Below are 222,130 nucleotides of genomic sequence, written 5' to 3'. Positions count from 1 at the left end.
CCATGATCTGGGCCGGCAGGCGGATGATGGTGATGGCGTGGCCGAACATGCCGGCGGCGGCGATGATCATGAACAGCATGACGCTGGTCCGCATGGTCTGCACGCCGCAGTCCAGCAGGTCGGCAAGCGAGACGTTGCGGTAGACCAGCAGCGCCACCGCCAGCGCATAGACCGCGCCGACCGCCGCCGCCTCGCCCGGCGTGAAGACGCCGAGATAGATGCCGCCCAGGATCAGCGGCGGCATCAGCACCGCCCAGAGCGACTTGCGGAAGGCGGCGGCGACGGTGCCGAAGCCGGGCCAGGGCTGCGACCGCACACCGTCCTGCCGCTTGGCCTGCAGCCAGCTGTAGCAGGCGAACAGCACCGCCATCAGCAGCCCCGGAATGATGCCTGCGAGGAACAGGGCACCGATCGAGGCGTCGGTGACGATGGCGTAGAGGATCATCGGCCCCGACGGCGGGATCAGGATGCCCAGCGTGCCGCCGGCGGCGATCAGCCCGTAGGTGTCGCGCTGGCGGTAGCCGAAGCGCTTCATCTGTGGGATGGAGATCGAGCCGATGGTCAGCGCCGTCGCCACCGACGAGCCGGAAATGGTCGAGAAGATGGTGCAGGACAGGATGGTGGCGAAGCTGAGCCCGCCCTTGATGTGGCCGACCAGCGTGTTCGACATCTCATAGAGGTCGTCGACCACCTTCGCCTTGATCATGATGTGCGCCATGAAGGCGAACATCGGGATGGTGGCGAGCAGCGGGTTGTTCAGGCTGGAGAACACCGCGTCGGCCATGCTGTCGATGCTGCCCTCGAACAGGGCCAGCACGCCGAGCGAGGTGAGGGACAGCGCCGCGAAGATCGGCATGCCGCTGAACAGCAGGAGCAGCAGCAGGCCAAGGATCAGGAACGTCATCAGTGGCCTCCCCCCTTCTCATCCGCCTCGACCCCCGCCAGCGCGGCGAGCAGCTTGGCGAAGGCGACGATCCCCAGCAGGGCGGCGCCGATGGGAAGCGTGGCCTGCGGGATCCACATCGGCAGCTCCAGCTGGCCCGGCGAGAAGGCGTCGAAGTCGTAGGAGAACATCGCGGTTTCCCAGCCGGTGCGGGCCAGCAGCACGGCGAAGACCAGCACCGCCAGATTGGCCCACGCATCCAGCCAGCGCCGGCCGCGCGGACCGACCAGACCCATGATCAGGTCGATGCGGATGTGGTGGCCGGTGCGCAGCGCCTCCGCCGCACCGGCCATCACCATGGCGACGACCATGAAGCCGCAAGCCTCGTCGACCCCTTCCAGCGGCCGGCCCAGGACATAACGGGCGAAGACCCCCGCGGTGGTCAGGGCCAGCACGACGACGATCAGCAGGACGCTCAGCGCACCACCGATGCGCGACAGGACCGATGCGGTGCCGGTCAGCAGGCGGAGCGCGGTGTTGGACGCGCCCTTTTCGCGGTCAGGCGTGACGGCGTCGGGGGTGGACATGCTGCTCATGGCCGGTCCCCTTTTCACTGGAGCTTGTTGACGAGTTCCAGCAGCTTGCGGCCGTCGGCGCCGGTCTCATCCGCGAAGCCCTCGGCGAAGGCGGGCGCCATAGCGGCCTTGAAGGCGGCATTCTCCTCCGGCGTCGCGATGTGGACCTTGACGCCCTTCGATTCCAGCTCCGCCGGGGCGTTGGCCGCGGCCTCCTGCGAGGCTTCGATCGCCCAGATGGCGGCCTCCTCGCCGGCCTTCTTCAGGGCGGCCTTGTCCTTGTCGGACAGCTTGTCGTACCAGCGGGGATTGACGTAGCCGTGCAGATAGGCGGCCAGCACCGGCACCACGGTCATGTGGTCCTGCACCTCGTAGTATTTGCGCGACCAGGCGGCGGCGACGTCGGTGATGGCGGCGTCGATGACGCCGGTCGCCAGCGCCTGATAGACCTCGCTGCCGGGGATCGCCACCGGGGTGGCGCCCATCGCCTTCAGACCGCGGTCGAAGGCCGGGCCGAGGCCGCGCATCTTCAGGCCCTTGAAATCCTCCGGCGTGAGCAGCGGCTTGCCCTGGGAGGTGAAGACGCTGGTGTTGGTCTGGAACATCCAGACGATGTTCTTCACGCCCTTCTTCAGCAGACGCTCCTCAAGGAAGGCCGCCGCTTCGGAGGTCGGCCACTTCTTCCACGCCTCGATGGAGGACATGGTGTAGGGGCCGACGGTGACGTTCATCAGCGGCAGGGTCTTGCCCCACTGAAAATTCAGCGAGAAGGCGCATTCGATGTCGCCCTTGGCGACGGCCAGGATGTTCTCGTTGGCCTTGATCAAGCTGTCGGAGCCGAAGACCTGGACGTCGAGATCGCCGTCCGACAGCGTCTTCACCTCCGCCGCCCAGCGCTCGACCACCTTCGCGATGTGGTGGGCCGGCGGCAGCTGATGGCTGCAGCGCATCCGCGTCGCGGCCTCCGCACCCGTCGGCATCGCCAACAGAGCCGTGGCGGATGCGGTGGCGAGCAGGGCCAGCATGGTTTTGAAACGGTTGGACGTCTTCGTGGGCGTCATGTGCTGCACCTCCCTCTGATGATTCCTTGCGGCGGTCCAAGGGGTTGGAGCGCCGGGGCCGGTCAACTGCCGGCTTACGGATTGTTCGTCTGCGAAACAGAACAGCACGGGGAGGGAAGGTCGTAAAAGTATAAAGAAGAGAAGAGAGCTATCTGGTTTCGAGATGGCTGCTTGAGAGAAGGGCGTCGCGCGGCCGCCCGGGCCAGCGGCCGGTTGCGTGCGCCTCGCGCACCACGTCGATCATCAGCCGCCGCGCCTCGACCACGGCGCGGGAGGCGGTCTTCATGCGCGAGGACACCAGATAGAGCGTGCGGCCCATCGACGGGTTCACCACCGGCCGCGCCACCAGCTCGCCGCGGGCGATCTCGTCGCCGGCGAGCGCGGCCGACTGCACCGTCACGCCCAGCCCGGCGCTGACCGCCCGTTTCAGCGGCACAGCGGATTCGATCTCCAGATAGACCTTGGCGGCGATGGCGTTGCGAACCTGGGCGTCGCTGGCCAGCGCCTGCAGCACGGCGGTGCGGCCGGGCATGATCAGCGGCAGACGCAGCACCTCGTCCAGATCGATGGGGCCGCCGTCGCCGATCATGGTGCGGGTGCCGAGGCAGACCAGCTCCTCGTCCAGCAGCGGCACGCCCTCCAGCCGGTCGTCGTTGGGCGGCACCAGGGTGAGGGCGAGGTCGGCCTGACCGGACAGCATCCATTGATGCATGATCTCGCTGTGCGCTTCGATCACGCGCAGCTTGACCTCGGTCAGGGTGGAGGCGATGCGGCGGATGAAGGGCAGGCCGATGGCCTCCATCGCCGTATAATTGAAGCCGACCATCACGGGCCCCACCACCGCCCGCGACAGCGACAGCACATCCAACTCCGCCTGCTCCAGCGCGTGCAGCACGCCGCGCGCATGGGCGAACAGCCGGTCGCCCGCCTCGGTCCGGCTAACGCCGCGCGGCTGGCGGAGCAGGAGCTGGACGCCGAGATCGCCCTCCAGCGTCGCCACATGCTGGCTGAGCGCCGATTGCGCGACGTTCAGGAACTCGCTGGCCTTGGAAAAGCTGCCGAGTTCGCAGACGGCGACGAAATAGCGGAGGCGGCGGAAGTCCAGCTTGATCGACATGCGGCTTTGTCCCACAGGCCCCGCTGCCTGACAAAGCGGAATATCGGCCGAGGGTTGGACGGCGAAGGATACTCAGGTCACATGCGCATCATGCGGAAGATGGCGATGAACATCACCACCACGCCCACTTCGGCCAGGGTCGCTAGCCAGGCCGGGTGGAACACGATCCCCAGCGGCATGATCAGCAGGAGGATGAGCGCCGGGAACACGATGTAGGGGGACTCGAGCCGGCTGGAATTCGCCGGGGCCGCGGTGTCTTCATCTGCCGGCAGCGCCGGCTGCGCCATCTGCATGGTCATCGGATCGGAACCCTTGTCGGTGGTTGGGTGCGCGGGCTGGCAAGAGCCCGGCGACGCCGATCCTAGGCAGCGGCATGCATCGGAAAAAGCGAAATTAACCAATGGTTCATATCGGCCTTTTTCAATTCAACCACGGGCTTCTGCGGGGGCGGCCAGGATGGTCTTCAGCCCGGTGAGCGCCGGGTCGATGATGGCCTCGTCGGCGTCGGTCGGGTAGGCGGCATAGATGGGAAGGCTCAAGGGGCGGGCTTCCGGCAGGATTTCGCCCTTGCCGGCGTCGATCAGCGGCTGGACCAGCTGCCGGGGGAAATGGCCGGTGCCGCCGCACTGCTTGACGTAATCGAGCCCCAGCGTGCCGACGCCGATCGACACCGGCGCCGACTGTACGTCGTCTGGCCGGTGCAGGCGCACGTTGCGGCGGAAATCGTCGCCCCAGTCGATGTGGACGTACGGCTCCTCCGAGTAGTCGTCGACCGCCGGCATCCGGAAGAGAACCAGTTCCTCCTCGATCAGAAGCCGGATCGACAGGCCGGGCAGGGCGCGCGGCGAATAGAGGACGGCGACGTCCAGCGTCCCGTCCTGAAGCCCCTGCAGCAGCCCGCTGGGCAGGCCGACGTCGCAGCGGAGCGCAATCTCGTTGGCGTTTCGCCGCATCCAGGGGATCCAGCGGTAGAGAAGACGGTTCCACAAGCCGGCCTCGCTGCCGATGCGCAGGAGCGCCTTGTGGCCGGCGGGCAGGGTTGCCTCCTGGCGCGCCTGCTCCCACAGGCGGAGGATGGCGACGGCATGGCGCTGGAAGCGCAGGCCGGCGGTGGTCAGCGTGGCGCCGGTCTTGTTGCGCACGAACAGCCGGCAGCCAAGCTGCTGTTCCAATTGCTGGATCCGCGTGCTGACCGTCGATTGGGTGACGTGGAGCCGGTCGGCCGCCGCCATGAAGCTGCCCGCCGCCGTGACCTCCAGAAATGTCCGCGCCATTTCCGTATCCATGACACCTCACCTGACTGCCGGTCCTTTCGGATCAGACCTAAAGCATCGGCAGCTTGATCGCGACCGGGCGGTGTGAGACGATTCGTCGCATCCGCTGGGTGCAGCCGCCACCGGCAGATCCCCTAATGGGAGGAAATGGTATCGGGAAAGTCGATAATAACCATCGGTTAAATTCGCTTTCTGGCTTTTCCGACCACCAGTAGCCTCCGCTTCGCCAGCCGGAAGCAATCCGGCCGACATCTCCGGACATCCGGAGGCAACGTTGAGAAATGGGAGTTCCGCTGTGTCCGTCATGCGCAATATTCTGTTGGCGTCCGTCCTTCTCATCTCCGGTGGAACCGTTGCCGCCCAGGCCGCGGACGGCGATGCCGCGGCGGGCAAGACGGTGTTCAACGTTTGCAAGGCCTGCCACACGATCGAGGCCGGCGGCCCCAACCGCGTCGGTCCCAACCTGCACGGCGTCGTCGGCCGCAAGGCGGGCAGCCACGACGGCTTCAGCTATTCGGCGCCGATGAAGGATTCCGGCATCACCTGGGACGAGGCGAAGCTGAGCGAGTATCTGAAGGATCCGAAGGGGACCGTCCCCGGCAACAAGATGGCCTTCGCCGGCATCAAGGACGACGCCAAGCGCGCCGACTTGATCGCCTATCTGGCGAGCGAATCCAAGTAAGGTCGGGTCGACCCGATCGACGGAAGGCACCGGATGCGGCCCATGGCGGGATCGCGTCCGGTGCCTTTTGCGTTCGTCCGATGATCGGATGGATCAGCCGGCGGCGACCGCCGACAGCAGGTCGGAACAGGCTTCGGCGACGGCGGCGGGGGCCTCCAGCGGCGACAGGTGGCCGACGCCGGGGAGGATGCGGAACTCTGCGGCGGGCAGGATTTCGCCGTAGATCTCCCGAAGACCGTCCGCACGCTCGACACGGTCGCAATCGCCCACCGCGATCAGCGTCGGGATGCGGATGTCCGAGATTCCGTCGAGGCGGGCGAGCATGCCGGCCGTCGTCCATTCCCGCTTGGCGCCCGCCGCCCCCCGCAGCGTATCCTCGACCACCTGCAGCCGGTCCTCCTGCGGGAGGTCACGGTGGCAGAGGATTTTCAGCGCTTCGTTCACGCCCCCCGCGCTCTGATAGGAGGCGAGCATCGCCTCGCGCACCTCGGCCGGCACCGGCATTCCGGTCGGCGGCGAGGGGGCGATCAGGACCAGCCCCGCAAGTGCGCCGCCGCCCTTCGCGGCCACGATCTGGGCAACCTTGCCGCCCATGGAATGGCCGACCAGAATGCAGCGGGCCAGCCCCATCTTCGCGATGACCTCCGACACGTCGCCGGCCATCGCGTCCAGGTCGTAGCGCCCGTCCAGGGCAACGGACCCGCCCCAACCGCGCAGATCCAGACTGACGCAGCGCGCCCGATCCTTCAACCGTGCGACGACGTGGCGCCAGGTGCGGGCGGACCCGCCCCAGTAATGCAGGAACACCAGTGCCGTCTCTCCCCGCCCTTCGTCCAGCGCGTGGATGACAGCCCCGGTGGTTTCGATCTTTTTGGACATCGCCAAGCTCCATGACATGGGTGTTGCGCCGGATTTGATTTAGTCAGCGAACGGAGCCGTGATAATCAGGCGCGGAATGGATTCATTCCGAACCGGGAGTGGATGATGGCGCTGGATACCCTGACCGGCATGACCGTGTTCCGACATGCAATCGAAGAGGGCAGTTTGGCGGCGGCGGCGCGGCGGAACGGCCTGTCGGCGGAAATGGCTGGACGGCATCTGAGGGCGCTGGAGGCACGGCTGGGGGTTCGGCTGGTCAACCGGTCGACGCGCAAGCTGAGTTTGACCGAGGCCGGTCAGGCCTATTACCTCCGCTGCACGGCAATTCTTGACGAAATCGCCCTGGCCGAAGCCGATGCCGGAACAAGGCAGGCCGAGCCGCGCGGTCAATTGCGGGTGGCGGCGCCGCTTGCCTTTTCCAATGCGGTGCTGGGGCCGGCGGTGGCCGACTACATGCGCCGCTATCCGGGCGTCACCCTGACACTGGATCTCAGTGAACGGGAAACCGATCTGCTCGGCGAAGGGTTCGATGTCGCCTTGCGTCTTGGCACGCTGCCGGACACCGCGATGATCGCCAAGCGACTGGGCGGCTTTCCACTGATCCTGGTCGGTGCGCCGAGCTATTTCGGCGCCCGCACTTTACCGGAGCATCCGGGGTGTCTGCAGGAGCACAGGATTCTCGCCTATATGCAGACCGCGACGCCGGAGCGATTTGTGCTGTCCGACGCGGCAGGACATCGGGTGCAGGTTGCGTTCGACGCGCAGCTTCGGGCAACGGATGCCGGCTTCCTCGTCACGCTTGCGCTGCTGGGACAGGGGCTGGTTCTGGCGCCGTCCTTCCTGGTCATGGAGCACATCGCTGAAGGCCGGTTGGTTCACGTCCTGCCGGACTGGTCTGCACGGACGCTGCCGCTGCACGCGATCATTCCCCATCGCACGCTGATGCCGGCGACGGTCCGAAGCTTCATCGACGTGGTTGCCGGGTGGGTCGGGACATCGTGACGGCGAAGGCGGACGTTTTTGCTGCCTCTAAGACAACTCCTCCTGCCCGCCGTCACGGTCCATGCGCTTGATGATGCCGGTCAGGTGGGTCGCGAAGGCATACACCGCCTCCGGCAGATGGCGGCCGAGCATGGTCTGGATCTGGTAATAGCGCTGGTCCAGGGTGGGGGAGTCGATCGGGACCGACGCCACCGGATGGCCCACCGTGCTGGCATGGACGGTGAAGGGGCTGGCGATGGTGATGCCGCCGCCTTCCGCGGCGAAGGCCCACAGCCCGGCGATGTAGTTTGAGATCAGCACCGGTTCGATCACCACCCCTGCCAGCCCGCAGGCGATGTCGAACAGCTGCCGCACCGTGGTGTCCTTCTCCGGCAGCGCGATCGGTTCACGGGCCAGCTGGGCCAGCGTCAGGATGGGGCGGCCGGCCAGCGGGTGGTCCTTCGCCATCACAGCCAGGACCGGCGCGCGGCCTTCCCCCATCGCCCTGACCCCCGGTTCGGGGGCGAAGGAGAAGGTCGCGCCGATATCCACCTCCCCCTCCCGCACCATGCGGGTGACGGCGGCCGGCGCGACGATGCGCAGTTCGATGCGGATACCGGGATGGCGGTCGCGAAAGCTGCAGATGGCCGCCGGGATCAGGCTCATGCCGAACCCCTCGGTCGCGGCGACGCGCACCCGCCCGCTGGCAAGCCCGCGCAACCGCTTCAGCTCGGTCACGATGGCCTCTTCCTCGAGGAACACGCGCTGGGCATGGCGGGCGAGCAGGTCGCCGGCATAGCTCGGCACCATGCCGCGCGGCCGGCGTTCGAACAGTTCGACACCGAGATCGGCTTCGAGATGGGCGATCTGCCGGCTGATGGCGGAGGAGGCGACATGTAGCCGCGCCGAGGCGTCGGCGATGGAACCGGTGCGGGCGACCTCCAGAAAATAACGGAGCGCGGTGGCGTTCATGGCGGTTCCCCTGGCCGGCGCCGCTTTGCTAAGCTGGCGGAAAATCAGGGCCGTAAACCATATCGTTGCTGGTTCGGCAACGCTAACTTCCAACTATTATAATTGCGGCATGCCAGTCTGCACAATACCGTGTCATGGCTAACTTTCGTGCAAATGGACCCTCTTGGACGGAGTTCGGACATGGCGCCCTTTGCGTACGGTAAGTCGATGATGTTCGCAGCCGCGGCGGTCGCGGGCCTGGCCCTGCCTTCGGCGGCATTCGCCGACAAGGCGAGCGACACGCTGGTCTATGCTTCCGACAGCGAGCCGGAGAACATCAGCCCCTATCACAACAATCTGCGCGAAGGCGTCATCATCGCCCATCTCGTGTGGGACACGCTGATCTACCGGAATCCCAAGACAGGCGAGTATGAGCCGGAACTGGCGACCTCGTGGAAATGGATCGATCCGGTCACGCTGGAATTGAAGCTGCGCAAGAGCGTGACCTTCCAGGACGGCTCGCCCTTCACCGCCGACGACGTGGTCTTCACCTTCAATTACGTGCTGACGCCGGAAGCGAAGGTGGTGACCAAGCAGAACGTCGAATGGATGGCCGGCGCCGACAAAATCGATGACTACACGGTGCGCGTCCGCCTGAAGGGCCCGTTCCCGGCGGCGCTGGAATATCTGTCCGGCCCGACGCCGATCTATCCCGCCGCCTATTTCAAGAAGGTTGGGCTGGACGGCTTCTCCAAGGCGCCCATCGGCACCGGTCCCTACCGCGTCACCGCGGTGGAGAACGGCAAGGGCGTGACGATGGAGAAGTACAAGGACTATTTCAAAGACAGCCCGCTCGGCCAACCTGCCATCGGCAAAATCCGCTTCCGCGTCATCCCCGACGGCGAAACCCGCATGGCCGAGCTTATGACCGGCGGCGTCGACTGGATCTGGCGCGTGCCGAAGGATCAGGCGGAGCAGTTGAAGGCGGTGCCGAACATCACCGTGCTGTCGGCCGAGACGATGCGCGTCGGCTTCCTGCAGTTCGACGCCGCCGGCCGCACCGCCGCCGACACGCCGATGAAGAATGAGAAGGTGCGCCAAGCCGTCGCCTACGCCATCGACCGTCAGGCGATGGTCAAGAATCTGGCCGGCGAGGGCGCGCGGGTGATGCATTCCGCCTGCTTCATCGACCAGACCGGCTGCACCGACGACGGCGTGCCGCGCTACGAGTACAATCCGGAGAAGGCGAAGAAGCTGCTGGCCGAGGCCGGCTATCCGGACGGCTTCGAGACCGATCTCTACGCCTATCGCGAGCGCGACTATGCCGAGGCGGTCATCGGCTATCTGCGCGCGGTCGGCATCCGCGCCAACCTGCGGTTCCTGAAATACGCGGCGATGCGCGAGGCCGCCCGTGCCGGCAAGGTTCCGCTGGAGTACCAGACCTGGGGGTCCTTCTCGGTCAACGACGCTTCCGCCTTCACCGGCGTGTGGTTCAAGGAGAACGAGGACGACATGAGCCGCGACCCCAAGGTCAAGGCCCTGCTGGAGAAAGCCGATACGACGACCGACACCGCGGCGCGAAAGGACCTCTACAAGGAAGCGCTGTCGATGATCGCGCAGAAGGCCTATCTGCTGCCGCTGTTCTCCTATCCCAGCAACTACGCCTTCACCTCCGACCTCGCCTTCACCGCACAGCCGGACGAGCTTCCGCGCTTCTACGCCGCCCACTGGAAATGAGGCCGCGGCGGCGGGCCGGCATGGTTGAAGGCCGGCCCGCAGCGCCTCTCCGCACGCTCCTTTTCAGGAGACCGCCATGCTCGCCTTCCTGCTTCGCCGGCTCGCCGTGGCGCTGTCGGTGGTGCTGACCGTTTCGGTCATCGCCTTCCTGCTTCTGCACCTGTCCGGCGACCTCGCCACCGACCTCGCCGGTCCCGAGGCGTCGCCCGAACAGGTGGCGCAGGTGCGGGCCGAATATGGCCTGGACCAGCCCCTCGCCGTCCAGTACGGCCATTGGCTGGCCGGGGCCGTCCGCTTCGATTTCGGCCAGTCCTTCTATTTCCGGGAGTCGGTGGCGTCGCTGGTCGGCGACCGCATCCCGATCACCCTGAAGCTCGGCGCCATCGCGCTGGGTCTCGCCTTGCTGTTCGCCATTCCGCTGGGGGCGCTGGCCGCCGTGAAGCGCGGCAGCTGGTTCGACCGCGCGACGCTGGCCTTCTGCGCGCTGGGGCAGGCGGTGCCGACCTTCTGGCTCGGCCTGACTCTCATCATCATCTTCTCGGTCAATCTGCGCTGGCTGCCGGTGTCGGGCAACGCGACCTGGAGCCATTATGTGCTGCCGTCGGTGGCGCTCGGCTGGTACGCCATCCCGGCGGTGATGCGGCTGACCCGCAACGGCATGCTTGACGTGATGGCGTCCGACTATATCCGGACGGCCCGCGCCAAGGGGCTGCGTCCGAAGACGGTGATCTTCAAGCATGCGCTGCGCAACGCGGTGGTGCCGGTGGTGGCGCTGGCGGCGGTGCAGTTCGGCTTCATGCTCGGCGGCTCCATCGTGGTCGAGGCGGTCTTCTCGATGCAGGGGCTGGGGCAGCTCGCCTGGGAAGCCATCGGGCGCAAGGATTTCCCGGTCGTCCAGGCCATCGTGATGCTGCTGGCCACGATCTACATCCTGCTGACCTTCCTCGCCGACATCCTCAACGCCTGGCTGGACCCAAGGATCCGCGTCGCATGAGCACCACGAGCGCTTCAGGTGCCGCCGCCACGGCCGCGGCCGGATTCGACAGCGTTCCGGTTCGCCGGTCGCCTTTGGCCCGATTCACCAAGCGGGCGGCGCGCCACCCCGGTTTCATGGCCGGCGCCTTCATCCTCGCCGTCATCCTGGTGATGTCGATCGGCGCGCCGCTGTTCACCACTCACGATCCCTATGCGCAGGACATCTCCAAGCGGCTGATCCCGCCGATCTGGCACGCCAAGGGCACCTGGGAGCATTGGCTGGGCACCGACAAGCTGGGGCGCGATTACTTCGCCCGGCTGCTCTATGGCGGGCGCATCTCGCTGATGATCGGTGCGGCGACGGTGCTGCTGTCGGGCGCCATCGGCACGGCGCTGGGCGTCGCCGCCGGCTTCTTCGGCGGGCGGGTCGACATGGTCATCGGCTACATCATCAACGTGCGGCTGGCGCTGCCGGTGGTGCTGGTGGCGCTGGCGGTGGCGGCTCTGGTCGGCACCTCGCTGAACACGGTCATCGTCGTGCTCGGGCTGCTGCTGTGGGACCGCTTCGCCGTGGTGGCGCGGTCGACGACGCAGCAGATCGCCCATGCCGATTTCGTCGCCGCGGCCCGCGCCATCGGCTGTTCGACACGGCTGATCGTCTTCTCCGAAGTGCTGCCCAACATCATCAACCCGCTGATCGTGGTCGCCACGCTGGAAATGGCCCATGCCATCCTGCTGGAGGCGGCGCTGTCCTTCCTCGGGCTTGGCGTACAGCCGCCGCTGCCGTCCTGGGGCCTGATGATCTCGGAGGGCAAGCAGTACATGTTTTTCAGCCCCTGGGTCATCACCATCCCCGGCGTGGCGCTGGTGGCGCTGGTCCTGGGCATCAACCTTCTGGGCGACGGCCTGCGCGACGTCACCGCCCCCGACAACCGGAGCTGACGGCCATGCCCCTGCTCGACGTCGACAATCTGACCATCCAGATCCCCACCGAGGCCGGACTGCTGAACGCCGTCAACGGAGTGTCCTTCACGCTGGAGCGCGGCGAGACGCTGGCCATCGTCGGGGAGAGCGGGTCGGGCAAGTCGCTGACCTCGCTGGCCCTGATGGACCTGCTGCCGTCCAGGGCGGTGCGCAAGGCGCGCTCCATGCGCTTCGACGGCATCGACCTGATGGCGGTCGGCCAACGCAAGATGGAGGATCTGCGCGGCGACCGCATGGCGATGATCTTCCAGGAGCCGATGACCTCGCTGAACCCGGCCTACACCGTCGGCGACCAGCTGATCGAGGCGCTGCGGCGTCATCGTCCGGTCAGCCGGGCGGTGGCACGGGAGCGGGCGGTGCATCTGCTGGAGCGGGTCGGCATCACCGCCGCCGCCTCCCGCCTCGGGCAATATCCGCACCAGCTGTCGGGCGGCCTGCGCCAGCGGGTGATGATCGCCATGGGGCTGATGTGCGAACCGGATCTGATCATCGCCGACGAGCCGACCACCGCGCTGGACGTGACGATCCAGGCGCAGATCCTGATGCTGCTGCGCGACATCCAGCGCGAGTTCGGCATGGGGCTGATCCTGGTCACCCATGATCTGGGCGTGGTCGCCCGCGTCGCCACCAAGGTGGCGGTGATGTATGCCGGCCGGCTGGTGGAGACCGGCCCGGTGGAGGCGGTGTTCGGCGCCCCCAGCCACCCCTACACCCAGGGCCTGCTGCGGGCAATCCCGGTCCCCGGCCGCACCCGGCCGGGCGAGCCGCTGGGCACAATTCCGGGGCAGGTGCCGAACCTGATCGGACCGCTGGCCGGCTGCGCCTTCCGCAACCGCTGCGAACACGCCACCGACGCCTGCGCCGCCGCCATTCCGGAGCGGGATCTCGGCCCCGGCCATCGCATGGCCTGCGTGCTCGACCCCGTCGCCACTGCAGCTTAACCGCCTTCTTTTGACCGGAGACCGAAATGACCGTTCCGGTGCTCGAACTCGAAAACGTCACCAAGATCTATCCGGTATCGCAGGGGATGTTCAAACCCAGGGCAATGCTGACCGCCGTCGGCGGGGTGTCGCTGAGCGTCGCCCGCGGCGAGGTGCATGCGCTGGTCGGCGAAAGCGGATCCGGCAAATCGACGCTGGCGAAGATGCTGCTGGGGCTGACCAAGCCGACCGCCGGCGAGATCCGCATCGACGGCGTCCCCATCGCCAAGACCGACCGGCGGGAGGTGGCGCGGCGCATCCAGCCGGTGTTCCAGGATCCCTATTCCTCGCTGAATCCCCGCAAGTCGGTCGCCGACCTGATCGCCCTGCCGCTGGTCGCCCACCGCATCGGCACGTCCGAAAGCCGGCAGAAGATGGTGGCGGCGATGCTGGACGCGGTGGGGCTGCCGCGCCGGATGATCGACGCCTATCCCGGCCAGATGTCTGGCGGCCAGCGCCAGCGCGTCGCCATCGCCCGCGCGCTGGTGATGAAGCCCGATGTGCTGATCTGCGACGAGCCGACCTCGGCGCTCGACGTGTCGGTGCAGGCGCAGATCCTGAACCTGCTGATGGATCTGAAGCGCGAGTTCAAGCTGACCTACTTCTTCATCAGCCACAACCTCGCGGTGGTCGAGCATCTGGCCGACCGGGTGGCGGTGATGTATCTCGGCCGCATCGTCGAGGAGCGCGGGCGCGAGGCGCTGTTCACCCACGCCAGCCATCCCTATTCCCGCGCGCTGCTCGACTGCGTGCTGACGCCCGATCCGACGCTGGGCATGCCCGACACGGTGATCGCCGGCTCCTTCCCCAACCCGATCGCGCCGCCGCCCGGCTGCGCCTTCCACCCGCGCTGTCCGCGCGCAACCGACCGCTGCCACTCCGTTGCCCCCGGCCCCGTGCCGGTCGCCGACGGCGTCGCCGCCTGCCATTACGCCAATTGACGACCCATCCCCCAGACCCGAGTTCCGCCATGACCCAACAGCCATCGCGTGACGGCGCCATTGCGCGCGCCGCCCATCATTTCGCGTCCGGCGCCTTCCTGGCCGACCTGACGCGGCGTGTCGCCATCAAGTCGGAAAGCCAGTCCTCCGACCGTGGGGCGGAACTGCATGCCTATCTGGACGGGGAGATGATCCCGTCGCTGGGCAAGCTCGGCTTCACCGGCACCATCGTGGAGAACCCGGTCGCCGGGCGCGGGCCGTTCCTGATCGCCGAACGCCACGAGGCCGACCATCTGCCGACCGTGCTGATCTATGGCCATGGCGACGTGGTGCCGGGCCATGAGGGGCGCTGGCGCGACGGCATCGACCCGTGGACGGTGACGGTCAAGGGCGACCGCTGGTACGGCCGCGGCACCGCCGACAACAAGGGCCAGCATTCCGTCAACATCGCGGCGCTCGCCCAGGTGATGGAAGAGCGCGGCGGCAGCCTGGGCTTCAACGCCAAATTCGTGATCGAGATGGGCGAGGAGGCGGGATCGCCCGGCCTGCGCGCGCTTGCCGAAAGCCATGGCGAGGCGTTGGCTGCCGACGTGCTGATCGCGTCGGACGGGCCGCGGGTGATCGCCGAGCGGCCGACGGTGTTCCTCGGCTCGCGCGGCGCCATCAATTTCGAGCTGACGGTGGATCTGCGCAAGGGCGCCCACCATTCCGGCAACTGGGGCGGGCTGCTCGCCAATCCGGGCACCATCCTAGCCAACGCCATCGCCTCGCTGATCGACGGGCAGGGGCGGATCAGGCTGGATGCGCTGAAGCCGGCCGGCATCCCGCCGGCGGTCAAGGCCGCCATCGCCGACCTGTCCGTCGGCGGCGGGCCGAACGATCCGGAGATCGACCGCGAGTGGGGCGAGCCGGGCCTGACGCCGGAGGAGCGGGTGTTCGGCTGGAACGCGCTGGAGGTGTTGGCCTTCGAGACCGGCAACCCGCGCGCGCCGGTCAATGCCGTGCCCGGCATCGCCAAGGCGACGCTGCAACTGCGCTTCGTCGTCGGCACTGATCCTACGATGGTGATCGACGCCGTGCGCGCCCATCTCGCCGCCAACGGCTTCGACCGGGTGCAGGTGATGCCCAGCCGGATGGAGGCCTTCACCGCCACCCGCCTTGACCCCAACGATCCGTGGGTGGGCTGGGCGCTGGACTCGCTGGCACGGACCACGGGCAAGAAGCCGGCGCTGCTGCCCAACCTGGGCGGCTCGATCCCCAACGACGTCTTCTCCGAGATTTTGGGGCTGCCGACCATCTGGGTGCCGCATTCCTATCCCGCCTGCTCCCAGCATGCGCCCGACGAGCATCTGCTGGCGCCGGTGGTCGAGGAGGCCCTGCGGGTGATGGCCGGGCTGTTCTGGGACCTGGGGGAGACCGGTCCCGCCATCGCCGACGCCCGCAAGGAGGCCCGCCGCGCATGACCCCGCTCGCCCAACGCGCCAGCGACTGGCTGGCGACCCGCCGCGCGGAGATGGAGGAGATGCTCCAGCGCATCGTCGACATCGATTCCGGCAGCCGCGACGGCGCCGGCATCGATGCGGTCGGCGACATCATGGCCGCGATGCTGGAGGCCGACGGCATCGCCGTGACGCGTTTCCCGAACGAGACCTACGGCGCCGTGCTGAAGGCCGACATTCCCGGCAACGACGGCGGGGCGCCGGTGTTGGTGATGGGGCACCGTGACACCGTCTATCCTAAGGGGACGGTCGCGGCCCGGCCCTTCACCCGCGACGGCGACACCGCGCGCGGGCCGGGGGTGGCCGACATGAAGGGCGGGCTGGTCGTCGACGTCTTCGTGCTGCGGGCGCTCAAGGCGGCGGGCGGCACCGGCTTTCCGCTGATCGGCCTGTTCACCGCCGACGAGGAGATCGGCTCGCCCTCCGGCCGTAAGATCATCGAGGAGGTGGCGCGCGGCGCGCGGGCCGCCTTCAATGCCGAGCCGGGGCGGGTGTCGGGCAATGTGGTCACCGCGCGCAAGGGCGGGCTGACGCTGGACATCACGGTGACCGGACGGGCGGCCCATTCCGGTGTCAACCATGCCGACGGGGCCAGCGCCATCGGCGCGCTGGCGGCGAAGATCACCGCGCTGCATGCGCTGACCGACTATGACAGCGGCATCACCACCAATGTCGGCGTCATCCGCGGCGGCCGGACCCACAACACCGTCGCCGACCATGCCGAGGCGGCGCTGGACATCCGTTTCCGTTCGGTCGAGCAACTCGACGGCATCCTGGCTCGGGTGGAGGCGATCCTGGCGGCGGAGGACGTGCCGGGCACCAGCGCGACCTACCAGCGGGGACACCTGTTCATGCCGCTGGAGGAACGGCATTCGGCCGATCTGTTCGCCCGCTACAAGGCCGCGGCGGCCGAGGTCGGATTCGAGGTGGATGGCGAGTTCACCGGCGGCTGCGCCGATTCCGGCTTCACCGGGGCGCTGGGCGTGCCCTCGCTGTGCGGGCTGGGGCCGGTCGGCGGAGCGGCGCACACGGAGCGTGAATGGTGCCGGCTCGAAACGCTGGTGCCGCGCGCCCAGGCGCTGGCGGTCACGATTGCGGGGTTGGAGAAATGAAATAATCGCCCTCTCCCGTCCCGGGAGAGGGAGGGGACCCACGAAGTGGGGAGGGTGAGGGGTGAGCCAAGGAACCGAAAGCGCATGGCCCCTTGGATCACCCCTCACCCTTCCCATGCTCCGCATGGGCCCCTTCCCTCTCCCGGGGCGGGAGAGGGAGCCTTAATTGCCCAACTTCTCAACCGTTGCGATACGTGTAGCTGTAGCCGTTCAGCGCCGGGGCGCCGCCGAGATGGGCGTAGAGGACCTTCGAGCCTTCGGGGAAATAGCCCTTCTTCACAAGGTCGATCATGCCCTGCATCGACTTGCCCTCGTACACCGGGTCGGTGATCATCGCCTCGGTGCGGGCGGCGAGGCGGATCGCCTCGTTGGTCTCGGCGCTCGGCACGCCATAGGCCGGATAGGCGTAGTCTTCGAGGATGACGATCTCGTCGTCGCGGACCTTGCGGCCGAGTTCGACCAGTTCGGCGGTGTTGTCGACGATCTGGCGGACCTGGGCGCGGGTCTGTTCCGGCGTGCCGGAGGCGTCGATGCCGATCACGCGGTCGGCGCGGTCGTCGGCGGCGAAGCCGACGATCATGCCGCCCTGGGTCGAGCCGGTCACCACGCAGACGACGATGTAGTCGAACTTGAAGCCGAGATCGGCCTCCTGCTTGCGGACCTCCTCGGCGAAGTTGACGTAGCCGAGACCGCCGTACTTGTGGACCGAGGCGCCGGCCGGGATGCCGTAGGGCTTGCCGCCGGCATCCTTCACCGACTGGATGGCGTCTTCCCAGCTGCGGCGGATGCCGATGTCGAAGCCGTCCGGAACGATGCGGCTGTCGGCGCCCATCAGGCGGGTCAGCAGGATGTTGCCGACGCGGTCATAGACGGCGTCCTCGTGCGGGACCCAGCTTTCCTGCACGACGACGCACTTCATGCCGAGCTTCGCCGCGGTCGCCGCCACCATGCGGGTGTGGTTCGACTGCACGCCGCCGATCGACACCAGCGTGTCGGCACCGGCCGCGATGGCGTCGGGGACGATGTACTCCAGCTTGCGCAGCTTGTTGCCGCCCATGGCGAGGCCGGAGTTGCAGTCGTCGCGCTTGGCGTAGATCTCGACCTTGCCGCCGAGCGCCTCGGTCAGGCGCGGCAGATGTTCGATGGGAGTCGGGCCGAAGGTGAGCGGATAACGTTCGAAGCGATCGAGGCGCAGCATGGCGGGGCTCCACTGTCTAGGTGAAGGGACGGTATCACCGCCGAAATGAAAGGTGCTCTCGAACTTCGCTGGTGAATTTCCATGAATCGCTTCTAAAATGCCATCCTGTGCGCTGACTTGTGCAAAAATCCGGGCCGAAATGAGAGAAACCACCGCCACCGATGAGCTGAGCCCGACGGATCGCAAGATTCTCCAGCATCTTCAACGGGATGGCCGGATGACGAACGCCGATCTGGCGGCGGCGGTCAATCTCAGCCCCGCCACCTGCCACCGCCACACCCAGCGCCTGTTCGCCGAAGGCTACATCCGCTCCGTCCGGGCGGAGATCGAGCCGGCGAAGGTAGACCGCGGCACGCTGGTGATGGTCGGCGTCGAACTGGACCGCTCGACCCCGGAGAGCTTCGCCGAGTTCGAGCGGGCGATCCGCAAGCTGCCCTTCGTCCTCGACTGCCATCTAGTCGCCGGGGATTTCGACTTCTTCCTGAAGATCCGGGTCAGCGACATCGCGGATTTCAACCGCCTGCACGGGCAGGAATTGATCGCGCTGCCCGGCGTACGGCAGACACGCACCTTCTTCGTCATGAAGGAAGTGATCGACAACGCCATGCTGGATTTCTGAATCCATCGGCACCTGTGGTGCAGACCACAGCGGATGGCGGATGATTGCGGCAGGATGGGTGTCTCCCCGGCTTCGGCCCTTTTCGCGGAGGAAACGCCCGATGCGCCGCCTTGCCGCCGTCATGCTCTGCCTGTCCGTCCTCGTGGCGTCTCCCGCCGCCGTCCGGCCGGCCTCCGCGTTCGAGGTGCAGTCCGGCGGCATTCCGCTGTCGGCCGCCGCGGTCTCCATGCTGGCGAACCGGGCCGGCGCCGCGCAGCCTGCCGCAAGCGGTGCCGGCGGCGCCTTTCCGCCCTGGATGGGCGGTGGCCGGAGCGAGGCGGTCGGCGTCGGGCTGCCGGGAATGAAGGGCGTCGGCTTGCCGCCGCCGGGCCGCGCAGCCGGTGCGGCTGATCGGGCAGCGATGAACGAGCAGTTGTTCGGGATCCGACGCTGAGCGGCGATGGCCGCAATGATGGGGAAGCCGGCTGCATTTCTCCGCCAATTCGGAAGAAGGCGCCGCAGAACCGGCTCGTTTCAAACGGGATGGGATTACCCAAGAATTCGGGGGGCCCCTGCTTTGCGGCCGAAGACTAAGATGGGGGTCATCGGACAAAGGGCAATGAAGAACACAGGGGGGACATCATGCTGCGGACTGCCGTGATCGCAGTCGGCGCCCTGCTGCTTCTGCCGCTGTTTCTGGCTGGGCAGGGAATGGCTGACCGGGCGAAAGCGCCCGAAGACGCGCGTGCCTACATCCTGTGGCCTCCCAACGGGGCGGTCATCAATGGCGGAAAGCTCTGGGTGCGCATGGGGCTCCAGAACATGGGGGTGGCGCCGGCCGGCATCAGCCATGCCGACACCGGACACCATCACCTGCTGGTCGACACCGACCTGCAGAACCCGGACGAACCGATCCCCAACGACAAGCAGCACCTGCATTTCGGCGCCGGCCAGACCGAGGCGCGGCTGGAGCTTCCGCCGGGAGTCCACACGCTGCAGATGGTGCTGGGCGATGCCGACCATGTTCCGCACAACCCGCCGGTGATGTCGGACAAGGTGACCATCACCGTCCGCTGACCGGTCCCAACCGGTTCATGTCCGCCAGGGAGGGCACCATGAAGAGAGGATTCCCGAGTATCGCGACCGGTCCCGCACCGTGCGCCGCCCGTATGGCGGTGCTTTGGACGGCGCTGGCGGTCGCACCGCTGGTCTGCGCGGCGACCCCCGCGGCTGCCGAGGAAGCGTCTGCCGCGCACGGTTCAGATCACAAGGCCGATCAGAATGCCGCCCCGCAGCGGACGCCCGGCCGCAAGGATGCCTGGCTCTATATCGGCTGGCCCAACAACGGCGAGGTGGTGGGAACGCGGTTCAAGGTGTGGTTCGGGCTGCGCAACTTCGGTGTGGCACCGGCCGGCGTGCGCAAGGACGGCACCGGGCACCATCACCTGCTGGTCGACACCGACCTGCAGAACCCGGACGAGCCGATCCCCAACGACAAGCAGCACCTGCATTTCGGCAAGGGCCAGACCGAAACGATCCTGGAACTGCCGCCCGGCCGTCACACGCTGCAGCTGGTCCTGGCCGACGCCGACCATGTGCCGCACGACCCGCCGATCATGTCGAAGAAGATCACCATCACCGTCCGCGCCGACCGCGGCCAGCAGCTGTCGGAGCGGTGACGGTTCAAAGCCGCAACGCTTGAAACCGACGGCGGGGCCGGACGCACCAACCCAGAGGAGACAGCGCCGATGAGCATGGTCCGGGTCCTTGGTTCCGTCGCGGTTTCCGCCGGGCTGACGCTGGCGCTGGGCGGCTGCTTCACCTCCGGCGAGATGGCGCGGGTGGTGCAGCAGCCGAAGACCCCGGCCGTCCGCACCATCAGCAGCTTCAGCGAGGCGCTGCGCTGCATGGACAGGCTGCTGTGGACCCACGGCAAGCGCGACATCTACATCACCGCCAACGGCCTGCCCGACGCCACCGGCCGGGTGGCCGGCGGCACCAAGGAGATGCTGATCACCGCCGTCTCCCGCATGTCGGAGACCTCCAGCGCCTTCCGCTTCGTCGATTTCGAACCGGCGCTGGACGACGTCAACGCGCTCTATTGGATGATCGGGGTGCAGCCGAACTTCCGCGCGCCGTCCTATTACATCCGCGGCGCCATCACCCAGCTGGACGACAATGTGGTCAGCGAGGCGGCGGGGGCGGGGCTGTCCCTGCCCAAGCTGGACATCGGCGTGTCGGCCGATCAGGTGGTGTCGATGGTCTCGGTCGACCTGAATGTCGGGGAGCTGGTGACCCGCCAGATCATCCCCGGCATGTCGGCGTCCAACACGCTGGCCGTGGTGTCGTCGGGGCGCGGCGCGGATGCCGGCGGGGTGATCGGCAAGGCCGGCCTGTCCTTCAACATCTCGCTGAACCGGTCAGAGGGGCTGCACCAGGGCGTGCGCACGCTGGTCGAACTCAGCACCATCGAGGTGCTGGGCAAGCTGACCCGCGTGCCCTATTGGCAATGCCTGGGCATCGACCAGACCAACCCCGCCTTCATGGCGGAGGCGCGCGGCTGGTTCGACGGCATGGCGCCGGCGGAGCGCGTCACCTTCACCCAGCGCGCGCTGTCGGCGCAGGGCTATTACGACGGACCGGTCAATGGACAGCTCGACCAGCGGACCGCCGAGGCCGTCGGGCGTTTCCAGGCCGACCATGACCTGATCGCCACCGGCCGCATCGATTTCGACCTCTACCAGCGCCTGCTCGCCAAGCCGCCGGGCGAGGGCGGAGCACTGCCGGCCCGGCTGCAGAGCGTCAGCAATGCCGGCGGCGAGGGGTTGCCGCGCGCCCAGCCGTCGCCGGCCCGGCTCGACCTGCTGCTGTCGTCGGATCGCGGGCCGGCGCCGCGCTATCGCGCCGGGGAGGCGCTGGTGGTGCGGATGCAGCCGACGGCGGACGGCTTCGTCTATTGCTATTACCGCGATGCCGCCGGCACGGTGTCCCGCATCTTCCCCAACCGCTTCCAACCCGACGCCTTCGTCGAGGCCGGTCGGCAGGTGGAAGTCCCGCCCGGCGTGCAGAAGCCCTTCAACCTGCGCATGGACCGGCCGGGAGCGGAGGAGACGGTGGCCTGCGTGCTGTCCCACGACGAGATCGGCGTGCGGATCCCGGAGGCGTTCAAGAGCGAGGATCTGCAGCCCATTCCAGGCGCCGCCCTGGACGACGTCATCAACGCCTTCGCCACGGCGAAGGGAAGCGACGCCCGCGCCAAGCGGCTGACGGTGAAGGTGCTGCCCGGCACGCTGGCGCAGGGGGAGTGAGGCCCGGGCCGGTTCGGAAAAGGGGGCCGACTGTTGGCCGGCTCACAGCGCGGGGATGGGTGTGGCGCTAGAACCAGGGGCAACGCCGTTCCTTCTCCCGCCCATGGAGCCTCAAATGACCAAATCCACTTTGTCCCATGTTGTGGCCGCCACTTTGCCGATGCTGGCCGTCTGGGCCGGTTCGGCGTCCGCCCAGACGGTGGAGGGCTCCGGCCAGTCGAAGGTGATGATGTTCGACCGGCCGCCCAGCGTGGAGGAACTGCGCGAGGTGGTGGCGCCGGAACCGAAGATCCGCACCCGCAGCATCGAGATCATCGGCGGCGCGGCCGGTGCCGCCGCCAAGCGCCCGCGCCCCATCGACGAGATCAATTACGGCACGGCGCCCATGCCGGCGCCGCAGCCGGCCCCCCAGGCGGAGATGCAGCCGATCGCTCAGCCCGCTCCGCAGCCGACACCGAGCCGTCCCGCACACAGGCAGCGCCGGCAGGAGGCGCGGATGGAAGCCGCCGCCGCGCCGCAGGCCGCTGCCGAACCGCCGGCCACTGCGGAACAGGAAGCGGCACCGCAGGCTTTCGGTTTCCGTATCAACTTCGCCCTCAATTCGGCCGAGATCCCGGCGGAGTCCGCCTCCTACATCGACGCCGTCGGGGCGCTGATGAAGGAGGATCCGAACCTGGGGCTGACGGTGGAGGGCCACACCGACGCCAGCGGCAGCCTTGCCTACAACATGCTGTTGTCGCAGCGCCGCGCGGTGTCGGTGGGCGAGTATCTCGTCCGCGTCCACCAGATCGATCCCAAGCGCATCACCGTGGACGGCAAGGGGCCGAGCGAACCGCTCGCCGCCAACCCCTATGACGGCCGCAACCGGCGCGTCGAATTCAAGCCGACCCATTGAGCGGCTGCCGGAACGGAGGGGAATGCCATGAAACACGCCTTGCTCCTCGCCGTCTGTCTCGGTTTGACAGTCTTCCAGGGGGCCGACGCCACGGTGGTCCGCAAGAAGGATGGCGAAAGCTCCGGAGCGGCGAGCGGCGGCGTCGATGTCGCCCCCGCCGGCAAAAAGGTCCGCGTCCAATGCTGGCAGGACGGCCACAAGATCATCGACGAAGCGGACCTCGCCGTCGTGTCGCTCAGCATCGCCAGCCAGTTGAACGGGCTGCGCTTCCGCCGCAACGGCGCGACGGACGGGGCGGTGTCGGTGGTGACGCAGTCGCGCACCGCCTGCCTGCTCTCCCCCGATGATGGAAGAGAGCGCAGCCGCGACTGATCCGCCTCCCAACCAAGCCTCCCAACCAAAAGGTGACCATCATGTTCAAGCGATCCCTTTCCCATGCATTCGGCGCCGCCATGCTGGCGCTGGGCTGCGGCCATGCCGCCGCGGTGCGGGCGGAGGCCGTGGTCGTGTCGTCCAGCGCGCCCGGCTTCATTCAGGGCCAGCTCGTCGCCGACGGGCAGGCCTTGCGGCTCCCCGATGGGGCGAATGCCACGCTGCTGTTCGCCAACGGCCGGCTGCTGCGGCTGCGCGGCCCCTATGACGGGGTGCCCGGCGACATGACCGACAGCGCGGTTTCGGCCCGTGCCGGCCCCGGTGACGACCGCTTCATGCAGAGCGACCTGGGTGCGGCGCGCGCCATGGGGAATCCGCTGGATGCGGCGCTGGAGCGGGCGCTGACCATCGACCCGTCGGTCTCCGGCGTCCAGTGCGTCAAGGCGGGAAGCCCGCCTGCGCTGCGCCGCCCGGCGGAGCCGGGGCTGGACCGCCTGACCTTGCAGGACATGGTGAGTGGAGAGCGTGCGGCGGTCAGCTGGGCGGACGACGGTTCGGCGCCCTGGCCGCAGGCGTTGCCGCTGGCGGACGGGAGCGACATCGGCGCGCTGCGGCCGGATGGAACCCCGGTCGGCACGCTGCATGTCCGCATGGTCGGAGCGGCGGGCGGAGCGGCGCTGGCGGTGGGCATGGCCTCGGCCGGCTGCGCCGGGCAGATCGCCGCGGCGATGGCGGCCCTGCGCGACGCGATGGTGCCGCTCGACCTCTTTCTCTCGGCGGATCGCGGCGGACCCGCCTACCGGCCGGGCGAGGACATCCGCCTGCTGGTCCAGACCGACCGCGACGCCCATCTCTACTGCTATCTGCGCAATGCGCGCGCCCAGTTGATTCCGATCTTTCCGGCCGGTGCCGCCATGAGCGCCCGGGTGGCGGGCAATGTGCCGCTCAGCCTGTCGGGCGACCGCATGCCGCTGCGCGCCGGCGAGGGGCCTGCCGATCTGGAGGTGCGCTGCATCGCCGCCAGCCGCAACCTGGACGACGAGATGCCCGGCCGCGCCGCCGCCTTCCGCCCACTGTCCGAGGAGGCCGCCGTCCAGCTCGACCGCGCGGTGTCGCGCCTGCGCGAGACCGAGGTGGCCTCCGCCCAACTGTTCCTGAAGGTCCGGTGAGGGGCGCATGGACGGCGCGCCGGCGACTCCCCGGTCAAGTCCGCAGGCTTCCCTTATCGCCGAGCCGGCGGTGCGGGACCGCCCGGCCCCCGGGCGGCACCGCTGGCTGGCCCTTGCCATCGTGCTGGGCAGCGCCCTGCTGGCGCTCGCCGCCGTACGGCTGGTGCCGCCGCTGCGCACCGCCGACGAGAGCCTGGGCGACCGGCTGATCGCCACCGCCGCTCCGATCCAGCCGCAGCATCCGGGCATCGCGCTGGTGCTGTTCGGGGAGGACAGCTTCGCCGGGCTGGCCTGCCGGTCGCCGGTGGATCGCGGCATGCTGGCCGACATCATCGGCGTGCTGGCGGCGGCCCGGGTCCGCGCCATCGGCATCGACGTGCTGTTCGACCAGCCGACCTTGCCGGCCTTGGACGAGCGGCTGCGCCGCGCCATGCTGGGCGCGTCGGTCCCGGTCGTGGCGATCACCGCACTGGACCAGACGCCGCTGACCGAGCGGCAGCGCCGCTTCCTCGGCGAGTTCACCGACGGGCTGCCGCGCGGCCATGCCAATCTGGCGAAGGACAGGCTCGACGCCGCCGTGCGCTGGCACGTTCCCTTCGGCGGCGACGGCACGCCCAGCCTGCCGGTGCAGCTCGCCCGCCTCGGCGGCGCGTCCGGGGTTCCGGCGGAGCCGTTCCGCATCGACTGGCACGGCCGGCCCGACGGCGCCACCACCCCGTTCCCGATCTATCCCGCCGAGACGGTCGCCGTTCTGCCGACGAGCTGGCTGACCGGGCGGACGGTGCTGGTGGGCACGGCGCTGGCCGGCATCGACCAGCACCGCACGCCGTTGTCGTCCGCCGGTGCCTCGACGCCGGGCGTGGAGATCGAGGCGCATGTGCTGGCCCAACTGCTGGACGGGCGGAGCAGCCCGCGCCTTCCCGTCGCCGGGGAGGCGGCGCTGGCGCTGCTGATGGCGGCGGCCGGTGTGGCGCTGGCGATGGCCGGGCTGCCGCTGGGGCTGCTGGCGGCGGCGGGGCTGCTGGTTCCGGCGGGGGCCTGGGCCGGTTCGGCGGCGCTGTTCGCCGCAGGCGGGCCGCTGGTGCCGCTGGTGGCGCCGTCGCTGGCCTGGGGTGCCGGCATCGCCGCCATGACCGTGCAGATGTCGCTGCGCGAGCGGGCCGACCGGCGCGTCATGATGCAGCTGTTCGCCAACCATGTCTCCCAGCCGGTGGCGGAGGAGATCTGGCGGGAGCGCGCGACCTTCATGGCCGGCAACCGCCCGCGCCCGCAGCAGCTGACCGCCACCGTGCTGTTCTCCGACATCGAAGGCTTCACCACCATCTGCGAGGCGCTGGAGCCGGAGCCGCTGATCCGCTGGCTGGAGGGCTATTTGGATGCCATGGTGCGCATCGTCACCGCCAACGACGGGGTGGTGCTGCGCTTCGTCGGCGATGCGATCCTGGCGGTCTTCGGCGCGCCGGTCGCCCGCAGTACGCAGGCGCAGATCGACGCCGACGCGGCCCGCGCCGTCCGCTGCGCCCTACAGATGGGACGGGAGCTGGAGGCGCTCAACCGCCGCTGGCAGGCGGAGGGGCTGCCGCCGGTCGGCATCCGCGTCGGCCTGCACACCGGTCCCCTGGTGGCCGGCAGCCTGGGCGGGCTGCGGCACAGCGAATATTCGCTGCTGGGCGATACCGCCAACACCGCCGCCCGGCTGGAGGCGTACGGCAAGATGGTGGACGGCCGGTCCTCCCGCCATGCCCGCATCATCGTCGGCGATCCGACCTGGCAGGCCGTATGCGACCGCTGCGAGGCACTGCCGGTGGGGGAGGTGGCGCTGAAGGGAAAGACCCGAACGGTGCGGATATGGTTGCTGATCGACGATGAGAACGCCGACGTCTGCGGGTGAAGAAAATCGGCCTTCGATTTTGATGGAGGAAGTAATCATTTCGTCATGCCACCTCCTCTTTTTCCGGAGTTAGGCAGAAGGGGCGGATTGGCATTTTCCTTGCTGATGAGTATGCTTCTTCCATCCAGGGCGGTCTGCCGGCAATTTCCGAAAATCCATCCAGCAGACAATCGTTATGCGCTGACGACACTGTACGGCGTCTCTTTGCTCGGGTACGGAGGCGGGGATGATGGGACCGGTCGGACCCTGCCGGATGCTTTTCGCGGTGCTGCTGCTCCTGCTGCTGGTCGCGGTGCCGGGCGGCTTTGCGCACGCGGCCCGTTCGGCTGGCGGCGGGCAAGGCCCGGGTACCGGCGCCGCGGCGGAAAGCCGGCTTGCGCTGGTGATCGGGGTCAGCAAATACCGCAACGCGCCGGAACTGCTGAATCCGAGCAACGACGCCCGTGCCATCGGCGAGGCGCTGCGGGCGCTGAACTTCACGGTGGACGAGGAGTACGACCTGGACGCCCGCGGCTTCGCCGTCGCCCTGCGCCGGTTCGGCATCAAGGCCTCGCAGGCCGACGTGGCGGTGATCTTCTATGCCGGGCACGGCATCCAGGTGAACGGCGTCAATTACCTGCTGCCCGCCGACGCCCAGTTGGAGCGCGAACGCGATCTGGTCTATGAGGCGATTCCGCTGAACCTGCCGATGGGGGAGCTGGCCGGGGCGCGCAAGCTCGGCATCCTCATCCTCGACGCCTGCCGCAACAATCCCTTCGTCGACCGCCTGACCCGCAGCGGGTCAAACCGCAATCAGGCCCATCCCGGCTTCGGCAGCGTCGAAGACACGCCGAGCGACACGCTGGTGGCGATGGCGACCCGCGCCGACCAGCTTGCGGAGGACGGCACCGGCGACCACAGCCCCTTCAGCGCGGCGCTGCTCCAGCATCTCCAGGCGCCGGGGCTGGAGCTGAGCCTGTTCTTCCGCAATGTGCGCGATACGGTGAAGCAGGCCACCAACGGCCGGCAGGAGCCCTTCGTCTACGGCTCGCTCGGCGCCACGCCCTTCTACTTCAACCCGCGCCCGCCCAACCGGCCGCCGGTGCTGGGCGAGTTGCGGGTGCTGACCGTGCTGGACCGCGCCGGGCCGGAGCCGCTGGGGGCCGGCAAGCCGACCGACCCCGACGACGACCAGATGTACGCCCGCATCACCGGCCTGCCGCGCGGCGGCACCGTCCGCGTCGGCGAGCGCAGCGTGCTGATCGGCGACTATCTGACGGTGGAGCAACTGGCGGCCACCAGCTTCAAGCCCGACGGCAGCTTCCGCGGCGAGGCCGGCGCCTTCGAGTTCCTGGTTGCCGACGGCCGCGGCGGCATGGTCACCGGCACCATCCCGGTCACCATCAAGCCGAGCAACCAGCCGCCGGCCGTGGTGGCGGAACGCAAGCTGCGCGTCGCCGGCAACCCGATGGGGATCGATGCCCCGGCCGATCCGGACGGCGATCCGCTGACCGTCACCGTCACCGCCGTGCCGGAGCGCGGCAGCGTCCATGACGGTGCGGCGGTGGTGAAGCCGGGCGACCGGCTGACCGTCCAGGCGCTGACCGCGCTGACCTTCGACCCGGAGGCCGCGGCCCCCGGACCGGCCGGAGCCCTGCGCTACAGCGTCGATGACGGGCGCGGCGGCTCCGCAACGGCGAGCGTCAGCGTGGAGATCGCCCCGCCGGGCATACCGCCGGTGGCGGAGTTGGAGGACAGCCTGTGGAAGCGCATCCAGTCCAGCAAGGAGCCCGGTGATTATCAGGCATTCCTGCAGCTGTTCGGCGGCAGCGGCTACGCCCCCATTGCCCGCCGCCAGCTGGAAACGCTGACGCTCGCCGGCAAGCGGGCGGAAGAGCCGCCTAAGACGGAGACCAAACAGGAGGCGGTATTGGGTCCCGGCCTGGAGCCGGCGGAACCCGGACGCTACACCGCCACGGTGGACAGCGTGCTGCGGGCGGCGCCGGCCAACAGTGGCGCGCGGGTCGGCCGCGTGGCGCGCGGATCGGCGGTGCAGGTGCTGGGCCGCGTGCCGGAGGGAGGGTGGTACCGGGTCGCTCTGGAGGACGGCACCCAGGGTTTCGTCGCCGCGGGCCTGTTGAAGCACGAACCACTGCCGACACCCCCGGCGGCACCGCCGGTGGTGGAGGCCGCACCGCAGCCGTCACCGCCCGAGCCCTCCAAGGCCGAGCCGCAGGTGGCGGCGGCTACGGCGCCGGCTCCTGCACCGGCACAGGGCAACGGGACGGCGCGCAACCATGGCAATGGCAACAGCTTCCAGGATTGTCCGACCTGTCCGGTGCTGGTGCGGGTGCCGGCCGGCAACTTCATGATGGGGAACGACAGGGGCGACCCGTCGGAGCGACCGGTCCACCGCGTCACCATCGGCAAGCCCTTCGCGCTCGGCATGTATGAGGTGACGGTCGGCGAATGGCGCGCCTGCATCCAGGAGGGCGGCTGCACCGGCATGCCCCGCATGGTCAACCCCGCCGACGGCACGCCGGTCCATAATCTGCATTGGCAGGATGCCCAGGCCTATGTGGCATGGCTCAGCCGCAAGACCGGACAGCGCTATCGCCTGCCGAGCGAGGCGGAATGGGAATTTGCCGCGCGTGCCGGTACCACGGCACCCTACTGGTGGGGCGGGGAAGGCGGCGTCCACGCCGACTGCGACGATTGCGGCGGCGCGCACGAACACCTGACCCCGATCGCGGCCGGCAGCTATAAGGCGAACCCTTTCGGCCTGCACGACATGAACGGCAGCGTGGCGGAATGGGTCGAGGATTGCTGGAACCGGAACTATCACGGCGCGCCGGACGACGGCAGCGCCTGGACCCGCGGCGATTGCCGCAAGCGGGTGCTGCGCGGCGGCTCCTGGCGCGACCGGCTGGAGGCGATCAACGGCACGGTGCGCAACAGCTACGACATCGACGTGCGCTATCTCACCAACGGCTTCCGGGTGGCGCGCGAGGTGAACTGACGATCCTGCTCAGCGCTGGATGGTGACGGTCGTCTGCGTCGCGCGGTTGCGCGTGCCGACCGCGGTGTTGGTCACGGTGTTCACGTTGTTGAACTGCACACCGCCATTGGCCAGCGCCGTGGGCAGATGCGGCAGCGGCCCGGCCGTGCGCATCAGCAGGTCCAACGTCGAGGGGCCGGCGGGCTGGGCGGCCGGATCGGGCGCCGGGGCCGGTTCGGGCGCAGGCGGGGCGGGGGCGGCGGTCTCCACCGGGCCGGCGCTGCCGTCGCCGAGCTGCTGCTGGCTGATGTTGCCGTCGCCGAAGGCGAAGTTCAGCGCGCTGTTGAAGTTGTTCACGATGAAGGGCGCGTCGATGAAGGTGAAGCCCGGGTCGGGCTGCACCGGCGGCTGGCGGCTGGCGGCCAGCGGTTGTCCCTTGTTGAAGCCGGCGAGATAGCCGGCGTCGCCGCGGATGCGGGTGATCGCCTGCTGGTTCACGGAAGACCGGCGGACCGACGGGTTGGTCACCATCGCGCCGGGGGGCGCGCCGCGGGGTGTCGGGTTCACCGACACCGGCAGGCGCGGCGCCTGGGAGAAGGCCTGCGCCATCGCGGCGCCGGGGATCGGGCCGGGTGGAAAGGCGATGCCGCCGGTGACCTGGGCTGCGGCCGTCCCGGCGGTCAGCAACAGGGCGGCGACCGTGGGAAGAAAAGCTGTACGGGGCGACATGGTCATGGGCTCCCTCGGGGCTGGCGGCCGGGTGTGGGGAGCAGAATAGGCGGAGGCCGATGCGGGCGCTGTGGCGCGGCTCACAGAACAGCGTCGATGGGGCGTCTCAGCCGCAGGAGTCGCCGATCTCGTCCAGCGCGCGGCTATCGCGGATGACGATATGGCCGGCATCCATCTCGATCACGCCGGCGCGCTGCCATTCGTTCAGCAGCTTGTTGACGCTCTCCCGCGAGACGCCGACGAGGCAGCCGAGCTGCTGCTGCGACAACTTGATGTCCAGCCGCAGCCCCTGCGGTCCCGGCTTGCCGAAGGCATCGCCCAGCCGTTTCAGCGCGCGGGCGAAGCGGGAGGACGCTTCGAGGAACAGCGTGTCCTCCAGATGCTCGCTGGTCGTGCGCAGCCGCTTGCACAGCACGCCGATGATGCGGAAGGCGAGATCCGGCCTTGCGGTCAGCACCGGCATCAGTTGCGACCGGTCGAGGACCAGCAGGTCGGTCTCCTCCAGCGCAACCGCGTCGGCGGTGCGCGGCTCGCCGTCCAGCAGCGCGATCTCGCCGAACAGGCCGCCCTTGTTGATGATGCTCAGCACCAGCTCCTTGCCGTCCATCGAATGGCAGCAGATCTTCACCCGGCCGCGGATGACCGCCATCATGCTGTCGCCCGGATCGCCCTTCTGGAAGATCATGGCGCCGCGCGGGTGGTGGGACAGCCGGGCGCTGTTGGCCAGACGCTGCCGTTCCTCCCGCTCCAGATGCTTGAGCAGGAAATGCCCGGCGAGGACGAGATCCTTGTCGAAGTTGATCCGTATCGCAGTCATGGCCGCCACCCTTCTGGCTGACATCGTGGCTGAAATCGCGGGCCGCTTCTCCAGCCAGGGAATGGTACGCCGGCAACCGGGCCGTCTTACTCCGTCAAAGGCGGTACGCCGTCGTTGGCGCTTCTGCGCCGTCCGTGCGCGGGGCGGACACGAAAAGGGCGGCCGGCGCTGGCCGGTCGCCCTTGGACATGAAGGTTCGAATTCAGCGGAAGATCGCCTTCGGTGGCAGAGGCTGCGGGTTCAGGGCGCGGTCGCCGCCGAAGGTGGGACCCGGCGTGATCCCCGGCAGGGTCGTCCGGCCGCAGGTCAGGCAGGGCGGCGGCTTCGGGATGCCGGGGGCCGGTTGGAGGATCAGCGGGCCGAGCGTGGCCGCCCGCGTGTAGGACAGGGTCGGCGTCGCGGCGAAGGCCGGCGCCGCGGCGATGGTGGCGAGCGCCAGCGACAGGGTCAAAAGACGGGACATGGCGGTGTCTCCGGTTCGGTTGCGGTGGGGTTCAGTCGATGTCGGGGTCGTCGTCGTCATCCAGGTCGACGGAGCGGGCCTGATGGCCGAAGGGGAAGCCCCGGCGGTCGAGGAGGCCGCGCAGGTCGGGGGCGACCGGGCGGGGGAGCAGAAGGGTCTCCGCGTCGGGAACGACCTCCGACCGCGGGTCGGACGGCGTGGCGGAGCAGCGGGTCAGGCCGTCGAGCGTCACGCAGCTCAGCGTTCCCGATCCCCGCATGCAGACGGTCTTGCCGTTGACCGTCTGGCAGGCGAGGGAGCCGGCCTGCACCGGTGCCGAAAGACCGGCGAACAGCAGGACGGGCGCAGCGATGGCCAGGATTGTCGGGAGTCTGGGCGGGAGCTTCGGCATCGGTGGCCTCCCGGGCGAGGGGTGGGGATGGGGGATCAGCGGCGCAGGCCGGTCAGCGATTGGCCGGCGCTGTTGCCGAGGCCGGCGGTGACGTTGGTGCCGACCCCGACATTGGTGCTGACCAGAGGTCCACGGCCGCTGAAATTCAGCCCGACTTGAACGCCGTTGCCCTGGAAGCCGAGCAGCCTCTGTCCGGCACTGTTGCCGATGCCGGCGGCGACGTTGGTGGCGGTGCCGACATTGGTGCTGACCAGCGGGCCGACGCCGCGAATGGGCGCACTGCCGCCGCCCTGGAAGACGGCGCCCTGCTGCTGCGCCGAGTTGCCGATGCCGGCGCCGACATTGGTGGCGTTGGCGACGTTGGTGCTGGTCAGACCGGGAACGGCCATCATGGCGGGCAGGCCGGGACCGGCGGCGGATTTGGGCTGCGCCAGGGCGGGGGTGGCGAGCAGGGCGGTGGCGAGAGCGCCGAGAGCGAAATTGCGGATCATGGCGGGGGTTTCCTTCGATGGAGGGTGAGGCTTCGGGCTTCCGCGCCCCGATGTTCTCTTGAAGAAAGCTTAGTGAAGCGCCGGGATTGCTTCTGTGAGCTGACCCACAGTTGGCGGGCGTTTTCCGGGAAGGTTCCGGCGGCACCATGCGGGCAAAAGAATGCTCCGGCCGGGGTCCGGCCGGAGCGAGGTCTGGGGAGGAAGCCTGGAAGGAGGAGTGGCGGTCAGCGCTGCTTGACCAGGGCGCTCTGGCCGGCAAAGTTGCCGACACCGGCCGACAGGTTCTGCATGGAGCTGTGGTTGAAGGGGCCGAGCAGCCCGCCGGAGCGCTGCAGCACGGTGCCGTTCTGCAGGGCGGTGTTGCCGATGCCGGCCGCCGTGTTGCCGACATTGGCGACCGAGCCGCCGCTCAGCAGGCCGCCGCTGCGCTGCATCACCGTTGCCATCTGGCCGGCATTGTTGCCGATGCCGGCGGCGGTGTTGCCGATGATCGCCGCCGAGCCGCCGCCGAACACGCCGCCGCTGCGCTGTTTCACGAAGGCGCCCTGGTTGGCGGTATTGCCGATGCCGGCGGCGAGGTTCGACACGGTGGCGACGTTCGGCCCGGCGAAGGGACCCTTCGACTTCTGCATGACCAGCGCGCTCTGGTTGGCGGTGTTGCCGATGCCGGCCGCGGTGTTGGAGATGTCGGAGATGTTCTGGGCCATCGCCGGGGCGGCGAACAGGGCGAGCGAAGCGAAGCCGGTCAGCAGGGAGGTGCGGATCATGATCTGGTCTCCTGTCTCGGGGCCGCGGGATGCGGCGTGTTGCCGATGGACAGACCCTACCCAAGCCTCGGATTCCGGGATGTGAGCCGCACCACAAACTTGCGCCTTTTCCCGATCAGCGCGGTTTTGCGTCGGGATGCGCCTCCTGCCAGTGCGGATAGGTGACGTAGGCGGTCAGAGCGCCCTGCTCGTGCGAGCGGATGGTGACGGACGAGCCCTTTGGCATGTGGACGATCTCGCCGGGGCCGGCTGTGACCGTGCCGGCATCGGACGCGACCGAGACCCGCCCCTCCAGCACCACCATCACGTCGTCGACGGCAATATCCTCGTCGATGCTCTGGTTGGGCTCGTAGCGGCCATAGCCGATGGTGATCGGGGCGCCGTGGCGCTGGTCGATCGCGTTGCCGACGAACACGTCGGCCTGCTGGCCGGGGGTGCGCTCCAGCGAAACGTCTGTCAGGGCGAATTTGCGGACGGTCATCTACGCCTCCTTGGAATGGTGGGTCCGATCCACCTCAGCTAGTATCGGCCGGGCTTCTGCATAAGGCGGCAGCGGTTGAACAGCATGGTGGGTGACATTCAACAATGCGCAGACGCCTGAAGCCGGGGGAATATGCGGAGCTGCGGGCCTTCGTCGCGGTGGCGGAAGCCTGCAGTTTCCGCCGGGCGGCGGCGGAACTGGGCCTGACGCCGTCGACGCTGAGCCACGCGGTCCGCGCCTTCGAGGATCGGGTCGGCCAGCGGCTGCTGAACCGGACCACGCGGGCGGTGACGGTGACCGAAGCCGGCGCCAAGCTCCTGCAGGATTTGCGGCCGGTGCTGGCGCGGCTGGACGATGCCGTGGCAGCGGTCGGTATACCCGAGGGTGCGCCGGTCGGGACTGTTCGGTTGGCGGCGCCGCGGCTGGCGATCCAGATGCTGGTCGAGCCGGCGGTCCGGCGGCTGGCCCGCGACTGTCCGCATGTGACGGTGGATGTGCGTACGGCGGAGTGGCCGGGCGACCTGACAGACGGGTTCGACCTTGGTATCCAGTACGGCAACGATGTGGCGCAGGACATGGTGGCCGTGGCGCTGACCAAGCCGTTCACCGCCGCGGTCGTCGGCTCGCCCGGCTATTTCGCCGATCATCCGCCGCCGCTCCATCCCGCCGATCTGGTGCGCCACCGCTGTATCGGCTGCCTCAGCGGCCCGGCCGGCGCGCTCTATCGCTGGACGTTCGAGCGCGACGGCGAGACGGTGGTGCTCGACGTCGGCGGCACGCTGGTTACGGACGACGCCGACCTCATGCTGAATGCGGCGATCGGCGGCGTCGGACTGTGGCATGGCATCGACCGCGTCGTGCAGCCGATGATCGAAGATGGACGACTGCTGCGGGTCTTGACCGACTGGTCGCCGAGTTTTCCCGGATTCCACCTCTATTATGCAGCGGGTGCGCCGCTGTCTCCGGCCGTCCGCGCCGTCGCGGACGCACTTCGGAGCAGCGGCTGACCGAAAGTGCGATCCTCAGGCCGATGCGAGCGCCACCGCGTCGGCACCGGCGGCAAGGCGCATCGGGCAGGACGGATCGGTCGCCGCGCGCCACACCGTTTCCGCGACATCGGCGGCGTGGGTGACCGGACCCGGCTGCTGCCATGCCGCGAAGACGCTTTGCGCCAGGGGCGCATAAGCCTCCGGAATGGCGTCGCGCATGCGGGACCGGGCATTCTCGCCGAAGGCGGTGTCGGGCGCCCGGCCGGGAAGGACCAGATGCGTCCGAATATTGAACGGCTCCAGTTCCAGAGCCAGCGATTCGGTGAAGGCGTTCACCGCCGCCTTGCTCGCCGTATAGACCGAGAGCAGATGCAGCGGCTTCAGCGTCACGCTGGAGGTGACGTTGACGATGACGCCCGACTTCCGCGCCCTGAATTGCGGCAGCAGCGCCTGCGTCATCGCCATGGCGCCGAAGGTGTTGGTCGCGAAGATCTCGCGCACGCCGTCCATCGTCACCCCTTCCAGCGCGCCCAGCAGGCCGATGCCGGCATTGTTGACCAGCACATCGACCGGCCCGGCCTGTTCCACCGCCCGGCCGATGCTGTCCGCATCGGTGACGTCGAGGCGGAGGATGCGCAGCCGGTCGGAGCGGGGCAGTACATCCTCGCGCGGGGTGCGCATGGTGGCGATGACCGTCCAGTCGCGGTCGAGGAAATGACGGGCCGTTTCCAGGCCGAAGCCGGACGAGCAGCCGGTGATGAGGATGGTTTTCATGGAATGGCTCCTGCCGAAATGGTGCGAAGCGGAAGATAGACCGCAACGGCCGGACCATCTACAATCGGAAGTCCGGGATTCATTTGCAGGAGTCCGAACATGGTCGACCCCCTGGCGCAGGTGGTCAGCCTGCTCCGCCCCAGCGCCTCCTTCTCGAAGCTCACCTATGGGGCCGGCAGCTGGCGGGTGCGGCGGACGGAGGCCGGGCGGCCATTCTATTGCGTGGTCCTCGACGGCTCGTGCCGCCTGAGCCCTGGCGGGGGCGAGCCGATCACCCTGGAGGCGGATGACTTCGTGCTGATCCCCGCCGCCTACGAGTTCACGGTGGCGAGCATCGAGCCGATGCCGCCGGGGGCCGCCGATACCCGCCCGGTCGAACTGCGGCCGGGCGAATATCTGCTGGGCAGTCCCGACCGGTCACCGGACGTCTGCAATCTGGTCGGTTACTGCGCCTTCGCGTCGCCCGACGCCGACCTGCTGGTGTCGCTGCTGCCGCAGCTGGTGCATGTCCGCGGCGAGAAGCGGTTGAGTGCGCTGGTGCGGATGGTGAACGAGGAGTCGCGCGCGCTGAGGCCGGCGCGCGAGGTGATCCTGGCGCGGCTGCTGGAGATTCTGCTGATCGAGGCCCTGCGGTCCACCACGGTGTCGGCGGGATCGCCTGGGCTGCTGCGGGGGCTGGGCGACGACCGGCTCGCCGTCGCCCTTCGGCACATCCATGAAAGGCCGGCGGCACCCTGGACGGTCGGTCAATTGGCGAAGGAGGCGGCGCTGTCGCGTTCGACCTTCTTCGAGCGGTTCCGGCAGGCGGTCGGCGTCGCCCCCATGGAATATCTGCTGCAATGGCGCATGGCCCTGGCCAAGGACATGCTCCGCCGGCGCGACGGCGGGATCGCCGACGTCGCCGAGCATGTCGGCTACAGTTCCGCCAGCACCTTCAGCGTCGCCTTCACCCGCCATGTCGGCGTTCCGCCGACGGTCTATGCCCGCCGGCAGGAGGAGGGGGAGGCGACGCTTTCGGAAGCCTTGCCGGCCGGCGCCGCGCCGTGAGGATGGCGGCTTATCCTGGTGCGCCGTCGCGGGTCCGCAGCATGCGCAGGGGGTTGTAGGTGAGGACGATCGTGCCGTCCTGCCGCGTCACGCGATTGAACGTGCGGATCAGGCCGCGGCCCGGCTTGGAGGTCGGGCGGGCCTCGATCACCTCGCAGGCGACATGGATGGTGTCGCCGACGAAGGTCGGCGCCTTCACGTCGATTTCGGCGTTGAGAAAGGCGAGGCCGGTGCGTTGCATGCTGGCGGTCAGCAGGCCTTCTGAAAAGGAATAGACCAGGGCCGCCGGCACGACCCGGCCGGCGATCGCCATATGCTCGCGGTCGGCGGTGTTGGTGAAAAGCTCCTCGGTGAACCAGCTGAGATTCACGAAGGCGGTGAGGTCGGATTCGGTGATCGTGCGGGCGACCGTGCGGAAGCGTGTGCCGACGGGAAGATCCTCGAAATGGAAGCCGAGCCCGATGGTCGGGCCTTCCTGGTCCTGGTTACCGATGGTCATGGTGCGTCCCCTTTTGCAGTGATGGCCGATCCGGCCCGCAGCGGCGGCGTGGCCGGGATCGCCCCGGCGATCGCCGGGCTGAGAAGGAAGGGCAGGGGGGCCGCGCCGATGGCGGCGGCGGCCACCACCAGCGAGACCGCGTAGCCCTGCGTGAGGTCGTGCAGCAGGCCGGACAGCCATGCCCCCAGCGCCGCGCCGATCGACATGGTGGCGTAGATGCTGCCGAAGATGGTCGCCGAACCGCCGACGAAGATCCGGCTGGTCAGGGTGGAGACGATGGGACCGCGCGCCCCCTGGGCGATGCCGAACAGCAGCGTGTAGCCGGCAAGCAGGATCGGGCTCGGCCGCCCATACAGGCCGATCAGGCAGAGGATGCCGGCCAGCGTGCCGGCGAAGCTCGCCAGCGCCGTGGTGCGGAAGCCGATGCGGTCGCACAGGCCGCCCGCGGCGATCACGCCTGCCACCGACAGCATGCCGGCCGAGCCGAAGGCCGCCGCCGCCTCGATCGGCGGATAGCCGCTTTCCACCAGCATCGCCACGACCTGGACGATGACGATGTACATGCCGAAGGCGGTGAAGAACAGGACATGGACCAGACCCCAGAAGGGCAGGGTCCGCATGGCCTCCGGCAGGCGCCATCCGGTCCCGGCGCGGCGGACGGGGGTGGTGGCGCCATCTTCCGCCGGACGGCCGTCGGCCAGCCGGCGCCACGGCAGCAGAAGCACCGGCAGGGCGAGCGCGGCGAGCAGCAGGCCCATCGCCTGATAGGCGCCGCGCCAGCCGAGCCTTTCGATCAGCAGCTGCGCCAGCGGCGCGATCACCAGGATGCCCGACCCGAAACCGGCGTAGGCGATGGCGATGGCCGTGCCGAGATGCCGGCGGTGCCAGCGGCCGATCAGCGCCGCCGCCGGGATCATGCCGATGGCGGCGACGCCGAGCCCGGTGACGATGCCGAGATAGAGATGGAGCTGCCAGCGCGCCTCCAGCATGCTGCCGCCCAGCGTCGCCAGCGCCAGCAGAACCAGACCCGCCGGGTAGACGACGCGCGGGCCGAACCGCTCGAAGGCCATGCCGCTGACGGGCGCGGCGAGGCCCTGCACAAGCATGTAAAGCGCATAGACGCTGGTCAGGGTGCTGCGCGGCCAGCCGGTTTCCTGTTCGATGGGAACCAGGAACACCGTGTAGGCATCGGCAACCCCCCGCGCCACGAAGTTGAAAAGGAAGGCGAACAGGACGACGAGCAGCGCCGGCAGCAGGGTCGGGTTCCGTGGCGGCGCCCCGCCGGTCCGGCTGCCGAAGGGCAAGGCTCAGCCCTCCACGGTGGTGGCGGCCGGAGAGGGGCTTCGCGTGACGCCGCGCGCCAGCAGGTCGGCGATCCGCTCTTCGTCGTATCCGGCCTCGCGCAGCAGCTCCACGCTGTGCTCGCCCAGGCGCGGGGCCTGGCGGACGGGTTCGGGACGGCGGCCGGACCAGCGGGTCGGCACGCCGATGGAGCGCACCGTCCCCTCATGGGGATGCTCGACCGGCCGCAGGAAGCCGGTGGCCGCATGGTGGCCGTCGTCGATCAGGCTGTCGGGCGTGTGCAGCGGCATCACCGGGATGTCGGCCTTGGTCAGGGCGGCCAGCCAGTCCGCCGTGCTGCGGGTGGCGATGGCGTCGGCGACCAGCCCGTACAGTTCGTTGATGTGGCGGGTGCGGCTGCCGATGTCGGCGAAGCGGGGGTCGCTGTCGAGTTCGCCGTCCCGCCCGATCAGCGCGAAGAAGTTGCGCCATTGCTTGTCGTTGTAGATCACCACGCAGATGTGGCCGTCGCTGGTGCGGTAGGGGCGGCGGTGGCGGGCGAGCAGCCGGGGATAGCCGGTGGGACCCAGCGGCGGTTCGAAGGTCTTGCCGCCCATATGGTCGCCGAGGACGAACTCGGTCATCGCCTCGAACATCGGGATTTCGATCTCCTGCCCTTCGCCGGTGCGCTCGCGCTGGAACAGGGCGGCGGCGACCGCATAGACGGCGTGCAGCCCGACGGTGCGGTCGGCCATGGTCGCCGGCACATAGCGCGGATCGCCGCCGGAGGAGTCGGCGATCAGGGTGGGAATCGCCGCCGCCCCCTGGATCAGGTCGTCGTAGGCCGGCTTTTCCGCATAGGGGCCGTCCTGGCCGAAGCCGGTGACCGCCGCGTAGATGATCGACGGGTTGACCGCGGCGAGATCCTCGTAGGACAGACCGAGCCGCGCCATGGCGCGCGGCCGGACATTGTGGATGAGGACGTCGGCGCCGCGGGCCAGATCGAGCAGCGCCTGCCGCCCGTCCGGCGCCTTCAAGTCCAGCACGATGCTGCGCTTGGAGCGGTTGGCATGCAGGAAGATGGCCCCCATGCCGGGATGGCGCATTGGCCCGATGCCGCGGACATTGTCGCCGGCCGGGGATTCGACCTTGAGGACATCGGCGCCGAGATCGCCCAGGATCTGCGTCGCATAGGGACCCACCAGGACAGAGGTGAGATCGAGGATCCGAACGCCGTGCAGCGGGCCGTTCATGCCGGGCCTCCGTGATGAGGGAAGTTGGGCGGGGGCGGAGCGCCGATCTCCGCAGCGATTTCCGCCAGGATGGCCTCGGCGTCGCCGTTCAGGGCCGGCGCCGGTGCATGCAGGGGGGAGGTCCGCTTGTCGGCGCGGACGGGAAAGCCGACCTGCCGCCCGTCGGGACCGGCGACCGACAGGCCCAGCGCCTCCGCCTGCGGAGAGGCGGCGGCCTCGTGGGGCAGGCGGCAGATGTCGGCCGGCACGTCGGCCTCGGTCAGCCTCGCGATCCAACGGTCGGCGCTGTCGCCGGCGATCACCTCCGCCAGCAGGCCGGCGAGCCGGTCGCCATGCTCCTGACGGCCGGAATGGCTGTCGAATGCCGGGTCGGAGAGCGCCTCCGCAGCGGGGCCGGACGGCTGGGTCGCCACCGCCGCGCGGAAGCGCCGCCAGAAATGGTCCTCCATCAGGCCGAGCGCGATCCAGCGGCCGTCGGCGGTCCGGTAGATGTCGTTGGCCGGGCTGAGATGGGCGCGCGGATCCTGCTGCGGCTCGGTGCCATGGCGCAGGCCGGCGCAATAGAGCACGGCGCCGAACAGGCTGGCGTCGAGATGCCGGCCGCGTCCGGTGCGGTCCCGCTCCGCCAGCGCCGCGGTGATGGAGGCGGCGGCCAGCGCCCCCGCCGCGAAGTCGCCGACCGGAATGCTGGGGCGGGACGGCGGGCGGCTCCAATGGCCGGGAAGCCCGAGCGCGCCGGCCGCCGCCATGATGTTGATGTCGTGGGCCGGACGGTCCCGCGCCGGTCCCGACTGGCCGAAGCTGGAGACGGAGCAGTAGACGATCCGCGGGTTCAGCGCGCTGAGCGCCGCGTATCCGATGCCCAGCCGGTCGGCGACGCCGGGTCGGCTGGATTCGATCACCACGTCGGCCCAGCCCGCCAGCCGCGCCACGATGGGCGCGGACTGCGGGTCCTTGAGGTCGAGGGTCAGGCTCCGCTTGCCGCGGTTGACCGCCGCGAACATCGCCGGCTGATAGCTGCGGGCGCTGTCGCCGCCGGGCGGCTCGACCTTCACGACGCCGGCGCCCAGATCGGCCAGCACCGTGGAGATGAAGGGACCCGGCAACAGGGCTGAGAAATCGACCACCCTGGTGCCGGCCAGCGGACACCAGATTTGGGAAGACTGGTCGGACGTCATCGGTTTTCCTGTGAAGCGGCTAACCTGTGAAGCGGAGCGGGTATCAGGTCCAGGGCGATTATTTCCCGTCCTTCAGCGCCTGCTGGAAGGCGGCCAGCACCTCGCTGCCGGGCAGGCGGCGCTTGTCCAGGTTGTCCGCCCATTCCTTGCTGACCGACGACAGCATGTCCTTCAGCTTCGCGCTTTCCGCGTCCGGCAGATGGACCATGGTCACCCCGGCCTTCTTCAGCCGTTCGATGTCGGCGGCCTCGTCACGGTCGGTCTTTTCGCAGGCGTTGTGGTTGATGGTCTCGCCGGCCTTGTCCATGGCGTCGCGGACATCCGCGGGCAGCTGGTCCCATTTGCGCTTGCTGATCATGTAGGTGATGACGAAGCTGCCCAGATTCTCGCCGACGGTCGCCGACTTCACGGTGTTCTGCAGGTCGTAGGACAGCACGCTGGAATGCGGGAACAGCATCCCGTCGACGGTGCCGCGCGACAGCGCCTCCAGCACGTCGGGGGTCGGGATCTGCACCGGCACGGCGCCCATCTTGCGGATCGCCAGTTCCTTCGCGGCGCCGGTCGTGCGGATCTTCTTGCCCTTGACGACGTCGATGCCCTCGATTCCGGTCTTGCCCATGTAAAGCTGGTAGGGCGGCAGGACCATCGTCCACAGCACCCGCATGCCCGCCGGACCGATCTCGCGCTTGTCGAGGATGCCGCCGGGCTTGACCAGCTGCCAATAGGCGTTGGTGCCGGCGCAGGAGGTGTTGAAGGCCTCCGGCAGTTCGGCCACGGTGGACAGCGGCAGCTTGTCGGTCACGAAGGCCGGCGCGACATAGCCGATGTCGGCCACGCCGTTCTGCGTCAAGGACAGCAGGTCCTTGGCCTTGCCCAACTGTTCGGCCGGATAGTATTCGAAATCCACCTTGCCGTTGGTCAGGCGCTTGATCTCATCCATCCAGGGCTTGGTGCCGTATTCGACGACATAGTGGCCGGCGGGGAAGGAGTCGGCGACGCGCAGTTTCGTCTGCTGGGCCATCGCCGGAGACGCCGTGACGGCGAGGGTGAGTGCCAGCGGGGCGGTGACGGCGAACAGCGTCGCGGCGGTGGTCGGCTTCATAGGTTTCCTCCGGATTTTTCTGCAGGTTTGTTGTCGTTTGGCCGCGGGTCAGTAGCGCATCGTCGACGGCAGCCAGGTGATGATCTGCGGGAAAGCGGTCAGCGCCGCGATCAGGATCAGGTGCGCCACCACATGGGGCATCACGCCGGCGAAGATCTCCTCCAGCGGCCGGCCGGTGTAGCGGGCGACGACGAAGACGTTCAGTCCCATCGGCGGGGTCACCATGCCGACCTCCGCCGTGATGACGACGATCACGCCGAACCAGACCGGGTCGAAGCCCAGCGACAGGACGACCGGCAGCACCACCGGTACGGTCAGGATCAGGATGGCGATCTGGTCCATGACGCAGCCCAGCAGCACATAGCCGAACAGGATCAGCGCCATGATCACCCACGGCGACACGTCGAGCGACCCGACCCAATGGACCAGCTCCTGGGTGATCTGCGTCAGGGTGAAGAAGGTCCCGAACACATGGGCGCCCAGCATGATCATCAGGATCATCGCGGTGGCATGGACCGCGCGGACCAGGGCGGCGCGCAGGGTTCCGGCGGTCAGGTTGCCCGAGCGAAGCGCCAGCAGGAACGCGCCGAAGGCGCCGATGCCCGCTGCCTCGGTCGGGGTGGCGATGCCGGCGTAGATCGTCCCGGTGACGCCGGAGAACAGCAGGATCATGGCGCCGCACACCTTCAGCGAGGCGAATTTCTCGCGCAGCGTATAGCTGCGGCCTGCGGGAGCGCGGCTGCGGTCCTGGATGACCAGCAGGTAGACGGTCAGGACGATGGTCAGCGTCACCAGGATGCCGGGGATGATGCCGCCGACCAGCAGCGCGCCGATGCTGACGTCGGCGATGATGCCGTAGAGCACCAGCGCGATGCTGGGCGGGATCAGCATCGCCAGCGTGCCGGAGATCGCCACCACGCCGCCCGCCAGCTTCGGCTCGTAGCCCTGTTCCAGCATGGCCGGGATCGAGGTGGAGGACAACGTCGCCGCCGCCGCCGTGCTGGATCCGGAGATGGCGCCGAAGCCGGCCCCGGCCACTGCCGTCGCCATGCCCAGGCCGCCCGGCACCCGGCCGACCCATTTGGCCGCCGCGGCGAACAGGTCGTTGGCGACTCCGCTGAGGATCACGAACTCCGCCATCAGGATGAACATCGGGATGGTGATCATCTCGTAGGAGTTGGCGGTGGAGAAGGGCACCGTCTCCAGGATGCCCATCACCATGTCGACGCCGCCGATCATCAGCAGCCCGGCCGCGCCGGAAACCGCCATGGCGAAGGCCACCGGCAGCCCGAAGGCCAGCATCAGGAAGAGAATGGAGATTCCGCCGAGCGCCACCATCAGATGCGTTCCTCCAGATTGGGGGTGGGAGCGTGGTCGACGCTCTGGGCGCCGCCGAAGGCGTCCCGGAGGTGGGTCGCGGTCAGCAGAAGATTGCGGAGCGTCAGCAGAAGGCCGCCGATGACGACCGGCACCAGCGCGATCCAGGTCGGCCACAGGTAGGCGCCGGACAGCGCCTCGTCGTTCTGCCAAGCGGAGAGCGAGCGCTGGAAGGCAAGCCAGCCGATCGCCGCCGTGACCATGGCCGACAGCAGGTAGCCGGCCGCCTCGCCGACATGGCGCATCGGTGCCGGCATGCTGCGCTGGAGGATGTCGATGCCGATATGGCCGTTCTCGCGCAGGGTGTCTGACACGCCGAAGAAGAACATCCCGACCATGAGGTACAGGGAGATCACGTCGTAGGACCATGCCAGCGGCATGGCGAAGAAATACCTCATGACCACGTCGGCCACGACAACCAGCATGATCAGCATCATGCAGGCCGCCGCGACCAAGGAGAAGACGTGGTCGACGGCGTCGAGGATGCCCGTCGGTCCGCGTGTCTTGCTCATGCCTGGCACCTCCCTCGATGTTTTATCGGCCGCCGTCCTGGACGAGCAGCACCGTCTTTCCCTTGTGCCGGCGGGCCAGCAGGTCCGCGGCGGCCTCCGGCATCTCCGTCCATGGGCGCCGGACGGCGATCTCCGCCGCCAGCCGCCCCTCGGCGGCCAGCGCCAGCAGCAGGGACAGGCCGCGCGCGGCCGGCTCGCCGCTTTTGATCTCTTCGAAGACCGCGAGCCCGGTCACCGTCCGCGATCCGCTCATGTAGAAGGCGCGGGCGTCGATGGTGGTCCCGGCGCCGCCGGTGACGCCGAAGACGACGCAGATGCCGCCGGGCGCCAGCATGCCCAGCGACCGCGCCAGGGACGGGCCGCCGACGGACTCGACGATCAGGTCGAACGGTCCGACGCCTGCGGCCTCGCCCTGATCCTCCGCCGTCACGGCGGCATGGTGGGCACCGAAGCCGAGCGCGCGCGGCACGTCCGCGGCGGTGCGGACCATCGCGGTCACCCGCGCCCCGGCCTACCGGGCCAGTTGGCAGGCGAGATGCCCGACGCCGCCGGTGGCGCCGGTGACCAGCACGCGCTTGCCCAGCAGATCGCCGCCCCGCCTCAAGGCGTGCAGCGCCGTCAATCCGGCGACCGGCAGGCAGGCTGCCTGTTCCGTCGTCACTGCGTCGGGGATCGCCGCCAACTGGCGGATCGGCACGGCGGCCAGCTCGGACCACGCGCCGGAGACCAGCAGTCCGGCGACCCTGATCCCGGTGGCGGGGCCGGAGCCGTCGGCCGCCTGCCGTTCCACCACGCCGGCCAGATCCCAGCCCGGCCGTGTGCCCGGCCGGGCGGACAGCGCCCGCGTCGCCTCGCCGCGGTTGAGCGAGATCGCCTCCACCCGCACCAGCGCTTCCGTGGGCTTCGGTTCGGGGGGCGGCACGTCCCGCACTGCGAAGACCCCGCCGGCCTCCATGACGATCGCCTGCATGGCCTTGTCCTCCCGTTCGGCGGTTTCCGGTTTGAGGGGCTGCGGGTCAGCGGCCGGTGAAACGCGGGTCCCGCCGCTCCAGCAGGCCCGCCACGGCTTCGCGGTGGTCGTCCGTCGCGTGGGCGAGCGCCTGCATCGCGGCGGACATCTCCAGCAGGCTGTCGAGGTCGGCATTGCGGCCCTGGCGCAGCAGGCGCCGCGTCATCCGCACGGCGTGCGGCGGGTTGACGGCGATGCGGGCGGCGAGTGCCCGCGCCTCCGCCAGCAGATCGGCGTCGGGCACGACGCGGGAGACCAGCCCGCAGGCCAGCGCCTCCTGCGCGTCGATGGCGTCGCCGGTCAGCGCCATCTCGCAGGCCTTGGAGAAGCCGACGACCCGCGGCAGGAACCAGGCGCCGCCGTCGCCGGGCACGATGCCGACCTTGACGAAGCTTTCGGCGAAGCGGGCGCTTTCCCCGGCGATGCGCAGGTCGCACATGCAGGCGAGGTCGCAACCGGCACCGACGGCCGGCCCGTTCACCGCGGCGATGGTCGGCACCTCCATCGCCTCGATCAGCAGGGGAAGGCGCTGGATGCCGCGGCGGTAGTTCAGCCGGGTCTGCGCCGGCAGCGGATCGTTGAGCCCACCCGACGCCCCCATCTTCTTGAGGTTTCCACCGGACGAAAAGGCCTTGCCGGCGCCGGTGACGATGATCGCGCGGGTGGCGTTGTCGGCGTCGAGCCGGGCCAGCGCGGCGATCAGCGTTTCCAGCACATCCTCGTCGGAGATGGGGTTGCGCTGTTCCGGCCGGTTCAGGGTCAGCGTGACGATGCCATCCGCATTCTCTTCAAGCACCGCGTCGGTCATGGCGGTCGGGTCCTTCCTATTGTGTCTTCTCCGGCCCTGCACGGTCGCGTCGACGATGCGTCAGCGCAGGCCGAGGCCGCGGGCGATGATGCCGCGCAGGATCTCGCGGGTGCCGCCGCGCAGCGAAAAGGCCGGGGCGTTGAGGATGGTGTGGGCCAGGACGGCGGCCAGTTCGGTGTCGGCCTGCAGCGACGGCTCCACCGACACGACGCCGCGGACGATCTCGGGGACTTCCTGCTCCACCAGCGCACCGAGATCCTTGACCAGCGCGGCCTGCAGCGCCGGGTTCTCGCCGTTCTGGAGCATGCCGGCCACCGATCGGGACAGCCGCCGCAGCGTGACGATGTGCGCGGTCAGCCGGCCGACGGCTTCCCTGGCGCGATCCGACGGGTCGTTGCCCAGCGCGCGCACCAGCTCCACCAGCAGGGTGAAGGAGGACAGGAACCGCTCCGGCCCGCTGCGCTCGAAGGCCAGCTCGCCCATCACCTGGTTCCAGCCGTCGCCCATCCGGCCGATCAGGGCGCTGTCCGGGATGAAGGCGTCCTCGAACACCACCTCGTTGAAGTGATGCTCGCCCGACAGGTCGGCGATGGGGCGGATGGTAACCCCCGGCGTGTTCAGGTCGACCAGCAACTGGCTGGTGCCGCCCTGCCGCTCCTCCTGGCCGCCGGTGCGGCAGAACAGGATCATGTAGTGGGATTTGTGGGCGTAGGTGGTCCACAGCTTGGTGCCGGTGACGCGGAATCCGCCGTCCACCGGGGTGGCGCGGGTTCGCACCGCGGCAAGGTCGGACCCGGAATCCGGCTCGCTCATGCCGATGCAGAAGAAGCATTCACCGGCGGCGATGCGCGGCAGGATCGTCCGGCGCTGCTCCTCGGTCCCGACCTTCAGCAGCAGCGGGCCGCTCTGGCGGTCGGCGATCCAGTGGGCCGCCACCGGCGCCCCGGCCGCCAGCATCTCCTCCAGCACGACATAGCGTTCGAGCGCGCTGCGTTCGTGGCCGCCATAGGCCTTCGGCCAGGTCATGCCGATCCAGCCGCGTTCGCCCAGCTTGCGGCTGAAATCGGCGTCGAAGCCGCTCCAGGACCGGGCGCGGTCGCGCGGCCTGCGGGCGGCCAGTTCGGTGGCGAGGAAGTCGCGGACTTCGGCACGCAGCGCCTCGACATCGGCGGGCGGGGGCGCGGGGAAGGTGAATACGGTCATCGTCGGGTGTCTCCGCTGCTCAGGCCGCCGTGATCATCGGCCACAGGCCATCGGCGCCTGCGGCGATGGCGGCGTGTCCCAGGCGGCGGGACCATTCGGCGTCGTTGCCGAACTCGTCGCGCCAGGACCACAGGCGCCGGGTGAGGTGGTGGAGGCTGTGTTCGTGGGTGAAGCCGATGGCGCCATGGACCTGATGGGCGATGGCCGCCGCCACGCTCGCAGCCTCGCCGGTGCGGGCCTTGGCGACGGCGATGCGATGGTCGCCGGCGGGCGCGGTGATGGCTTCCGCCGCCAGATCGGCGGCGGCGGCGGCGGCGGCGGTCTGGCCGGCCAGCACCGCGAGGGATTGCTGGATCGCCTGGAACTTGCCGATGGGCCGGCCGAACTGCGACCGTTCGTTGGCGTACTGCACCGTCATCTCCAGAACCCGCGCCAGCGCCCCGGCGATCTGGATGCTGCGCAGGGCAGCGCCGGCGGCGCGCAGGCCTTCCGGCGTGACACCGGCTGCGGGCGCCACCTGCGACGGCTCCATCACGCAATCGAAGGTCAGGTCGTCGCGCGGCTCCCCGGCGAGATTGGTGCCGGGCGCCACCTCGAAGCGGCCGGCGGGAACCAGCGCGACATGCGGCACGCCGGCGGCCTCGGCGACCACCACGACGCCGGACACCTTGCCGCCCCAGGGCACACGGCGCGCCACCCCGGTCAGCCGCCAGCCGCCGTTTTCCGGCACAAGATCAATAGGGTAAGCCGGCCGGCCGGCGGGGATGGCGGCGGACGCGACCGACAGCGCACCGCCCGGCGCGTCGATGCCGGCGCCGGCCAGCAGGCGGTTCGCCAGCATCGACTCGCCCAGCGGAAGCGGCAGCGCGAAAGCGGCGGCGACGCGGACCGCCGCCAGCGCCTCCACAGGGTCGATGCCGAAGCCGCCCTGGTCCTCCGGGACCAGCGCCAGCGGCAGGCCAAGCTCCTCCACCGCCTTCCAGGCGTCTTGCGGCCACTCACCCGCCTCGGCGCGGGCCAGTTCCCTGGGCGTGACGATGTTCTGGAACAGTCTGGTCGCCGTATCGACGAGGATCCGACCGGTTTCGCTCATCTTCGTCCCCCCAGCTTTGCCGGTTCATTGTCGTTTCACTGTATGAAACGCCTTTTCATTGTTAAAACCGTACAGGGGGATGGTTTGGTTGGCAACCAAATTTGTTAGGGTCACCACCAATAGCCGAGGGGAGAGGAAGGCCAAGCGCCGCATATCCGCGCATGCAGAGGGCGGCCCCGACTGGACCGATAAGCCGGAGAGAAAATGGCCGGGCCGGATCAGCCCTGGGCGCGGAAAACCTCGGCGAGGCGGGCGGCGGTCGCTTTCAGCGGCTCCAGCAGGCGGTCCACCGCCATCTCGTAGGACATGGCGTTGCGCAGCATCAGGATGTTCACCGAGGCGCAGGCGCGCTCGCCGTTCATCACCGGGACGGCGATGGCCCAGACGAGGCCCTCATACTCGCGGTCGCTGTAGGTGCCGTCCATCACGGCGAAGCCGCGCTCCCGCACCTCCGCCAGTATGGCGTCGGCCTCGCCCAGATCGACACTCTCCGCATTCGGTCGGGCGGCGATCTGGGCGAGGATGGCCTGCCGCTCCTCGTCCGGGCAGAAGGCCAGATAGGCGCGGCCGAGCGACGTCGACAGCACCGGCGCCTGATAGCCGGGCCGGCGGTTCAGGGACAGCGGCCCCTGTTCGCGGCTGGTCTGGACGACGATCATGGCGCCGCGATCGCAGATCGCCAGATCCGACGGCCAGCCGATGGATTTGCGGAAGTTCGTCAGGATCGGTTCCGCCGCGGCACCCAGGCTGCGCTGCAGGTCGTAGCCCTGGCTGAGCTGCAGGGTGCGCCAGGAGGGAACATAGGCCGGCCGGCCGGCGACGCGCACGATGTAGCCGGCATGTTCCAGCGTTTCCAGCATCCGCACCACGGTCGCCTTGTCCAGCCCGGTCGCGGCATGGACCGATCCGACCGTCGCCTCCCGCGACGCATTCACCGCCTGGAGGACGTCCAGACCACGCATCAGGGCGACCACGGGTTTAAAGGACGGCATCTCGGTTCCTCCAACTCATGGGCGATGACGAATCATGGCCATCTGTGCGGCCCGGCGGGGGCCGGGGACGTTAGCCGGACCGCGTGGGATTGTACAGGCGGCCGATTGCCATTCCGTTGAGCATTGTAACCCGGCACGCGGCACGCTACCATCGATATGAAAAGCCATTTCACACAGTGAAATGACGGGCGCGGGATCGGCGCTTGCCCGACCGCAAGGCGCCCATCGGACAGCATTCAAGCCGGGACGATCATGAGCACAGAAAAGCACGGGGATTCGCAGGGTGGCGCCGCCGCAGGAATTGAAGGCGGCGGTGCGCTGGCCGGCATCCGCGTCCTCGACCTCAGCCGGGTGCTGGCGGGTCCCTGGGCGTCTCAGGCGCTGGGCGACCTCGGCGCCGACGTCATCAAGGTGGAGCATCCCGGACATGGCGACGACACCCGCGCCTGGGGGCCGCCGTTCCTGTCGGCGGAAGGTGCGGCGGACGGCGATGCGGAGCGGCTGAGCGCCTATTACCTGTCCTGCAACCGCAACAAGCGGTCGATCGCCATCGACATCGCCAAGCCCGACGGGGCCGACATCGTCTGCCGGCTCGCTGCGGACTGCGATGTGGTGATCGAGAATTTCAAGGTCGGCGGCCTTGCCCGCTATGGGCTGGATTATGCCGCCCTGTCACGCGTCAACCCGCGTCTGGTCTATTGTTCGATTACCGGCTTCGGCCAGACCGGCCCATTGGCTCCGCGCCCCGGCTATGATTTCCTGATCCAGGGAATGAGCGGCTTGATGAGCATCACCGGCCAGCCCGAAGGCGAGCCGGGCAGCGAGCCGCTGAAGGTCGGGGTCGCTGTGTCGGACGTCTTCACCGGGCTCTACGCCACGATCTCGATCCTGGCCGCGCTGCGCCATCGCGACCGAACCGGGCAGGGTCAGCATATCGACTGCGCGCTTCTGGATACCCAGGTGTCGGTCCTCGCCAATCAGGCGATGAACTGGCTGGTCGGCGGGATGGTCCCCGGACCGATGGGCAACAAGCACCCGAACGTCGTGCCATACCGCACCTTCAAGGCCCGTGACGGACACGTGATCGTCGCCACCGGCAATGACGGCCAGTTCCGGGCCCTGTGCCGACTGCTGGGTTTGGAGGAGGTGGCGGCCAGCCCGCGCTTCGCCGACAATGGCAGCCGGCTCGCCCGGCGCGACGAACTGGAAGGGCTGCTGGCCGACGCCATCGCAGGCTGGGATCAGGCGGCGCTGATTGCCGCCATGGCGGCGGCCGGCGTGCCCGGCGGGCCGATCAACCGGATCGATCAGGTCTTCGCCGAACCCCATCTGGCCGAACGCGGGCTGGTGCGGGAGATGACGCTGGAGGACGGGCGCAAGGTGCCGGTGGTTGGTTACCCGGCCCGGCTGTCGAACTCCCCCGCGACCTACCGCCGACCGCCGCCCCGGCTGGGACAGCAGACCGCGGAGGTATTGGAGGAGATTCTGGGCTACGGCCCCGACCGGGTCGAGCAGCTGAGGTCGTCCGGCGTGCTGGGCGGATAAGGCTGGAGCGCCCCGATCACCCCGCCGCCACGTCATCCCGGATGCACGACACCGAATGCCCCGGCGCCACCTCGCGCAACGCCCGCGCCTCCGGCTCCGCGCAGGCGGGCAGGGCGAAGGGGCAGCGGGTGCGGAAGACGCAGCCGGACGGCGGGTTCATCGGGCTCGGCACGTCGCCATCCAGCAGCATGCGCGATTTCGGCGCGTCGGGGTCCGGGTCGGGGGCTGCCGACAGCAGGGCCATGGTGTAGGGGTGGCGCGGCCGCTCGTAGAGCCCGTCGCTCGGCGCGATCTCCATCAGGCGGCCGAGATACATCACCGCAACCCGGTCGCTGATGTAGCGCACCACCGCCAGATCATGGGCGATGAACAGCACCGCCAGCCCCAATTCCCGTTGCAGGTCGCCCAGCAGATTGACCACCTGCGCCTGCACCGAGACGTCGAGCGCCGACACCGGCTCGTCCGCGACGATGAAGTCGGGCTCGACCGCCAGCGCGCGGGCGATGCCGATGCGCTGGCGCTGGCCGCCGGAGAACTCGTGCGGGAAGCGGTCCATGGCGTCGGCGGTCAGGCCGACCTTTTCCAAGAGCGCGGCCACGCGGTCGCGGCGGTCGGCGCGGGTGCCGATGCCATGGATCACCAGCGCCTCACCGATGACGTCGCGCACACGCTGGCGCGGATCGAGGCTGGCATAGGGGTCCTGGAAGACGATCTGCATGCGGCGGCGCTGCGCCCGCATCTCGGCCGTCGGCAGACCGGTGATCTCCTGACCGTCGAAGCGGATGGAGCCGCCGGTCGGCTCGATCAGCCGTAGGATGCTGCGGCCGGCCGTGGTCTTGCCCGACCCGGATTCGCCGACCAGCCCCAGCACTTCGCCCCGGTTCAGGTCGAAGGACAGGTCGTCGACTGCCTTGACCCAGCCGACCGGCCGCTGCAGCAGCCCGCCGCGCACCGGAAAGCGCTTTTCCAGATTGCGGACGCTCAGCAGGGGCTCTTCGGACACGGTAACGGCGCTCATTGCACGTCTCTCCAGCGGCGGCAGCGGGCGGAATGGTCGGGGCCGACCGGCTCCAGCACGGGTTCGGCGGCGGTGCAGGCCGGCTCGGCCAGCGGACAGCGCGGGGCGAAGGTGCACCCCAACGGGCGGTTCACCGGGCTCGGGACGCTGCCGGGGATGGCATGCAGCCGGCCGCCGTCACCGCGGCGCTGGCCCAGATGCGGCATGCAGGCCAGAAGCCCGCGGGTGTAGGGGTGTTTCGGCGATTTCAGCAGGGAGCGGACATCGCCTTCCTCGACGATGCGGCCGGCATACATCACCACCACCCGGTGCGCAACCTCCGCCACCACGCCCAGATTGTGGGTGATGAACAGAATGGAGGTGCCGGTCTCCTCCTGAAGCCGACGCATCAGGTCGAGGATCTGCGCCTGGATGGTCACGTCCAGCGCGGTGGTCGGCTCGTCGGCGATCAGCAGGGTGGGACGGCAGGCCAGCGCCATCGCGATCATCACGCGCTGGCGCATGCCGCCCGACATCTGGTGCGGATACTCGTCCAGCCGCCGCTCCGCCGCCGGGATTCCGACCTTCTTCAGCATGGCCAGCGCCTCCGCCCGTGCAGCCCGGCGGTCGAGGCCCTGGTGGTAGCGCAACGCCTCGCCGATCTGGTCGCCGACGGTGTAGACCGGGTTCAGCGAGGTCATCGGCTCTTGAAAGATCATGCCGATCTCATTGCCGCGGACGCTGCGCATGGCGCGCTCGCTGAGGCGGGCGAGGTCGCGCACCTGACCGTCGCGGCCGCGGAACAGGATCTCGCCGCCGGCGATGATGCCGGGCGGCGACGGGATCAGCCGCATCGCCGACAGGCTGGTCACCGACTTGCCGCTGCCGGATTCGCCGACGACGGCCAGCGTCTCGTTGCGGCGCACGGCGAAGGACACGCCGTCCACCGCCTTCGACACGCCGGGATCGGCGGTGAAGTGGGTCTGCAGGTTGCGGATGTCGAGCGTGATGTCAGCGTCCATGACGGGATCCCGGAACTGGAGGTCAGCGGGTGCAGCCGCGCGCCGGCACCGGCCAGTCGCCGACGACCTCGCCGTTGCGGGTGATCGCCATGCGGTCGTGCAGGTTGGTCACCACGCAGACATGGTTGGGCAGGATCATCACGCGGTCGCCGATTTCCGGCTTCGCCTCGCTCTTGCTGAGGTCGACCACCGCATGCTCCTCGTTCACGCGGACGATCACCGCGTCGGGGTAATCGAGGATCAGGCCATAGCCTTCGCCGACCGACGGGGCGACGCGGTCGCTCGACAGCGTCTTGCTGCCGCAATCCAGGACGGCGCGGTCGGCGGTGGGGCGGCTGACCACGGTGGCATGAACATGCACGGCGCACTCGTCCAGCGTTGCCACCCCGGCGCCGACGGTGGCGCGGTCGTGGTAGATGTAGGTGCCGACGCGCAGTTCGGTCACGCCGGGAAGCTCGTGGGTGTCCCAGCAGCCGGGGGTGCCGCCGACCGACACCGTTTCCACCGCGATGCCGGCGCCATCGAGCAGGGCGCGGGTTTCGGCGACGAAGGGCAAGGTGCGGGGGCCGCGCGGGTAGGTCATCAGGCCACGGAAGCGGGTCAGCCCATTGCCGGCGGCACGGCGGGCCAGCGTCAGCACCTCGTCCGGGGTCTGCACGCCGCAACGGCCGTCGCCGCTGTCGAACTCCACCAGGATGCCGATCTCGACGCCGGCCTCGGCCGCGGCGGCGGCCACCGTGTCGAGAGCGACGGCGTTGTCGAGCGCCACGGTCAGCTTGGTCTTGCCGGCGAGGTCCGCCAGCGGCTTCACCTTGGCGGCGCCGACGATGGGGTAGGTCAGCAGGATGTCGGCGCAGCCGGCCTCGGCCATCACCATCGCCTCGCTGATCTTCTGGCAGGTGATGCCGACGGCGCCCAGTTCGATCTGGCGGAGCGCGAATTGGGGAAGTTTGTGGGTCTTGATATGCGGGCGCAGCGCCAACCCGTGCCGGTCGCAGTATGCCTGCATCTTGGTCAGGTTATGCTCGACCCTGTCGAGGTCAATGACGGGGACGGGGGTGTCGAGATCGTCGACGCGCATGGGACCGCTCCGGAACGCAGATTTGGGAAAGGGGCCGATCCCGGCGGTAGAGCCATGGGATCGGCCGTAGGCAAAGGATGTTACGCCGTCGGCAGGACGGCGATGCAGTCGATTTCGACCTGGATGTTGTTCAGCTGGCAGCCGATGGTGGTGCGGGCCGGCGGCTCGGAGGGGAAGAACTCCGAATAGAGCGCATTGTATTCCTGGAAGCGGCCGAGGTCGCTGAGGTAGCTGTTGACCTTCACCACATGGGCGAGGTCGGTGCCGGCGGCCTTCAGGATGATCTCCAGGTTGCGCAGGGTCTGGCGCACCTCGCCGGCGAAATCCTCGGGCAGCGCGCCGGTCTCCGGATGGTGCGGCCCCTGGCCCGACACATAGACGAATCCGTTCGCGACGATCGCGTGGCTGTACTGGCCGGCGGGCTTCGCCCCCTTTTCGGCGAAGATCGGCTTGCGGTTGGTCATCGGGTCCTCACTGGTTTTGAAACTCGGTATCTTGAAAGGTCAGGCGCGGGTCAGGGCCTTGCCCGGACGCGCGCCGGTGTGCCCGCCGTCGCGCAGGACGAACTGTCCGGCGACGAGCACGTCGGTGATGCCGTGGGGCGGGCGCGTCGGGTCCTGGAAGGTCGCGCGGTCCGCCACGTCGGCGGTGAACAGGGTCAGGTCGGCCACCATGCCCGGTCGGATCAGGCCGCGGTCGGACAGGCCGAAGCGCTGGGCCGGGACGGCGGTCATGTGGCGGACGGCGTCCTCCAGCCCCAGCTTGCCTTCGCCGGTGATGGCCCGGGCGAGATAGCGGGGGAAGCTGCCGAAGGCGCGGGGATGCGGCTTGCCGGTCTCGCGCGGCAGCCCGTCCGATCCCAGCATGTGCAGCGGGTGCGACAGCGCGGTTTCCAGATCGGCCTCGGCCAATTGGAACATGACGATGTTGGTGCGGCCGCGGTCGGAGCGGATCAGGCGGACCAGCGTATCGAAGGGCTGTTCCTTCGCCACCTCGGCTATCTCGGTCAGCGACAGCCCTTCCAATTCGCGCAGATCGTCCGCCGAAACGCCGCCGATGCAGACATTCTCCCAGCCGATCAGGCGGATCTTGGATTCCCAGCCGGCGTCGTCGGGCGCCTCGCCGTCCTCCACCGCGCGGCGCAGAGCCGCCAGCCCGTCGGCATCGGCCATGCGCGCCAGCAGCGCCTCCACCCCGCCGGCCAGTGCCGAGGGCGGCAGCAGTTGCAGGATGGTGCTGGAACCGGCCGGGTAAGGGTACATGTCGAAGCTGACGTCGGTGCCGCCCTTGCGGGCGATCTCCAGCCGCTCCACCGCCCGCGGCAGGCTGCCCCAATAAGGCCGTCCGGCGGCTTGCAGGTGGGAGAGCAGGCCGCTGGCTCCGCCGGCCTTCAGCAGGTCGAGGAACTCGTCCACCGAGGCGATCAGTCCGCCTTCGTAGGAACGCACATGGGCGGTCAGCAGGGCGCCGTGTTCGGCCACCACCTCCGCCAGCCGCACCAGTTCGGCACGGTCGGCCCAGGCGCTGGGCGGATAGACGAGGCCGAGCGACAGGCCGTGCGCGCCCTGGCGAAGCTGCTCGGCCAGCAGGGCCGCCATCGCCTCGCGCTCGTCCGCCGTGGCGGCGCGGTTCTGCCAGCCCATGACGGCGAGGCGCAGGGCCGCGTGACCGACCAGCGAGACGAGGTTGATGGCGGTGCCGCACCCGTCGAGCGCCGCGCGGTAGCCGTTGAAATCGGCGAAGGTCTCTTCGCTCGCCACCGTGCCCAGCAGGTTGCCGAAATGCTCGCGCAACGGGGCGGCGCTGTCCGGGCTCTGCGGGTACAGGCCGAAGGAGCAGTTGCCGACCACCACGGTGGTGACGCCCTGCGCCACCTTCTCCGGCCGGCCGGGCTGGCGCAGTTGGATCAGATCGTCGTGGCAATGGGCGTCGATGAAGCCGGGCGCGAGGAAGCGGCCCTGCGCCTCCAGCGGTTCGGCGTCTGGTGCGTCCAGCATCGGGCCGACGGCGGCGATGCGTCCGCGCTCCACCAGCACGTCGGCCGGGAACCAGGGGGCGCCGGTGCCGTCGATGACGCGGGCGCCCTTGATGAGGAAGGTGGCACTCATCTCACTTTACCTTCTGGAGCCGGGGGTCGAGCGCGTCGCGCAGCCCATCGCCGACGATCTGCAGAGACAGCACGGTCAGGACGATGGCGCAGCCGGGGAACAGGATCAGCCAGTCGGCCTGCTGGAAATACTGCTGGGCGCTGGCGATCATGTTGCCCCAGGTCGGGGTGGTCGGCGGCACGCCGACGCCGAGGAAGGACAGCGCTGCCTCCGTCAGGATGGCATAGGCGAAGATGAAGGTGGCCTGCACCAGGATCGGCGACATCAGGTTAGGCAGGATGTGCAGGAAGACGATGCGCGGGGTGGAGGCGCCCAGCGCGGTCGCCGCCTCGATGAAGGGCATCTCGCGCACCACGAGGCAGGCGGCACGGACCACGCGGGCGACGCGCGGGGTGTAGACGATGCCGAGCGCCAGCACGACGTTGTAGAGCGACGGCCCCAGCGCCGCCATGAAGGCGATGGCGAGCAGGATGTCGGGGAAGGCCATCAGCGCGTCGGTCAGCCGCATCAGCAGACCGTCCAGCGGCCGGATATAGCCGGCGGCCAAGCCCATCAGCGTGCCGAGCAGCGTCGCCACCGCCACGACCAGCAGCCCGACCAGCAGCGACAGCCGGGCGCCCAGCATCACGCGGGACAGCACGTCGCGGCCATATTCGTCGGTGCCGAACCAGTGGGCGGCGGACGGCGGCTTCAACCGGCCGAGAATGTCCATCTTCATCGGGTTGAAGGGGGTGATCCACGGTGCCAGCAGCGCCACCGCCAGGATCGCTGCCATGATCAGGAAGGACAGCACCACCAGCCGGCGGCGGAACAGCTGGCGCATCAGCAGGGCGGCCGGCGACCGGCTGCGGCGCGGCTGGGCGGAGGAGGGAAGGGGGACGCTGCCGTGACCGGCGGGGACGCTTGCCATGGAAACCCTCCCTCTCAATAACGGACCCGCGGATCGACCACGGCATAGAGCAGGTCGACCGTCAGGTTGATCAGCACATAGATGGCGGACACCACCAGCAGGGCGCCCTGGATCACCGGATAGTCGCGGCGCAGAACGGCGGAGACGATCAGATTGCCGACGCCGGGCAGGCCGAACACCGTTTCCGTCACGATGGCGCCGGCGATCATCACCGCGGTGGTCAGGCCGATCACCGTCAGGATCGGGATCATCGCGTTGCGCAGCGCATGTTTCAGCACGACGACCAGCGGCGGCAACCCCTTGGCCCGCGCGGTGCGGACGTAATCATGGCTCATCACGTCCAGCATGCTGGTGCGGGTGAAGCGCAGGATCAGCGCCGAATTGGGAATACCGAGGGCGATGGCCGGCAGCACCAGATGCCGCATCCGCTCGATCAGGTCGGCCTCGGGCGGACCATAGCCGGCGACCGGGAACCAGGCATGGTCGACCGCCAGATACTTGATGAGGGTCAGTCCGATCCAGAAACTGGGCACGCTGGCCGCCAGCATGGCGAGACCAACCGCGGTCTGGTCGATCAGCCCGCCGCGCTTGGCCGCTGACAGGATGCCGATGGGCACGCCGATCAGCATGGCGATGCCCACCGACATCATGGTCAGCAGTCCGGTCAGCTCCGACCGTTCGGCCAGCGCCTGCGCCACCGGACGATTCAGGAAGATGGACTCGCCCAGGTCGAAGCGGACGATCTGCCCGAGATAGAGCAGGAACTGCGTCAGCAGCGGCTCGTCGAGCCCCAACCGGCCGCGCAGCGCCGCGATGTCCTCCGGCGTGGCGGCGGAGCCCAGCATGACGGCGGCGGGATCGCCCGGCACCACGCGGGCGATCACGAAGACCACCATGGCGACGAGCAGCATGACGACCATCATGCCGGCGAACCGGCGGACAATGTAAACGAGCATGGTTGCGGTCCCGGACCGAGGGAATCACAGAATTCCCCTCTCCCGTCCCGGGAGAGGGAGGGGACCCGCGCCGACGGCGCGGGGAGGGTGAGGGGCTATCCGAACATGGATCTTGATCCTTGGATCACCCCTCACCCTTCCCATGCTGCGCATGGGCCCCTTCCCTCTCCCGGGGCGGGAGAGGGAATCATCCAACCTCCTCAGCCCTTCAGGTCGGTGTTCCAGAAGAAGGGCCAGGGCGTCGGGGTGTAGCCGGTCAGCTTGTCGCTGCTGGCGGCGAGGTTGTAGAACTCGCCGACCTTGATGCTCGGCACCTCGCTGTAGAACAGCGACTGCAGGGTCACCCATTTCGCCTTGCGGGCCGCCGGGTCCATCTCGCGGTTGAAGGCGGCCAGCGCCTCGCGCTTGGCCGGGCTGTCCCACCAGCCGGGATAGCTGGGGTTCAGCACGGTGATCAGCGACGGTTCCGGCACGAAGGTGTGGTAGGTGAAGAAGGCGTCCCAAGCCTTCTCGTCGCCGCGGCGCTGCAGCAGCGTCGCCCAGTCCAGCACCTGGAGGTCGACCTTGAATCCGGCGAGTTCGAGCTGGGCCTGGGCCACCATGCTCATCTTGTAGAGGAACTCGTACTGCACCGAGGTCATGATGCGGATCGGCTCGCCCTTGTAGCCGGCGGCCTTCAGCAGATCCGCCGCCTTGCCGGATTCATGGTCGGCGTAGGGCTTGGCGCTGGCCGCATCGTAATAGGGCGTGCCCTGGGCGTAGATCGACCCCTCCGCCTGGACGAATTCGGGATCGCCGAAGCCGGCCAGCAGCATGTCATTCGGCTCCAGCGCCGCCAGGACCGCCTGGCGCAGCTTCTGGTTCGCCATGACACCGGTCTTGGTGTTCATGATCATCAGCGGGAAGCCGAAGGGCTTGACGATCACCGGCTTGACGCCGGCCGCGTCCTTGATGCGCGGCAGGGTTTCCGCCGGCAGGCTGTCGGCGAACTGGTACTGGCCGGCCAGAACGCCCGACACGCGGGTGGCGGCGTTCGGCACCGGGACGAAGCGCACCTCGCCGATGTTGGCCTTGCGGCTGCCGGCATAGCCGCTGGGCGTGCCGGCGGGCGAGGCGTAGGCGTCGTGGCGCACCAGCCGGATATACTGGTCGGGCTTGTGCTCCAGCAGCTTGTAGGGGCCGGTGCCGATCAGCGACTTCAGCGCGCCCGGCCCGTCGATCACCGATTTCGGCACGATGGCGGCCGCACCGTTGTTCATCGCCAGGAGCGCGGTCAGCGGCGCGAACGGCTCCTTCAGCGCGATGACGATGCTGTCCGCACCCTTGGCGGCGATGCTCTCCACCAGCGGGGCGACGGTCTTGCCGCGCGGCGAGGCCTTGGTCCAGTGATCCAGCGAAGCGACCACGTCGTCGGCCGTGACGGTGCTGCCGTCATGGAAGGTGACGCCGCCGCGCAGCGGGATGGTGTAGGTCTTGCCGTCCGCCGACACCTGCGGCAGGGCCGACGCCACCAGCGGGGCCAGCTTCCACTCGCCGTCGAAGGTGAACAGCGTCTCGAACATGTGCTGGGTGATGATGCTGACGAGGTCGGACGTGGTGCCGACCGGGTCCAGCGTCGGCGGCTCGCCGATGGTGGCGACGGTGACGACCGAGGCGCCGCCCTGCTGTGCCTGCGCCGGCGTGGTCCAGGTTCCGAGGATTCCAGAGGAAAGCCCGCCGGCGGCCAGCGTCGTGCCGAGGGCGGTGTTGAACAGACGTCGCGTGATCCCTGTCATTTCTGCCTCCCCGACCGTTTGTCCGAAATATCGGACATCGGTCTTGTATTCCAGACAAGGAAACGGTATATCGGACAAAGACCACTGGCAAGCCGAAAATCCGCGTGCTAATCGGTTGTGGGACAGCAGGGAGCGCGGATCAGATGAAGGGCGGCGGAGTGGCGGAAAAGCAGGCGGAAGAGAAGTCGACGGGCCGCGCCCGCGGCATCGACCGCGTCATCGCGCTGATGGAGCATCTGCACAGCCGGCGCGCCCCGACGCGCATCGCCGACATCGCGCGCGACACCGGCACCCCGCGCTCCACCATGTACGAACTGGTCAACACGCTGGTGGAGGCGCGCTGGCTGGAACTGCGCGACGGCGACGGCACGGTCTATTTCGGGCCGGCGATGCATTATTACGGCAGCGATTACCTCGACAGCGTCGACCTGATCCGCAAGGCGCGGGTGGAGGTCGCCCACATCGCGGAGACGGTGGGGGAGACGGCGCAGTTCTGTACGCTGGACGGCGACAAATATCTGGTCGTGCTGAATGAACCGGGCCGGCGCATGTTCCGCATCAGCTCCGAGATCGGCATCAAGGTGCCGATCCCCTGGACGGCGTCCGGCCGGCTGCTGGTCGACCACATGGCGGCCGACGAGATCCGGCGCTTCATCCCGCCGGAGGATTTCGTCCTGCCCGACGGCCGCCGCATCGCCGAGGACGAGTTCCTGGAGGACATCGGCCGCGCCCGCACCCAGGGCTATGTCCGCACCACGGCGCTGGTCGACCGCTTCACCACCTGCCTCGCCGCGCCGGTCCGCGATGCGGCCGGCCGCTGCATCGCCACCATCTGCTTCGTTGTCCCGGCCGACACGACGGAGGAGGCGCAGCAGGGGATGATCGATACGCTGAAGGCCAGCGCGGAAAGGCTGTCGCCCGGGCGGCCCTGAAGCGTTGCCGAGGCCGCGCCTATTCGCCCGCCCCTATTCGTTCTTTGGTTCGAAGCGATAGCGGAAGTCGCAATGGTCGGCGCCCTGCATGATAGTCTGCGTGCGCTCCATCGTGATGCGCGGGTCGTAGCCGGTGCAGAAGGCGGCGTCCCGGTTGCAGGACAGCAGGTGCCCGATCGACCCCAGCCCCATCTCCCGGTACATCTCGGCGTAGCGGCAGCGGGTGACGTTGTAGTCGAAATGGGTTTCGTCCTGCCTCTTCACCTCCAGCCGCAGGGCGTCGTCCTTGGTCCATAGCGGCTGAAGATCGGCGAAGCTTTTCAGGCTGGTGCCTTCGGGCTCGGTCGCGGCGAAGGATTGGGCGGCGGCCAGGGCCGCCTTGGTGATCGCGGCGCCCAGGATCTCCTGTGCCGTGGCCTCGCCCAGCCGGGCGACCATCTCCTCATAGACCGGCTTCAGGATTTCCGCCTCGATGCGGCGGCGTTCCAGGATGCCCATGGTTTGGGTCCCATTGCTTTGGGTCATGGCAGGCTTCCTTCCGTCAGGTGGCGTCACAATGAGCTTCAAAGGCGGGCCTTCAATGCGTGTGGCCGCCGAGATAGGCCTCGGCGATGCGCGGATCGTCGCGCAGTTGGGCGGCCGGACCGGCCAGCACGATGCGGCCATCCTCCAGCACCGCTGCGTGGTCGGCGATGCGCAGGGCGGCGCGGGCGTTCTGTTCGACCAGCAGGATCGACACCCCCTCCGCCCGGATGCGGACGATCAGGTCGAAGATCTGCGCGACGATCTTCGGCGCCAGCCCCAGCGACGGCTCGTCGAGCAGAAGCAGTGTCGGCTTGCGCATCAGGGCGCGGGCGATGCACAGCATCTGCTGTTCGCCGCCGGACAGCGAACCGGCATTCTGGCGCAGGCGCTCGCTCAGGATCGGGAACATCGCCAGCACGCGGTCCAGCTCGCCCAGCCCGACCTCGCCGCCGCCGAGCACCAGATTCTCGCGGACATTCATGTTGGAGAAGATCTGCCGCCCTTCCGGCGCCTGGGACAGGCCAAGCTGGACGATGCGATGGGCCGGCATGTTGGCGATCGGCTGGCCGCGGAAGGTGATGGTCCCCTGCTTTGCGCGGTAGATGCCGGAGACGGTGCGCATCAGCGTGGTCTTGCCGACGCCGTTGGAGCCGAGCACGGCGACGATGGCGCCCTGGGCCACGTCCAGACGGACGCCGTGCAGGATCTCCTGCGGCCCCATGGCGACATGCAGGTCGGTGATGGAGAGCAGCGGCGCGGTCATTCATCCACCCCAAGATAGGCTTCGAGGACGGCCGCGTCGTTGCGGATCGTGTCGGGCGGGCCGTCGGCGATCTTGCGGCCGGAGGCCAGCACCAGGATGCGCTGGCAGATGCCCATCACCAGCGCCATGTCGTGTTCGACCAGCATGACCGTCAGGCCCTGCCCGTGCAGCCGCTTGATGAAGGCGGCCAGATCGCGCGTCTCGGTGTCGTTCAGCCCGGCAGCCGGCTCGTCCAGGATCAGGAAGCGCGGCCGCATGGCGAGCGCGCGGGCGATCTCCAGATATTTGCGCTGGCCGTAGGGCAGGTTGGCCGCCAGTTCCGCCGCGACATGGGTCAGGCCGACCGCCTCCAGCGCCTCCCAGGTGCGGCGGCTGATCTCGTCGGAGTGGGCTCTGCCGCCCCTGGACAAGGGGCCGAACAGGGCGCCGAACGCCCCCTGCGGCAGCGTGCCGACCGCGCCGACCGACACGTTGTCGAAGACCGACATGTTGGGGAAGACGCGCAGGTTCTGAAAGGTGCGGCTGATGCCGAGCCGCGCCACCTGATTGGGCTTCAGGCCGCTGATGGTCCTGCCGGCGAAGGCGACGGTCCCGCCGGACAGCGGGGTGAAGCCGGAAATCAGGTTGAACAGCGTGGTCTTGCCGGCGCCGTTCGGTCCGATCAGGCCGACCAGTTCGCCCTCGTCGACATGGGCGGTCACGTTGCCGACCGCCTGCACGCCGCCGAAACGGCGGCTGACGTTGCGGATTTCAAGAAGATGGGTCATCGCCAGCCGATTCCTTCGCCCTTCCGTTCACCGTCGCCGGTGTGGCGCCACGCCGCACCCAGCTGCCGGCGCACCAGCCGCAGGGCGGACACCTCGCCCAGCAACCCCTTCGGCAGCAGCAGGATGGAGAGGAACATCACGAGCCCGACCATGATGTTGCGGAAATCGCCAAGACCGCGCAGGCCCTCCGGCAGCAGGATCAGCAGCAGCGCGCCGATGATCGCCCCCGGCAGGCTGCCGAGGCCGCCGACCACCACCATCGCCAGGATCAGGATCGATTCCGAGAATTTGAAGTCGCCCGGCGAGATGTAGCCGGTCATGTGCGCCCACAGGCTGCCCGCCACCCCGGCGAAGAAGGCCGACAGGGTGAAGGCCTCCATCTTCAACCGCACGGTGCGCACGCCCATGGCGTCGGCGCACTGGTCATCCTCGCGGATCGAGCGCAGCGCATTGCCGTAATAGGAATGGCTGAGCCGGCTGATCGCGACGACCGACAGCGTCACCACCGCCGCCACCGTGTAGTAGGTGGCGATGCGGCCGGACAGGCTGAACCCGAACAGTTCGAAGCCTCTGGTGACGATGATGCCGTTGGGACCTTTGGTGAAATCCACCCAGTTCAGCATGACCAGATACAGCATCTGCCCGATGGCCAGCGTCGCCACGGCGAAATAGATGCTGACCAGTCGCATGGTCGGCAGCGCCACCAGGAAGGCGACCAGCGCCGCCACCAGACCGGACAGCGGCAGCGTGACGGTGAAGCCCAGCCCCAGCTTGGAGGTCAGCAGCGCCGCCGTGTAGGCGCCGACGCCGTAGAAGGCGGCATGTCCCAGATGCAGCAGGCCGGCCACCCCCGTCACCAGATGCATGGAGGCCGACAGCAGGACGAAGATCAGCGCCAGATTGGCGATCTGGTAGAAATAGCCGCGGTCGAAGCCGGCCAGCAGGGCGGGCAGTGCCGCGAAGACCAGCAGCAGGATCAGCGCAGGAACCAGCCAGCCCCGGCGGCGACCGGCGTGACCGGCGGGCGCGACAGTCTCAAACGCGTTCACGGCGCGCTCCGAACAAGCCGTTGGGGAAGAAGATCAGGGTCAGGATCAGGAAGCCGTAGGCGACCATGTCTGACCAGCCCGACGAGACGAAGGTCGTCGCCATGCTTTCCGAAATGCCGAGGATCAGCGCGCAGATCACCGCGCCGGGGATGGAGGACAGGCCGCCCATCACCATGGCGACGAAGGCCTTGATGCCGGGGGTGAAGCCCATGGCGGGGAAGACCGCGCCGTAATAGAGCCCCATCAGGATGCCGGCCGCCGCCCCCATCATCGACCCGACGACGAAGGTGGTGATGATGGTGCGGTCGGTGTCGATGCCCACATATTTAGCGCCCAGCGGGTTGTTGGACACCGCGCGGATCGCCAGCCCGACGCGGGTGCGCGTCAGCAGATACTGCAGGCCGATCAGCATGGCGGCTGCGACGCCGAAGATGATGAAGTCGCCGGTCACCAGGATCACCGGGCCGACCCGCACCGGCGTGTTGATCAGATACTCGAAGGGGATAGAGCGCATCTGCGATCCGAAGACGATCTCCAGCGCCTCGCGCACCACGATGGACACCGCCAGCGAGGAGAGCAGCGTCGATTCCCGCATCGCCCGCGACTTCAGCGACGCCTCGTCGGTGAAGCGGCGGAACGGCTTGAAGGCCAGCCGCTCCAGCGAGAAGCCGGCCAGCGCCCCGATCGCCAGCGCGCCCAGGATCACCGCCACGATGGGCGGCGCGGTGGCGGAGATCAGCACGAGGCCGGCGAAGGCGCCCAGCGTGTAGATCTCGCCATGGGCGAAGTTGACGACGTTCAGCACGCCGAAGATCAGCGTGAAGCCGATCGCCATCAGCGCATAGGTCATGCCCAGCGACAGGCCGATGGCGAGCTGCTGGAGATAATAGGGATCGAACATGCGGGCTCTGTCGCTGGGGAATGGGCGGAGATCGGGGCGCTGGAGATCGGGTGCCGGGGGCCTCAGTCTTTGACGGGAACGAAGGCGCCGCCCTTGACCTCGACCTTCACCAGTTCCTTTTCCGCCTCGCGGTCGGCGCTGAAGCTGGTCTTGCCGGTCACGCCGGGGAAGTCCTTGGTCTGGGCCAGCGCGTCGCGCACCTTCTCGCGCGTCGGGTTGGGCTGGGCCTTTTCCACCGCCGCCAGCATGATGCGCACCGCGTCATAGGCCTGGGCCGGGAACTGGCCGGGGACGGCGCCATCCGAGCGCTTCTTCCATTCCTCGACGAAATGCTGGACGTTCGGCGACGGGTCGGTCGGCAGGAAGTTGGAGGTCAGGTGCATGCCCTCCGCCGCCTCGCCGGCCAGTTCGATCAGCTTCGGGCTGTAGGCCGCCGAGGTCGAATAGACCGGCGTCTTGACGCCGAGCTGGTGCAGCTGCTTCAGGAACTGCGCCCCGTCCTCATAGAAGAAGCCGGTGTAGATCGCATCGGGCTTCGCACGCTCCAGCTTGCTGATCAGCGAGCGGTAATCCTTCAGGCCGCGGTTGAAGAACTCCGAAAAAACGACTTTGCCGCCGTCGGCCTTCACCGCGTCGGAAAAGCCGCTGACCACCGACTGGCCCCAATCGGTCTGCTCGGCGATCACCGCGACGGTCTTCAGGCCCTTGGACGCCATCCATTTGGCGTTGTAGGGGCCTTCCTGCGCCTGGGTGGCGATGTTGCGGAACTGGTACTTGGAGATCTTGGTGTAGTCGGGGTGCGAGGCGGTCTGCGACAACTGAGGCATGCCGGCCTCCTTGTAGACCTGCGCCGCGGCCATCGACACGCCCGAGGTGAAGTCGCCCAGAACACCGACGATCTCCTTGTCGTCGACGAACTTGCGGGCGATGTTGGTTCCCTCCTTGGCGTCGGACCGGCTGTCCTCGAAGACGATCTCGACCTTGAACGGCTTGCCGGCGGCGTTGAACTCGGTCAGCGCGATCTCGGCGGCCTTGCGGAAATCCTGGCCGTACTGCGCGGTGTCGCCGGTCAGCGGCAGCTGATAGCCGAGCTTGACGGTGTCGGCGGCGAAGGCCGAACCGGCGATCCCGGCAACGGCAAGCGTCGTGAGCGTGAGGAGGCGGAGTTTCATGGCGGGGACACCCTCTTCTTCTGTTTGGCTTCTTATGCTTCGCAGCGCGTGGACTTATTCGGCCGGTTTGGCGCCCGGCAGGACCTTCAGCCGGCAGCAGCCCTCGTCGCCCGGCTTCCAGGTTTCGCCCTTGAAGACGAAGCCGGCCGCTTCGAACAGCCCGCCGTCGATGGCGCCGGCCATCTTGCACAGTAGCTCCAGGTCGGTGTCGGAGCGGCCCTGGGCCTGCCAAGCCTCCTTCAGCGGACAACGGTGGAAGTGGATTTCCAGCGCCTCGCCGTCGCACCGCTTGATCTCCGGCGCGAACATGCTGTCACGGTTGGGGATGCCGTCGAGGAAGGCATGGCAAAGGCCGGTCAGATCGTCAGGACCATGGCCGGCATATTTCACGCCCATCGCCTCGCCGAGACGGCGGGTGGCCTCCTGCCCGACCTCCAGCGCCGTTTCGGTGCCGAACCGCTCGCGCAGCACGTCGAACATGTGGGCGTAGGACGCCGCGCGCATCGCATAGGCATTGCGCAGAAGGGTGGGGTAATCGGGGGTATCCGACATGCCGGCCGTCTCCTTGATTAAATTTCGCGGGCGTCGTTCCAACGGTACTGCAGGATTTTCAACGGCCCGACGCGTTGCAGCAGGGCATTGAAGGGCAGTGGTGTCGGCGGGGTGAAGGGCAGGGCGAGGTCCTTCGGATCCTGGCCGATCGCTGCCCGCGCGAGTTCCCGGCCAAGCGAGATCGACAGCGCCACGCCGCGCCCGTTGCACCCGGCCCAGCCGAAGCCGTTCGGCCCCAGCCGGTGGACGCGGGGAAAGTAGTCGGTGGTCATCGCGATGCGGCCGTTCCACACATAATCGAAGGAGACGCCTTGTAGGGCCGGGAACATCCCGGCCAGACGGTCGCCGACAATGTGCTTCAGCCGTTCCGCCCCGTTCACCGGGATCAGCAGCGCGCCGCCGGTCACCAGCCGGTTGTCGGCGGTGTAGCGCATGAATCGCAGGTCGCCATGGGTGTCAGACATCGCCTGACGGCCCGGCAGGATGGTCTTTCGGACATTGTCGCCCAACGGCGCGGTCGCCATCTGCCAGGACAGCACCGGCACGACCTCCGTCCGGATCTCCGGAAAGACGGCGGCGGCATAGCCGTTGGTGCCCAGCACCAGCGCGTCGGCGGTGACCATTCCCTGTGGCGTGCGGACGACCCACATGTCGCCGCGCCGTTCCACCGACAGGGCGGGGGAGTTGATGTAGACCGCCGACCCGGCCTCGACGGCTTTGGCGGCAAGCCCGCGCACCAGCGCCAGCGGGTTGATGTGCCCGCCGGCCCGGTTCATCCAGCCGCCGTAATAGGCATCGGTGCCGAGAAGGGCGGAAACCGCGGCGCGGTCCAGCAACTCCACGTCGGCGCCGTACTGGCCCCATTGGGCGGCCCGGCGCTCGGCGATCTTGATGCGGCCCGGCGAATGCACCGGCTGAACCCAGCCGGTCTGCTCCGCCGCGCAATCGATGCCGAGGCGGCGCACCAGATCGAACAGGGTGGAGGCGCTGTCGCGGATCAGGCCGACGAAGCGTTCGCCGGCCTCGCCGCCGAAACGGGCGACGAGGTCGGCGGGGTCGGGCCGGGTCAGCGTCGGGATGACCTGCCCGTTGTTGCGTCCCGAAGCGCCGCGGCCGAGTTCGGAGGCTTCCAGCACCACCGCGTGCTTGCCGGCCTCCGCCGCGTGCAGGGCGGCCGACAGGCCGGTGAAGCCGCCGCCGATCACCAGCACATCGGCCTGCACGTTGCCCTGCAACACCGGCAGCTCCGGCGGAGGCGGGGCGGTGGCCTCCCATAGCGAGTCCGGGCGTCGCCAAATTCCGCCCCGGCCTGGAATGTCCTGCGCCTGGTCTGCCACTTTCGCCTGCCCCCGCTCGGCCAAATCGGTCCGGCCCGATCACTTCAGTCAGGCCCGGCCGTCTCCAGTCAAACTATGGGTCAAAAGACACACGTGCGCAATTCCCAAGATTTTCTAGCGAAAACATTGTTACGCCTAGTGTGCCGCTGGGAAATCCCTGGGAATTGCACAAGCGGCAGGTCACCCGGCCTTCGGCAGGACGGTCTCGGCCAACCGCACCCAATAGCTGGCGCCGATCGGCAGCACCGCGTCGTTGAAGTCGTAATGCGGGCTGTGCAGGTTGCGCCCCTGGTCCGACGGACCCGCGCCGACCCAGATGTAGCAGCCCGGCCGCTTCTGCAGCATGAAGGAGAAATCCTCCGCTCCCATGCTGGGCATCGGATCCAGATCGAGGGCGTCTTCTCCGACGACGCGCGCCGCCGCTTGCCGCGCCAGTTCCGTTTCCTTGACGCTGTTGGTGGTCGGGGGATAGCGCCGTTCATAGCGCAGGCTGGCCTCGACGCCGAAGCCGCCGGCAATGGCGGTTGCGACCTCGCCCATGCGGCGCTGGACCAGATCCTGCACCTCCGGACGGAAGGTCCGCACCGTGCCGCGGAGAACGGCCGTGGCCGGCAGCACATTCCACGTATCGCCGGCGTGGAACTGGGTGACGCTGACCACTGCCGAATCGATGGGATGGACGCTGCGGCTGGCGATGGTCTGCCAGGCGCCGATGATCTGGCTGCCGACCATGATCGTGTCCGTTCCCATATGCGGCATGCCGGCGTGGGTGCCCCGGCCGGTCAGGGTCAGTTCGAAGATGTCGTAGGCGGCCATCAGCGGGCCGGGGCGCAGCGCGATGCGGCCGACCTCCAGCCCCGGCCAATTGTGCATGCCGAAGACCTTCTCCACCGGGAAACGGTCGAACAGCCCTTCCTCCACCATCACGCGTCCGCCGCCTTCATTTTCCTCGGCCGGCTGAAAGATAAAGACGATGGTGCCCTGGAACAGGTTGGGATTCTCGGTCAGGTGGCGGGCCGCGCCCAGCAGCATCGCCGTATGGCCGTCATGCCCGCAGGCATGCATGCGCCCCGGATTGCGCGAGCTGTGGGGCAGGTTGGTTTCCTCGTGGATGTGCAGCGCATCCATGTCGGCGCGGAAGCCGACCATGGGCCCCTCGCCGTTGCGCAGGATTCCGACCACCCCGGTCTTGGCGAGGCCGCGGTGAACCTCCAGCCCGAAGGAGGCGAGCTTTTCCGCCACGAAGTCGCTGGTCCGCTGTTCCTCGAAGGCGGTTTCCGGATGGGCGTGCAGATCGCGCCGCCATTCCGTCATGTCCGCCGTCAGCCTGTCCATCCCCGTCGCCATCCCGTCCATTGCCTGTTCCTCTTGTTCGGGCAAAATCCTGTCTCGATCCTGCCCAACTTATACCGGAACCGAAACGGTCTATTTCGCTCACAAAGCCCGCAGCCTTTCCGTGCCCCCTCTGTATTGCGCGTACTGTCGAAGGGCGCAGGAGTTCGCCGCCACCGCCGTACAACGAACAAGCGCGGCCCGATGCCGCCGACGGGTTCATTGACGGAATGGCGACGACCATGGACGGGAACGCGACACGGCGTACCGACGGATTGCTGCGTCTTGCGGTCCAGCATCACAATGCCGGACAGAGCGAGCGGGCGGAGCGGTTTTGCCGCGAAATCCTGCGGATCGACCCGACGCACGGCGATGCCGCCCATCTGCTAGGCCACATCGCCTATCAGGACGGGCGCAGGACCGACGCCACCCGGCTTTTCGATACCGCGGCGCGGTCCAACGCGCTGGTCGGCTCCTACCATCTGGCGCTCGGACAGGCGTTGATGGAGGAGGGGCGGGTGGCTGCCGCACTCGCCAGCGCCCGCCGGGCTCTTGCCGTTAATCCCGACGATGCCGCCGCGCTGTGCCTGCTGGGCTCGGTCGCCGGGCGGCAGGGGCGGCCGGTGGCGGCGCTGCGCTGCTACCGCGCCGCGGCGCGTCTGATGCCGAGCGCGGCCGAACCGCGGCTCGGCATGGGCCGGGCGCTGGAGGACTTGCGGCAGGGCGGTGCCGCCATCGGCTGCTTCCGGCTGGCGGCAAAGCTGCGGCCGCAGGATGGTGCCATCCGCGTCGCGCTGGCCAACGCGCTGCGCCGTTGGGATGCCTTGGCCGAGGCCGCCGCCGCCTATCGGGACGCCATCGGGCTGGGCGCCGGCAACGGGTCGGTCTGGGCCAATCTGGGCGCCACGCTTCAGGGTCTGGGCCGGTTCGGCGAGGCCGAAGGCGCCTATGTCGAGGCTCTGCGCCGCGAGCCCGGCCATGCCGAGACCCGGAACAATCTGGGCCTGCTGCTGCATGCGCAGGGCCGCCATGAGGAGGCGAGGGCGCGGTTCCGCACCGCGCTGGCGCTCGACCCCTGCCATGTCCCGGCGCTCGTCAACCTGGGGCTGGCTGACTCGGCGCTCGGGCATCATGGCGGTGCGGAGCGGTGGCAGCGCCGGGCCATTGCCCGCGAGCCCGGCCGGGCGGAGGCCTGGAACAATCTGGGTAACGCCTGCAAGGCCCAGGCGCGGCGGGCGGAAGCGGAGCATTGCTGGAAACGCGCGCTGGCGCTGCACCCCGCCTTCGCCGATGCGCTGGGCAATCTCGGCGCCGACCTGTCGGACCGCGAAACCTTCGGGCCGGCGGTGGTGCAGGTGCGCCGTGCCATCCGGCTGATGCCCGGCCATGCGCCGCTGCATGCCGTGCTGGCCTATGCTCTCAACGGCGCCCAGAGCCCCGTCGAGGCCGACGTCGCCTGCCGCAAGGCGCTGGCGCTGGCGCCGTCGCTGGCCGATCCGCTCTGCACCCTGGGGCTGGCGGAGCAGCGGCAGGGGCGCGCCGACGCCGGCCGCTGGTTCGAGCGCGCCATCGCCGCCGTGCCCGGCCATGCGCTGGCCCGCTTCAACCGCGGCCTGCTGTCGCTGGAACGCGGCGCGCTGAGCGCCGGCTGGGCCGACTACGCCTTCCGCTTCAAGGCCGGACGCGTGCGGCCGGAACGGCGCTTCACCATCCCCGAATGGACTGGCGAGCCGCTGGACGGCAAGCGCCTGTTCGTCTGGCGCGAGCAGGGGGTGGGGGACGAGTTCCTGTTCGCCTCCTGCTATCCCGACCTGATCAGGATGGCCGGGCGGGTGGTGATCGAATGCGAACGCCGGCTGGTGCCGCTGTTCGCCCGCTCCTTCCCGAAGGCAACGGTGCGTGCCGAACAGCCGCCCTGCGGGGTGACGGAGGCGGAAACGGTCGATTGCGACTATCACATCCCGGCCGGCTCGGTCCCGCGCCTGCTGCGCGAGCGGCTGTCGACCTTTCCGGCGCGGTCCTGCTGGCTGTTCGCCGACGGCAGCCGCGTCGCCGACTGGCGCGAGCGGCTGGATGGCGCGGGCGACGATCTGCGGGTCGGCATCAGCTGGCGCAGTCAGGTGATGACCGCCGACCGCCGCAGCGCCTATCTGCCGCTGGATGGCTGGGCTCCGGTCTTCGCGGTGCCCGGCGTCACCTTCGTGAACCTGCAGTATGACGAGTGCCAGCGCGAAATTCTGGCGGCGGAACGCCGGTTCGGGCAGCCGATCTACGGTTGGACCGGGCTGGACCTGCGCGACGATTTCGAGGAGACGGCGGCGCTGGTGTCGGCGCTCGACCTCGTCATCGCGCCGGCGAATTCGGTGGCGGAGCTGGCCGGTGCGCTGGGTGTGCCGGTCTGGCGCTTCGGGCACCGGGATTGGACGCAGCTCGGCACCTCCGGCCGGCCCTGGTATCCGTCGATGCGCCTGTTCCAGCCGCTGGGCGGGCAGGGGCTTGAACAGGCGCTGGAGCGGATCGCAATGGAACTGCGGCGGGTGGCGGGTGGCTGACCGGCCTACATCAGCCGCGGCGGCTGATCGCCATCCTCGTCGAAGGTCCGGTCGGTTGGCGGCAGGCGGAAGGCGGCGGCGAAGATGCGGTCGGCCAGGTCCGGGGGCGGGCGGTCTTCCGATTGCCCGAGCGCCAGTTCCATCGCCACCATCTCGTCCAGCATCGCCTGCGCCTTGACCGAACGCAAAAGAAGGCGCCGCGCGTCCCTGGCCGTATCGGCGGGCCAGAGGGCGAGGTCGCCTCCATAGCGATCGAGCCGATCGCGAAACTCCTCATCCGTCATCGAATGAATCCCTGGCCGCCTGCGCACCGGCGCGCAGCAGCAGCCGGAGCTGCTGGCGCGCACGTTTCAAAAGCGATTCTACAGCACCGACGCTGATTTGCATAACGGCGGCGATGTCGGCGTTGCTTAAATTCTCGTAATAAAACAGCGTCACGGCGGCGCGCTGCTGCGGCGTCAGCCTGTTCTGCGCATCCAGAAGCCGGGCGGCGACCTGCCGGCGGTGGATGGTGCTGACCGCGTCGGGGGCGCTGTCAGACGGCTCCGCGACGCTTTCCAGATCCTGGCCGACCGGCCGGCGCTTGTGGTCGATGCAGCGATTCACCACCACGCGGTACAGCCACGTCGTGAACCGGGCGCCGCCGTCGTCGCTCCATTGGGTGCGGCGCTGCCAGACCTGGAGGAAGGCGTCCTGCACGACATCCTCGGCCTCCGCCTCGTTGCCGGTCAGGCGGCGGGCCAGCGCGTAGGTACGTTTCAGGTGGCGATGCACCAGCCGCCGGTAGGCCGCTTGGCTGCCGGCGCGGATCTGCGCCATCAGCGCTTCGTCGCAATCCTCGTCCGCGGGGATGATGACGCCGGCGGCGGAACCCCGGCTCAGGTCCCCGGACATGGAGCGCCCGACGCCGGATTCCTCCCGCGGATGGTCAAGCCGAGAGTCCGCCCGAAAGTCCGCCATGTGCATGATCCATCGTTCTCCCGACGACGGATGCATGCGGCCCTTTGGCCGGCGCACCGACGACAGTGGATGGCCCGCCGCGTTCTGCGGCGATGGCCTGCCAGGCCTTCAGCATGAAGGACGTTTGGCGGATGAGCGAGTCACAGGCCGCCACCGGATCCTTCCGGCTGGCGGCGGCGCCCGCCTGCACGATCAGCCGGTGGTAGAACCGCCGAAGCGTCAGCGCGACATCCTCATTTTTGTCGAAAACCAGAATGGAATCAAGGCCTGCGAACACCATCACCGCATTTCGGATCGCGGTGTGGTGCGCTTCGAACCGGCGGTCTGCGGCGGCGTCGCGGGCGGCATGCAGATGGGTCATCGCCCGCTCGTACAGCCGCAAGACTGCGACCAGCGGCGGCACCGCGCTGTTGGCGACGGCATAGGCGTTCAGGGCTTTCGAATAGGCGGAATTGCGCATGGCGCCAAATCCTCTCGATGGGATGTGCCGTGACCGGGTGTCAGCTGTCGTCGCTGCTGTCGCTGTAGGTCAGCTGTTTCAGCAGAAGGGCCGCCGTCTCGGCAGCCGCCTCCAGCCGGGCGTAATAGGCGGTCAGGGTGCTGCGGTAGGTCTCGGCCTTGGTCTTGATGTCGGTCGAGCGGCTTTCCAGCTCGGTATCCCGGGTTTCCAGATCGTCGATGGCGGTGGCGAGGTCGCTGTCGTAGTCCGCCGACGCATCGTCGATGACACCGAACAGCTTGTCGGCCAGCCCTTGCGAGAAATCGATGTCGACGCTGCCGCTGTTGCCGGAATAAACCAGCACGATGCCTTCATAGGCCGTGCCTTCGGCGCCGATGATGCGGTCGTCGCTGACGGTGAACAGGCTGCTGTCGCCGTCGACCGATGCCGAGGTGAGGGCGCCGTCGTCGCCGCGCACAATATCCAGCGTGAAGGACAAAGCCGAGGCGCTGCTGGTGTAGCGCAGCAGCGACATCTGGCTCGACGAACTCGTCATGTTGAGGCCGAGCAGTTGCTGAACCGCATCGACATCGGTGCTGAGGATGCTGTTCAGCGTATCCTCGTCCAGTTCCAGCTCGTTGGAGCTGTTGAAGCTGATGCCCAGCGAGGCCATCGACAGCACCGTGCCGTCGTCGGTGGTGATCGACGTGTTGAGGGCGCTGTTGACCGACCGGACGATCTGCCGCAACAGGCTGTCGGAGAATAGAGTCGCGTCGCTGGACGCCGTGCCGTCGCTGGTCGTCGCCTGCTGCGTCAGCACGAAGTCGCGGTATTCGTTGTAGGCGTCGACGAAGCTGACGATCGCCGACTTGATCGAGGACAGGTCGGTCGACACCTCCATGGAAATCGCCGTGTCGGGGCTGGCGCTGTAGAGGTTCAGCGTCACGCCTTCGATGGCGTCGTCGATGGTGTTGGAACTGCGGCTGACGGTGACGCCGTCGATCTCGACGATCGCATCCTGCACCGCGACCAGCTCGTTCTTGATCGCGCCGTCGCTGTCGGTCAGGCCGAGCGAGGACAGGATGCCGTCGCCGCCGTCGGTCAGGCTGATTTCCTCGCCCGTGTCGTTGGCGGTCAGGATCAGCTGATAGCTGCTGTCGCTGACCTGCACGATGCTGGCGGTGACACCGCTGGTCGATTTGTTGGCGTTGATGGCGTCGCGCAGGTCGGTCAGGCTGTCGTCGCTCTCCATCGAGATGGTGACCGCGTTGCCGTCGGCCGCCTGCAGCGTGAAGCTGCCGGAATAGCCCAGCGCATCGGTCTTGCTGCCGGCGGCGTCCGCCGCGATCTTGTGCTTGGTGGCGAGCTGCTGCACCACGACCGAATAGGTTCCGACCTCCGTGTCGTCGTCCACCGTGGCGCTGAACACATCGTCGTCGCCGACATAGGCGGTGCGCTGGCCGAACAGGTTGGAGGACGCGCCGGTGGCGACGCTGCGGTTGCGCAGCCCGTCGATGGCGTCGTTGACGGCCTGCAGCTTGTCCTGCAGATCGGTGTAGGCGGTGATCTTCGCCTCGTTCGCCGTGATCTTGGTGTCGATCCGGTCGGCCTTCGCCAGCCTCGCATTGACCTTCGCCTCGATCAGCAGGGAATAGTCGATGCCGGTGCCGGAATCGCTGGAGGACAGCGCCGTATAACCCGTCGTCGCTGCGGTGCTGGAAGAGGTGGAACTGACGGTGGTCATGGCAAGGCTCCCCCAATTCCGGCCGCGAGCGGGGCGGCGGATGGCACGGCGATGCGGGTTTGGTGGCGGCTTCGGCTGAAAGGGAAAGCGGCGGCCGGCCGGGACTTGTGCCCCCGCCGGCAGCCTTGCGGACCGTCAGCGGAGAAGGGAGAGCAGATTCTCCGGCATCGAGTTCGCTTGCGACAGAACGGCGATGGCGGCCTGGGTCAGGACCTTCTCCGATGCCAGCTTCGACTGCTCCTCGGCCACGTCGACGTCCATGATGGCGGACTGGGCGGCCTCGGTGTTCTCGATGGTGGTGTCGATCATGTCGCTGCGGAATTCGAAGCGCGAGATCAGCGCGCCGACATCGGCGCGGGCGTCCGACAGGGTGGTCACCGCGGTGTCGAGCGCCGTCAGCGCGGCGGCGGCGGTGGCCGAGGTGCCGACATCAAGCGTGTTGATGCCCAGCCCCGTGGTGGTGACGCCGGCGATCTGCACGGTGATGTTGTCGGTCGAGGTGGTGCCGACACGGAAGTTCACGCCCGACGCCCAGTTGGTCGAGCCGTCGAGCAGCGATTCGTCGTTGAAGCGGGTGCCCGATGCGATGCCGTCGATTTCGTCCTGCAGCTGCTGGAACTCGGCGTCGAGATAGGAGCGCTCGTTGTCGGTGACCGAGCCGGACAGCGATTGCGTGGCCAGCGAGCGCATGCGCTGCACGATGTCGGAGATGCTGGACATGCCGCCGTCGGCGGTCTGCAGGATCGACGACCCATGCGAGGCGTTGGTGGCCGCCTGGTTCAGCACCGTGATGTCCGACTGCAGCGAGGTGCCGACGGCGAGGCCGGCGGCGTCGTCGGACGCCTTGGTGATGCGCGAACCGCTGGCGATCTTCGAGACCGAGTCCGACTGGTTGGTCGAATTGATGTTCAGGTAGCGAAGGGCCGAATTGGAAGCCGTGTTTGTCGAGATGACGGGCATGATGTGGTCTCCTGATCGAACCGGGCCGTTTCGGCGACCCTCACCTGGGACTCACGGGGCAGGCGGCGAAAGCTGGCGGGATTTTTCGGTCGGGTTAGCGCTTTTTTGCGCTGCCTCTGCGGTCACAGGTATTTGGACAGGTTGTTCTCCTCGAGGATCTTCATCAGGCTCATGGTCGCCTCGAGCGAGGCCTGGAGCTGCGACAGCCTGGTGGTGGATTCCGCCAGATCGACGCTGCGGATGTCCTCCACCTGGGTCTGCAGAACCAGCTGCTCGTCGACATGGCGGTCGATGCTGTTCTCCAGCGAGGAACTGGCGGCGCCGAGCTTGGCCTGGACGATCGACAGCCCGTCGGTGGCGTCGGAGGCGAGCTGCGTCGCTTCGGCCAGCAGATCGTCGTCGACCGGGTCGGTCGACATGCTGGCGATCAGGCTGAAGGCGCGGAGCGCCTTCTCGAAGGCCGGCTGGTCGGCGGTGACGCCGTAGGACAGCACGAAATCGTCGGCCGCCTGGAAATGGGCGACGGTCGAATCCCCCTGGTAATAACCGGTGTCGGCGCTCGACGGGTAAGTCGCGGCTGTGTAACTGTCGAGATCGACCGCCGGCTGGTCGGTGCGCCCGCCGGCGAAGAGATAGCGGCCGTCCTGGCGGGTGTTCAGCAGCCCGCCAAGCTCCTCCATCAGCTGGCCCGCTTCCGCCACGACGCCTTCGACACCGGCGGCGTTGTCGCCCTGCAGGCCGGTGATCAGGGCGCTGAGGCGGGAGGTCAGGTCCGACATGCTGCCGACGGCGTCGTACATCGACTGGATGCGGCCGTTCACGACCTCGCCTTCGTCGATATACTGTTCCAGCCGGCGGTAGTGGCTTTCGAGGTTGACCAGCCGGCCGCTGTCCGACGCGATGCCCTTGTAGTCGGTGGAGTTCAGCCCCGACGCCGAGCGGACCTGTTCCGCGGCCACCTTGGCCTCGGCCTTCATCATGTATTGGACGAGCGTGTTCTGATGGTTGTAGGTCGCGACCCGTTCCATCGCGGTCTCCTCTACTGGACCATGTCGAGCGCCGTGCTGAACATCTCCTGCAGCGTCTTCATGACCGCGGCTGCGGCCTCGTAGGCGGATTGCAGGGTGGAGATCGCGGCGGTTTCCTCGTCGACATTCACGCCGCTCTGCGACGAGAAGGTGGATTCGAGGCTGCTGGCGTAGCTGTTCTGGCTGTCGTAGGCGGTGGATGCCATGTCGGCGAGCGTGGCCGCACCCTGGATCACCGCCCCGGCATAGCCGGCGAAGGTCGTGCTGCGGGCACTCAAACCACCGGCGGCATCGAAGTCGTGGCTGGTGGAGAAGGCTGCCGACAGTGCCGTCGCCACCGATCCCTCGCCGCTGGTCAGCACCGTGTCACCGGCGGTCAGCCCGCTGGTGGAGGACAGGGCGCCGGTGGCGAGCAGGCTGCTGTCGCCGGCGATGCGGGTCGCGACCTTGATGTCGGAGGCGCCGGTGCCGGTCAGCAGGTCGTTCAGGCCGTAGGCGGTCGAGAAGGCGCCGTCATCGCCGCCGAGCGCGATGCCGTTGCCGGAATCGGTGGCGGCGATCACCAGCTTGCCGTCGGCGGAGATCGAGGCGGATGCAGTGCTCATCGTGTTGATGGCGTCGACCACATCCTGCAGCGTCGACAGGGTCGACAGATCGATGTCGAGGACCTCCGCCGCCGTGCCGCTGCTGTCGGTGACGGCGACGCGCAGCGTGCCGCTGGTCACCGTCAGCGCATCGCCGGACGAGACGGTTTCGGTGCCGGTCAGGCTTTGCGGGGCGGGGTAGGCGGTGCCCTGGTTCTGGATCGCGTTCAGGCTGTCCATCAGGGTGGTCGCCAGCTCGTCCAGGCTCGCCTGTTGCGCCGGCAAATCGGTGTCGCGCAGCTGCACCAGGGCGCCCAGCGTGCCGCCCGGCGAGGAGCCGGTGATGTCGGTGCCGTTCAGCATGATGCCGCCAAATCCACTGCTGCCGCTGGCGCTGTAGATGGTACTGGCGCTGACCGAGGCGGCCGGCGTGTAGGACAGTTCATGCACCTTGCTGTCGAGCAGCGATTTGCCCGACGCGGTGGAGATGCGCATCAGCCCGCTGTCGTCGACCTGATAGGTGACGTCGATGTTGGTCGCCAGGCTCTTCAGCGCGGTGTTGCGCCGGTCTTCCAGGTCGGTGACGTTCTGGCCCAGCGCCTTGCCCTTGACGATCTGGTCGTTCAGGGAATCGATGCTGTTCAGCGTCTCGTTGATGCTGTCGACGGTGCTGGCGATCGCGTCGTCCGCCTGGGCGCGCAGGGACTGGATGGAAGACGAGGTGCTGCGCAGCGTCTCCGCCAGATCCGACAGGTCCTGCACGGTGGCGGCCTTGGCGCTCTCGCTTTCGGGGGAGGTGGCGAGGGTGCCCAGCGTGTCGGCCAGCGCGTCGATCATCGAGCCGATGTCGGTGCCGCCGCTGTCGTCGTCGCTGACGCTGCCGAAGGCCGACTGCATCTGGTCGAGATAGCGGTTGCGGGTGTCGGTGTAGCCGAGGTCCGATTGCGCCGCGACCAGCGTCTTCAGCAGATAGCGGTCGACATTGCTGCTGACGGCGGTGACGTCGACGCTGGAGATGTTGGTGCCGGTGCTGCGCGTGACGTTGGACGCGGTCTTGCGGGTGTAGCCGTCGGTGTCGGCATTGGCGACGTTGGAGGAGGCGACGGCGATCCCGACCTCGGACGTGCGCAGCGCCGACGTGGCGATGGAACCGGCGACGCGAAGCGACATGGCGGCTTCCTCCCCTGCGTTTCAGGCCGTCAGACCGACGACATGGCCGGTGGTGCGCGTCGCCACCCGTGCGCCATAGCGCCCCGCAGCGCCATAGGCGACGCCATACACGCCGGCCGGCGCGGTGGATGCCGCGCGCAGGGCGGCGCCGATGGCATTCTGGCGGGCGCGGTGCACCTTGATCTGCGCCTCGATCTCCCGCATGCGGGCGGCCAACGTCGGCAGCACGCGGTCGGCGGCGGCCTTGGCGGCGCCGCGCACGGTGGGGGAGACGCGCTTGCTGCGCGTCTGCGCCAGCGCATCGTCCAGCCGGTCCCTCCAGGTCCGCAGCAGCGTCTGCATGTCGCCGGCCGCCAGCAGCGCGTCGCGCGGCCGGCCCTCGCGCACGGCGGCCTCGGCACGTGCCGCGCTGCGGTCCAGTTCGGCGACGAAGGCCTCCAGCACCTCCACCGCGTCGACGCGGAGGACGATGGTGGGGGAGGCTGGTTCGGCGGGGTGGGTGGGTGCCTGGGCCTTGGTCAGGACGGGCTTCGGCGGGGCCGGTTTCCGCAGGGTCTGCTTGAGCGCCATGGATTTGGCTCCGGGTGTTGGATGTCTGGTTCCACGGCGGGTGGGGGGAAAGCTGGCGGGTTTTTTTGGGGAGGAATTCGAGAGATGTGCAGTCCTATGCCCCCACCCTAACCCTCCCCCGCCTTTGGCGGTGGAGGGGACTGCCGCCGCTTCGCGTAAGGCACCCTCTCCCGCGGAGCGGGGGAGGGTCGGGGAGGGGGCACTCGAAACCGACACCCGCCCAACGGCTCACCGCCGCGTCGCCATCGCCCGCCCATAGGCGCTCATCGCAGCATTGGCGACCCGTCCGCGGTGGATCCGCGCCCCGAGTGCGCGCTTCTCCACATCGAGGCCGTCGATCAGCGCGATCAGGTCGTCGGCTATCGCCAGCCGTTCCGCCCGTGTGGCGGTCCTCGCCAGCAATGCCCGCGCCTGCACCACCAGCCGGCGGTGTTCCAGCAGCAGGGCTTCGGCGCGGGCGAACCCCTCGTCCGGTGCGGCGGTCATGGCGTCACCGCTTCATCGAAATCAGCGTGTCCAGCATGTCCTGCGCCGTCGTCATCACCTTGGATGCGGCGGAATAGGCCTGCTGGGCGACGATCATCCGGCTGAACTCGTCGGTCAGCTCCACCGTGGAGCTTTCGAGCGAACTCGCCTCGATCTCGCCGGCGGCGCCGTCGCCGGCGGTGCGCAGCTGGTAATTGCCGGACTCGTAGGTCTGGGTGAAGGTGGTGCCGCTCTCGCTCTCCAGCCCGTCGGCGTTGGCGAAGGTCGCGATGGGAATCTGATAGATCGCGCGCGTCTCGCCGTTGTCGAAGGTGGCGCGCACCACGCCGCTGCTGTCGATGGTGGTGCCGGTCAGCGTGCCGGGTTCATAGCCGTCGCCGGTCGCCGTCCAGTCGCCGATGGCGGCGGTGTCCTCGCCCGAGGCGTACTGTGTCAGCCCTGTCGTGCTGTCGGCGCTGCCGAGATTCATCGACACGCTGCTGTCGCTGGCGCCGGTGGTCCAGCCGCCGACCGAGAAGCTGATGGCCGATGGATCGACGCTGGTCGTGGTGCCGCTGCTGTCGGTCTGGGTGGCGCCGGCCAGCGAGCCGTCGCTGTTGAAGGTGATCGAGATCGGGAAGCCGGAGATCGTGCCAGTGGTGGTGGTGCCGTCGGCGGAACTGGTCGGGTCGGAGGCGCTGAGCGACCATGTGTTGTCGGCCGTCTTGCTCCAGGTCATCGTCACCGAATGGCTGTTGCCCAGCGCGTCGAACAGTTCGACGTCGGTGGTGAAGCTGTCGCCGGTCTCGGCGTCGGAGGGCAGGTTGGCCTCGATGTCCAGCGTCGAAGTCGCCTTGGGCGTGCCCTTGATGCTGGTGAGGTTGATCGCCTCCAGGCTGTCGGTGGAAGTCTTGTTGCTGGCCTTGACGGTGCCGTCGTCGCTCACCGCCCAGCCATAGAGGTAGTAGCCCTCCGAATTGACCAGATTGCCGTTGGAATCGGTGGAGAAGGAGCCGTTACGGGTGAAATAGGTGCCGCCGCTCGAGGTCTTGTCCGACACCACGAAGAAGCCGTCGCCGTTGACGGCCATGTTGGTGGTGGTCGCCGACGACTGGATTTCGCCCTGGCGGCTGACGCTGCGGGTGTTCGATGCGATGACGCCGCCGACCTGCTCGTCCACCGTGGTGGTCTTGTTGATGTAGGAGGTGAACTCCGTCACCGTGCCCTTGAAGCCGGTGGTGCTGGAATTGGCAATGTTGCTGGAAATGCTGGCGAGCGCCTTGCTCTGGGCGGTCAGCCCGGACGTGGCGCTGTACATCGCGCTGGTGAGGCTCATGGCGGCACCTGTCTTTCGAAATGTCCGGGGGAGGGGGTCAGGAGAGCGTCAGCACCTTGTCGGCCGACAGGCTGACGCCGCCGACATTCAGCACCGCCGTGCCGCTGGAACTGTCAACCGCGGTCACGGTGCCCTTGAAGCGGGTGGTGGTGTCGATGGCGTTGCCGCTGGCGTCGAGCGCGGTCACCGACAGGGTGTAGGTGCCGCTGCTATAGCTCTTGCCGTCGGTGCCGATGCCATCCCAGGTCACCTCGTGCGTTCCGGCGGCGGTGGAGGAGCTGACGTCGCTGTAGACGGTGTTGCCGTCGGAATCGGTGATGGTCAGCTGGACCGAGGACGCCGCGGAGTCGAGGTCGTATTCCCAGGTCGCCTCGCCGTTCTGCATCGGCGTGGTGGAGCCTTCGGCCTCGACCGTGTGGCCGTAGTAGTTGACGGCGCTGCTGCCGGACCCGAGGGCGGTGGACAGCGAGCTGCTGAGGTCGGAGACCGTGCTGGTCAGCGTGTCGAGCTTGTCGCCGATCGACATCTGCTGTTCCAGCGAGGCGAGCTGGACCAGCTGCGTGGTGTAGGTGCTGGCGTCCACCGGGTTGGTCGGATCCTGCACCTCCAGCTGCTTCAGCAGCAGCGTCAGGAAGGACTGGTAATTGTCGACCAGCGAGGCGGACGAGCTGCTCGACGTCGAACTGCTCGTCGTGGTCGTCGCGGTTGCAGAGCTGACAGAATCGACCAGCATCGCCTTCTCCACCCAATCGCGGCCCGTTCGCGGAATCCGGGCGGGATTTCGCGGCGGTTCAGGCCGATGGCTCTTCGGGATGGGCGGCGGGCTGGCGCCGCCCCGTTCGTTCTGTGGCTATCCACGGAACGGCCGGCGAAAGCTGGCGCGGATTTTTTCAAGAAAGTGCGGAGGGAGATGAAAGTCCCCGGCGGTCCGTAGCGGCGGGCCGGAACCGGCGTGATGCTTTGCCGGTTGGGGACTGTATCCTCAACTGTCCCAGGGAGCCGTCCATGTCCGGCACGAAAGAGCGGAATCAGGAACAGGACCGGCCGGCGGGCCACGATCCGGCCGCGCCCGTCGAAGGCGACGGAGCGGTGCCGCGCACGACCGAGGAAAACAAGAAGGCCGCCGAGGGCGAGCGCTTCGAGAAGGCTCCCAATCCGGGGCATCCGGTCTGACGCCGGCTTGCTTGCCCCGGACTGACTCGTCCCGAAATCGTTCTGCCGGCTCTGACGGCTTCGGTTACTCCGCGGCCCTCAGGGCCGGCGTTGCGGCCTGCGTCTGCTTGCCGGAGCGGAAAACCAGCAGGGTGAAGAGCCCGAGCGCGCCGAGCAGCAGCAGCGAGCTGACCGCGGCGACCGGCTCGAACGCGGAATAGCCGAGATGCAGGGCGGCGACCGCGGCGGTCAGGAAGGCCGTGCCGACGCACCAGACGACGATCTGGGTCATCGCCAGACGGCTGGTCTCCAACGCCGGATGCAGCCGGTAATAGACGCCGAACAGGAAGAGCGACACCCAGCCCAGCAGATTGAGGTGGGCATGGGCCGGCATCAGGCTGTGGTCCTGCGATGCGGCCATTCCGATCCCCATGCCGATGCCGGCAAGTGCGAACAGGCAGGCCGCCCTGAAACTTGTGGATGAGGTTTTCATTGCCCTGGTCTCCAATCACCGTCCCCGTGAAGGTTCGTATTCGAACGATGTCAGAGCACTCAAATGCTGTCCATGGAAAAACCGCCCATAACCTTTGGATCAGGCGGACGGATATTTTAAAATATCGGATATCGACTGAGATACTGCCCGGGGTCGAAGTTGCAGGATGCGTCAATGACCCGTATTTGAAATAGTGGGCCGCCGTCCGTTCTTTCATCGGCATCGTCGCCGTGCTCCAGTGCCGGCCGGTCGATACGGATCGGATCGACCGGCTGGCACTGGCCGACAACATTTCAGGAGGCGCCGAAGTCATTGGGGTGCATCAGATCCGCGAAGCCGACGCGATGCAGGAATTCCGCACGCACCCGGTCGATCACCGCGTAGGAGACCGACGAACCGTCGTCGGCCGGATCGACCACCACGCGGAACGGCCTCTTGCCGAACGGGGCATTCACCACACCGACGACGGTGTCGGCGACCTGCTCGGGATCCGCGGTTTCCGGCACGGTCGCGGCGAGCGCCTTCAGCATCGCCTCCGCGAAACCCGGAGGCAGGCCCGCCTCGTAGTCCGCCGCAAGGGCCTTGTCGTCGGGGGCGCCGGCATGGGCGAAGTGGTTCGTTCCCCTGGTGAAGGCGCCGGGAACGACGATGGAGGTCTCGATGCCGAACGGGGCCAGTTCGCGGGCGTAGCAGACCGCCAGGGCATCCATGCCGGCCTTGGCCGCGAAATAGGGGCCGAGCATCGGCGGGACACCGCCGGCGGCACTGCTGCTGCCGATCCACAGCACCAGCCCCCGCCGGGCCTTGCGCATGTGCGGCAGGGCGGCCCGGTTGACGCGCTGGGTGCCGAGCACGTTCACGTCGTAAAGCGCGGCGAGCTGTTCGGGTGTGAATGCCTCGCTCGGACCCCACACCATATGGCCGGCATTGTGGATCAGGACGTCGAGCCGGCCATGCTCCGCGATGATGGCCTCGACGGCCGATCGTGCCGATTCGTCGGACTGCACGTCGAGTTCGACCGTCCGCAAATCGACGTTGCGGTCCCGCGCATAGGCTGCGATCTCGGCGGCCTGATCCGCATTCCTGCCGCTCAGCCCGCGCATCGACGCGTAGACGACATGCCCCGATGCGGCCAGGGCATTGGCCATCAGGCGGCCGAAGCCGCTCGATGCGCCGGTGATGAGGATGACCTGTGCCATGTCGTCCGCTCCCTCAGACCACGCCGCCGTTCGCCCGCAGGGTCTGGCCGTTGATCCAGCCGCCGTCCGGCCCGACGAGCAGGGAAACCACGCGGGCGATGTCGTCGACCTCGCCAAGGCGGCCGAGCGGGATCATCTGCCTGATGCGATCGAGCGTGGCCTGATCCTTGCCCTCGAAGAAGAGTTCGGTGGCGATCGGGCCGGGTGCGACCGCGTTGACGGTGATCCCCCGGGACCCCAGCTCCTTCGCCAAGATGTGCGTCAGCGCTTCGACCGCAGCCTTCGTGGCCGCATAGACCCCGTAGGTCGGCTGATAGAGACCAACGACGCTCGTGGAGAAATTCACGATCCGGCCGCCGTCGCGCAGCCGGTTCGCCGCCTCGCGCAGCCCGTTGAACGTCCCCTTGAGGTTGGTCGCGATGATCCGGTCGAAGGCGGCGTCGTCCATCTGCGCGATGGGTGAAAGCGTCATGATGCCGGCATTGTTCACCAGCACGTCCACGCCGCCATAGGCCGCCTCGGCGGCATCGAACATCCGCTTCACGGCCGCCGGGTCGCCGACGTCGGCCTGGACGGGAATGGCCCGGCCGCCGGCCGCCTCGATCTCCTCGACCAGCTTGCCGGCGGCATCGGCGCTGCCGGCATAGTTGATGACGACCGCGAGGCCGTCCTTCGCCAGCCGCCGGGCGATGGCGGCGCCGATGCCGCGGGATGCTCCGGTGACGATCGCGACACGGTTCGTTGATGACGTCATTGTCCTGCTCCCTCAATCCTGTTGCGGGTGGTGGTGTCCGGCCGCTTTCAATCCTTCGCCCGATAGGCTTCCGGGATCACGAACACCTCGTCGGCGCGGGCATAGCCGCCGTCCTTGACTTCCTCGATCAGGACCATGGTGTGCGGGCGGGCGGCCTCCGAGAAATACTCGACAAGCATCGCGGTGGTGCGATGGACGATTTCTTCCTTCTGGGCACGGTTCAGCGCGGCCTCGGGGACCTTGAAATTGACGAACGGCATGGTCTTCGCTCCTGCGGGGGTGATCGACGAGCAGCGCCTCGGTCGGCCGCTGCTCCTGGGACCGAAATTCGTCCGTTTTGCAGTTCCGGGGTAGACCGGCGAATTCGACATCACCATTTCGCTGGGATTAACAATCGCGCGGGCCGGCTATGGATCGCATCGACGTCATGCGTCTGTTCGTCAGGATCGTCGAACGTGGGAGTTTCGCTCAGGCCGCGCGGGATCTGCAGGTTCCGCGCCCGACCGCCACGCATGCGATCCAGCGCCTGGAGGCAAATCTCGGCGTCCGGCTGTTGGAGCGGACGACACGCAAAGTCCGGCCGACGCTGGACGGCTCGCTCTACCATGAGCGCTGCCTTCGGCTCCTCGCCGATCTCGACGAGATGCAGAGCGTCTTCAGGAACGCCGAGCCCAGGGGGCCGCTCCGCGTCGACATGCAGGGGACCATCGCGCGGTTCTTCATCCTGCCGGCGCTGCCTGCGTTCATGGCGCGCTATCCGGGGATTTCACTGAACCTCAGCGAAGGCGACCGGATGGTGGACCTCATCACCGAAGGGGTCGATTGCGTCGTGCGGGCCGGCGATCTGTCCGACTCTTCCCTGATCGGCCGCCGCATCACGCTGTTCGAGCAATCGACCCTGGCGAGCCCCGCCTATCTCGACCGTCATGGCATCCCGTCGACACCGGACGATCTGGACGGTCACCGGATGGTCGGCTATGCCGCCTCGGCCACCGGGCAATCCTATCCGATGGAGTTCACGACGCCGGAGCGGAACTGGGAGGTTCAATTGCCCTATGATGTGGTCGTCCGCGGGGCGGAGATCTACACGGCGTCGGCTGTCGCGGGGTTGGGACTGATCCAGGTCCCGCGCTATCGCGTGGAGCACCAGATCGCCGCCGGACAGCTGGTCCCGATATTGGAAGCCTTCCCACCGCCGATGATGCCGGTGTCGGTGGTCTATCCGCAGAACCGCCATCTGTCTTCGCGGTTAAGGGTGTTCATCGACTGGCTGACGGAGGTGTTCGGCGGTTCGCATTGCTAGAGCGGGCTGGCCGCCGTCCGGGCAAGGAAAAGGCCCCCGCAATGGTGCGGGGGCCTTTTCCTGCCGGTCCTTACCAGGACGAGGAAGAGGAGTTCCCGGCGGTGTTCGGCAGCGACTTGCGGGTCTTGCTCTCGCCCATGCCGGGCTCATCCGGCGAAACCGTCTTGTTGTTGTCGTAGGCCATGCCGCTGGCCCCCGTTCCGGCCTGGCTGGAATCGTTCAGCGACTTGCGGGTCTTGCTCTCGCCCATGCCGGGCTCGTTCGGCGAGATCGTCTGCTGGCTCGTTCCCGTGCTGCCGGAGGTTCCATAGCTGCTGCTGTTTTCGGAAGCACAGCCCGCAAGCATCAGGGGCACGGCGGCGGCAGCAAGGATGAGAATGTGTCGCATGGGTTCACTCCGTCCAAATGTTCCGGAAAATCCTGCAGTCCTCAGGAGGATCTGCGTGAAAAGCTGGTTGCGGCGACCGCCCGCAAGACCTGTCCAGTACAACTCGACAAAGCAGCCCAAGTTCCCGGCACTCGGTCCGGGAAAAGACGTCTTCTGTGGAACCGCGCCGGAATTGTCGATTCGAGAGGGCGACGACCGGCCTTCGAGGCCCAAGCGCGGGCGCTGCGGGAACCAGCGGGGTGCCGGGGGGTTACAAGCGGGCGACATCAATGGACGGACACCCGATGACCCTGCAGCAGTTCATGGCCTTCGCGCTGGTGGGCATCGTGGTTGCGATGCTGATCTGGAACAGGCTGCGTTTCGATGTGGTTGCAGTTCTGGCCCTACTGGCCGGCGTGTTCCTGGGGCTGGTCCCGGCGAAGGAGGCGTTTTCCGGCTTTGCCGACGACATCGTCATCATCATCGCCTCCGCCCTGATCGTCAGCGCCGGCATCGCCCGCTCCGGCGTGATCGACGCGCTGGTGCGGCCGGTGGCGGCGAAGCTCAACACGCCGACGCGGCAGATCGCCTTCCTGTGCGGGTCGGTGGCCTTCATGTCGGCGCTGATGAAGAACATCGGCGCGCTCGCCATCTTCCTGCCGATCACCATGCAGCTGGCGCGACGGCACCGGACCGGGGCGCACCGGGTTCTGATGCCGATGGCCTTCGCCTCGCTGATTGGCGGCCTGATGACGCTGGTCGGCACCTCGCCCAACATCATCGTGTCCCGCGTGCGGACCGAGATCGTCGGTCAGCCTTTCTCGATGTTCGACTATCTGCCGGTCGGGCTGGGCATCACAGTGGTCGGGCTGCTGTTCCTGATGGTCGGCTGGCGCCTGCTGCCCCAGGACCGCAGCGGCGCCCGGTCGGCCGAGGAGACCTTCGCCGTCGAGAATTACGCCAGCGAGATGAGGCTGCCGGCCGGATCGTCCTTCGTCGGCCGCACCGTCGGCGACGTCGAGGCGCTGGCGGAGGGCGAGGCGCAGGTGATCGGACTGGTCCGCGAGCGCTTCCGCCGCTATGTGCCCGACAAACACTGGACCCTGCTGGCCGACGATGTGCTGGTGCTGGAGGGCGACGCCCCGGCCCTGCAGCGCCTCGTCCAGGGCGCGTCGCTGGAGCCGCTGGGCATCCTGGAGGGGGTGGAGGGCGAATTGCTGGCGGTGGAGGCGGTTGTGACGCCGGACTCGCCGCTGAACGGCCGATCCGACCGGAATCTGGATCTGCGGAGCCGGTTCGGCGTCAGCCTGCTGGCGGTCAGCCGGACCGGCGAGCGGATCGCCCGGCGCCTGCACCATGTGATGTTCAAGGAGGGCGACCTGCTGCTGTTGCAGGTGCCGGCGGAGCGCTATCCCGATGCGCTGGCCGACGCCGGCCTGATCCCGCTGGCGGAACGCCGCCTGCAGATCGGCCAGCGGCGGCCGGTCTGGGTGCCGGTCGGGATCCTCGTCATCACGATGCTGGTGCTCGGCTTCCATCTGGCGCCGCTGGCGGTGACCTTCCTGGCGGCTGCGGCGGCGATGGTCGTCACCGGCGTGCTGAGCGTCGAGGATGCCTATCACGCGGTGGAGTGGCCGATCATCATCCTGCTCGCCGCCTTGATCCCGGTCAGCGGCACGCTGGAGAGCACGGGCGCGACGCAGGTGATCTCCACCCTGCTGGCCGATGCGGCGCGTGGGCTGCCCGCGGTGGCCTGCGTGACGCTGATCATGGCGGCGGCGATGGCGGTGACGCCCTTCCTGAACAATGCCGCGACGGTGCTGGTGATGGCGCCCATCGGCGCCGGGGTGGCGCAGCAGCTCGGGCTGAGCCCCGATCCGTTCCTGATGGCGGTGGCGGTCGGCGCCGGCAGCGATTTCCTGACGCCCATCGGCCACCAGTGCAACACGCTGGTGATGGGGCCGGGCGGCTACCGGTTCGGCGATTACCCGCGGCTGGGCGTGCCGCTGTCGCTGATCATCCTGACGCTGGGCACCTGGCTGATCGTCACCTTCTGGCCGCTGAGCGGGTGAGCGTGGGCGGGGAACAAGGGGGCGGAGGCGCCGTTCCCCAGGCCGGAACAACAAGGAAGACGACCGTGCAGGTTTCTGAGATCATGGCGAAAGCGCTGGAGTTCATCTCGCCGGACGCCACCGTGCAGGACGCGGCGACGCTGATGGGAGAACTGGACGTCGGCGCCCTGCCGGTCGGCTCGGCCGACGATCTCGTGGGCATCCTGACCGACCGCGACATCCTGTTCCGCGTGGTGGCGGAGGGTGGCGACAACATGCGGGTGCGGGTGCGCGAGGTGATGTCCAGCGCGCTGTTCACCTGCCGCGACACCGACACGCTGGCCACGGCGATGGACATCATGGGCGCCTATCACGTGCGGCGCCTGCCGGTGCTGGACGAGGGCGGGCAGGTGGTCGGCTGGCTGACGCTGAGCGACATTTCGCGCCGGCTGCTGCTGGAAACCGGCACGATCCGCGACGCGCTGGGCGAACTCAGCGCCAGCGGGCAGGACGTGTGAGCGGAGGCGGCCCTACAGCCGCAGTCCCATCTGCCGGTTCAGCCGGACCACCAGATCGGCGGGAAGACCAAGGCGCTGGGCGAGATAGCGCAGGTAAGAGCGGTTGATCGGCGCGTGCTTGTCCACCGTCGCCAGTGAGACGGCGTAGAAACGCGCGGCCATCCGCGGGCCGTCGACCCGGCGGATCAGCTCCTCCAGGCATTGCGGTTCCTCGATCTGCCGCTGCAGGCGGTCGCGGTCCTCCTCGTCCAGGCTGCTGGTGTTGAGCCTGCTCCGGATCCGGCCGCGCTCCGTCGCGTCCAGCTCGCCGTCGGCATGGGCGGCGGCGGCCATGGCGAGGACCAGCAGATCGGTCTCCTCCGCGCCGAATCCGCGGAAATCCGCCGGCGCGCGGTCGAGCAGCTGGTGACGGTTGCGCAGATGGGAGTCCAGGATCTGGCGGGCCAGCATCGCGTGCAGCACCGGCTCGTGTCCCAGGCGCGGCTTCGCCTCGCCGGTTTCCGTTGGCCCGGCGGAGGTGAGAGTGGGGGATGGGGCCGGGACGGGCGCCTCCGGCGCGCCGCCGAACAGCCGCGTCAGCAGGTTGGGCTTGGCTTGGGTCATCCTGCGGCTACTCCCCGGCCGGTTGCGGCCCGCGCTGCATGGCGGTGTCGATCTGGGTCAGCAGGCGGGAAAAATCGATGGGTTTCGGATGGTAGTCGTCGCAGCCCGCCTGCAAGGTCTTCTCGCGGTCGCCGGACATGGCGTGGGCGGTCAGCGCGATGATCGGGATGCCGGCGGTCTCCTGGCCCGCCTTCAGCTCGCGGGCGGCGGTCCAGCCGTCGATGACCGGCAGGTTCATGTCGAGCAGGATGACGTCCGGCCGCTCGTCGCGCGCCATGTCCACGCCCTGGCGGCCATCGAAGGCGAGAACGACGTCGAACCCGCGCCGCTTCAGCCGGCGCGACAGGAAGTCCCAGATTTCCTCGTGATCCTCGACCAGCAGCAGCTTAGCCATCGGTACCTCCCGTTCCGTCCGCCTGTCCCGCTCCCTTGCCCGCTTCGGGGGGAGGGGACCGCAGGCGTGCGATCGCTTCCTTCAACTCTTCGATCATCCCATCCGATCCATCCTCTGCCATCGGGATGATGTCGCGGACCCGGCCGCGCAGCTCCTCGGTCTCGTCCCGCCCGATCTCCTGGGCGGCGACGACGATGACGGGGATGCGGCACCAGTCGGGGTTGCGGCACAGCGCCTTGAGGAAATCGAAACCGTCCAGACCGGGCGTGAAGGGGTCGAGCAGGATCACGGTCGGCGTGGCGGCGGCCAGCCGGCGGAACGCCTCCTCCTCCGTTTCGGCCTCGGCGACCTGCCAGCCGTCGCGGCCCAATTCGGCGCCCAGCAGGGCACGGGTCTCGTCGGCTTCCATCAGGACCAAAGCCGTGCCGGGAGCCTGCCCGCTGAGGCCGCTCAGCACCCGGTGCAGGCGCTGCCAGTCCACCGGTTTGGTGAAATAGTCGGCGGCCCCCAGCGACAGGGCCAGCCCCTTCTCCCGACGGGAGGAGATGATGATGACGGGAATGTCGGCGAGGTCGGGTTCGGCCTTCAGCACCGACAGCACCGACCAGCCGTCGGTGCGCGGCATCATCACGTCGAGCAGGATGGCGCGTGGACGGATTTGCCGGGCAATCGACAGGCCGGTCTGGCCGTCGGCGGCCAGCGCCACGCCGTAGCCCTCGCGGTGCAGGAAGCGGGCGAGCAGCTCGCGCATCGCCTGTTCGTCGTCGATGATGAGGATCGTCTCGCGTGTTGTCTGCGCCGGCGGCAGTTCTTCGAGACGAATCGGGCTGGACTCGGCGGAACCGGGCAGGCGGCCGTGCCGCAGGTCGGCCGGCAGGCGCAGGGTGAAGCTGGTTCCCTTGGCCGGCGCAGTGTCGATCGCAACCTCGCCGCCCAGCATGTCGGCAAAGGCCTTGGTGATCGCCAAACCCAGCCCGGTCCCGCCGAAGCGGCGGGTGGTGGAGCTGTCGGCCTGCATGAAGCGTTCGAACAGCCGGCGGACCTGTTCCGGCGACATGCCGATGCCGGTGTCGGTGACGCGGAAGACGACCATGTCCGCAGGTGTGGCGGAGGTGCGTTCCACCGACAGGGTGACGGTGCCGTTCTCGGTGAATTTCGCGGCGTTGCTCAGCAGGTTGAACAGGCACTGGCGCACCTTTACCACGTCGGTGTGCATGGCCCCCACGTCGTCCGCCACCTCCACCGCCAGCCGGTTGCCCTTCTTCGACACCAGCGCCTCCACCGTCGCGGCGACCTCGCGCGTCAGCTCGGCGACGTCGGCGTCCTCGCCATGCACCTCCATCTTGCCGGCCTCGATCTTGGAAATGTCGAGGACGCCGTTGATCAGGGTCAGCAGGTGGCGGGCATTCGCCTCGATCTTCTCCAGGTCGGGCAGCATGCTGTCGACGCCGAGGTCGGCCAGCTCCTCCTCCAGCATTTCGGTGTAGCCGATGACGGCGGAGAGCGGCGTGCGCAGCTCGTGGCTCATGTTGGCGATGAACAGGCTCTTGGCTCGGTTGGCCTCCTCGGCGGCGAGGCGGGCGGCCTCCAGCTCCTCCTCCGCCCGCTTGCGGACGCTGATGTCCTGCATGGCGCCGATCATGCGCAGAGGCTGGCCGATCGGGCTGCGCAGGACGAAGCCGCGGTCGAGGATGCTGGCATAGCTGCCGTCGGCGCGGCGGAAGCGGTATTCGTCGTTCCAGCGCGTGCCGCCGCCGTCGATCACCGCATGGATGCCGGTGACCACATGGTCCTGGTCGTCCGGGTGGATATGGTCCATCCACCAGGAGGCGGAGGTCTCCGAGACGTCCTGGCCGTAGCCGAAGAGGGTGCGCACCGCCTCGTTCCAATGGATGCGGTCGGACGACAGATTCCAGTCCCAGATGGCGTCGTTGGTCGCCTGGGCCGCCAGCCGGTAGCGTTCCTCCGTCTCGCGCAGCGCCTCCTCGGCCCGGCGGCGGGTGGTGATGTCGGTGTGGACGCCGACCCATTCCTGAACGGTGCCGCCGGTGTCCAGCAGCGGCACGGCGCGGACCAGCATGTCGCGATAGACGCCGTCGTAGCGGCGCAGGCGGTGCTCCGCCTTATAGACGGTCTTCCCGGCCCGCGCGGCGCGCCAGGCCTCCGAAGTGTGGGGGCGGTCGTCGGGATGGATGGCCTCGACCCAGCCGGTGCCCTTCAGTTCGTCGAAGCTCTGGCCTGTGAAGCTGCTCCAGCTCGGCTGCGGGGTTTCGAAGCGGCCGGCGCCGGACGTGCTCCAGACGATGGCGGCGGTCGCCTCGACCAGCGAGCGGAAGCGCGCCTCGCTGAGGCGCAGTCTCTCCTCCGCCCGTTTGGCGTCGGTGGTGTCCCAGGTGACGCCGATCAGGGTCAGGCTGCGTTCCGGCGTGCCGTCGGTCACCACGCCGCGCGCCACCGCCCAGCGGACTTCGCCCGACGGCAGCAGGATGCGGAATTCGGCGTCATATTCGCCGCGCCGGCGGCGGGCGGTGTCGATGATCTGGCCGATCCGAGGCTGGTCGTCGGGATGGACGCGGCCGGTGACGTCCACCCCGCGGATCGGCTCGTCGGCCGTGAAGTCGAAGATCTCGCGCAGCCGGGCGTCGGCCTCGATGCGGTCGTCCTCCAGGTTCCAGGACCAGGCGCCGATCCGCGCGGCGCGGAGCGCCAGCTGCATTCGGCGCTCCGCCTCCATCACCCGGGATTCGGCCCGGCGCTGTTCGGTGACGTCGGTGTTGGTGCCGAGCCAGCGCAGGATGCGCCCGTCGCGGTCGCGCACCGGCACGGCGCGGGACAGGAACCAGCGGTATTGGCCGTCCTTGCCGCGCAGGGGGAAGGTATCCTCCCACGGTTCCCCCGCCCGGATCGCGCGGAAGAAGCCGTCCGATGCGCGGTCGACATGGTCGGGATGGTGGACGCTCCGCCAGTTCCAGCCCTCCGTCTCGCCCGGCTCGGCACCGGTGAACTCGTACCAGCGGCGGTTGTACCAATAGACGGCGCCGTTGGCGTCCGCCATCCAGGTCAGTTGCGGAATCAGGTTGGCAAGGCTGCGGAACTGAGCCTCGTTCTCGCGCAGCAGGGTCTCGGTGCGGAGGCGTTCGGCGGCGTCGCGGGCGCGGTCGATGGCGGCACCGAGCAGGGTGGCGACCCCCTGGAGAAAGGCGGCGTCGGCGGTGTCGAAGCGGCCGTCGCGGCGGCTGTCGACCTCCAGCACGCCGAACGGCTCGCCCTCGCCACGGATGATGACGTTGATGGCGCGCTTCACCCCATGTTCGGCCAGCAGCTCAGGACAGCGGAAACGGGATTCAAGGCCGAGATCGTTGGAGATCACCGGCTCGCCGGTCTTCAGCGCATAGCCGGCGGGAGACGCGAGGTCGGCGCCGAGCGAGCGGTGCCCGACCACGCCGGGGTTCCAGCCGACACCGGCGCGGACCAGCAGGCGCTCGGCGCCGTCCGCATCATTCACCCATTCCAGGGCCTTGCTCAGTTCGGCATCCAGCCCTTCGGCGCAGAGGTCGGTCGCCTGCTGCAGCAGGGCGGCGATGTCGGCGCTTTTCAGGGCGGAGATGCCAAAGCGGGCCAGCAGGTCCTGCTGCCTCTCCCTGCGGGCGAGGCGTTCGGCAAGATGGCTGTCGGTTTGGGCGATCCGAGCGGTGGGCCCGGTGGAGGGTCTGGCAGGGGGCATGAACCATGTGCGGACGGGGAGCGACGACATTTGAACAGCCGGCGGCGGCATTCGTCCGCGCCGGCATGGCGGATTACCGCGCTCGACCCGGCCTGTCGCAGGCGGGCCACGCCCCGATGGGACAGGTTGCCATTCCCCCGATGCGATACGTCCGGTGAATGGGGGTGCAGATGGTCGCCGGCTCTGTTGTAGGAGGGGGAGGAGTGCGGCGCGCCTGCCGGCCGCCGTCCTCGCCCAAGTTTTTTGTGTTTTGCCTGGAGTATTTGTGGAATGGCCCGTGTCACCGTCGAGGATTGCGTCCTTCTCATCCCCAACCGTTTCGATCTGGTGGTGATGGCGGCGCAGCGTGCCCGCCAGATCGCCGGCGGCGCGCCGCTGTCGATCGACCGCGACAACGACAAGAACCCGGTCGTCGCGCTGCGCGAGATTGCGGACGAGACGCTGTCGCTGCCCGACCTGCGCGACAATCTGATCCGCGGCCACCAGAAGATCGTGGAGACCGACGAACCCGAGGAGGAGATCGTCGAGCTGATGGCGGACGAGAACAGCTGGATGCACACCAGCGACACCTCGCTCGCCGACGAGGACAGCATGAGCGACGCCGAGGAGGACATCACCGAGGACGACGATATGGCGTCGGAGATGGACCGGAAGCCGGGTGCGGCCTTCGGCATGACGGAGGACGACGTAGTCGGCGACGATGCCGATGGAGATGTCGGCCCCTAATACTGTTGGCCGGTAATTCGGCAACGCAGGCATAACGCCGGGACCGATGGTCCGGCTCCGGCGTTATATCTGCGCGCTGCGGCGAACGGATCGGCCGGCGCTCGTCCTCACCCGCCCTTCCACCGCAGTCAGGGTCTCCGCCAGATCATGGATCACGCTACCGTCTGGGCGGCCACGTCGCCCGTGCCGCCAGCCCTGCCGCGCCCGCTTTGCCGGGAGGGCGTCAGGCTGGTGCCGGCGACCGTCTGCACCGGGGCCGCGATGGCCGAACGGGAGGAGACGGTCATCGACGAGGTGCCGGTCGGGCTGATCTATGCCGGCAGCCTCTTCTCCGTCATGCTGGCGACCCCGACCGACCTCGAGGACTTCGCCACCGGCTTCTCATTGAGCGAAGGACTCGTCGGCAGCGCGGAGGAACTGGCGGTCACCGCCATCGACGAGGTGACGGACGGCGTGCGCATCCGCATGGAACTGCCGGTGGAGCGGTTGGCTGCCCTTCTGCGACGCAAGCGCAACCTGATGGGCGGCTCCGGCTGCGGCCGTTGCGGCACCGACAGCTTCGCGGAGGCTCTGCGCCCGCTCGACCCTGTCCGCTCCACCGCCCGCATCGCGCCGGACGCGATCCGCCGCGCCATGGCGGCCCTGCCGTCAGGGCAGCGGCTGAACCGGGAGACCGGAGCGGTCCATGCCGCCGGCTTCGCCCGTCCAGATGGGCAACTGGTCGCCGTGCGCGAGGATGTCGGGCGGCACAATGCGCTCGACAAGCTGATCGGCGCGCTGGCCCGCGCCGGTGTCGATCCCGCCGACGGCTTCGTCGTGGTGTCGAGCCGTTGTTCCTTCGAGATGGTCCACAAGACCGCGGCGGCCGGCATCCCGCTGATCGCCGCCATCTCCGCCCCGACATCACTGTGCGTCGGCTTCGCCGAAAGGGTGGGCGTCGGTGTGGTCGCCTATGTGCGCGACGGCCGCTTCACCGTCTATGCCGCTCCGTCGCGGGTCCTGATGCCAGCGTGACCTCGGTGCCGGCCACCGCCCCGATCCTTTCGGCCGCGCGGCCGGCACAGCAGATCTGCCAAGTGGTCATACCACTCGACGATATGTCGCGTCCTGCCGCTGCGGTGCAGCATGCTAAGGAAAGGGACGGGAGACGCGCCGGGATCGGCCCGTCCACGCCTCCCCCGAGGAGTGCCTTTTCCGATGCATCACGATGTTTCGTCCCACCGCTGGTCCGTCGCTCCGGCCCAGCGCGCCCTCGACCATGAGCCTCTCGGCGCCGACGTCCGTGCCGCTTTCGCCTGCGCGGTCGCCCGCCTGCGCGCCGAGGCCGACGCGCTCGCACGGCGCATGAGCGATGCCGGAACTGTCGAAGTGCTGGAGCGGGAGGGTGGATTGCAGGTGCTGTACCGGTCCCATCATGGCGAAGACGGTGGCGAGGGGCTTCACCGGCTGATCGGCGATTTCGACCTGCACCTGACGCATGACGGGCGGGCGGCGATCCACATGCGGATCCGCGGCGATGTGCCGCCGGCCGAGGTTCTGGACATCGACCGCGCGACGGCGGAGCATTTCCGGACCCGGCTGCATGCGTTCGAGACCGGCTGTCGCCGTCTTCCCACCGCACGCGCCGCCTGAACGGAATCGGCCGGGCCCGGCGAACGGGCCTTTTGCGGACAGTCGCCGCGCGGGCGGGCCAAGGCCTTCGCCCGTCCGCGGCGCGGAGGAGAATACATGTCCATGGACAAGGAAGTGATCGTCGCGGCACTGCGTCACGCGGCGGCCCTGCACGAAGGCACCTATCGGCCCGACCGGGCGCGCACGCCCTTCGTGTCGCACCTGTCGGAAACGGCGGAGCTGGTGTCGCAGGCCGGCGGCAGCCCGGCCGAGATCGCCGCGGCCTGGCTGCATGATGCCGTCGAGGACGGGCTGACCACCGTCGACGATCTGGCCGACCGGTTCGGCCGGGAGGTCGCCGACCTCGTCGCGGCGGTCAGCGACGCGCCGGAGGATGTCGGCAAGGCGATTTCCGAGCGCAAGGCGATCCAGGCCGCGCGCCTCGCGGCCGCGCCGGAGGGCGCCAAGCGCATCAAACTGGCCGAGCAGATCTCGATCCTGCAGGCGCTGGCGGTCGAACGCCCGCTGTCGTGGAGCGTCGAGCGGGCCGATGCCTATGTCGAGGGATCCCGCCTCGTCGCCGAAGCCTGCGCTGCCGCGAGCCCGCTGCTGGCGGAGCGCTATGCCGCCGCGCTGGCCGGGGCGACGCACTGACGGTCGGCAGGGCAGGCGGCGTTCAGGTCAAAGCGCCGAGGTCAAAGCGCTGACGAGCGCCAGAGCCAGACCAGACCAGCGACCGCCCCGGCCGCCAGCAGGACCAGCACCAGGATGATGGCAATCGCGGTGCGGCGGTCCTTGGCCTCGCGCTGTTCCGCCTCGCGCCGCTTCTTCAGCAGAAATTGCTGTTCTGGGCTGAGGAAGCGGCCAGCGGCGGCATCGGGGGTAGGCACGTAGCGCACCCGGCCGCGAGCCTTGGCCGCCTTGGCCGTGGCCGCCGCCGTCCCTCTCACGGCGGTGGTCAGACCGCCTTGCGACGGCCGGCCGGTGTTGATCGGCTCCGCCGCCGCTCCGCGAACCGCGGTCACCTGCCGTCCCTTGCGCTTGCGTGGCAGCTTCCGCCGTCTGGTCGCCATGCCTCTCCCCCCGCTCTCGATCCTTCACCGCGGCGGGGAGCATAGCCGCCCGGCCCGTCCGGCGCAGCCAATCACAAGATGATCTCCGGAAAGTCACATAGGCTCATGCCAATGGGCGCATGCCAACCGGAATCGGCGGGGGAGAGGGAGCCTTGCGCGGACGGCAGGGCGTTCGCCGCCAGCCAGCTCCTACCGCACGCAATTCCCGACGATCTGGTAGCAGAGCGTGGGATCGCGTCGGTCGTTGTAGCGGACGGCAGTGACCTGCCCGCCATGCAGTTCGAAGGTGGCTTCGCAGCTGTAGGTGCGCGACCAGGTGGTCACGTCGGGCTGCCACAGCATCGGGCCGCGGGGGCCGAGCCAGGGGCTGGGCTCCCAATCCACATCGCGGTCGACCAGTGTCTGTCGGCGGGTATAGACCAGATACTCCGCATCGCCGGCGACGGCCGAGCGTTCCGGCACCCCGGCACAGGACAGCAGGGCGGCCTTGCTCATGCCGACCATCGCCGCGGGCGCGCGCAGCGCCAGTTCCGCCTGCGGGTTGGCGCAGGAACCCGCCAGCAGGGCGGCGGCGAGGCACCCGCCGCGCAGGGCCCAAATCGTCGGACGCCGGCCTTTGGTCATCTCTGGTCCTCCGCGATGGCGCGCAAGCGAACGGGACTTTCCCTCAGATAAAGCATCCATTCAATTGCACAACGGCGATCAGCCGAGAACCGTGTCGTAGAGCAGTTTCAGGTTCAGCACGACGATGATGCCGGCGACGATCCAGGACAGGCCGGCGATCCAGCCGGGAACGGCGAAGCTGCCCATCTTGCCGCGGTCGGTGACGAAGCGGACCAGCGGAATGACTGCGAAGGGAAGCTGCATCGACAGCACGACCTGACTGAACACCAGCAGCTGCGCCGTGCCGCTTTCGCCATAGAGCGCCGTCACCACCACCACCGGGATGATGGCGAGCCCGCGGGTCAGCAGCCGGCGCGCCCAGTGCGGCAGGCGAAGCCGCAGGAACCCCTCCATCACGATCTGCCCGGCCAGCGTCGCCGTCACGGTGGAGTTGAGGCCCGACGCCAGCAGCGCCACGGCGAACAGGGTGGAGGCGATACCCAGGCCCAGCAGCGGCGACAGCAGTTCGAACGCCTCGCCGATCTCCGCCACCTCGGTATGGCCGCTGCCGTGGAAGACGCTGGCGGCCAGGATCAGGATGGCGGCGTTGACGAACAGGGCCAGCATCAGCGCGATGGTGCTGTCGATGGTGGCCCAGGTGATGGCGTCGCGCCGCCCCTCCTCCGTCCGCGGATAGGCGCGGGTCTGCACGATGGAGGAGTGGAGGTAGAGGTTGTGCGGCATCACGGTGGCGCCCAGGATGCCGATGGCGACATAGAGCATGCCGGGGTTGGTCACCACCTCCGCCGTCGGGATGAAACCGTTGAGCACGGCGGCGACCGGCGGCGCGGCGGCGACGATCTGCACCAGGAAGCAGCCGGCGATGATGGTCAGCAGGGCGATGACGAAGGCCTCCAGATAGCGGAAGCCCCGCTGCATCAGCAGCAGCACCAGGAAGGCGTCGAGCGCGGTGATCAGGGCGCCGCCGATCAGCGGGATGCCGAACAGCAGGTTCAGCGCGATGGCGGTGCCGATGACCTCGGCAAGGTCGCAGGCGATGATCGCCGCCTCGCACGCCACCCACAGCGTCAGGTTGATCGGGCGGGGGTAATGGTCGCGGCAGGCCTGGGCCAGATCGCGCCCGGTGACGATGCCCAGCCGCGCCGCCAGCGACTGCAGCAGGATCGCCATCAGGTTGGACAGCATGATGACGGACAGCAGCGTGTAGCCGAACTGCGACCCGCCGGCGAGATCGGTCGCCCAGTTGCCGGGGTCCATGTAGCCGACCGACACCATGTAGCCCGGCCCGGCGAAGGCCAGCAGCCGGCGCAGCCACAGGCCGCCCTGCGGTACCGCGATGGAGGCATGGACCTCCGGCAGGCTTAGCCGGCCGTCCCCGTCCTGGCTGGAGTATCTCCAGGCGCTGGGGGGCGGCACGGCGGCTTCGGCTTCCGACATCGGCGTGTGGCTCCCGGCCGAATTGCAAACTGGTATCAATCAAGTATGTACCGCGACATCGAGTATGCAAGATGCTATACTTTCCGGAACCAAACTTTTCCGGGGGTGAAGCGTGACGGTCAGGGAAGGCGATGCGCCGGCCGAGACGGCGCTGCCCGATGCCGAACTCCATGCCGAAGGCTTCCGCAAGACACGGGAGGCGCAGCGCTCCGCCCTCGCCGAGGATTATGTGGAGCTGATCGCCGACCTGATCGAAAGCGGGCAGGAGGCGCGGCAGGTCGACATCGCCGCGCGGCTGGGCGTGGCGCAGCCCACCGTCGCCCGCATGCTGGACCGGCTGGCGGCCGAGGGGCTGGTCTACCGCAAGCCCTACCGTGCCGTGTTCCTGACCGACGCCGGCCGCAGGATTGCCGAGGAAAGCCGCGAACGGCACCAGACGGTGGTGGCCTTCCTCCGCTCTCTCGGCGTCAGCGCCGACACCGCGCGGATCGATGCCGAGGGCATCGAGCATCATGTCAGCGCCGAGACGCTGGATGCCTTCCGCCGGGCGCTGGCAAAGGGCGGCTGAGCGGTCCCCAGTTCAAAGCCTTCAGGCGGCCAGACCGTTGTCGATGGCGATGCGGATCAGGGCGCGGGTGCTGTCGGCGCCCAGCTTGTCCTTGATCTGGGTGCAGCTGTTGGCCACCGTCTTCTGACTGATCCCCAACCGCTCCGCGATGGCCGCCGTAGTCAGTCCGCGTCCGACCAGCCCCAGGATTTCCCGTTCGCGCTGGGTCAGTCCGGCCAGCGGGTCGGATGGCGGCATCAGGGTCATCAGCGCCAGATCGCGGGCAAGGCCGCTGTCCAGATGGATGCGCCCGGCCAGTACCGTGCCGATGGCGGAGGCGAGGCTGTCGGGCGCGTCGTTCTTGGTGACATAGCCCCTGGCTCCGGCCTTCAGTGCACGGGCGGCGATGGCCGGATCCTCATGCATGCTGAAAATCAGGACGGGCACCGCCGGGGTTTCCTCGCGGATGCTGCGCAGCACCGCCATGCCGCCGCCGTCACCCGGTATGTTGAGGTCGAGGACGACGACATCTGGCCGCTCCGCCCGCCACAGCGCCAGCGCGCTGCCGACATCCTCCGCCTCGACCACGCGGCCGAGCGCCGCTTCGGCCAGCAGGCGCTGGCAGCCGGCCCGGACGATGGGGTGGTCGTCGACCAGAAGAATGGTACGGGTCACGTCATACGCTCCAATGCGGGCGGGGAGGATGGCGAAAGGGCCGGGCGGCACAGGCGGGCCGATACGCGGGTGCCGCCGCCGGCCGCGGTTCCGATCGCCAGGGTGCCTCCAAGCGTACGGACCCGTTCCGCCATGCCGGAAATGCCGAAGCCGCTTTTCCCCGCATCCCCGCCGCTCGGCAGGCCCGGGCCGTCGTCGATTATGGTGATCTCGACCATGTCGGGGTCGATCCGCAGGGCGACCGCGACGGCAGACGGCGCGGCGTGGCGAAAGGCGTTGACCAGGGATTCCTGAACCAGCCGGTAGACGGTCAGCCGCAGCACCTCGTCGCAGCCGTCGAGATCGGCCATCGCCGCCGGCGGTTCGATGGTCAGCGTCACGGCGATGTCGGGCTGGCGCCGCATCCACTCTCCGGTCAGTTCGGCCAGCGCCTCGCTCAGCGGCAGTTGGTCGAGCAGGGCGGGGCGCAGGCGGGCCAGGATGCGGCGGCTCAGCCGGTGGACCTCCGCCGCCGTGTCCAGGATCTTGGCCGCACGTTCGGCGGCTTCGCTGTCGGCAGCGCCGTCGCGCAGGCGCAGGATGCGGCCGGCATCGACCTTGATCGCGAACAGGGCGGCGCCGAGTTCGTCGTGGATTTCGCGGGCGATCTCCCGCCGTTCGGCATCCTGCGCGGCGACGATCCGCTGGCCGGCCTGCCGGTTCTCCCGCTCCGCCGCCGCCAGCCCGTCGGCCAGGGCGGCGATGCCGGCTCCCAGCCGGTCGAGTTCGGGCACGCCGCGACCGTCGACAGCGAAGGCATAGTCGCCGGCGCGCAGCCGCTCCACCCCCGCTTCCAGCCGCGACAGCGGAGCCAGGGCGCGCCCGACCGCGAGGTGGGCGGCCGCCATCAGCAGCAGCCCGACCGCCAGCATCGCCGCGGCGAGATCGCTCATATCCTCCCAAACCTCGGCAATCTCGTCCCAGGGCTCGGCGACGATGCGCAGATCGCCGCCAAGTTCGCCCGTGTCCAGCCGCCGTTCCAGCGGCTCACCGCCGATCAGCGCGGCGAACCAGTCCGGCGCCCGCCGTTCCGCCGGTTCCGGCTGCGGCAACCCGTCGGGTCCGATGAAGCGAAGGTGGCGCAACCCCATCCCGTTCAGGATGCCGATGCCGCCGGGCATCTCCCCGCGCTCCGCCATCGCCAGTCCCAGCGCGCCGCCCAACTCGAGGGCGGATGCCATTTCCGCCCGGACGGCATCGCGGGCGTTGGCGACCATCACCGCCCCGCCGGCCGCCGCCATCAGCAGCAGGAAAAGCCCGATCAGGGCCAGGATGCGCAGCCTCAACGACACCGCCGCCCACTCCGCAATAAGACCAATGACGGAATGTTAGTCGATCCATCGGATCGGACGCCATCCGCCCTTCGGACAATCGAATGATGCTGCCGATGTGGATTTGTACGTTCCGCATCGGCGGACGGGAAAAAATCCTGGTCCGGCCGGGATGTCGTCATGGCTCACCGTCAAGAAGTTCTTCCCCGGATTGTCGAATGGAACCATGCCGCCGGGGGAGAGACTATTGGACGTGGCAAGACAAGGTGCTGTGCGCCGGGCGGGATGCACAGACCGGCTTTGAAAAGGTCCTGCCGCTCAGAAAGCAACGGCCTTCTGGCACGACCCTTCTGGCACGACATCGTCACGTTCGGCTTTTCCGGTCCCGCGGGCGGCATCGCCTCCCGCCGTCCGCGGAATCGGGAACAAGCCGGCGTGGCGGTATCGCCGCCGCTTTGCGGCGGACGACACGAACGCCGCTTGGCGGCCAATCATCGGGGGAAACGCATGACACTTTCGTCCTACAGCACATCTGCGGGCAGCACCAATTCCGGCACCAAGCCGCGCCGCCGGGTCCATCTGGCAGGAGTCGCCGGCGTGATCGCCGCGCTGTTCCTGGCCGCGGCTCCGGCGGGGCCGGCGCTGGCCTCCGAGGTCACTTGGGACGCCATCGCCAACGATGCGAAGAACACCGGCGACGTGCTGATGTACGGCATGGGAGTGGAAGGCAAGCGTTTCAGCCCGCTGAAGCAGATCAATGCCGAGAGCGTGTCGCGTCTGGTTCCGGCCTGGTCCTTCTCCTTCGGCGATGAGAAGCAGCGCGGGCAGGAGACCCAGGCGCTGGTCCATGACGGCGTCATCTACGTCACCGCCTCCTATTCGCGGATGTTCGCGCTGGACGCCAAGACCGGCAAGCGGCTGTGGAGCTATGCCCACCGCCTGCCCGACGACATCCGTCCCTGCTGCGACGTGGTCAACCGCGGTGCGGCGATCTATGGTGACAAGCTGTTCTTCGGAACGCTCGACGCCTCCATCGTCGCGCTGAACAAGGACACAGGCAAGGTCGTCTGGAAGAAGAAGTTCGCCGATCACAAGGTCGGCTACACGATGACCGGCGCGCCGACCATCGTGAAGGACCAGAAGACCGGCAAGGTTCTGCTGATCCACGGCTCGTCCGGCGACGAATTCGGCGTGGTCGGGCGGCTGTTCGCCCGCGATCCCGACACCGGCGAGGAAATCTGGATGCGTCCGCTGGTCGAAGGCCACATGGGCCGGCTGAACGGCAAGGACAGCACACCGACCGGCAGCGACAAGGCCCCCTCCTGGCCGCGCGACAAGGACGGCAATCTGGTGGAGGCCTGGAACCATGGCGGCGGTGCGCCGTGGCAGAGCGCCACCTTCGACGTCGAGACCAACACCATCGTCATCGGCACCGGCAACCCGGCGCCATGGAACGGCTGGGCGCGCTGGCCGGGCGACAGCCTCTACACCTCGGGCCAAGCCTATGTCGATCCGACCACCGGCGAGCTGAAGGGCTTCTATCAGCACACGCCGAACGACACCTGGGACTTCTCCGGCAACAACGAGCTGGTGCTGTTCGACTATACCGACGCCGCCGGCAAGACGGTGAAGGCGACGGCGCATGCCGACCGCAACGGCTTCTTCTATGTCACCGACCGGACCAAGCTGGCGACGGCCGGCGGTGAGCCGAACAAGCCGAACAGCGTGATCGCCGCCTACCCCTTCGTCGACGGCATCACCTGGGCCAAGGGCATCGATTTGAAGACTGGCCGTCCCATCGAGAATGAGGGACAGCGTCCGCCGCTGCCGGCCGAAGGCGAGAAGCGCGGCAAGCCGGTCGAGGTGTCGCCGCCCTTCCTCGGCGGCAAGAACTGGAACCCGATGTCCTACAGCGAGGACACCAAGCTGTTCTACATCGCCGCCAACCATTGGAAGGAGGATTATTGGACCGAGCATGTCGGCTACAACCCCGGCTCGGCCTATCTCGGCATGGGGTTCCGCATCCACAAGATGTTCGACGACCATGTCGGCAGCCTGCGGGCGCTGGATCCGAAGACCGGCAAGATCGTCTGGGAGCATAAGGAGGAACTGCCGCTGTGGGCCGGCACGCTGGCCACCGCCGGCAATCTGGTCTTCACCGGCACCGGCGACGGCTTTGTCAAGGCCTTCAACGCCAAGACCGGCGAGGAGCTTTGGCACTTCCAGACCGGGTCGGGGATCGTCTCCTCCCCCGTCACCTGGGAGCAGGACGGGGTGCAGTATGTCGGCATCACCACCGGCTATGGCGGCGCGGTGCCGCTGTGGGGCGGCGATTTGGCCGACCTGACCACCCGCGTGACCCAGGGCGGCTCCTTCTGGGTGTTCAAGCTGGCCGACGTGAAGGTCTCCAGCACCAAGTGACCGGGTCCTGAGAAACCGGACCAAGGAACGCCGGGGCATAAGACCGCCCCGGCGCCTTTCATCGGAGGCATCATCATGACGTCGCGCTTCGCCACCCTGCAGTGCCGGAAACGGCCCGATGACTTCCGTCGGCTCTTTGCCCTGGGCGTCCTGACCCTCGGCCTTTCAGCACCCGTTTCGCCATCGCTCGCAGCGGGAATGGAGACTGCGGCCATCCCGGCGGCGTCGGACGACCAGACGGCGCAACCAGTCGGCGGCGGCGAGGAGGAGCGGGCGAGCGTCGTCGACGGCTGTACGCTCGGGCCGCGGATCGTCTGCCCCAATCTGGACCTGCGGCACCGCAATCTGCGTGGCCTATCGCTGGCGGGGGCCGATCTGCATGGGGCCAACCTGATGCGGGCCGACCTGCGCAAGGCGGACCTGCGTGGCGCCAACCTGACCGGAGCCATTCTGGACGGCGCCGACCTGCGCACCGCCTTCCTGCAGGGCGCCCGCCTGTCGGGAGCGCGGTTGCGCGGCGCCAATCTGGAATTCGCCCGCGCCACCGGCGCCGATTTCACCGGCAGCGACCTGACCGCCGCCAATCTGGAGGCGATCCGCGCCGACAAGGTCAATCTCGCCGGCGCCAGCCTAGAGGGGGCCAATCTTCAGGAGGCGAAGATGGCGCTGTCCAACCTGTCCGGCGCCAACATGGACGGAGCCAAGCTGCGCTTTGCCATCTTCCAGGATGCGCTGATGACCGGCTGCCGGGCCTGTCCCACCGGTTGGTAATTTCAGCAGTGCCGGCCGCGCTTCGGGGTCGCGGCGTCGCAGCCGCAACAACCCCCGCAGCCTTCGGCCGCCTGTGACGGGACCGGCCGTCCGGCCAGCCGGCGCAGGCGGTTGCGCCAGGATGCCGGCAGCAGGATGCTCCAGGCCACCCAGGCAAAGGCGGCGGCGACGATCAAGCCGACCAAGATGCTTTCCATCATGGCTCAGCCTCCCAGCAGGGCGGTGGACAGGCGGAAGGTGACGAATGCGGCGCCATAGGCGAGCGCCGTCATGTAGGCGATCATCATCAGCATCCAGAACCAGCTGTTGGTTTCCCGCTTCACCACCGACAGGGTGGAGACGCATTGCGGGGCGAACACGAACCATGCCAGCAGGGACAAGGCGGTGGGCAGGCTCCAGTCCGCCGCCAGCACACCGGCCAGCGAACCGGACAGCGCGTCGCCCGTCTCGCTCAGTGCGTAGACGGTGCCGAGCGCCGCCACCGCCACCTCGCGCGCCGCCATGCCCGGCACCAGGGCGATGGCGATCTGCCAGGTGAAGCCGATGGGGGCGAGCAGCGGCGCCAGCGCATGGCCGAGCATCCCGGCGAAGCTGTAGTCGATGGCCGGCCCCGTGGCCCCGTCGGGTGCCGCCGGGAAGCTGCCGAGGAACCACAGCAGGATCATGATGGCGAAGATCACCGTGCCGGCGCGGGCCAGGAAGATGCGCGTCCGCTCCAGCAGCCCCAGCAGGATGTCGCGCGGGCTGGGCAGCCGGTAGGACGGCAGTTCCATCAGCAGCGGCTCGCGGGCGCCCTTGAAGATCGTGCGCTTCAGCACGAAGGCGACTGCGAGCGCCGACAGGATGCCGGCGGCATAGAGGGTGAACATCACCAGCCCCTGCAGCCCGATCATGCCGCCGGCCACCGTCCGGCTGGGGACGAAGGCGGCGATGATGAGTGTATAGACCGGCAACCGGGCCGAGCAGGTCATCAGCGGCGCGATCATGATGGTGGCCAGCCGGTCGGCGCGGTTCTCGATGGTGCGGGCCGCCATGATGCCGGGAACCGCGCAGGCGAAGCTGGACAGCAGCGGGATGAAGGCCCGGCCGTGCAGCCCGACGCCGCCCATCAGCCGGTCGAGCAGGAAGGCCGCCCGCGCCATGTAACCGGTGGATTCCAGCACCAGGATGAAGAAGAACAGCACCAGGATCTGCGGCAGGAAGATCAGCACGCTGCCCACCCCGGCGATGATGCCGTCGGTGATCAGGCTTTTCAGCATGCCGTCCGGCAGGGCGGCGCCGGCGGCAGCCTGCACCCAGCCCAGCGCGCCGTCGATCATGTCCATCGGCACGGCGGCCCAGGCGAACACCGCCTGGAACATCAGGAACAGCACCAGCAACAGGAAGGGCAGGCCGACCGCCGGATGCAGCAGGGCCGCGTCGATGCGCCGGGTGGCGAGCGACGGCTTGCCGGCATCCTGAAGCGCGGCGGCCAGGATGCCCTCGACCTCCTGGTGATAGGCGCGCAACTCCCGCGCCGACGGCTCGCTCCAGCCGCAGGGCGCAGCGGCGAGGTCGGTCGTCATCGCCATCATGCTGCGGTCGATCTGGTCGAGCAGCCCGGACACGCCGTTGCGCCTGATCGCCACCGTCGGCACCACCGGTACGCTCAGCGCCGCCGACAGGGCCGCCGCATCGACACGGCAGCCGCGCGCCACCGCCACGTCCATCATGTTGAGCGCGAGGATGATCGGTCGCCCGAGCTTCTTCAACTCCAGCACCAGCCGCAGATGCAGGCGCAGGTTGGTGGCATCGGCGACGCAGACCATCGCGTCGGGCGGCGCCTCATGCCGGAAACGGCCCAGCACGACATCGCGCGTCACCTCCTCGTCGGGGGAGCGGGCGCGCAGGCTGTAGGTGCCGGGCAAGTCGACGATCTGCACGCGGGTGCCGGCGGGACTGAGAAATTCGCCGATCTTGCGCTCGACCGTCACGCCGGGGTAGTTCGCCACCTTCTGGCGGGCGCCGGTGAGCGCGTTGAACAGGGCGGTCTTGCCGCAGTTGGGATTGCCGACCAGTGCGATGCGTGGCGGCACGGCCGGAAGCACGGGGGTGGATAGAACGGTATCGGACATCGCGGAAATCCTTCCGCAGGAAGGGGAGGCGACGGCTCAGCCGAGCGTCACCAGAACGGCGTGCGCCTCCGCCCGGCGCAGGGCCAGGGTGTGGTCGTCGATGCGCACGGCAAGCGGATCGGCACCGGGGAATCCTTCATGCAGGATTTCCACGCGGGCGCCTTCGATCAGGCCCATCTCGATCATGCGGCGTTCCAGTTCGCCGGGCGGCAGCGGGGTGACGACGGCGGCCTCGTCGAGGCCGGTCACCACCGCGCGCTGACCCTTGCGCAACGCGCCGAGACGGCAGCCATCGCCGCTGGACGGAGGGTCGGAGGTGGTGCCAAGGGTGATGCTGGTGGAGATGGGATGTCGCAGGCCGGAAACAGGAGAGGTCATTCGGGATCACCTTTCGGCGGCGCTGGGCCGCAGTCACCATAGTGATGCGAATAACTCGCAGTAGCGATGTGACGAAGCGTCGCAAAGCTTGCCGGCCGGCCGGCGGGCTGCTGGAGGGGCGCTCGTCCATTTTGCACCCTTGCCCTGCCGGCGCCGCGGCGACCAAATAGGGGCCGGAAATCAGGCCGTTGCCCGGGTGGGGCGGCGGCCGGTCGGGAAGGTACAGGATGACAGAAACACAAAAGGATCCCTTCGCCGCGGCGGCGTCCTTCAACGCCGGCGTCTATGGCACGGGGCTGCGGCCGGTGCGGGCGGACCGGTTGGCGGAAGCGGTGCGGCGCCTGTTGCGGGCGGCCGGCAGCGAGGAGCAGGAGGCGGCGGTCGTCGCCGACCATCTGGTGGAAGCGAACCTGCGCGGCCATGACAGCCACGGCGTCGGCATGCTGGCGATGTATATGCCGGCGATTGCCGCCGGGCTGCTGCGGCCCAACCAGCATGCGACGGTGATCGGCCGCTCCGGTCCCTTCCTGGCGGTCGGCGGTGGCAGCGGCTACGGTCAGGTGATCGCACGCGAGGCGATGGATCTCGCCATCGAACAGGCACGGCGGGAGGGGCTGGCGGTGTTGTCCCTGCGCGACAGCCACCATATCGGTCGCGTCGGCTCCTATGGCGAGCAGTGCAGCGACGCCGGGCTGGTCGCGCTGGCCTTCGTCAACGTCGTTACCCGCCCGGCGGTGGCGCCGCATGACGGCACCCGCCCTCGGCTGGGCACCAACCCGATCTGCATCGCGGTTCCCGGTACGGACGCCACCCCGGCCCTGGTGCTGGATTTCGCCACCAGCGCCGTCGCCGTCGGCAAATGCCGCGTCGCCATGGGCAAGGGGCAGGAGATGGCGCCCGGCCTGCTGCTCGACCCGCAGGGCGACCCGACGCAGGATCCCGGCGTGATGTTCCAGGATCCGTCGGGCGCCCTGCTGCCGCTTGGCGGGCACAAGGGGTTCGGGCTGGCGCTGATGTGCGACGTGCTGGCCGGGGCGCTGGCCTCGGCGATGCCCGGCACGCCGTCGCACCAGAACTCCGGCCGGGTGATGAACAACATGTTCGCCATCGTCTTCGACCCGGCGCGCGGCGGCAACGCCCAGTGGGCGGCCGATCTCGACGATTTGGTCGCCTATGTCCGCGACACGCCGACGGTACCGGGGGTGGACGCCATCCAGATGCCGGGCGAGCCGGAAAGCCGCACCCGTCGGCAGCGTCTGGCCGACGGCATCCCGCTGGACGGCGCCACGCTGGCGATGCTGGACAGCCTGGGGCGGGAGCGTGGACTGGACCTGGGCGAATTGCTGGCCTGAAGACGGTCAGCCCAGCAGTTTCAGCGTCGCCTCGTCCGGTTGGCCGCCGCAGTAGCGGTCGAGGGCCTTGCGGTAGAGGTCGCCGTCCTCTGCCGCAGCCCGGGCGAACAGGGTCATGGAGGAGCGGAACTTCAGGTCGTCCGGCGAGCCGAAGATCTCATGAAGCGTCCGCCCATCCACCGCCAGCACGGTCTCCGTCGCCTGTGCCAGCCGGGAACCGAGGACCGGGTGCGCCAGATAGGCACGCGCCTCGTCGAGCGAGGCGATGCCGTAGAACTGCGCGGTGGCGGAACGGCCGAGGTCGCGCAGCTGCGGGAAGATGAACCACATCCAATGGCTCCGCTTATGGCCGGCCCGCAGTTCCTCAAGCACGGTTGCGAAGACCGGATCCTGCGCCTTGACGAAGCGCTGGAGGTCGAAAGGATCGTCCTGCGGCATGGCGCTGCTCCTTATCGGGTGCCATGCCGAGACATCGGTTGCCGACCAGCGCTTCGCAACGGCTGTTTGCGGGATCAGCCGCCGGTTGCCAGCGCAATGGCGATCTTGCCGAAATGGCTGCCGCGCGACAGGGTGGCATAGGCGCCGGCCGCATCCTCGAAGTCATGGACGCGGTCGACCACCGGGCGGATTTTGCCGGCGTCGATGGCGCGCACGGCCTCGCGCAGGTCGGCCACCGATCCGGTGTTGCTGCCGACCACCTTCAGCATCTTCATGATGATCGGGAACAGCGAGGCCTGGAGGTCGGCGCCGCTGAGGAAGCCGATGACGAAGACCGTGCCTTCCTCCGCCGTGGCGTTCAATGACCGGGCAAAGGTCTGGGCGCCACCGGTCTCCACCACCAGATCGACGCCGGCCCCGCCGGTCAGTTCCAGAACCCGCGCGTCCCAGTCGGGAGTCGTCCTGTAGTTGATCGCCTCATCGGCGCCGAGCGCCTTCGCCCGTTCCAGCTTCGCGTCGGAGGAGGAGGTGATGATGACGCGGGCGCCCGACGCCTTGGCGAATTGCAGAGCGAACAGGCTGACGCCGCCGGTGCCGAGCAGAAGCACGGTGCTTCCCGGACGCACCGCGCCGGTGCGGATCGCCCGCCATGCCGTGGTCGCGGCGATGGGAAGGTTTGCCGCCTCGGCGAAGGACAGGTGGCTGGGCACCGGCACGAGGCTGGCGGCGGGGACCACCGCGTAATCGGCGAGCGAACCGGGCATATTGATGCCGCGCATCCGCCGGCCGGCGACCGGCGGCAGCGTACCGGCCTGCCAGTCGGGCAGGAAATGCGGGATGACCCGGTCGCCTTCCGTCAGTCCGCTCACGCCGGGGCCGATCTCCGCCACCTCCCCCGCACCGTCGGCGACGGGGATGAGCGGCATGGACGGCACGGGGAAGGCGCCGGTCGCCACCGCCAGATCGACATAATTCAGGCTGGCGGCGCGCAGGCGGACCAGCACCTCGCCCGCGCCGGGGGTGGGGCGCGGCAGTTCGGCGATGCGAAGGGCGTCGAGGCGGGGGGCTTCAAGCTGATAGGCGCGCATCGGGGTGGTTCCTTGCTTGCTGTAATGTGTGACGCGAAGCTAGCCCGTTGCGCTTGAGCCTTTAATCCGGTGTGTCTGCATGATATTGCTGCACATCATGCACGAATTGAGCGATCAGGGGCTGGAGGAGGTCGCCGCCTTCCTGGCGGTTCTCGACACCGGCGGCTTCGCACCGGCGGCGCGGGTGCTGAACCGCGACGCCTCCGTGCTGTCGCGCCGGGTATCGGCGCTGGAGCGGCGGCTGGGCGTCCGGCTGCTGGAGCGCACCACCCGGCGGGTGACGCCGACGGAGGCCGGGCGCCGCTTCGCCGACCGGGCTCGCATGGCCCTGACCCTGCTGGCCGATGCGGAGCGGGAGGCTGCCGACGCCGGAGCGGTGCCGCAGGGAACGCTGCGGCTGTCGCTGCCGGAGGCGTTCGGGCGGCTGTGGGTGGCACCGCTTCTGCCCGACTTCCTCACCGCTTTTCCGCGCGTGCGGATCGAAGCCTTCTACAGCGACCGTTTCGTCGATCTGGTGGGGGAGGGGTTCGACCTTGCCATCCGCATCGGCCGGCTGCCCGATAGTTCGCTGGTGGCGCGCCGGCTGGGGGCGGAACGGCGGCTGGTCTGCGCCGCGCCATCCTACCTCGCCGCAAGGGGAGTCCCGCAGGAGCCGGCCGATCTCGCCGGCCATGACGCGCTGCTGTTCGCGCTGTTCGATTCACCGTCGGATTGGCACTTCAGCCGGGGGCGCGAGCGGGTGCGGGTGCGGCTGTCCGGGCCGCTGCTGACCGACAATGTCGATAGCCTCGTCCATGCGGCGGTGGCCGGAAAAGGGCTGCTGGTGTGTTCGGAATGGCTGATCGGGCGGGAACTGGCCGGCGGGCGTCTGGTCCGCGTGCTGCCGGATTGGGAGGTCGGCAGCGACGCCGGCAGGGGCGGCGGCGGGGAAGCTGCCATCCATCTGGTCCGTCCGTCCGGCCGCTTCACTGCCGGCAAGACCCGCGCCTTCGCCGACTGTATCGCGGACCGGCTGTCGCCGCCACCCTGGAACCGCCCACCCTGACGGGCGCTCCGGTCAGCCTCCGCCGATCTCCACCGGCATGCGGACGAGGTCGCGGTTCCAGGTGATCCTGCATTTGTCCAGGTTCAGCCGCGTCATGTAGACATAGGCGGTCTTGCCGACATCGTCGAAGTTGCGGCTCTGGCTGGCGGGATCGAGCAGGGCGGGGTAGTCGAAGGCCGTCTTGTCGCCGCAGCCGTAGCGGAACAGCAGCGGGGCCGCCCACAGAAGCTCCGGCTTCGACCAGCTCACCAGATCCGGCGAGGTCGTGGTCCAGATGCCGGTGCGGCCGTCGCGGGTCATCGCCAGCGTGGCGATGAACCGGCCGCTGGCGCGGTGACGGACGATGCTGCGCACGGTGCCTTGCAGGACATCGGGGGCGACCGGGGCGCAGAGATGGGCCTCCGGGGCGTCTTCAATTTGGTCATCACGGACAAAACGGACGGAAAAGGATTTGCCGTCCCAGCCGCGCCAGGAGTGTGGATCGGCGAGATTGTCGGTCCGCATCAGACAGGCGCCGCGCTTCTGCGCCCCGAACCGTTCGGCCCACAGGAAGGCGTACCAGTGGTCGCCGTTGCGGACGATGTTGCTGGGCGCGAAATAGCCGGTGCGCTGGCCGACATCGCCGCCGTAGGGGTAGGGCAGCGTCGCGACGGTGTGGTTGGGCGGTGCGGCGCTCAGGCGGAAGCTCGCACCGCCGTCGGTGGAGATCGCCGCGGTGATGCTGTTGCGCCAGCAGCGCATGTATTGGCCGGACGGGCAGAGTGCCGGGCGTTTCTGGGCGTGAAACTCGTTGCTGACCAGGGCGAAGACGGTGTTGCCGTCCGGGGTGTAGAAGGACGAAATCCAGCTGCGGTCGTCATGCAGGCGCGGGTCGTCCTGGCCGTGGCCCTGGAAGATCACCGCGCAGTTCGGCCGCACGGCGTCCAGCGACGGGCCGGTCAGCGCCCGCGCGGTGGAATGGGACGCGATCAGGTGCACCGTGCCGCCCGCATCGCGGAAGGCGCGCGCCGGGGTGTCCGGCGCGTCGCTTCGGGCGCAGGCGTCGCGCTGCCAGGAGGTGACCGTTTCCGGCTCCCCCGTCCTTTTGATCGTCAGCGCGTGGGCGGGGGCGGCGGCCATGCTCAGCGACAGCACGAGCGCCGCGGTCCGGCGGAGCATGGCGGCCGTCACTTGCCCGGTCACTTGCCGTTCGCGATGGACTTCAGGAAGGGCGCCGGCTGCAGCCGGTTGGCGATCAGGAAGTCCAGATAACGGGCGGCCGACTCCGCGCGGTGGCGGTCATAGGCGTCGGGATCGAAATTGATCAGCGACTTCAGCCGGCTGCGGGTCAGCGGCATCGTCAGGTCGGCAGCGTCGGCATAGGGGACACCGGTGTTCTCGCACAGCTCACGGGTGCGGGAATCGATGGTGACCGTCAGGCCCATCCGCTCCGCCTGGATTGCCAGCGCGACGCCGTGATAGCGGCAGCCGATGGTCAGGTCCTGCTGGCGCAGGGTGTCCATCCAGGCCGGCACGTCATAGTAGGAGCGCATGTAGTTCCGGCACCAGACCTTGAACTCCTCGAAGGAGTAATGCGGCACGGTGTGGCGGTGGATTTCCTTCAGCGCATGGGGGTCGATGCTGTCGAACAGCCCGCGCGAGGCGCGGATCATCTCGCCCATCGACTGGACGATGTACTGGCCGGGCGCGATGGGATCCATCATCAGGGCGATCAGCTGGTGCTCGATTTCCCGCGTCTTCACCCAGGCCTGATGGCCGCCGGCCACCGTGATCGAGCGCGGCAGGTCGAGCGCCGACCAGTTGGCGTGGATCTTCCGGCCCAGACCCGGCGCCTGGTTGAGGAAATGCGACGGGCAGCCGCCGGGCAGCGACCCGGTGATGCCCAGCTTGTCCAACTGCGCCGTGGTGTAGGCGCCGCGGGTGTAGATGTTGGCCGAGGTCGCCGACGACGGGTTCGATGCCGCGATCACCTGCGCCCAGCGCAGCGTGCCGGGGCTGAGTTCAATGTCGTGGTCGTAGCTGTTCGCCTGGGCGCCGAGGCCGATGGCGACGACCGGCAGCCCGGACTTTTCCAGATTCTCTGCCATCTGACCGTAATCGGTGTGGCGGCCCAACTGGTTGGCGCAGGGAATGACGATGATGTCGGCGTTGTTCCGCAGCGTCTCGGCCGAAGAGCCCCAGCTGAAATGCTTCACCGGGTTGGCGATGTGGCTGCAGATCGAATGCACGAAGGCGAGGTTGCCGTTGTTGTGCCCGATGCCGTTGTACAGATCGTCGAAGGCGGCGTTCGAATAGAGGCCGAGATTCGGCGTTTTCCACAGCACCGCGACGCGCAGAGGCTGGGACGATGCACGGCCGCCAGCGTGGCCGGCACTCTGACTGGCAGTCTGGCCGGAAGAGTGCGGCCGGTCGACAGGGGTGTCGATGACGATGTCTTCAAGCATGTCGGCTCTAGCCTCGGGTCGGTGGATGCTGGAAACAGTCGGACGGTAAGCGCAGAAGAGGTAAGACTGCAAGTGACATCCGAAAAATGCCACGGGGTATTTGTTCGTTGTCAGTGCTTAGACTTTCTAGGCAATTTCGGGTGCCGATTTGATTTCTGTGATCCTGTCTCTGTTCGGTCGATGATCTTGCGAAGTTGCATAGAAATTCGAAAGATGTTTGGTGGCGGGATCAGGGGGTTGAAAGCGGGCGAAGGCCGACCCATCTCCGACAGCGTTCCCGGACATCGACGCGGGAACCGGTCTCAATCAGGGTGCCAGGAAAATTCGCCTGGGCGCCCCTTTAATGCGTTGTCAAAATTCCTATATAGAGTCTGTTGCGCCGGTCATGGCGCCGACCCCGATAGGATGGCTTTTGCCCATATGACTGCTTCCGTTTCCCCGGTTCGGCCGCGCTGAGCGCCTGGCCCTGCCGTTCCTCTCCCGCCCTGCGGCTTGCTGGCTGCCGCGTCCCCCTTCCCCGGTCGCGGCGCCGCTCGCGGGGCTGGAGAGGTCTCCACTTCGTTCCTTCCCGCACCGAGGCCCGGTGCACGCCGTCCGGCAGCGTCGAATGCCGGCAACGCAACGAACCAAAAATCCGACCTTCAACAGGACCGACCCGAACAACGCCGCGGCTATTTCCTGCGGCGCCGCTCCCGTCGGCAGGGAGATAAAGAGGCACCATGCAGCAAAACGCTGAAACCCGCACCGTGCAAACCCGTACCGCCCAAGCCCGTCCTGGCGAACCCCGCACTGCCGAACCGATGCAGCTCTATTTGCAGGACGCCCGCAAGTATCAGTATCTGACCCCGGAACAGGAACTCGATCTGGCCGTCCGCTGGCACGATCATCAGGATCAGGCCGCGCTCGACAAGCTGATCGGCAGCCATCTGCGTCTCGTCGTCAAGATGGCGCGCGGCTATCTCGGCTATGGCCTGCCGCTGGCCGATCTGGTGGCGGAGGGCAATGTCGGCGTGATGCAGGCGGCGCAGAAGTTCGACCCCGCCAAGGGGTTCCGCTTCGCCACCTATGCGTCCTGGTGGGTGCGTGCGGCGATTCAGGAATATGTCCTGCACAACTGGTCGCTGGTGAAGATCGGCACCACCGCCGGGCAGAAGAAGCTGTTCTTTAGCCTGCGCCGCCTGAAGGCGCGGATGCAGGAGCTGGAGAGCGGCGACCTGTCGCCGGAAGCGGTGGAGAGCATCGCCACCGAACTGAACGTGTCGAAGACCGAGGTGGTGGAGATGAACCGCCGCCTGGGCAACGACCGTTCGCTGAACGTCGGCCTGTCGGAAGAGGGAGATGCCGAATGGCAGGACCTGCTGGCCGACGAGCGGCCGGACCAGGAGACGACGCTGGCCGACTCCGAGGAGCGCCGCCGGCGCCAGCAGTTCCTGAAGCTGGGGCTGGGCGTGCTGGACGACCGCGAGCGCCGGATCCTGGTCGCCCGCCGCCTGCGTGACGAGCCGTTGACGCTGGAGGAGCTGAGCCAGACCTTCCATGTCTCGCGCGAGCGCGTGCGTCAGCTGGAGGTGCGTGCCTTCGAGAAGCTCCAGAAGGCGGTGATCGCCACCGCGAAGACGGAGCAGGTGGCAATCGAAAAGAACCGTCTGCTGACCAACGCCTGATCGGGTGGGTTGCCGGGTTATTTCGGAGGGGCGCGGCTCGCAAGGGCCGCGCCCTTTTTGCGTGCCCGGCCGACCGCCACATCTCCTGCACCGATAGGTAGGGAGCTTGCGGCATCGGAACCTCCCTTCCGCAGTGCCGGTTGATCGGGACAGCACCATCTTCGGAAAGGGCAGTCCCATGGCTCGCGCCGCCAATACGCAACTCGCCGTCGTCACCGGAGCCTCAAGCGGCATCGGCCTTGAACTCGCTAGACAATGCGCCGGCAACGGCTTCGACCTCGTCATTGCCGCCGACGATCCGGCGATCGAGCAGGCGGCCGGTGAGCTGCGCAAGCTGGGCGCTGCCGTCGAGACGGTCCAGGCCGATCTCGCCACGCTGGACGGGGTGGACCGGCTCTATGCCGCGCTGAAAGGGCGGGCGGTCGATGCGCTGCTGGCCAATGCCGGGCATGGGCTGGGCCACGGCTTCCTGGATCAGGACTTCGCCGAGGCCCGCCATGTCATCGACACCAACATCACCGGCACGCTCTATCTGATCCAGAAAATCGGGCGCGACATGCGCAGCCGCGGCCAGGGCCGCATCCTGATCACCGGCTCCATCGCCGGATTCATGCCCGGCAGCTTCCAGGCGGTCTATAACGGGACGAAGGCCTTCATCGACTCCTTCTCCTTCGCGTTGCGCGACGAGTTGAAGGACAGCGGCGTCACCGTCACCTGCCTGATGCCCGGCCCGACCGATACGGAATTCTTCGAGCGCGCCGGCATGATGGACACAGCGGTCGGCCAGGGGAAGAAGGACGACCCGGCAATGGTCGCCAAGGTCGGCTTCGACGCCATGATGAAGGGCGAGGGCGACGTGGTCGCCGGCTGGAAGAACAAGCTTCAGACGACGATGGCGACCGTCACCCCCTCCGGCGTGCTGGCCAGCCAGCACCGCAAGATGGCGGAGCCGGGGTCGGGCAAGCACTGAGGCGCCGACCCAGGCAATCCCGTCAGATATGCCGTCAGGTGTCCAGGCAACCGCCCTTCGGCGCGACGGTGATGCGGATCAGTTCCGAACCGCCGCCGCCGAAGACGTTGCCGCCGGTATAGGTCAGGCAGCCTTCGTTGCGGTAGATGACTTGCAGGCGCTGGGCATCGTTGCCGAAATAGAAGGGAATCCAGCGCTTGCCGGTTTCGTGCCGGATCATGTTGTCGGGCGCGCCGATCAGGGTGGAGACCTCCTCCATCGTCATGCCGATCTGCAGCTTGGAAAAGCGGCTGCCGGGGGCGGGGGTGCCGATCACCTCGCCCTCGTACCGGCCGTCGCGCGATTTCACCATCTTGGCGCCCGGCGTCGAGGGCGCGGCGGATGCGGTCGCCGCCGTCCCGTTGCTGCTGGCCGTACCCTGCTGTTGCCCGGCGCAGCCGATCAGCAGCGCCACCGCGGACAATGCCGCCCAAGTCGTCTTCCCCACCATGTCTTTTCCTGTTGGTTCTGGTCTGGCCGTGGCCATGTAGAGGCGACTATGAGGGCGATAACCGGTTGCCAGCATTGGCAAAGGCGGATGAGGAACGCCTGAGAGGGGTAGTAACAACAGGCAGCCGGCCGTCCGATCCGCCGCTACGTCGCGGCTTCGACCTGCCGCTTGCCGGTGTAGTTCTTGAACAGGTCATAGTCGGTGTCGCAGCGCACCTGCGCCAGCCCGGCCGCCGCCATCGCGGCGGTGATGACCTCCGGCTCCACGCAGCGGTCGATTGTCTCCCAGTAATAGCGCATCAGCGTCCGCCCGCTCTCGCCGCCGCCGCTGAGGCGTGAGACCGCCGGCACCACCATGCCGAGATAGGCGTTCATCAGGTGACGGGTGACCGGGCGGCGCGGCCGGCCGATCTCCATCACCAGCACGGTGCCGCCGGGGCGCAGCACGCGGCGGAACTCGCGGAAGGTGGCGGTCAGGTCGCCGACATGGCGCAGCGCGTAGCCGATGGTGACGAGATCGACGCTTTCGTCCGCCAGCGGCAGCGCGTCGGCCACCCCCTGGATCAGCGGGATGGGCAGGCTGCGCCGCGCCTCGGCCAGCATCGCTTCGCTGAGGTCTAGGCCGATGACGTCGTGGGCATTGCCGCAGAGCGCCACCGCCTCCCGCGCGACCAGACCGGTGCCGATGGCGACGTCCAGCACCCGCATGCCCGGCCGCAAGCCCGCCCGCCGCAGGCATTGCGCCCGGTACCAGGAGCCGGAGCCCAGCGCAAAGATCGCGTTGATGCGGTCGTAATGGTGGGCGGTGCGGTTGAACAGGCCACGGACGAAATGCTGCCGTTGCGCCTTGTCGCCATAATAGGCGTCCAGCACCGGGTGCGGTTCGACGGCGGTGCCGACGCGGGGGGAGGGTTCGGTCGGCACGGTGGTGTCTCCTTCGCGTTTGGTCCCGGACTCAGTCGAGAATGTCGTTCACGGCGCTGACCCGGCTGTCGGACCGGTAGAGCGAGAAGGTGAGACCGGCCCCGACCGACAGATTGACGGCGCGCTTGTAGAGCGGGCTGTCGTCGTTGGTGGCGCCGGAAAACAGCTCTCCCCGGACGGCGCCGAAGGCGGAAATCCGCTCCGTCACCGGCATGACGAGCGAACTGTGCAGGCGCAGGCCGAGATAGCCGGCCTTCGCGTCGTAGGCCGGGCGGCCGGCGCGCGCATATTGCGGATCCACCTGATAGAAATAGTCCATCAGATGGCTCGACGCGAAGATCGGCCCCAGGCTGAGGCGGAACTGGTCGTCGTCGGCGATCATGCCGGCCTTGCTGTAAGCGACGTCGGGCGAGAAGACGAGACCGCGGTACTTGATCCGGCTGAAGTCGGTGGAGAAGACGCTGCGCACCGGCAGGCTCAGGTCGATCCGTTCGCGCCGGTCGCCATCGCGGTGCAGGTTGATCTTCAGCGCCGGCCCGACCTCTCCCAGCAGGTCGATGTCGGGCATCCCCTGGCGCGCCCGGTTGTCGTCGGCCGAAGATCCCAGCGCGCCTTCCAGGCTGACCTCGAAGGTCACGCGGTCGGAGCGGTAGAGCCGCCCCTGGATGCCGTTGCGGTCGGCGCGGAACACCTCGCCGCGATAGATGACATAGGGCAGGGCGGCGGCCTGGACATGGTTCTGGTCGGCAGCGGGATAATCGGGGATGTAGCCGGCACCGCCGCCGATGCCGATCTCGAACAGCGGCTTGCCCGCATCCTGCGCGTGGCCCCGATCCGGCAGGCCGAGGATCGCCGACACGGTGCAAGCGGCAACGGCAAGCGTCGTTGGCAACACACGCACCATGCATCCCCGGTTGAGTTGGTCGGTTTCGGGCCGTCGGCATCTTGTGGGCGCGGAACCCGGCAGGCAAGTGGGTTCGCATGTCACCAAATGGGTAATCACTCAAGCCAGTTGCGAAGTCTCAAGTGCATTGGCGGGATCGGGCAGCAGTGTGCGGCAGCGTCGAAATTCTTCTGAAACATTGCTGCGTAGAGATACTGCAACAAAGAACGCTGATGTCGATGGGAGATGGATATATCCTTTCGGGTAGGCCCCGGATAAAGGGCAGTGTCGGGGTTTTGTCCCTGGATTGCGCGTGACGGGGTGCGGTAAATTTCGGCAAGAGCAGCCGGTCGCGGTGCCAGAAACGGGTATCCACCTCGAACACCCCAATGCGGGACAAGCGGAGAGCGGCAAAGCCCATGGTGTCGAACTGTTCCGATTACGACTGCGATGTTCTGGTGGTGGGCGGCGGGCCTGCCGGGTCGACCGCGGCGGCGCTGCTGGCCGGGAAGGGCCATCGGGTGGTTCTGCTGGAAAAGGACCATCACCCGCGCTTCCACATCGGTGAATCCCTGCTTCCCTGCAACCTGCCCCTGCTGGAGCGGCTGGGCGTGCTGGAGGAGGTGGAGCGGATTGGCATGCTGAAATATGGGGCGGAATTCGTGTCGCCCTATCACGGCAGAGCGGTCACCTTCGACTTCGCCAACGCCTGGGACAAGTCAAAGCCCTACGCCTTTCAGGTCCGGCGGTCGGAATTCGACCACATCCTGATCCGCAATGCCGCCACCAAGGGCGCCACCGTCATTGAGGGCTGCAAGGTGACGGACGTCGACGTCCAGGGCAGCGAGGGCACCACCGTCACCGCGCGGCAGGAGGACGGGACGATCCGCACCCTGCGCACCCGCTTCCTGGTCGATGCGTCCGGTCGCGACACGCTTCTGGCGTCGCGCTTCGGCATCAAGCGGCGCAACGTCAAGCACAACAGCGCGGCGATGTTCGGCCATTTCACCGGCGCCAAGCGGCTGCCGGGCAAGGCGGAAGGCAACATCACCGTCTTCTGGTTCGACCATGGCTGGTTCTGGTTCATCCCGCTGGCGGACGGCACCACCAGCGTCGGGGCGGTGTGCTGGCCCTATTATTTCAAGACGCGCAAGACCGACCAGACCCGCTTCTTCCTTGATACGGTGGCGCTCTGCCCGGCGCTGGCGGAGCGGCTGGAGGGGGCGGAACTGACCGGCCCGGTGACGGGGACCGGTAACTTCTCCTATCAGGCCGACCGCATGTCTGGGCCGGGTTATGTCATGCTGGGCGATGCCTTCGCCTTCATCGACCCGGTGTTCTCCACCGGCGTCTATCTGGCGATGACCAGCGCCTTCGAAGGGGCCGAGGCGGTCGATGCCTGCCTGCGCGAGCCGGCGCGCCAGGAACAGGTGCTGAAGCATTTCGAGCGGACGGTCCGCCAGGGCATCGGCACCTTCTCCTGGTACATCTACCGGGTGACGACGCCGGCGCTGCGCAACCTGTTCATGGGACCACGCAACGTCTTCCGGGTGGAGGAGGCGCTGCTGTCGCTTCTGGCCGGCGACGTCTTCCGCCCGTCGCCGATCAAGACGCGGCTGAAGATATTCAAGGCGATCTACTACTTGAACGCCCTGCTGGACTTCAAAAGGAACTACATGGCATGGCGGAAACGGCGGCGGAACGTGCGCACCCCCGTGGGCGACGCGGTCTAACCCTTCTTGGCGCGGTCCGGCGGGCCTGGGAATATCCCCTTTTCTACGGTCTGCTGTTCCTGTTCGGCCTGATGTCGCTGGCCTGGAGCCTGACCGCGGCGCTGATCGGCCCGCTTCTGCCGCGCCGGGTCGCCGGTCCGCTTGGACGGCAGGCGATCAGGACGGGATTTCGCCTGTATCTGGGCACATTGCGCGCCTGCGGGGTGCTGAGGACCGACCTGTCGGCCCTGGACGAATTGAAGGGCCACGGCGGCCTGCTGATCTGCCCGAACCATCCGTCGATCCTGGATGCCGTGCTGCTGATCTCGCGCCTGCCGGACGTCGTCTGCATCGCCAAGGCTCCGGTCTACGACAATCTCCTCTTCGGCGGCGGGGCGCGGATGGCCGGCTATATCCGCAACGACGCGCCGAATTCGCTGGTCAAGATGGCGGCGCAGCGGGTGCGCGCGGGTCACCAACTGCTGATTTTCCCCGAAGGCACGAGGACGGAGCGGGGGCCGGTCAACCCGCTGAAGGGCGGCTTCGCCCTGATCGCCAAGACGGCAGGGGCGCCGGTGCAGACCGTCTTCATCGACGCCAACAGCAACTTCCTCGGCAAGGGCTGGCCGCTGTTCCGCAAGCCGGAGTTCCCGCTGGTCTACACCGTCCGCCTCGGCCGCCGCTTCGATCCGCCGACCGACGTGCGCGGGCTGGTCGGGGATCTGGAACGCCACTACAGGACAGAGCTGTGACACCCGACCCCTCGACCAGCCATCTGGTCCTGATCCCGAGCTACAACACCGGCCCGAAGCTGTTCGAGACGGTGCGGGATGCCCGCGCGCACTGGGCGCCGGTCTGGGTCGTCATCGACGGCAGCACCGACGGAACGGCGTCGGAACTGCGGGCGATGGCGGCCGAGGATCCGCACCTGCGCGTGCTGGAACTGCCGGCCAACCGCGGCAAGGGCGCCGCCGTCCTGCATGGGCTGGAGGAGGCGGAGCGCTGCGGCTTCACACACGCGCTGACCATGGACGCCGACGGCCAGCATCCGGCCGACCGAATCCCGCAATTCCAGGGCGTGTCGCTGGCCAACCCCGACGCGCTGGTGCTGGGAAAGCCGGTGTTCGATGCTGCAGCACCGCGGCTGCGGGTTGGCGGGCGTAAAATCTCCAACTGGTGGGCCAATCTGGAGACGCTGTGGGGCGGAATCGGCGATTCGCTGTTCGGCTTCCGTGTCTATCCGATCAAGCCGCTGCGCGCGGTGATGCGGCGCAATCCGTGGATGCGCCGCTTCGACTTCGATCCGGAGGCGGCGGTGCGCCTCTGCTGGGCCGGCCTGCCGACCATCAACGTGCCGGCCCCCGTCCGCTATTTCAAGGCGGAGGAGGGTGGCGTCTCCCACTTCAACTACGTCCGCGACAACGCCCTGCTGACCTGGATGCACACCCGGCTGATGCTGGGTTTCATCGGCCGGCTGCCGATGCTGGCGGTCCGGCGGGTGCGGTCGCGGCCGCTCAGATCATCCCTCCGTTGATAGAGACGATCTGGCCCGAGATATAGGCGGCGCGGTCGGACGCCAGGAAGGCGACGAGGTCGGCCACCTCCTCCGGCCGGCCAGCGCGCTTCATCGGCACCATCCGCTTGACCGTCTCGGCATCGAAGGCGGCATCGGCCATGGGGGACGCGATGATGCCCGGCGCCACCGCGTTGACGGTGATGCTGCGCGGCGCGAGTTCCAGCGCCAGCGATTTGGTCGCGCCATGCAGCCCGGCCTTGGCGGCGGCATAGTTGGTCTGGCCGCGGTTGCCGGCAACGGCCGCTACCGACGACAGGTTGACGATCCGGCCCCAGCGCGTTCCGATCATCGGCATCAGCAGCGGCTGCGTCACGTTGAAGAAGCCGTTCAGCGACACGTCGATGACGCGGTTCCACTGTTCCCGCCGCATCGCCGGCATCACCGCATCGTCATGGATTCCGGCATTGTTGATCAGGATCTGGATGGGGCCGGACTCCAGCGCCCGGTCCAGGGCGGCGGCGGTGGCCTCGGCGTCGGTGACGTCGAAGACGATCGCTTCCGCCGATCCGCCGGATGCTGTGATCTCCGCCACCAGAGCTTCGGCGCGGGCGGGGGAGCCGTTGGCGTGGACCAGCACATGACTGCCGGCGGCGGCGAGCGTCTTGCTGATGGCGGCACCCAGCGCGCCGCTGCCGCCGGTGACGAGTGCGCGTTTCATGCCCATGGCGAACGCTCATGGTCATCCAGTGCAGATGATTCCCCTCTCCCCCCCGGGGAGAGGGTTAGGGTGAGGGGGACGCGGGGTGAGGATTCTCGGAAGGGAACGCAGTGCCTCCCCCTCACCCCGACCCTCTCCCCGGGGGGGAGAGGGAGATTTCGCCAGACCGCGCTCAACATCTCCCTCATGCCTTCTCCACCCCAATAATCTCGGTGTCGATCACCACCGCCGCCCGGCCGCTCAGCAGTTCCCGGTCTCCGGCCGATAGGGAGAAGGCGTAGATCACCCGGCTGCCCTCGCCCGTCAAGTTCTCGGCGTCGATGACCAGATCCTCCGCGATGTCGTCGAGCCGGGCGACGTGGCAGGCAAGGTCGCGCAGGCTGGCGAGATAGCCGGCAGCGGGGCGTTCACCGCCGGCCGTCAGCCCGCCATGCACCGCCATCGCCTGGGACGCATATTCGACCCCGCACAGCGCGGCGAGCCGCCCGGCATGGCGCAGCGGGTTGCCCGTGTCGCGGTGGCTGCGGGCAATGCAGCGGATGCGGCTGCGGTCCCAGGACAGCACGCCGTCCAGCAGGCACATGGTGCCGGCGTGGGGGATCAGCGCCGCCAGCTGTTCGCGCGTCATCGGCATGGCGCGCCGACCCGCACCACCACCCGCCCGCCCGGCGGCAGGTCGAGCATCACCGTTTCCGGCGTACCGCCGGCAATCACCCGCGCCAGCGCCGCCAGCAGCGGCAGGGCGCGGGCGGTCGGATTGCCGGTGCGCAGGGCCTCCAGGCCGAGGTCGGCCATGAGGCTGACCGGCTCCCCTCCGCGCGACAGCCCGATGTCCAACCGGGCGAGGCAGCGGTCGGTCGGTTGCGGGGTCAGCAGCAGGGCGGTGCCGAAGATGCCGGCGATGGGACGGACCTTGTTCAACGGCTCCGGATAGGGCAGGTCGTAGGCGATCAGCCCGACGGTCCAGCCATCGGCAGAGACCTCCGCCGCCGCCTCCAGCAGGCCGGTCTGGAAGCTCTCGTCATGGGCCGACAGGCTGGTGGAGGGCTCGCGGCAGCGGGTGGCGATGCTCCAATAGCCGGCCGGCGCGTTGTGGACGGAGTTGTGGAAGCGCGTCGGCGAGATGTCGCGCTCCTCCGTCGCCAGGGTCTCCAGGATCTGGTGCAGCGTGTCGGGATCGCCGCTGGAGGAAGTGAAGACGGTGGCGACGGTTGCCGGGTCGCGGCCGGCCTGCTCCAACGCCTCCGCCCCCACCGCCATGGCGAGCTTGACGGTGGGCACGCTGCGCCGCCGTTCGGCCGGGGGCAGGAGCGGACTGGCGGTCAGCACGGCCGGGGCCGCGACATAGGGGCGCTCGCCGGCCAGGATGGCGCGCGAGTCGGCCCAGCCCGGAAGACCGGGGCCGAGCAGGCCGATGCCCTCGACATAGGCCCGCATCAGGCGGCCCACCCGAAGATCAGGCTGCTGTTGCTGCCGCCGAAGCCGAAGGAGTTGGTCATCACCCGGTCGAGCCGTCCGTTCTCGTTGGCCAGCAGATAGCGGCAGCGCAGGGCGGGGTCGAGGTTGCGGGTCTGCGGGCTTCCGGGGATCAGGCCGGTGCGCAGCGCCAGCACGCTGATGATGGCCTCGACGATGCCGGCGGCACCCAGCGTGTGACCGGTGTAGCCCTTGGTGGAACTGACCGGGGTGCGGGTGCCGAGCAGGCCGGTGATCGCCTGATCCTCCGCCGCGTCGCCGTAGCTGGTGGCGGTGCCGTGCAGGTTGACATAGTCGATATCGGTGGGGCGCAGGCCGGCGCTGGCCAGCGCCCGCTCCATCGCCAGCCGGGCGCCCAGCCCTTCCGGATGCGGGGTCGACATGTGGTGCGCGTCGTTGCTCTCGCCAGCGCCCAACAGATTGATGCTGCCGGGCGGCGGCTTATCGGCCGCGCGCTCCAGCAGGGCGAAGCCGGCGCCCTCGCCGAGCGAGACGCCGCTGCGCTCCGCGTCAAAGGGTCGGCAGGGGGTGGGGGAGATCAGTTCCAGCGAATGGAAGCCGTAGAGCGTCGTCAGGCACAGGCTGTCGGCCCCGCCGACCACGGCGGCGTCGCAGAGGCCGGTGGCGATCATGCGCGCGGCGTTGGCGAAGACCTTCGACGTCGTCGCGCAGGCGGAGGAGACGACGAAGGCTGGTCCCTCCAGCCCCAGCCGGTGGCGGACGAAGTCGGCGAGCGAACCGGTGCTGTGGGTGGTGGCGAAGCTGAAGGCGGCGGGCAAGGCCCCGGTCTGCGGGTCGCGCGCCCGGAACGCCAATTCGGCAGACAGGATGCCGGAGGTGCTGGTGCCCAGGAAAACCCCGATCCGGTCGGCGCCATAGCGCTCGCGCGCTGCGGCGACCGCATCGGCGAAGCCGTCCTGGTGCAGTGCCATCTCGGCCAGCCGGTTGTTGCGGCAGTCATAACTCGCAAGCTCCGGCGGCAACAGGATGTCCTCCAGCCCCGCCACCTCGCCGATGTGCGTGTCGAGCGTGACCGTCTCGAAACTGCAAGGTTTCAGGCCGCCCCGGCCGTTGCGCAGAGCATCCAGGGTTGCATTCTGGCCGGCGCCAAGACTGCTGACGATGCTCATATGGCTTAGGGAAAGTGGATGCACGATGAAGTTCTTATGATCGTTGGGCGGGGCAGGCGGCAGATTGCGGTTTCATTTCCGGTGAAATGCTAGCATTGGAAAATTCATGCCCGGAAGGACAAATTTGGACTGAGGCGTTGCTTCGGCGGCCTATGAACAAGGTGTTGGCGAATGGTGTGCCCTGGCTCATCGGCAGAGCCTCCGTGACGAAGCCTAAATCAACCAGCAGTGCGGACCACTCCGCTGCCGGACGGTAAGTCAGGGGCTGGCGCCAGCGGCCACGGGCGGCACAGGCGATCTGCTCGGCCCAGCGGGTGATTTGGAAGGGCAGGCCGCCGCCGGCGTCGGCCTCCCGCAACAGCAGCAGTCCGCCCGGTGCCAGCGCGTCGGCGCAGCGGGCGAGCATTGCCGCCTGTTCGCTGCGGCTCAGGTAGAGCAGAACGTCGAGGATGACGATGGCCTCGCAGGGCGGCAGGGCGGCGTTGCGGATGTCGCCCTGGACGACGGCATCGGTACCCAACGCCGATCGGGCGATCCGCACCCGCCTCGGCGACAGTTCGACGCCCTGCGTGGCGAGGGCGGCGGGAGGAACGGGCCAGTCGGCCGGCCAGCCGCCGGCTGCGTGCCGCGTCGCCGCCGCGCGCAGCAACGCCGTCAGGACACCTTGGCCGCAACCGAGGTCGAGAAGCCGGCCACAGGTTGGCAGCAGCGGCTGGGTCAGCAGGTGACGGAAGACGGGATCGCCGGACAGCTTGCCCTTGGCGAAATTCCAGGCGTAACGGCCGCATCGGCGGTAGGGGCTCGCGGCGGCGGCGACCAGTTCACGGAAGACGGCGTCAGTCATCGGCCACCACCTCCAGCGAAACGGCGGTCAGCCCGTGGGCGGCCACGGTGTCGAGCAGGCGCGGCAGCACCGTCAGCACCACCGGCCGGCCGTCTTCACCGCGCGCGGCGGAACCGTCATGCAGCATCAGCAGGTCGCCGGGCGCGAGGTTGCGGACGAGGCGCCGCTCCACCCTCGCCGGGTCGCGCCGCACGGCGTCGTAGCCGCGCCGGGTCCAGGTCGCCAGACGCAGGCCGAAGCTGGCAAGCACAGGGTCGAGCAAAGGATTCCGCAGGCCGGCCGGCGGCTTGAAGAAGCGCGGTGGCCGGCCGGCAAGGTCGGTCAGGATGCGCTGCGCCTCCCCCACTTCTCGGCGGATGGCGCGGATGCCCAAGGCGGCGAAGCGGTGGGAATGGTGCCAGCTGTGGTTCTCCACCGTATGCCCGTGGCGGACGATGGCGTCGATCAGGGCGGGTTGGCGGGCGGCGCGGTCGGCGATGCAGAAGAAGCTCGCCTTGGTGTTCGCGCGGTCGAGTAGGTCGAGGACGGCGGGGGTCACCTCCGGATCGGGGCCGTCGTCAAAACAGAGACCGACTTGGCCCCGCCGCGCATTGTCCGCCGGCAGGCGGCGCAGGTTGGGGCCGAGCAGGCTGCTGCGCGGCCAGAGCCCGATGGCGCCGAGCAGGGCATGGTTGCCGGCCACCGCCCCCAGCGCCCAGGGCCATGCCGCGGGCAAAGCCGACACACCGGCCAGGGCGGCGACGTGCAGGGCGGCCGAGGCGTGGAGCAGGGGCGATGGCGTCCACCGGCGCTCAGCCATGGCAGGGAACCTCCGCTGCGGCGGGATGCCGGCGGCTCAGCACCGCGGCGAAGGCGAGGCTGAGGAAGGCGCCGATGGCCACCGTCATGCCGATGCCGTGCAGCACGGGAATTCCGGAGAACGCCAGCGTGCCGAAGCCGATCACCGTACAGAGGTTGGCGATGGCGACGGAGGCGACGGTGCGCTCGCGCAAGGCGGCGGACGGCTCCGGCCGCTCGAACAGCAGCGAATAGTTGGAGCCGACACCGACCACCAGCAGCAGGCCCACCAGATGGAAGATCGACAGCGTCTGTCCCAGAACGGTCAGCAAGGCCATGGTGATGACCACCGCCGCGGCCAGCGGCATCACCGCCGCGACCAGCGAGCGGACGGACCGCAGGGCCGCCGCCAGCAGCATCGTGATGGCGATGGCGCCGAGGACGGCCAGCGTCAGCGCCTCCTGCCGATAGGTGCGGTACAGGCTGTCGGATTCCTCCTTCAGGTTCAGCAGGATGGCGCCCTTGGCCGCCGGGTCGCCGGCCAGCCGGATGCTGAGCGCCTGCGGGTCGGCGACTCCGCGCAGGGGCAGCATGGCGGTCCAGCCGGTGCCGGTGCGGACCAGCAACGAGTCGAATTTCAGCTTCAGGCTGGTGCCGTCCAGGCTGGCCGGCGTCAGCAATGGCTGGCTCCGGGCATTTTCGATGTCGGTCAGGAAGGGGGCGAAGGCGCCCGCGCGGAAGGGCAGGTCTTGCAGGGCTTTGGTCAGGGCGGTGCGCAGCTGGTCGGGCGATGGCAGGGCGGCTTGGCGCGCGCGCTGCGCCTCCTGGCTTGGAAGGACGAGGGCGGGGGAGTCGTAACCGGCGATCAGATGGTCGCGGGCCAGTGCCTCCAGCGAGGCGGAGAGGCGTTCGGCGGCGGCCAGCGCCCCGTCCACCGTCGGGGCGCCGGTGACCAGCAGATGGCCGGCGTCGGGGGCGCCGAGGTCGCGGCGCAATGCCTCGTCAAGCCGCTGGTCGGCTTCGGCGACCGGGCTGAGGCTGGACAGCTCGGCCGACCAGACGGTCGCACCCTGATAGGCCAGCCATGCCAGAGACAGCAGCGTCACGGCGACGAGCGGCAGGCGCAAGGCCGGGGCCGCACTGGTCAGGGTGGTCAGCAGCGGTGCCAGCCTTGCCGGGCGTTCGGTGGAATAGTCCTGCGGGAGCAGCGACGGCAGCACCCAGCGGGTGACCGCCAATGCCACCACCAGCCCGGTGATGGAGAACAGGCCGAGTTGCGCCAAGCCGCTGAAGCTGGAGAACAGCATGGTGCCGAATCCGACGACGGAGGTCGCCACCCCCAGGAGCAGGGTCGGCCAGATGCGCAGCAGGGTGCGGCGCGCCGGGCTGCCCGGCTGGGTCTGGGTGAACAGGTAGATGGCGTAATCGACGCTCTCGCCCAGCAGGGTGACGCCGAACCCCAGCGTGATGCCATGCACCGTGCCGAAGCTCAAGCCCACCGCCGCAACCCCGGCCAGCGCGCCGGTCGCCGCCGGCAGCAGCGACAGGACCAATGCGCGAAGGGATCGGTAGACCAGCAGCAGCACCCCGGCCACCAGCACCGTGGCGATGATGGAGGATCGTCGGGCGTCCGCCTCGATCCGGTCGCGGGTCTGGACGGAGAAGACGGCCGGCCCGGTCATCACCAGTTGGGCGGAGCCGGTCGCCGCCCGTGCCTCGTCGAAGGCGCCGCGGACTAGGTCGAGCGTCTGCTGCTGGGCGTCCATGTCGAAGCCCGGGGCAGTGGTCTGCACCAGCAGCAGTGCCCGCGACCCGTCGGCGGACATCCACACGCCGTTGCGGCTGGCCGGGCCAGTTGCGTCGCCGAGCATCCGGTCGGTCAGGCGCAGGATCTCGGCGGTGGGATCGGCCGGCAACGCCTGCTTCAGGGCCATGCCGGCGGGCGATTGCAGCAGGCGTAGGTCGTTCTGCAGGGCTTCGCGCAGACCCTCGGCGGTGAAGCGGTCAGGGGTGACGGCGGGGCTGAGGAGATAGCGGTTGGACCAGAGATAGGCACCATCGGCGCCGTGCGCCGTCCGCTCGCCATTTTCGACCGCCGCCACCAGCGGGTTGCCGCGCAGCCGGGCGGCGAGCGCGCGGCTGAGGTCGGTCAGGCGATCCGGCTCGTCGCCTTCGATGGCGACCAGGATCAGGCGGGAGACGACGCCGTCGCGCAGCTGGTCGACCAGCAATTGCTGGGTGGCGGAGGGGGAGCGCGGCAGGAAGGCGGACAGGTCGGCGGTGACCGGCGTGCGCGCAACCAGAAGGCCGCAGGCAATCAGCCCGGCCAGCCACAGCGCGATGGCCCATCCGCCCCTTCGTACCGCCGCCGTCATGCAGGATCGGGCTGGATGGTCATGATGGAGCGGTCGCCGTCGGCCTGGAGAACCTCGATCCGGCGGATGACGGCACCGCGGCCGGCGATGACGATGCGCTGTACGGTCCTGCGCGCCTCCTCCGCCCGTGGGGTCAGCTGCATGCGCCAATCCTGCAGCGTGCCTTCCAAAGCCACTTCGTAGAAGCGCATGATGGTTGGCACGTCGCCGCGCAGGGTGGCGCGGATGCTCTCCACATAGGTCTGGATTTCCGGCATGGCGGACACCGACAGCGTGCGCGACGCGCCGTCCGCCTGGGTCAGGGTCAGCCGGTCGCCCTCCAGCCGCAGGCCTTCCAACTGGGGCTGCAGGGTACGCTTTTCCAGGAAGTCCGGGCGGCGGTAGGTCAGCGTGCCGCTGCTTTCCAGCGGGGCGGTCAGCATGCCGATCTCGCGCGTCTCGGTGAAGCGGGCGCTGGAGGCGGCGATCTTGGCGAAGCGAGCGAACAGATCCTCCAGGCCCCAGGATTCCGCCGCCGGTGCCGGTGTGGCGACGCTTGACAGCAGCAGGGCGGCCAAGCCCGCTCCCAAGGCCGCCAGGATTGGGCGGCGGGCCGGTCTATTTCCAGAAATCATAGAAATTGAACCAGTTGTAGGGGGAGGACAGGGCGTGATGCTCCAGCCGGTCGGCGAAGCGCCCGGCTGCCCAGCGGACAAGCCCCGGCCGGTCCTGCACCGGCACATTGGAGAAATCGGCGATGCGCTCGAAATGGACGTCGTAACGCCGGCCGCCTTGATAGATCCCGACCATCAGCACCACCGGCCGCTTCAGCATCGCCGCCAGCTGGAAGGGGCCGAGCGCGAAGCCGGCGGGCTGGCCGAGGAAGGGCAGGCGGGCCTCTTCCTCCCCGTCCAGGGTGCGGTCGGCGAGCATGCCGACGAAATGACCCTGGTCCAGCCTTTCGCGCACGCGCAGCATCGAGTCCGGCCGGCCCAGCCCGATCACCTCCATGGATAGAAGCGGGTTGATGGCGTTGAGGACCGAGTTGATCTTGCGGGCGTTCTCCTCATACATCACCAGACTGACGCGCAGGTCGCGCTGGCGGTGGCCCAGCATGCGGATCGCCTCGAAGCTGCCCATATGGGCGCCGAGCAGCAGGCAACCCTCCCCCCGCTGCATCAGGTCGATGACGATATCCTCGCCATGGACGCGGATGTCGAAATCGTCGGACTGGTCGTTCAGGAAGAAGACGCGGTCGAGCAGGCAGGCGGCGAAGACGTGATAGTGGCGGAACAGGTCGCCGAAGCCGGGCTTGCGGCCCAGCGCCTTCGACAGGAACAGCGCCGACGCCCGGCGTGGCTTGCGCGAGAACAGCACGAAATAGAGGCAGATCGGATAGAGCAGCAGCCGCGCCGCCCGCCGGCCGAGGCGCAGGGCGACCCAGACGATGAACTTGATGGCGGCGGTCGTGCTGCGCTCCGGCCGGGTCATCCACTCCTTGCGGCGACGGCGGCGCGGTGGCGGCGGGGCGATGGGGGAGGCCGCGGGGTCCGCTGCCGGCTTGGCGCGCAGGGGGAGCTTCATGAGGTCACGCTGCCGGTCATGATGGTGGCGGTCATCACGGGACGGCCGTTCACGCTGCCGGTGAAGGCGATGGCGCCGGCCGGGGCCGCCTGCCATTCGACCAGCATGCGGTCGCCGGGGCGGACCGGGTGCAGGAACTTGGCGGCGCGCAGGCGGCTGGGAGCGGAGGTCAGGCCCTCTGCCGCCGCGATGGCGGTCAGGGCGGTGTCGAGCAGGACCGCGCCCGGAATGATCGGGTTGCCGGGGAAATGTCCGGCGGCGGTGGGATGGTCGGGGGGGAAGTGGATGGCGGTCCGGTTGGGCACGGCGGCGTCCCCTAGTCGGGACGGCTGTCGTCGAGCAACCGCAGCAGGGCCTCGCGCGGCAGCTTGCCGGTCGGGTTGCGCGGCAGGGCATCGACGAAGCGCAGGGGGCGCGGCAGGAAGATCGGGTCGATCCGCTCGCGCAGGCGGGCCAGCAGCGTCTCTGCGGTCAGGCCGGGGGCCACCACCAGGGCGGCGAGCCGGGTGGTCCCGCTGTCTCCCTCCCGCGGCATGAAGAAGACGCCGTCCATCACCCCCTCGACCGAGTTCAGATGGTGGTTGAGGAAGGCGAGCGAGCTGCGCTTGCCGGCGATGTTGACCTGATCGGCAGAGCGGCCGTGCAGGATGAAGCGGGTGTCGCTCTTCAGCTCGATCACGTCGGCCAGCAGGGTCTCGCCGTCGAGGAAGTCGCCCGACGCCCAGGTGCCTTGCTCGTCCTGGCGCAGGCGGATGCCGTCGATGCACAGCCACTCCGCCGTGGCGCTGGTGCGGCGGACGGCGAGCTGACCGGTCTCCGAACAGCCGTAGATCTCGTGCAGCGGGGCGCCCAGCTTCGCCTCGGCGTCGATGGCGAGCTGGGGGGCCAGGGGGGCGGTGGCGCAGAGGATGAAGTCGAGCGGTGGCAGGGCGGTGCCGTCGGCGAGCAGGGCCTGCAGGTGGACCGGGGTGGTGACCAGGATGCGGCGGCCGGGCAGGTCGGCGAGGCAGGCGGCAATGTCGGCGGGGAACAGCGGCCGGCCGCCATGCAGGACCAGACCATGCTGGAGCGCCAGCAGGATGACCGACTCCAGCCCATACATGTGCTGGTGCGGCACGGTGCCCACCAAGCCTGCGGAGCCGAGATTCGCGATCTCCAGCGCGGTGCCGGCGCCATGGACGCTGCGGACCAGGGTGCCCCAGCTTTTCACCTGCGGCATCGGCCGGCCGGTGGAGCCGGAGGTGAAGGCGATGGCCGCGACCTGATCGGCCGGGAAGGCGAGATCGGCGTCGAAAGGCGAGCCGGTCAGGCTGTCGAGACCGTCGGGCGGCAGGGCCGGGATGCAGGTCATGCCGGGGTAGGTGGCGCCGGCATCGGTCAGGCAGATCAGGCCGGGATAGCTCTCTTCCAGCTGGCGCAGCGTGGCCGGGGTGTCGTTGGGGGGATGCAGGCAGATCTGGCGGCGCAGCAGGGCGGCGCCCAGTCCGACGGCGAAACCCAGACGGTCGCCGCACAGGTTCAGCAGATAGGTGCCGTCCGGCAGGCGGCGGGCCAGATCGCGCACGGCGGCGAGGTAGGCGCGCACCGTCACCGGCCGGCCGTCATGCAGGGCGAACAGGTCGTCGGGACCGCCGTGGCGCAGCAGCGGCAGGCGGGTGGTGGACAGCATCGTCATGGATTAGGCCGCTCCGAAAAGACGCGGACGACGTCGGCGATGGAGCCGTGGGAGTAGTTCCAGAACTTGCGCAGGCGGTAGGCGTATTCGGTCAGGAACATCGCGGCGACCAGCGGCAGGTCGAGGACGTTGATGAAGAAGGACCAGACCGCAGGCGGGGCGGAGGCGAACAGCAGGGCCGACATCGCCAGCTGCCCGGCGAAGAACAGGCACCAGGCGATGGTGACGCGGCGGGTGTAGACCAGCATTTCGTCGGTCAGGCTGCCGCGGATGCGCCGGGCGATCCAGGTGATCAGCGGCTCCCGCCCGGCCAGCAGGGTGCGGCCGAACAGGGCGAGCAGGCCGACATAGATGGCGGCATGGCTGATCGCCGAGGCGGCCAGCAGCCCGTCGCGGGCGGAGCGCCAGGACAGGCCGAACAGGGCGATGGCGCCGGCCAGCGCGATCCAGCGGAAGCGCGGCGCGGCCCGGCCGACCACCAGCCCGGTCACCCCGGCCTGGACCAGCGCCAGCACCAGCGCGGTGTCGGCGTCGAGGTCGGCGACGATGGCGCCATGGACCAGCAGGGGATAGAGCGCGAACAGCGACAGGCCGGCGCCCACCGCGGCCCCTCCCCTGGTCCAGGCGGCGGCGGACGGCATCAGGCGGCTTTGAGCTGCTGGATGTGGCCGTTCAGGGTGCGCAGCGAGGAGAAGATCTTCGTGTTGTTCTCGTCATCTGCCCGCAGCTTCACCCCATAGGTCTTGGAGACGGCGAGCGCCACCTCCAGGATGTCGATGGAATCGAGGCCCAGCCCTTCGCCATAGAGGGGGGCGTCCGGGTCGATATCCTCCGGGTCGGCTTCCAGGGTGAGGGTGTTCACGATCAGCGTCGCCAATTCAAGTTCGGTCGGCGACAGGGTCTGCAAGTCACTCATCATGCCTCACTAAAGCAACGCCTGCCGCTTCCGGGATATTCTACTCCTTTGGATATAACCATTGGGTATAGAATGCCGTATTGGAGTGACAGGATTCGCAATTTCAGGCGTCACGATAGCTAGGCACCCGGAGCCGCGCCATCATTATTTTGGAGTGATCAATTTGTTTTGTTAAAGATTGAGTTTCTTTCTAGAGGTGATGGTTGGGGGTGGAGGCGCCCTGGGAGTGGAACGTTTGGAACGCTATGGAACAGTTTTCGGGGTGCTGTTCAGTGTTTCATTCTCCCTCTCCCCCCCGGGGAGAGGGTCGGGGTGAGGGGGGTGCATGGAGTGGATTTGGTGGGGAACGGGGAGTGCGCGACGCTTGTAGATCCTCGCCGCGCGACCCCCTCACCCTAACCCTCTCCCCGGGGGGGGAGAGGGGATCCCGGCGGGAGAGGGGATAGCGTGGGCTTGATCCGGAAACTCTAATCCCGTGCCTGGCGCCACACCACGGAAAGCTTCAAAATTGGCCCAGCAGGCGGTCGATCGCGGCGCGGTCGGGCAGGGAGGGGATGGCGCCGGGGGCGGTGGTGGTCAGGGCGCCGGCGGCGTTGGCGAAGCGGCAGATGTCGCGCAGGCGGTCGGGGGTGAAGGCGGTGTCCACATCCTCAAGGATGCCGGCGAGCAGGGCGGCGACGAAGGCATCGCCGGCGCCGGTGGTGTCGACGGCGGTGACGGACAAACCCGGCACATGGCCCGAGGCGTCGGCGGTCAGGAAGGTGCAACCGTTGCGGCCATGCGTCACCACCAAAAGGCGCAGGTCCTCGTGCCAGAGGCTGCGGCCGGCGGTGTCGGGATCGGCGCTGCCGGTCAGGAACTCCAGTTCCTCGTCGCTCAGCTTGACGATGGAGGCGGCGGCGATGCCTTGGCGGATCAGGCGCTCGGCCGTATCGCGGTCGGGCCACAGGGCGAGGCGCAGGTTGGCGTCGAAGGAGACCAGCCGGCCGTTGCGGCGCGCAGTCTCCACCGCCAGCCGGCTGGCGTCGCGCGCGGATCGGTCGATCAGGCCGATGGAGCCGGAATGCAGCAGGCGGGCGGCAGCGATGGCGTCGAGATCTAGGTCGGCGGCGGAGAAGCCGGCCATCGGCTCGCCATAGAACAGGAACTCCCGCTCCCCCTCCTCGTCGAGGGAGACGAAGGCGACGGGGGTCTTGGCGTCGGGCACGAGGCGCAGGCGCGAGACATCGACGCCGGCCATGGTCAGCGCGCGCGCCAGGAAGCGACCGAAGCCGTCCGCCGCCGTCCGGCCCATGAAGGCGCTGCGCACCCCCAGCCGGGCCAGACCGACCGCGACATTCGCCGGCGCCCCGCCCGGCGCCGGGTCGAAGGCGCCGATCACGCCGGGCTGCGCCGGGCCGGCGGGCATGAAGTCGATCAGCACCTCGCCCAGGCAAATCACATCGGGCGGTTGCAAAGCGGTCATGGCGTGGTCGTCCTTCAGCTGGCGACGCCGGTATAGCGGGCGAGCACGGCGCGGGTGCCGTCCGCCCACAGGGCGCGCAGGGCGGCGGAGAAGGCGTCGCGGAAGGGCTGCGCCCGGCCGACCTCGCCATAGACGTCGTCCATGCCGAGCCACGCCGTCGGCTCGTTGCGGGCCTGACGGGCGACGGCGGTCAGGCGGTCCCAGTTGGGGTCGTTCGGCTCGATCGGCTGGCCGTCGTCGGTGGTGCCGAAGCAGTAGCGGCACCACAGCGCCGATTCCAGCGCAAGCCCCTCGATGCCGGCGCCGGCTTTGAGGCGGTCGGCGATGGACGGGACGATGAATTTCGGCTGGCGGTTGGAGCCGTCCAGGCAGAGTCGGCGAATGGTGTCCTTGATCTTGGGATTGGCGAAGCGGCGCTCGATGATGCCAAAATAGCTGGCGAGGTCGGTGCCCGGCACCGGCGGGACGGTGGGGATGATCTCTTCCCGCTCGATCTTCTGCAGGAAGGCGCGGATCAGCGGGGTTTCCATCGCCTCATGCGCATAGGTGATGCCGAGCAGGCCGGCGGGATAGGCGATCACCGCATGGCCACCGTTGAGGATGCGGATCTTCATCGTCTCGAAGGGCGTCACGTCGGGGACGAACTGCACGCCCACCGCCTCCAAAGCCGGGCGGCCGGCGGAGAAGCGGTCCTCCAGCACCCATTGGGTGAAGTCCTCGCAGAAGACCGGCCAGTTGTCGGCGATGCCGAACTCGCGGTCGAGGGTCTCGCGCTCCTGCACGCCGGTGGCAGGCGTGATGCGGTCGACCATGCCGTTGGGGAAGGCGACGGAGGCGTCGATCCAGTCGGCGAGGTCAGGGTCGATGCCCTTGGCGATGCCCAGCACGGCGTTGCGGGTGACGACGCCGTTGTGGGGGATGTTGTCGCAGGACATGACGGTGAAGGGCACCGTTCCGTCGGCGCGGCGGCGGGCCAGACCGGCGACAATCAGGCCGAAAACGGTGGTTGGGCGGGCGGGCACGGCGATGTCGGCACGGATCGCCGGATGGTTGGCGTCGAACGTGCCGGCGGCGTCGATGTAATAGCCGCCCTCCGTCACCGTCAGCGAGACGATGCGGATCGCCGGGTCGGCGAGCTTGGCGATGATGGCGTCGGCGTCGCCGACCGGCAGCATGCCGACCATCGCGCCGGTGACGCGGGCGAGGCTCTGCGCGCCGGACTGCTCGACCACGGTGGTCAGCCAGTCCTGGCCTTCCAGCGCGTCGCGCATGCGCTGGTCCGACGGCATCACCCCGGCGCCGAGGATCGCCCAGTCATGGTCGCGGCCCTGGGCGAACAGGCTGTCGAGATAGACCGCCTGATGGGCGCGGTGGAAGTTGCCGACGCCGAAATGCAGGATCCCGGCGGTCAGGGCGGAACGGTCGTAGACCGGCACCGAGGCGCGGGCGGCGATGTCGGGGAGGGTGGCGGCGGAAAGGGCGATGGTCATGGCGGAGGTCCTGCGGTGGACGGCGGAGGTGAGATGTATCTCCCTCTCCCGTCCCGGGAGAGGGAGGGGACCCGCGCCGAAGGCGTGGGGAGGGTGAGGGGTGAGGCAAGGATCAGAAATCCATGTCGGGATCACCCCTCACCCTTCCCATGCTTCGCATGGGCCCCTTCCCTCTCCCGGGGCGGGAGAGGGAGGCGTATCAACTCATCCAGTTGCCGCCGTCGACGTTGTAGGTTTGGGCGACGATGTAGTCGGCCTCAGGGCTGGCCAGGAAGATCGCCATGCCGGTCAGATCCTCGGCACGGCCCATGCGGCCGAAGGGGACCGCTTCGCCGACCATGCGCTTCTTCTCGCCGGGCTGGAGGCCCTCGTGGCGGGCGAACAGGGCGTCGACGCCGTCCCAATGCTCGCCATCCACCACGCCGGGGGCGATGGCGTTGACGTTGATGCCGTGCTTTATCAGGTTCAGGCCGGCCGACTGGGTCAGGCTGATGACCGCCGCCTTGGTGGCGCAGTAGACGCCGACCAGCGCTTCGCCGCGCCGCCCGGCCTGGGAAGCCATGTTGATGATCTTGCCGCCGCGGCCCTGGGCGATCATCCGCTTTGCCACCGCCTGCAACGTGAACAGCGTGCCGGCGACGTTGATCGAGAACAGGCGGTCATAGCTCTCCCGCGTGATCTCGACGATGGGGGCGAGGTCGAACAGGGCGGCGTTGTTGATCAGGATGTCGATGCCGCCGGCCCGCTCCACCACCGTGGCGACCGCCGCGTCGATGGAGGACTGGCTGGTCACGTCGAGCGCCACGGCGTAGGCGCCGGGGCCGATCTCCGCCGCTGCCTGCTCCGCCGCGGCGAGGTTGATGTCGGCGATGGCGACCGTCGCACCCTCGGCGACATAAGCGGCGGCGAAGGCGCGGCCGATGCCGCGGGCGGCGCCGGTGATGATGGCCGATTTGCCGTCGAGACGTTTCATGGGGCCACCTTTCATAGGGTCAGGACCTTTCATGCCACTTTGACGCCCGGCGCCGCAGAGGACACGGCGTTGCCCTGGGCGTCGAAGCGGTGGAGCTTTTCGGTCTGCGGCGTCAGCCAGACGCGGTCGCCGTGATGGACGGGGAACTCGCCGCCGGCCCGCGCCACCAGCGTGCCGATGCCCTCCACCTGCACATAGACGAAGGTGTCGGAGCCCAGATGTTCGGACACGGTGACGGTGCCGGACCAGCGGCCGGATTCGGTGGACAGCGCCAGATGTTCGGGGCGGATGCCGATGCAGTCGGCACCGTCGCCGCGCGCCGCCTCGCCCTCGATGAAGTTCATGCGGGGAGAGCCGATGAAGCCGGCGACGAAGCGGTTGCGCGGGCGGCTGTAGAGGTCGATGGGGGAACCCACCTGTTCGATCCGTCCGGCGTTCAGCACGACGATCTTGTCGGCCATGGTCATGGCCTCCACCTGATCGTGGGTCACATAGATCATGGTGGTGCCGAGGCTGGCGTGCAGCTCGGAGATTTCCAGCCGCATGTTGACGCGCAGCGCGGCGTCGAGGTTCGACAGCGGCTCGTCGAACAGGAAGGCGGTCGGCTCGCGGACGATGGCGCGGCCGATGGCGACGCGCTGGCGCTGGCCGCCCGACAGCTGGCCGGGGCGGCGGTCGAGATAGCTGGTGAGGTTCAGGACCTTGGCCGCCGCCTCCACCTTGCGGTCGATGGCGGCCTTGTCCAGCCGGGCCATCTTCAGCGGGAAGGCGATGTTGTTGCGCACGGTCATGTGCGGATAGAGCGCGTAGGACTGGAACACCATCGCCAGCCCGCGCTGGGCGGGCGGCAGTGCGGTGGCGTCCTTGCCGTCGATGCGGATGGAGCCGGACGACACGTCCTCCAGCCCGGCGATCAGCCGCAGCAGCGTGGACTTGCCGCAGCCGGACGGGCCGACGAACACCACGAACTCGCCATTGCCGATGGTGAGGTCCAGCGGCGGGATGACGGCGATGTCGCCGAAGCTCTTGGTGACGCGGTCGAGCGTGATCTGTCCCATGGCGGGGTCCTCCTACTTCACGGCGCCGAAGGTCAGGCCGCGCACCAGCTGCTTCTGGCTGAACCAGCCGAGAACCAGGATCGGCGCGACCGCCATGGTCGAGGCGGCCGACAGTTTCGCGTAGAACAGCCCCTCCGGGCTGGAGTAGCTGGCGATGAAGGCGGTCAGCGGCGCCGATTGCGAGGCGGACAGGTTCAGCGTCCAGAACGCCTCGTTCCACGCCAGGATGATGTTCAGCAGCAGGGTGGAGGCGATGCCGGGCACCGCCATCGGCAGCAGGACGAACAGGATCTCGTCGCGCAGGCCCGCGCCGTCCATCCGCGCCGCCTCCAGGATCTCGCCGGGGATTTCACGGAAATAGGTGAACAGCATCCAGACGATGATCGGCAGGTTGATGAGCGTCAGCACGATGACCAGACCGATGCGGCTGTCGAGAAGCCCGAAATCGCGGAACAGCAGATAGATCGGGATCAGCACGCCGACCGGCGGCAGCATCTTGGTCGACAGCATCCACATCAGCACGTCGCGGGTGCGCTTGCCGGGAACGAAGGCCATCGACCACGCGGCGGGAACCGCGACCATCAGGCCGATCAGCGTCGAGCCGACGGAGATGACCACCGAGTTCCAGAAGTGGAGGAAATAGTCGGAGCGCTGCTGCACCTCCGTGTAATTCTCCAGCGTCCAGTGGAAGGCGAGGAAGGAGGGTGGGCTGGCGATGGCCTCGGCTTCGGTCTTGAAGCTGGTCAGCGCGGTCCACAGGATGGGGAAGAAGATCACGATCCCGATGGTCCAGGCGATCAGGGTCACGACCAGCTTCTGGCGGTTGGTTGCGGCGCGCGCCATGGTCAGATGTCCAGGTTGCGGCCGATCATCCTCATCAGGAAGACGGCGACGATGTTGGCGAGGACGACGGCGACGATGCCGCCCGCGGAGCCGCCGCCGACATCGAACTGCAGCAGCGACTGGGCATAGACGAGATAGGTGATGTTGGTGGTGGCGGTGCCGGGGCCGCCGTTGGTCGTCACCAGGATCTCGGCGAAGACCGACAGCAGGAAGATGGTCTGGATCAGCGTCACCACCGTCATCGCACGCGCCAGATGGGGCAGGATGATGTGGATGAAACGGTCGACCGCACCGGCGCCGTCCATCTCCGCCGCTTCAAGCCGCTCGCTGTCGAGCGATTGCAGGGCGGTCAGCAGGATCAGCGTGGCGAAGGGCAGCCACTGCCACGTCACGATCAGGATGATCGAGGACAGCGGCGCCTCGGCCAGGAAGTCGAAGGGCTGGAGGCCCAGCCCCTTGGCGATGGCGGCGAACAGGCCGTTCACCGGGTTCATCAGCATGTTCTTCCACACCAGCGCCGAGACGGTGGGCATGACGAAGAAGGGGGCGATGATCAGCAGGCGGACGATCCCCCGCCCCCAGAAGGGCCGGTCGAGCAGCAGGGCAAGCCCGATCCCGCCGGCGATGGTCAGCACCAGCACCCCGCCGACCAGGGCCAGCGTGTTGCCGAGCGCGGCGAAGAAAGCCGGATCGGTCAGGAAATACTGATAATTCAGGACGCCGATCCACTCCTCCTGCCCCGGCATCAGCAGGTTGTAGCGCAGGAAGGAGAAGTAGAGCGTCATCGCGAGCGGGATCAGCATCCAGCCGAGCAGCAGGACGACGGCCGGAGACATCGTCAGGCGCGCGGCTGCACGCGAATGGGCGGTGGCCATGGCTCGACCCTTGGGGAACGACGTTGCGGGAGGCGTGTGCGGTTACTTGATGTAGCCGGCCTTGGTCATCTCGCGGGTGGTCAGGGCCTGGGCGCTCTGCAGGGCCTGGTCGGCGGTCATCTGACCGGCCAGCGCGGCGGAGAAGGCCTGACCGACGGCGGTGCCGATGCCCTGGAATTCGGGGATGGCGACGAACTGCACGCCGGTGTAGGGGACTTCCTGAACCGTCGGGTGCTGCGGATCGGCGGCCTGGATCGACTTCAGCGTCAGGTCGGCGAAGGGGGCGGCCTTGCGGTATTCGGCGTTGGCGTAGAGCGAGCTGCGGGTGCCGGGCGGCACGTTGGCCCAGCCCTCCTCCTTGGCGACGAGATCGAGATATTCCTTCGACGTTGCCCAGGAGATGAAGGTCTGCGCGGCGTCGCCCTTCTTGCTGCTGGCGGGAACCGCGAGGCTCCAGGCCCACAGCCAGTTGGACCGCTTGCCGAGGCCGTTGTCGGGGGCCAGGGCGTAGCCGACCTTGTCGGCCACCTTGCTCTGCGCCGGGTTGGAGACGAAGGACGCGGCGACGGTGGCGTCGATCCACATCGCGCATTTGCCGGTCTGGAACAGCGCCAGATTCTCGTTGAAGCCGTTGGAGGAGGCGCCCGGCGGGCCGGCGTCCTTCATCACGCCGAGATAGGTCGTCAGCGTCTGCTTCCAGGGATCGGTGTTGAACTGCGGCTTCCAGTTCATGTCGAACCAGCGGGCGCCGAAGGAGTTCGCCATGGCGCTGAGGAAGGCCATGTTCTCGCCCCAGCCGGCCTTGCCGCGCAGGCAGATGCCGTAGAGCTCGTTCTGCTTGTCGGTCAGCTTGCGCGCGGCGTCGGCGATGAAGCTCCAGGTCGGCGCCTCCGGCATGGTCAGGCCGGCCTTCTCGAACAGGTCCTTGCGGTACATGACCATCGAGCTTTCGCCGTAGAAGGGCGCGGCATAGAGCGTGCCGTCGGTGGTCAGGCCGCTGCGGATCGAGGGCAGCAGATCCTCGACGTCATAGTTGGCGCCGAGCTTGTCGAGCGGCTTCAGCCACTTCTGCTTGGTCCAGATCGGAACCTCGTAGGTGCCGATGGTCAGGACGTCGTACTGGCCGCCCTTGGTGGCGATGTCGGTGGTGATGCGCTGGCGCAGCACGTTCTCTTCCAGCGTCACCCAGTTCAGCGTGATGTCGGGATGGGCCTTGGTGAAATGCTCCGCCAGCTTCTGCATGCGGATCATGTCGCCGTTGTTCACCGTGGCGATCGACAGCGTTTCCGCCTGTGCCGAGCTGCCGAGAAACGCGGCGACCGCCGCGCCGATCAAGGATAGCGCACGCTTCATTCCAGTTTTCCTCCCCAATGTCCTGTCCGGCCGCGCCCTGGCTTCTGTCCTGCCGGCCTGTGCGACGGATCGCCCGACCTCCGCATGCGTCCACGGCATTCGGTTTGTAGGGCACACGAACACTATGGCGCAGGCGGTGGAGGGCTGCAATAGATAAATCACATTGATTTTGGTATTCGGTGGCGTATGGCGGCGGCGTCTTTGCCGAAGGAGCGGGTAGAGCTGGGGAGTAAGCCGTTTTCGGTACCGCGCTTGCGTCGATCGGGCGGGGCTTGCTACGGTGATTGAGGTCCGGAGCGGCGTCGGAGATGCCATTCCGGCAGCCAAGAGGGGCTACTAAGTAAATCACTTTGATTTTGTTATGATCGATTGATATACGGATTGTTGGTGAGATCCGAGGCAGGAGGCGGCGGGAGCATGCGGGGCGGCGATACCACCGGGCTGCGCGCCTACAACGAGCGGCTGGTCATGCATGCACTGTTGCAGGCCGGCATGCTGTCCAAGGCGGAAATCGCGCGGGAAACCGGGCTGAGCGGGCAGGCGGCGTCGGTGATCGTCAACCGGCTGCTGGAGGACGGGCTGCTGGTCAAGCTGGACAAGGTGCGCGGGCAGGTCGGCCAGCCCTCCACCCCCATCGCGCCGAACCCGGAGGGGGCCTATTCGCTGGGGGTGAAGATCGGCCGGCGCAGCGTCGAGGCGATCCTGATCAACCTGCTGGGCGAGGAGATGGGGGCGAGCCGGGTGCGCTATGACGCGCCGCTGCCGGAGCCGACGATCTCCACCGCCATCGCCCAGGCGGTCGGGCTGCTGGGGCATCTGTCGCCGGCGGCACGGTCGCGGGTGGTCGGGCTGGGGGTCGCCATGCCGGACGAGATCCATGCGTGGTCGGCGGAGCTGGGCTTGGCGCCGGGGGCGCTGGACGGCTGGCGCGATGCCGACATCGGCGACGCCTTCGCTCGGGAGACCGGACTGCCGGTGACGCGCTACAACGACGCGGCGGCGGCCTGCGCGGCGGAGATGATCGCCGGCCATGCCATCACCAGCCGCAGCGCGCTCTACATCTATCTCGGCACCTTCATCGGCGGCGGGGTGGTGATCGACGGGCGGCTCTATCGGGGGGAACAGGGCAATGCCGGGGCCATCGGATCGATGCCAACTGGGCCGACCGGGCCGACCAGCCCCGCCGGGCCGGGCAAGGCGCCGGGGCAGCTGATTCACGCCGCCTCGATCTTCCTGCTGGAGCGCGACCTGGAGGCCGCCGGGATCGACCCGTCGGCGGCGCTGTCGGCCGCCCTGGCCGACGGCAGCGGCGAGCGGGCCGATGCCATCTTCGACGCCTGGGCCGAAACCGCCTGTGCCGAGCTGTCGCGCGCCGTCGTGTCGGCGCTCAGCGTCATCGATTTTCAGGAGGTGGTGGTCGACGGCTTCCTGCCGCCGTCCTGGCGCGACCGCTTCACCCAGCGGCTGGCCGCGGCGGTGGAACGCTTCAACCGGTCGGGGCTGAAGGCCGCGCCGGTGCTGGCCGGCTCCATTGGCCCGATGGCCCGGGTGCTGGGGGCGGCGATGCTGCCGCTGAAGGCGCGATTCTCGCCCGACACCGACTTGCTGGTGCGGTCGGGCATGGCGCGGGATTTGGTCTGACGGCTCAGATCACGATGCCGGCCAGCGCAGGGCTCTGGTCGAGGGCGTCGGCGAGGGTTTCCAGCATGCGGCGGCAGTCGGCGCGGGTCACCGGAGCGCCGAGGCAGATGCGCAGGGCCTCCGGCGCCGGGCCGGCGGTCAGGAAGACGTCGCTGACGGCGGCGGCGATGCCGGTGCTGCGCAGATGGGCGGCGAACTCCCCGCGCGTCCAGGTCGGCGGCAGGCTCAGCCACAGGTGGAAGCCTTGCCCGTGGGCGGTGATCGAGTCGGGAGGCAGCAGGTCGCGGGCGATGCTCTGGCGGGCCACGGCTTCGGTGCGGATGGCGGTCAACAGGGCGTCGGCGGTGCCGTCGGTGATCCATTGGGTGGCGACGGCGGCGGGAACCGGCGGCGTGCCGAGGATGGTGGCGCGCTGGGCGGCGGCGAGCCGCATCGCCTGACGGGCGTCGGGGGCGGCGACGTAGGTGATGCGCAGCCCGGGGGCCACGCATTTGGCGAGGCCGACGACATGGAAGGTCACGTCGGGGGCAAGGGCGGCGATGGGCGGCGGGGCGTCCTGCGGCAGCACGCCGTAGATGTCGTCCTCGATGATCGGGATGTTGTGCGTGCGGGCAATGGCGGCGATGGCGGCGCGCCGCTCCCCCGGCAGGGTCGCCGTCGTCGGGTTGTGCAGGGTGGGAGTGCAGTAGAGCGCCTTTGGGGCATGGGCCTCCACCGCGGCGCGCAGGGCGTCGGGGTCGAGGCCGTCGCCGTCCATCGCCACCCCGACCACCCGCAGGCCGAGCTGGCGCGCGATGGCCTTGAAGCCGGGATAGGTCAGCGCCTCCGTACAGACGGTGTCGCCGGGGCGGGTGAGCATGCAGAGCAGGGCCAGCAGCGCGCTCTGCGTGCCGGGGCAGACGACGATCCGATCGTTGTCGACGGCATCGGGCAGGCGCCTGCCGAGCCAGCTCGCGCCGGCGGCACGGTCGTCCTCCCCGGCGCGGAAACCGGCGTCGGCCTCGGGATAGCGCAGCAGCGCCTGCGGGTCGAGGCGCAGCATCGCCTGGGCCAGCCCCCGCCGCACGCCGTCCAGCAGCTCCGGCGAGTCGGGCAGCGGCGGCTGGTTCATGGTCATGTCGATGACCGCGGCCGGGGTAGCGGCCGGACGCAGGGATGGAGCGGGTGCGGCGCTTTCCGATGGCGCGTTCGGTGCGCGGACGAAGGTGCCCTGGCCGACACGGGCGTCGAGCAGGCCGCGGCGGCGGGCCTCGCTGTAGGCGCGGCTGACGGTGGTCAAGTCCACCCCCAAACGGTCGGCCAGCACGCGCTGCGGCGGCAACCGCTGTCCCGCCGCGAGACGCCCACCGGCGATGTCGTCGGCAAGGGCATCGGCGATGGCGAGATAGACCGGCCGCGCGCGGTTGGTCAGATCCGGCTGCCAGATGCCGGTGTCCGACGCTTCGGCTTGTCCTGCGTTATCGGATTGCATGGATGTCCTGGCCGTTCCCTTGCCTGCCTGCTGCGGCACTGTCGGTAGCATATGCGCGTTCTGGGGCGGGTGCCGCAAGCATTCAGCGGAGCGCGCGTAGGTTCCCTCTCCCGGGGCGGGAGAGGGAGATTCGAATCGGTCACGGTGCCAAAAAGACGCTGTCGTGCCGGACCGGCTGGCCATCGCCGGTGTCGGGGGTCAGGGTGACTGTCACGGGGGTGGAGGACTCCGTCAGAGCCGCCTGGGGGACGCGGACCTGGATGCGGTAGGTCTCCACCGCGTTGGCGCGGGCGGACAGCGACAGCGTGCCGGCCTCGGTGCCGTCGCCGGACAAGCTGAGGCTTGCCTGCGGCAGGCCGGCCAGGGTGAGGCGGTAGTGGCGATCCACCAGAGACATGTTGGCGATCTTGATGGTGTAGGCGTTCTGGATGCGGCCGTCGTTGAGCGTGACGAACAGCGGCGCCCGGTCGCGCAGAACGGAGATGTCGTTGCTGGACCTCAACGCCAGCGCGATTGCCATCAACCCGCCGACCACGACCAGCATCAGGCCATAGACGATGGTGCGCGGCCGGATCAGGCGGTAACGGGGCGGCGGAGCGGCGGTGGCCTTCGCCGGCTGGATGGTGGCGGCGGCCTTCGCCGCCTGGGCCGTCAGGGTGTCGAACCGGATCAGGTCGCCGGGCCGTCCGATTCGCGCCATCACGTCGTTGCAGGCGTCGACGCACAGGCCGCAGCCGATGCATTCCATCTGGATGCCGTCGCGGATGTCGATGCCGGTCGGGCAGACCTGGACGCATTGTCCGCAGTCGATGCAGTCGCCATAGCCCTTGTCGGTGCGGGTGTCCCAGCCCTCGCTCTTGCGCAGCGGCGCGCGTCCCTCGCCGCGCCACTCCTGATAGGTGACGACCAGACTGTCCTCGTCCAGCATGGCGGCCTGGATGCGCGGCCAGGGGCAGACGTAGAAGCACATCTGTTCGCGCATGAAGCCGGCCATCGCATAGGTGCAGGCGGCGACGAACAGGACCGAGCCGGCGGCGAGCGCCGGGGCGTCGAAGCGCAGCAGGTCGGCCGCCAGCGTCGGCGCGTCGGTCAGATAGGCGATGCCGAGGAAGCCGGTGACCAGCGAGACCGCCAGCCACGCCGCATGCTTCACCGTCTTCTTCGCCAGCCAGCCGGCGGTCCAGGGGTGCCGGTCGAGACGGATGCGGTCGCCGCGGTCGCCCTCCACCCGCCGCTCCACCCAGACGAACAGGTCGGTCCACACCGTCTGCGGACAGGTGAAGCCGCACCAGACCCGCCCGCCGAGCGCGGTCGCCAGGAACAGGCCGATGGCGGCCAGGATCATCACGCCGGTGATGTAGTAGACATGCTGCGGCCAGAGCTGCAGGGCGAAGATGTAGAAGCGCTGGCTGCCCAGGTCGAACAGGACCGCCTGATCCGGCAGGCCCGGCCCGCGGTCCCAGCGCAACCAGGGGATGACCGCGAACAGCGCCAGCAGGACCACACCCAACAGCGTCTTCACGCGCCGGTATCGCCCGCGCACCGCCTTGGGATGGATCTTGCGGTGGGGGGCGTAAGCCGACGCTGGGGCCGGACTTGGCGCCGGGCCTGCGGCCTGATCCGGCGGAACGGTCGCATGGTCCGGCCGGCGGGTGACGATGGGCGCATCGCTGGGCATGGATCACCTGGCACGAAGAAGCCGTCCGGCCGCCTGCCCGCGCCTGACAGGCGTATGGAGCAGCGGCACTCTGGCGATACGTCTTGTATGGATCATTCGTACGGATCGCTCAAGTGCATTGTACGGATATTCGCGTCAGGAAATCCGTCATGCGGCGGTTTGACGCAACATGTCCGGCGTTATTAGCGGCTGGACTATCCATGCAATATCCTAATTCGGCGGCGCTCCGCTGAATTGTACGGATTTTGCGCATGGTCGGCCGCCATTGCCGCGCCGGATTTGCGGCGCACATTGTCTTGCGACTGGAGACGACCATGCGACAGGACAGATGAGCGGAAAGTCGAAGGACAGGCTGGGCAGGGCGACGGACAACCCCTGCATCGGCCTCTGCCGGTTCGGTGGCGACGGTGCCTGCCTGGGCTGCCACCGCACCAAGGCGGAGGTGAAGGGGTGGAAGCGGCTGAGCGACGCCGCCAAGGCGGCGATCAAGGACAGGATCGCCAAAGGGGGTGGACCGCCTGCCGAGGGGAAGGCGCCGCGCAAACGTCTGCGCAAGCTCGACCGCAAGATCGGCAAGCTGGAATCGAAGCTCGCTGCCTTGCGGGCCGAGCGCGACCGCGTGGCAGGCACCGGCCCGGCCGGTTAGGTGCGCCGGTTCGGCTGCGTCAGGCTTCCGACAGGAAGGCCCGGATCGCTTCGACCACCTCGTCCTCGCACTCGCGATGGGGGACGTGGCCGGTGTCGGGCAGGAGGCGGACGGTGCCGCGTCCGGCGGCGATGCGGGCGGGGTGCTCGGCCGACCCGTATTCGTCGCGGTCGCCGTGCAGGGCCAGCACCGGGCAGCGGACCTGCGACAGCGGCACGTCGAGAGTCCAGTCCGCGAAGGCGGGGGACAGCCAGCTTTCGGTCCAGGCATCGACTGCCCAGCGCGCCTTGTCACCCTGGTATCTCGCCAGCCGGGCGAGCTGCGCCGGATCCTGGAAGCCCTGCTTCGCCTCGCGGATGCCGTCGAGTGTCCGCTCCTCGACGAAAGCCTGCGCGGCGATGGTCACCAGCGCCCGGCAGCGGTCGGGGAAGCGCGCCGCCGTCTCCACCGCCATGCCGCCGCCGACGCTGTGGCCGCAGACGACGAAATCGCCGATGCCGAGATGGTCGAGCAGAAGGGGAACGACCTCCCGCGCCTCCGCCGCGACGAAATCGCGGGGCAGGGCGCCGGGATGGGGATCGGAACGCCCGAAGCCGAGGCGGTCATAGGCGACGACCCGCCGCGCCGTCGCGGCGGCAAGGCTGGCCGGGAAGCTGCGCCACAGATCGACGCAGCCCAGCGAATCGTGGAGCAGCAGGATCGGCGGGTGGGTGCCGGCGGACTCCGTGTCCGGGGTCCAGTCCTTCACATAGAGGCGGCCGGAGCCTGCGCCGGTGTGGATGGGGATGAGGCGGTCCTGGTCGCTGAAGGCGGTGGTCATGTCGTCCGGTTGCTGGTGCGGTCGAGGTCGGACGGCAGGATAGCATGGATCGCCGCGCCTTGTGTCCTTGCCCACAACAATGGGGAACGCGCCATTTTCCCGGAAAAGTTGACCCGGCAAAATCGTCCGGCCGGCACCTTCACGCCAGTTGCTGGGCCAGGAACAAGAGGCGGGCTTTTTTGGTTTCCTGAAGAGCCAGATACATCGGATCCTGTCGCATCGCCTCGTAATCCACTTTTGGCGTCAGCGGCGGCAAGGCGTCATAGCGCGCCTGCGTCATCGCCGTATCCGCCATGACCACAGAGCCGCCGAGCAAGCGGGCGATGGTCTCTGCGCGGAGCTTCGCCAACTCTGGACCGGTGCCGCCCTTCGCCGATTGGTTGGGAATAAGCCCGTCCAGCTTGACCGCAAGACTGTTGGAGGGCTCCAACATGCCGTTGTTTTCCAACCGGGCGACCTCCTTGCCGTTCACCATGACCCGTGCGTAATCCTGATACGCCGGGTTGCCGGCCGTGTTGGGCATGATCATGTGGCTGTTCTTCAGTATCGACTCCGTTGATCGTACGAAGTTCTGAAACTGCTCCTCCGGCGCTTCGGAGAGCTTGATTGCTTTGACCTTCGACATGTCAATCGGTTGCAAATCTTTGATCGAGTATCGCGTGGACAGGGTCTGATCGGACATCGCGCTCCTCCAATGAAGGCTGACGGCCCCCGCCGTCCCAGCTTTTCATTGCAGGAAGTGCGCCATAAAATGGCGGGTCGTGAGGAAAGGCACGCCGGCGGTCCCGGTCGCCAGCCCCCCGCGTTGGACAGGCCCCCTGCGTTCCATGGCGTAGCCGGTTGGGATTGCTGACTGTCGGGGATCGGAAATCCGGGAGGCGGACACGCTACAGCCGGGCGCGGGTGCTGCGCGGGGTGTTCAGCAGAAGATTCGTCTCGCTGGTGGTGATGCCGGGAATAAGCCGGATGCGGCGCAGTACCCCGTCGAATTCCGGCAGGCTGGCGGCCGACAGCTCGACGATCAGATCCCAGCGCCCGTTGGTGCTGTGGATCTCCATGATCTCGGGAAAGCCGCTGAGCGTCCGCACCACGCGGTCGGTCGCCTGCCCCTCCACCTCGATCAGCATGATGCCGCGCACCGGCGCCTCCACCGTGTCGGCGCGCAGGATCACGGTGTAGCCGGTGATGATGCCGGAGCTTTCCAGCCGCTCCATCCGCGAGCGCACGGTCGCCCGCGACACGCTCAGTTCGATGGCGAGGTCGGAGATGCTGCGGCGGCCGTCGTGGCGCAGCAGGGTGATGAGCTTCTCGTCGAGCTGGTCGAGCGTCATTGTGTGAGGCCCTTCGACATTCTGGCAAGCTTGGCTGTCCAGTTTGGTAGGGCGAATGGTGACATTTGTCAAATTGCCCTGTCCGTTCCGCCGGAATCCTGTGGTTTGCTGGTGAGAGGAACAGGCGAGAGACCAAACAATGTCCTTCCAGAAGACAAAGACGAAGCAGTGCCGGCTGGTCGGCGTGCCGGTGCAGGACGGGGCGGGCCGGCTTGGCTGCGAAATGGGGCCCAGTGCCTTCCGCACCGCCGGCATCGCAAAGGCGCTGTCGGATTTGGGCCACAGCGTCACCGACCTCGGCAATGTGGCGCCGCTACCGCAGCGGCCGATGGCGCATGGCAACGCCGCGCTGAAATTCCTGCCGGAGGTGGCGGGCTGGACCGCCGCGCTGTCGCAGATCGCCTATGAGGCGAGCGCCGGGCAGGACGCCATGCCGATCTTCATGGGCGGCGACCACAGCCTTGCCGCCGGCACCCTGACCGGACTGGCGCAGCGCGCCGCCGAGATGCGGCGCCCGCTGTTCGTGCTGTGGCTGGACGCCCATCCGGACTTCCACACGCTTGAAACGACGGAGAGCGGCAATCTGCATGGCGTGCCGATGGCCTATGCCACCGGCCGCGCCGGCTTCGACGGCTATTTCCCGCCGCCGCCGGCGCGGCTCGACCCGCACAATGTCTGCATGATGGGCATCCGCAGCGTCGATCCGGCCGAGCGGCGGGCGCTGGAGACCTCCGGCATCACCGTCCACGACATGCGCAAGATCGACGAGCACGGCATCGTCGCCCTGCTGCGCCCGTTCCTGCAGCGGGTGGTGGAGGCGGACGGGCTGCTGCATGTCAGCCTGGATGTCGATTTCCTCGATCCCGCCATCGCGCCCGGCGTCGGCACCACGGTTCCCGGCGGCGCCACCTTCCGCGAGGCGCATCTGGTCATGGAGATGCTGCACGACACCGGTCTGGTCAGCAGCGTCGATCTGGTGGAGCTGAACCCCTTCCTGGACGAGCGCGGCCGCACCGCGACCCTGATGGTGGAACTGCTGGCCAGCCTGATGGGGCGCCGCGTCCTCGACTATCCCACCCGCAGCTTTTGATCGACTGGAGCGTCCGACCATGATCCCGAACCTGAACCTCGTTCCCTTCGTCAGCGTCGATCATATGATGAAGCTGGTGCTGCACATCGGCGTGGAGCGTTTCCTGACCGAGCTGTCGGCCTATGTGGAGGAGGATTTCCGCCGCTGGGAGAGCTTCGACAAGACGCCGCGGGTGGCCTCGCACAGTGCGGAGGGCGTGATCGAGCTGATGCCGACCAGCGACGGCCGCACCTACGGCTTCAAGTACGTCAACGGCCATCCGAAGAACATGCGGGAAGGGCGGCAGACCGTCACCGCCTTCGGCGTGCTGGCCGATGTCGGCAACGGCTATCCGGTGCTGATGACGGAGATGACGATCCTGACGGCGCTGCGCACCGCCGCGACGTCGGCCGTCGCCGCCAAGCATCTTGCGCCGAAGGATGCCTCCTGCATGGCGATCATCGGCAACGGTGCCCAGGCGGAGTTCCAGGCGCTGGCCTTCAAGGCGCTGCTGGGCATCCGCAAGCTTCGGCTCTACGACATCGACCCGGTGGCGACGCAGAAATGCGTGCGCAACCTGCGCGACCAGGGTTTCGAGATCACCGCCTGCAAATCGACCGAGGAGGCGGTGGAAGGCGCGCAGATCATCACCACCGTCACGGCCGACAAGCAGTATGCCACCATCCTGACCGACAACATGGTCGGGGCGGGCGTGCACATCAACGCGGTCGGCGGCGACTGCCCCGGCAAGACGGAACTGCACCGCGACATCCTGCTGCGGTCGGACATCTTCGTCGAATATCCGCCGCAGACGCGGATCGAGGGCGAGATCCAGCAACTGGCCCCCGACCATCCGGTGACGGAGCTGTGGACGGTGATGACCGGGCAGGCGGTCGGCCGGCGCGATGCGCGGCAGATCACGCTGTTCGATTCGGTGGGTTTCGCGACGGAGGACTTCTCCGCCCTGCGCTATGTCCGCGACAAGGTGGCGGGGACCGGCTTCTACGAGAATCTGGACATGCTGGCCGACCCGGACGAGCCGCGCGACCTGTTCGGCATGATCCTGCGGGCTGCCAAGCCGGCACCGGTGGGGGAGGCGGCGTAACAACGCCCTCTCCCGCGCCGGAAGGGGCAAAGGGGATCAGGCGGCGGCCGGGGTGGCGGCGGCGGGATGCAGGGCGCAGGCGGCGGTGCCGACCAGACCCAGCGCGCCGGCCAGCAGCAGCGGCGCGGCGAGGCCGCTGTGCGCCACCAGCGCGGCACCGATGGCGGCGCCGATGAAGATGGCGACGACGCTGCCGATGCGGCGGATCCAATTGGTGTCGGCCCCGCCGGCCAGCCGGGAATCGGCCGCCAATCCGGTCAGCGTCAGGGTCAGCACCGTGGTGGTCAGGTCGGGCACCTTCAACTGGCGGATCGTCGCGTTGCGGAAGCCCATCGCCAGCGCGGTCAGCAGGATGATGCCGTAGAAGCTGGCAGCCGACACCTCTCCGCCCTGGCGCAGCCATGCCAGCAGGGCGGCCAGCCACAGCAACCCGGCCTCGATGGCGGCGGCCTTCAGCAGCCAGCGCCGCAGCGGCCGGCCGGCATGGGCCTTGCCGGTGCGGCCGGCGATCAGCGCGCCGATCAGGAAGGCGCAGATCGCCGTCAGGTAGGGGGCGACGTCGAAGCCCGGTGTGCCGGCGGCGGCGAAGCCGAGAAAGACGATGTTGCCGGTCATATTGGCGGTGAACACCTTGTCGAGGCCGAGCACGCTGGTGGCGTCGACCAGCCCGGTGGTCACCGACAGCAGCATCAGCAGCCAGGGCAGCGGCGCTGCAATCGGCTGGGAGGCGGGGGGAGAGGGCGGGGCCATGGTGCTTCCCCTTGGTCAGGCGTTCGGGCCGAGGCGGCGGCGCATCCGCGAGACGATCGCCGCCAGGACGAAGCCGCCGACCAGCCCGATATGCTCGAAGAAGGCATTGGTGGCCATGAAGCGCTCCGGTCCCGCCATCGTCCAGAAATCATTGGCGATCAGGGCGGCCAGAACGGTGAAGACGCCGAGTGCGCCGGCGCCCAGCCACAGCGTGCGGTCCAGCAGGATCAGCAGCGGGCCGACCAGCTCGACCAGGATGGTCAACGCCGCCCAGAGCGCCGGCGGGGCGAGGCCGAAATGCGCCTGTTCGGCGACGGCGCCCGGCCAGTCGGTCAGCTTCACCAGCCCGCCGAGCAGGTAGGCACCCACCAGCGCCAGCCGGGCCAGCAGCCATGTGCCGTCCCAGTCGAGGATGCGGTCGACGATGCGCTCTGCCGGGCCTTCGAAGGAGCGGAGGGTCATGGCGGGGGTGTTCCGGGTTGGGGGGAATCGCCCTCTCCCGCCCCGGGAGAGGGAGTTTTGGGGGGACAGCCTTACACCGCCCAGCAACCGCAGCCGAGAGCGCCCCAGAAGGACTGCACGTCGGCGGCCGGGACATCGGTGGCGTAGGCGGCGGCGTGGTCGTGGCCGTGGACGCCGCAGCCGGTGGCGCAGCCGCAGGCCGAGGCGAGCGCCTTGCGCTGGTCGCCCGACGCGCTGTCGGCCGACTTGTAATAGCCGCCGAAGGTCCGCACCGGCGACCAGTCCGGCATCGGCTTGGGCAGTTGCGGCGCCAGCGGGCCGTAATCGCCCTCGCCATGCACGACCGCGCCGCCGAGGATGGTCAGCACCGAGTTCAGATGGGCGATTCGGTCCTCCGAAACCGAGAAGAAGTCGTCGGACAGCACGGCGAGATCGGCCAGCTGGCCGGCCTTGATCTGGCCCTTCTTGCCCTGCTCGTTGGAGAACCAGGTGTTGGCCTCCGTCCACAGCCGCAGAGCGGTCTCGCGGTCTATCAGGTTGGCCTGGGGATAGAGGCCGAGGCCGCCAACCGTCTTGCCGGTCACCAGCCAAGACAGGGAGACCCATGGGTTGTAGCTGGCGACGCGGGTGGCGTCGGTGCCGGCGCCGACCGGCACGCCGGCCGCCATCATCTTCGCAATGGGCGGGGTGCGTTCGGCCGCCTTGGTGCCGTAGCGCTCGACGAAATATTCGCCCTGATAGGCCATGCGGTGCTGGACGGCGATGCCGCCGCCGAGGGCGGCGATGCGGTCGATGTTGCGGTCACTGATCGTCTCGGCATGGTCGAAGAACCAGTGCAGCCCGTCGAAGGGGATGTCGCGGTTGACCGTCTCGAACACGTCCAGCGCGCGGCTGATGGTCTGGTCATAGGTGGCGTGCAGGCGCCAGGGCCAGCGGTTCTCGGCCAGCAGGCGGATCACCGGTTCCAGATCGCCTTCCATGTTCGGCGGCATGTCGGGGCGGGCGACGCGGAAATCCTCGAAGTCGGCGGCGGAATAGACCAGCATCTCGCCGGCGCCGTTGTGGCGATAGCTGTCGTCGCCGTCGCCGGGCTTGACCTTCTTCGCCCAGCCGGCGAAATCGGACAGCTCCTCCTTCGGCTTCTGGGTGAACAGGTTGTAGCTGATGCGCAGCGTCAGCTCGCCGTCGGCATGCAGCTTTTCGATGATGGCGTAATCGTCGGGATAGTTCTGGTAACCGCCGCCGGCGTCGATCACCCCGGTCACGCCCAGCCGGTTCATCTCGCGCATGAAATGGCGGGTGGAGTTCAGCTGGTACTCGGGCGGCAGCTTCGGACCCTTGGCCAGCGTCGAATAGAGGATCGTCGCGTTGGGCTGGGCCAGCAGCAGGCCGGTCGGATTGCCGGCGGCGTCGCGCACGATCTCGCCGCCCGGCGGATTCTGGGTGTCCTTGGTATAGCCGACGGCGCGCAGGGCCGCGGCGTTCAGCAGGGCGCGGTCATAGAGGTGCAGGATGAACACCGGCGTGTCGGGGGCGGCGGCGTTCAGTTCCTCGATGGTCGGCAGGCGCTTTTCGGCGAACTGGTGCTCGGTGAAGCCGCCGACGACGCGGACCCATTGTGGCGCCGGGGTGATCGCCGCCTGCTGCTTCAGCATCGCCATCGCGTCGGCGAGGCTCGGCACGCCGTCCCAGCGCAGCTCCATGTTGTAGTTCAGGCCGCCGCGGATGATGTGCATGTGGCTGTCGATCAGCCCGGGGATCACGCGCCGGCCCTTGGCGTCGATCACCGTCGCCTGGGGCGCCGCGGCGCGCACCTCGGCCTCCGTGCCGACGGCGAGGAAGCGTCCGTCGCGGATGGCGACGGCGCCGGCCTGCGGGTTGGCGCGGTCGAGCGTGGTGACCTTGGCGTTGACGAGGATCAGGTCACCAGTGGGTGCGGTGTTGGGCATGGCGGCATTCCCGGGTCTGGACGCGAGGGTGGACAGCAGCGGCGCGGCGAGCAGCGAGGCGGCGGCGCTGCCCGCCATCGCCTTGCGGCGGGTGACGGCGGGAGGGGCGGGCGGCATCATGCCTTCTTTCCCTTGCCGGCCTCGTCGGCCTGAACCAGATCGGCCGGCGGCTTGTCGGCTCCGGCCTGCGGACCCAGCACATGGCGGGCGCAGTCGGTCTGGATGAAGGCGACGACCGGTTCGCCGGCGATCATGCGCTTGACCACCGGCACCACCTGCTCGCCGACCAGCATGCCGAGCAGTCCGATCAGCGCGATGGTCGGCGGTGCCGGCGAGCGGACGCCGATCAGCGCATAGATGACGCCGACCAGGATACCGGCGCCGGCCGAAAGGAGATAGGGCATCATGGGTCCGGTCTCCCGGTCTGTAGATTGGGGCCGGTGCCCGGCCGGAACCGGGCACCGGGGACAGGATCAGGCGTGCCGGTTACGCATGTTCGTGCGCGGCGGCGCCGGTCACCTTGTGCGCGAACTCGCCGCGCTGCGGGGCCTTGTGGACCATGGTGTAGGCGTAATCGACGCCCATGCCGTAGGCGCCGAAATGCTCGCGCACGATGTTCATCACGCCGTCGTAGCTCTCGCGCTTGGCCCAGTCTCGCTGAATTTCCAGCAGGACGTTGATCGCGGTGATGGAATGGGCGCCGGCCTGCTCCATGCGGCGGACCGCGGCGTCATGGGCCTCCTGGGAGGTGCCGCCCGAGGCGTCGGTGACGATGTAGACCTCGAAGCCTTCCTCGATGGCGCACAGGGTCGGGTACAGCAGGCAGGCCTCGGTCCACAGCGCGGCGATGACCAGCTTCTTCTTGCCGGTCGCCTTGACGGCGGCCACCAGCTCTTCCGAATCCCAGCTGTTCATCGAGGTCCGCTCGATCGGGTCCTGCTTCAGGACGTCCATCAGCTCCGGCCAGATGTAGCCGGAGAAGCTCTCGGTCTCCACCGCGGTCACGATGGTCGAGGCGCCGAACAGCTTCGCGGTCTTGGCCAGGGCGATGGTGTTGTTCTTCAGCTGCTGGCGGTCGATGTTGACCACGCCGAAGGACATCTGCGGCTGGTGATCGATGAAGATGAAGACGGTGTCGTCGGCGTTGATGAGCGACTTGGCCGGGAAGGTCATGATCGTTTCCTGTTCCGTGTGGGTTTTTAAGGGGTTGGCTGCCGTTTTCGTCGTCGGCGCCGTCTGAAGGGATATTGGCACATGCCGGGATTTCGAGACAATTCTACCAGTCAGAACATGATTGTTGCTGCGTGGAGGACAGTGCCCCGGTTTCCCGGTTACGCGCGGATGAAGGCCAGCAGTTCCTCGTTCACGAGGTCCTTCTGGGTGGTGCACATGCCGTGCGAACCGCCGGCGACGACCTTCAGCGTGCCCTTCGGCAGCATCGCCGCGGCGGCCTTGCCGGTGGTGGCGAGCGGGACGACCTGATCGTCGTCGCCATGGAGCACCAGCGTCGGGACGATCATCTTCTTCAGATCGTCGCGCTGGTCGGTCTCGGAGAAGGCCTTGATGCATTCATACTCGGCCTGAAGCCCGCCCATCATGCCCTGCAGCCAGAAGCTGTCGATGACGCCCTGCGAGACCTTGGCGCCGGGCCGGTTGTAGCCATAGAAGGGGATCGTCAGGTCCTTGAAGAACTGCGACCGGTCGGCCTTCACGCTGGCACGGATGCCGTCGAACACCTCCAGCGGAACGCCTTCCGGGTTCCAGTCGGTTTTCACCATGATGGGCGTGATGGCGCCGATCAGCACCGCTTTGGCGACGCGCGACACGCCGTGGCGGCCGATGTAGCGGGCGACCTCGCCGCCGCCGGTGGAGTGGCCGACATGGACGGCGTTCTTCAGGTCCAGCGCCTCGGTCACCGCGGCCAGATCGTCGGCGTAATGGTCGAGATCGTTGCCGAAGCCCGGCTGCGACGAGCGGCCATGGCCGCGGCGGTCATGGGCGATGGTGCGGTAGCCGTGCTGGGCCAGGAACATCATCTGGTCTTCGAAGGCGTCGCCGGTCAGCGGCCAGCCATGGCTGAAGACCACCGGCTGGCCGGTCTGCGGACCCCACTGCTTGACGTAGATCTGGACGCCGTCCTTGGTGGTGACGTGGCTGCCCTGGAGCATCGGTTTCGTTCCTTTGATCGGGTCTTGACGGGTGGCCGTCTTTTCGGCCGCGGCGGCGGTGCCGGGGAGCGCGCCCAGCAGGCCGCTGCCCGCAACGGCGAGGGCGGCGCTGCCGGAGAGGACCGTCCGGCGGGAGGGATGGAATTCCTGGGTGGTCATGCGTAGTCCGTTCAGGACCGGGCGGGCTGGGCCGGCTCCGGCTGTCTTGATGAACGGATGGTACGGAATGCGCGGAGAGGGTGATTGCCTCTTCGGAACGGCTTTTGCCGGTTCTGCGCATTGCGCCGCCGGGAACGCAAAAAGCCGGCCCTTTTGCGAAAGGACCGGCTTTTCCGGGGGTGGTCAAACTCCCTCTCCCGCCCCGGGAGAGGGAAGGGGCCCATGCGGAGCATGGGAAGGGTGAGGGGTAAGGCACGAAGCCATGCGGTTCAGATTTCTTGGATCACCCCTCACCCTCCCCACGCCTGCGGCGCGGGTCCCCTCCCTCTCCCGGGGCGGGAGAGGGAACTAACCGGCCAACGACACCCATGCCGCATTGCGCCGGCTGGACTCCACAGCGCCGTGGATGAAGCGCACGCCGCGCAGGCCGTCCTCCACCGTCGGCAGGGGCACGTCGGCGGGGGCGGGGCGGCCGTCCAGGCGGGCGGCGATGAGGTCGGCGGCGTCGCGATAAATCTGGGCGAAGCCTTCCAGATAGCCCTCCGGATGGCCGGCGGGGGTGCGGGAGATGGAGGTGGCCGCCGGCAGGCTGCCGGCACCGGCACGCAGCAGGGTGCGGGTCGGTTCGCCCAGCGGGGTGAAGCGCAGCTCGTTGGGCTGTTCCTGCTGCCATTCCAGGCCGCCGGCCTCGCCGAAGACGCGCAGGCGCAGGCCGTTGGTGGTGCCGGGGCAGACCTGACTGGCCCACAGCATGCCGCGGGCGCCGCCGTCGAAGCGCATCATGATGTGGGCGTTGTCGTCCAGCCGCCGGTTGGGGACGAAGGCGGTCAGGTCGGCGGCGAGGTCGGTGCAAATGAGGCCGGTGACGAACTCGGCCAGATGGAAGGCGTGGGTGCCGATGTCGCCGATGCAGCCGGCGATGCCGCTCCGCGCCGGATCGGTGCGCCAGGACGCCTGCTTCTGGCCGCTGGCCTCCAGATCCGTCGCCAGCCAGTCCTGGGCATATTCGGCCTGCACCACCCGGATTTTGCCCAGCATGCCCGACGCCACCATGGCGCGGGCCTGCCGGATCATCGGATAGCCGCTGTAATTGTGGGTCAGCACGAAGACGAGATCGCGGCTGCGCACCAAGGCCGCCAGTTCCTCCGCCTCCGCCAACGTGTGGACCAGCGGCTTGTCGCAGATGACGTGGATGCCGGCCTGGAGGAAGGCCTTGGCTGCGGGGTAGTGCAGGTGGTTCGGCGTGACGATGGCGACGGCGTCGATGCCGTCGGGGCGCGCCGCCTCCGCCTTCGCCATGGCGTGGAAGTCGTCGTAGCAGCGGTCGGGCGCCAGGAACAGCTCCGCCCCGCTGGCCCGCGCCCGCTCCGGGTCGGAGGACAAGGCGCCGGCGACCAGTTCATAGCGGTCGTCGATGCGGGCGGCGATGCGGTGGACGGCGCCGATGAAGGCGCCCTGGCCGCCGCCGACCATGCCCAGCCGCAAGCGCCTCGCGGAGGCCCGTGGGTGGGGTGGCAATTGATCCGGGCTCATGCTGCCCCTTTCCCCAGACCGAGAAGCCGGCGGTTGGCCGCCTCGTCGGTGCCGGCATCGGCGAAATCGTCGAAGGCGCGGTCGGTGACGCGGATGATGTGGTCCTGGATGAAGCGGGCGCCCTCGGCGGCCCCCTGCTCCGGATGCTTGATGCAGCATTCCCATTCCAGCACCGCCCAGCCGTCGAAGCCGTACTGGGTCAGCTTGGAGAAGATGCCGCGGAAATCGACCTGTCCGTCGCCCAGCGAGCGGAAGCGCCCGGCACGGTCCTTCCACGGGGCATAGCCGGAATAGACGCCCTGCCAGGGGGTCGGATTGAACTCCGCATCCTTGACGTGGAACATGCGGATGCGGTCGTGGAAGACGTCGATGTAGCCGAGATAATCCAGTTGCTGCAGCACGAAGTGGCTGGGATCGAACAGGATGTTGCAGCGCTCATGTCCGCCGACCCGGTCGAGGAACATCTGGAAGGTGGTGCCGTCGAACAGGTCCTCGCCGGGGTGGATCTCGTAGCAGAGATCGCAGCCGGCCTCGTCGAAAGCGTCGAGGATCGGACGCCAGCGCTTCGCCAGCTCGTCGAAGGCGGTCTCGATCAGGCCGGGCGGACGCTGCGGCCAGGGGTAGAGATAGGGCCATGCCAGCGCGCCGGAGAAGGTGGCGTGCGCGGTCAGGCCGAGGTTGGCGGAGGCCTTGGCGGCAAGGTGCAACTGCTCCACCGCCCAGGCCTGCCGCGCGTCGGGGCGGCCATGGACCTCCGCCGGGGCGAAGCCGTCGTAGAGGGCATCGTAGGCGGGGTGGACGGCGACCAGCTGGCCCTGCAGGTGGGTGGACAGCTCGGTCAGTTCGACGCCGGCGTCGGCGAGCGTGCCCTTGACTTCGTCGCAGTAGGTCTTGCTGGTCGCGGCCTTGTGCAGGTCGAACAGGCGGCGGTCCCAGCTGGGGATCTGCACGCCCTTGAAGCCGAGGCCGGCGGCCCAGCGGGCGATGGAGTCCAGCGAATTGAAGGGGGCCGCGTCGCCCGCGAACTGGGCGAGGAAGATCGCGGGGCCTTTGATGGTCTTCATGGGTTTTGGCTCCCTGATGGGGGGAGGTGCGGCCACTTGCCCCCACCCTAACCCTCCCCCGCTGGGCGGGGGAGGGGACAAGTGCTTGTGCGAGAGAGTGGCGGCAGTCCCTCCCCCGCCATCGGACCGACCTTCGGTCGGCCGAGAGCGGGGGAGGTTAGGTGGGGGTCTAACTCTGCCAAGAATCAGTACGGCGAATCCGGGAAGTAGAACTCCTTGGCGTTCTCCTTGGTGATCAGCGACGACGGGATGATGTAGGTCGCCGGCAGCTTGTCGCCCTTCAGGCGGGCTTCGGCGGTCATCTTGATGGCGTCGTAGATGAATTTCGGCGAATAGGACACGTCGGCGTGGATCAGCGGGTTGGAGCCGTCCATGATGGTCTTCACCATCGTCTTGGACCCGGCGCCGCCGAACACCTCCTTGATGTCGGTGCGCTTGGCCTGCTCGATCGCCTTCAGCACGCCGAAGGCCATGTCGTCGTCGGCGGCCCAGATGACGTCGATGTCCTTGAAGCGGGTCAGGAAGTCCTGCGTCACCTTGAAGGCGTCGTCACGGTTCCAGTTGGCGTATTTGCCGTCGAGGATCTTGATGTCGGGATACTGCTTGAGCACGCCGGTGAAGGCCTCCCACCGCTCGTTGTCGAGCGTGGTCGGGATGCCGCGCAGCGCCACGATGTTGGCCTTGCCGTTGTACTTCTTGGCGATGTATTCGGCGGGGATGCGGCCGAAGGCGGTGTTGTCGCCGGCGATGTAGGCATCCTGCGCGCTGGTGTCGGTCAGGCCGCGGTCGACCACGGTGACATAGACGCCCTTCTTCTTGGCCTGCATCACCGGCTGGGTCAGGGCGGCGGATTCGAAGGGGAAGATGACCAGCGAATTGATGCCGGTCACCGTCACCAGATCCTGAAGCTGGTTCGCCTGTTCCGGCGCGCCGCTGGCGGTCTTGACGGTGATCTTCAGGTTGGGATGGGCCTTTTCCAGCTCCGCCTTCGCCTGATTGGCCCACCAGACGATGCCGCCGGTGAAGCCGTGGGTGGCGGCCGGGATGCTGACGCCCAGCTTGACGGTATCGGCCGCCAGGGCGAAGCCGCCGCCGAGGGCCACCGTCGCCGCCATGGCAAGGCCGGCGCCCAGCACAACACGACGGGTGTAACGCGCAACTTCCGACATGACGTTTCTCCTCCTTATCGTTTTTTCAGGGGCGCCGGCGCTGCAGGAAGGCGACGGCGATGATGACGCAGCCCTGGACCGCCGCGTTCAGATAGACGCTGATGATGCTGGTCAGGTTCAGGATGTTGCTGATGACCGACAGCAGGACCGCACCGATCACCGTCCCGGCGATCCGGCCCTCTCCCCCCTTGAAGGAGGTGCCGCCGACGATCACCGCGGCGATGGCCTCCAGCTCCCACAACAGTCCGGTGGTGGGGGAGGCGGAGCCCAGGCGCGGCACATACAGCACCGTGGCGATGCCGACGCAGACGCCGAGCAGGCCGTAGGTCAACAGCTTCACCCGGTCGACATCCACCGCGGCGAAGCGCGCCACCTGCTCGTTGGAGCCGATGGCCTGGACATAGCGGCCGAAGGCGGTGCGGTTCAGCAGCACGGCGCCCGCCACCGATACGGCCAGGAAGACCCACACCGGAATGGGGATGCCCAGCAGGTTGCCGTAATAGACCGGGCCGTAGGCGTCGGACAGGTCGTTGTCCAGCGTGATGGCGCCGCCGTCGGCAAGCCACGTCAGCACCGCGCGGAAGATGCCGAGCGTGCCCAGCGTGACGATGAAGGGCTCGATCCGCCCGCGCGTGATCAGATAGCCGTGCGCCAGCCCGAAGCCGCCGCCCAGCAGCAGCGCGAACAGGACGCCGAGGGCCACGACGGCCACCGGCGAGCCGACCGATGCGGCGAGCGCGTTCATCACCAGGATCATGCTGCCGGCGATCAGCGCCGCCATCGACCCGACCGACAGGTCGATGCCGCCGGAGATGATGACGAAGCACATGCCGATGGAGATGATCCCGATGAAGGCCGTGCGGGTCAGCACGTTCATCAGGTTGCCCCAGGTCGCGAAGTCGGGGTTCAGCGCCGTGCCGATCACCAGCAGCAAAATCAGCCCGACGACCGGGCCGAAGCGGTGCGGGTCGAAACGGCGCGCCGGCTTGGCAGTGGACACCGCACGGACCTCAGTGGCGGGGGTGGGTGCCGATGTCTGTCCCGCTGGCATCTGTCCCGATGGCATGGGCAATCAACTCCTCTTCGCTGAGTCGGTCGGCGGGCACGGTCGCGGTCACCCGGCGCCCGCGCATCACGATCACCCGGTGGCAGAGCCCGATCAGTTCGATCAGTTCCGATGAAATGACGATCACGCCGCGCCCTTCGGCGGCCAGCCGCGCGATCAGGAAATAGATGTCCCGCTTGGCGCCGACATCGACGCCGCGCGTCGGCTCGTCCAGCACGAAGACGCGCGGATCCGGCTCCAGGAACTTGGCGATGGCCAGCTTCTGCTGGTTGCCACCGGACAGCGACGACGCGGCCCCCCGTGGATCGCCGCGGATGCCGAAGGACGCCACGGCATGCTCCAGCGCCCTGTCCTCCGACGCCGGTGACAGCAGTGGGTGGGCGTGGTGGCGCAGGGTCATCAGGGTAAGGTTGTCGCGCAGGCTCATGCCGACATGCAGGCCCTTGCCCTTGCGGTCCTCGCTGAGATAGGTCAGGCCGTTGCGCATCGCCTCGCGCGGATTGCGCAAGCGGACCGGGCGGCCGTCGATCTCGACGGTGCCGGCGCTGCGCGGGCGCAGGCCGAGGATGCCCTCGAACAGTTCGGTGCGGCCGGCGCCGACCAGCCCGGCGAAGCCCAGGATCTCGCCGGGGTGGAGGTCGAAGCCGACATCCTCCGCCCAGCCGGGCACGGTCAGGCCGCGCACCGCCATCAGCGGCTTGCCGAGAGCCGGCATGTGCTTTTCCGGGAACATGTCGGTCAGCTCGCGCCCGACCATCAGCGTCGCCATGCGCTGGCGCGGCGTTTCCGCCGTGGGGGCGCGGGCGACGAAGCGGCCGTCGCGCATCACGATCACCTCGTCGGTGATGCGCTCCACCTCGTCCAGCTTGTGGGAGATGTAGACGATGGTGACGCCGTCCCGGCGCAGCCGCTCGATCAGCCCGAACAGCCGGTCGCATTCGGACGGGGTCAGGCTGGCCGTCGGTTCGTCCATGATCAGCAGGCGGGCGTTGCGCAACTGCGCCTTGGCGATTTCCACCAGCTGCTTTTCGGCGACGATCAGGTCGCGGACCTTGGTGTCGGGATCGCGGTCGAAGCCGACCTGCCGCAGGGCCTCGGCTGCCTGCGCGCGCATCGCGCGGTCGTCGAGCAGCCAGCCACGCCTGATCTCGTGGCCGAGGAACATGTTCTGGACGACGGTGAGGTCGTCGGCGAGGCTGAGTTCCTGATGGATCAGCACGATTCCGCGCTTCTCGGCGTCGCGGGAGTTGCGGAAGGTCACCGCCTCGCCGTCGATGCGGACCGAGCCGGAGGTCGGCGCGTGGTAGCCGGCGAGGATCTTCATCAGCGTCGATTTGCCGGCGCCGTTCTCGCCCAGCAGCCCATGCACCCGGCCCGGATGCAGGTCGAAGCCGACGCCGTGCAGGACGCGCACGGGGCCGAATTCCTTGGTGATGCCGTCGAAGGCGATATGCAGGCTCATGGCTCCGCACCCCCTGACGGTCGTTCCACCAGCCGCGTTGCGGCGGGGCGGATACCGTCCATGACGTTTCTCCCACTGCGAGGCGTGTCGTCCCGGAGGCCGCCGCTTCGTCTGTTAAGCGGATGGTAAGCCCGCCGCTTTGGACAGACAATGGACGACTTCGAACATAATTTGGCAAAAGTGGGGTGGGTGTGGTAGGGAAGGGGGCGTTGGCTCCGATTGCCCCCTCCCTAACCCTCCCCTCTTCGAGGGAGAGGGGACTGCCGCCGCTTCGCATAAGGCACCCTCTCCCGTGAAGCGGGGAAGGGATGGGGAGGGGGCAAGAGCACCTCGGAAAGGCATCCCTCCATGGTTGACTGGCAACGTCTGTCCGATGGCGAGCGCGCCCTGCTGGAGCGGCTGTTCTGGGCGGGCGGGCTGTCGCGCGGCGAACTGGCGGCGTCGGTCGACTTCTCCAAGAGCAAGGCCAACCTCGCCATTTCCAGCCTGATCGGGCGCGAACTGATCGAAGAGGGCGGGGTGCAACCGTCGTCCGGCGGGCGGCGGCCGGAGGTGCTGCGGCTGAGCCACCGGATGGGCGTGCTGGCGGGGATCGACATCGGCGCCACCAGCATCGACGTGGCGCTGCTCGCCCCCGACATGACGGTGCTGGACCACCGGTCGGAACCGGCGGACGTGCGCGACGGGCCGGCGGCGGTGTTCGGACGGGTGCGCGACCTGCTGCGCGAGGCGCGGGAGCGGATGGGGATCGGGCCGGCGCGGGTGCTTGGGATCGGCGTCGGCGTGCCGGGGCCGGTCGCCTTCGGCAGCGGCATGCTGGTCAACCCGCCGCTGCTGCCGGGGTGGGAGAGTTTTTCGATCCGCGAATGTCTGGCGGAGGAGTATGCCGCGCCGGTCTTCGTCGACAACGACGTGAACATCATGGCGCTGGGCACCCATTGGCGCCTGCGCGGCCAGCTTCAGAACTTCCTGGTCATCAAGATCGGCACCGGCATCGGCTGCGGCATCATCTGCCACGGCATGGTCTATCGCGGGCGGGACGGTTCGGCGGGGGACGTCGGCCACATCTGCGTCGATCCCCACGGGCCGGTCTGCCATTGCGGCAATGCCGGCTGCGTCGAGGCGATGGCAGCCGGCCCGGCCATCGCCCGCATGGCGGAGGACGCGGCGCGCGCCGGCGAGAGCCCCCGGCTGATGGACCTGCTGGAGCGCAACGGCACGCTGACCACCGTCGATCTCGGCAATGCCAGCCGGGCGGGCGACGCGGCGGCCAATGCCATCGTCCAGCAGGCCGGCGGCCATATCGGCCGGATGCTGGCGGCGGTGGTCAATTTCTTCAACCCGTCGCACATCTTCATCGGCGGCGGCGTGGCGCGGATCGGGCCGCTGTTGCTGGCCTCGATCCGGCAGAGCGTCTATCAGCGCTCGCTCGCCCTCTCCACCCGGCATCTCGACATCCAGTATGTGCCGGAGGTCGAGAGCGCCGGGGTGATCGGGGCGGCGGTGATGGCGGTTCAGGAGACCATGCTGGCCGGAGCTGGCCGTCCCTGAGCCGCTCCGGTGCGGACTTCACGCCGCGCGGACGGCGGTGATGAAGCTGGTGACCTCGCCGCGCAGGGTCTCGGCCTCGCGGGCGAGGCTGCTGGCGGCGTCCAGCACCTCGGTGGCGGCGGAGCCGGTTTCCAGCACCGCCTGATTGACGCCGACGATGGTGGAGGAGACCTCGGTGGTGCCGCGCGCCGCCTCCGTCACGTTGCCGGCGATGTCGCGGGTGGCGGCGCCCTGCTCCTCGATGGCGGCGGCGATGGTGGTGGTGATCTCGCTGATGCGGCCGATGGTCTGGCCGATGCCGGCGATGGCGTCCTGGGCGCCGCCGGTGGCCTGCTGGATCTCCTTCACCTTGGCCTGGATCTCGTCGGTGGCGCGGGCGGTCTGGCTGGCCAGCGCCTTCACCTCGCCCGCCACGACGGCGAAACCCTTGCCCGCTTCACCCGCCCGCGCGGCTTCGATGGTGGCGTTCAGCGCCAATAGGTTGGTCTGGGCCGCGATGGTGTTGATCATCTCCACCACATGGCCGATCTGGTCGGCCGCCTCCACCAGCAAGCGCATGGTGCTGTTGGTCCGTTCGGCCTGGGTCACCGCCTCGCCCGAGATGCGGGTGGAGGCGGCGATCTGCCGGCCGATCTCCAGGATCGAGGCCGACAGCTCTTCCGTTGCCGAGGCCACGGTCTGCACGTTGGCCGACGCCTGTTCGGAGGCCGCGGCGACGGCGGTCGCCTGCGCGCTCGCCTGGGTCGCGGTGGTGGACATGGCGCCGGCGGTGCCCCGCATCTCGGTGGCGGCCGACGCGACGGTCTCCACGATGTGCATCGCCTTGGCGTCGAAGTCGCGCATCAGCGCCTCCAGCCGGGCGGCCCGCGCCTCCTTGGCGGCCTGTTCGCGGGCCTGTTCCGCCGCCAGACGGTCGGCGGTGATCATGCTGTCGCGGAAGACGGTGACGGTCGCCGCCATGCCGCCGATCTCGTCGGCGCGGTCCAGGCCGGGGATCGCCACCGCCATGTCGCGGTCGGCCAGACGGCGCATCGCCTCGGTCATCGAACGGATCGGATCGCTGACCCGGCGCTTGGCGACGATCAGGCCGGCGACGGTCAGCAGCACGGCGGCCAGCACCAGCAGGCCGGCGATGACGGCGTCGCGGGTCGCGCGGGCGGCCTGCGATTCGGAGCGGGCGACCATCCGGTCCACCGCAGCCAGCGCGGCATCGACGATGTAGCCCTGGCTGGCGGTGTCCTGCCGGCGCAGCGTTCCGATCTCGACCGGCGAAGGGCGGCCCTCGGCCAGTGCGGCGAGCACCGCCTTGCGCTGGTCGACCAGCGGGCCTTCGAAATTCACCTTGGCCTTCTCGACCGCCTCGCGGATGCTGTCCGGCGTGTCGGGGCGGGCGGCCGCTTCCTTGACCAGCGCCCAGGCCTGCCCGGTTCGGCCGATGGCCTCCGCCACCGCCTGCGCGTCGGCCGGCGTCCAGGCCTCTCCGGTGGCGACCGCGGTCTGGATGCGCAGCGCCATCCCGCCGGCATTCAGGCGGGTGTTCCAGGCGGCGCGCTTGATGCCCAGCAGATGGTCGACCACCGGATCGGCCAGCTTCAGCGAACCGTCGAGCAGGTCGGTGGCGGCGGTCAGCGCGTCGAGATAGGCCACGGGCGCCGTCGCCCAGGCCTCCGCCACCGCCGGATCGCGCGTGGCTTTGCGCTGGCGCACCGCGCCGTCGGCCTGCCGGCGCAGGGCGGCCAGCGTCTCGTGGGTGGCGCGCAACTTGTCGGCCGCGGACTGCAGGCCGGGCAGGTCGACAGTGGCGAGCTTGGCGGCGATGGCGGCATAGCCGTCCTCCGCCACCGCGCGGTTGGCGGCGATGTCGCGCAGTTCGGCATCGCCGGCCGGCTCCTCCGCCCCCAGTGCCGGGCCGACCAGACCGCGCTCCAGACGGATCGCCAGCAGCGTGCGCAACAGGTCGCGGCTGGTCTCGCTGAGCGTGGCGACGCGGTGGGCGTTGCGGGTGCGATCCACGACGTCGACCAGCGTATAGCTGCTGGTGGCGATCAGCAGGAGGCCCAGCGCGGCGATGACGAGTCCAAGGGTGGCGCGGATCGACAGCCGCGAGAGGAGCGTGATCATGGTCGATTCCTGTTTGTGCGGAGAGTTCGAGCCGTGGCGGAACGGGCGCTGTTTGAAAGCGTGACGGGATCTGAGCCAAAGACATTGATGGAAACCGAATCGTCCTTTCGGCTCAGCCCCTATTGACAGCGGCCGGCATGGCCCGCAGCGGCATCTCTCCGACGTTGATATATTAATATTCTAAAACTGCTTGGTATGAGAGTGCAGGCAAATTCCAAGCATGGATCAAAATGCCGCACAAAGATTGCAGAAGTATTTGGCCGGATTTTAAAATAAATATGGCGGAAAAGAGCTGCTCCCACGGAAGTGCGGCTTCAGGTTGACGGGGTGGGGTCTCTGCACGCGGTCAGAAATGCCCACCTCTGCCGCCGAAGCCACCGCCCAAACCTCCATCGGGACCGCTGCCCGGCCCGCCGCCAAAGCCGCCGCCGAATCCGCCACGGGGGCTGCCGTGTGGTGAGCCGCCCGGTCCCCGGCCGGGACCGCCGAACGCACCACCGGGACCGGGCGGGCCGCCGTTGGGGCCGGGCGGCGGCGGCGCTCCGGGACGGGTGCGCATGCCGTCGAGCGGGCCATTCGGTCCCTCCATGCCCGGCCCCTCCATCCCCGGTGCATCCAGCCCCGGCATGCCCTCGGGCCGCATGCCCGCGCCCGCCAGACCGGCGGCGCGGGCGGCGGGATCGGTGCCGGGCAGCGACCGGCCGCCCAGATGCGGCGCGCCGAAGGCCCGGCCGCCGTCGGTTCCGCCGCCGGAGGTGACCAGACTGTCGATCACCACCCGTGCCGGCGCGGCGCTGCCGTTTGCCCGCTCGATGCGCGGTCCGCCCGGCGCGACGGTCTGGCCGGATCCGTCCACATAGGTCTCGACCGACAGGGCGCCGACCGTGGTGCCGAAGGGGTTGAAGGGATCGGGTTCCACCGTCAGCGCCGCACTGCCATCGGCCTTTCCGGCGGCAGCGCCGGTGACGCGCACCATGCCGCCGACCTCCGGCAAGGCACCGTCGAGCCCCCGCCCGCGGTACAGCGTCAGGCCGGCGACGGTCAGCGTCTTCGGCGTGACGGCATCGAGCCGGCCGCGCAGGACCCAGCCGCGCGCCGGATCCCAGGGATCGACACGGGTGGCGTCGATCACGCCGTCGGGCCGGCGCAGCCCGGAAACCGCGACCCAGCGTCCGGCCGTGAGCGCGGTGGTGCCCTCGGCCTCGGCAAGGTCGATGCGCTGGCCCAGCACCAGTGCGCCGCCCGCCGCCGCCCGCTCCACCGGGCCGGCGACGGCGAAGCGCACGTCCAGCGTCCGGGCGGTGAGGCCGGTCGGCCCGCCGGGGACGGCTGTCATGGCGACGGTCTGGCCGATGCGGACATCGCCGGGCTGCCCCGGACGGCCTTCGATCCGCACGGCGGTGGTCGGCGGCAGATCGACCCGCAGGCCGTTGACCCACACGCTGCCGAAGGCGGTGACGGTGCCGACGATGCCAGTGCCGCCGATGCCGCGGTCGGCGACGGACACGCCGGTGCCGCCGATGCCGCGATCGGCCAGCCCGTCGTCACGAGTAGGACCACAGCCGGCGGCGAGCAGCAGCGTCAGCAGCAGGGTTCGGGCGAGGGGCTTGCGGGTCAACATGCGCCTGCTCCCCCGCCGGAGCCGGCATCTTGCGGCGCAGGACCGGACGCCTCGTCCTCGTCATAGAGGTAGAGGCCGGCGGTGAAGCGGTGGCCGGCATCGTCGCGGTCGGCATCGCCGTCGGCGAGGTCCGCGGCCATGCGGTTCAACTCGACCAGCATCGCCATGCCCAGCCGGTCTGCCTCGCGGCGCAGGGTGGCGATGGAGTCGGGGCTGAGCCGGTCATAGGCCAGCGCCCGCTCCAGGAATGGCGGCGTGCCGCCGGCCAGATTGTGTCCAGACGCCGCCAGATGGTCGGCGAGGTTGCGGCCGTAATAATAGGCGAGCTTGTCCAGGTCGCCGCGCGGCACATGCGCCGCCTCGGCAAGGTCGAGCAGGCCGTCGGGCTGTTCGGTCACCAGCCCGGCATGAAGCAACTCGTCCAGCAGAGCGCGCGGGCGGATGTCCTTGCTGATGCCGGTCACCAGCGCCTCGAAGCCGGGCTCGCCGTCCGACCCGGGGCCGCGGAGCAGGGGGCGGGGGCGGCCGGCGGCATCGAGGAAGGCGGGATCGGTCAGCCAGCGGCTCAGCACCTGCGACCCCAGCGACGGCGCGGCGGTGGCGGCCTCCTCCGCGGCCGGCGGAGCGCCGCGGATCTGGCTGACGTCCTTGCGGTGGACGCCGGTCAGCAGGGTGATGCGGCTGTCGGTCATCGGCTTTCCGGGCAGCGCGAAGCCACGCTCCGCCACCTCGACATAGACCGATTTCAGCAGGGTGGCCAGCATCGGCCAGGAGATGCCGAAGCCGATCAGCGTCCGCACCAGCGGGACCAGCAGCCGGCGCACCGCCGACAGCAGCGCCGGCGGCGGCGCCGTCCCGGTGATCCCCGCCTCCTTGGGGCGGTCCGGCTGGGGGCTGCGGGTGGGCACGCGCCTGACACTCCGGCGGTTGGGGCTGTCTCGATGGCCGATGTGACAATAGCGCGGTGGGACGGAAAGGGAATCAGCTTTTCGCTTGATGTGGGAAATTTTCCCACGCATCATGTCGGGCATGCGACGGCCGCCGCCGTTGCGCAGTTTCACGAGGACCACCAGGGTCCCCAAGCTTTCCCCAAGGTCAGGAGCGGCCGTCCGGCCGTAGCCCGCATGAGCCTGTCATCGATTGACCAGCCCGCTTGCCAGGCCGCCCGCCGGGATGCTCCGGATCCTGTCGAGGCGCAAGAAAAGCGGAACCCGTCTTCGGTTCTTCCCTTTCGAACGCGAGCGTCCGACATGGTGTCGTCCATCGCCCGTCACGCGGCCGCCAGCCGGTCGGCCTTGATCCGCAGCATCCTGTTCGGGGCGGCGGCGAACCTGCTGGTGGCTGGCACCGCGCTCTATGCCCGGCCGCTGCAGGACGCCCTGTGGACAGGGGCCGGCGATGGCGGACTGCTTCTGCTGGTCGCCATCGCGCTGGGACTGTTCGCCCTGCATGCGCTGCTGGACTTCGGCCAATCGCGCGAACTGGCGCGTCTGATGCCGACCGGCGTGCTGCCCGGCGCGTCGGCGGGGTGGTTGGAGCGGCTGTGGCTGCCGGAAGCGGCATGGGCGCCGGTCCATCTGGCGGTGCTGGCGGTGCTGAATCCGCTGATGGGCGCGATGGCGCTGGCGGGGATCGCGGCGTTGGCGGCGATGATCGCGGTCGGCGGCACCGGGCCGGCGAGTGCCATCGGCGGGCAATCGCAACTCGCCCGGCTGGCCGGCGCGGACAGCTTCGGCTGCACCGACGGATTCCTTGCCGGGCTGGGCTTCTGCGAGACGGTCTATCGCGTGCTGATCGTCGGGATGGGGGCGGCACTGCTGGTGCGCGGCGATCTGGAGCCGGGACCGTTCGCCGCCGCCTCGCTGATCGGCATCGCCGCGATGCGCTCCGCCGCCCGAGCCGCCGCCCGCTGGCATGGCGGACGGCAGGCGGCGGTGATGTTCAAGGTCGGGCGTGTATGACTCGGTAAACGATCGTTCAAAGCCCCGGCCACGTCTCCGCCACCAGACGGCGGACCTCGTCGGCGCTGTCGGTGCCGAGTGCGGCTTCGGCGACGCGGCGGCAATCCTTCATGCGCAGGGTGCGGATGAAGGCCTTCAGGTCGGCGATCACCGCCGGGGTGGCCGACAGCTCCGTCACGCCCAGCCCGATCAGCAGAGGCGCCGCCATCGGATCGGAGGCTGAGCCGCCGCACACCGCCACCACCCGGTCATGGGTCTTCGCCCCCATCACCGCAAGGCGGATCAGCCGCAGCACGCCCGGATGCAGCGCGTCGAGCTGGGCCGCCACATGCGGGTTGCCGCGGTCCATCGCCAGCACATACTGGGTCAGGTCGTTGGTGCCGATCGACAGGAAATCCGCCACCGCGCCGATGCGGTCGGCGATCAGGGCGGCGGCCGGCACCTCGATCATCGCGCCCAGCTCGATCGGCTCGGCACGGCCGAGCTTCGCCCGCTCCTCGTCCACCATCGCCCGCACCGCCTGGAGTTCGGACGGCGAGGCGATCATCGGCACCATGATGCGGCAGATGCCGGCCGGCTTGACGCGCAGGATGGCGCGGATCTGCGCACGCAGAAGCTCCGGCTCGCGCAGGCCCACGCGGACGCCGCGCAGGCCAAGCACCGGGTTTTCCTCCTTCGGCAGCGGCAGGTAGGACAGCGGCTTGTCGCCGCCGACGTCCAGTGTGCGGATCACCAGCGGCCGGCCTTCCAGCGCGTCGGCGATCTGCTGGTACTGCTGGTATTGCTCATCCTCGGTCGGGGCGGACTGGCGCTCCAGGAACAGGAATTCGGTGCGCAGCAGGCCGCAGCCTTCCGCCCCCTCCACCACCGCGCCGGGGGCGTCGCTGACCCGGCCGAGATTGGCGAACACCTCGATCCGGGTGCCATCGGCCATGCGGCACTCCTCGCGGGAGGTGCGGCGGTTCTCCTCGCGCCGGGCAGCGCGGGCGGCGACGGCGGTCCGGGTGGTCGCCAACATCTCCTCCGGCGGGAAGACCAGCAGTTCGCCGCGGTTGCCGTCCAGCACCACCGGGGCGCCGTCCGGCACCCGTTCCGCCTGCCGGCCCAGCGCCACCACCGTCGGCACGCCCAGCGCGGCGGCCAGGATGACGGCGTGGGAGGTCGGGCCGCCATGCGCCATGCCGATGCCGGCCAGCCGCCCGGCCGGTACCCCGGCAAGGTCGGAGGGAAGGATCTCGTCGGCCAGCACGATGCTGCCGGCCGGCAGGTCGGCCAGACCGACCGACGGCTCCTTGCCGGACAGGGCGGTCAGCACCTGCTGCTCCAGATCGCGCAGGTCGGCGGCGCGTTCGGCCATGCGGGGATCGGCGAGCTTGGCCAGCGCGTCGGCCTGCGTCCGCGCCGTGCGCTGCCACGCCCATTCCGCACTCTTGCCGGCACGGATGTCGGCGAGGGCGGCGTCCAGCAGTTCGGGGTCGTCCAGAAGCTCGCGGTGGGCCTGGAAGATGGCGGCGTGGTCCGGCATGCGCTGCGCCGACTGGGTCAGGCCGGCGACCACGCGGTCCAGCGCCTGCCGCAGCCGCGGCTCCTCGGCATCCGGGCCGGCGCCCTGTTCGACCACGCGCACGCTGCTGCGGAAACGGCGGACGGCGGTGCCGACCGCCTGGCCCGGCACGGCGATGGTGCCCTTCAGCAGCGCCTCCTCGCCGGGGGCGAAGGGCGGACCGACGTCTTCCTCGGCGGCCGGCTGCGACGGAGCGGGGGCGGCGGCGGGCGTTGCTGCGGCCGGAGTCGCGGCGCCTTCGACGATGGGATCGCCCAAGCCGCTGTCGATCAGGCCGGCGATGCTCTCCACCACGCCCTGTGCGCCGGGACCGGTGGCGCGGATGGTCAGCCGGTCGCCCAGCACGGTGCCGAGCCCCATCAGCGCGACGACGCTCTTGGCGTTGGCGCTGCGGTCGCGGCAGAGGATGGTGACGGTGCCGGGATGCGCCTTGGCGGCGGCGACCAATGCTGCGGCGGGGCGGGCATGCAGGCCGTGGGCGATGCGCAGGGGCACGGTGCGCTCCGCCGTCTCGCCCGAGTCGGCCGAGGCGGAGGCGGCGGTCGGGGCGGGGGCCGAATCGGCGCCGCTGCCGCCATGGACGGTCATCGCCGGGTCGCCGGCGGCGATCTCGCGATTCACCGACTGGCCGTCGACGGTGTAGCCGTCATTGACCACCACCATCATGCTGACCAGGCTCTGCGCCCGGCTTCCCACCAGATCCATGTCGAAGCTGATCAGGCGGTCGCCGGTCTTCACGGCCTGCCCGTCCTGCACATGGGCGGTGAAGCCCTCGCCGTTCAGGCCGACGGTGTCGACGCCCAGATGCAGCAGCACCTCTGCCCCGCTCGCGGCGCGGACGGTGCAGGCGTGGCGCGCGCGGTGGACCGACAGCACGATGCCGTCGCAGGGGCTGCGCAGGTCGTTCACCGTCGGGTCGATGGCCATGCCGGTTCCGACCAGCCCCTGGGCGAAGGCGGGGTCGGGCACTTCGCTCAGCGGCATGGCCCATCCGGCCAGCGGGGCTGCAAGCGTGATCGAGGTCATGATGGTTCGGTCCTCTTTTCTTATCGCTTCGACCGGGGCGGGTGTCCCATGGCGGGCGTCTCCTGTCGGACGCCATCTGTGCGCAGACGCCGCATAGCCCAAGCGCAATTCCGATTATATGTTATCGAAAGATCCTGTACGGAAAAGGCGGAAGCCTGCGGCCAATCCGCGCCCCATGCGGTGCATCGGGGATAAGCCGCAAGCTTGCCCGACACCCAACGTCGCCTATGTCGTGAAACCTGAGCATGGGTCAGGTTGTCTTCCCATCCTGGGCTGACCCATCCAGGCCAAAGGATGTTGCCGCCGCCGGACAATTTGCGGGAGAGCCGCCATGGCATTGAACCCCTTTGCGTTTCTACAGAAAATCGGCAAGTCGCTGATGTTGCCGGTGGCGGTTCTTCCCGTCGCCGGTCTGCTGCTGGGCATCGGTGCGGCGAACTTCGAATGGATGCCGACGCTGCTGTCGATGCTGATGAAGAGTTCGGGCGACGTGATCTTCGGCAACCTGCCGCTGATCTTCGCCATCGGCGTGGCTTTGGGCTACACCGAGAATGACGGCGTGTCGGCCATCGCCGCCACCATCGGCTATGTGGTGATGCTCGCCACGCTGGGCGTGATGACCGGGGTCTGGGGCATGGAGCCGAAGACCATCATGGGCATCAAGTCGATGGAAACCGGCGTGTTCGGCGGCATCCTGGCCGGCGGGCTGGCGGCGGCGATGTTCAACCGCTTCTACAAGATCGCGCTGCCGGCCTATCTGGGATTCTTCGCCGGCAAGCGGTTCGTGCCGATCATCACCGCGCTGGCCGCCATCGTGCTGGGCGTCGTCCTGTCGGTAATCTGGCCGCCGATCCAGGGCGGAATCAACAGCTTCTCGCACTGGGCGGCGGTGAACGACCCGCGGATGGCCGCCACCATCTACGGCTTCGTCGAACGGCTGCTGATCCCCTTCGGCCTGCACCATATCTGGAACGTGCCCTTCTTCTTCGAGATCGGGTCCTTCCAGACCGCCGCCGGCCAGATCGTGCATGGCGACATCAACCGCTATTTCGCCGGCGACCCCACCGGCGGCATCCTGTCCGGCGCCTTCCTGTTCAAGATGTTCGGCCTTCCGGCCGCGGCCATCGCCATGTGGCATGCCGCCAAGCCGGAGAACCGGGTGCGGGTCGGCGGCATCATGATCTCCGCCGCGCTGACCTCCTTCCTGACCGGTATCACCGAGCCGATCGAGTTCAGCTTCCTGTTCCTGGCGCCGGTTCTGTACCTGATCCATGCGGTGCTGGCGGCGACCTCGCAGTTCATCATGAACTCGCTGGGCGCCCATATGGGCTTCACCTTCTCCCAAGGCGGCATCGACTTCGTGCTGTTCAACGTGCTCAGCCCCTATTCGCAGAAATGGTGGCTGGTGCTGATCCTGGGGCCGGTCTATGCGGCGATCTATTATGTCGTGTTCCGGTACACCATCCAGGCGCTGAACCTGAAGACCCCCGGCCGCGAGGACGCGACGGAAGAGGGCATCAGCACTGCCACCGGCAGCGAGCGGGCGCGCGACCTCGTGCTGGCCTTCGGCGGGCGGGGCAACATCAGCAATCTGGACGCCTGCATCACCCGCCTGCGCGTGGTGGTGAAAGATCCGGGGCGGGTGGACGAAGGCAAGCTGCGCGGCATGGGTGCGTCGGGCGTGCTGCGGGTGCGCGACAGCGTGCAGGCGGTATTCGGCACCCTGTCGGAGAATCTGAAGACGGAGATGCAGGAGTATCTGCATAGCGCCGGTTCGGAAGCCGACGGCCCGGCCGTTCAGGCGCCGGTTGCGGTGCAGACGGTCGCCGCATCGGCCGTGGCGCCGGTGCCGACCGAGCGTGCCGCCCGCATCGCCGAGGCGCTGGGCGGGGCCGGCAACATCAAGACGCTGGCCGCCTTCGCCACCACCCGCCTGCGGGTCGAACTGACCGACGCCGGCAAGGCGAATGCCGAGGCGCTGAAGCGGGCCGGCGTGCGCGCGGTGATGGGGCTGGGTGCCAACGGCATCGACCTGATCGTCGGCAACGACGCCGACGCGCTGGCCGGCGCGATGACCGGCATGCTGCCGGGCGGGCGCCGCGCCGCGGAATAGCGGACCCTCGGTCTGGTATTTGAGTGGTTCCATTCGGCGGCGCGATCTTATCCGGATCGCGCCGCTTTTCTTTTCCGCATTGCGGCAGTTGTCATGATGCGATTCCACCAATGGACGCTGGCCTCCGGCGCAAGAAGGTCTTACATTGGTATCTATACCAGTCAATCGCGAGCGCCGCCATGACCGATCCGGGCAATCCAGATTTCAAGCCGTCCCGTCCCACTCCCCTGATGGCGGCGGAGGCGGCGGAGGCGCCCGCCGCGGTGGCCCGGCAGATCACGCGCTGCGGCGCCGGCTTTGCCGAACTGGGCGCGCGTCTGCGCCGCGAGCCGCCGCGCTTCGTCGTCACCTGCGCCCGCGGCAGCTCCGACCATGCCTCGGCCTATGGCAAATACCTGATCGAGACGCGGATCGGCCGGGCGGTGGCCTCCATCGGGCCGTCGATCGCCTCGGTCTATGGCGGGCATCTGAGCCTGGAGGGCGCGCTGTTCGTCGCGGTGTCGCAGTCGGGGCGCAGCCCGGACCTGCTGCGGCTGGTGGAGGCGGCGAAGGCCGGCGGGGCGCTGGTGGTGGGCTTCGTCAATGCGGAGGACTCGCCGCTGGCGGAGATGTGCGACCACTTCCTGCCGCTGGCGGCCGGGCCGGAGCGTAGCGTCGCCGCGACGAAATCCTGCATCGCCTCGCTGGCCGCCTATCTGCAGCTGGTGGCGCATTGGCAGGACGATTCGGCGTTGAAGGCGACCCTGGCGGCCCTGCCCGACACGCTGGAGGCGGCCAAGGCGCTGGACTGGAAACCGGCGCTGATGCCGCTCGCCACCGCACGGAACCTCTATGTGCTGGGACGTGGGGTCGGCTTCGGCGCGGCGCTGGAGATGGCGCTGAAGTTCAAGGAGACCTGCCGCCTGCATGCCGAGGCCTTCAGCGCGGCGGAGGTCGTGCATGGCCCGCTGGCGCTGGTCGGCCCCGGCTTCCCGGTGCTGGCCCTGACCCAGGCCGACGCGGCGGAACCCCACACCCGCGCGGTGGTTGAACGCATCGTCGGACTGGGCGCCGCGGTCGCTACCACCGAGGCCGGACTTGCCGGAACCACCCCGCTGCCCAGCCTGCCGGGGATCGCGCCGGAGGCGGCGCCGCTGGCGGCGTTGCAGAGCTTCTACGGCGCGGTCTATGAACTGGCGCTGGCCCGCGGCATCGACCCCGACAGGCCGCCCAACCTTGCCAAAGTGACGAAGACCGTCTGATGCGACAGCTCCTGACCGGCGCCCGGATTTTCACGGGCGAGACCATCCTCGACGGCCGCAGCCTGCTGGTCGCCGATGGCCGCATCCTCGACATCGTCGCCCCCGGCCGCACCCCGCCGGATGTCGACTGGACGGTGGCGCTGGAGGCGGGCGACCTGCTGGCCCCCGGGTTCCTCGACATCCAGGTCAATGGCGGCGGCGGCGTGCTGTTCAACGAACGGCCGACGGCGGAGGGGGCGCTCGCCATCGCCGCGGCGCACCGGCGCTTCGGCACCACCGGCCTGCTGCCGACCATCATCACCGACACCCCCGACTGCCACCGCGCCGCCGCCGAGGCCGCGGTGACGGCGGTGGCGCAGCCGGGAAGCGGCGTGCTGGGCATCCATTTCGAAGGTCCCTTCATCAGCCCGCAGCGGGTCGGCGCCCATGACCCGCGCTTCGTCCGCGCGCCGGACGAGGGCGACCTGGACTTCATCGGCGGGCTGCCGGCACGCATGCCGGGCGGGCGGGTGCTGCTGACGCTGGCGCCGGAATGCGTGGAGGATGCGGCGCTGTCGCGGCTGATGGCCGCCGGGGTGATCCTGTCGGTCGGCCACACGATGGCGAGCGCCGAGCGGGTGGTGGAGGCCTTCGATCTCGGCGTGCGCGGGGTGACGCACCTCTACAACGCCATGCCCGGCATCGCCAACCGGCAGCCGGGACCTGCCGGGGCGGCGCTGGGCGACGGGCGGCCCTGGTGCGGACTGATCGCCGACGGGCACCACGTCCATCCGCTGATGATGCGCGCGGCGCTGGCCGCCCGGCCGCGCGGGCGGATGATGCTGGTGACCGACGCGATGCCGCCGACGGGGACCGACGCGGATCGCTTCGAGCTGAACGGACGGACGATCTACCGGCGCGACGGCCGGCTGGTGCTGGCCGACGGGACGCTGGCCGGGGCGGACCTCGACATGGCGACGGCGGTGCGCAATGCCGGAACACTGATCGGTCTGCCGCTGGAGGAGTCGCTGCGCATGGCGTCGCTCTATCCGGCGGAGTTCCTGGGGATGGCCGGCGAGCGCGGGCGGATCGCGCCGGGCTGGCGGGCGGATCTGGTGCTGCTGCGGCCGGATCTGACGGTGAAGGGGACTTGGGTCGAGGGGGAGTGGCGGGGGGCCTAGGGTGGGCAGGTATCGGCTGTCGATTGCCCCCACCCTGACCCTCCCCCGCTGGGCGGGGGAGGGGACAAGTGCTTGCGCGGGAGAGTGGCGGCAGTCCCTCCCCCGCCCAGCGGGGGAGGCTAGGTGGGGGTCTCACCTCGCAATGATCACCCAGCCATCGCCACGATTTCCAGCCCATCCTCCTCCACGCGCACCCGCAGCGCCGTCAGGTCGGGCAGGCACAGGTTGCCGTCCAATTCCTCAGCCGGCAGAGTCGTGGTCAGCGCGATCACCAGGGCGCCGGCGGCATGGCCGGCCTCCAGGCCCGCCGGGGCGTCCTCGAACACCACGGTGTCGCGCGGGTGGAAGCCAAGCTTCTCGGCGGCGGTGCGGTAGCCTTCGGGGTGGGGCTTGCCGTGGGTGACCATGTCGGCGCCGATCAGCAGGTCGGGCAGGGGCAGGCCGGCCTGGGCGATGCGCTTCCGCGCCATGTCCTGCGGCGCGGAGGTCACCACCGCCCAGCGGTGGCGAGGCAGGGACTGCAGAATCTCCAGCGCTCCGGGGACGGCGCGCACGCCTTCGACGTCGTTGGTGTAGCACTCCTCCACCAGCCGCACCTCTTCCTCGATGTCGGCGCCGGCGGGGGCGAAGCGGCGGACGGTCTCGATGCTGCGGACGCCGTGGCAGGCGGCGAGGATGGCATCGGGATCCAGGTCGTGCCGGGCGGCCCAGCGGCGCCAGGAGCGCTCCACGGGACCCTTGGTGTCGATCAGGGTGCCGTCCATGTCGAACAGGATGGCGCGGACACGGAACGGTGTATCAAGGGCAGGCTTCATCGCGCGCTCTCGTCGGATATTTCTTTGCGGGACGGATTGGTCCGGGGGGATCAGACCAGCGACAGCTCCACGACGAAGTCATAGGCGTCGCCGCGGTAGTGGGAACGGACGAACTCCAGGGGGGTTCCGTTCTCCAGGAAGGTGCGGCGCTCAATGTAGAGGGCGGGGGCGCCGTCCGGAACCCCCAGAAGCGTCGCCTGATCCGTCGGCAGGCGAATGGCAGACAAGCGTTGCAGTGCCCGGAAGGGCGGATGGCCGCGCGCGCGCAGGGTCTCGTACAGCGAGCCCTGCACCAGATCGGGGTCGGGCAGGACGCTGGTCGGCAGGGCGCTGAGTTCGATGGCGAGCGGGGTGCCGTCGGCCAGCCGCAGCCGGTGCAGCCGCACCACCTCCGCCCCCGGCCGCAGCCCCAGCGCCATCGCCTCCTCCGGCGTCGCGGTGGCGACGGAGCGGCCGAGCCAGCGTGAATCCGGCCTCAGCCCGCGCCCGCCGATGTCCTCGGTGAAGCTGGTCAGGGCGGACAGGCGCTGTTCGACATGGGGGCTGCGGTTGATGAAGGTGCCGGCACCCTGGCGCTGGTGCAGCAGCCCCTCCGCGATCAGTTCGCGGAGCGCCTTGCGCACGGTGACGCGCGACACCCCGAAGGTTTCCGCCAGCTCCCGCTCGCCGGGAAGGGCGTCCTGGTCGGTCAGCCGGCCTTCGACGATCAGCGTCCGCAGATGCCGCGCCAGTTGGAGATACAGCGGCAGGGGCAGGGCATCCGACAGGGCGGCGGGGTCGAACGGGGCCGCGGGGGCGGCGGTGGACATCGGCAACCACTCCAGTGCTCCGGGACCGGCATGATACCACTGAAAGGCCTTTGGGCAACAGGCCCGGACGGCAGCCGGCGGTGCCGCGCACGATTGTGACCAGTTTCAGATTGCGGAATGTCCGGATTTTGGTATTCTGCACATACAGTCCAATCTAATACCACCAACCTCCGGTCCATGCGCCGGAGCGACAGCGGAGCCGGGGAATGGCAAGCGGCACCGAGGATGCGGCGAACCGGTACGGCCGGCTGGACGTGTGGCCGGCCGCCGAACTGATGACTGCGCTCTGGGAAGGGCAGACGCGGGCGCTGGCCGCCTGCGTTCCGGCATTGCCGATGGTCGCCGCCGCCGTGGAGGCCGCGGCCGGGCGCCTGTCCGGCGGAGGTCCGTCCGGCGGACAGGGTCGGCTTGTCTATGCCGGGGCGGGGTCGTCGGCGATGGTGGCGGCGCTCGACGGGCTGGATCTGGGGCCGACCTTCGACTGGCCGGCGGAGCGTCTGGTGCTGCTGATCGCCGGCGGGCTCGACCTGTCGCGCGGGCTGGCCGGGGCGGCGGAGGACGACGAGGGGGCCGGCCGCGCCGATGCCGGGCGGGCGGGGATCTCCGCCGCCGACGTAGTGGTCGGGCTGTCGGCCAGCGGGGCCAGCGCCTACACCGTCGGCGTCCTGCGCGCCGCGCGGGAGGCGGGGGCGCTGACCATGGGCATCGCCAGCAGCGCCGGATCGCCCCTGCTGGAGGCGGTGGAGCATCCGGTGCTGACCGCCACGGGGGCGGAGGTGATCGCCGGCTCCACCCGGCTTGGCGCCGGCACTGCGCAGAAGGTGGTGCTGAACCTGTTTTCGACCGGCGTCATGACGGCGCTCGGCAATGTCTACGACAACCTGATGATCAATGTCCGGCCGGAGAACGCCAAGCTCCGCCGCCGCTGCACTGCCATGGTCGCCCGCATCGCCGGGGTGGACGAGACGGCGGCCGGGGCGGCGCTGGAACGGCATGGCGACGTGCGCCGCGCCGTTCTGGGCCTGGCCGGGCTGGAGGCGCCCGACATCGACCGGCTGCTGACCGAGACCGGCGGCAACCTGCGCCGGGCGATGGAGCAGGCCAAACTGATAACGCGAAAATGACCAACATGACGGGTCCGGCACTGTGAGGCCGGGGCCCGTTTCACTGGGAGACGTCCGAATGTCTGCTGATCGTTTGCCGGGCGACCGCTTCTCGGGCGTCCAGAGGCTGGGGCGGGCGCTGATGCTGCCGATCGCCGTGCTGCCCATCGCCGGGCTGCTGCTGCGCATCGGCCAGCCCGACCTGCTGAACATCGCCTTCATCGCCGCGGCGGGCGACGCCGTCTTCTCCAACCTGGGCGTCCTGTTCGCCGTCGGCATCGCCATCGGTTTCGCGCGGGAGAACCATGGCGCCGCCGGTCTGGCCGGCGCGGTCGGCTATTTCGTCGCGGTGAAGGGCGCGGTGGTGCTGAGCGGCGTCGCGCCGGAGCTGGTGGCGAAGATGTCCAGCCGCATCAGCATCCCGGTCGGCATCCTGATCGGCATCATCGCCGGCCAGCTCTATAACAAGTACAAGGACATCAAGCTGCCGGACTATCTCGCCTTCTTCGGCGGGCGGCGCTTCGTGCCCATCGTCACCGGTCTGGCGGCGCTGGGGATCGCGCTGGTCTTCGGCTATGGCTGGCCCATCGTCGATTCAGGCTTGACCGCGCTGACCACCGGCGTGCTGGGGCTGGGCGAGTTCGGCCTGTTCCTCTATGGCGTGCTGAACCGCATCCTGATCATCACCGGCCTGCACCACATCATCAACAACATCGCGTGGTTCCTGCTGGGCGATTACCAGGGCGTCACCGGCGACCTGAACCGCTTCTTCAAGGGCGACCCGACGGCCGGCGCCTTCATGGCCGGCTTCTTCCCGGTGATGATGTTCGGCCTGCCCGCCGCATGTCTCGCCATGTACCACACCGCCAAGCCGGAGAACCGCGCGGCGGTCGGCGGCGTGCTGCTGTCGATGGCGCTGACCGCCTTCCTGACCGGCGTGACGGAGCCTGTGGAATTCGCCTTCATGTTCCTGGCGCCGGTGCTGTTCGCCGTCCATGCCGTGCTGACCGGCCTGTCGATGGTTCTGATGGACGTGCTGAACGTGAAGCTGGGCTTCGGCTTCTCGGCCGGCCTGTTCGACTATGTGCTGAATTACGGCAAGGCGACCAACCCGATCCTGCTTCTGCCGGTGGGGGCGGTGTACTTCGCCGTCTATTACGGACTGTTCCGCTTCGTCATCCAGCGCTTCGATCTGAAGACGCTGGGCCGCGACGATGTCGCCGTTCCCGCCGGCCAGGCCCCGGCCGCCGTGGGAATCCGTCCCGCCGCCGCGCCGGTGGCGGTCGCCAGCGACCGGGCCGGCGCCTATGTCGCCGCGCTGGGCGGTGCCGGCAATCTGCGTTCGGTGGAGGCCTGCACCACCCGCCTGCGCCTGAATGTCGTCGATGCCAGTCGGGTGAATGAGGTGGAGTTGAAGCGGATCGGCGCCCGCGGCGTGGTGAAGCCGTCGGCCAACTCGGTCCAGGTGATCGTCGGGCCGATCGCCGACCAGTTGGCGGGCGAGATCCAGGACTCGCTGAAGGCAACCGCCGGCATGCGGGTGTGATCGACGGGTCGGGGCTGGCCCGCATCATCGCTATCGCCAACCCGGCGGCGATGTGGCACATGCGATTGGGCGCCGCGCCGATGCGTGCCCCATTCCATGTCCCGTCAGGAGCCTGCCATGACCGTGCCGCCCGCCTCCCTCGCCTCCGCCGCCGACAGGGTTGAGGCGGCGCTCTCCCGGATCGCCGACCCGGAGCGGCAGGGCGCCCTGGTCTTCACCGAGGTCTTTGCGGACGAGGCGCGCGCCGCCGCCATGGCCAGCGACCGCCGGGCGGCGGCCGGCCGGTCGCTGGGGCCGCTCGACGGGCGGATCGTCTCGGTCAAGGCTCTGTTCGATGTGGCGGGCGAGACCACGGCGGCCGGGTCCGCCATCCTGCGCGGCCAGCCGGCGGCATCGCGCGATGCCCGTGCGGTGGCCCGGCTGCGTGCGGCCGGCGCGGTGATCATCGGCCGGACCCACATGACGGAGTTCGCCTTCTCCGCCGTCGGCATCAATCCCCATTACGGCAATCCCGGCAATCCGCGTGACCGCTCGCGGGTACCCGGAGGGTCGTCGTCGGGGGCGGTGATCTCGGTGGCGGACGGCATGGCGGAGATCGCACTGGGCAGCGACACCGGCGGATCGCTGCGCATCCCGGCCGCCCTGTCCGGCGCCGTCGGCTTCAAGCCGTCCGCCGGGCGCCTGCCGGCCGAGGGGGCGTTCCCGCTGTCGCCGACGCTGGACGTCATCGGGCCGGTCGCCGCCACCGTCGCCGATGCGGCCTTGCTGGACAGCGTGCTTTCCGACGGCGATGCGGCGCCGTTGCCGGCGCTGCCGGTTGCCGGGCAGTCCTTCCTGGTGCCGCGCGGCCGGCTGTTCGACGGTGTCGAGCCCGCCGTCGCCGCCGCGTTCGAGGCGGCGCTTGACCGGCTGCGCGCGGCCGGGGCGCACATCGTCGACGGCTCCATCGAGACGGAATTGGATGCGCTGGCGGAGTTGGACCGTATCGGCGTCTTCACCGCCATCGAACTGGCGGCGACGCTGGCCGAACTCGGCATCACGGCGCTCGACGGCATCGATCCGAAGACCCGCGCGCGGATCGAGGCCGGCGGCAAGGCGCCCGCCGCCGATTATGTCCGCATGCTGCGCCGCCGCGCCGACCTGATCCGGCTGATGGACGAGCGGCTGACCCGCCATCCGGTCCTGCTGCTGCCGACGGTGCCAATGACGGCGCCGGCCATATCGGAAGTGCTGGAGGATGCGGCCTTCCACCGCGTCAATCTGGCGCTGCTGCGCAACACCCGCGTCGCCAACCTGTTCGACCTGCCGGCCATCTCCCTGCAGGTTCCCGCCGACGGGTTGCCGGTCGGGCTGATGGCGATGGGGCGGCGCGGCAGCGACCGCAGCCTGCTGGGCATCGCCGCCGGGATCGAAGCGGTGCTGTGGGGGTGATCGTCGCGCTATCTCAGCCGACGGCAGGGCTCAGCCTTCTCGGAATGTGATTTGTCATCCCGCCGCGTCGGTCTTACTGTTCATTATCGATGAAGGACTCGCTTGGATGGGCAACCGATGGATCTGACACCCGGCACGCTGGACAGGATGACACCCGAACAGGAACGTCATTTCGAATCTCAGCTGGAGCAGGATGACGGGACGGAAATGCGGCGGGTGCTCCATGCCGGTGTGCCGGTTTACTACACCCGGGACGACACGCCGCCGGGCTGCGTCATCAAAGAGTATCCGGAGGGGCGAAAAGAGCTGGTCGACTTCTCGACCGGTGACGAACGCCTGGTTTCGCTGCTCACGGAATGATCCGACCGCAGATTTGGGTGCTTGCCGGTCCGAACGGCGCCGGCAAGTCGACCACCGCCCGTCGCTTCATCATCGGACGGCTTCCGTTCGTGAATGCCGATGACATTGCACGCGATCTCGATCCGGATGATGTGAACAGCTTGGCGGCCCACATGCGGGCGGGCCGCGTCGCATTGGAGCTTCGCGAAGAACACCTGCGCCGGAATGAAACCTTCGCGATGGAAACGACGCTGACCGGCAAGAGCGAGTTGGCTTTGATGCGACGGGCGCGGGACGCCGGCTATAAGGTCAATCTCATCTTCATCGGCATCGGCAATGTTGCAATTTCCGCCGCGCGCGTGCGGACGCGCGTTCTCATGGGCGGCCATGATGTGCCAAAGGAAGCTATTCTGCGTCGCTATGGGCGTAGCATGGCGGCTCTGGCTGATGCGGCTGCCATCGCACACCGCACATGGATCTTCGACAATTCCGGCGGACAACGGCGCCTGCTGCTGAAACGCGAAATGGACCGGACGACCAAACTGGCTTTGAATTTGCCCGCATGGGCAATTGAATCCATACCGCCGGAGCTTCGCACGTCTCCTGTGTAACGTTGCGCCTCCTGAGCGCCAACGTCACGACAGCCCGTATTTCCTGATCTTGTCGTGCAGCGTGGTCTTGGCGATCTGCAGTTCCTCCGCGGCGCGGGCGAGGCTGTGGTCGGTGCGGCGCAGGGTGTCGGCGATGAGCGCGCGCTCGAAGGCCTCCACAGACTCGGCCAACGGGCGGCCGGTGGCGGGGTGGGCGCTGGCGAAGGGGGGGAAGCCCTGTTCGATGCCGAGCACGCAGCGGTCGGCGACATTGTGCAGTTCGCGCACGTTGCCCGGCCAGTCGTAGGCCATCAGGCGGCGCATGCGTTCCACATCCGGCGGCGGGACGGGGCGGCCGTGGCGGGCGGCGGCCTGCAGGGTGAACTGTTCGAACAGCAGGGGGATGTCCTCGCGCCGGTCGCGCAAAGGGGGCAGCGGCAGGTTGGCGACATTCAGGCGGTAATAGAGGTCGGCACGGAACTGCCCGCGGTCGGCCAATTCGCGCAAATCCACCTTGGTCGCGGCGATCACCCGGCAATCGACGTGGACAGGGGTGTTGGAGCCAAGCCGCTCCAGCGTGCGTTCCTGAAGCACGCGAAGGAACTTGATCTGCACCGGCATCGGCATGCTCTCGATCTCGTCGAGGAACAGGGTGCCGCCGTTGGCATGCTCCACCTTGCCGATGCGGCGCTTGCCGGCCCCGGTGAAGGCGCCGGCCTCGTGGCCGAAGATCTCGCTGTCGATCAGGCTTTCCGGCAGGCCGCCGCAGTTGATGGCGACGAAGTTGCCGCTTCGGCGCGGGCCGGCATCGTGCAGGCAGCGGGCGGCGAGTTCCTTGCCGGAGCCGGTCTCGCCATGGATCAGCACGTCGGCGGCGGAGTTGGCCAGCTCGCCGATCAGCCGGCGCACCCGCTCCATCTGCGGCGATCCGCCGACCAGCCGTGCCTCGATGCTGTCGCGGTTCTGCAGGCGCGCGCGCAGGTCGCGCACCTCCAGGGTCAGACGGCGCTTGTCCAGGGCGCGGCGCACCACCTCGACCAGATAGTCGGGGGAGAAGGGCTTCTCGATGAAGTCGTGGGCGCCGAGCTTCATCGCCTGCACCGCCATCGCAACGTCGCCATGGCCGGTCATCAGAACCACCGGAAGGTCGGGATCGCTTGCCAGCAGTTCGGCCAGCAGCGCCATCCCGTCCATGCCCGGCAGGCGGATATCGGTGACGACGATGCCGGGAAAGCCGTCGGCCACCAGCCGGCGGGCCTTCTCCGCGCTGTCCACCGCCTGGGTCGGGATGTCCTCCAGCTCCAATGCCTGCTGGCACCCGAGGCTGACGTTCGGGTCATCCTCGACGATGAGGACCTTCAGGGCGGGGAGGGCAGCGTCGGACATATGAGGTCTCCGGCCTGGACGGCGGCCAGGGTGGCGGACGGGTCGGTTGGAGGGGTGGCGGCGGGGAGGTCGATGGTGAACACCGCCCCGCCATCCGGACCGTTCGCCCCGGTCAGGGCGCCGCCGAAGTCACGCACGATCCCGGCCGAGATGGCAAGCCCCAAGCCGAGCCCACCACCACCCTCTTTGGCCCCCTCCTTGGTGGTGAAGAAGGGTTCGAACAGGCGGGGCAGCACGTCGGCGGACAGGCCGGGACCGTTGTCGGCGACGTCGATGCGGACCCGGCCATCCTCCGTCCGGGCGGTGAGCGCCAGCCTGCCGTCCTCGCGCCCGGCCAGCGCGTCCAGGCCGTTGGCGACCAGATTGACCAGCACCTGCTCCAGCCGGTTGGGGTCGCAGAGCGCCGTGACCTCCTCCGGCACGTCGAGGTGAACGGCGACGCCGGAGCGCCGCAGCCGCTGGTCGAGCAGGAACAGCGCGTTGTCGATCGGCCGGCGCACCGCCACCGGGCGGGGGGCGCCGGAGGATTTGCGGGCGAAGGATTTCAGCTGGCTGGTCAGGGCGCCCATGGCGTCGACCAGGGCGGCGATGCGCTCCAGATTGCCTTGCGCCGCCTCCAGATTGCCGCGCTGGAGGAACTTGACGCTGTTGCCGGACAGGGTGCGCAGCGCCGCCAGCGGCTGGTTCAGCTCATGCGCCAGACCGGCGGAGAGTTGGCCGATCACCGCCAGCTTGCCGGCATGGACGAGTTCGTCCTGGGCGGCGCGCAGGGTGCGGGTGCGCTCCTCCACCTTGCGTTCGAGGTCGTGCAGGTGGCGGCGGCGCTGCATCCACATCAGCAGCAGGATACCGAGGAAAGCGCTGCCGACGGCGGCCAGGGCGGCGCGGGTCCAGGCCATGCCGGTCACCTGCGCCACCGGCGACAGCACGGTCATCGTCCAGCCGGTGCCGTGCAGCGGCGCGGTCTGGGCCAGGAAGCCGCCGGACACCGGGAAGACCGTTTCCTCCAACTGCCCCCCGGGCGGGCGGGGCAGGCGCACCAGTTCGGCATCCTCGGCGATTCGGCTGACCGGCGTCAGGCCCAGCGGCGGCAGCGGACGGGCGTTGTATTGCAGGGTCTGGTCGAAATGGCGGCGGGTCGGCTCGTCCATCGGCCGCAGGGTGGTGAATTTCCAGGAGGGGACGGAGGCGAGGATGACCACGCCGTTCTCGTCGGTGACCAGCACCGGCGCCTCCACCGTCGACCAGCCCTGTTCCAGCTGCTCCAGGCTGACCTTCACCACCGCGACGCCGACGATGGCGCCGTCCTCCGACAGGGGGGCGGACAGGTAATAGCCGGCCTCCCCCCGTGTGGTGCCGACGCCGAAGAAGCGGCCCTGGCGGCCGGCGGCGGCCTCGACGAAATAGGGGCGGTAGGACAGATCCTCGCCGATGAAGCTGTCGGGGCGGTTCCAGTTGCTGGCGGCCAGCACCCGGCCCTGGCGGTTCAGCACATAGATCGACAGGGTGCCAGCCCGCTCGTTCAGCCGCTCCAGATAGCGGTTCAGTCCCCAGGCCAGCGGGGCGCGGCCGGAGACGAGGTCGAGCACGTCGCGCTCCAGCCCCAGCGTGGCCGGGAAATAGGCGTATTTGTCGATCTCGCGCTCCAGGCTCCCGGCATAGAGGTCGAGCCGGTGGTGCCCGGTCTCCTGCAGGGCGGCCAACCCCATCCCTTCGCTGACGCGGAAGCCGACGCCGCCGGCAAGCAGGGCCAGACCGGCGAGGGCCGGCAGCAGAAGGCCGATGGTGCGGAGGCGTCTGGTGACGGGCATGAAAAAGGCGGGCAGGGAAAGGGGCCGCCGCATCATAGCAGAAGCCCCCGTCCCATTGCCCGCCCGTCTTCGGGACCGGTCCCTCAGGAAATCGGCCAGGATATCAGCCCGTCACTCGGCAGCGGCGGGGGAGGGCAGGGCGGCGCCGGCCTCCTCTTCGTCCTCTTGCGCGCCGATGGCGTTCTCCCACTTGGCGACGACGGTGGTGGCGATGCCGTTGCCCAGCACGTTGGTGGCGGTGCGGCCCATGTCGAGGAAATGGTCGATGCCCATGATCAGCAGCACGCCGGCCTCCGGCAGGTGGAACATCGGCAGCACCGCGGCCACCACCACCAGGGAGGAGCGCGGAACGCCGGCGATGCCCTTGCTCGACACCATCAGCACCAGCAGCATGACGATCTGCTGTTCCAGCGTCAGCGGTATGCCATAGGCCTGGGCGATGAACAGCGACGCGAAGGTCGTGTAGATCATCGAGCCGTCGAGATTGAAGGAATATCCGAGCGGCAGGACGAAGCCGATCACCCGCTCACTAACGCCGAAGGCCTTGAGTTCTTCCATCACGCGGGGATAGGCGGATTCGCTGGACGCGGTGGAGAAGCCCAGCAGCATCGGCTGACGCAGAGCCTTCACCAGCCGGAAGACCTCGCCCTTCAGCACGACGAAGCCGGCGAAGATCAGCGTCGCCCACAGGACCGCCAGCGTCAGATAGAAGCTGCCCATGAACTTGCCGTAGACGGCCAGGACGCCGAGGCCCTGCGTCGTCACCACGTTGGCGACGGCGGCGAAGACGCCGATGGGGGCGAAGCGCATGACATAGTCGGTGACCTTCAGCATCACCGGCACGACCTCTTCGATCGAGCGGGCGAGCAGGCCGGCCTTGGTGTCGCGCAGCTGGCCGATGGCGAGGCCGACAAAGACCGAGAAGATCAGGATCTGCAGGATCTCGTTGTTCGCCATCGCTTCGAAGAAATTGCGCGGGAAGACGTGGGTGAGGAAATCCTTCAGGTTCAGGGCGGAGGTCTTCAGGCCGGCGCTGGCCGCCGCATCGGGCAGCGGCACGCCGACATTGGCGCCCGGCTGCAGCAGGTTGGCGAAGATCAGCCCGATGAACAGCGACGCGAAGGACGCCATCAGGAACCAGCCGACCGCCTTGCCGCCGATGCGGCCGACGGTGCGGGCGTCGCCCATGCCGGCCATGCCGGCGACCAGGGTGGCGAAGATCAGCGGCGCGATGATCATCTTGATCAGGCGCAGGAAGATGTCCGTCACCATCGCGAAATAGCCGGCGATCTCCTTGGCCGCGGCCGCGTCGAACAGGCTGTTGCAGACATAGCCGGTGACGATGCCCAGCAGCATGGCGACGATGATCAGCGTCGTCTGTTTGTTCATTGTCCTGTTACCTCACCTTTCGCGCCGGCCGGATTGCGGTCGATGGAAGCCGGCCCCGAACGGGTCGGGACCGGGTGGCGGAACGCTTCCGGACAAGAGCAACGGGCATGCCAAGGCGCATCGGCGGGCGGTGGCCTGCCAAGCGATTGATCTATGACGATTTTACTGTTGGTCAGAGCAGCGCCCGTTCGGATTTCCGGATGCGCCCGCTCTTGGGCGTCCGGAAATCCGAACGGCGCGGATCACTCGCCGAGGCGGCTGGTCCAATCCTCCACCCGGCCGCTCTCCACCCGGCGCTGGGCCAGCGTGCGCCAGCCGGGTGCCAGCGGCTCCAGCGCCGCGATGCCGGCCAGCGTCGGGAGGTCGCCGGTATCGTGATAGAAGGCGCGCAGGATGCGGGCCAGCGGCCAGTCGGGCAGGGGGCGTTCGATCAGGGCGACCTCGTCGCCGGCGGCGGCGATGCCGGGCTCCAGCACGCGATAATACCAGCCGGTCCGGCCGGTGGCCTGAACCCGGCGCGCCATGTCCGCCACGCCGAAGCGGTGGTTCAGCTTCCAGCAGGGCTGGCGCCCCTGGCTGACCTGCAAGACCGCCGTGCCGATGCGGAAGACGTCGCCGACGCAGACCGTCTCCTCGGTCAGGCCCTGGGTCGAGAGGTTCTCGCCGAAGGCGCCGACGGCATCCAGCAGCGGGGCGGGGGCGGGCAGGTCGGCGCGCCATGCCGCATAATGGTCGAAGGGGTAATGGTGGACCGCCTTGTCCGGCCCGCCATGGTTGCGGCGGTCGGCCTGCTCGTCGCCCTCCAGCCCGGCCGGGCCGATGGCGACCGCGGCGTCGGTCGGTTGCTTGCCGATGGCGCTCTGCGTGTTTGGCCGTCCGAACGGCACCGCCTTGCCGGTCAGCACCGCGGTCAGCACCGGCTTCGTCATCAGGGGCTTCGTCATTGGCCGGTCTCTTTGGTCTTATCGTTTCGCCTGCCTTCCCTTATCAGTTTCGGGCCGCCCGTGCCATGAGGGAGCCCTGCCGCGCCATGCCCGCCTTTGCCGCCAACCTGACGATGATGTTCACGGAGTGGCCGTTCCTGGACCGCTTCGACGCCGCCGCCGATGCCGGATTCCGGGCGGTCGAGTATCTCTTCCCCTACGATCATGCGCCGGACGAGGTGGCCCGGCGGCTGGAGCGCAACGGGTTGACCCAGGCGCTGTTCAACATGCCGCCCGGCGACTGGGCCGCCGGGGAGCGCGGGCTGGCCGCCCTGCCGGAGCGGTTCGAGGAGTTCCGCGCCGGGGTCGCCAAGGCGCTGGACTATGCGGAGGCGACGGGCTGCCGCCGGCTGCACATGATGGCCGGGCTGGCCGATCCCGCCGTTCCGGCGGCGCTCGACTCGTACCGGCGCGCCGTGGCTTACGCGGGCGAGGCGCTGGCGGCGCGCGGGATCGAGCTGCTGCTGGAGCCGATCAACGGCCGCGACATGCCGGGCTATTTCCTGAGCGATTTCGCCCTTGCCGAGCGGCTGATCGCCGGGGCCGGATTGCCCAATGTCCGGCTGCAGTTCGACCTCTATCACCGGCAGATCCTCCATGGCGACGTGACCATGGCGCTACGCCGGCTGATGCCGCTGACCGGCCATGTCCAGATCGCCTCGGTCCCGTCGCGCAACGAGCCGGACGGCGAGGAACTGAACTGGCCCTTCCTGTTGGCGGAGCTGGACCGGCTGGGCTATGGCGGCTTCGTCGGCTGCGAATACCGGCCGAGGGCCGCCACGCTGGATGGGCTGGGTTGGTTCGCCCCCTACCGCGCGGCGGCTGAGGGGGCGCGCTAGTCCAGTTTGTGGACGAAATGGTGGCAGCCGATCCGATAGCGCTTGCCCATATAGACGCGGTGGGCGTCGCTGCGCTCCGGACCGACAGCGGAATCGAGGTGCAGCGCTGCGCAGCCCAGCCTTTCCGCCTCGGCCTTCGCCCAGTCGAGGATGAGCGAGGCATAGCCCCGGCCGCGCTGGTCGGGCAGGGTCGCCATGTCGACGATGTAGAAGGACTTGCCCAGCCAGAGGGAATATTGCAGGCGGAATCCCATGACGCAGGCGGCCGGGCCGCCCGCTTCGGGGAGGATGCCGACAAGGCGGTAGCCGTTCGGGCGCAGCACGGTGTCGATGATGCGGGTCATCTCTGCCGCATCGTATTTCGGCCAAAGCACCTGCAGGGCCGGCACCGCCGACGCCGTATGTCCTTCAATAATCTCGATGATCTCCGGCTGCACGATTCTTCCTCTTGGTTCCGGTGCCGCCGGTCAGGATGGTCCGGATGGGAAGGGGGTTGCAAGGCCGGCCTGGGCTTGGCTGCCGTGCGCGCGGTCAGGCGGCGGTGAGGACGATCTTGCCCTGGACATGGCCGCCGGCCGCGCGCTCGTGTGCCTTTCGCGCGTCGGCCAGCGGGAAGACGCTGTCGATCACCACGCGGATGGTACCGGCGTCGAGGAGCCTTCCGATTTCCGTCAATTGGGCGCCGTTCGACCGGACCTGGGTGGCCGACACGGTGACGCCCAGCTCCGCCGCTTCCATGCCGGCGTCGAAGCCCAGCGGGAAGATCGGGAACAGGGCGCCGCCGCGCTTCAGAGTCGGCAGGAAACGGCGGGTGGCCGGGCCGCCGACCGCGTCGATGACGAGATCGGCCCCGCGCACCACCTCCTCGGGCTTGGTCCTGGTGTAATCGATGACCTCGTCGGCGCCGAGATCGCGCAGCAGCGCCCCGTGCCGGCCGGAAGCCACGGCGATGACGTGCGCCCCCTTCCATTTCGCGATCTGCAGAGCCAGATGGCCGACGCCACCGCCGGCGCCGTTCACCAGCACGGTCCTGCCGGCGAGCGGCACCGGCCGATGCTGGTCCGGCTGCAGCGGATTCGGTTCGTCATGGCCGAGATCGACCAGGAATTGCCAAGCGGTCAGCAGAGACATCGGCGCCGCGGCGGCATGCACATGGTCGACGCGCCGCGGTTTGATCCCGAGTTCGGATGCCGGGACCGAGACATACTCGGCATAGGCCCGGCTGTCGCCGGCAAGGCCGGCGGGAAAGCGGACCATCGCATAGACCTCGTCGCTGACGGCCACCGTCCCGGCTCCATCGCCGACCGCCTCGACTACGCCCGAAATGTCGGTGCCGGGGATGATGGGGAAGGACACGCGCGGCCGCCATTCGGGCGGAAGCATCCGGTAGCCGTCGCGCAGATACCAGTCGGGGGGATTGAGTCCCACCGCGTGGACGCGGACCAGGACCTCGCCCGCTTTCGGCCGGGGTTTCGGCGCATCTTCATAGACCAGGACCTCCGGACCACCAAAGGCGTGCAGCCGCACCGCTTTCATCATTTCGCTCATCTCAGGCTCCTTGGGAATGGATCGGAGGGAATGGATCGGACCTGGACGAGCATATGGTCGGCGGTTCGGGATTGATAATCGGCCTCAACATCTGTTCAATTATGCCATGAAGGAACAAATGGGCCTGGAACGGCTGACCGGGCTGATCGCATTCGCGCGCGCCGGATCGCTGGGCAGCTTCACCGCCGCCGCGCGGTCGCTGTCGATCTCACCCTCCGCCGTCAGCAAGAGCGTGCAGCGGCTGGAGCAGCGGCTTGGGGTCTCGCTGTTCACGCGCACAACGCGCTCGCTGATGCTGACGCCGGAGGGCCGCGAGCTGCATGAACGCGCGGTGAGGCTGCTGCGCGACGCGGAGGAGATCGAGCAGGCGGCGATGGCGGCGCGATCGGAGCCGTCCGGCCCGCTGCGCGTCGCGGCCCCGCTGCCGATCGGCGTCCATGTGATCGCGCCGGCGTTGCCGGCCTTCCGCAGGCTCCACCCCAAGGTGACGGTCGATCTGCGCCTGAACGACCGGATGGTCGACATCGTCGAGGAGAGGATCGACGTCGCCGTGCGCATCGGCGAACTGGCGGACTCCGGGCTGCTGTCGCGCCGGCTGGCGCCGTACCGGCTCTGCTGCTTCGCCTCGCCGGACTATCTGGCGGCGCGCGGGATGCCGATGCACCCCAACGAGCTGGACGGGCATGACACCGTCCTCCTGCGCTATCAGAGCAGCGGACAGGCGCTGCGCTGGCCTTTCCGCATCGGCGGACGGCTGGTGGAGGTGGTGCCGCCGGCCGGTATCGTCGTCGACGTCAGCGACGCGCTGATCGCCGCGCTGTCGGCCGGCGGCGGCATCGGCATGGCCGCGACCTTCGTTGCGGGTCCCCATGTGGCGCGCGGCGCCCTGGTCCCGGTCCTGGCGGACTTCGCGGTCGAGCGGAACAACATCACGGCGCTCTGGCCGGAAAGCCGCCACACCAACCCGGCGGTGCGCGCCTTCCTGGCCCTGCTGCAGACGGTGTTTCAGGAGCGGATGACAGCCGCCGGCTTCGCGGTCTGATCCTTCCCGGCCAAATCCTTTCCGGCGTGACGCCGGCGGCGGGCGTTGGCGACGATGTCGGCGCCCAGCGCGATCACCAGAGCGACGGTGCCGCACAGGAAGACGGCGGCATAGCTCTCCCCGCTGTGGGTGAAGAGGTAGGAGTAGCCGTAGCCTGCCAGCGCCTGGAACAGGGCGAAGGCGGTGGTGGCCCTACTCCAGGCCGCGCGCTGTTCGGTCTGGCCGTGCGGCAGCAGTTCGTGGATGCGGCCCAGCACCAGCGGGACGATGCCCGGCGTCAGGGCGCCGAGCACCACCGTCGCGGCCCCGACCACCAGCGGATGGCCGCTGAGCGCCAGCGTGGCGACGGCTACGGCCTGAAGCAGCAGGGCGATCCGGTATGCCGCGCCATAGCCGATCCGGTCGGCCAGCGATCCGGCGGCAACGGGACCGGCCACCGACGCCACGCCATACAGGACCCAGTAATAGGCGCCGACATCGGCGCCCTGGTGCAGGCCGCGGGCGACGTAATCGACCAGCAACAGCATCACCGGCACCAACCCCAGGGCGTTCAGCGCATATTCGGCATAGAGCGAGCGCAGGACACCCCCTTCATGGCGCGGCGCATGCTCCACCGCCGGGGCGGCGATGTCCTGCGGCGGGGCGGAAGGCGGCCAGCCGAACCAGGACAGGGCGGTCAGCAGCAGCGACAGCCCGCCCAGCCCCAGCCATGTCTCGTGCAGTCCCAGCCGCATCAATGCCGGCACGGCGGTGCCCGACGCGGCGATCCCGAGGCCGATGCCCAGGAAGATCATCCCGCTGACGAAGCCGCGACGCGACGCCGGGATGTGGGGCAGGATACTGGTGGCGACCAGGACCATGATGGCGCCGCCGGCGAGGCCGGAAACGAAGCGCCATGCGAAGAACCAGCCGAGCGAGAGCGGGTAGGCACAGGCGATGAAGGCGAGCGACGTCGCCAGCATCAGCAGCCGCAGCAGCGCCCGGTTGGGCAGCAGCCCGGCCATCGGTCGCCCGAGCAGGGCACCGGCCAGATAGCCGGCGAAATTCGCCGCGCCCAGCGTCACGGCGTCGCCGGCGGAGAACCAGTGCGCCTCGATCAGCGATGGGACAAGCGGGGAGTAGGCGAAGCGTGCCAGCCCGACGGCGACGAGGCTTCCCGCCATCCCGGCGAGCGTCGCCATCCAGGCGGCGCCGTCCAGACGGTCCTTTTGGCGGTTGGCCGGTTGATTGGTCGGCTTGTTCGGCGCCGCGGCTGCGGATGTGGTGCTCATGGTCGTGCGTCCCCTTTGACGGCGCCGCGGCTGCGGCCCGCCCGGTTGCCGGGATGGCTGGGAATATGACGGCGTGTGGCGGACGGGAGTGAAGCGGTCAGGAATCCGGCATCGGCGGCAGGCCCAGGCTCGCCAGGGCGGCACGGGCGGCGCCTTCCAGCAGGTTGCGTTCGGGACGGACGCGGGCCAGGACGCGGATGCCCAGGATGCTGGCGAAGAGCAGGCGGGCCGCGTCGTCGGCATCGATGCCGGGGGGGATTTCGCCGCTCTGCCGTCCCTTGACGATGCAGCGGCGGAAGAAGTCTTCGATGGTCGACAGTTCCGCGTTCAGGAATTCGCGCAAGTCCGGATCGGCCGAGGTGATCTCCAGCGCGGAATTGACCAGCAGGCAACCGCGCCCGCAGCCGTCGCTGAGCGAGCGTTCGATGCTCTCGCGCAGGAAGGCGGCGACGGCGGCGGCCGGAGAGGGGGATGCCTCGTGCCGGGCAATGCGGGCGCGCAGGGAGCCGTCCAGGTAATGCTCCAGCGAGCGGCGGAACAGCGCCCGCTTGTCGCCGAAGGCATTGTGCATGCTGGCGAGCGTCATCCGCATGCTCTCCGCCAGCTCGCGGGTCGAGGTCGCTTCGTAGCCCTGGGTCCAGAAGCGGTCCATCGCCGCGTCCAGCACCGCCGTCTCATCGAACTTCCGCGGCCGAGCCATCGCATCCGCCTCCCGATCCACATTTTAGATCATCTGATCCAAAACATAGACCCGTCGGTTCCGTGGTCAAGAATTTCCGTTGCGCCGCAAACGCCGCCCTGCCCTGCGCCGCGCGCGGCGGCGCAGGGCAGGTCCGCCGTCACTCCAGCGGCTTCAGTTCGCCCAGCAGGGTCGGCAGCAGTTCGGCGACGGTGGGGTGGATGTGGACGGCGCGCTGGAGGGTGGGGTAGGGCGCCTTGGCGTACATCATGTCGAGCACGCCGTGGATCGCCTCGTCGCCGCCGGGGCCGAGGATGGCGGCGCCGAGGATTTCCCGGCTGTCGGCATCGACGACGATCCGCATGAAGCCGTCGGCCTCACCTTTCTCGACCGCGCGGCCGACGCGGGTCATCGCCCGCTGGCCGACCAGCGCCCGCCGGCCGGAGCGGCGGACCGCCTCGTCGGTCATGCCGACGCGGGCGAGCGGCGGGTCGGTGTAGAGCGCGTAGGCCTGGATGCGGTCGTCGACGCTGCGCGGGTCGTCGTCCAGCAGGTTGGCGGCGACGATCTCGAAATCATTGTAGGCGGTGTGGGTGAAGGCGCCGCGCCCGTTGCAGTCGCCCATCGCCCAGATGCCCGGCACGTTGGTGCGCAGCTTGTCGTCCACCGTGACGTAGCCGCGCGAATCCGTCGCCACCCCGGCGCGGTCGAGCCCGAGGTCGCCGGTGTTGGGCGTGCGCCCGACCGCCAGCAGCACATGGCTTCCCACCACCGACGGGGTGCCGGACGCGCAGTTCACCCCGACCTCGATGCCGTCGGCATGGGGGGCGAAGCGGATGCAGTCGGCCGACAGGCGGACGGTGATCCCCTCCCTCTCCAGCAGCTCCCAGATGGCGTCGGAAACGTCGGGATCCTCGCGGCCGATCAGCCGCTCCCCCTTTTCCACCACCGTCACCTCGGCGCCGAACCGGCGGTACATCTGGGCGAATTCCAGGCCGATGTAGCTGCCGCCGACCACCACCAGATGCCGCGGCACATGGTCGAGGTCGAGGATGGTGCCGCTGGTCAGGATCTTGACGTCATGGATGCCGGGCATGTCCGGCACCGCGGCGCGGGCGCCGACATTGAGGAAGATGCGCTCCGCCGTCAGCAGCTCGTCGCCGACGCGCACGCTGTTGGCCGATTCGAAACGGGCATGGCCTTGCAGCACCCGGCAGTTGGGCATGCCGCGCAGCCAGCGCTCGACATTCCGGCGCGAGCGGCCGGAGACTTCGTCCTTGCGCGCCTTGACCCGCGCCATGTCGATGCGCACCGGGCCGTCCAGCATCACGCCGTACTCGGCGGCGCGCTGGGCCATCCGGGCGACGCGGGCGCTGGCGATCAGCGTCTTGGTCGGGGTACAGCCGGTGTTGACGCAGGTGCCGCCGAACAGCTTGCGCTCGACCACCGCCACGCTCATGCCGGCGGCGGTGAGGCGTTCGGCGAGCGGCGGTCCGGCCTGGCCGGCTCCGATGATGATGGCGTCGACCATGGCGGGCTCCTGCGGCCTGAGGCATTCGCTGGGGAAAGGCGTGGGGCAGGATGGTAGCGCCGGTGCGGCGATCTTCTCAACCAACCCAAGGTATGACTGGCGCCGTCACGTCCAGATCGTTCAAGAAGTGGGCGGGACCGGCAGGCAAGCTGCGGCAATCGGAACGGCACACCGCGAGGTTGGAGACGGGCGCATGGGCGCAGATTGGACGGGCGCGGAGTGGGGCAGTTCGCAGGCGGCGGGCCGGGCGGCCGAGCGCCGGCTCGGCCTGCTGGCGATTCCGCTTGCGCTGACCGTGTTCGTCATCGACACCTTCACCGACATCGAAAGCGCCATCGCGGTCTTGTATGTGCTGGTGCTTCTCCTGGCGGCCACCGCGCTGTCCCGGCGCGGCATCCTGCGGGTGGCGGCGGGCTGCGCGCTGCTGGCGGTACTGTCCTTCTTCCTGTCGCACTGGCACGACATGGACCTGTCGACGGTGCTGCGCTGCGGCGTATCGCTGGCGGCCATCCTGATCACCGGTGCGCTGCTGGTGCGGGACCATGACTCGCGGGCATTGCTTGTCCGGGCCAACACGGCGCTCGCGCGCAGCGAACGGCGCTACCGCGGCATGTTCGAGCAGGCGCGCATTTCGCTGTGGGAGCAGGACTTCACCGCCGTGACGGCGGCGCTCGACGCGCTGCGGGCGGACGGGGTGACGGACATCGCCGCCCATGCGCAGGCCAATCCCGGCTGGGCGCGGGAGATGGGGGCAGCGGTCGTCACCACCAACGTCAATGACGCGACCCTGGAACTGCTGGGCGCCGCCGGCCGGGCGGAGGTGCTGGGGCCGCTCGAACGCTTCCTTCCCGCCGAGGATCCGGCCTTGCCGCAGATACTCCTGGCGCTTTGGGACGGGCGCGACCGGTTCGAGGGGAGGGCGCAGCTGATCGCCGCCGACGGACGCACCCTGACGGTGCTGCTGGGCATCAGCTTTCCCGACGACGGCGTCGGCTTCGACCGGGTCGTGGTCGGCGTCGTCGATATCACCCAGCGCGAACGCACGCAGGAGGCGCTGCTGGCGGCCCAGGCCGAACTCGCCCGTGCCGCGCGCGCCGCCACGCTGGGCGCCCTGTCCGCCTCCATCGCCCATGAACTGAACCAGCCGCTGGGCGCCATCGTGCTGAACGCGCAGGCCTGCCTGCGCTGGCTGCGCCGCGACCCGCCGGACATCGAGACCGCCGCCAAGGCGGCGGACCGCATCGTCCGCGACGGCAAACGCGCCGCCGACATCGTGCAGCGCACCCGCGGCATGCTGGTCAGGGACACCCGCTGCGACGAGACCATCGACCTGCGCCAGCTGGTGGAGGAGGTGGCGCTGCTGCTGGAGCGCGAGCTGTCGGCCGCCGCGGCGGTGCTGGTCACCGGCTTCGCGCCCGACGTGCCGCCGGTGCGGGGCAGCCGGGTCGCCTTGCAGCAGGTGCTGATCAACCTCGTCACCAACGGCCTGCACGCCATGGCGGAGGCGGGAACCCCGCGCCGCGAGCTGACCGTCACCGTCGAGCGGGCCGGAGACGGCGCCGAGGTGAGGGTGGCGGTCCGCGACCGCGGCCGGGGCATCGACGAGGCCAGCCGCGCCCGCCTGTTCGACCCCTTCTTCACCACCCGGCCGGACGGCATGGGCATGGGGCTGTCGATCTGCCGGTCCACCGTGGAATCCTGCGGCGGCACGCTGACCGCGCACAACCACGCGGAGGGTGGGGCGGTGTTCGAGTTCACCATACCCGCGGCTTTGCCCGAGCCTCCGACCCCTGCCCCTGCCCCTGCCCCGGCCGCCGCCGGGCCGTCGCCGGCCGTTCCGGCACGAGAGGACTGACCGCCATGCCGCAATCGCCCGCACCACCGCCCGTTACCGATGATCCGCTGGTTCTCGTCGTGGATGACGATGCCGGCATGCGTGAGGCGGTGGTCGATCTGCTGAGGTCGGTCGGCATCGAAAGCCTTGCCTTCGGCAGCACGGCCGAGCTGCTGGCGGCGGCGGTTCCCGACCGGCCGGGCTGCCTGATCCTGGACGTGCGGCTTCCCGGCCTGGGCGGGCTGGAGTTCCAGACCAGGCTGGACAGCCTGGGCATCGCGCTGCCCATCGTCTTCATGACCGGGTTCGCCGACGTACCGATGTCGGTGCGGGCGATGAAGGCGGGAGCGATGGATTTCCTCATCAAGCCCTTCCGCGACCAGGACATGCTGGACGCCGTGGAGGCCGCCATTGCCCGCGACCGTTCGCGGCGGCGCGACCGGGCTGCCGCGATGACGGTGGAATCGCTGGCCGCGACCCTGACCCCGCGGGAACGCGAGGTGATGGCCGAGGTGGTCAAGGGCCGTCTGAACAAGCAAATCGCCGGCGATCTCGGCATCAGCGAGGTGACGGTGAAGCTGCACCGCGGCAAGGTGATGCGGAAGATGCAGGTGCGCTCGGTCGCCGACCTCGTCCGCAAGGCGGAAGTGCTGGATCCGGAGGAGTAGACTCCGACGAGTAGACCGCAAAGGAGTAGACCTAGGTGTGGTATCTCCCCGCGGTCCCGTCCGGCTAGGATGCGCGTGGCGCCAGGGAACGGCGCCTCCATCCGGTCGAGGCATCACGAAGTGTCCAACGCACCCCTGATAGCGGTGGTCGATGACGACGAGGCGATCCGCGAGGCGCTGGACGACCTGCTGCGGTCCGTCGGCTTCCGCTGCCGGTCCTTCGTCTCCGCCGAGGATTTCCTGACGCATTTCCCGGCCGGCACCGACCGCGGCGGCATCGCCTGCATCATCCTGGACGTGCGCATGCCCGGCCTGTCCGGGCTGGAGATGCAGGAGCGGCTGAACGCCGACGGCGGTGGACATCCGCCGATCCTGTTCATGACCTCCTATGCCGACGAGACCACGCGGGCGCGGGCGATCGGCGGCGGCGCCCGCGACGTGCTGGGCAAGCCGGTGGACGCCCATATCCTGATCGCCTCGCTGAACAGCGCCATCGCGGCGCGGTGACTGCAGGGGCGGCCTGCGCGTCCGCCGGGGATGCCCGGCAGCTCCCCCTTCTGATCTGTTGTGCTCCGTCGATTGCCCGCCGAACCTGTCCAGCCACGATTGGCGATCGCAAGGCAGCGTTCGGCAACCCCTGACGGTTAAAGGGGGAGAGGGACCGGACGGGAGGCGGAGCAATGACGGTCGCAGTCCACGGCAACAGGGCCGGAATCAGGGCGCCATGAGCTTCCTGACCCGCCTGCTGCTGCTCGTGTCCCTGGCCCTGGCTCCGATCTGCGCGCTGGAGGTCTGGAACCAGATCGACCTGCGCCGCCAGCGCTCCGAGGAAATCCACGACCATGCCCGGCAGCTTCTCGGCCTGCTCGGCGGCGAGCAGCAGCGCCTCGTCGAAGGCGTGCGCCAGATGCTGGAACTGCTGGCCGAAACACCGGCCGCGCAGGATCTCGATGCGCCGGCCTGCCAGACGCTGCTGTCGCGCACCGGCGCGCGCATTCCGGACTACCTGACGATCACCCTTACCGGAGCGGACGGCGTCATCCTCTGCGCCACCAACCCGGCCCTGATCGGGCGGCCCATCGCCGACCGGATGCATGTGCGCGCCGCCCTGGATGGCGGCGGTTTCACCGTCGGCGAGTTCATCCTGCTACGGCACAACGGCAAGCCCGCCATGCCGTTCGGCCTGCCGATCCGCCGCGACCGTGCCGACGGTCCGCCGATCGGCGTGGTCACGGCGCTGATCGATCTCGGCTGGCTCGAACGCTATCTGTCCGAACACCCGCTTCCCGACAACGCGTCGCTGCTGGTGGCCGACGGCAACGGCGTCGTGCTGGCCCATGCGCCGGCAAGTCCAGGAATCGTCGGCACCGTCCTTCCGCAACGGTTCCGCCCGCTGCTGGACGCCGACGCCGTCGGCACCGCCCGATTGATGGGGATCGACGGCGCCGAGCGGGTGTTCGCCTATGTGCCGCTGTCGGCCGGGGTCCGGCATATCTTCGTGGCCATCGGCATCGACCACGATGCGGCGATGGGCAGCATCGACGATGCGCTGCGGCGGTCGCTGATCCTGATCGCAGCCACCCTGCTGCTCGGCCTGCTGGCGGCCTACGTGATCGCCAGGCGCCATATCTATCGGCCGGTGGCGGCTTTGCTTGCCGCGACCGAGCGCTGGCGTGCCGCCGACCATTCCGTCCGCGTCGGCGCGATCGACGGCCCGGAAATGAGCCGGCTCGGCCTGTCGTTCGATGCGCTTGTCGAAGACCTCGACCGGCAGATGCGCGCCAAGGAGGAGGCTTCCGCCGCGCTGCGGGCCAGCGAGGAACGGCTCCGCGCCCTTGTCGAGAACGCGCCGCACATGATGTGGGTGAACCATCCGGACGGCACCCTGGAACTCGTCAACGCCGCCTTCCGCGCCTACACCGGCCGCTTGACGACCGAGGGCAACCGGATGGAAGACCTCCATCCCGACGACGTCGGGAATGTCCAGGCGATCCGCGCCCGCGCCATCGCCGCCGGCGCGCCGCACGAATATGAACTGCGCCTGCGCCGGGCCGACGGAGCCTACCGGTGGCATCTCAGCCGCACCCATCCGATCCATCAGGGCGGACGGATCGTCGCCTGGTACGGCGGCGCGGTCGACATCCACGACATCCACCACGCCCGCGACGCCGCGGAGGAGGCCGGCCGCAGCAAGAGCCGCTTTCTCGCCGCCGCCAGCCACGACCTGCGCCAGCCGATGCAGTCGATCCTGCTGTTCGCCGAGGTGCTGCGCCCGCACCTGGGCGACGGCCCCGGCCTCGACGCGCTGGGACGTCTGCAGGATGGTCTGGAAATCCTCAAGGGGCTGCTGGACGGCCTGCTCGACATCTCCCGCCTGGACGCCGGCATCGTGGCGCCGCAGTTGGAGGAGTTCCGCGCGTCCGATCTGCTGAGGAGCATGGACGACGCCTTTGCGCCGCTCGCCCGGGAAAAGGGGCTGGACTGGCAGGTGAAGCCCTGCCGCACCGCGATCCGCAGCGACCGTGTGCTGCTCGGCCGCATGCTGCGCAATCTGGTGGAGAACGCCATCCGCTACACCGACCGCGGCGGCGTCACGGTCGAATGCACCCTGCAGGGAGACCATCTGCTGATCGGGGTCCGCGACAGCGGATGCGGCATCCCGGCCGACCAGATCGACCGCGTCTTCGAAGAGCTGTATCAGATCGACAATCCCGAACGGGACCGCAACCAGGGGCTGGGACTGGGGCTGGCGATCGTCCGCCGCCTGTCGAACCTGCTGGATCACCCCGTCACCGTGCATTCGCAGGCCGGGCAGGGGGCGCTGTTCAGCATCGCCGTCCCGCTCGCCACCGACGACCGCATTCCGGAGCCCGAACCGACGGCGGAAGAACCCACGCCGCCGGAGCGGGGGGAGGCGCGGCTGGCGGTGGTGGTGGATGACGACCCCATCGTCCTGGCGGGCATGGAGAGCATCCTTCGCTCCTGGAAATTCGACGTGATCGCCGCCGGTTCGACCGACCATGCGGTGGAGGGGCTGGAACGGGACGGCCGGCGGCCGGACATCCTGATCGTCGACTACCGGCTGCGGGACAAGCGCATCGGCACCGAGGCCATCCTGCGCATCCGCGCGATGCACGATCCAGACATTCCCGGCCTGATCGTCACCGGCGAGATCGGCACCGAGCCGCAGAACGATGCCCTCAGATACGGCTTCCACCTGCTGCACAAGCCGGTCACCCCGCGCACGCTGGCGGCGGCGCTCTGCCGGCATCTGGCGGACGCCGAGGGAGACGGCCGTTCCCCGGTCGCCGACCGTGCCGGCCGGCCCTCGGTCAACCGCTGAGTTTTCAGTGGGCGCAATGACACGACCTGCCGATTTCTTGGCCGGAGATTAGCGCCGACGGAACATTTTCCCCACGCCGTGTTTCTCAGCAGACATGGAAGTGAAGGAGCCGTTGGTGCCCAAGCCGATCCCTATTGAGAAAGTGCAGACCGGAATTCCGGAATTCGACCTGATCTTGCGCGGAGGACTGCCGCGCGGCCGAATACATCTGCTGGAAGGGGCACCCGGCACCGGGAAAACCACCATCGCCCTGCAATTTCTGCTGCAGGCGCGTGTAGATGGCAGGAGGGGGCTCTACATCACGCTGTCGGAAAGCGCGCCGGAGCTGGAGGCGACCGCCGCCAGCCATGGCTGGTCGCTGGACGGCCTCCCGGTGTTCGACATCGTGCCCATCGAAGCGCAGTTGGATCGCCAGCAGAGCGTGCTCTACCCGTCCGAGGTGGAGCTGGGCGAGACGGTGAGCCTGATCATCGACCGCATCGAGGCGGAAAACCCCGAGATTCTGGTGATCGACACCGTGTCGGAGTTGCGGCTGCTCACCCAGGATCAGCTGAGCTACCGGCGGCAGGTCCTTGCGCTCAAGCAGTTCCTGCAGGGCCGCCGCTGCACCACGCTGATCCTCGACGACCTCACCCATCAGGAAAGCACGACGGAGCTGCACAGTCTGGTGCACAGCGTGATCGTGCTGGAACAGAGCGAACGCTCCTATGGCGCGGCACGCCGCCGCCTGCGCATCGCCAAGATGCGGGGCGCCGAATACCAGAGCGGCTGGCACGATTTCGCCATCACCGAAAGCGATGTCCTGGTCTTCCCCAGCCTGATCGCCGAGGAGCATCGCAGCGACTTCGAGGCGGAGAGCATGGAAAGCGGACTGCCGGCTCTGGACACGCTGATGGGAGGCGGCTTGACGCAGGGGACCACGACGATACTGGTCGGGCCTTCGGGGGTCGGAAAATCCTCGCTCGCCCTGCAATATGTCTCGGCGGCGGTCAAGCGCGGCGAACATGCCGCATACTTCTCGTTCGACGAGAATTTCAAGACGCTGGAGCACCGCAGCATCGCACTGGGGGTCGACATCGTCGAGGCGGTGCGTCGGAACGAGATCGGCTGGCAGCGCGCCAACCCGTCCCGCCTGTCGCCGGGTCAGTTCGTCTGGCAGGTCCGCCGCGAGGTCGAGGACCGCGATGCCCGCATCGTGGTGATCGACAGCCTGAACTCCTACCTCAGCACCATGCCGGAGGAGCAGGCGCTGATCCTGCAGATGCACGAGCTGCTGACGTATCTGAACAACAAGGGTGTCGTCACCATCCTGATCCTGGCCCAGCAGGGCATCATCGGCGACGTACAGAACCCGGTCGACCTCTCCTTCATGAGCGACACCGTCGTCCTGCTGCGCTTCTTCGAAGCCGGCGGCGAGGTTCGCAAGGCGATATCGGTGGTCAAGAAGCGCACCGGAATCCACGAGCTGTCGATCCGCGAATTCCGGCTGTTCCCGGAGGGCATGCAGGTCGGCCCGCAGCTGATGGAGTTTCGCGGCGTGCTGACCGGCGTGCCACAGTATGACGGTCCGGCGGAACCTCTGCTGCACGCTCATTCAAAGGGCGGGTGATCGAGGACGATGCGCACGTCCATCCTTGTCCTGGCCCCGGAGGGGCGGGATGCCGAGGTGATCGGCTCGGTCCTCGACGAGATCGGTCTGGAGACGCGGCCTTGCGCGGATATGGCGGCGCTATGCCGAAGCCTCGGGGAAGCGACGACGGCGTTGGTGCTCTCCGAAGGAACGCTGGGCGATGTGGAGCCCCTGGCGGCGTGGCTGGAGGGCCAGCCCCCCTGGTCGGACCTGCCCATCGTGATCCTGACCTCGCGCGGCAGCCGGCAGGCGGGCCGTGGACGAAAGGCGTTCTTCCAGTCGCTCGGCAACGTCACGCTGCTGGACCGGCCGCTGCACCGCGAGGCGCTGCAGAGCGCCGCGCAGGCCGCGCTGCGCAGCCGGGCGCGCCAGTACCGGACCCGCAGCCATCTGGAGGAGATCACCAGGGCCACCAGCCGCCTGGAGGAGCGGGTCGCCGACCGGACCCGGGCCTTGCAGGCCGAAATGGCCGACCGGCGGCGGGCCGAGACGGCCCTGCTCCAGTCCCAGAAGATGGAGGCGCTTGGGCAGTTGACCGGCGGTGTGGCGCATGATTTCAACAACCTGCTGCAGGGAATCGTCAGCTGCCTCGCCGTTCTGGAACCCACGGTGCCCGACGGCACCCCGCGCCAGCTGTTCGAGGCGGCGAACCGGTCGATCGAGCGGGGGGCAAGGCTGACGCAGTCCCTGCTGTCCTTCGCGCGGCGCCAGATGCTGATGCCGGAGGCCACCGACCTGGGGGAGCTGCTGTCCGGCATGGGCTCGCTGCTGGAGCGGACGCTGGGCGGCCAGATCGAAATCAAGATGGAGGTGCCGCCCGGACTTCCCGCCGCGCTGATCGACCGGGCCCAGTTCGAATCCGCCATCCTGAACCTCGTCATCAATGCCCGCGACGCGATGCCGGCGGGCGGGCGGCTGTCGATGACGGCATTCGCCGCCACGGTGGGCCGCAACGGCGGCGGAGATGTGCCGGCAGAGCTGGCGCCCGGAACCTATGTGGCGATCCGGGTGGAGGACACCGGCACCGGCATCGAGCCGTCGGTGATGCCGCACGTCTTCGAGCCGTTCTTCACCACCAAGCCGGTCGGCAAGGGATCGGGGCTCGGCCTGTCGATGGTTCACGGCATGGCGACGCAATCCGGCGGCGGCGTCCGGATCGACAGCACGCCGGGCGTCGGAACCGCGATCACCCTGTACCTGCCCAGCGTTCCGGCCGCAGCCGCCACGCTGGCCCCGCCCGACGCCGAGATGACCTCCGGCACAGGACGCACCATCCTGCTGGTGGAGGATGATGCGATCGTGCGCATGGGGACAATGGCGCTGCTGGAGAATCTCGGACACCGGGTCATTGAGGCCGACGGCGGGGAAGAGGCCCTGGCCGTTCTCAGCGACGGGGTGGAGGTCGATGCCGTGATCACCGACTTCGCCATGCCCGGCATGAACGGCGCCGCCGTGGTGCGGGGCGCCCGGCAGCTGCGCCCCGGAATACCGGCACTGATCGTGACCGGCTATGCCGACACGCCGGACTTCGGGGAGGCCGTCCGCCTGCTGCGCAAGCCCTTCACCCCCCACCAGATTGCCGACTGTCTCGCGGCCATGCTGCCGGAGTGACGGGCGTTGTAGCCTTGGCTCGGGTCCAGATTGCGGCGGTTCCCATGAGTGCCGCAAAGGACAGCAGCGCCGTCGCTCTCCCCGCCGACTCCCAGACGGAGCCGAACAGCGGAGAGCCCGTCGTCTGCCCGAGTGCGAGCATCAGGAACGGAAGGCCAAGACCGAAGTCCGGCCGGTCGGGAAACAGGGCGATGCCCCACAATAGGAACGCACCGCTCGATACGATGTAGGCGACGCCGAACAGGCCCATGACGGCGAAGGCGATCATCGGAGTGCCGGGTGCCATGTCAGGCGCCATGCCGGGTGCCCAAGCTAGGCCGATCAGGGCGAGCGCCATTGCGGACAGCGCCGCCCGATGAACCGTACCGATGCCGAGGCGGGCGGTGAGAAGACCGGTGCCAGCGCCCGCAACTCCGGCGGCACCCAGCACGATCCAGGCGAGTGCGATGCGGCCGTCGGCGATCGCCAGCTCGTCACGCATGATGCTGGCTCCGAAGGTCCAGATCGAAGTGCTGGCGGCCCCCATCAGGAAGGCGCTGGCGCAAAGCCCTCCGACGCCACTTCGCATCAGGGTGCCGCCGGAACCGGAGCTCGTCGCGGCTTTGCGGGGACCTGCCGGCATGGCGAACCACAGCCAGATCGTTACTGCCGCACCGATTGCCGCGAAGAGCCCATAGAGCCCACGCCAACCGCCGGGGAAAGCCATGACTGCGATGCCGGAAAAGATGATGCCGGCTGCCGTGCCGGCGTTGATCGCGCCGTTCGCCTTCGGCCGGTCCACATCATCCAGACAGCGGGCGACCGCGGCGGCCAGCGGCGGGGAAGTCAGCCCGGTGCTGAGCCCCGCAAGTAGGGTTGCGATGCCGAGGCTCCAACCCGACTGCGCAATGGCGACAAGGGCCAGGCCGCAGGTCGCCGTCAGGCCGGCCAATGTGGTGACGCCGCGTTCGCCCAGTCGCGGGACGGTCATGAATGCGGCAACGATCCCGATACAATAGGCCGCAAAGGCACCGCCTCCAATCCATCCGGCGGCCGTTGCGCTGAGGGACAGGTCCTCCCGGATCTCGGGCAGCAGAAGGCCATAGGCGAAACGCGCCAGACCATAGGTCAGGGCGGTCAGCGCAAAAGCGGACGCGATCAGATTGACCCGTCCCGGCATCCGGGCCGGACGGTTCGGGCCGGCCGTCATTTCGGCGCGTAGAGCTTCAGCGCCTCCGGCATCAGGCGGTTCATCTGGCCGATGCGGTCGTCGATGCCGGGGTGGGTGGACAGGAAGACCGGCGGTGCCGATCCGGCCTGCCGCATGTTGCCCCACAGCGACACGGCCTCGTGCGGGTCGTAGCCGGCGCGCGCCATCAGCATCAGCCCGTCGCGGTCGGCCTCCAGTTCCTGATTGCGGGAATAGGGCAGGATCAGGCCGTATTGCGCGCCGGTGCCGAGCGCCGCGGCGATCTGCTGGCTGGCCGGGACGCCGCCGGCGCCCAGTGCCGCGCCGACGATGCCGGCCCCGGCCTCCGTGGCCATCTGGGTGCTGACACGCTCTGCGGCGTGGGCATCCAGATTGTGGGCGATCTCGTGCCCGATCACCGCGGCCAACTGCGCGTCGTTCTTGGCGTAGCGGAACAGCCCCTCATAGACGCCGATCTTCTGGCCGGGGAGGGCGAAGGCGTTGGCCTCCTCGCCCTGGAAGACGCGGACCTCCCATTGCGAGGCGTCGAGGCCGGCGGCGCGCAGCAGGCGCGCCGACACCTCCTCGGCCCGGCGCTGGTAGGACTGGTTGGTGGTGGCCGGCGTGGAGGAGACAAGGCGCTGCCAGTCCTGCTTTCCCAGATCCGCGAGCTGTTCCTGCGAGACGAGGTTGAGGCCGAGCCCCGTCGCCCCGCCACCGCACCCGGCCAGCGCCAGGCATCCGGCCATCATCGCCGCGAGGCGCAGTGAACGGGTCTTTTCCTTCGGCATGAGTGATCGCTCCCTGCATTTGCTTTCAAGCTTAACCCTGGCACGCCGTGGCGGTTCCAGGAAAGCTGACCATGCGGGAGGCATCAGCGGGTCCCGTCCCCGGTCTTGATGAAGTCGAGGAAGGCCCTGAGCGGGGCCGGCACCAGACGACGCCCGGCGTAATAGAGGAAGGGGCCGGAAAAGCTTTGCCACCAGGGTTCGAGGACGGGTTCCAGCGCGCCGCTGTCCAGATGCGGGCGCAGCCACTGTTCGAACAGATGGATCACCCCGACGCCGGACACCGCCGCGTCGATCGCCAGCTCCATGGCGCCGCCCGGCCCCACCACCAGCGGACCGGACGGGTCGAGCCGGATCACCTCCCCGTCGCGCTCGAACTCCCACAGCGGTACGGCGCCGCTGGCAAAGCGACCGCGCAGGCAGGAATGGGCCATCAGGTCGCGCGGATGCTCCGGCCGCCCACGCGCGCGGAGGTAGGAGGGCGAGGCCGCGGTCGCGAAGCGCTGAAGGCGGGGGCCGATGGGAACCGCGATCATGTCCTGCTCCAGCCGCTCGTCGTAGCGGATGCCGGCGTCGCAGCCGGCCTCCAGCATATCGACGAAGCTGTCCTCCGCCATCACCTCCACCTTGATTTCGGGATAGGCGGCGAGGAAGCGCGGCAGGATCGTCGGCAGCACCAGCCTCGCCACGCTGACCGGCACATTGAGCCGGAGGGTCCCCGCCACCCGGTCGCGGAAGCCGTTCACCACGTCGAGCGCGGCATCGACCTCGCGCAGCGCGGGGGCAAGCCGGGCCAGCAGGCGCTCCCCCGCCTCCGTCAGCACCACGCTGCGCGTCGTCCGGTTGAGCAGCCTCACGCCCAACTGCGCCTCCAGCCTGCGCACGGCCTCGCTGAGGGCCGAGGCGCTGGCGTTGCTGGCGCGGGCGGCCTCACGGAAACCGCGGGAGCGGGCCACCGCGACGAAGGCGTTCAGGTCCCCAAGGTCATGCTGCATTGTCCGCCGATCCGCACAGGCCGTCCCGATTGTGCAGACTAATCGAACGGGGCGCCGGCGACTAGATTTGGCGAGACCAACAAGAGAGGCCATCATGTCCATCCTCGACAAATCCAAGCTCGGCAAATCCGGCAGCGTCACCCTCGGCGGCAAGACCGTGCGCCGGCTTGGCTACGGCGCCATGCAGCTTGCCGGTCCCGGCGTGTTCGGCCCGCCGAAGGACCATGACGCGGCGATCGCCGTGCTGCGCCACGCCATCGAAGCGGGCGTCGACCACATCGACACCAGCGACTTCTACGGTCCGCATGTCACCAACCGGCTGATCCGCGAGGCGCTGGCGCCCTATCCGGACGATCTGCTGATCGTGACCAAGATCGGCGCCCGGCGCGGCGACGATGCGTCCTGGCTGCAGGCGGCCTCGCCCGACGAACTGCGGCAGGCCGTGCACGACAATCTGCGCAATCTGGGCCTGGAGGTGCTCGACGTCGTCAATCTGCGGCTGTGGGGCGACAACGGCCATGCCCCGGCCGAGGGCACGATCGAACGGGAACTGAGCGTTCTGGCCGACCTGCAGCGGCAGGGGCTGGTCCGCCACATCGGCCTCAGCAACGTCACCGCCGCCCAGGTCGAGGAGGGCCGCCGCATCTGCGAGATCGTCTGCGTGCAGAACCACTACAACCTCGTGCACCGGGCGGACGACGCGCTGATCGATGATCTCGCCGGCAAGGGGATCGCCTATGTGCCGTTCTTCCCGCTCGGCGGCTTCTCGCCCCTGCAGTCGGACCAGCTGTCGGATGTCGCCCGCCGGCTCGGTGCGACGCCGATGCAGGTCGCGCTCGCCTGGCTGCTGAAGCGCGCGCCCAATGTGCTGCTGATTCCCGGAACCTCTTCGGTCGGCCACCTGCGGGAGAATCTGGCGGCGGCGGAGCTGGTTTTGCCCGCCGATGCCCTGGAGCAGTTGAATCGCCTGGCGGCATAGCCCCGGCGGCACCGCGGCACTCATGGGAGCCGGGCGATCAGGGGGGCTGCCCGAACCGGTTTCCATGTCCTACAATCGGCTGAACGAGCGGATCAGCCGTAAGAGGAACAGTCCCGGTGAATCTCTTCTCCCTTCTCGATCAGGCGGCAACCCGGTTCCCCGACCGCGGCGCGGTGTTCCGTGGCACCGAGCCGGTCCACAGCTTCGCGGAGCTGCGCTCGCGCGCGCTGCGCATCGCCGGCGGGCTGCGGGCGTCGGGGCAGCCGGGCGACCGCATCGCCATCGCGACCGAGAATGTGCCGGAATATGTCGAGCTGTTCTTCGCCATCTGGGCGGCCGGCATGGCGGCGACGCCGGTGAACGCCAAGCTGCATCCACGCGAGCTGGTGCAGATCCTGGAGGATTCCGCTGCCGCCACCGTCTTCGTCTCGCCCAAGCTCGCCCCCGGATTGGAACAGGCGCTCGACGAATCGCCGGCGGCGTCCTGCCGCCGGATCGTCATCGGCGGGAGCGATTACGCGGCCCTGGCGGCGGGGCAGGAATGGGCCGGGCCGGTCGATCCCGATCCGCAGGCGCTGGGCTGGCTGTTCTACACCAGCGGCACCACCGGCCGGTCCAAGGGGGCGATGCTGTCGCACCGCAACCTGCTGGCCATGACCATCGCCCATCTCGCCGATGTCGAGACGGTGGACGAGGAGTGCAGCCTGCTGCACGCGGCGCCGATGTCGCACGGCTCCGGCCTCTACATGGCGGCCTATGTCGCCCGCGGCGCCCGGCAGGTGGTTCCGGCTTCCTCCGCTTTCGAGCCGGCGGAGTTCCTCGATCTCTGCGACCGTCATCCCGGCTGCGGCGCCTTCCTGGCTCCGACCATGGTGCAACGGCTGCGGCTGGAGGCGGAGCGCGGCGGGCGCCGGCCGGCCAACCTCCGCTCCATCGTCTATGGCGGCGGCCCGATGTATGTGGAGGAGCTGCGGCGGTCGCTGGCGGTCTTCGGCCCGGTCTTCGTCCAGATCTACGGCCAGGGCGAGGCGCCGATGACCATCACGAGCCTGCGCCGCCGCGACCATGCCGTGGACGACGATTCGGTGCTGGGGTCGGTCGGCTTCGCCCGCAGCGGCGTCGAGGTGGCGGTGGTGGATGCCGACGGCCGGCCGCTGCCGCCCGGCGAGGTGGGAGAGATCGTCTGCCGCGGCGACGTGGTGATGGCGGGCTACTGGAACAACACCAGGGCAACGGCCGAGGCTTTGCGCGGCGGCTGGCTCTACACCGGCGACATGGGATCCTTCGACCGGCGCGGCTACCTGACCCTGCGCGACCGGTCGAAGGACGTCATCATCAGCGGCGGCACCAACATCTACCCGCGCGAGGTGGAGGAGGTGCTGCTGCGCCACCCGGACGTCGCCGAGGTCTGCGTCACCGGCCAGCCCGATCCGGAATGGGGCGAGATCGTCGTCGCCTTCATCGTCGCCGAGGCCGGGCGCGAGATTTCCCCCGACAGCCTCGACGCCCACTGCAACGCCAGCATCGCCCGCTTCAAGCGGCCCAAGCGCTACCTGTTCGTCGAGGCGCTGCCGAAAAACAATTACGGCAAGGTGGTGAAGCGCGAACTGCGTGAGCGTCTGGCCGGCGGCGCATAGCGCAGGGGAAGGCCCGTCAGCGGCCGGCCGCCTGACGGCGCAGGGCCTTCAACTCCTCGAAGCGCGCGGAGACATCGCGCATGACGGCGGCCATGCCCAGCATCGCGCCGTCCGCATCCTTCAGCGGCACGATGGTGAACTCCACCGAGATGCGGCTGCCGTCCTTCCGCGTCGCCGGAACCGACAGCAGGTCGCCGCTGCCATAGCGGCTGACGCCCGACTTCATCACCTCGTCATAGCCGTCCCAATGGCGCTGGCGCTGCCGTTCCGGGATGATGATGTCCAGCGACTGGCCCAGCGCCTCCTCGGCGGTGAAGCCGAACACCCGCTCGGCGCCGGCATTCCAGAAGCGGATGATGCCCTCCCGGTCGGAATAGACGATGGCCTCGGCCGGGCTGTTCAACAGCGCCAGCCCGAGCCTCTGCAGGTCTTCCTCGGTCATCGTTCCTCCCACTGTCATCGTTGAATTGTCCGGACTCACAGGTCCAAAACCAGTCTTGCGCTGCGGGCCCGCGACACGCACAGCATCATCGTCTTGCCGGCGGCGCGTTCGGCGTCGGACAGCACGCTGTCGCGGTGGTCGGGTTCGCCCTCCAGCACCGTCGTCTCGCAGGTGCCGCAGATGCCCTGTTCGCAGGAGGAGTCGACCGCAACGCCGGCAGCGTCGAGCGCCTCCAGCACGCTGGTCCCCGGCGGCACCGTGACCGTCACCCCCGACCGCGCACAGACCACCTCGAAGCTGTCGTCCTCCAAGCCGTCGGCGGTCGCCTCCTCGCGCACCGGATCGACCCGCGGCGTGAACCATTCGAAGCGGACATCCTGCGCCGGTTGGGCGGCAGCGGCAACCGCCTCCATCAGCCGTTGCGGACCGCAGCAATAGATCGGGACATCGGGCGGCGTGGCAGCGAGCAGCGCATCCACGTCCAGTTTCCGCCCCTCATCGGCGGCATTGAGTTCGACCCGGCCATGGGGCAGGGCGCGGAGTTCGCCGAGGAACGGTGCCGCGGCGGCGCTGCGCACGCAATAATGCAGGGTCCAGTCGGCGCCCCGGCCGGCCGCTGCGCGGATCATCGGCAGCAGCGGCGTGATGCCGATGCCGCCGGCGATGAACAGATAGCGGGGCGCCTCGTCGAAGCGGAAATTGTTGCGCGGCAGGCCGATGGCGACGGTGGCGCCCGGCTCCAGCTCGCCATGGACGAAGCGCGATCCCCGCCCGTCGGGGACGTTCAGAACGGCGATGCTGTAGGCGTGCCGGTCCGCCGGATCGCCGCACAGCGAATAGGACCGCATCGCCCCGTCCGGCAGATGGAGGTCGATGTGCGCGCCCGGCTCGGCCGGCGGCAAGGGCCGGCCGTCGGGGTCGCGCAGTTCCACCAGCATGACCTGCGGCGCGACCCGCTCCAGACGGTGCGCGCGCAGGGTCCGTGTGGTCGAAGGCGGGCGCCGCTGCGTCTCCGGCTCAAGGCTGCTCATCATCGGACCTGCCTGGAAAGTTCGTGGTTAGGAAAGACTCTGGCGTTTGGTATGCCAGATTCAATCCAGGCAGCCTAAAACCTCAACCTAACTTCAGGTCAAGCGGAAATGCCGCGGTCTCCCCCGATGGATCATCCGCCCGCTGCCGCGTGTTGTTCGCGAAACGGTGCGCACCGGCACAACGGTGGCCGGCACCACAGCGGCCAGCATTACAGCGGGAGGAAAAGTCATGTCACGCAAGACGATCATGGTCCTGGTTGCTGCACTCGGACTGGCGGGCACCCCGGCGCTGGCCGCATCGGGCGACGTCCATGCGGTTGTGGGGGAGAAGGTGAACCTGCGCGCCGGCCCCTCCGACGACGCGGCGGTGCGCTCCACCGTCGCGCGCGGCGACGAGGTGTTGGAACTGCGGCGGGAGGGCAACTGGCTCGGCGTCCGCGTGCTGCGCACCGGCGAGGAAGGCTGGCTGTTCTCCGACCTCGTCAAGCGGCAGACCGCCAGCACGCTGGGCGGCGGCGAGGCGGCACCGGCGCAGGCCGGGTTCGAGCGGCTGTCGCCCGGCTTCGACGGGCTGGTCGCGACCATCGGCGAGCGTCTCGGCTACCGCTTCGCCGACAAGGTGGACCAGACCGGCAACGGCACCCTGCGCGTCGTCCCGACCCAGGAATGGCTCTACAACACCGGCCGCGACGGCAAGATGTACGCGGCGCTGGCCCTGTACCAGATGTGGAAGAACTACAACAACGGCCGTCCGGTGACGGTGACGCTGGGGTCGCAGGGGCCGTCCGCCATCACCATCGCCGATGCCGGGAAGGGGCCCGAACTGACCATGCCGGCGCCCAACCCGTCACGCTGAACCTCCGAGGCCACGTCTGGGTCCGGCGGTGTGCGTCTTGTTGGCGCAGGAGCATCGCCCGCCGTCAACTTATCCGCCGCCGCCGCGCCCGAATTCCCTGAAATACCGCCATATGTAAACCGGGCAGCAATGTTTGCGTTCGAAACTGACATCAAACGGCGTGGCCCGCGCGGCAACGTCCGGCCGATCGAGTTCGAAAAGGTGCTCCCCATGTCCGTTTCGCTCACCTCCGTGTCGCCCACCCGCAAGCGCCTCGTCACCAGGATCATGGCGCCGTCGCTGCTGCTGGCGGCCATCGCCGTCGGGATCGCGGTGTATGGCCTGGTGTCGCTGTCCACCCTGCACGACCGGAACGTCCAGCTGGTCGAGCGCGACGCGGCGCGTCTGGAAATGGCGCTGCGCCTGAACAGCGAGTTGAACGTCACCGCGATCGCCACCTCGAACGCCGTGCTCGCCACCAAGGCGGAGGATGTGAAGACCATCCGCGGACGCTATCAGCAGCGTCTGGCTGCCGTGCTGGATTATTCGAAGCGGATCCTGGAGACCAACCCCGCACCGGCCATCGCACAGCCGGCGAAGGACATCCAGGCGCTGTCGGGCGACTATGACCGGCTGGCGCAGCGGGCCATCGCCCTGTCGGCCGAAGGCAAGAAGGACGAGGCCTTCCAGGTGATCTTCGGCGAGATGCGCGACGTGCGCTTCAAGATCAACGGTGAGGCGGAAAAGCTGGTCGCCGCCGCCAAGGAGGAGATGCAGGCCGCCCAGAGGAGCGGCGACGCCGTCTATGACGCCGCCCTGTTCTGGCAGTCGCTGGGATCGGTGCTGGGCATCGCCCTGTCGCTGGGTCTGCTGGTCTGGATCGTCCAGCGTCACGTCTCCCGTCCGCTGAAGCGCCTCACCTCGGCGACCGAGCGGCTGTCGCGCGGTGATCTGGATGTGGAACTGGAGGCCCTTGGCGAGGGGCGCGGCGACGAGGTCGGCACGCTGGCGCACGCGCTCCACATCTTCCGCGACAACGCGCGCGAGATGCGCCGTCTGGAGGCGCAGCAGCATGAGCAGGAGGCGCTGAAGGACCGGCGCCGGCAGGCCGTCGACGGGCTGATCGCCAATTTCGAGAACGGCATCACCGGACAGCTCACGGTGCTGACCAATGCCGCCGACCAGATGCAGCAGACCGCCCAGCTGATGAACCGCACCGCGGAGTCGACGCACGAGCGCACCGCCGCGGTGGCCAACGCCTCCGAGGTGGCGTCCGGCAACGTGCAGACGGTCGCCGCCGCCGCCGATGAACTGACCGCATCCATCGCCGAGATCAGCCGCCAGATCGAACAGGCCAACGGCGTCGCCGGCGAGGCCGTGCAGCAGGTGATGCAGACCAACACGACCGTGGAGGGGCTGTCTTCCGCCGCCGCCCGGATCGGCGAGGTCGCCCACCTGATCACCGAGATCGCCAGCCAGACCAATCTGCTGGCGCTGAACGCCACCATCGAGGCGGCGCGCGCCGGAGAGGCCGGCAAGGGCTTCGCCGTCGTGGCGCAGGAAGTGAAGAACCTCGCCACCTCGACCGCGCGGGCGACGGAGGAGATCACCGCGCAGATCCAGGAGATCCAGGCGGTGAGCGGCGAGACGGTCGCGGCGATCCGCAATGTCGGGACGACGATCCGGTCCATCAGCCAGATCTCCGCCACCATTGCCGCCGCCGTCGAACAGCAGAGCGCGGCGACGCGGGAGATCGCGCGCAACACCCAGGAGGCGGCGCAGGGCACCAGCCAGGTGTCCTCCCACATCGGCGGTGTGGAGGCGGCGGCCCGCGACACCGAGGCGGCGGCCGATCAGGTCAAGACCGCCGCCGCCGCCCTGTCCGGCGAGGCGTCGTCGCTGCATGCCCAGGTCGCCGCCTTCCTCTCGTCGATCCGGGCCGCCTGAGCGGTCGGTGCCGTCCGGGCGTCACACGCCTGTCACTGAGCTGTTGTAGCGTGGCCCGCCGGCCCAAGGCCGCCCAGTCCCTCCGGAGACCCGTCGTATGGATTTCTTCCGCCGCTTCAACTTCCTGGTCTGCGCCCCCGCCTTCGAGGTGGACGAGCTGGAGGGCATGCGGCTTCAGCAGATCCTGTCGGAAGTGGAGCGGATGGGATTCGAGGTGGTGCGGGCCCGCCGGGTCGAGGATGCCGAGCTGGCGATCCGCACCGATGCCGCCATCGGCTGCATGATCGTCGATTGGGGCAAGCGCGGCGCCGACGGCAAGCAGGCCTCGCTGATCGCCTTCGCCCGCCAGCGCGGGCTGGAGATGCCGATCATCCTGCTGGTCCGCCGCCAGCGGCTGGAGAACATCCCGGTCGACGTGCTGAATCAGGTCGACGGCTACATCTTCCTGGCGGAGGAGACGCCGGAGTTCATCGCCAAGAATCTGGTCAGCCGGCTGAAGCAGTATGCCGACACGCTGAAGACCCCCTTCTTCGGCGCACTGGTCGATTATGCGGAGGAGGGCAACCAGCTCTGGACCTGTCCCGGCCACAATGGCGGCATCTTCTACAGCCGCAGCCCGATCGGTCGCATCTTCGTCGAGCATCTGGGCGAGGCGGTGTTCCGCGACGACATCGACAATTCGGTGCTGGAGATGGGCGACCTGCTGGTCCATGAGGGGCCGGCGCTGCAGGCACAGAAGGAAGCGGCCCGCATCTTCGGGGCGGAGCGCACCTATTTCGTGCTGAACGGCACCTCGGCCTCGAACAAGATCGTGCTGTCGGCGCTGGTGGCTGAGGACGACCTCGTTCTGTTCGACCGCAACAACCACAAGGCGGCCCATCATGGCGGCCTGTTCCTGGGCGGCGGCATCCCGATCTTCCTGGAGACCGAGCGCAACGCCCATGGACTGATCGGCCCGATCGACCCGCAGGCACTGGACGAGGAGGTGATCCGCGAGCGCATCCGCCGCAACCCGCTGGTCAAGGATCCCGACGCCTGGAAGCGCGAACGCCCCTTCCGCGCCGCGGTGATCCAGCAGTGCAGCTATGACGGCACCATCTACAACGCCCAGATGATGCTGGAGCGGATCGGCAATCTCTGCGACTATATCCTGTTCGACGAGGCGTGGGCGGGGTTCCTGAAATTCCACCCGCTGTTCAAAGGGCATTTCGCCATGGGGCTGGAAGGGCTGCATGACGGCCATCCCGGCATCATCGCCACCCAGTCCACCCATAAGCAGCTGGCCAGCTTCTCGCAGGCTTCGCAGATCCATGTGAGGGACAACCACATCAAGGGCCAGCGCCGCCGGGTCGAGCATCGCCGCTTCAACGAGACCTTCCTGCTGCATGCCTCGACCTCGCCCTTCTACCCGCTGTTCGCCTCGCTGGATGTCGGCGCGCAGATGATGAAGGGACGGTCGGGCGAGGTGCTGTGGGACGACACGATCCGGCTGGGCATCGAGCTGCGCAAGAAGATCCGCGCCATCCGCCGCGAGTTCGAGGAGCGCGAGAGCGACCCGGCCAAGCGCTGGTTCTTCGACCCCTTCGTGCCCGACCGCGTCACCCGCAAGGGCAGCGAGACCGCGTGGGAGGAGGTGCCGACCGACGAGCTGGCGACCGACGTGCGCCATTGGGAGTTCGCCCCCGGCGCCGACTGGCACGGCTTCCAGCATGTCGGGCCGGGCTATGCCATGACCGACCCCAACAAGCTGACGCTGCTGACCCCCGGCTTCGACCGCCACAGCGGCGCCTATGGCGACCACGGCATCCCGGCCCCGGTGGTGGCGCAGTATCTGCGCGAGAACCGCATCGTTCCGGAAAAGAACGACCTGAACTCCCTGCTGTTCCTGCTGACGCCCGGCGTGGAATCGAGCAAGGCCGGCACGCTGCTGAGCGGTCTGGTCGCCTTCAAGCGGCTGCACGACGACAACGCCCCGCTGGAGGAGGTCATCCCCGAATTCGTCGCCAAGCGGCGCGCCCATTATCTGGGCCGGCGCCTGCGCGACCTATGCGCCGAGATGCATGCCTTCTATCGCGAGAAGAACACCAGTGCCCTGCAGCGCGCCATCTTCCGGCCGGAGCATTTGCCGACCATGGCGATGCCACCGCGCGAGGCGACGCGCCATCTGGTGCGCAACGACGTCGATTACCTGCCGATCGACGAGATCGCCGGCCGCATCGCCACCACCCTGTGGGTCGTCTACCCGCCGGGCATCGCCACCATCGTTCCCGGCGAAAGGCTGGACGAGCGGGCGAAGCCGATGATCGACTATCTGAAGGTCTTCCAGGAAAGCGCCAACCGCTTCCCCGGCTTCGACAACGAGATCCAGGGCCTGTACCGCGAGACCGACGCGAAAGGCGCGATCCGCTACTTCACCTATGTGGTGAGGGAGTAGCGGACGCCGCCCGGCACGTCGGCCGGACCGGCAGGGCGCAGTCCTGACCGGCGCGGTCCTCCCGGTCAAAGCGCCGCCAGCACCTCGTCCAGCGTGGCGAGGAACAGCCGGGCGTCGTCGGGCGAGAACACCAGCGGCGGCCGGATCTTCAGAATGTGCCCCTCCTGCCCGGTGGCGCTGATCAGCACCCGGCGGCGCCGCATGTCGTTCACCACGCGGGCGGTTTCCTCCGGCGCCGGGGTCTTCAGCTTGCGGTCGCGCACCATCTCGACGCCGATGAACAGGCCGCTGCCGCGGACGTCGCCGATCAGATCGTGCTTGGCGGCGAGCGCGCGCAGCCCCTCGATCATCTGCGTGCCGACGGTCAGGGCGTTCTCCTGCAGCCGTTCGGTCTTGATGACGCGCAGCACGGCCAGCGCCACGGCGCAGGACACCGGGTTGCCGCCGAAGGTGTTGAAATATCGCTGGCTGCGGCCGAACGCCTCGATCACCTCGGGCCGGAACACCGCGCCGGCCACCGGATGGCCGTTGCCCATCGGCTTGCCGACCGTCACGATGTCGGGCACCAGCCCGTGGCGGGCGAAGCCCCACATGTGGGTGCCGAGCCGGCCGAAGCCGGGCTGGACCTCGTCGGCGATGAAGATGCCGCCGGCCTTGCGCATCGCCTCCGCCGCCGGGGCAAGGAAGCCGGCCGGATCGGTGAAGACGCCGCTGCTGGAGAAGATAGTGTCGACCAGCAGCGCCGCCGGGGCGATCCCCTTCTCGCGCAGGTCGGCGATGGCCGCCTCGACCGAGCGGGCGAAGGCGGCGCCGATCTCAGCCTCCGGGATGCGGTAGCTGTCGGGGGCCGGCACGACGCGGACATGGTCGCCCAGCTTCACCGCGCCGCCCAGCGACGGCGACATCTCCGCCAGCGCCGAGGTGACGCCGTGATAGGCGTTGTGCGCGATGACGACGCCGGTGCCGCCGGTGTGATGGCGGGCGACGCGCAGGGCCAGATCGTTGGCCTCGCTGCCGGTGCAGGTCAGCATCAGGTGCGACAGCGGCGCCGGGAATTCCGCCAGGAAGGCTTCGGCGAAGTCGAGGATTCCGTCGGTCAGATAGCGGGTGTGGGTGTTCAGCACCGCCGCCTGCATCGCCATCGCCTCCACCACCTCCGGCCGGCAGTGCCCGACCGAGGCGACGTTGTTGTAGGCGTCCAGATAACGATTGCCGTCCGCGTCATAGAGGTAGGAGCCCTCCCCCCGCACCACATGGATCGGGTCGGCGTAGAACAGGCGGTAGGCCGGGCCGAGCAGCTTTTCGCGGCGGGCGATCAGGGCGCGCTCGCGCTCCGGCAAGGAACCGGCGGCGTCGGGCGCATAGGCGTTGATCATGGTCATGACGGGTCACACTCTCTGGCAGGCGCGATGGAGCAGACGGCGCGCGGTGGCGGCCTCGTCGCCGGTCAGCTTTTCCAGGCCGGCGAAGGCGCGTTCGGCATTCCGCAGGATGTAGGCGGCGTTGGCCGGATATTCGGCGGCCCGCCAACCGGTGATGGCGATGGTGAGGGCCAAGCGGGCCGCCACCAGATCGGGCAGCAGGTCCACCTCGTCATCCGTCAGCGGCAGCACGGCGGTGAAGGCGCCGGTCATCTCGACCAGGGAGCCGAAGGGCGTCTCGCCGCTGGTGACGTGGTAGGCAAGCGCCGTCGCCAGATCGTTGACCAGCGGCGCCCTCAGCGCGTCGCCGAAATCGATGATCCCGGTGACCGTCTCGTGCCCGACCGGATCGACCACCGCGTTGTGCGGATTGAGGTCGTTGTGGATCACCTGATGCCGCAGGGCCGGCAGGCGCGGGGCCACCAGATCGGCGAAGCGGGCGATGAAGCGCTCCACCATCCCGCGGCGCGGGCCGTCCATCAGGTAATGCAGCCGGTCGGCAACGCTGGCGGTGCGGGTGATGTCCCACAGCAGGTCGCGCTCCGAGCCGGGATGCTCGTAGTCGGCCAGCGCCAGATCCAGCCGGGCCAGCGTCGTGCCCAATGCCCGCATCTGCCCCGGTGAGGCCGGCGCCGCGTGCAGCGGCGTGCCGTCGAGATAGGTCAGCAGGCGCAGGATCATCGCGTGGCCATCGACCCGAACGGTCGCCTGGGACTCCCCATCCAGCGTCGGCACCACTCGCGGCACCGGCAGGGACGGGTCGCGAAGGGCCACATGCTGCATCGCCCCGGTCTGGAAGCTGGTGACCAGCGCCGGTTCCGCCGGGTTGGTGAACTTCAGCACATAACCTTGCCCATCGGGCGTGGTGATGTGGAAGTTGCGGTCGCGTTCGCTGCTGAGTTCGCGGATGCTGCCGCTCACCCCGAAGCACCGCTGCATCATGGCGCCGGCCTCGATCGCGGAGATCGGCGGTGCGGCGGTGGTCAGAACATCGGGCTGCGTCATGACCGCACTCTCCTCGTCGCTCGAAGCTTTCAATGTTTGATGCATCATCGTCATGAACGAACCGGCCTTGCAAACCGATGTGGGGGGAGGGGTTTCAGGAAACCAGCGCCCTGGACGCCGGGGCAGGGGCAGGAGTAGCCATGGTCGCGCCGTCGATCCGCTCCAGGATCGGGCCGCTGGCCAGCAGGATGTCGGTCTGGATGGCGTGGGCGGCGGCCGGGCCGTCGTGGCGGCGGATGGCCTCCATCAGCGGGTAATGGTGGTCGATCATCGTCCGCCCGGCACCGCCATAGACGTCGGCGATCAACGGCCCCATCTGCAGCCACAACCGCCGCAGAATGTCGCCGAGCACCGGCATGTCGGCGATCTCCGACAGCTTGAAATGGAAGATCTGGTTGAGTTCGGTGGCCCGCGCGGTGTCGCCGGCGGCCAGCGCGTCCTCATTGTGATTCAGCAGGGCTTCCAACTGCGCAATCTGGGCCGGCGTGGCCTTTTCCGCGGCGCGCGCGGCGGCGAGCCCTTCGAGGTTGACGCGGATGTCGCGGATCTCGAGGTAGGCGGCGCGGGTCAGCATCGGCACGCGGATGTCACGCGGCGAGCGCAGCACCAGCGCCTGATCCTGCACCAGACGCAGGATGGCGTCGCGCACCGGGGTGACGCTCGTCCCCAGCCGTTCGGCCAGATCGCGGATCTTGAGGCGGTCGTTCGGCTTGAACACGCCCTTCATCAGAGCCTCGCACAGCCGCTGGTAGATCGTGCTGCCGAGATTGTCGTGTTCAAGAAGGGTGAGGTCGAACCCGCTCATCGTCTGCCCTTCACCCGCCGTCCGCTTTTGCTGTATGATGCATCATAATGAGCCGGGAGTGGCCGGGGGTCAAGTGCCGCCGCACGTGATGTCCATACCCACCCTGCGGAAGACCCAAGAGGGAGAGAGCGCATGAATGCCGACAGCACGGCCAGCTTGCAGGGACCGCGCATCGCCCTGATCCATGCGCTGGAGGAGTCGGTGGGTCCGGCGCGGGCCGCCTTCCGGGCGCATTGGCCCGAGGCGCGGATCTTCGACCTTCTCGATACCTCGCTCGCCGTCGATCTGGCCGAGGCCGGCCGGCTCGACGAGGCGATGATGGGGCGCTTCCGGACGCTCGCCGACTATGCCGCCGGCACGGTGGGGGCGGGCGGGCGGACGGCGGGCATTCTGTTCACCTGCTCCGCCTTCGCCCCGGCCATCGACGCCGTCAAGCCGTGCCTGGCGATCCCGGTCCTGCGGCCGAACGAGTCGGCCTTCGAGGCGGCGATGGCGATCGGCGGCCGGATCGGCATCGTCGTCAGCTTCGGCCCCTCCGCCGACTCGCTGCGCACCGAACTGCTGGCGATGGCCGCAGCAGCCGGCCGCCGGATCGAGGTCACCGTCGCCATCGCCGACGGCGCACTGGCCGCGCTGAAGAGCGGTGACGGCGACGGCCATGACGACCGCGTCGCGGAAACCGCCGGGCAGTTGGCGGGCTGCGATGTCGTCGTCCTCGGCCAGTTCTCGATGGCGCGCGCCCAGGCAAGGCTGCAGCCGCTGCTGTCGGTCCCGGTGCTCACCACGCCCGCTGCGGCGGTGGAGGCGCTGCGCCGCCTGACGGCACCGCCGTTCCCTCATACATGAAGGTCATGATCTTCGGGCCCGGCAGGTGGCTTTCCGTCAGGTCGGTGATCTCGAATCCGGCCGCCCGGATCAAATCGTCCATCTTGCGGTCCAGGTGGCAGCCGCCCGAACAGCGCGACCACAGCGGCGTCAGGCGGCGCTGCCAGCGCCGGACAGACGGGGCCGGGGCAAGCCCATGCTCGACGAAGCGCAACTCCCCGCCCGGTTTCAGCACCCGGCGCGCCTCCGTCAGGGCGGCGGACGGGTCGGGTATGCTGCACAGGGACCATGTCACCACCACGGTGTCGAAGCTGTCGTCCTCGAACGGCAAGCGTTCGGCGGTTTGTTCCACCAAGCTCACCGGACGGGGCGACTGCGCCGCGGCCTGACGGGCCATGGCGAGAAGTTCGGCGGAGGGATCGACGCCGACGATCTCCCCGGCCGCCGCGCCATAGAAGGGCAGGTTGCGGCCGGAGCCGATGCCGATCTCCAGAACACGCCCGCGCGCCAGCCCGGCAACCCTGGCGCGGGCCTCCGCGAGCATCGCCTGCCCCATGACCCAGTTGATCATCCGGGGCAGGATGTGGTGGCTGTAGATGGCCATGCGTGCGTGCCTCTTACTTGACCATGGGACGGCTCAGAGCGCCTCCTGCATCTCGAACAGCCGCTGGACGGCGTCGGCGGTGCGCTGATAGTGGTCCTTCAGGGCCGCCACCGCCTCTTCGGCGTTGCGGTCGATGGCACAACTCATGATCCGCTCATGTTCACGAACCACGTCACGGTCCTGTTTGGGCACGCTGACCGACAGACGGCGGTAGCGGTCGGCCCGGACGAACAGCTTCTCGCACAGCTCGATCAGGATCGGCGACCCGCAGGCGGAGATCAGGATGCGGTGGAAATCGGCATGCCGTAGGTCCCAATCCTCTCGGATGGCGGTCGGCAGGTCGTCGCGTTCGCGGGGCAGGCGCGACATCATGTGGTGCGCCGCCAGCAGCCGGCCCTCCCATTCCGAGTCGCCGTTTTCGATCGACAGGCGCAGCGCCTCGCCTTCCAGCAGCTTGCGGGTGGCGACGATGTCCAGCAGTTCGGCAACCGACAGCGGCGCCACCGAGAAGCCGCGGTGATCGTCCGAGACGGTGAAGCCTTCCGCGGTCAGCCGGACCAGCGCCTCGCGCACCGGTGAAACGCTCATGCCGCACAGGGCCTGCAATTCGGCGAAGCGCAGGCGCTGGCCGGGCTTCAGCAGGCCGGAGCGGATCGCCCGGTGAATGACGGCATAGGCGTCGCCCGCCAGCGTGCGTGTCTCGGCACGATCCTTCATGACTGCTCCTTCCAAACCGGCACCGACATTTTCGAAAATCCTATCCTCATTCGAAAACCGTTGACAGCATAAATGATCCGTGGAAACTGTATGGTAACGCAGCAATCCTGAAAAATTGACCACAAAGCTGGTCGGCGCAAGGAGACGACGTTTTGAAACTCGTTCGCTTCGGGGCTCCGGGAGAAGAGAAGCCGGGCCTGATCGACAAGGACGGTTCCATCCGGGACTTGTCGTCGGTTGTCAAGGACATCGACGGTTCTTCTCTGAATA

General features: G+C 68.7%; 213 protein-coding genes (2 of these 213 running past the window's edge). 71 read left to right on the top strand and 142 right to left on the bottom strand.

Features of this window, described 5'->3' with window-relative positions; genetic code table 11:
- The 6 genes from B9N97_RS01595 to B9N97_RS01570 all read right to left on the bottom strand — a co-directional run.
- Window positions 1-904 carry the 5' portion of a TRAP transporter large permease gene (locus B9N97_RS01595; protein ID WP_085082652.1) on the bottom strand. It extends 380 nt beyond the left edge of the window, so only the first 904 of its 1,284 coding nucleotides appear in the window; it begins with the start codon at window positions 902-904; the stop codon falls past the left edge of the window.
- The gene (locus B9N97_RS01590) at window positions 904-1,479 is read right to left on the bottom strand and encodes a TRAP transporter small permease (protein ID WP_085082650.1); all 576 of its coding nucleotides are present in this window, start codon (window positions 1,477-1,479) and stop codon (window positions 904-906) included. The genes B9N97_RS01595 and B9N97_RS01590 overlap by 1 nt, the downstream gene beginning before the upstream one ends.
- 14 nt (window positions 1,480-1,493) lie before the next feature.
- Window positions 1,494-2,519 carry a TRAP transporter substrate-binding protein gene (dctP, locus tag B9N97_RS01585; protein WP_085082648.1) on the bottom strand — a complete coding sequence of 342 codons (1,026 nt, stop codon included), beginning with the start codon at window positions 2,517-2,519 and terminating at the stop codon, window positions 1,494-1,496.
- A gap of 148 nt (window positions 2,520-2,667) precedes the next feature.
- Entirely contained in the window at window positions 2,668-3,636 is a 969-nt protein-coding gene (locus tag B9N97_RS01580; RefSeq protein ID WP_085082646.1) for a LysR family transcriptional regulator, read from the bottom strand.
- Window positions 3,637-3,713: 77 nt separating this feature from the next.
- The gene (locus tag B9N97_RS01575; protein ID WP_085082644.1) at window positions 3,714-3,935 is read right to left on the bottom strand and encodes a hypothetical protein; all 222 of its coding nucleotides are present in this window, start codon (window positions 3,933-3,935) and stop codon (window positions 3,714-3,716) included.
- 126 nt (window positions 3,936-4,061) lie between these two features.
- A complete protein-coding gene (locus tag B9N97_RS01570; RefSeq protein WP_167393165.1) occupies window positions 4,062-4,910 on the bottom strand; it encodes a LysR family transcriptional regulator in 849 nt (282 codons plus the stop codon).
- Window positions 4,911-5,214: 304 nt separating this feature from the next.
- Between B9N97_RS01570 and B9N97_RS01565 the strand changes: the two genes are divergently transcribed.
- A complete protein-coding gene (locus B9N97_RS01565; protein ID WP_085082640.1) occupies window positions 5,215-5,592 on the top strand; it encodes a c-type cytochrome in 378 nt (125 codons plus the stop codon).
- Window positions 5,593-5,685: 93 nt separating this feature from the next.
- Here B9N97_RS01565 and B9N97_RS01560 read toward each other — a convergent pair whose 3' ends face one another.
- Window positions 5,686-6,471, bottom strand: a complete 786-nt coding sequence (locus tag B9N97_RS01560; RefSeq protein WP_167393164.1) for an alpha/beta fold hydrolase — start codon at window positions 6,469-6,471, stop codon at window positions 5,686-5,688.
- 102 nt (window positions 6,472-6,573) lie between these two features.
- Between B9N97_RS01560 and B9N97_RS01555 the strand changes: the two genes are divergently transcribed.
- Window positions 6,574-7,473, top strand: coding sequence for a LysR substrate-binding domain-containing protein (locus tag B9N97_RS01555; protein ID WP_085082636.1), 900 nt, complete (start codon window positions 6,574-6,576; stop codon window positions 7,471-7,473).
- A 27-nt stretch (window positions 7,474-7,500) separates the two neighbouring features.
- On the opposite strand, the gene B9N97_RS01550 is transcribed toward B9N97_RS01555, so the two are convergent.
- The gene (locus B9N97_RS01550) at window positions 7,501-8,424 is read right to left on the bottom strand and encodes a LysR family transcriptional regulator (RefSeq protein WP_085082634.1); all 924 of its coding nucleotides are present in this window, start codon (window positions 8,422-8,424) and stop codon (window positions 7,501-7,503) included.
- 180 nt (window positions 8,425-8,604) lie between these two features.
- Between B9N97_RS01550 and B9N97_RS01545 the strand changes: the two genes are divergently transcribed.
- The 7 genes from B9N97_RS01545 (at window position 8,605) to B9N97_RS01515 (ending at window position 16,631) form a co-directional block, all read left to right on the top strand.
- Window positions 8,605-10,140, top strand: a complete 1,536-nt coding sequence (locus tag B9N97_RS01545; RefSeq protein ID WP_244560492.1) for an ABC transporter substrate-binding protein — start codon at window positions 8,605-8,607, stop codon at window positions 10,138-10,140.
- A gap of 76 nt (window positions 10,141-10,216) precedes the next feature.
- Complete coding sequence (locus tag B9N97_RS01540; protein WP_085082632.1) at window positions 10,217-11,134, top strand: ABC transporter permease; 918 nt, start codon at window positions 10,217-10,219, stop codon at window positions 11,132-11,134.
- Window positions 11,131-12,057 carry an ABC transporter permease gene (locus tag B9N97_RS01535; RefSeq protein WP_085082630.1) on the top strand — a complete coding sequence of 309 codons (927 nt, stop codon included), beginning with the start codon at window positions 11,131-11,133 and terminating at the stop codon, window positions 12,055-12,057. The genes B9N97_RS01540 and B9N97_RS01535 overlap by 4 nt, the downstream gene beginning before the upstream one ends.
- A gap of 5 nt (window positions 12,058-12,062) precedes the next feature.
- Window positions 12,063-13,040: an ABC transporter ATP-binding protein gene (locus B9N97_RS01530; RefSeq protein ID WP_085082628.1), complete on the top strand. Its 978-nt coding sequence runs from the start codon at window positions 12,063-12,065 to the stop codon at window positions 13,038-13,040.
- Window positions 13,041-13,066: 26 nt separating this feature from the next.
- The gene (locus B9N97_RS01525; RefSeq protein WP_085082626.1) at window positions 13,067-14,020 is read left to right on the top strand and encodes an ABC transporter ATP-binding protein; all 954 of its coding nucleotides are present in this window, start codon (window positions 13,067-13,069) and stop codon (window positions 14,018-14,020) included.
- Between the two features lie 29 nt (window positions 14,021-14,049).
- On the top strand, window positions 14,050-15,483 hold the full coding sequence (locus tag B9N97_RS01520; RefSeq protein ID WP_085082624.1) for a M20 family metallopeptidase: 1,434 nt from the start codon (window positions 14,050-14,052) through the stop codon (window positions 15,481-15,483).
- The gene (locus B9N97_RS01515) at window positions 15,480-16,631 is read left to right on the top strand and encodes a M20 family metallopeptidase (protein ID WP_085082622.1); all 1,152 of its coding nucleotides are present in this window, start codon (window positions 15,480-15,482) and stop codon (window positions 16,629-16,631) included. Before B9N97_RS01520 ends, B9N97_RS01515 begins: the two co-directional genes overlap by 4 nt.
- Window positions 16,632-16,809: 178 nt before the next feature.
- Here the strand turns inward: B9N97_RS01515 and B9N97_RS01510 are convergent, their stop codons facing one another.
- Window positions 16,810-17,829: a 1-aminocyclopropane-1-carboxylate deaminase gene (locus B9N97_RS01510; RefSeq protein ID WP_085082620.1), complete on the bottom strand. Its 1,020-nt coding sequence runs from the start codon at window positions 17,827-17,829 to the stop codon at window positions 16,810-16,812.
- A gap of 97 nt (window positions 17,830-17,926) precedes the next feature.
- On the opposite strand from B9N97_RS01510, the gene B9N97_RS01505 reads away from it, so the two are divergent.
- The 10 genes from B9N97_RS01505 (at window position 17,927) to B9N97_RS01460 (ending at window position 29,060) form a co-directional block, all read left to right on the top strand.
- On the top strand, window positions 17,927-18,448 hold the full coding sequence (locus B9N97_RS01505) for an Lrp/AsnC family transcriptional regulator (RefSeq protein ID WP_432264179.1): 522 nt from the start codon (window positions 17,927-17,929) through the stop codon (window positions 18,446-18,448).
- A gap of 100 nt (window positions 18,449-18,548) precedes the next feature.
- The gene (locus B9N97_RS01500; RefSeq protein WP_085082616.1) at window positions 18,549-18,881 is read left to right on the top strand and encodes a hypothetical protein; all 333 of its coding nucleotides are present in this window, start codon (window positions 18,549-18,551) and stop codon (window positions 18,879-18,881) included.
- 188 nt (window positions 18,882-19,069) lie between these two features.
- On the top strand, window positions 19,070-19,504 hold the full coding sequence (locus B9N97_RS01495; protein WP_085082614.1) for a DUF4399 domain-containing protein: 435 nt from the start codon (window positions 19,070-19,072) through the stop codon (window positions 19,502-19,504).
- Between the two features lie 38 nt (window positions 19,505-19,542).
- Window positions 19,543-20,106, top strand: coding sequence for a DUF4399 domain-containing protein (locus tag B9N97_RS01490; RefSeq protein WP_244560491.1), 564 nt, complete (start codon window positions 19,543-19,545; stop codon window positions 20,104-20,106).
- Between the two features lie 69 nt (window positions 20,107-20,175).
- Window positions 20,176-21,735 carry a DUF4384 domain-containing protein gene (locus B9N97_RS01485; protein WP_085082610.1) on the top strand — a complete coding sequence of 520 codons (1,560 nt, stop codon included), beginning with the start codon at window positions 20,176-20,178 and terminating at the stop codon, window positions 21,733-21,735.
- A 115-nt stretch (window positions 21,736-21,850) separates the two neighbouring features.
- Complete coding sequence (locus B9N97_RS01480) at window positions 21,851-22,630, top strand: OmpA family protein (RefSeq protein ID WP_167393162.1); 780 nt, start codon at window positions 21,851-21,853, stop codon at window positions 22,628-22,630.
- A 27-nt stretch (window positions 22,631-22,657) separates the two neighbouring features.
- Window positions 22,658-23,002 carry a hypothetical protein gene (locus B9N97_RS01475; protein ID WP_085082606.1) on the top strand — a complete coding sequence of 115 codons (345 nt, stop codon included), beginning with the start codon at window positions 22,658-22,660 and terminating at the stop codon, window positions 23,000-23,002.
- Between the two features lie 41 nt (window positions 23,003-23,043).
- Window positions 23,044-24,171 (top strand): DUF4384 domain-containing protein, encoded by a 1,128-nt coding sequence (locus tag B9N97_RS01470; protein WP_085082604.1) that lies wholly within the window; start codon window positions 23,044-23,046, stop codon window positions 24,169-24,171.
- A gap of 7 nt (window positions 24,172-24,178) precedes the next feature.
- On the top strand, window positions 24,179-26,062 hold the full coding sequence (locus B9N97_RS01465; protein ID WP_085082602.1) for an adenylate/guanylate cyclase domain-containing protein: 1,884 nt from the start codon (window positions 24,179-24,181) through the stop codon (window positions 26,060-26,062).
- A gap of 253 nt (window positions 26,063-26,315) precedes the next feature.
- A complete protein-coding gene (locus tag B9N97_RS01460; protein WP_167393161.1) occupies window positions 26,316-29,060 on the top strand; it encodes an SUMF1/EgtB/PvdO family nonheme iron enzyme in 2,745 nt (914 codons plus the stop codon).
- 9 nt (window positions 29,061-29,069) lie between these two features.
- Here the strand turns inward: B9N97_RS01460 and B9N97_RS01455 are convergent, their stop codons facing one another.
- From B9N97_RS01455 to B9N97_RS01425, 7 genes are all read right to left on the bottom strand, one after another.
- The gene (locus B9N97_RS01455) at window positions 29,070-29,774 is read right to left on the bottom strand and encodes a hypothetical protein (RefSeq protein WP_085082599.1); all 705 of its coding nucleotides are present in this window, start codon (window positions 29,772-29,774) and stop codon (window positions 29,070-29,072) included.
- 100 nt (window positions 29,775-29,874) lie between these two features.
- Window positions 29,875-30,585: a Crp/Fnr family transcriptional regulator gene (locus B9N97_RS01450; RefSeq protein WP_167393160.1), complete on the bottom strand. Its 711-nt coding sequence runs from the start codon at window positions 30,583-30,585 to the stop codon at window positions 29,875-29,877.
- 202 nt (window positions 30,586-30,787) lie between these two features.
- Window positions 30,788-31,048 carry a hypothetical protein gene (locus B9N97_RS01445; RefSeq protein WP_085082595.1) on the bottom strand — a complete coding sequence of 87 codons (261 nt, stop codon included), beginning with the start codon at window positions 31,046-31,048 and terminating at the stop codon, window positions 30,788-30,790.
- 31 nt (window positions 31,049-31,079) lie between these two features.
- A complete protein-coding gene (locus B9N97_RS01440) occupies window positions 31,080-31,439 on the bottom strand; it encodes a hypothetical protein (protein ID WP_085082593.1) in 360 nt (119 codons plus the stop codon).
- Between the two features lie 35 nt (window positions 31,440-31,474).
- Window positions 31,475-31,930: a hypothetical protein gene (locus B9N97_RS36635; RefSeq protein WP_085082591.1), complete on the bottom strand. Its 456-nt coding sequence runs from the start codon at window positions 31,928-31,930 to the stop codon at window positions 31,475-31,477.
- 224 nt (window positions 31,931-32,154) lie between these two features.
- Window positions 32,155-32,697, bottom strand: a complete 543-nt coding sequence (locus B9N97_RS01430) for a hypothetical protein (RefSeq protein ID WP_085082589.1) — start codon at window positions 32,695-32,697, stop codon at window positions 32,155-32,157.
- Window positions 32,698-32,812: 115 nt separating this feature from the next.
- Window positions 32,813-33,178: an ethanolamine utilization protein gene (locus B9N97_RS01425; protein WP_085082587.1), complete on the bottom strand. Its 366-nt coding sequence runs from the start codon at window positions 33,176-33,178 to the stop codon at window positions 32,813-32,815.
- Between the two features lie 104 nt (window positions 33,179-33,282).
- Here B9N97_RS01425 and B9N97_RS01420 point away from each other — a divergent pair, with 104 nt between their 5' ends.
- A complete protein-coding gene (locus B9N97_RS01420) occupies window positions 33,283-34,185 on the top strand; it encodes a LysR family transcriptional regulator (protein WP_085082585.1) in 903 nt (300 codons plus the stop codon).
- Between the two features lie 15 nt (window positions 34,186-34,200).
- Here the strand turns inward: B9N97_RS01420 and B9N97_RS01415 are convergent, their stop codons facing one another.
- Window positions 34,201-34,941, bottom strand: coding sequence for an SDR family oxidoreductase (locus B9N97_RS01415; RefSeq protein ID WP_085082583.1), 741 nt, complete (start codon window positions 34,939-34,941; stop codon window positions 34,201-34,203).
- A 99-nt stretch (window positions 34,942-35,040) separates the two neighbouring features.
- On the opposite strand from B9N97_RS01415, the gene B9N97_RS01410 reads away from it, so the two are divergent.
- Window positions 35,041-35,988, top strand: a complete 948-nt coding sequence (locus tag B9N97_RS01410; RefSeq protein WP_085082581.1) for an AraC family transcriptional regulator — start codon at window positions 35,041-35,043, stop codon at window positions 35,986-35,988.
- A gap of 10 nt (window positions 35,989-35,998) precedes the next feature.
- Here B9N97_RS01410 and B9N97_RS01405 read toward each other — a convergent pair whose 3' ends face one another.
- The 13 genes from B9N97_RS01405 to B9N97_RS01350 form a co-directional block, all read right to left on the bottom strand.
- Entirely contained in the window at window positions 35,999-36,487 is a 489-nt protein-coding gene (locus B9N97_RS01405; protein WP_085082579.1) for a hotdog family protein, read from the bottom strand.
- Window positions 36,484-37,791: an MFS transporter gene (locus tag B9N97_RS01400; RefSeq protein WP_085082577.1), complete on the bottom strand. Its 1,308-nt coding sequence runs from the start codon at window positions 37,789-37,791 to the stop codon at window positions 36,484-36,486. The genes B9N97_RS01405 and B9N97_RS01400 overlap by 4 nt, the downstream gene beginning before the upstream one ends.
- Window positions 37,792-37,794: 3 nt before the next feature.
- Complete coding sequence (locus B9N97_RS01395) at window positions 37,795-39,021, bottom strand: CaiB/BaiF CoA transferase family protein (protein ID WP_085082575.1); 1,227 nt, start codon at window positions 39,019-39,021, stop codon at window positions 37,795-37,797.
- The gene (locus B9N97_RS01390; RefSeq protein WP_085082573.1) at window positions 39,018-40,199 is read right to left on the bottom strand and encodes a CaiB/BaiF CoA transferase family protein; all 1,182 of its coding nucleotides are present in this window, start codon (window positions 40,197-40,199) and stop codon (window positions 39,018-39,020) included. The genes B9N97_RS01395 and B9N97_RS01390 overlap by 4 nt, the downstream gene beginning before the upstream one ends.
- A 58-nt stretch (window positions 40,200-40,257) precedes the next feature.
- Window positions 40,258-41,301, bottom strand: coding sequence for a TRAP transporter substrate-binding protein (dctP, locus tag B9N97_RS01385; RefSeq protein WP_085082571.1), 1,044 nt, complete (start codon window positions 41,299-41,301; stop codon window positions 40,258-40,260).
- A 48-nt stretch (window positions 41,302-41,349) separates the two neighbouring features.
- The gene (locus B9N97_RS01380) at window positions 41,350-42,639 is read right to left on the bottom strand and encodes a TRAP transporter large permease (protein WP_085082569.1); all 1,290 of its coding nucleotides are present in this window, start codon (window positions 42,637-42,639) and stop codon (window positions 41,350-41,352) included.
- A complete protein-coding gene (locus B9N97_RS01375) occupies window positions 42,639-43,190 on the bottom strand; it encodes a TRAP transporter small permease (RefSeq protein ID WP_085082567.1) in 552 nt (183 codons plus the stop codon). The genes B9N97_RS01380 and B9N97_RS01375 overlap by 1 nt, the downstream gene beginning before the upstream one ends.
- 22 nt (window positions 43,191-43,212) lie before the next feature.
- A complete protein-coding gene (locus B9N97_RS34650) occupies window positions 43,213-43,689 on the bottom strand; it encodes a zinc-binding dehydrogenase (protein ID WP_280174723.1) in 477 nt (158 codons plus the stop codon).
- Window positions 43,690-43,701: 12 nt separating this feature from the next.
- A complete protein-coding gene (locus B9N97_RS34645) occupies window positions 43,702-44,160 on the bottom strand; it encodes an alcohol dehydrogenase catalytic domain-containing protein (RefSeq protein WP_143266309.1) in 459 nt (152 codons plus the stop codon).
- A 46-nt stretch (window positions 44,161-44,206) separates the two neighbouring features.
- Entirely contained in the window at window positions 44,207-45,007 is an 801-nt protein-coding gene (locus B9N97_RS01365) for a crotonase/enoyl-CoA hydratase family protein (RefSeq protein WP_085082565.1), read from the bottom strand.
- A gap of 60 nt (window positions 45,008-45,067) precedes the next feature.
- The gene (locus B9N97_RS01360) at window positions 45,068-46,210 is read right to left on the bottom strand and encodes an acyl-CoA dehydrogenase family protein (protein ID WP_085082563.1); all 1,143 of its coding nucleotides are present in this window, start codon (window positions 46,208-46,210) and stop codon (window positions 45,068-45,070) included.
- Between the two features lie 19 nt (window positions 46,211-46,229).
- Window positions 46,230-47,303, bottom strand: a complete 1,074-nt coding sequence (locus tag B9N97_RS01355; protein WP_085082561.1) for an acyl-CoA dehydrogenase family protein — start codon at window positions 47,301-47,303, stop codon at window positions 46,230-46,232.
- Window positions 47,304-47,521: 218 nt separating this feature from the next.
- Window positions 47,522-48,295: an IclR family transcriptional regulator domain-containing protein gene (locus tag B9N97_RS01350; RefSeq protein WP_085082559.1), complete on the bottom strand. Its 774-nt coding sequence runs from the start codon at window positions 48,293-48,295 to the stop codon at window positions 47,522-47,524.
- Window positions 48,296-48,547: 252 nt separating this feature from the next.
- Between B9N97_RS01350 and B9N97_RS01345 the strand changes: the two genes are divergently transcribed.
- Entirely contained in the window at window positions 48,548-49,840 is a 1,293-nt protein-coding gene (locus B9N97_RS01345; protein ID WP_085082557.1) for a CaiB/BaiF CoA transferase family protein, read from the top strand.
- 16 nt (window positions 49,841-49,856) lie between these two features.
- Here B9N97_RS01345 and B9N97_RS01340 read toward each other — a convergent pair whose 3' ends face one another.
- From B9N97_RS01340 to B9N97_RS01305, 8 genes are all read right to left on the bottom strand, one after another.
- Window positions 49,857-50,858: an ABC transporter ATP-binding protein gene (locus B9N97_RS01340; RefSeq protein ID WP_085082555.1), complete on the bottom strand. Its 1,002-nt coding sequence runs from the start codon at window positions 50,856-50,858 to the stop codon at window positions 49,857-49,859.
- Complete coding sequence (locus B9N97_RS01335) at window positions 50,855-51,859, bottom strand: ABC transporter ATP-binding protein (RefSeq protein WP_085082553.1); 1,005 nt, start codon at window positions 51,857-51,859, stop codon at window positions 50,855-50,857. The genes B9N97_RS01340 and B9N97_RS01335 overlap by 4 nt, the downstream gene beginning before the upstream one ends.
- Window positions 51,860-51,881: 22 nt before the next feature.
- Entirely contained in the window at window positions 51,882-52,940 is a 1,059-nt protein-coding gene (locus B9N97_RS01330) for an alanine racemase (RefSeq protein WP_085082551.1), read from the bottom strand.
- 80 nt (window positions 52,941-53,020) lie between these two features.
- Window positions 53,021-53,404 carry a RidA family protein gene (locus tag B9N97_RS01325; RefSeq protein WP_085082549.1) on the bottom strand — a complete coding sequence of 128 codons (384 nt, stop codon included), beginning with the start codon at window positions 53,402-53,404 and terminating at the stop codon, window positions 53,021-53,023.
- A 39-nt stretch (window positions 53,405-53,443) separates the two neighbouring features.
- Window positions 53,444-55,048: an N-acyl-D-amino-acid deacylase family protein gene (locus B9N97_RS01320; RefSeq protein WP_085082547.1), complete on the bottom strand. Its 1,605-nt coding sequence runs from the start codon at window positions 55,046-55,048 to the stop codon at window positions 53,444-53,446.
- 1 nt (window position 55,049) lies between these two features.
- Window positions 55,050-55,958, bottom strand: a complete 909-nt coding sequence (locus tag B9N97_RS01315; protein WP_143266308.1) for an ABC transporter permease — start codon at window positions 55,956-55,958, stop codon at window positions 55,050-55,052.
- A 14-nt stretch (window positions 55,959-55,972) separates the two neighbouring features.
- Entirely contained in the window at window positions 55,973-56,914 is a 942-nt protein-coding gene (locus B9N97_RS01310; protein ID WP_085082545.1) for an ABC transporter permease, read from the bottom strand.
- 200 nt (window positions 56,915-57,114) lie between these two features.
- Window positions 57,115-58,689 carry an ABC transporter substrate-binding protein gene (locus B9N97_RS01305; RefSeq protein ID WP_085082543.1) on the bottom strand — a complete coding sequence of 525 codons (1,575 nt, stop codon included), beginning with the start codon at window positions 58,687-58,689 and terminating at the stop codon, window positions 57,115-57,117.
- A 143-nt stretch (window positions 58,690-58,832) separates the two neighbouring features.
- On the opposite strand from B9N97_RS01305, the gene B9N97_RS01300 reads away from it, so the two are divergent.
- Window positions 58,833-59,621 (top strand): IclR family transcriptional regulator, encoded by a 789-nt coding sequence (locus B9N97_RS01300; protein WP_085082541.1) that lies wholly within the window; start codon window positions 58,833-58,835, stop codon window positions 59,619-59,621.
- 33 nt (window positions 59,622-59,654) lie between these two features.
- Here the strand turns inward: B9N97_RS01300 and B9N97_RS01295 are convergent, their stop codons facing one another.
- From B9N97_RS01295 to B9N97_RS01255, 9 genes are all read right to left on the bottom strand, one after another.
- Window positions 59,655-60,146, bottom strand: a complete 492-nt coding sequence (locus B9N97_RS01295) for an L-2-amino-thiazoline-4-carboxylic acid hydrolase (protein WP_085082539.1) — start codon at window positions 60,144-60,146, stop codon at window positions 59,655-59,657.
- Between the two features lie 52 nt (window positions 60,147-60,198).
- Window positions 60,199-60,909 carry an ABC transporter ATP-binding protein gene (locus B9N97_RS01290; RefSeq protein WP_085082537.1) on the bottom strand — a complete coding sequence of 237 codons (711 nt, stop codon included), beginning with the start codon at window positions 60,907-60,909 and terminating at the stop codon, window positions 60,199-60,201.
- Window positions 60,906-61,676, bottom strand: a complete 771-nt coding sequence (locus B9N97_RS01285) for an ABC transporter ATP-binding protein (RefSeq protein WP_085082535.1) — start codon at window positions 61,674-61,676, stop codon at window positions 60,906-60,908. The genes B9N97_RS01290 and B9N97_RS01285 overlap by 4 nt, the downstream gene beginning before the upstream one ends.
- Window positions 61,673-62,725 (bottom strand): branched-chain amino acid ABC transporter permease, encoded by a 1,053-nt coding sequence (locus B9N97_RS01280; protein ID WP_085082533.1) that lies wholly within the window; start codon window positions 62,723-62,725, stop codon window positions 61,673-61,675. The genes B9N97_RS01285 and B9N97_RS01280 overlap by 4 nt, the downstream gene beginning before the upstream one ends.
- Window positions 62,712-63,626 carry a branched-chain amino acid ABC transporter permease gene (locus tag B9N97_RS01275; RefSeq protein WP_085082531.1) on the bottom strand — a complete coding sequence of 305 codons (915 nt, stop codon included), beginning with the start codon at window positions 63,624-63,626 and terminating at the stop codon, window positions 62,712-62,714. Before B9N97_RS01275 ends, B9N97_RS01280 begins: the two co-directional genes overlap by 14 nt.
- A 62-nt stretch (window positions 63,627-63,688) precedes the next feature.
- On the bottom strand, window positions 63,689-64,798 hold the full coding sequence (locus tag B9N97_RS01270; protein ID WP_085082529.1) for an ABC transporter substrate-binding protein: 1,110 nt from the start codon (window positions 64,796-64,798) through the stop codon (window positions 63,689-63,691).
- Between the two features lie 54 nt (window positions 64,799-64,852).
- Window positions 64,853-65,350, bottom strand: coding sequence for an L-2-amino-thiazoline-4-carboxylic acid hydrolase (locus B9N97_RS01265; RefSeq protein ID WP_085082527.1), 498 nt, complete (start codon window positions 65,348-65,350; stop codon window positions 64,853-64,855).
- A gap of 17 nt (window positions 65,351-65,367) precedes the next feature.
- On the bottom strand, window positions 65,368-66,588 hold the full coding sequence (locus B9N97_RS01260; protein WP_244560490.1) for an NAD(P)/FAD-dependent oxidoreductase: 1,221 nt from the start codon (window positions 66,586-66,588) through the stop codon (window positions 65,368-65,370).
- Between the two features lie 279 nt (window positions 66,589-66,867).
- On the bottom strand, window positions 66,868-68,022 hold the full coding sequence (locus B9N97_RS01255; protein ID WP_244560489.1) for a M20 aminoacylase family protein: 1,155 nt from the start codon (window positions 68,020-68,022) through the stop codon (window positions 66,868-66,870).
- Window positions 68,023-68,249: 227 nt separating this feature from the next.
- On the opposite strand from B9N97_RS01255, the gene B9N97_RS01250 reads away from it, so the two are divergent.
- Window positions 68,250-70,571, top strand: a complete 2,322-nt coding sequence (locus B9N97_RS01250; protein ID WP_244560488.1) for a tetratricopeptide repeat protein — start codon at window positions 68,250-68,252, stop codon at window positions 70,569-70,571.
- Window positions 70,572-70,576: 5 nt separating this feature from the next.
- Here the strand turns inward: B9N97_RS01250 and B9N97_RS01245 are convergent, their stop codons facing one another.
- The 11 genes from B9N97_RS01245 to B9N97_RS01195 form a co-directional block, all read right to left on the bottom strand.
- Window positions 70,577-70,855 (bottom strand): hypothetical protein, encoded by a 279-nt coding sequence (locus B9N97_RS01245; RefSeq protein ID WP_085082521.1) that lies wholly within the window; start codon window positions 70,853-70,855, stop codon window positions 70,577-70,579.
- The gene (locus B9N97_RS01240) at window positions 70,845-71,465 is read right to left on the bottom strand and encodes an RNA polymerase sigma factor (RefSeq protein ID WP_244560487.1); all 621 of its coding nucleotides are present in this window, start codon (window positions 71,463-71,465) and stop codon (window positions 70,845-70,847) included. Before B9N97_RS01240 ends, B9N97_RS01245 begins: the two co-directional genes overlap by 11 nt.
- Before the next feature lie 34 nt (window positions 71,466-71,499).
- Complete coding sequence (fliS, locus tag B9N97_RS01235) at window positions 71,500-71,991, bottom strand: flagellar export chaperone FliS (RefSeq protein ID WP_085082517.1); 492 nt, start codon at window positions 71,989-71,991, stop codon at window positions 71,500-71,502.
- Between the two features lie 40 nt (window positions 71,992-72,031).
- Window positions 72,032-73,714, bottom strand: a complete 1,683-nt coding sequence (gene fliD / locus B9N97_RS01230) for a flagellar filament capping protein FliD (RefSeq protein ID WP_085082515.1) — start codon at window positions 73,712-73,714, stop codon at window positions 72,032-72,034.
- 135 nt (window positions 73,715-73,849) lie between these two features.
- Window positions 73,850-74,674 (bottom strand): flagellin, encoded by an 825-nt coding sequence (locus B9N97_RS01225; protein WP_085082514.1) that lies wholly within the window; start codon window positions 74,672-74,674, stop codon window positions 73,850-73,852.
- Window positions 74,675-74,796: 122 nt separating this feature from the next.
- The gene (locus tag B9N97_RS01220; RefSeq protein ID WP_085082513.1) at window positions 74,797-75,702 is read right to left on the bottom strand and encodes a flagellin; all 906 of its coding nucleotides are present in this window, start codon (window positions 75,700-75,702) and stop codon (window positions 74,797-74,799) included.
- Between the two features lie 11 nt (window positions 75,703-75,713).
- On the bottom strand, window positions 75,714-77,456 hold the full coding sequence (flgK, locus tag B9N97_RS01215) for a flagellar hook-associated protein FlgK (protein WP_085082512.1): 1,743 nt from the start codon (window positions 77,454-77,456) through the stop codon (window positions 75,714-75,716).
- A gap of 21 nt (window positions 77,457-77,477) precedes the next feature.
- Window positions 77,478-78,026, bottom strand: coding sequence for a hypothetical protein (locus B9N97_RS01210; protein ID WP_085082511.1), 549 nt, complete (start codon window positions 78,024-78,026; stop codon window positions 77,478-77,480).
- Window positions 78,027-78,254: 228 nt separating this feature from the next.
- On the bottom strand, window positions 78,255-78,512 hold the full coding sequence (locus B9N97_RS01205) for a hypothetical protein (protein ID WP_085082510.1): 258 nt from the start codon (window positions 78,510-78,512) through the stop codon (window positions 78,255-78,257).
- A 4-nt stretch (window positions 78,513-78,516) separates the two neighbouring features.
- Window positions 78,517-79,827, bottom strand: a complete 1,311-nt coding sequence (gene flgE / locus B9N97_RS01200) for a flagellar hook protein FlgE (protein WP_085082509.1) — start codon at window positions 79,825-79,827, stop codon at window positions 78,517-78,519.
- Window positions 79,828-79,864: 37 nt separating this feature from the next.
- On the bottom strand, window positions 79,865-80,560 hold the full coding sequence (locus tag B9N97_RS01195) for a flagellar hook assembly protein FlgD (RefSeq protein WP_244560486.1): 696 nt from the start codon (window positions 80,558-80,560) through the stop codon (window positions 79,865-79,867).
- 272 nt (window positions 80,561-80,832) lie between these two features.
- Between B9N97_RS01195 and B9N97_RS35455 the strand changes: the two genes are divergently transcribed.
- The gene (locus B9N97_RS35455; protein WP_167393159.1) at window positions 80,833-81,000 is read left to right on the top strand and encodes a hypothetical protein; all 168 of its coding nucleotides are present in this window, start codon (window positions 80,833-80,835) and stop codon (window positions 80,998-81,000) included.
- 64 nt (window positions 81,001-81,064) lie between these two features.
- Here the strand turns inward: B9N97_RS35455 and B9N97_RS01185 are convergent, their stop codons facing one another.
- The 4 genes from B9N97_RS01185 to B9N97_RS01170 all read right to left on the bottom strand — a co-directional run bounded on the left by B9N97_RS01185 (window position 81,065) and on the right by B9N97_RS01170 (window position 83,685).
- Window positions 81,065-81,472 (bottom strand): hypothetical protein, encoded by a 408-nt coding sequence (locus B9N97_RS01185; protein WP_085082507.1) that lies wholly within the window; start codon window positions 81,470-81,472, stop codon window positions 81,065-81,067.
- A gap of 293 nt (window positions 81,473-81,765) precedes the next feature.
- The gene (locus tag B9N97_RS01180) at window positions 81,766-82,671 is read right to left on the bottom strand and encodes an SDR family oxidoreductase (protein ID WP_085082506.1); all 906 of its coding nucleotides are present in this window, start codon (window positions 82,669-82,671) and stop codon (window positions 81,766-81,768) included.
- Window positions 82,672-82,684: 13 nt separating this feature from the next.
- Entirely contained in the window at window positions 82,685-83,425 is a 741-nt protein-coding gene (locus tag B9N97_RS01175; protein ID WP_085082505.1) for an SDR family oxidoreductase, read from the bottom strand.
- A gap of 47 nt (window positions 83,426-83,472) precedes the next feature.
- Window positions 83,473-83,685, bottom strand: coding sequence for a tautomerase family protein (locus B9N97_RS01170; protein ID WP_085082503.1), 213 nt, complete (start codon window positions 83,683-83,685; stop codon window positions 83,473-83,475).
- 149 nt (window positions 83,686-83,834) lie between these two features.
- On the opposite strand from B9N97_RS01170, the gene B9N97_RS01165 reads away from it, so the two are divergent.
- Window positions 83,835-84,728, top strand: a complete 894-nt coding sequence (locus B9N97_RS01165) for a LysR family transcriptional regulator (RefSeq protein ID WP_085082501.1) — start codon at window positions 83,835-83,837, stop codon at window positions 84,726-84,728.
- Window positions 84,729-84,798: 70 nt separating this feature from the next.
- Here B9N97_RS01165 and B9N97_RS01160 read toward each other — a convergent pair whose 3' ends face one another.
- Window positions 84,799-85,116 (bottom strand): hypothetical protein, encoded by a 318-nt coding sequence (locus B9N97_RS01160; protein WP_085082499.1) that lies wholly within the window; start codon window positions 85,114-85,116, stop codon window positions 84,799-84,801.
- Window positions 85,117-85,400: 284 nt separating this feature from the next.
- Between B9N97_RS01160 and B9N97_RS01155 the strand changes: the two genes are divergently transcribed.
- The gene (locus B9N97_RS01155) at window positions 85,401-87,167 is read left to right on the top strand and encodes an SLC13 family permease (protein ID WP_085082497.1); all 1,767 of its coding nucleotides are present in this window, start codon (window positions 85,401-85,403) and stop codon (window positions 87,165-87,167) included.
- 65 nt (window positions 87,168-87,232) lie between these two features.
- Entirely contained in the window at window positions 87,233-87,664 is a 432-nt protein-coding gene (locus tag B9N97_RS01150) for a CBS domain-containing protein (protein ID WP_244560485.1), read from the top strand.
- A 12-nt stretch (window positions 87,665-87,676) separates the two neighbouring features.
- On the opposite strand, the gene B9N97_RS01145 is transcribed toward B9N97_RS01150, so the two are convergent.
- The 3 genes from B9N97_RS01145 to B9N97_RS01135 are packed head-to-tail and all read right to left on the bottom strand — an operon-like array spanning window position 87,677 to window position 92,385.
- Window positions 87,677-88,267: a DUF533 domain-containing protein gene (locus B9N97_RS01145; protein WP_085082493.1), complete on the bottom strand. Its 591-nt coding sequence runs from the start codon at window positions 88,265-88,267 to the stop codon at window positions 87,677-87,679.
- 7 nt (window positions 88,268-88,274) lie between these two features.
- On the bottom strand, window positions 88,275-88,661 hold the full coding sequence (locus tag B9N97_RS01140) for a response regulator (RefSeq protein ID WP_085082491.1): 387 nt from the start codon (window positions 88,659-88,661) through the stop codon (window positions 88,275-88,277).
- Window positions 88,654-92,385: a PAS domain-containing protein gene (locus B9N97_RS01135; RefSeq protein WP_085083254.1), complete on the bottom strand. Its 3,732-nt coding sequence runs from the start codon at window positions 92,383-92,385 to the stop codon at window positions 88,654-88,656. The genes B9N97_RS01140 and B9N97_RS01135 overlap by 8 nt, the downstream gene beginning before the upstream one ends.
- Window positions 92,386-92,655: 270 nt before the next feature.
- Between B9N97_RS01135 and rpoZ the strand changes: the two genes are divergently transcribed.
- The 4 genes from rpoZ (at window position 92,656) to B9N97_RS01115 (ending at window position 95,376) form a co-directional block, all read left to right on the top strand.
- On the top strand, window positions 92,656-93,111 hold the full coding sequence (gene rpoZ, locus B9N97_RS01130; RefSeq protein WP_085082489.1) for a DNA-directed RNA polymerase subunit omega: 456 nt from the start codon (window positions 92,656-92,658) through the stop codon (window positions 93,109-93,111).
- Between the two features lie 147 nt (window positions 93,112-93,258).
- A complete protein-coding gene (fdhD, locus tag B9N97_RS01125; protein ID WP_085082487.1) occupies window positions 93,259-94,125 on the top strand; it encodes a formate dehydrogenase accessory sulfurtransferase FdhD in 867 nt (288 codons plus the stop codon).
- A gap of 183 nt (window positions 94,126-94,308) precedes the next feature.
- The gene (locus B9N97_RS01120) at window positions 94,309-94,743 is read left to right on the top strand and encodes a hypothetical protein (protein ID WP_244560484.1); all 435 of its coding nucleotides are present in this window, start codon (window positions 94,309-94,311) and stop codon (window positions 94,741-94,743) included.
- Window positions 94,744-94,839: 96 nt separating this feature from the next.
- Window positions 94,840-95,376 (top strand): HD domain-containing protein, encoded by a 537-nt coding sequence (locus tag B9N97_RS01115; protein WP_085082483.1) that lies wholly within the window; start codon window positions 94,840-94,842, stop codon window positions 95,374-95,376.
- Between the two features lie 41 nt (window positions 95,377-95,417).
- On the opposite strand, the gene B9N97_RS01110 is transcribed toward B9N97_RS01115, so the two are convergent.
- From B9N97_RS01110 to B9N97_RS01100, 3 genes are all read right to left on the bottom strand, one after another.
- The gene (locus tag B9N97_RS01110; RefSeq protein ID WP_085082481.1) at window positions 95,418-95,795 is read right to left on the bottom strand and encodes a hypothetical protein; all 378 of its coding nucleotides are present in this window, start codon (window positions 95,793-95,795) and stop codon (window positions 95,418-95,420) included.
- 189 nt (window positions 95,796-95,984) lie between these two features.
- Window positions 95,985-96,419 (bottom strand): hypothetical protein, encoded by a 435-nt coding sequence (locus tag B9N97_RS01105; RefSeq protein ID WP_085082479.1) that lies wholly within the window; start codon window positions 96,417-96,419, stop codon window positions 95,985-95,987.
- A gap of 78 nt (window positions 96,420-96,497) precedes the next feature.
- Entirely contained in the window at window positions 96,498-97,856 is a 1,359-nt protein-coding gene (locus tag B9N97_RS01100) for an Nramp family divalent metal transporter (RefSeq protein ID WP_085082477.1), read from the bottom strand.
- A 112-nt stretch (window positions 97,857-97,968) separates the two neighbouring features.
- Here B9N97_RS01100 and mntR point away from each other — a divergent pair, with 112 nt between their 5' ends.
- Window positions 97,969-98,424, top strand: coding sequence for a manganese-binding transcriptional regulator MntR (gene mntR, locus B9N97_RS01095; protein ID WP_085082475.1), 456 nt, complete (start codon window positions 97,969-97,971; stop codon window positions 98,422-98,424).
- A 21-nt stretch (window positions 98,425-98,445) separates the two neighbouring features.
- On the opposite strand, the gene B9N97_RS01090 is transcribed toward mntR, so the two are convergent.
- Both B9N97_RS01090 and B9N97_RS01085 read right to left on the bottom strand, forming a co-directional pair.
- A complete protein-coding gene (locus B9N97_RS01090) occupies window positions 98,446-99,078 on the bottom strand; it encodes a response regulator transcription factor (protein WP_085082473.1) in 633 nt (210 codons plus the stop codon).
- Complete coding sequence (locus B9N97_RS01085; RefSeq protein WP_244560483.1) at window positions 99,075-100,409, bottom strand: ATP-binding protein; 1,335 nt, start codon at window positions 100,407-100,409, stop codon at window positions 99,075-99,077. The genes B9N97_RS01090 and B9N97_RS01085 overlap by 4 nt, the downstream gene beginning before the upstream one ends.
- Window positions 100,410-100,895: 486 nt before the next feature.
- Here B9N97_RS01085 and B9N97_RS01080 point away from each other — a divergent pair, with 486 nt between their 5' ends.
- Window positions 100,896-102,809: a methanol/ethanol family PQQ-dependent dehydrogenase gene (locus tag B9N97_RS01080; protein WP_143266307.1), complete on the top strand. Its 1,914-nt coding sequence runs from the start codon at window positions 100,896-100,898 to the stop codon at window positions 102,807-102,809.
- Window positions 102,810-102,884: 75 nt separating this feature from the next.
- Window positions 102,885-103,580, top strand: a complete 696-nt coding sequence (locus B9N97_RS01075) for a pentapeptide repeat-containing protein (RefSeq protein ID WP_085082471.1) — start codon at window positions 102,885-102,887, stop codon at window positions 103,578-103,580.
- Window positions 103,581-103,582: 2 nt separating this feature from the next.
- Here the strand turns inward: B9N97_RS01075 and B9N97_RS01070 are convergent, their stop codons facing one another.
- Genes B9N97_RS01070 through B9N97_RS01060 form a run of 3 tightly spaced genes read right to left on the bottom strand, consistent with a single transcriptional unit; the run spans window position 103,583 to window position 106,072 of the window.
- Window positions 103,583-103,780 (bottom strand): hypothetical protein, encoded by a 198-nt coding sequence (locus B9N97_RS01070; protein ID WP_085082469.1) that lies wholly within the window; start codon window positions 103,778-103,780, stop codon window positions 103,583-103,585.
- A gap of 3 nt (window positions 103,781-103,783) precedes the next feature.
- Window positions 103,784-105,694, bottom strand: coding sequence for a ferrous iron transport protein B (feoB, locus tag B9N97_RS01065; RefSeq protein WP_085082467.1), 1,911 nt, complete (start codon window positions 105,692-105,694; stop codon window positions 103,784-103,786).
- 36 nt (window positions 105,695-105,730) lie between these two features.
- Window positions 105,731-106,072: a FeoA family protein gene (locus B9N97_RS01060; RefSeq protein WP_085082465.1), complete on the bottom strand. Its 342-nt coding sequence runs from the start codon at window positions 106,070-106,072 to the stop codon at window positions 105,731-105,733.
- A 227-nt stretch (window positions 106,073-106,299) separates the two neighbouring features.
- Here B9N97_RS01060 and B9N97_RS01055 point away from each other — a divergent pair, with 227 nt between their 5' ends.
- Window positions 106,300-107,424, top strand: a complete 1,125-nt coding sequence (locus B9N97_RS01055; RefSeq protein WP_085082464.1) for a malate/lactate/ureidoglycolate dehydrogenase — start codon at window positions 106,300-106,302, stop codon at window positions 107,422-107,424.
- A 6-nt stretch (window positions 107,425-107,430) separates the two neighbouring features.
- Here the strand turns inward: B9N97_RS01055 and B9N97_RS01050 are convergent, their stop codons facing one another.
- Together B9N97_RS01050 and B9N97_RS01045 are read right to left on the bottom strand one after the other, a co-directional pair.
- Complete coding sequence (locus B9N97_RS01050) at window positions 107,431-107,862, bottom strand: DUF1810 domain-containing protein (protein WP_085082462.1); 432 nt, start codon at window positions 107,860-107,862, stop codon at window positions 107,431-107,433.
- A gap of 74 nt (window positions 107,863-107,936) precedes the next feature.
- Entirely contained in the window at window positions 107,937-108,950 is a 1,014-nt protein-coding gene (locus tag B9N97_RS01045) for a zinc-dependent alcohol dehydrogenase family protein (protein WP_085082460.1), read from the bottom strand.
- 79 nt (window positions 108,951-109,029) lie between these two features.
- On the opposite strand from B9N97_RS01045, the gene B9N97_RS01040 reads away from it, so the two are divergent.
- Complete coding sequence (locus B9N97_RS01040) at window positions 109,030-109,995, top strand: LysR family transcriptional regulator (RefSeq protein WP_208621111.1); 966 nt, start codon at window positions 109,030-109,032, stop codon at window positions 109,993-109,995.
- A gap of 12 nt (window positions 109,996-110,007) precedes the next feature.
- Here B9N97_RS01040 and B9N97_RS01035 read toward each other — a convergent pair whose 3' ends face one another.
- Together B9N97_RS01035 and B9N97_RS01030 are read right to left on the bottom strand one after the other, a co-directional pair.
- Window positions 110,008-111,153, bottom strand: a complete 1,146-nt coding sequence (locus B9N97_RS01035; protein WP_085083246.1) for a hypothetical protein — start codon at window positions 111,151-111,153, stop codon at window positions 110,008-110,010.
- A gap of 20 nt (window positions 111,154-111,173) precedes the next feature.
- Window positions 111,174-112,439 carry a polysaccharide pyruvyl transferase family protein gene (locus B9N97_RS01030; protein WP_085082458.1) on the bottom strand — a complete coding sequence of 422 codons (1,266 nt, stop codon included), beginning with the start codon at window positions 112,437-112,439 and terminating at the stop codon, window positions 111,174-111,176.
- Window positions 112,440-113,239: 800 nt separating this feature from the next.
- On the opposite strand from B9N97_RS01030, the gene rpoH reads away from it, so the two are divergent.
- Together rpoH and B9N97_RS01020 are read left to right on the top strand one after the other, a co-directional pair.
- Entirely contained in the window at window positions 113,240-114,103 is an 864-nt protein-coding gene (rpoH, locus tag B9N97_RS01025; protein WP_085082456.1) for an RNA polymerase sigma factor RpoH, read from the top strand.
- A gap of 178 nt (window positions 114,104-114,281) precedes the next feature.
- Window positions 114,282-115,073, top strand: coding sequence for an SDR family NAD(P)-dependent oxidoreductase (locus tag B9N97_RS01020; protein ID WP_085082454.1), 792 nt, complete (start codon window positions 114,282-114,284; stop codon window positions 115,071-115,073).
- A 34-nt stretch (window positions 115,074-115,107) separates the two neighbouring features.
- On the opposite strand, the gene B9N97_RS01015 is transcribed toward B9N97_RS01020, so the two are convergent.
- The 3 genes from B9N97_RS01015 to B9N97_RS01005 all read right to left on the bottom strand — a co-directional run bounded on the left by B9N97_RS01015 (window position 115,108) and on the right by B9N97_RS01005 (window position 117,378).
- The gene (locus tag B9N97_RS01015; protein WP_085082452.1) at window positions 115,108-115,563 is read right to left on the bottom strand and encodes a hypothetical protein; all 456 of its coding nucleotides are present in this window, start codon (window positions 115,561-115,563) and stop codon (window positions 115,108-115,110) included.
- A 143-nt stretch (window positions 115,564-115,706) separates the two neighbouring features.
- Window positions 115,707-116,486: a class I SAM-dependent methyltransferase gene (locus B9N97_RS01010; protein ID WP_085082450.1), complete on the bottom strand. Its 780-nt coding sequence runs from the start codon at window positions 116,484-116,486 to the stop codon at window positions 115,707-115,709.
- A 31-nt stretch (window positions 116,487-116,517) separates the two neighbouring features.
- Window positions 116,518-117,378, bottom strand: a complete 861-nt coding sequence (locus B9N97_RS01005; RefSeq protein ID WP_167393158.1) for a MipA/OmpV family protein — start codon at window positions 117,376-117,378, stop codon at window positions 116,518-116,520.
- Between the two features lie 410 nt (window positions 117,379-117,788).
- On the opposite strand from B9N97_RS01005, the gene B9N97_RS01000 reads away from it, so the two are divergent.
- The 3 genes from B9N97_RS01000 to B9N97_RS00990 are packed head-to-tail and all read left to right on the top strand — an operon-like array spanning window position 117,789 to window position 120,615.
- A complete protein-coding gene (locus B9N97_RS01000) occupies window positions 117,789-119,102 on the top strand; it encodes an NAD(P)/FAD-dependent oxidoreductase (protein ID WP_085082446.1) in 1,314 nt (437 codons plus the stop codon).
- The gene (locus tag B9N97_RS00995) at window positions 119,051-119,833 is read left to right on the top strand and encodes a lysophospholipid acyltransferase family protein (RefSeq protein ID WP_085082444.1); all 783 of its coding nucleotides are present in this window, start codon (window positions 119,051-119,053) and stop codon (window positions 119,831-119,833) included. The genes B9N97_RS01000 and B9N97_RS00995 overlap by 52 nt, the downstream gene beginning before the upstream one ends.
- Window positions 119,830-120,615, top strand: coding sequence for a glycosyltransferase family 2 protein (locus tag B9N97_RS00990; RefSeq protein WP_085082442.1), 786 nt, complete (start codon window positions 119,830-119,832; stop codon window positions 120,613-120,615). The genes B9N97_RS00995 and B9N97_RS00990 overlap by 4 nt, the downstream gene beginning before the upstream one ends.
- Here B9N97_RS00990 and fabG read toward each other — a convergent pair.
- The 20 genes from fabG to B9N97_RS00890 all read right to left on the bottom strand — a co-directional run bounded on the left by fabG (window position 120,596) and on the right by B9N97_RS00890 (window position 140,128).
- Window positions 120,596-121,321, bottom strand: coding sequence for a 3-oxoacyl-ACP reductase FabG (fabG, locus tag B9N97_RS00985; protein ID WP_244560482.1), 726 nt, complete (start codon window positions 121,319-121,321; stop codon window positions 120,596-120,598). The two genes, B9N97_RS00990 and fabG, sit on opposite strands and share 20 nt — an antisense overlap.
- 178 nt (window positions 121,322-121,499) lie before the next feature.
- Entirely contained in the window at window positions 121,500-121,949 is a 450-nt protein-coding gene (locus B9N97_RS00975) for a hotdog family protein (RefSeq protein ID WP_085082436.1), read from the bottom strand.
- Complete coding sequence (locus tag B9N97_RS00970) at window positions 121,940-122,752, bottom strand: beta-ketoacyl synthase chain length factor (RefSeq protein WP_208621110.1); 813 nt, start codon at window positions 122,750-122,752, stop codon at window positions 121,940-121,942. Before B9N97_RS00970 ends, B9N97_RS00975 begins: the two co-directional genes overlap by 10 nt.
- Window positions 122,752-123,945: a beta-ketoacyl-[acyl-carrier-protein] synthase family protein gene (locus B9N97_RS00965; protein ID WP_085082431.1), complete on the bottom strand. Its 1,194-nt coding sequence runs from the start codon at window positions 123,943-123,945 to the stop codon at window positions 122,752-122,754. Before B9N97_RS00965 ends, B9N97_RS00970 begins: the two co-directional genes overlap by 1 nt.
- A 10-nt stretch (window positions 123,946-123,955) precedes the next feature.
- On the bottom strand, window positions 123,956-124,765 hold the full coding sequence (locus tag B9N97_RS00960; RefSeq protein WP_085082429.1) for a class I SAM-dependent methyltransferase: 810 nt from the start codon (window positions 124,763-124,765) through the stop codon (window positions 123,956-123,958).
- A complete protein-coding gene (locus tag B9N97_RS00955) occupies window positions 124,758-125,564 on the bottom strand; it encodes a polysaccharide deacetylase family protein (RefSeq protein ID WP_085082427.1) in 807 nt (268 codons plus the stop codon). Before B9N97_RS00955 ends, B9N97_RS00960 begins: the two co-directional genes overlap by 8 nt.
- Window positions 125,557-127,917 carry an MMPL family transporter gene (locus B9N97_RS00950; protein ID WP_085082425.1) on the bottom strand — a complete coding sequence of 787 codons (2,361 nt, stop codon included), beginning with the start codon at window positions 127,915-127,917 and terminating at the stop codon, window positions 125,557-125,559. Before B9N97_RS00950 ends, B9N97_RS00955 begins: the two co-directional genes overlap by 8 nt.
- Window positions 127,914-128,474 carry a LolA-related protein gene (locus tag B9N97_RS00945; RefSeq protein ID WP_085082423.1) on the bottom strand — a complete coding sequence of 187 codons (561 nt, stop codon included), beginning with the start codon at window positions 128,472-128,474 and terminating at the stop codon, window positions 127,914-127,916. The genes B9N97_RS00950 and B9N97_RS00945 overlap by 4 nt, the downstream gene beginning before the upstream one ends.
- Before the next feature lie 40 nt (window positions 128,475-128,514).
- Window positions 128,515-129,480 (bottom strand): LpxL/LpxP family acyltransferase, encoded by a 966-nt coding sequence (locus B9N97_RS00940; protein WP_085082421.1) that lies wholly within the window; start codon window positions 129,478-129,480, stop codon window positions 128,515-128,517.
- A complete protein-coding gene (locus B9N97_RS35875; RefSeq protein ID WP_208621109.1) occupies window positions 129,477-129,785 on the bottom strand; it encodes a 3-hydroxyacyl-ACP dehydratase FabZ family protein in 309 nt (102 codons plus the stop codon). Before B9N97_RS35875 ends, B9N97_RS00940 begins: the two co-directional genes overlap by 4 nt.
- Window positions 129,786-129,796: 11 nt before the next feature.
- A complete protein-coding gene (locus B9N97_RS00935; protein WP_208621108.1) occupies window positions 129,797-131,155 on the bottom strand; it encodes an AMP-binding protein in 1,359 nt (452 codons plus the stop codon).
- A complete protein-coding gene (locus tag B9N97_RS00930) occupies window positions 131,152-131,796 on the bottom strand; it encodes a COG4648 family protein (protein ID WP_143266306.1) in 645 nt (214 codons plus the stop codon). The genes B9N97_RS00935 and B9N97_RS00930 overlap by 4 nt, the downstream gene beginning before the upstream one ends.
- Window positions 131,796-132,074 carry a phosphopantetheine-binding protein gene (locus tag B9N97_RS00925; RefSeq protein WP_085082417.1) on the bottom strand — a complete coding sequence of 93 codons (279 nt, stop codon included), beginning with the start codon at window positions 132,072-132,074 and terminating at the stop codon, window positions 131,796-131,798. Before B9N97_RS00925 ends, B9N97_RS00930 begins: the two co-directional genes overlap by 1 nt.
- Window positions 132,075-132,573: 499 nt before the next feature.
- The gene (locus B9N97_RS00920; RefSeq protein WP_085082415.1) at window positions 132,574-133,536 is read right to left on the bottom strand and encodes a PfkB family carbohydrate kinase; all 963 of its coding nucleotides are present in this window, start codon (window positions 133,534-133,536) and stop codon (window positions 132,574-132,576) included.
- 14 nt (window positions 133,537-133,550) lie between these two features.
- Window positions 133,551-135,026, bottom strand: a complete 1,476-nt coding sequence (locus tag B9N97_RS00915; RefSeq protein WP_085082413.1) for a mannitol dehydrogenase family protein — start codon at window positions 135,024-135,026, stop codon at window positions 133,551-133,553.
- Between the two features lie 199 nt (window positions 135,027-135,225).
- Complete coding sequence (locus tag B9N97_RS00910; protein ID WP_085082411.1) at window positions 135,226-135,999, bottom strand: L-iditol 2-dehydrogenase; 774 nt, start codon at window positions 135,997-135,999, stop codon at window positions 135,226-135,228.
- A 29-nt stretch (window positions 136,000-136,028) separates the two neighbouring features.
- On the bottom strand, window positions 136,029-137,057 hold the full coding sequence (locus B9N97_RS00905) for an ABC transporter ATP-binding protein (protein WP_085082409.1): 1,029 nt from the start codon (window positions 137,055-137,057) through the stop codon (window positions 136,029-136,031).
- 12 nt (window positions 137,058-137,069) lie between these two features.
- The gene (locus B9N97_RS00900) at window positions 137,070-137,900 is read right to left on the bottom strand and encodes a carbohydrate ABC transporter permease (RefSeq protein WP_085082407.1); all 831 of its coding nucleotides are present in this window, start codon (window positions 137,898-137,900) and stop codon (window positions 137,070-137,072) included.
- Window positions 137,901-137,902: 2 nt separating this feature from the next.
- On the bottom strand, window positions 137,903-138,775 hold the full coding sequence (locus B9N97_RS00895; RefSeq protein WP_085082406.1) for a carbohydrate ABC transporter permease: 873 nt from the start codon (window positions 138,773-138,775) through the stop codon (window positions 137,903-137,905).
- A gap of 42 nt (window positions 138,776-138,817) precedes the next feature.
- Window positions 138,818-140,128, bottom strand: coding sequence for an ABC transporter substrate-binding protein (locus tag B9N97_RS00890; RefSeq protein WP_085082404.1), 1,311 nt, complete (start codon window positions 140,126-140,128; stop codon window positions 138,818-138,820).
- A gap of 417 nt (window positions 140,129-140,545) precedes the next feature.
- Between B9N97_RS00890 and B9N97_RS00885 the strand changes: the two genes are divergently transcribed.
- Window positions 140,546-141,769 (top strand): ROK family transcriptional regulator, encoded by a 1,224-nt coding sequence (locus B9N97_RS00885; protein WP_085082402.1) that lies wholly within the window; start codon window positions 140,546-140,548, stop codon window positions 141,767-141,769.
- A gap of 4 nt (window positions 141,770-141,773) precedes the next feature.
- Here B9N97_RS00885 and B9N97_RS00880 read toward each other — a convergent pair whose 3' ends face one another.
- Together B9N97_RS00880 and ccoG are read right to left on the bottom strand one after the other, a co-directional pair.
- Window positions 141,774-143,240 carry an aminotransferase-like domain-containing protein gene (locus tag B9N97_RS00880; RefSeq protein ID WP_085082400.1) on the bottom strand — a complete coding sequence of 489 codons (1,467 nt, stop codon included), beginning with the start codon at window positions 143,238-143,240 and terminating at the stop codon, window positions 141,774-141,776.
- 139 nt (window positions 143,241-143,379) lie between these two features.
- Window positions 143,380-144,918: a cytochrome c oxidase accessory protein CcoG gene (ccoG, locus tag B9N97_RS00875; protein WP_085082398.1), complete on the bottom strand. Its 1,539-nt coding sequence runs from the start codon at window positions 144,916-144,918 to the stop codon at window positions 143,380-143,382.
- Window positions 144,919-145,246: 328 nt separating this feature from the next.
- On the opposite strand from ccoG, the gene B9N97_RS00870 reads away from it, so the two are divergent.
- Window positions 145,247-145,564: a DUF1289 domain-containing protein gene (locus tag B9N97_RS00870; protein WP_208621107.1), complete on the top strand. Its 318-nt coding sequence runs from the start codon at window positions 145,247-145,249 to the stop codon at window positions 145,562-145,564.
- A 19-nt stretch (window positions 145,565-145,583) separates the two neighbouring features.
- Here the strand turns inward: B9N97_RS00870 and B9N97_RS00865 are convergent, their stop codons facing one another.
- From B9N97_RS00865 to B9N97_RS00855, 3 genes are all read right to left on the bottom strand, one after another.
- Window positions 145,584-146,384 carry an alpha/beta fold hydrolase gene (locus B9N97_RS00865; RefSeq protein ID WP_085082396.1) on the bottom strand — a complete coding sequence of 267 codons (801 nt, stop codon included), beginning with the start codon at window positions 146,382-146,384 and terminating at the stop codon, window positions 145,584-145,586.
- A 139-nt stretch (window positions 146,385-146,523) separates the two neighbouring features.
- Window positions 146,524-147,066, bottom strand: coding sequence for a hypothetical protein (locus tag B9N97_RS00860; RefSeq protein WP_085082395.1), 543 nt, complete (start codon window positions 147,064-147,066; stop codon window positions 146,524-146,526).
- A gap of 205 nt (window positions 147,067-147,271) precedes the next feature.
- Entirely contained in the window at window positions 147,272-147,715 is a 444-nt protein-coding gene (locus tag B9N97_RS00855) for an Lrp/AsnC family transcriptional regulator (RefSeq protein WP_085082393.1), read from the bottom strand.
- Window positions 147,716-147,854: 139 nt separating this feature from the next.
- On the opposite strand from B9N97_RS00855, the gene rocF reads away from it, so the two are divergent.
- Entirely contained in the window at window positions 147,855-148,805 is a 951-nt protein-coding gene (gene rocF / locus B9N97_RS00850; RefSeq protein WP_085082391.1) for an arginase, read from the top strand.
- A 19-nt stretch (window positions 148,806-148,824) separates the two neighbouring features.
- Window positions 148,825-149,889, top strand: a complete 1,065-nt coding sequence (locus B9N97_RS00845) for an ornithine cyclodeaminase (protein ID WP_085082389.1) — start codon at window positions 148,825-148,827, stop codon at window positions 149,887-149,889.
- 36 nt (window positions 149,890-149,925) lie between these two features.
- Here B9N97_RS00845 and B9N97_RS00840 read toward each other — a convergent pair whose 3' ends face one another.
- The 11 genes from B9N97_RS00840 to B9N97_RS00785 form a co-directional block, all read right to left on the bottom strand.
- Window positions 149,926-150,639: a YoaK family protein gene (locus B9N97_RS00840; protein ID WP_085082387.1), complete on the bottom strand. Its 714-nt coding sequence runs from the start codon at window positions 150,637-150,639 to the stop codon at window positions 149,926-149,928.
- Window positions 150,640-150,654: 15 nt separating this feature from the next.
- Window positions 150,655-151,101, bottom strand: coding sequence for a DoxX family protein (locus tag B9N97_RS00835; protein WP_085082385.1), 447 nt, complete (start codon window positions 151,099-151,101; stop codon window positions 150,655-150,657).
- A 71-nt stretch (window positions 151,102-151,172) separates the two neighbouring features.
- Window positions 151,173-153,170, bottom strand: a complete 1,998-nt coding sequence (locus B9N97_RS00830) for an amidohydrolase (RefSeq protein ID WP_244560480.1) — start codon at window positions 153,168-153,170, stop codon at window positions 151,173-151,175.
- Window positions 153,167-153,457, bottom strand: a complete 291-nt coding sequence (locus B9N97_RS00825) for a XapX domain-containing protein (protein ID WP_085082383.1) — start codon at window positions 153,455-153,457, stop codon at window positions 153,167-153,169. Before B9N97_RS00825 ends, B9N97_RS00830 begins: the two co-directional genes overlap by 4 nt.
- A 79-nt stretch (window positions 153,458-153,536) precedes the next feature.
- Window positions 153,537-154,223 carry a hydrolase gene (locus B9N97_RS00820; RefSeq protein ID WP_085082381.1) on the bottom strand — a complete coding sequence of 229 codons (687 nt, stop codon included), beginning with the start codon at window positions 154,221-154,223 and terminating at the stop codon, window positions 153,537-153,539.
- Window positions 154,224-154,381: 158 nt separating this feature from the next.
- Complete coding sequence (locus B9N97_RS00815; RefSeq protein WP_208621106.1) at window positions 154,382-155,377, bottom strand: alpha/beta fold hydrolase; 996 nt, start codon at window positions 155,375-155,377, stop codon at window positions 154,382-154,384.
- A gap of 348 nt (window positions 155,378-155,725) precedes the next feature.
- Window positions 155,726-156,910: a Gfo/Idh/MocA family protein gene (locus B9N97_RS00810; RefSeq protein ID WP_085082379.1), complete on the bottom strand. Its 1,185-nt coding sequence runs from the start codon at window positions 156,908-156,910 to the stop codon at window positions 155,726-155,728.
- The gene (locus B9N97_RS00805; RefSeq protein ID WP_085082377.1) at window positions 156,907-157,974 is read right to left on the bottom strand and encodes a sugar phosphate isomerase/epimerase family protein; all 1,068 of its coding nucleotides are present in this window, start codon (window positions 157,972-157,974) and stop codon (window positions 156,907-156,909) included. Before B9N97_RS00805 ends, B9N97_RS00810 begins: the two co-directional genes overlap by 4 nt.
- A 185-nt stretch (window positions 157,975-158,159) precedes the next feature.
- The gene (locus tag B9N97_RS00795; RefSeq protein WP_085082373.1) at window positions 158,160-159,143 is read right to left on the bottom strand and encodes a substrate-binding domain-containing protein; all 984 of its coding nucleotides are present in this window, start codon (window positions 159,141-159,143) and stop codon (window positions 158,160-158,162) included.
- A 25-nt stretch (window positions 159,144-159,168) separates the two neighbouring features.
- Entirely contained in the window at window positions 159,169-160,143 is a 975-nt protein-coding gene (locus B9N97_RS00790; protein ID WP_244560479.1) for an ABC transporter permease, read from the bottom strand.
- Between the two features lie 10 nt (window positions 160,144-160,153).
- Window positions 160,154-161,671: a sugar ABC transporter ATP-binding protein gene (locus B9N97_RS00785; protein ID WP_085082369.1), complete on the bottom strand. Its 1,518-nt coding sequence runs from the start codon at window positions 161,669-161,671 to the stop codon at window positions 160,154-160,156.
- Between the two features lie 348 nt (window positions 161,672-162,019).
- On the opposite strand from B9N97_RS00785, the gene B9N97_RS00780 reads away from it, so the two are divergent.
- Window positions 162,020-163,222 (top strand): ROK family protein, encoded by a 1,203-nt coding sequence (locus tag B9N97_RS00780; protein WP_085082367.1) that lies wholly within the window; start codon window positions 162,020-162,022, stop codon window positions 163,220-163,222.
- An 18-nt stretch (window positions 163,223-163,240) separates the two neighbouring features.
- Here the strand turns inward: B9N97_RS00780 and B9N97_RS00775 are convergent, their stop codons facing one another.
- From B9N97_RS00775 to B9N97_RS00765, 3 genes are all read right to left on the bottom strand, one after another.
- Window positions 163,241-165,343: a methyl-accepting chemotaxis protein gene (locus B9N97_RS00775; RefSeq protein WP_085082365.1), complete on the bottom strand. Its 2,103-nt coding sequence runs from the start codon at window positions 165,341-165,343 to the stop codon at window positions 163,241-163,243.
- A gap of 346 nt (window positions 165,344-165,689) precedes the next feature.
- Entirely contained in the window at window positions 165,690-166,964 is a 1,275-nt protein-coding gene (locus B9N97_RS36630) for a DUF5666 domain-containing protein (RefSeq protein ID WP_085082363.1), read from the bottom strand.
- A complete protein-coding gene (locus B9N97_RS00765) occupies window positions 166,958-167,872 on the bottom strand; it encodes a DUF6502 family protein (RefSeq protein ID WP_208621105.1) in 915 nt (304 codons plus the stop codon). Before B9N97_RS00765 ends, B9N97_RS36630 begins: the two co-directional genes overlap by 7 nt.
- Window positions 167,873-168,214: 342 nt before the next feature.
- On the opposite strand from B9N97_RS00765, the gene B9N97_RS00760 reads away from it, so the two are divergent.
- The gene (locus tag B9N97_RS00760; protein ID WP_085082353.1) at window positions 168,215-168,925 is read left to right on the top strand and encodes a hypothetical protein; all 711 of its coding nucleotides are present in this window, start codon (window positions 168,215-168,217) and stop codon (window positions 168,923-168,925) included.
- Window positions 168,926-168,941: 16 nt separating this feature from the next.
- Here B9N97_RS00760 and ptsP read toward each other — a convergent pair whose 3' ends face one another.
- Complete coding sequence (ptsP, locus tag B9N97_RS00755) at window positions 168,942-171,515, bottom strand: phosphoenolpyruvate--protein phosphotransferase (RefSeq protein WP_085082351.1); 2,574 nt, start codon at window positions 171,513-171,515, stop codon at window positions 168,942-168,944.
- A gap of 331 nt (window positions 171,516-171,846) precedes the next feature.
- On the opposite strand from ptsP, the gene ptsG reads away from it, so the two are divergent.
- From ptsG to nagA, 3 genes are all read left to right on the top strand, one after another.
- A complete protein-coding gene (gene ptsG, locus B9N97_RS00750) occupies window positions 171,847-173,628 on the top strand; it encodes a PTS glucose transporter subunit IIBC (protein ID WP_085082349.1) in 1,782 nt (593 codons plus the stop codon).
- Between the two features lie 179 nt (window positions 173,629-173,807).
- Window positions 173,808-174,869 (top strand): SIS domain-containing protein, encoded by a 1,062-nt coding sequence (locus B9N97_RS00745; RefSeq protein WP_085082347.1) that lies wholly within the window; start codon window positions 173,808-173,810, stop codon window positions 174,867-174,869.
- Window positions 174,869-176,029, top strand: a complete 1,161-nt coding sequence (nagA, locus tag B9N97_RS00740) for an N-acetylglucosamine-6-phosphate deacetylase (protein ID WP_085082345.1) — start codon at window positions 174,869-174,871, stop codon at window positions 176,027-176,029. The genes B9N97_RS00745 and nagA overlap by 1 nt, the downstream gene beginning before the upstream one ends.
- A gap of 146 nt (window positions 176,030-176,175) precedes the next feature.
- Here the strand turns inward: nagA and B9N97_RS00735 are convergent, their stop codons facing one another.
- Window positions 176,176-176,844: an HAD family hydrolase gene (locus B9N97_RS00735; RefSeq protein WP_085082343.1), complete on the bottom strand. Its 669-nt coding sequence runs from the start codon at window positions 176,842-176,844 to the stop codon at window positions 176,176-176,178.
- A 50-nt stretch (window positions 176,845-176,894) separates the two neighbouring features.
- A complete protein-coding gene (locus B9N97_RS00730; protein WP_085082342.1) occupies window positions 176,895-177,653 on the bottom strand; it encodes a GntR family transcriptional regulator in 759 nt (252 codons plus the stop codon).
- 206 nt (window positions 177,654-177,859) lie between these two features.
- Here B9N97_RS00730 and B9N97_RS00725 point away from each other — a divergent pair, with 206 nt between their 5' ends.
- The 5 genes from B9N97_RS00725 to B9N97_RS00705 all read left to right on the top strand — a co-directional run bounded on the left by B9N97_RS00725 (window position 177,860) and on the right by B9N97_RS00705 (window position 182,683).
- Window positions 177,860-178,777: an N-acetylmuramic acid 6-phosphate etherase gene (locus B9N97_RS00725; protein WP_085082341.1), complete on the top strand. Its 918-nt coding sequence runs from the start codon at window positions 177,860-177,862 to the stop codon at window positions 178,775-178,777.
- A gap of 58 nt (window positions 178,778-178,835) precedes the next feature.
- A complete protein-coding gene (nagE, locus tag B9N97_RS00720) occupies window positions 178,836-180,302 on the top strand; it encodes an N-acetylglucosamine-specific PTS transporter subunit IIBC (protein WP_085082340.1) in 1,467 nt (488 codons plus the stop codon).
- 117 nt (window positions 180,303-180,419) lie between these two features.
- Window positions 180,420-181,733 carry an amidase gene (locus B9N97_RS00715; protein WP_085082339.1) on the top strand — a complete coding sequence of 438 codons (1,314 nt, stop codon included), beginning with the start codon at window positions 180,420-180,422 and terminating at the stop codon, window positions 181,731-181,733.
- 117 nt (window positions 181,734-181,850) lie between these two features.
- On the top strand, window positions 181,851-182,093 hold the full coding sequence (locus B9N97_RS00710) for a hypothetical protein (protein ID WP_085082338.1): 243 nt from the start codon (window positions 181,851-181,853) through the stop codon (window positions 182,091-182,093).
- A complete protein-coding gene (locus B9N97_RS00705; RefSeq protein WP_085082337.1) occupies window positions 182,090-182,683 on the top strand; it encodes a zeta toxin family protein in 594 nt (197 codons plus the stop codon). Before B9N97_RS00710 ends, B9N97_RS00705 begins: the two co-directional genes overlap by 4 nt.
- Before the next feature lie 24 nt (window positions 182,684-182,707).
- Here the strand turns inward: B9N97_RS00705 and B9N97_RS00700 are convergent, their stop codons facing one another.
- The 4 genes from B9N97_RS00700 to B9N97_RS00685 all read right to left on the bottom strand — a co-directional run bounded on the left by B9N97_RS00700 (window position 182,708) and on the right by B9N97_RS00685 (window position 188,192).
- A complete protein-coding gene (locus B9N97_RS00700) occupies window positions 182,708-184,048 on the bottom strand; it encodes a sigma-54-dependent transcriptional regulator (RefSeq protein WP_085082335.1) in 1,341 nt (446 codons plus the stop codon).
- The gene (locus B9N97_RS00695) at window positions 184,021-185,859 is read right to left on the bottom strand and encodes a sensor histidine kinase (protein WP_085083233.1); all 1,839 of its coding nucleotides are present in this window, start codon (window positions 185,857-185,859) and stop codon (window positions 184,021-184,023) included. The genes B9N97_RS00700 and B9N97_RS00695 overlap by 28 nt, the downstream gene beginning before the upstream one ends.
- A 111-nt stretch (window positions 185,860-185,970) precedes the next feature.
- Window positions 185,971-187,248 (bottom strand): dicarboxylate/amino acid:cation symporter, encoded by a 1,278-nt coding sequence (locus B9N97_RS00690; RefSeq protein ID WP_085082333.1) that lies wholly within the window; start codon window positions 187,246-187,248, stop codon window positions 185,971-185,973.
- A 242-nt stretch (window positions 187,249-187,490) separates the two neighbouring features.
- The gene (locus B9N97_RS00685; RefSeq protein WP_348520069.1) at window positions 187,491-188,192 is read right to left on the bottom strand and encodes an MOSC domain-containing protein; all 702 of its coding nucleotides are present in this window, start codon (window positions 188,190-188,192) and stop codon (window positions 187,491-187,493) included.
- A gap of 86 nt (window positions 188,193-188,278) precedes the next feature.
- Here B9N97_RS00685 and otnI point away from each other — a divergent pair, with 86 nt between their 5' ends.
- A complete protein-coding gene (gene otnI, locus B9N97_RS00680; protein ID WP_085082331.1) occupies window positions 188,279-189,070 on the top strand; it encodes a 2-oxo-tetronate isomerase in 792 nt (263 codons plus the stop codon).
- On the opposite strand, the gene B9N97_RS00675 is transcribed toward otnI, so the two are convergent.
- Together B9N97_RS00675 and B9N97_RS00670 are read right to left on the bottom strand one after the other, a co-directional pair.
- A complete protein-coding gene (locus B9N97_RS00675) occupies window positions 189,067-189,507 on the bottom strand; it encodes a GNAT family N-acetyltransferase (protein ID WP_085082329.1) in 441 nt (146 codons plus the stop codon). The genes otnI and B9N97_RS00675 overlap by 4 nt on opposite strands.
- Window positions 189,508-189,601: 94 nt before the next feature.
- On the bottom strand, window positions 189,602-190,618 hold the full coding sequence (locus tag B9N97_RS00670; protein WP_085082327.1) for an NADP-dependent oxidoreductase: 1,017 nt from the start codon (window positions 190,616-190,618) through the stop codon (window positions 189,602-189,604).
- Window positions 190,619-190,724: 106 nt separating this feature from the next.
- On the opposite strand from B9N97_RS00670, the gene B9N97_RS00665 reads away from it, so the two are divergent.
- On the top strand, window positions 190,725-191,660 hold the full coding sequence (locus B9N97_RS00665) for a LysR family transcriptional regulator (protein ID WP_085082325.1): 936 nt from the start codon (window positions 190,725-190,727) through the stop codon (window positions 191,658-191,660).
- Here B9N97_RS00665 and B9N97_RS00660 read toward each other — a convergent pair.
- The 3 genes from B9N97_RS00660 to B9N97_RS00650 form a co-directional block, all read right to left on the bottom strand.
- Entirely contained in the window at window positions 191,624-192,931 is a 1,308-nt protein-coding gene (locus tag B9N97_RS00660) for a YbfB/YjiJ family MFS transporter (RefSeq protein WP_085082323.1), read from the bottom strand. The two genes, B9N97_RS00665 and B9N97_RS00660, sit on opposite strands and share 37 nt — an antisense overlap.
- A gap of 97 nt (window positions 192,932-193,028) precedes the next feature.
- The gene (locus B9N97_RS00655; RefSeq protein ID WP_085082321.1) at window positions 193,029-193,631 is read right to left on the bottom strand and encodes a TetR/AcrR family transcriptional regulator; all 603 of its coding nucleotides are present in this window, start codon (window positions 193,629-193,631) and stop codon (window positions 193,029-193,031) included.
- 139 nt (window positions 193,632-193,770) lie between these two features.
- On the bottom strand, window positions 193,771-195,141 hold the full coding sequence (locus B9N97_RS00650; RefSeq protein ID WP_085082319.1) for an FAD-containing oxidoreductase: 1,371 nt from the start codon (window positions 195,139-195,141) through the stop codon (window positions 193,771-193,773).
- A 193-nt stretch (window positions 195,142-195,334) separates the two neighbouring features.
- Between B9N97_RS00650 and B9N97_RS00645 the strand changes: the two genes are divergently transcribed.
- The 6 genes from B9N97_RS00645 to B9N97_RS00620 all read left to right on the top strand — a co-directional run bounded on the left by B9N97_RS00645 (window position 195,335) and on the right by B9N97_RS00620 (window position 204,227).
- Window positions 195,335-196,996 carry a sensor histidine kinase gene (locus tag B9N97_RS00645; RefSeq protein ID WP_085082317.1) on the top strand — a complete coding sequence of 554 codons (1,662 nt, stop codon included), beginning with the start codon at window positions 195,335-195,337 and terminating at the stop codon, window positions 196,994-196,996.
- Between the two features lie 5 nt (window positions 196,997-197,001).
- A complete protein-coding gene (locus tag B9N97_RS00640) occupies window positions 197,002-197,643 on the top strand; it encodes a response regulator transcription factor (RefSeq protein ID WP_085082315.1) in 642 nt (213 codons plus the stop codon).
- Between the two features lie 120 nt (window positions 197,644-197,763).
- Window positions 197,764-198,150, top strand: coding sequence for a response regulator transcription factor (locus B9N97_RS00635; protein ID WP_085082313.1), 387 nt, complete (start codon window positions 197,764-197,766; stop codon window positions 198,148-198,150).
- A 217-nt stretch (window positions 198,151-198,367) separates the two neighbouring features.
- Complete coding sequence (locus B9N97_RS00630; protein ID WP_085082312.1) at window positions 198,368-200,986, top strand: ATP-binding protein; 2,619 nt, start codon at window positions 198,368-198,370, stop codon at window positions 200,984-200,986.
- 115 nt (window positions 200,987-201,101) lie between these two features.
- Complete coding sequence (locus B9N97_RS00625; protein ID WP_244560478.1) at window positions 201,102-202,595, top strand: ATPase domain-containing protein; 1,494 nt, start codon at window positions 201,102-201,104, stop codon at window positions 202,593-202,595.
- A gap of 9 nt (window positions 202,596-202,604) precedes the next feature.
- Entirely contained in the window at window positions 202,605-204,227 is a 1,623-nt protein-coding gene (locus B9N97_RS00620; protein WP_085082308.1) for an ATP-binding protein, read from the top strand.
- On the opposite strand, the gene B9N97_RS00615 is transcribed toward B9N97_RS00620, so the two are convergent.
- The 3 genes from B9N97_RS00615 to B9N97_RS00605 all read right to left on the bottom strand — a co-directional run bounded on the left by B9N97_RS00615 (window position 204,178) and on the right by B9N97_RS00605 (window position 207,178).
- A complete protein-coding gene (locus tag B9N97_RS00615) occupies window positions 204,178-205,416 on the bottom strand; it encodes an MFS transporter (RefSeq protein ID WP_085082306.1) in 1,239 nt (412 codons plus the stop codon). The two genes, B9N97_RS00620 and B9N97_RS00615, sit on opposite strands and share 50 nt — an antisense overlap.
- Window positions 205,413-206,186: a M48 family metallopeptidase gene (locus B9N97_RS00610; RefSeq protein ID WP_085082304.1), complete on the bottom strand. Its 774-nt coding sequence runs from the start codon at window positions 206,184-206,186 to the stop codon at window positions 205,413-205,415. The genes B9N97_RS00615 and B9N97_RS00610 overlap by 4 nt, the downstream gene beginning before the upstream one ends.
- 83 nt (window positions 206,187-206,269) lie before the next feature.
- A complete protein-coding gene (locus B9N97_RS00605) occupies window positions 206,270-207,178 on the bottom strand; it encodes a LysR family transcriptional regulator (protein WP_085082302.1) in 909 nt (302 codons plus the stop codon).
- 94 nt (window positions 207,179-207,272) lie between these two features.
- Between B9N97_RS00605 and B9N97_RS00600 the strand changes: the two genes are divergently transcribed.
- Both B9N97_RS00600 and B9N97_RS00595 read left to right on the top strand, forming a co-directional pair.
- On the top strand, window positions 207,273-208,157 hold the full coding sequence (locus B9N97_RS00600; RefSeq protein WP_085082300.1) for an aldo/keto reductase family oxidoreductase: 885 nt from the start codon (window positions 207,273-207,275) through the stop codon (window positions 208,155-208,157).
- A 116-nt stretch (window positions 208,158-208,273) separates the two neighbouring features.
- Entirely contained in the window at window positions 208,274-209,794 is a 1,521-nt protein-coding gene (locus tag B9N97_RS00595; RefSeq protein WP_085082298.1) for an AMP-binding protein, read from the top strand.
- Window positions 209,795-209,810: 16 nt separating this feature from the next.
- On the opposite strand, the gene B9N97_RS00590 is transcribed toward B9N97_RS00595, so the two are convergent.
- Together B9N97_RS00590 and B9N97_RS00585 are read right to left on the bottom strand one after the other, a co-directional pair.
- Window positions 209,811-210,236 carry a PAS domain-containing protein gene (locus B9N97_RS00590; RefSeq protein ID WP_085082296.1) on the bottom strand — a complete coding sequence of 142 codons (426 nt, stop codon included), beginning with the start codon at window positions 210,234-210,236 and terminating at the stop codon, window positions 209,811-209,813.
- 35 nt (window positions 210,237-210,271) lie between these two features.
- Window positions 210,272-211,270, bottom strand: coding sequence for a PDR/VanB family oxidoreductase (locus B9N97_RS00585; RefSeq protein WP_244560477.1), 999 nt, complete (start codon window positions 211,268-211,270; stop codon window positions 210,272-210,274).
- A gap of 226 nt (window positions 211,271-211,496) precedes the next feature.
- Here B9N97_RS00585 and B9N97_RS00580 point away from each other — a divergent pair, with 226 nt between their 5' ends.
- The 3 genes from B9N97_RS00580 (at window position 211,497) to B9N97_RS00570 (ending at window position 216,483) form a co-directional block, all read left to right on the top strand.
- Window positions 211,497-212,123, top strand: a complete 627-nt coding sequence (locus B9N97_RS00580) for an SH3 domain-containing protein (protein ID WP_085082294.1) — start codon at window positions 211,497-211,499, stop codon at window positions 212,121-212,123.
- Window positions 212,124-212,333: 210 nt separating this feature from the next.
- On the top strand, window positions 212,334-214,049 hold the full coding sequence (locus tag B9N97_RS00575) for a methyl-accepting chemotaxis protein (RefSeq protein ID WP_167393157.1): 1,716 nt from the start codon (window positions 212,334-212,336) through the stop codon (window positions 214,047-214,049).
- Window positions 214,050-214,146: 97 nt separating this feature from the next.
- On the top strand, window positions 214,147-216,483 hold the full coding sequence (locus tag B9N97_RS00570; protein ID WP_085082290.1) for an Orn/Lys/Arg family decarboxylase: 2,337 nt from the start codon (window positions 214,147-214,149) through the stop codon (window positions 216,481-216,483).
- A 65-nt stretch (window positions 216,484-216,548) separates the two neighbouring features.
- Here the strand turns inward: B9N97_RS00570 and B9N97_RS00565 are convergent, their stop codons facing one another.
- The 3 genes from B9N97_RS00565 to B9N97_RS00555 all read right to left on the bottom strand — a co-directional run bounded on the left by B9N97_RS00565 (window position 216,549) and on the right by B9N97_RS00555 (window position 219,714).
- On the bottom strand, window positions 216,549-217,865 hold the full coding sequence (locus tag B9N97_RS00565; protein WP_085082288.1) for an aspartate aminotransferase family protein: 1,317 nt from the start codon (window positions 217,863-217,865) through the stop codon (window positions 216,549-216,551).
- A gap of 6 nt (window positions 217,866-217,871) precedes the next feature.
- Window positions 217,872-218,909, bottom strand: coding sequence for a phosphotransferase (locus B9N97_RS00560; RefSeq protein ID WP_085082286.1), 1,038 nt, complete (start codon window positions 218,907-218,909; stop codon window positions 217,872-217,874).
- A 94-nt stretch (window positions 218,910-219,003) separates the two neighbouring features.
- Entirely contained in the window at window positions 219,004-219,714 is a 711-nt protein-coding gene (locus B9N97_RS00555) for a GntR family transcriptional regulator (RefSeq protein WP_085082284.1), read from the bottom strand.
- Window positions 219,715-219,846: 132 nt separating this feature from the next.
- Between B9N97_RS00555 and B9N97_RS00550 the strand changes: the two genes are divergently transcribed.
- Complete coding sequence (locus tag B9N97_RS00550; protein ID WP_167393156.1) at window positions 219,847-220,560, top strand: aspartate/glutamate racemase family protein; 714 nt, start codon at window positions 219,847-219,849, stop codon at window positions 220,558-220,560.
- On the opposite strand, the gene B9N97_RS00545 is transcribed toward B9N97_RS00550, so the two are convergent.
- Window positions 220,493-221,143: a class I SAM-dependent methyltransferase gene (locus B9N97_RS00545; RefSeq protein WP_085082282.1), complete on the bottom strand. Its 651-nt coding sequence runs from the start codon at window positions 221,141-221,143 to the stop codon at window positions 220,493-220,495. The two genes, B9N97_RS00550 and B9N97_RS00545, sit on opposite strands and share 68 nt — an antisense overlap.
- Window positions 221,144-221,176: 33 nt before the next feature.
- Window positions 221,177-221,860: a GntR family transcriptional regulator gene (locus tag B9N97_RS00540; RefSeq protein ID WP_085082262.1), complete on the bottom strand. Its 684-nt coding sequence runs from the start codon at window positions 221,858-221,860 to the stop codon at window positions 221,177-221,179.
- A 152-nt stretch (window positions 221,861-222,012) separates the two neighbouring features.
- Here B9N97_RS00540 and B9N97_RS00535 point away from each other — a divergent pair, with 152 nt between their 5' ends.
- Window positions 222,013-222,130: the 5' portion of a fumarylacetoacetate hydrolase family protein gene (locus tag B9N97_RS00535; RefSeq protein ID WP_085082261.1), read on the top strand. The gene runs 728 nt beyond the window's last position; only the first 118 of its 846 coding nucleotides appear in the window; it begins with the start codon at window positions 222,013-222,015; its stop codon lies beyond the right edge, outside the window.

The organism is Azospirillum oryzae (assembly GCF_900177515.1).
GTDB classification, from domain to species: domain Bacteria; phylum Pseudomonadota; class Alphaproteobacteria; order Azospirillales; family Azospirillaceae; genus Azospirillum; species Azospirillum oryzae_A.
Note: the sequence above shows the minus strand (reverse complement) of the source record. Positions and strands in the feature narration are given on the sequence as shown.

Bases quoted from the DNA above. Each gene is read 5' to 3' on its own strand.
- B9N97_RS01590 (WP_085082650.1), bottom strand. From the start codon at position 1,479: ATGAGCAGCATGTCCACCCCCGACGCCGTCACGCCTGACCGCGAAAAG.
- dctP (WP_085082648.1), bottom strand. From the start codon at position 2,519: ATGACGCCCACGAAGACGTCCAACCGTTTCAAAACCATGCTGGCCCTG.
- B9N97_RS01580 (WP_085082646.1), bottom strand. From the start codon at position 3,636: ATGTCGATCAAGCTGGACTTCCGCCGCCTCCGCTATTTCGTCGCCGTC.
- B9N97_RS01575 (WP_085082644.1), bottom strand. From the start codon at position 3,935: ATGACCATGCAGATGGCGCAGCCGGCGCTGCCGGCAGATGAAGACACC.
- B9N97_RS01570 (WP_167393165.1), bottom strand. From the start codon at position 4,910: ATGGCGCGGACATTTCTGGAGGTCACGGCGGCGGGCAGCTTCATGGCG.
- B9N97_RS01565 (WP_085082640.1), top strand. From the start codon at position 5,215: ATGCGCAATATTCTGTTGGCGTCCGTCCTTCTCATCTCCGGTGGAACC.
- B9N97_RS01560 (WP_167393164.1), bottom strand. From the start codon at position 6,471: ATGTCCAAAAAGATCGAAACCACCGGGGCTGTCATCCACGCGCTGGAC.
- B9N97_RS01555 (WP_085082636.1), top strand. From the start codon at position 6,574: ATGATGGCGCTGGATACCCTGACCGGCATGACCGTGTTCCGACATGCA.
- B9N97_RS01550 (WP_085082634.1), bottom strand. From the start codon at position 8,424: ATGAACGCCACCGCGCTCCGTTATTTTCTGGAGGTCGCCCGCACCGGT.
- B9N97_RS01545 (WP_244560492.1), top strand. From the start codon at position 8,605: ATGGCGCCCTTTGCGTACGGTAAGTCGATGATGTTCGCAGCCGCGGCG.
- B9N97_RS01540 (WP_085082632.1), top strand. From the start codon at position 10,217: ATGCTCGCCTTCCTGCTTCGCCGGCTCGCCGTGGCGCTGTCGGTGGTG.
- B9N97_RS01535 (WP_085082630.1), top strand. From the start codon at position 11,131: ATGAGCACCACGAGCGCTTCAGGTGCCGCCGCCACGGCCGCGGCCGGA.
- B9N97_RS01530 (WP_085082628.1), top strand. From the start codon at position 12,063: ATGCCCCTGCTCGACGTCGACAATCTGACCATCCAGATCCCCACCGAG.
- B9N97_RS01525 (WP_085082626.1), top strand. From the start codon at position 13,067: ATGACCGTTCCGGTGCTCGAACTCGAAAACGTCACCAAGATCTATCCG.
- B9N97_RS01520 (WP_085082624.1), top strand. From the start codon at position 14,050: ATGACCCAACAGCCATCGCGTGACGGCGCCATTGCGCGCGCCGCCCAT.
- B9N97_RS01515 (WP_085082622.1), top strand. From the start codon at position 15,480: ATGACCCCGCTCGCCCAACGCGCCAGCGACTGGCTGGCGACCCGCCGC.
- B9N97_RS01510 (WP_085082620.1), bottom strand. From the start codon at position 17,829: ATGCTGCGCCTCGATCGCTTCGAACGTTATCCGCTCACCTTCGGCCCG.
- B9N97_RS01505 (WP_432264179.1), top strand. From the start codon at position 17,927: ATGCCATCCTGTGCGCTGACTTGTGCAAAAATCCGGGCCGAAATGAGA.
- B9N97_RS01500 (WP_085082616.1), top strand. From the start codon at position 18,549: ATGCGCCGCCTTGCCGCCGTCATGCTCTGCCTGTCCGTCCTCGTGGCG.
- B9N97_RS01495 (WP_085082614.1), top strand. From the start codon at position 19,070: ATGCTGCGGACTGCCGTGATCGCAGTCGGCGCCCTGCTGCTTCTGCCG.
- B9N97_RS01490 (WP_244560491.1), top strand. From the start codon at position 19,543: ATGAAGAGAGGATTCCCGAGTATCGCGACCGGTCCCGCACCGTGCGCC.
- B9N97_RS01485 (WP_085082610.1), top strand. From the start codon at position 20,176: ATGAGCATGGTCCGGGTCCTTGGTTCCGTCGCGGTTTCCGCCGGGCTG.
- B9N97_RS01480 (WP_167393162.1), top strand. From the start codon at position 21,851: ATGACCAAATCCACTTTGTCCCATGTTGTGGCCGCCACTTTGCCGATG.
- B9N97_RS01475 (WP_085082606.1), top strand. From the start codon at position 22,658: ATGAAACACGCCTTGCTCCTCGCCGTCTGTCTCGGTTTGACAGTCTTC.
- B9N97_RS01470 (WP_085082604.1), top strand. From the start codon at position 23,044: ATGTTCAAGCGATCCCTTTCCCATGCATTCGGCGCCGCCATGCTGGCG.
- B9N97_RS01465 (WP_085082602.1), top strand. From the start codon at position 24,179: ATGGACGGCGCGCCGGCGACTCCCCGGTCAAGTCCGCAGGCTTCCCTT.
- B9N97_RS01460 (WP_167393161.1), top strand. From the start codon at position 26,316: ATGCTTTTCGCGGTGCTGCTGCTCCTGCTGCTGGTCGCGGTGCCGGGC.
- B9N97_RS01455 (WP_085082599.1), bottom strand. From the start codon at position 29,774: ATGACCATGTCGCCCCGTACAGCTTTTCTTCCCACGGTCGCCGCCCTG.
- B9N97_RS01450 (WP_167393160.1), bottom strand. From the start codon at position 30,585: ATGACTGCGATACGGATCAACTTCGACAAGGATCTCGTCCTCGCCGGG.
- B9N97_RS01445 (WP_085082595.1), bottom strand. From the start codon at position 31,048: ATGTCCCGTCTTTTGACCCTGTCGCTGGCGCTCGCCACCATCGCCGCG.
- B9N97_RS01440 (WP_085082593.1), bottom strand. From the start codon at position 31,439: ATGCCGAAGCTCCCGCCCAGACTCCCGACAATCCTGGCCATCGCTGCG.
- B9N97_RS36635 (WP_085082591.1), bottom strand. From the start codon at position 31,930: ATGATCCGCAATTTCGCTCTCGGCGCTCTCGCCACCGCCCTGCTCGCC.
- B9N97_RS01430 (WP_085082589.1), bottom strand. From the start codon at position 32,697: ATGATCCGCACCTCCCTGCTGACCGGCTTCGCTTCGCTCGCCCTGTTC.
- B9N97_RS01425 (WP_085082587.1), bottom strand. From the start codon at position 33,178: ATGACCGTCCGCAAATTCGCCCTGACAGACGTTTCGCTGGAGCGCACC.
- B9N97_RS01420 (WP_085082585.1), top strand. From the start codon at position 33,283: ATGCGCAGACGCCTGAAGCCGGGGGAATATGCGGAGCTGCGGGCCTTC.
- B9N97_RS01415 (WP_085082583.1), bottom strand. From the start codon at position 34,941: ATGAAAACCATCCTCATCACCGGCTGCTCGTCCGGCTTCGGCCTGGAA.
- B9N97_RS01410 (WP_085082581.1), top strand. From the start codon at position 35,041: ATGGTCGACCCCCTGGCGCAGGTGGTCAGCCTGCTCCGCCCCAGCGCC.
- B9N97_RS01405 (WP_085082579.1), bottom strand. From the start codon at position 36,487: ATGACCATCGGTAACCAGGACCAGGAAGGCCCGACCATCGGGCTCGGC.
- B9N97_RS01395 (WP_085082575.1), bottom strand. From the start codon at position 39,021: ATGAACGGCCCGCTGCACGGCGTTCGGATCCTCGATCTCACCTCTGTC.
- B9N97_RS01390 (WP_085082573.1), bottom strand. From the start codon at position 40,199: ATGACGTCCGACCAGTCTTCCCAAATCTGGTGTCCGCTGGCCGGCACC.
- dctP (WP_085082571.1), bottom strand. From the start codon at position 41,301: ATGAAGCCGACCACCGCCGCGACGCTGTTCGCCGTCACCGCCCCGCTG.
- B9N97_RS01380 (WP_085082569.1), bottom strand. From the start codon at position 42,639: ATGGTGGCGCTCGGCGGAATCTCCATTCTCTTCCTGATGCTGGCCTTC.
- B9N97_RS01375 (WP_085082567.1), bottom strand. From the start codon at position 43,190: ATGAGCAAGACACGCGGACCGACGGGCATCCTCGACGCCGTCGACCAC.
- B9N97_RS34645 (WP_143266309.1), bottom strand. From the start codon at position 44,160: ATGCAGGCGATCGTCATGGAGGCCGGCGGGGTCTTCGCAGTGCGGGAC.
- B9N97_RS01365 (WP_085082565.1), bottom strand. From the start codon at position 45,007: ATGACCGACGCGGTGCTTGAAGAGAATGCGGATGGCATCGTCACGCTG.
- B9N97_RS01360 (WP_085082563.1), bottom strand. From the start codon at position 46,210: ATGACCGTATTCACCTTCCCCGCGCCCCCGCCCGCCGATGTCGAGGCG.
- B9N97_RS01355 (WP_085082561.1), bottom strand. From the start codon at position 47,303: ATGAGCGAAACCGGTCGGATCCTCGTCGATACGGCGACCAGACTGTTC.
- B9N97_RS01350 (WP_085082559.1), bottom strand. From the start codon at position 48,295: ATGCCGTCCTTTAAACCCGTGGTCGCCCTGATGCGTGGTCTGGACGTC.
- B9N97_RS01345 (WP_085082557.1), top strand. From the start codon at position 48,548: ATGAGCACAGAAAAGCACGGGGATTCGCAGGGTGGCGCCGCCGCAGGA.
- B9N97_RS01340 (WP_085082555.1), bottom strand. From the start codon at position 50,858: ATGAGCGCCGTTACCGTGTCCGAAGAGCCCCTGCTGAGCGTCCGCAAT.
- B9N97_RS01335 (WP_085082553.1), bottom strand. From the start codon at position 51,859: ATGGACGCTGACATCACGCTCGACATCCGCAACCTGCAGACCCACTTC.
- B9N97_RS01330 (WP_085082551.1), bottom strand. From the start codon at position 52,940: ATGCGCGTCGACGATCTCGACACCCCCGTCCCCGTCATTGACCTCGAC.
- B9N97_RS01325 (WP_085082549.1), bottom strand. From the start codon at position 53,404: ATGACCAACCGCAAGCCGATCTTCGCCGAAAAGGGGGCGAAGCCCGCC.
- B9N97_RS01320 (WP_085082547.1), bottom strand. From the start codon at position 55,048: ATGAGTGCCACCTTCCTCATCAAGGGCGCCCGCGTCATCGACGGCACC.
- B9N97_RS01315 (WP_143266308.1), bottom strand. From the start codon at position 55,958: ATGGCAAGCGTCCCCGCCGGTCACGGCAGCGTCCCCCTTCCCTCCTCC.
- B9N97_RS01310 (WP_085082545.1), bottom strand. From the start codon at position 56,914: ATGCTCGTTTACATTGTCCGCCGGTTCGCCGGCATGATGGTCGTCATG.
- B9N97_RS01305 (WP_085082543.1), bottom strand. From the start codon at position 58,689: ATGACAGGGATCACGCGACGTCTGTTCAACACCGCCCTCGGCACGACG.
- B9N97_RS01300 (WP_085082541.1), top strand. From the start codon at position 58,833: ATGAAGGGCGGCGGAGTGGCGGAAAAGCAGGCGGAAGAGAAGTCGACG.
- B9N97_RS01295 (WP_085082539.1), bottom strand. From the start codon at position 60,146: ATGACCCAAAGCAATGGGACCCAAACCATGGGCATCCTGGAACGCCGC.
- B9N97_RS01290 (WP_085082537.1), bottom strand. From the start codon at position 60,909: ATGACCGCGCCGCTGCTCTCCATCACCGACCTGCATGTCGCCATGGGG.
- B9N97_RS01285 (WP_085082535.1), bottom strand. From the start codon at position 61,676: ATGACCCATCTTCTTGAAATCCGCAACGTCAGCCGCCGTTTCGGCGGC.
- B9N97_RS01275 (WP_085082531.1), bottom strand. From the start codon at position 63,626: ATGTTCGATCCCTATTATCTCCAGCAGCTCGCCATCGGCCTGTCGCTG.
- B9N97_RS01270 (WP_085082529.1), bottom strand. From the start codon at position 64,798: ATGAAACTCCGCCTCCTCACGCTCACGACGCTTGCCGTTGCCGGGATC.
- B9N97_RS01265 (WP_085082527.1), bottom strand. From the start codon at position 65,350: ATGTCGGATACCCCCGATTACCCCACCCTTCTGCGCAATGCCTATGCG.
- B9N97_RS01255 (WP_244560489.1), bottom strand. From the start codon at position 68,022: ATGGACAGGCTGACGGCGGACATGACGGAATGGCGGCGCGATCTGCAC.
- B9N97_RS01250 (WP_244560488.1), top strand. From the start codon at position 68,250: ATGGCGACGACCATGGACGGGAACGCGACACGGCGTACCGACGGATTG.
- B9N97_RS01245 (WP_085082521.1), bottom strand. From the start codon at position 70,855: ATGACGGATGAGGAGTTTCGCGATCGGCTCGATCGCTATGGAGGCGAC.
- B9N97_RS01240 (WP_244560487.1), bottom strand. From the start codon at position 71,465: ATGTCCGGGGACCTGAGCCGGGGTTCCGCCGCCGGCGTCATCATCCCC.
- fliS (WP_085082517.1), bottom strand. From the start codon at position 71,991: ATGCGCAATTCCGCCTATTCGAAAGCCCTGAACGCCTATGCCGTCGCC.
- fliD (WP_085082515.1), bottom strand. From the start codon at position 73,714: ATGACCACCGTCAGTTCCACCTCTTCCAGCACCGCAGCGACGACGGGT.
- B9N97_RS01225 (WP_085082514.1), bottom strand. From the start codon at position 74,674: ATGCCCGTCATCTCGACAAACACGGCTTCCAATTCGGCCCTTCGCTAC.
- B9N97_RS01220 (WP_085082513.1), bottom strand. From the start codon at position 75,702: ATGGAACGGGTCGCGACCTACAACCATCAGAACACGCTCGTCCAATAC.
- flgK (WP_085082512.1), bottom strand. From the start codon at position 77,456: ATGTCGCTTCGCGTCGCCGGTTCCATCGCCACGTCGGCGCTGCGCACG.
- B9N97_RS01210 (WP_085082511.1), bottom strand. From the start codon at position 78,026: ATGGCGCTCAAGCAGACCCTGCGGAAACCGGCCCCGCCGAAGCCCGTC.
- B9N97_RS01205 (WP_085082510.1), bottom strand. From the start codon at position 78,512: ATGACCGCCGCACCGGACGAGGGGTTCGCCCGCGCCGAAGCCCTGCTG.
- flgE (WP_085082509.1), bottom strand. From the start codon at position 79,827: ATGAGCCTCACCAGCGCGATGTACAGCGCCACGTCCGGGCTGACCGCC.
- B9N97_RS01195 (WP_244560486.1), bottom strand. From the start codon at position 80,560: ATGCTGGTCGATTCTGTCAGCTCTGCAACCGCGACGACCACGACGAGC.
- B9N97_RS35455 (WP_167393159.1), top strand. From the start codon at position 80,833: ATGTCCGGCACGAAAGAGCGGAATCAGGAACAGGACCGGCCGGCGGGC.
- B9N97_RS01185 (WP_085082507.1), bottom strand. From the start codon at position 81,472: ATGAAAACCTCATCCACAAGTTTCAGGGCGGCCTGCCTGTTCGCACTT.
- B9N97_RS01180 (WP_085082506.1), bottom strand. From the start codon at position 82,671: ATGGCACAGGTCATCCTCATCACCGGCGCATCGAGCGGCTTCGGCCGC.
- B9N97_RS01175 (WP_085082505.1), bottom strand. From the start codon at position 83,425: ATGACGTCATCAACGAACCGTGTCGCGATCGTCACCGGAGCATCCCGC.
- B9N97_RS01170 (WP_085082503.1), bottom strand. From the start codon at position 83,685: ATGCCGTTCGTCAATTTCAAGGTCCCCGAGGCCGCGCTGAACCGTGCC.
- B9N97_RS01165 (WP_085082501.1), top strand. From the start codon at position 83,835: ATGGATCGCATCGACGTCATGCGTCTGTTCGTCAGGATCGTCGAACGT.
- B9N97_RS01160 (WP_085082499.1), bottom strand. From the start codon at position 85,116: ATGCGACACATTCTCATCCTTGCTGCCGCCGCCGTGCCCCTGATGCTT.
- B9N97_RS01155 (WP_085082497.1), top strand. From the start codon at position 85,401: ATGACCCTGCAGCAGTTCATGGCCTTCGCGCTGGTGGGCATCGTGGTT.
- B9N97_RS01145 (WP_085082493.1), bottom strand. From the start codon at position 88,267: ATGACCCAAGCCAAGCCCAACCTGCTGACGCGGCTGTTCGGCGGCGCG.
- B9N97_RS01140 (WP_085082491.1), bottom strand. From the start codon at position 88,661: ATGGCTAAGCTGCTGCTGGTCGAGGATCACGAGGAAATCTGGGACTTC.
- B9N97_RS01135 (WP_085083254.1), bottom strand. From the start codon at position 92,385: ATGCCCCCTGCCAGACCCTCCACCGGGCCCACCGCTCGGATCGCCCAA.
- rpoZ (WP_085082489.1), top strand. From the start codon at position 92,656: ATGGCCCGTGTCACCGTCGAGGATTGCGTCCTTCTCATCCCCAACCGT.
- fdhD (WP_085082487.1), top strand. From the start codon at position 93,259: ATGGATCACGCTACCGTCTGGGCGGCCACGTCGCCCGTGCCGCCAGCC.
- B9N97_RS01120 (WP_244560484.1), top strand. From the start codon at position 94,309: ATGCATCACGATGTTTCGTCCCACCGCTGGTCCGTCGCTCCGGCCCAG.
- B9N97_RS01115 (WP_085082483.1), top strand. From the start codon at position 94,840: ATGTCCATGGACAAGGAAGTGATCGTCGCGGCACTGCGTCACGCGGCG.
- B9N97_RS01110 (WP_085082481.1), bottom strand. From the start codon at position 95,795: ATGGCGACCAGACGGCGGAAGCTGCCACGCAAGCGCAAGGGACGGCAG.
- B9N97_RS01105 (WP_085082479.1), bottom strand. From the start codon at position 96,419: ATGACCAAAGGCCGGCGTCCGACGATTTGGGCCCTGCGCGGCGGGTGC.
- B9N97_RS01100 (WP_085082477.1), bottom strand. From the start codon at position 97,856: ATGTCGGAAGCCGAAGCCGCCGTGCCGCCCCCCAGCGCCTGGAGATAC.
- B9N97_RS01080 (WP_143266307.1), top strand. From the start codon at position 100,896: ATGACACTTTCGTCCTACAGCACATCTGCGGGCAGCACCAATTCCGGC.
- B9N97_RS01075 (WP_085082471.1), top strand. From the start codon at position 102,885: ATGACGTCGCGCTTCGCCACCCTGCAGTGCCGGAAACGGCCCGATGAC.
- B9N97_RS01070 (WP_085082469.1), bottom strand. From the start codon at position 103,780: ATGATGGAAAGCATCTTGGTCGGCTTGATCGTCGCCGCCGCCTTTGCC.
- feoB (WP_085082467.1), bottom strand. From the start codon at position 105,694: ATGTCCGATACCGTTCTATCCACCCCCGTGCTTCCGGCCGTGCCGCCA.
- B9N97_RS01060 (WP_085082465.1), bottom strand. From the start codon at position 106,072: ATGACCTCTCCTGTTTCCGGCCTGCGACATCCCATCTCCACCAGCATC.
- B9N97_RS01055 (WP_085082464.1), top strand. From the start codon at position 106,300: ATGACAGAAACACAAAAGGATCCCTTCGCCGCGGCGGCGTCCTTCAAC.
- B9N97_RS01050 (WP_085082462.1), bottom strand. From the start codon at position 107,862: ATGCCGCAGGACGATCCTTTCGACCTCCAGCGCTTCGTCAAGGCGCAG.
- B9N97_RS01045 (WP_085082460.1), bottom strand. From the start codon at position 108,950: ATGCGCGCCTATCAGCTTGAAGCCCCCCGCCTCGACGCCCTTCGCATC.
- B9N97_RS01040 (WP_208621111.1), top strand. From the start codon at position 109,030: ATGATATTGCTGCACATCATGCACGAATTGAGCGATCAGGGGCTGGAG.
- B9N97_RS01035 (WP_085083246.1), bottom strand. From the start codon at position 111,153: ATGCTCCGCCGGACCGCGGCGCTCGTGCTGTCGCTGAGCATGGCCGCC.
- B9N97_RS01030 (WP_085082458.1), bottom strand. From the start codon at position 112,439: ATGCTTGAAGACATCGTCATCGACACCCCTGTCGACCGGCCGCACTCT.
- rpoH (WP_085082456.1), top strand. From the start codon at position 113,240: ATGCAGCTCTATTTGCAGGACGCCCGCAAGTATCAGTATCTGACCCCG.
- B9N97_RS01020 (WP_085082454.1), top strand. From the start codon at position 114,282: ATGGCTCGCGCCGCCAATACGCAACTCGCCGTCGTCACCGGAGCCTCA.
- B9N97_RS01015 (WP_085082452.1), bottom strand. From the start codon at position 115,563: ATGGTGGGGAAGACGACTTGGGCGGCATTGTCCGCGGTGGCGCTGCTG.
- B9N97_RS01000 (WP_085082446.1), top strand. From the start codon at position 117,789: ATGGTGTCGAACTGTTCCGATTACGACTGCGATGTTCTGGTGGTGGGC.
- B9N97_RS00995 (WP_085082444.1), top strand. From the start codon at position 119,051: ATGGCGGAAACGGCGGCGGAACGTGCGCACCCCCGTGGGCGACGCGGT.
- fabG (WP_244560482.1), bottom strand. From the start codon at position 121,321: ATGGGCATGAAACGCGCACTCGTCACCGGCGGCAGCGGCGCGCTGGGT.
- B9N97_RS00975 (WP_085082436.1), bottom strand. From the start codon at position 121,949: ATGCCGATGACGCGCGAACAGCTGGCGGCGCTGATCCCCCACGCCGGC.
- B9N97_RS00970 (WP_208621110.1), bottom strand. From the start codon at position 122,752: ATGCGGGCCTATGTCGAGGGCATCGGCCTGCTCGGCCCCGGTCTTCCG.
- B9N97_RS00960 (WP_085082429.1), bottom strand. From the start codon at position 124,765: ATGACTGACGCCGTCTTCCGTGAACTGGTCGCCGCCGCCGCGAGCCCC.
- B9N97_RS00955 (WP_085082427.1), bottom strand. From the start codon at position 125,564: ATGGCTGAGCGCCGGTGGACGCCATCGCCCCTGCTCCACGCCTCGGCC.
- B9N97_RS00950 (WP_085082425.1), bottom strand. From the start codon at position 127,917: ATGACGGCGGCGGTACGAAGGGGCGGATGGGCCATCGCGCTGTGGCTG.
- B9N97_RS00940 (WP_085082421.1), bottom strand. From the start codon at position 129,480: ATGAAGCTCCCCCTGCGCGCCAAGCCGGCAGCGGACCCCGCGGCCTCC.
- B9N97_RS00935 (WP_208621108.1), bottom strand. From the start codon at position 131,155: ATGACGATGCTGTCCACCACCCGCCTGCCGCTGCTGCGCCACGGCGGT.
- B9N97_RS00930 (WP_143266306.1), bottom strand. From the start codon at position 131,796: ATGCCGTCCGCCGCCGCCTGGACCAGGGGAGGGGCCGCGGTGGGCGCC.
- B9N97_RS00925 (WP_085082417.1), bottom strand. From the start codon at position 132,074: ATGATGAGTGACTTGCAGACCCTGTCGCCGACCGAACTTGAATTGGCG.
- B9N97_RS00920 (WP_085082415.1), bottom strand. From the start codon at position 133,536: ATGACCGCTTTGCAACCGCCCGATGTGATTTGCCTGGGCGAGGTGCTG.
- B9N97_RS00915 (WP_085082413.1), bottom strand. From the start codon at position 135,026: ATGACCATCGCCCTTTCCGCCGCCACCCTCCCCGACATCGCCGCCCGC.
- B9N97_RS00910 (WP_085082411.1), bottom strand. From the start codon at position 135,999: ATGAAACGTCTCGACGGCAAATCGGCCATCATCACCGGCGCCGCCCGC.
- B9N97_RS00905 (WP_085082409.1), bottom strand. From the start codon at position 137,057: ATGGGACAGATCACGCTCGACCGCGTCACCAAGAGCTTCGGCGACATC.
- B9N97_RS00900 (WP_085082407.1), bottom strand. From the start codon at position 137,900: ATGGCGCGCGCCGCAACCAACCGCCAGAAGCTGGTCGTGACCCTGATC.
- B9N97_RS00895 (WP_085082406.1), bottom strand. From the start codon at position 138,775: ATGGCCACCGCCCATTCGCGTGCAGCCGCGCGCCTGACGATGTCTCCG.
- B9N97_RS00890 (WP_085082404.1), bottom strand. From the start codon at position 140,128: ATGAAGCGTGCGCTATCCTTGATCGGCGCGGCGGTCGCCGCGTTTCTC.
- B9N97_RS00885 (WP_085082402.1), top strand. From the start codon at position 140,546: ATGCGGGGCGGCGATACCACCGGGCTGCGCGCCTACAACGAGCGGCTG.
- B9N97_RS00880 (WP_085082400.1), bottom strand. From the start codon at position 143,240: ATGCAATCCGATAACGCAGGACAAGCCGAAGCGTCGGACACCGGCATC.
- ccoG (WP_085082398.1), bottom strand. From the start codon at position 144,918: ATGCCCAGCGATGCGCCCATCGTCACCCGCCGGCCGGACCATGCGACC.
- B9N97_RS00870 (WP_208621107.1), top strand. From the start codon at position 145,247: ATGAGCGGAAAGTCGAAGGACAGGCTGGGCAGGGCGACGGACAACCCC.
- B9N97_RS00865 (WP_085082396.1), bottom strand. From the start codon at position 146,384: ATGACCACCGCCTTCAGCGACCAGGACCGCCTCATCCCCATCCACACC.
- B9N97_RS00860 (WP_085082395.1), bottom strand. From the start codon at position 147,066: ATGTCCGATCAGACCCTGTCCACGCGATACTCGATCAAAGATTTGCAA.
- B9N97_RS00855 (WP_085082393.1), bottom strand. From the start codon at position 147,715: ATGACGCTCGACCAGCTCGACGAGAAGCTCATCACCCTGCTGCGCCAC.
- rocF (WP_085082391.1), top strand. From the start codon at position 147,855: ATGTCCTTCCAGAAGACAAAGACGAAGCAGTGCCGGCTGGTCGGCGTG.
- B9N97_RS00845 (WP_085082389.1), top strand. From the start codon at position 148,825: ATGATCCCGAACCTGAACCTCGTTCCCTTCGTCAGCGTCGATCATATG.
- B9N97_RS00840 (WP_085082387.1), bottom strand. From the start codon at position 150,639: ATGGCCCCGCCCTCTCCCCCCGCCTCCCAGCCGATTGCAGCGCCGCTG.
- B9N97_RS00835 (WP_085082385.1), bottom strand. From the start codon at position 151,101: ATGACCCTCCGCTCCTTCGAAGGCCCGGCAGAGCGCATCGTCGACCGC.
- B9N97_RS00830 (WP_244560480.1), bottom strand. From the start codon at position 153,170: ATGATGCCGCCCGCCCCTCCCGCCGTCACCCGCCGCAAGGCGATGGCG.
- B9N97_RS00825 (WP_085082383.1), bottom strand. From the start codon at position 153,457: ATGATGCCCTATCTCCTTTCGGCCGGCGCCGGTATCCTGGTCGGCGTC.
- B9N97_RS00820 (WP_085082381.1), bottom strand. From the start codon at position 154,223: ATGACCTTCCCGGCCAAGTCGCTCATCAACGCCGACGACACCGTCTTC.
- B9N97_RS00815 (WP_208621106.1), bottom strand. From the start codon at position 155,377: ATGACCACCCAGGAATTCCATCCCTCCCGCCGGACGGTCCTCTCCGGC.
- B9N97_RS00810 (WP_085082379.1), bottom strand. From the start codon at position 156,910: ATGAGCCCGGATCAATTGCCACCCCACCCACGGGCCTCCGCGAGGCGC.
- B9N97_RS00805 (WP_085082377.1), bottom strand. From the start codon at position 157,974: ATGAAGACCATCAAAGGCCCCGCGATCTTCCTCGCCCAGTTCGCGGGC.
- B9N97_RS00795 (WP_085082373.1), bottom strand. From the start codon at position 159,143: ATGTCGGAAGTTGCGCGTTACACCCGTCGTGTTGTGCTGGGCGCCGGC.
- B9N97_RS00785 (WP_085082369.1), bottom strand. From the start codon at position 161,671: ATGAGCCTGCATATCGCCTTCGACGGCATCACCAAGGAATTCGGCCCC.
- B9N97_RS00780 (WP_085082367.1), top strand. From the start codon at position 162,020: ATGGTTGACTGGCAACGTCTGTCCGATGGCGAGCGCGCCCTGCTGGAG.
- B9N97_RS00775 (WP_085082365.1), bottom strand. From the start codon at position 165,343: ATGATCACGCTCCTCTCGCGGCTGTCGATCCGCGCCACCCTTGGACTC.
- B9N97_RS36630 (WP_085082363.1), bottom strand. From the start codon at position 166,964: ATGTTGACCCGCAAGCCCCTCGCCCGAACCCTGCTGCTGACGCTGCTG.
- B9N97_RS00760 (WP_085082353.1), top strand. From the start codon at position 168,215: ATGGTGTCGTCCATCGCCCGTCACGCGGCCGCCAGCCGGTCGGCCTTG.
- ptsP (WP_085082351.1), bottom strand. From the start codon at position 171,515: ATGACCTCGATCACGCTTGCAGCCCCGCTGGCCGGATGGGCCATGCCG.
- ptsG (WP_085082349.1), top strand. From the start codon at position 171,847: ATGGCATTGAACCCCTTTGCGTTTCTACAGAAAATCGGCAAGTCGCTG.
- B9N97_RS00745 (WP_085082347.1), top strand. From the start codon at position 173,808: ATGACCGATCCGGGCAATCCAGATTTCAAGCCGTCCCGTCCCACTCCC.
- nagA (WP_085082345.1), top strand. From the start codon at position 174,869: ATGCGACAGCTCCTGACCGGCGCCCGGATTTTCACGGGCGAGACCATC.
- B9N97_RS00735 (WP_085082343.1), bottom strand. From the start codon at position 176,844: ATGAAGCCTGCCCTTGATACACCGTTCCGTGTCCGCGCCATCCTGTTC.
- B9N97_RS00730 (WP_085082342.1), bottom strand. From the start codon at position 177,653: ATGTCCACCGCCGCCCCCGCGGCCCCGTTCGACCCCGCCGCCCTGTCG.
- B9N97_RS00725 (WP_085082341.1), top strand. From the start codon at position 177,860: ATGGCAAGCGGCACCGAGGATGCGGCGAACCGGTACGGCCGGCTGGAC.
- nagE (WP_085082340.1), top strand. From the start codon at position 178,836: ATGTCTGCTGATCGTTTGCCGGGCGACCGCTTCTCGGGCGTCCAGAGG.
- B9N97_RS00715 (WP_085082339.1), top strand. From the start codon at position 180,420: ATGACCGTGCCGCCCGCCTCCCTCGCCTCCGCCGCCGACAGGGTTGAG.
- B9N97_RS00710 (WP_085082338.1), top strand. From the start codon at position 181,851: ATGGATCTGACACCCGGCACGCTGGACAGGATGACACCCGAACAGGAA.
- B9N97_RS00705 (WP_085082337.1), top strand. From the start codon at position 182,090: ATGATCCGACCGCAGATTTGGGTGCTTGCCGGTCCGAACGGCGCCGGC.
- B9N97_RS00700 (WP_085082335.1), bottom strand. From the start codon at position 184,048: ATGTCCGACGCTGCCCTCCCCGCCCTGAAGGTCCTCATCGTCGAGGAT.
- B9N97_RS00695 (WP_085083233.1), bottom strand. From the start codon at position 185,859: ATGCCCGTCACCAGACGCCTCCGCACCATCGGCCTTCTGCTGCCGGCC.
- B9N97_RS00690 (WP_085082333.1), bottom strand. From the start codon at position 187,248: ATGAACAAACAGACGACGCTGATCATCGTCGCCATGCTGCTGGGCATC.
- B9N97_RS00685 (WP_348520069.1), bottom strand. From the start codon at position 188,192: ATGACGAAGCCCCTGATGACGAAGCCGGTGCTGACCGCGGTGCTGACC.
- otnI (WP_085082331.1), top strand. From the start codon at position 188,279: ATGCCCGCCTTTGCCGCCAACCTGACGATGATGTTCACGGAGTGGCCG.
- B9N97_RS00670 (WP_085082327.1), bottom strand. From the start codon at position 190,618: ATGAGCGAAATGATGAAAGCGGTGCGGCTGCACGCCTTTGGTGGTCCG.
- B9N97_RS00665 (WP_085082325.1), top strand. From the start codon at position 190,725: ATGAAGGAACAAATGGGCCTGGAACGGCTGACCGGGCTGATCGCATTC.
- B9N97_RS00660 (WP_085082323.1), bottom strand. From the start codon at position 192,931: ATGAGCACCACATCCGCAGCCGCGGCGCCGAACAAGCCGACCAATCAA.
- B9N97_RS00655 (WP_085082321.1), bottom strand. From the start codon at position 193,631: ATGGCTCGGCCGCGGAAGTTCGATGAGACGGCGGTGCTGGACGCGGCG.
- B9N97_RS00650 (WP_085082319.1), bottom strand. From the start codon at position 195,141: ATGGTCGACGCCATCATCATCGGAGCCGGCCAGGCCGGACCGCCGCTC.
- B9N97_RS00645 (WP_085082317.1), top strand. From the start codon at position 195,335: ATGGGCGCAGATTGGACGGGCGCGGAGTGGGGCAGTTCGCAGGCGGCG.
- B9N97_RS00640 (WP_085082315.1), top strand. From the start codon at position 197,002: ATGCCGCAATCGCCCGCACCACCGCCCGTTACCGATGATCCGCTGGTT.
- B9N97_RS00630 (WP_085082312.1), top strand. From the start codon at position 198,368: ATGAGCTTCCTGACCCGCCTGCTGCTGCTCGTGTCCCTGGCCCTGGCT.
- B9N97_RS00620 (WP_085082308.1), top strand. From the start codon at position 202,605: ATGCGCACGTCCATCCTTGTCCTGGCCCCGGAGGGGCGGGATGCCGAG.
- B9N97_RS00615 (WP_085082306.1), bottom strand. From the start codon at position 205,416: ATGACGGCCGGCCCGAACCGTCCGGCCCGGATGCCGGGACGGGTCAAT.
- B9N97_RS00610 (WP_085082304.1), bottom strand. From the start codon at position 206,186: ATGCCGAAGGAAAAGACCCGTTCACTGCGCCTCGCGGCGATGATGGCC.
- B9N97_RS00605 (WP_085082302.1), bottom strand. From the start codon at position 207,178: ATGCAGCATGACCTTGGGGACCTGAACGCCTTCGTCGCGGTGGCCCGC.
- B9N97_RS00600 (WP_085082300.1), top strand. From the start codon at position 207,273: ATGTCCATCCTCGACAAATCCAAGCTCGGCAAATCCGGCAGCGTCACC.
- B9N97_RS00590 (WP_085082296.1), bottom strand. From the start codon at position 210,236: ATGACCGAGGAAGACCTGCAGAGGCTCGGGCTGGCGCTGTTGAACAGC.
- B9N97_RS00585 (WP_244560477.1), bottom strand. From the start codon at position 211,270: ATGATGAGCAGCCTTGAGCCGGAGACGCAGCGGCGCCCGCCTTCGACC.
- B9N97_RS00580 (WP_085082294.1), top strand. From the start codon at position 211,497: ATGTCACGCAAGACGATCATGGTCCTGGTTGCTGCACTCGGACTGGCG.
- B9N97_RS00575 (WP_167393157.1), top strand. From the start codon at position 212,334: ATGTCCGTTTCGCTCACCTCCGTGTCGCCCACCCGCAAGCGCCTCGTC.
- B9N97_RS00570 (WP_085082290.1), top strand. From the start codon at position 214,147: ATGGATTTCTTCCGCCGCTTCAACTTCCTGGTCTGCGCCCCCGCCTTC.
- B9N97_RS00565 (WP_085082288.1), bottom strand. From the start codon at position 217,865: ATGACCATGATCAACGCCTATGCGCCCGACGCCGCCGGTTCCTTGCCG.
- B9N97_RS00560 (WP_085082286.1), bottom strand. From the start codon at position 218,909: ATGACGCAGCCCGATGTTCTGACCACCGCCGCACCGCCGATCTCCGCG.
- B9N97_RS00555 (WP_085082284.1), bottom strand. From the start codon at position 219,714: ATGAGCGGGTTCGACCTCACCCTTCTTGAACACGACAATCTCGGCAGC.
- B9N97_RS00550 (WP_167393156.1), top strand. From the start codon at position 219,847: ATGAATGCCGACAGCACGGCCAGCTTGCAGGGACCGCGCATCGCCCTG.
- B9N97_RS00545 (WP_085082282.1), bottom strand. From the start codon at position 221,143: ATGGCCATCTACAGCCACCACATCCTGCCCCGGATGATCAACTGGGTC.
- B9N97_RS00540 (WP_085082262.1), bottom strand. From the start codon at position 221,860: ATGAAGGATCGTGCCGAGACACGCACGCTGGCGGGCGACGCCTATGCC.